Origin of the sequence: Streptomyces sp. NPDC058295 (assembly GCF_042880655.1) — a bacterium.
Lineage (GTDB): Bacteria > Actinomycetota > Actinomycetes > Streptomycetales > Streptomycetaceae > Streptomyces > Streptomyces coriariae.
In genome coordinates this window covers 1-164770 of the sequence record NZ_JBHVYO010000020.1, presented here as the reverse complement: position 1 = coordinate 164770, position 164770 = coordinate 1, and the positions used below count along the sequence as shown (strand labels likewise).

Below are 164770 nucleotides of genomic sequence, written 5' to 3'. Positions count from 1 at the left end.
TACTCCCCTTCGTCCAGGACGGCGTCGCCGCCCTTGATGTGACGGGCCGGGTTGAGGCCCTGTTCCATCAGGTCGACCGCCCACAGCATCGTCTGAACACCCTCCAGCTTTGCCAGCCCCGGCGTCGAGCCGAGGCGAACCCGCCGGGCTGCGGCTTGCCCGAGGCCGCATACGGCAGGAAGTCCAGCGGGCTCTCCCCCGGTGAGGGGTAGACGACGCAGTCGGACAGCACCGCGAGCGGGAACAGGCCCGTCATCCTGGCCATGTTGGAAAGCTTGCGGTGCATGTTGACCCGCGCCTTGCTGATGACCGCGGCGCGGATGTCGGGGCGCCAGGTCGGGCGCTCCAGCGCCGGCCAGCGCTCCCCCTGCTTGTAGGACTTGCCCTGCGGACGCTCGCGCAGCTTGCCGACGCTGCCCTTCACCGTCGCCTTGATCGCGGCCAGGACGGCGGCCATCGCCGGGTCGGTCTGCTTGTGGCATTCCATCGCCGCGAGGAACTGACGGTCGTCCAGGTCTTTGGTGACGCCGAGGTCGGCGAGGGTGTCGACGTAGGCGGTCTTGAGACGGTCGTGCCACGGGTCCAGATACGCGCCGGTCTCCCGGCGCAGGTACGCCTCGAGGGGGTGCACGTTGTAACCGAGCTCTTGGGCGTAGGCGACGGTGTGTGTCTGATACCAGGCCGGCCCGGCCGGGCGGGAGCCGTCCGGGGTGAACGGGCTGGGCAGGCGCGGGTCCAGTTCAATGTGCGAGAGGTCGACCAGCCAGGAGCCGGGGATCTTGGGATTGAAGGCGGGGGCGTGGAAGTGGTCGGGGGCGGACAGGCCGACGACCAGGCGGGCCGCGGCGGCGAGGAACGCGGTGTGGAGGTCCAGGCCTACCGCGTGCGGCAGCGTGCATTCCTCGTCGCTGAGCAGGTCGACGTCGCGCACCCACTGGTAGGCCTCCTCGTCCAGGAAGCCGCTCGTCCAGCCGGAGTTGACGACGACCGGGTGTTCGGCGGTGGCCTCCGGTGGGGCCGGGTCCATCGGATCCGTACCTAGGCTGCCGGGGTTGTGGCCGGACACCCAGTTCCCGGTCGCGCGATCCTGCACGGCCCGGGTGGGCGGGCGCAGCGCCGTCATCAGCTCCAGGCCCGGGTGGGCGGGCGCAGCGCCGTCATCAGCTCCAGGCCCGAGACGGCGGTGGAGCCGCGCGGGGTGATGACCCGGGTCGCGTAGACCACTGGGACACCCCCCAGCGTGAGCTCCCGCACCATTGGGCTGCTACCCATGTTCCGCCAGGAAATACGGCTACCCCGCCAACCTCTCACCCATGGGAGCTGCCGGAGGACCGAGCCGACGAGCGATAGCCCCCCGGTGTCTGACCGACCAGCTCGGTGAAGGCGTCGATGAAGCTGCTGGGGTTCGACCAGCCCAGCCGAATCGCCGTGGCGGTGACCGAGGCACCGTCGCTGAGCTCGATCAGCGCCCGTTGAATGCGCAGCAGGGTGCGCCACTGACGGAAGCTCATCGACAGCTCGCTGCCGAACAGTCGGCTCAGGGTGCGTTCGCTGGCGCCAGCGCGGTGGCCCAGCTCGGCCAGGGTCGCCGGGCTTGCTGGGTCCACGTGGAGCAGATCGGTGACCGCCTTGAGACGCCGGTCGCTCGGCTCCGGGAGGCGCAGCGGCTCCTGTGCGGCGCGGGCGAGCTCGGCGAGTACGACGTCGATCAGCAGCCGCGCACGGGGGCTCTCCAGCGGCTCGCCCTCGCTCATCAGCGCCAGATAGGCCTCGCGCAGCAACGCGCTCGCCACGAAGACCGACGGCTCGGCCGGCAGCTGTCCGGTCAGCGTCACGGGCAGCGACAGCACCCGGATGTCCGTCTCGCCGTACGCCTTGCTGCTGTGCACCGCGAAGGGCGGCACCCACATGATCCGACTGGCCGGCGCCACCCAGGTGCCCACCTGGGTCGCTGTGACCAGGGCCCCACGCGCGGCGTAGCGGAGCTGGCCGTAGTCGTGGAAGTGCGCGGCCACCTCGGCGCCATGGGCCAGCGGCACCGACAACGGCGCATCGTCGGTGCAGAAGCTCGGCTCGCCGCTGGAGTCGTCGGACACGCCATCGAGGCTACCCGCCACTGGCGGGTTATCGGAAGAACCTGGCGTGATACCGGTGGTGCGCCTGGCGCCGCAGACCGCACCGTAGAGACATGTCACAAAAGATCAAGGTCGAGGCCGCTAGTGAAGGGTGGCAGCGATGAGCACACAGACGACCGGCACGATCGCAGTCTTCGGCGCGACGGGGCGACAGGGCGGGCTCGTGGTCGACGCGTTGCTGGATCACAAGGCCCCGGTGCGGGCCCTGGTCCGCAACCCGCAGTCCGACCGGGCTCAGGCGCTGGCCGCCCGCGGCGTCGAGCTGGCGGCCATCCGGACCGACGACCCGGTGTCGTTGGCCGCCGCGCTGACGGCGGTCGAGGGGTTCTACTTCATGACCCCGGAGGCGAACAGCCTCGAAGAGGTCAAGGCGGAGATCCGCATCGGCACCGCGCTCGTCGACGCGGCGGTCGCGGCACGCGTCCCGCACGTCGTGTTCAACTCGGTCATCGGCGCGGACCGGGAGTGGGGTGTGCCGCACCACGACTCGAAGCACTCGATCGAGGAGCACCTGAGGAAGTCCGGCCTCAGGGCCACGATGGTTCGCCCGGCCCCCTTCATGGAGGAGATGGCACCGAGCCTGGAGCACGGAGAGATCGTGCTGAGGCTGCCGCTGCCGGAGGACGTCGCCCTGAAGATGATCTCGCTCAGGGACGTCGGCCGGGTCGCCGCCGCGCTCCTGCTCGACACCGCGGAGGCACCCGGCGGAGCCGTCGAGCTCGTCGGCGACGAGCTCACGGGCCCTCAGATCGCCGCGGCGTTCGGCGCGCGCGCCGGGCTCCCGGCACGTTACGAGGCCCTCCCGTTGAGCGTGCTTCCCAGCGACCTCGACAGGGCGATGTTCCGCCAGTTCGCGAAGGCGGCGGAACACCCGTCGGATCTTGCGGTTGTGCGGGCGATCGAGCCGGCCACCCTGGACCTGGCCGAGTGGATCCGATCCACCGGCTGGACCGTGCCCACGAACGTGGCTGGTTCCTGAGCCTCCGGCCGCGATGAACGCCCCGCGATCGTGCCCACGGTCTCGGCGCTCTGGGCACGGCAACGCATCCGCCAACATTCGAAGTCACAACTCGAGGAACGCAGAGAACCCATGCGAGCGATCACCTTCTCCGCCTACGGCGGGCCGGAAGTCCTGCAGCTGTCCGAGGTCCCGGTGCCGGAACCCGGCCCGGGGCAGGTGCGGCTGGCCGTCCGGGCCGCCGGGATCAACCCTCTCGACTGGAAGATCCGCAACGGCTCCAAGCGGCAGAACTTCCAGGTTTCCTTCCCACACACCCCCGGTTTCGAAGTGGCCGGCGTCGTCGACGCCGCAGGCGAGGGCGCGGAGTTCGCTGTCGGCGACGAGGTGTTCGGCTGGCCCGAGACCGGCGGCTACGCCGAGTACGCGCTGGCGAAGGCGCTCGCGCCCAAGCCCGCAGGCATTTCGTGGGCAGACGCGGCGGCGCTGCCGGTCGCCGGCGAGACCGCGCTTCGCGTCCTCGGACTGCTCGAGGTCCGCGAAGGAGAGACGCTGCTGGTCCACGGTGCCAGCGGCACGGTCGGGCGCTTCGCCGCGCAGGTGGCCGTCGCGCAGGGCGCTACCGTCATCGGCACCGCCGGCAGCCGGAACCTCGACGACCTGAAGTCGCTGGGGGTCGTGCCCGTCCTCTACGGCGACGGCTGGGAGGAGCGGGTTCGCGAGGCCACGCCGGGACCGGTGGACGCCGTGTGCGACGCCGCCGGGCACGGGGTGCTGCCCGGGTCGGTCAAGCTGCGGGGCACGAAGGACCGGATCGTCACCATCGCCGATGAGGCCGCCTACGAGCTGGGGATCCCGTACTCGGGTCCCGAGCAGTCGCGGGAGGTGCTGACCGCGATCGTCGGCTGGGTCACCGACCGCGGGGTCCGGATCGCCCAAGGCAAGAGCTACCCGCTCGAGGACGCGGCCGCCGCGCAGATCGAGAGCGAGGACGGTCACCCCGGCGGGAAGCTCACGCTCGCCATCAGCTGAACGGGAACGCGGCTTCGTGCCCGGCGCAGACCGGGCGCGCGCGACAGACCGATCAGTCCAGCGCGCCGAGTCAGCGGGACGTGTCCGGCCTGACGGTACGAGCCAGCCGGGTTGGACCGAGCTCAGACGGGCGAACCGGCCGGACGGGCCGGCCGATCGGGTTGGACCGAGTTCGGACGGGGTCGGTAAGCCGAGCCGACCGGACGGGCCGAGCCAGGCCGAGCCGACCAAGCGAGCCGCAGCCGCCGTCGAAGTCCACGCGGAAGATCGGCGAACGGGCCTGTCATCGGATCACGATGACAGGCCCGCGCGCAAAACCGCGAAAGCCTCCTAACCCGGGCCTGTCGCCGGATCGCGGCGACAGGCCCGGATCACTTCGCAGGAGGCGAAGCCAGTGGGACCCGCTGGGTGCTCCGGCGCCGCTGGGCCGGGATCTGCACCGTCCCCAGCGCCGAATGCACCGCAGCCTCGGCGAGCACCGCCAGCTCACGACGGTTCTCCGCGCGGCCCGCGGCGATCTCCGGGGCAGATGTGGATCTCGAGCACCAGCCCGCGCAGGGCCGCGACCCGACGCAGGGACGCGATCAGCGACTCCGGGCCGATGAACGCGGGACGGCTCGTCTCGCGGCCGTCGGCCGGGCGGTACCTCAGCGCGATCGGGCGGACCGGGACGCCGCCGTCGATGGCCGCCTGGAACGCCGCCGTCGTGAAACGACCGGATGCCAGGCCGCACCACGTCGTGCCCTCCGGGATCATGCTCACCAGCGAGCCCGTCCGGAGCGCGTTCGCGAGCGACGCCATCGTGGCGCCGTTGGCGCGATGGGCTCCGGCAGGACTGCCGACGCGCCTTCCGCCGCGACAGCGCGACGGCGAAGGGCGTCCCGGTGCCGCACAGCGACCGAAGCGACTGAAACCCAGTGCTGCCTCAGGCGCGTCCGCTGAGAGTTGGCGGTCCGGCCGGGACGGCCCCCATCTTCTGGCCGCGACGGGCGGTACGGCAGTCCTTAAGCTTCCGGCGGGCGGAGCGCCTGCCCTGCGCCTCCTGCCCCCCGTCAGGCCTTGCAGTGCCCCGCAGCGACGCGCAGCGTTGCGGTCCGGGTCAGGGTGCGCCATGAAGCGCTCCAGCTGCGGCGACGTGCACGACAACAGGACGCCTCCCGAGGGCTCAGCATCGGCGTGTTTCGGGTATTCGAGGCGGCTGCCTCGGCAGCTGATGCCTGTGGGGAGGCGGCACAAGGCGGCACAAGGGTCTGTCCCTGGACGCCAGCCTCGAGACGGGCTGTCGCGGCGAGGGACCCCGCGCCGTCGGCACGTACGCGCTGTGATGAACTGGCCACTGACCGCCATCGATAGAGGGGGAGAAATGACGGCAGACGTAGAGCAGTTCCGCCAGGATGGGCACCAGGTCGAGAAGTGGTCGCTTGGGTGGTTGCTGCTGTCGTTGGCGATGTGGGCGTGGTTCGGCTACCGGTACCTGATGCACGAAGACCGGGGACTCTTCGCACGCGCTGAAGACAGCCGGCCCCTGGTAGGCATACTCGCGCTGGCGGTCATCCCGACGATTGTCGCGGCGGCGACTCTTGTATACGCCCGGGTCCTGTTCCGCCTGGCCCGCCGGGCCATATAGGCGGCGGAGGCAGGCACAGCACGCCCAGCGGCCAGGTCAGCCAGGCCGCTGATCTACGTGAACGGCCAGGAACACGTTCTGAAGCTGGGCGTCTCCCTGTCGAACACGAAGCCGCTCAGATCGCCTCCTATGCGACGGGAATAGGGCGGCGGTAGGTACGCTCGCGCCATTGCTTCGCCTGCGGATCCCACGTGAAGGCGACACGGTATCCGTCTTCACGTACCGTCGCGGCGATCCAGTAGCCGTCGTGGTCCCAGCGGATCGTCGCGGTCGTGCCGGGGCGCCGATCGGACTCGCTGAGCGGTGCATCCGCGGCGCACAGCTCTGGAAGCTGAGCAAGCGCCTCGGGTTCGACGGCTACCTTCATCTCGACCAGCCACCCGTCCTCGGTACGCAGGTGGATGAGATCCACGACGTCGGCAGGATCATCGAGACTCGCTCGCGCCTGTCGATGAATGAACCGGTGCATGATTTCACGCGTCCCCGCGCCCATCCCCTTGGCCAGAGCGTTCCCGAAGTAGGTGGAGATCGCCTGCAGGAACGGCGTTGCTGTCATCGTCGCAACGACGAGCACGATGTCTGACAACTCGGCAGCGGTTGATGCGGGTTGGTCGCTACCGAGTCTGTCCTCGGGAAGTTCTGGTGGCTCGTGGGTGCGTTCGCTGCTCATGATCCCCTGCTTGATCGCCGACACTCGTTACTCGTCGAGCACCCAGGGTATTCAGGGCCGTCTCCGATGCCTCGCGCTCACGCGAAGTGTTACCGCCTCACGGCGCTCGAACTCGCCCTGCCCGGAATGCGACTGCTTCAGATTAGGCACACCGTATCTCTGTCGTCGGGCCGTTCTCGCCCTGGCGCGATCTGCCGGACGAGCTCGGCTCGTTCAAAAAGAACCCCTGCAGCCCCTACTTTGGGCTTTCCTTGTTGCTGCTGCTTTGACGTCGGCTACCAAGCTGTTCGGCTCAACAGAGGGCGTCTCCCGTCACGGTCGGGCACCGTGCCACGCAGCGGGGCGACTTTCGCAGCCACATGGATAGACCGGGCGGGCACGGCGCCCCGGGTCTGCGCCGGACGTTGGGGCCGTTCCCGGGGCGCCGTGGGGTGATGTCACCGTGACCTTGTTGCGGTTTCTCCCAGCTGCGGATTCACCTCTTCGGGAGCCTTGTCGGAGGAGGGGCGCGGTGCGGGCTGGCCGGAGTCGGGCAAGGGGCGTGCGCGGGGTGCTGGGCGTGCGGGGAGGCTGGTGTAGACGTCGGGCCGGTTGGCGGCGGATGCGAGCAGGGTGCTGATCCGGCGGGCGAAGTCGGGGCCGGGCATCGGCAGTTCCGTTTCGGGCTGGCGTAGGTAGCCGACGGCGACGGCGGTGGGGACGTAGGTCATGAGTGCGGTGACGGCGGCGGGGCGGGGCCGGGCGGTGTACTTCGCGAGGTGGCGAAGGACTCGCAGGATCGTGGTGGTGGAGGTGCTGGTGACACGGTGCTCTGCCGCCCGCCACGGCCCCGGGGGCTCCGGGTTCGGTCGGTGTTGTGGGGCGGGGAGGCCTTGCGCGGGCTGGACGTCGTCGGTCTGGCGGTGCCACCAGTCGGCGGCGTCGCTCTCGCCCAGGGCGAGGTGGTGGAGGTAGAGGCAGTACGCGGCGGCGGCCTGGCCGGCTCCGGCGGCGTACTGCCACCAAAAGCGTGCGCCGTCGCTGGTGTCGGTCAGCTGGAGAACGCAGGCGAGGATCAGGGCGCTGCGGGGTTCGGGGACCTGGTCGGTGACGAATTTGGCGACTGCGGTGGGCGGGGTGTGGGTGACGAGGGTTTCGCACAGTGCCCGCAGGTCCTCGGCTGCCGCTGTGGAGGTGCTCGCGGCGCCGGGCGGGCGGGCATCGGTGCTCGTCGGCGGTGCGGACGCCGCCACGATGTCGCGGGGCATGGTGCGGTCACGGACCAGCAGGGCCCTGGAAAGGATCTCTTCGATGCAGGTCATTCGGCGTTCCCTTCGGTCTCGGGCGGCGGGCAGATGACGCTCTGCAGGAAGTGGACGGCGTGGCGCTCGTCGGAGCGCACGGTGGCCAGCGGGACCCCGAGGAGGGCGGAGGCGGTCGACATCGCCTTCTTCGAAGACTCCCACGAAGCCTGCGCCCACACCGTGTTCCACTCCGGCCTGCTGCTGGTACGCGGAACCGTCGAGGCCCGCGGCCCGCGCCGCACCGTCGTCGGTGAGATGGCCTGGGACCTGGACGAGGTGGCCGCGGCCCGCCGCGACCACGGCCCCCAGGCCGCCCTCGACCTCCTCGGCCAGACCGGCCCGGCCCCCACCCCGGCCCAACCGGCCGCGCCGCAGCGCACGCTCGCCGACGGCACCGCCGGAGCCCGGCCCCACCCCTACGCCGACCTCCAGCCGCCGGCACCCGCTCCGCCGATCTGCGGCGGCTCGGCCACCGCTCCCAGGGAAGCGCAGGGTGATCTCTATGAGCGGCCGCTGCATCCTCCACCTGTGCTTCGGCCTCCCGGCCGACCCGGACCCAGAACTCCCCGAGCGCCTGCGCCGTCTGCTGGAGGGCTTCACGCCCCGCGTGCAACTGATCGAACCCGACATGGCCGTCCTCGATCTGACCGGCGCACTCCTCTACTGGAAGCGTGACGCCCGCAGCGTGACGGAGCTGGTCCAGCTGCGTGCGCTCGCCTTCTTTGGCCTGCGCAGTTCGGCGGGCGTGGCACCGAACCGGATGCTCGCCGCGATGGCCTGCGCGCTCACCGGTCCCGGTCGGCGCACCGTCATTGACGACTCCCCTGAGACGATCAGCGCCTTCCTGCGTCCCCGTCCGGTCGGGGAACTGCCCGGCGTAGGCGCGAAAGCGGCGGCCACCCTCGCCGAGTACGGCCTGCACACCGTCGGCGACATCGCCGACGTCCCCCAGCTCACCCTTCAGCGCCTCCTCAGCGCCCGGGCCGGACGCGCCCTGCACGAACGCGCCCGCGGCCGCGACACCACGACCGTCGATCCCACCCCGGCGCCGGCGAGCATCAGTGTCGAGCACCGCTTCACCCGCGACGAACTCGATCCCGCCCAGCACCGGCGGGCCCTGCTCGCTCTCGGCGACCAGCTCGGCGCCCGCCTGCGCGACTCCGGCCAGATCGCCACCGGGCTGACCTGCACCGTCCGCTACGCCGACCACAGCGCCACCCGCCGCGGCCGCACCCTGACCGAAGCCACCCACCACACCGTCCTGCTGGCCCGAGCGGCATATGGGATCTATGACTCCCTCGGGCTCCAGCGCGCCCGGGTCCGCAGCATCGCCCTGCGCGCCGACGCCCTGCGCCCTGACGAGCAGGCCACCCGGCAGCTCACCCTCGACCAGGGCGACGACAAGCCTCTCGCGCTCGAAGCCGTCGCCGACCGCGCCCGGGCCCGGTACGGGTACAACGTCCTCTGCCCCGCCGCCCTCGCGATCAATGTGGCACCTTCCGCGCCCTGGACGATGGAACGCGGTGGCCGACTTCCGCCCTCATGACGGTCACGGCACCCGTCGAACCTTGTGGCATCCGACGGGCTTTCGTTCCTTGCGCAGCGAACCTGCTTCTGCGGATCGGCAGGGCGCCCGTCGCCGCGAGCCTCGCACGAGCCTCCCACCTATAGAAATAGGCATTTGAAAAGGTGTGGCTGCCCGGCAGTCGTGATGCGACAATCCGTCCGCAACTTGATCCACATCCGCGTCCCGGAGTGCGCATGGACATCGCCTCGCTGCTGCCGTTGACCACGTCCCGGTTGTCGCTGCGTCTGTTCACTCCCGGCGACGCCGACGACCTGTACGCCTACCAGAGCCTGCCGAGCGTGGCGCGCTACTTGTACCGGCCGGCGCACACGCGTGAGCGCAGCGAGCAAGTTGCCGCCGAGCGTGCGGCGCAGACGGCCTGGCGCGCCAACGGGGACAAGCTGTCGCTCGCTGTCTGCCGACGCGATGAGCCCGGCGTCCTTGGCGAGGTGAGCCTCCGCCTGGCCGATGCCCGCGCCGCCCAGGCCGAGATCGGCTGGACTCTCGACCCAGGCCACGAGGGGCACGGCTACGCGACGGAGGCGGCCGCGGCGCTGGCCGAGTTTGCCTTCGACACGCTGGGCGTGCACCGGCTCTACGCACGGCTGGATGTGGAGAACACCGGGTCTGTGCGGGTCTGTGAGCGCCTCGGGATGCGCCGGGAGGCGCACCTGGTCGAGAACGACCTCGACGGGGATCGCTGGGGCAGCGAGTACATCTACGCGGCGCTGTCCGCGGATCTTGGCAATCGATCAGGCGATTGAGTCCGATGCTGCCCGGCTGGTTCTTCGGCTCTGGCATCGTGTGCTTGATCTGGCGTCGTCGCAGGTAGCACCCGTTGCGGCAGGAGCCTTACATCTTGTCACCGCTGGCGTGACCAGGTCAGGTGCGGGGCTGCTCGCCCTGTGGGCGAATACTGCAACTCTCGAATACCGACACTCCACCAGTGAGCACGCACCACGGCCGAAGCGGTGATCGGCGCAGTCACCGGGGCGACGACGTCACCGAGCACCCTGCTGCTGGGCCGCGCCGACGCCTCCGGCTGATCGCCCGCACCACCCCGCTTCCCATCGCCGTCCGGCGCGACCTGGGGAACCCGGGTGCGCCCCGCCGATGCCGACCACCCGTGGCACGGACACCGCTTCTCCGCCGGCTGGGGCAGCCGCGGCGAGCTAGAGTTCGACCCTGTCCACCCCGAGATCGTGGTGGAGTTCCTCGCGGACACCGCCGTCGACGACGGCCGCTACCGCCACCCCGTGCATTCGGGCGGACCTGACTCAATTGGACATTCCGCCGTTCGGGACAGGCAACGAGCATTCCGCCAGGTAAGGGATGCCCGCACATCACTTTTGGGCCGGTGCGTGCTCGCGAAGGCACTCGGCTATCACGACAAGACCACCACCCGCCTGGGTCACCGAGGCCGGCGGAACCTGGAGCCGATACGCCCCCCCCGGCGACCACTGAGGAGTGTGTCGTCCCCGATGGGACCGCGTGTCTGTCAGTCCTGCTCGATAGGGTCCGCATCGCAGCCAGCCGCGGAAGGACTCTCACATGACAACGTTTGACGAACTCGCCGCCTGGGCCGGCACCGGGAACGTTACAAGGGCAGACTCGGCAGGCGTGTCGGGCTGGCAGATCCCCGAGGATCAGAAGGCACTACTGGTTGATGTCGGGGTCCCCGTCGTTGATCAATTGATCGAGGACATATCGTTCCAGGTGGAAGCGGCTCCAGCACTCCAGACGTCAGATGGCAGGTCGCTCTACCGCCTCACCCAGAACCGGCATGGCGACCTCGTGCCCGGCCTGGAATGGTCGTTCGGCGTTGAACCCGGCACAGGCACGGTCCACTACGTCCTTCCGCAAGGCGAGGCATGGTTCGCCAACTCCTCCATCGACCTGTGGCTGCGGACCCTGCACCACTACGGCCTGCACGTCAGCGGGTCCGAGATCCTCAGCGACCCGGATGACCGCGAGGACGAAGCCCTGGCCGAGCTCAGCATGCTCGCTGATGAACTCAAGAAGATCGATCCACCTGCCTTCGACGGCTACAACGGGTTCATCTGGGCCGAGTTCCTTGACCGCTGGCTCTGGTAGTCGCGCGCGGCCGTCACGATCCCCAAGCGATCACTCACCGTGCTCAGTCCGTCGAGCAGTTGGCGAATACGCGAAACCGCAACATGCGAGCCCACCAGCCCCGAGGCCAGAGATGCGGACGAGGCGGAGGACAACTAGCAGGTGTGGTCGAGATCCTTCGCGATCACGCTGTGCAGGGTGGCGCTGTCCGGTGCGGCGGGGTCCGGGACGATGAAGGTGTAGTCGACGCCCTGCGGGTACTCCCCGACGACGACGGTGAGTTGGTCGGTCAGCGTGGGGAACGTCCGCATCTCCCCCTCCACCCCGGCCGCACCGAGCAACTCCTCCAGCTCCCCGAAGGTGACCTCCGACGCGAGGGTCACCGTCTCCCCCCCGCCGCCCGGTCGGCACGTCCACCGTCCCGGTCCAGGTGCTCAGCGCGACCCGGAAGATCTCGCGACAGCCGCACACTTCGAGGCGCACGTCCCCGTACACGAAGGTCCGGGGCCAGGTCCCCTTCGGGTGGGGGAAGTAGCCGGCCTCGACCGGTGGTCCGAGCACGTCGGCGACGGCGTCCAGCGTGGCTCTGGGCCTGAGGACGCCGACGCCGCCGGTCGTCGCGTAGTCCGTCAGCACCTGCCTCATGTCCATGCCGGAAATGATCTCAGGCTTCGGCAAGACCGCGGGCCCGTTTGAAGCGGGTGAGGCCGTCGGAGAGGTCCACGATCGGGCCGGGGTAGTCGCCGGCCGCCAGCCGGTCGAGGCCGCGCAGCCGCCACGGTTCGTGCACGGACAGGCCCTGGATGTCGGCGAGGCCAGGCGGAGCAGGGCTTCGGTGTCGCCGTGGTCGGGGGCCCTCCCGGGCCAGGGCTTCCGCACCCTGCCGGTCCCCGGCCTCCTCCCACAGCTCGGCCCAGCGGCCCAAGGCTTCGACGTGGCACCCGCCCGCGCCGCAAGCTTCACGATATGTACACACCAGGCACACTCATTGATCACTTCCGGTATGCTCCGGGCGCTCTATTCGCACCACTGAGGGGGGATTCCTCATGCGCATGCGCCACACCCTGGCCGCAGTTGCCGCCGGCACGATCGCCGTGATCGCCGCCGGACCGGCCCAGGCCACCGAGTACACGTCCGCGCTGAAGCTCAAGGGCGTCCAGTACGACGCCCCGGGCAGCGACTCCAACCGGTGCTCCGGCGGCAACACCAAGGACGAGTACCTGACGATCAAGAACTACTCCCGCACCGCGACCGTCGACCTCAAGGGCTACGTCGTCAAGGACGCCACGGGCAACAAGTTCACCTTCGCCACCAGCCACAAGCTCGAGCCCGGCGACTACGTGAAGCTGCGCGGCGGCAAGGGCACCAACTCCGACGCCGGCAACGTCGTCTACCGCCAGAACTGCAACTTCATCTGGAACAACGACAAGGACACCATCTACCTGCTCAAGCCCACCGGCGCCAAGGCGGACGTCCACTCCTACACCAAGCGCGCCAACGACGCCGACGGCAACGGATACATCAACTACCACGGCTGACTTCCCGCTGACGCCACCCCTCGCCCCGCAGGCGAGGGGTGGCGCTGCCCTTTCCCGCAGGACTCGGCCGGAAGGGCACAGTCTCGGTGTCCACGGAGTCCTCGTTCCCGCGGGCAGCGCCGTCCTGGCTGCTCAAGACGCCGCATTGCGGTGCAGCAGTTCTCGGAGAGGTCCGGACTGCATGCGGTCTCAGCCGATCCCCGGGTGGTGGCCGGGCGGCGCCCTCGGACAGGTTCGGATTGCACCGCGTGGCCGTATCGACGCCAGCGAACCTCTGCAAGCAGGCGAAGGCTCAGCGGGTCTGGCGGAGCAGCGCGAGCGCGTACAGGGCGGTGGATGAGCTGGGAGGATCCGTTTCTCCCGCAGACCGGCGAGGCGCCGATCCACGGAGGCGACGCTGCGGCGGGCGATCACCCGGTGCCGGCGGTCTTCGCGGTGCCAGGGCCTCACCTCGACGCGGGCCCAGTCGTAGATCCGCCGGCCGTGGGCTCCCTCGCCGCAGGAACGGCGTGTCCACTTCTGCCCGGGCAGGCCTACTGTGAAGTAGAGGAGAACGTCCCGCGCTCGCGCAGGGTGCTCAGCCCGACGACGCCGGCGCCGAGGCGAGTCTTCCCGACCGCGGAGGTCATGCGGTGCTGAGGGGGTGGGCCGCCGTCGCCGAGCGTGGGGGCCAGGTGTGGGGGGCGAGTATGCCGAGGACGTAGGCGCGGGCCACGAGGGCCGGACGGGTGGCGGCGCCCAGCAGGTGCCGCAGGCGGCTGAGGTGGTAGTCGAGCGTCTGCCGCGACAGTTTCAGCGAGGCGGCTATGTCGCTGTTGCTGCTGCCCTGCGCCAGCAGCGACAGGATGCGGATCTGCGCTGCGGTCAGCGGCGGATGCGCCTCGTGGGCGAGGCTCTGATGGGTGATCACGGCCCAGACGTGCCGTGCCCGGCTGGCGGAATGGCCGATAGTCGTCAGGTGGACCTCCGCCCGCCGCTGCAGTCCTCGGGTGTCGACCAGCACGGCGGTGGTCTCGACACGTCGGGTGCGGCGGGCTATCAGATTGTTCCAGCGGCGGTGCAACCGGTCGAGATCGGGCCCCGGTTCGGGGGCGAGCAGCGTGTGGGCGCGGCGGCCCACGAGGTCGGTCAGGCCGAGGTGGAAGAGTTCGGCGGCCGCCACGCTCGCCTCGATCACCCGCCCGCTCGCCGACAACAGGGCACAGGGCAGCCCGCTGTGGTCACGCAGGGCGCTGAGGTTCTCCTCGGCCTCCTGGCGTTGCGCCGTCGCCCGCAGGTGGTCGGTGATGTCCACGTAGATGCCGGCGATGCACGTACGGGACTGTTCCCGCACCGGGAAGCGGTGGCCGACGGCGCGGCCCGTGGTGCCGTCCGGACGGCGGTAGCGGAGGGTGTGACGCACGGGCGTGCCTCTGGTGAGTATCTGCTGGTCCAGGGCCCGGAACCGGTTGGCCTCGGCCGGGGCGTCGAAGTCCTCGATGTATCTGCCGACCAGTTGCTGCGGCACGGTGCCGTAAAGGTGTGCGTAGGCGTGGTTGGCCCACAGGTAGCGCCCGTCGCGGTCCCGGATGAAGGCGGCCGCCGGAGCGAGATCCACAAGATCCGCGAAGGCAGCGTAGCCGGGGGGCGCCGCGAGCCCCGCTCCTCGCCGCTGCCGGTCCCTGGTGGGCTGTGAGCCGCCCGGGTCGGCGCGGCCGCCGGGGTCGTCCGATTCGTCTGTCTGCTTGGGCCCGTCGGCGTCCCCCTCCCCCGCCTGCCATGGCTCGTCGACTTCGACTTCCCTCCAGAACACGGGAAGGTTCTCGAGCAGCATCTTGAGGCTTGAGTCGCCCACAACGGTCTCCGTCCGTATACGACTGGCTGACGCACAGTCACATGACGTGGATAGCCCGCCCGGTACAGCACAAGCTCCATTCCCGGCCGAGTTGCCGAAAGGGGACGGGGAACCCCGCCGCCCTACCGCTCGGGCCGGTCTCCGGGGACGAAATTCTGCGAATCACGTCTGCGACTCAGGCGTTTGCCTGAGTCGCGAGCGCTCTCTGCGGCGATATGGACGGGTGCAGCCTGGTCCCCTGGAGTGTGCGGGCGGGACGCCGGACGCCATCCCCGCACGCGCCCCCGGGCCCGTCGCCGCACCGATGGTGCCGAGGACGGCCCCTACCGACCAGGTGAATGGAGACGAATTTCTGTGAGCACGGTGCTGTTGGTGCATGCCAAGGGTGGTCCGCCGCTCGGCCATGTCCTGTCCCGGACGGCTGCGAGGGCGGACGTGCACCTGCTGGCGCTCAGCGCTCTTCCCGCCGCCGTGGCGGGTTCTGCCGCCAGACTGTGCGCCTCGGTCACGACGTCGGACGACTCGGGCCGCTGCGACCTGGTCTCCCTGATCGTCTCGCGGGCCCAGGAGGTGGGCGCGGACGCCGTGATCACCTTCTCCGAGTACGCGGTCGTGGCCGTCGCCGAAGCCTGCGAGAAGCTCGGCCTGCCGGGCGCGGGCGCAGCCGCCGCACTCGCGCGCGACAAGCGGCTGATGCGCAGCACCTGGCAGCGAAGCGGCCTGCCGCAGCCCGCGTTCCGCCCCGTCGCCACGGAGGCGGATCTGCAGGCGGCGGTGAACTCCCTGTCCTGTCCGCTGCTGCTGAAGGCGGCCTGGAGCGCGGGATCCACTGCCCACCAGATCATCACCTCTCCCGGTGACGCGTCCGCCGCCTGGGCCCGCTCCCGGCAGGTCATGGCGGAGTCCGCCCAGTTGGGATACGCGGAGCTGCATGTCGCCGAGGCGAACGCCGACTTCGTGGTCGAGGAGATCGTCAGCGGCACGGCGGCGGACTGGTTCGACGAGCCCGGCTGGGGCGACTACCTCAGCGTCGAGGGCGTCGTGGCGGACGGTGTGTTCCACCCCGTCTGTCTCAGCGGCCGGATGCCCACCATCGAGCCCTTCACCGAGCGCGCCGGCATCACCCCCGCCCTGCTCTCTCCGGACGCGCAGGACCGCGTCGTGGACCTTGCGCGCCGCGCGGTCGACGCGCTGGGCCTGCGCGACTGCGGGACGCACACGGAGATCAAGCTCGGCCCCGACGGGAGCATGTGGCTCATCGAGACCGCTGCCCGGTTCGGCGGCGCGATGACGGTGCCACAGATCGAACAGGTCTTCGCACTGGACCTGGTGGGCATGCTCGTCGACCACCTCCTGGGACGCCCTGTCGCCTGGCCGGAGCAGGCTCTGACACCGGCGCAGGGCCGGGGTGCGGCGGGCTCCCTCGTCGTCCTCGCGGTCGACGGCCGCGGCGAGGCATGGCAGGACCGCAGGGTCTGGGACTTCCCCGTGGTCGCGTCGGACGTGCCGCTGAGCCCGGACAGCGAGCTGTCGGTGGTGGCGGAGAGCTCCCTGCCCGACGGCAGTGTCGTGCCGGTCTACGACCCCGCCGCGGGTGCCAACACCATGGCGGCCCTGTGCCTGCTCTCCGCCGCCGACCCGCGGACGGTGCTGCGGGACTTCGAGACCCTGGTGGACGCCCTGCCCCGGGTGCTGCCCGCCGCGCAGTCCGAGGAGGTCCCCGCATGAGCGTCCACCTGGCCCCCGGTGCCGCCGAGCCCGCCACGGACCGCACGGTCGTCGGCGAGAATCTCTCCCTGCCGCTCTTCCGGACGCTGTCGGGAGTCCTGGCGGGTCACCCCTACCTCAAGGTCGTCGTCGACCGCGCGCAGAACACCTGGCACCTGCTCGACACCGGCGCGCATCCCTTCCACGTCAACTACATCGCCACCCAGGTGCTGGGGATGGGCCTGGCCACGCTCGACGCGCAGCTGGACGCGTTCAACGCCTCCGTCTACACCGATCCCGAGCGCCGGTTCCTGCTCGGTGTGCTGTCCCTGCACACCGAGCAGGAAGAGGGGAGGGAGCGGCCCTTCCTCGTCCTGGAGACGACCGAGGCCGACACCATGCACGGCGAACTGCTCGCATTCTTCTACGCGTTCGTGCGGGCCCGGGTCGACAGCAGGCTGCCGCTGCTGCTCAAGCCCGCCAACCACGGGCAGGAGGAGGAGCTGTCGGCGATCAGCGAACAGCGTGTGCCCCGCATCCTGAGCCACGAGCTGTTCGGTTCCCGGGAGCGCACACCGCTCAACCCCGGCGAGGCCGCCGGTCGACTGCGGTTCTTCCGGACCGCCGAGGAGTACACGGCGGCGGAGACCGGGCTGGGCTGGGCGGACATCGTGGCGATGCCCTGCCTGCCCGACGACGTGCCGCGTGTCGCCGGCTTCATCAACACCGCGCCGATCACGCCCCTTTCGCACACCAACGTCCTCGCCTCCGGGTGGGGCATTCCCAACGCGATCGTCCGCGACCTGGAGCAACTCGTCGACAAGGACGGTCTCGACAACGCGTGGGTGCGCTACCGGGTCGACGAGGACGGCATTTCCCTGCAGCGCCTCGACCACGAACCCGACCTGCGGGCGCCGGCCTGGCACCAGCAGCGCATACGCCTCGAACCGCCCCTGCTCGAAGACGCCCCCGTGCTGTCCCTGCACCGGCTGCGCAGTGCCGACCGCGACCGCTACGGCACGAAGGCGGCCCACCTCGGCGAACTGCACCACGTCCTCGACAGCCGCACCGTGGACCTGACCTCCTTCTACGGCCAGCCCCGTCCGCCGCGTGAGGACCTCTACGGCCACCTCGCCGCCCGCCTCGGCCTCACCTCCTTCACAGCCGAGCAACTCCGCTTCAGGGCAGCGGAGTTCGTTGCCGAGGCGGTCGGCGCCCCGGAGGGCGTCGCACTCCCCTTCGCACTCCAGCAGCGGTTCCTCGCCTCTTCCCCCGCCCTCCAGCAGGGCATCGGCAAACTGAAGATGGCCCTCGAACTCGACGCCACCGACGTCCTGGACTCGCTGTGCCTGCACCTGCAGCACCTGATCCGGCACACCCCCGTCCCCGAGGCGGTCACCCGGCAGATCGACCAGGCCTTCCCCGCTGCGGCAGCCTCGCGCGGACGGCTGGTGGTGCGATCCTCCTCCAACGCCGAGGACCTCCCCGGGTTCTCCGCGGCGGGCGTCTACGACTCCGTCACCACCGTCCACGGCACGGGCGAACTCCTCGACGCCGTACGCCAGGTGTGGGCCTCCCTCGTATCGCCCCGCAGCGTGCGGCTCCGCCACCAGGTCGGCATCTCCCTCGACGACACCTACATGGGTGTGATCATCCAGGAGTACGTGCCCGCCTCCCTGGGCGGCGTCCTCGTAACCTGCAACCCGACCCGCCGGGAGGACTTCCGCAACGTCTACCTCAACTGTTCGCCGGGCTCGCCCGAGCAGGTGGTCGACGGGACGGTGCTGCCGCAGCAGTACCTGTACAACACCGTGGAGGGCGGCGGCCGTACTGTCGCGCTGGGCTCGTCGGGCCAGAAGCTGTCCGCCTCCGTCCGCGCCCGGCTCGCCGACCTGTCCCTGACCGGGCGGCTCCTGCAGTCCCACTTCAGCGCGACCGACGTGGACAAACCTCTCGACATCGAGTGGCTGATGACCGAGCAGGGTGACTTCCGGCTGGTCCAGATCCGCCCTTACGCGCTGTGAGGGTGCGTTCTGGCCGGCCGCGCCCCGGCACCGGAGCGGCCCCGGGCCCGACCGACACCGCCCGCCGGATCATCCGGCTCAACTACGGCTTCCAGCTGCTGTTCAACCTGCTGTGGTGGATGCCGGTGTTCTATGCCTACCAGAAGGCGGCCGGCCTCTCGGACGGACAGATCTTCGGCATCCAGAGCATCTACTACGTGGCCTTCTGTCTGCTCGAGATTCCGACCGGGCTGATCGCCGACCGGATCGGAACTCGCAACTGCCTGCGGGCCGGCGCGGTGGTGATGACGGCCGCGAACCTGGCCCCGGTGGTCAGCGCCTCGTACACGGGGTTCCTCCTCCACTTCCTGGCCATCGCCGCCGGCCGGTCGCTCACCTCGGGCGCGGCGAGCGCCTACCTGTACGACGGGCTGCGGGCGCAAGGGTGCGACGAGCACTACCTGCGGGCGGAGGGCACCGCGCGGGCACTGGGGCTGACGGCGAAGGTGGTGTGCTGGCCGCTGGTCGGACCCTTGATGGCTCTCGCGCACCCGGCCCCGTACCTGCTCAGCGCCGCGAGCGCGGCAGCCTCCCTCGTCTGCGCCGTGCTGCTGCCTCGCCTCGCCGGAGCGGATGCCGGAGCGGACACGGGCCGGAGTGACGGCGGGCGCCGGGGCGGCGCCTTCCTGCGGGACGCCGGGACCGCGCTGCGCTGCGTCGCCTCCTCGCCGTGGCTGGCGCTGGTGATGGTGCAGGGCGTGGCGGTCTTCACGCTGTCGCGCATCTGCCAGGTCAATCTCTTCCAGCCGATCCTGCTGGACCACGGCATCGGCGAGGCCTCGCACGGTGGGGTGCTGGCCGCGATGACCGTGGCGGAGGCGGTGGCGTCCGCGCGGCCCCAATGGCTCAGCCGCAGACTGCCGCCAGTCGCCTGGGTGTCCGTCCTCAGTCTCGCGCTGGCGGGCACCCTGGCGGCCATGACCCTCGGCGGGCCGTGGGTCGTCGTCATGCTGCTCTGCCTGTTCGCCGCCGCCACCGGGTTCGCGTTCCCGGTCCAGCGCAAACTGGTCAACGACGCGGTTCCCGCGCACGCACCGCGGGCCACCCTCCTGTCGGTGGAGAGCATCGTGGACCGCGCGGTGTGCGCCCTTGCCGCGATCGCCGCGGGCGCGTACCTGTCGGCCGGGCATCTCGACGCCCTGCTGTGGCACAGCGCACTGGCCACGGCGGTGCTGCTCGGAGCCTTCCAACTGCTGCTGCGCAGCGGGGTGGTCTCCCACGGGGGCCAGGATGGGGATCGGGCGGTGCCGCCGCGGGCGGGCGGCCGGGCGGGAGCCGGTGGCCCCCCGTCGGCGGAGGCGGGCGCCGGTGCACCCGACCTGGCGGACGCGGGGGACGTCGGCCGCAAGGAGGCCCTCGAACCGAACCAGGCTCCCGGATACCACGAACGACCTGACGGCCTGACGCCCTGACTCGTCGGCCGCCTCGGGCCACCGGGACCGTCGGGCCACCGGCAGATCAGCCTGGCAAGCGGCGCCGGCACGGTAGCCGTGGCGCAGGCGCCGATCCGTCGTCGTACGCCCCGGGACGGGACCAAGGGCGTACGTCGACGGGCGGTCCCGGCTGCGACTGTGGCTGCGTTCAAGCGAGGCGACGTCCGAGGAGTTCGACCAGTCCCGCCGGCAGGAACGCGGGCCGCTGCGGCAGACCGACCTGGTACGCCACGTAGCCCAGCGAGGAGGCGACGGACACCTCCTGGGCAGTCTCCGCCTGGTAGACGACCCGGCAGCCGGCTGAGTCCTCCTTGGCGCGCTGCCACAGGACCGGGGACGGCTTGCGTTCGGCCTCGGTGCGCGGTGTACGGATCCGGTCGCCGAAGTCCGCCCAGGCAAAGGCCGCCGGGCCCCGCCACGTCGCGTCCACCTCCCTCCGGAGCCGGGCGGCACGCTCCGCGTCGGTCGTGCCCCAGGCGGCCGGGACATTGGTGATCAGGCCGACCCTGATGTGGCGTGCCCGCAGGGCCCGCAGGTACGAGGACGCCCCGGGCAGGTAGGTCGTGCTGCCGTCTTCGGCGGTGTGCACCAGGGTCTCTCCCAGGTCGAAGTACACGACGGGACACGCCCGTTCGCCGTGCGCGGGCGTGGTGACGGCCGCACCTGGGCCCTTGCCGGCCCCGTCGGGGGCGGCCGCGGTCGCCGGCGTACAGAGCAGCGTCGTCGACACCAGGGCCGCGCCCAGTGCGAGGCCCACACTGACCGAACTGTTGGAGGCGGATCCGTTCATGTACGCCGTCCCTTCATTGCCCTGGACATGACATGTTAATCGACTCCAACTCCTTGCCGGGGAGACCGCCGAGCACTGCGCATGGCTCTACTACGACGCAGGCGAACAGGACACCGCGCGCCGCTACTGGGGCGAGGCACTGACCACCGCCACCATGCTCCGCGACGTGAGCCTCGAAGTGCTCGTCCTCGCCAGCCTCAGCATGCAGGCCAGCTTCGAGGGGTCGCCCCCGCGACGGCTACGACCTCGCCCGCGCCGCGCACGAGCGCGCCGTCAGCTTCGGCTCGCCCGTACTGCTGTCGCTGATCGCCGCGCGTGAAGCCCGCGCGCTGGCCCTGCTCGGCGACCACAGCAGCGCCCGCAGACGACTGGCCGACTCCATGCGCATGGCTGACCGCACGGACCGCGGCCGGCCCCGGAGTGGGCCGCGTTCCACGGACACGCCGAGCTCGACTACGCCCACGGGCTGAGCTCACTCCGATGACAGGTGCCCGTCCCAGGCGCCGAGCACGGCGCTGAGCAAGCCCCGATGAGTTGCGACCCAGTCGGACGGCAGATCGATGGGCACCCGCACGGTCGTCATCGAGATCAGTTTGTCTTCAACCACCACCTCGGGGCAGTCACGCTCGCCGTTCAAGTGGATGTAGACGGATGGCCCGCGCTGGACGTGCAACCAGGCGATGTCCTCACTGGCCTCCAGGCGGTCCAGTGCCTCGGCCCACGAGGTGAGCCGCGATCGCCACAACGAGAGGTCCAGGCGGCCGGCCACGAACGGCGTGTCGACGACAATCTCTGCGGCGAGCCCACCGGCCACACCCTGCAAGGGGCCAAGCACGGTGATGCGCACACTGTTGCCTTCGTCGTCGCACAAAAGAGCCAGATCCAACTGCCCAGCCGTTACCACGCCGCCTCCCACGAAGATGAGGCGATCTTGCCGCACCTCCGCCTCAGCTGGCCAGCGACTTCCGAGTGGAGTGCGCCATTTCGTCAGGAGTTCTAGTACTCCAGCAGCGGTTCGTGTCCTGAGCTGGTTCTTCTTTGGTAGTGGCAGCGCCGGGCCGTGGCTTGCCGACAGCGTCGCCAGTGGGACCAGTTCAGTGCGTGATCTCGAGGGTCGTATGGGGTTCGGTGGTGGGGCAGGAGATGTTCCAGGAGCCGGCGGATCTCTGCCACGGTGAGGACGACGACGTTGCTGGTGGAGTCGTTTCTGCAGCCCCCTTTGCAGCTTCGTCGGCGGCCAGGCCGGCGAGGAAGGCATGGGCGAGCATGGCCAGGGTGATGTGCCGGTACCAGCCGACATATCGGCGGACCTCGTACTGGTCCAGGCCGCATTCGTTCTTCGCGGCCTGGAAGCACTCCTCGATCGCCCACCGCATCCCGGCCACCCTCGCCAGATCGGCAACGGTGCAGGTCACGGGGGCGTAGGCGAAGTAGTAGGCGATCTCCTCGGGGCGGGTCAGGCTCCGGCGGGCCAGCACCCAGCGGTGATGGGTGGAAGTGTCGCCGTCGAAGAAACCGATCGCCGGCAGCCGGGCGCTGGCCCAGTCGTAGACGCGCGGGCCTTTCGCGCCGTTGCCGCAGGACAGCTGCTGCCAGGCGTCCTGGGGTGCCTGGGCGATCAGTTCGTCGATCCTCCAGAATCCAGCCAGGCTCTTGACCTGCTGCGACTTTGGCACTGCGACCACATAGCCGACATCGAGCTCCTCGAGGAGCCGGCGGAACTTCCACTCCTGGCCGTAGGCCTCGCCTGCCGTCACCCACTGGGCGGGCAGGCCCGCGGCCCTTCGTCGCGAACTCGCGCTCGTCGGGGATCTTCGCTGCCCGGCACCGTTCCCGATCGCCGGTCCAGGCCTTCGGCAGATACAACTCCCGGTCCACCAAGGCCCGTCCACGGCTCGTGGCCTAAGCGGCGAACACGCCGATCTGGCAGTTGTCGATCTTTCCTGAGGTGCCCGTGTACTGCCGGCCCACCCCCGCGGACGTGGTGCCCTTCTTGACGAACCCGGTGTCGTCGATGATCAAGACCCCGCCTGCACCGAGCTTCGCAGCGACGTAGTCCCGCATGTCGTCACGGACAGCATCCGCTTCCCAGACGCTGGAGTTCAGCAGTCTCTGGAACCCATCCGGAGTCTTGTGGCCTGCGTACTCGGCCAGCTGCCAGCCATTCTTCCGGGCCACCGGCGCCAGCAGACCCCGCAGATAGTCCCGCATCCGCCACCGCAGATCCGCCCGGGCAAACCGGCCCGCCACCCGCGCGAACACCGACTCCAACTCCGCAGCCCACCCCTGAGCGTCAACCATCCCCACCATGCCCGGTCAACGACGCGAACCGGCTCAGGACACGAACCGCTGCTGGAGTACTAAGCGGACTCTGTACGGTCCCCTCTCCTCCCGCCATGACCGCCGGCCTCGTCGGTGTCGCCCTGCACCTGTGCGTGTGAGCGCTCCGGCGCCTGCGCCTGCGCGCTCTGTGCCGTGGCGAGCGGGCCCAGATGCTGTGCGGCGCTGTCCAGCAGTCCGAGGTCGGCCTTGGTGTGCGCGATGGCGGCGTCGATCAGGACGGCGACCAGCGGCTCGGCGGCGTGGGCGCGGCGCTGCTGTGCCAGGCCCGCGAGCTCAGACAGGTACGTCTGCCGCTGCGAATCGATCAGCGTGGTCAGGGCCTGCGGGCCCAGCGCGACAGCGCCGAGGAGCTTCAGGAACAGCTCGTCGCGGAAGCCGCCGACGCGCACCCAGGCGGTGGTCGCCCACGAGCGCAGCTCGGCCTCGCCCGCCTCGGTGAGCGTGTAGAGGTTCTTGTCGGGCCGGTCGGCCTGCGTGACCTGCGAGCGCGAGACATAGCCGTCACGGACCAGCCGTTCGAGGATCTGGTAGAGGTGACCGATGTTCAGGCCACCCCACTGCGGACCGACGGCCTCCTCGAACCGGGCCTTGAGTTCGTATCCGTGATTCGGTCGCCGGGTCAGTAGCGCGAGCACGGCGTGGTGGAGCGGCATATACGTCCCTTCTACATTGTGACAACATACCCCTGAATTGCCACAATGTATGTGGCGCAATGTACGAGGGCGAGGCTCCATCAATGGCTGTGAGCGTGGCGTTGCGCGGGGTGAGCCGCCGGTATCCCGGGCTGACCGCTCTGGACGAGGTCGACCTGGAGGTCGCGGCCGGCGAGGTGGTGATGCTGACCGGGCCGTCCGGCGCCGGCAAATCCACCGTCCTGCATGTGACGGGCGGCATGGACCAGCCCGACGAGGGGCACGTCGAGATCGACGGCATACAGCTGGTGCCCCGGGCCCTGGACCGTCACCGGCGGCGTATCGGCTTCGTCTTCCAGCGCTTCCACCTGCTGTCCGCGCTGACCGTGCTGGACAACGTGCTCGCCCCCGTACTGCCGCGCAGAGTGGACTTCGACCGGCGTGCGCGCGGCATGGAGCTGCTCGAAGCTGTCGGCCTGGACCAGCGGGCCGACGCCCTGCCCTCGCAGTTGTCGGGCGGACAGCAGCAACGCGTCGCCGTCGCACGCGCGTTGATCAACCGGCCGGGACTGTTACTGGCCGACGAACCCACGGGCAACCTGGACAGCGTCATCGGGCGGGAGATCATCGACCTGCTGATGTCGCTGCGCGAGCGCTACGGGATGACGATGCTGATCGCAACCCACGATGCGGAAGTCGCCGCCAACGGCGACCGGGTGGTGCGTCTGCAGGACGGCAGGATCACCTCGGACCAGCGGGTCACACCGTCCGGCGACGTGCTGGACCGGCTGGGGGGCCTGCGCCCGTGATAGCGATGATCCTCGATCAGCTCCGGCGGCGGCGCGGGCGCGCGCTGGCCCTGGCCGCCGGAATCCTGGTGGCGGCGACCAGTTTCACCTTGCTGACCGCGACGGTGAGCACGAGCCAGGCGACCACCGTGGGCACGGTACGGAAGAACGCACGGTCCGCGTACGACGTCCTGGTACGCCCGCCCGACTCGCAGACGGACGTGGAGCGGCAGAGCGGTCTGGTCTCGCCGAACTTCCTGTCCGGCACGTTCGGTGGCATCACCCTGGACCAGTACCGGCGCATCGAGGGCATGGCCGGGGTCGACGTGGCCGCGCCGGTCGCCAACATCGGCTACCTCATGGTGGCGAGCACCGTCACCGTGGATGTGTCCCGCTTCTTGGACGGCGAGGCGTCCCGGCAGATCCTGCGCATCAGCCCGACGCTCACCTCGGGACTGGGCACCTACCGGACCTCCGACGAGTACGTCTACCTCACCCGCTCCCCCCTGACGTCGGCGTCGGAGTCGGACGGCCTCTTCGAATCCGACACCCTGGAAACGGGCGAGGCCGACAAGAGCACCCAGCGGTATCGGATCAAGGGGAAGTACGACGTCTGCTTCTACTTCAACTGGGACAAGTCAGAGCAGACCGAGTTCAACCTGGATCTGCCGTTGAAGCCGAACATCATCGCCGAGGACCTCAGGGACAAGTCGCCGTTCGACCCGGACCTGAGTTCGCGGATGAACTGCCAGTCCGGCCAGGACAAGGCCACCATCGACGTTCCGGTCAGCTACCCCGTGCTGCTGTCCGCCATCGACCCGGTGGCCGAGGACCGACTGGTGGGCCTGGGCGACACCATCGCCTCGGGCCGGATGCTCACCGAGCGGGACAAGCCGTGGACAGTGTCGTCCGCCAAGAGCGTCCACGGACAGCACGACTCCTACATCCCGGCGCTGCTCAGCGACAACCCGCTGACCACCGGCACGCTCGACGCCACCGTAGAGCGGCTGGACGTCGGCGACCCGGCAGAGCTGCCCTCGAAACTGGGCAACCCGACAGCCGCCAGCTTCGTCCGAGGCCTGCACGGCACCACGGTGGGCAAGACCCGCGTCGACCTGAGCCAGGGCTACCGGAAGGCACTGACCGAAAACTCGTTCGACACCGGGACCTACTGGACGGTCGGCCCGGTCACCTACCACCGGACCTCCGACGGCGACCTCGCCGCGCAGCCGCAGCCGCCGCAGAAGCCCAGCCTGTGGATCACCAACTTCGACCAGCAGCCGTTCACCAACGTCCCCGAGGAGAACCACCAGGGCACCCAGTACCGGAAGGTGACCAGCCACGCCGCCACGAACTGCATCGGGCTGGGTACCTGCGACGGTGTGGACTCCGGACGCCTGCCCAATCCCTTCGTCCACCTGGTCGGCCGCTACGACACCGGCGAACTGCCCGGCTTCTCACCCCTGTCCGACGCCCCGTTGGAGACCTACCAGGCGCCGCAGGTCACCGGCGCGGACAGCGCGACCCGAGCGAAGCTCCACGGCAAGCCGCTACAGCCCGACCGCAACCTGGGCGGCTACGTCAGCCCGCCGCCCACCATGCTGACGACGATGGACTCCATCACCGCGCTCACCAAGAGCCGCCGGGTCCCGAGCCTCCAGGACAAAGCGCCGGTCAGCGCGATCAGGATCCGGGTGGCCGGAGTGACCGGCGTCGACACCGCCTCCCGGGCTCGGGTCAACGCCGTGGCCGGGGCGATCCGGGCCGCCTACCCCCAGCTTCAGGTCGACGTCACCGTCGGCAGCTCGCCCGCGCCGCAGACGGTGACGCTGAGTGCCTCGGCACAGGTGACGGAGCGCTGGGTCGCCAAGGGCGTGGCACTGCGCATTCTCAAGGCGGTGGACACCAAGAGCGCGATGCTCTTCGTGCTGGTCCTCGTCGTGTGCGCGCTCTTCCTCGGCCAGGCTGCGCTTGCCTCGGTGCGCTCACGTCGCATCGAGATCGGCACGCTGCGCTGCCTGGGCTGGAGCGGTGGCGAAGTGCTCCGCCTGGTCCTCGGCGAACTGGCGGTGATCGGCCTCGCAGCCGGAGCCGCGGGCACGGTACTCGCATACGTGCTGGGCCGGGTGCTGGGCCAGTCCGAAGCCGGCTCCAAGTCACTCCTCGTGCTCCCGGTGGCGCTCCTCCTGGCCACGGCGGCGGGACTGATCCCCGCCTGGCTCGCCACCCGGCTGGGACCGATGGAAGCCGTACGACCCCCGGTGACGGCGGCCCTCCGCGCACGCCCGGTGCGTTCGGTGGCCGGACTGGCCATGCTCAACCTGCTGCGGGTGCGGGGCCGCACGCTGCTGGGTGCGGCAGGACTGGCGCTGGGAGTGGCCGCCTTCACGGTGCTGCTCGCCCTGACGCTGGCCTTCCGGGGCGAGGTGGCCGGGTCGCTGCTCGGCAGCGCCGTGGTGGCGCAGGCGCGCGAGGCCGACTACCTCAGCGTCGCCCTGTCCTTGCTGCTGGGCGCCGCCGGCGCCATCGACGTCCTGGTCATCTCACAGCGCGAACGCGCCGCCGATCTCGCGGTGCTGCGGGCGACCGGCTGGACCAACCGCGAGCTGGCGAAGCTGACCCTCTACGAGGGAATCGGACTGGCTCTGCTGGGCGGCCTGTCCGGTGCGGTGGCCGGCCTGGCCGGGGTGCTGACCCTCGGCCGGGGCGTGCTGCACGGACACCTGTTCACGGTCGTCGGCGCCGCGCTGCTGGCCACGCTCGCGGCGACCGCCCTGGTGGTGGCGGCTCTGACGGTGCCGATCCGGGGGCTGTCCCGGATGGCCCCCGCCCACCTGCTCGCCGCCGACTGAGCCGACCGCCGGCGCACAGCGGAAGACCCCGGCCGTGTTCACGGGCCGGGGTCTCAGCAGTCGACGGACGTCCGCGGTCGTGCCCCTCCCCTGTCAGCGACGGCCCTTCGTATCCGCTCACATCGCCGGATGCGGGGCGGCATTGAACCCCAGGATCCGGTCACGTGCCGGTCGGCTCGCCGAGCTGTTCCGCCAGGTGGAAGTGGACAGGCAGGGCGTTCGCGGCGGCCGTACGGGAGCCCTGATCGATTGCGGTCGGTACGCAGGCGGTATCTCCTACGGGCCGCAGCGAAGCGGCGGCGTGCGTAGGCCGAGTGGCAAGAACCGCTTCTGTTTGGCAGCCTGCTGTTCCTCGGAGGTTTGTCTGGTCTAGCGCGGCACGGCCGATGCCGTCGCTGAATGCGGTTAGCAGAGCTTGGGGGTCGGTGACCGTGAGGCTTCCCTTGATCTCTGCTCGGGCGAAGGCAAGTTAGGGGCAGGTGAGCCCTCTGTCGCCCGGGAGCCCCGCCTCGGCCGCAAGCTCTCGGGCGCTGACTGGTCAGTGGTTGAGGAACCAATCGATGATCCACCAGGAACCTGCACCACCAGCAGTACTGCCGACTCCGAAGAGGAATCCGCGCGTACCGTAGGCGACGATCAGGCGGCTGAAGCGTCCCCGTCGACGGCGCAGCGTGCACCGGCGACAGCGGCAGCCGTCAGTCCTGTCGTGGAGTGGGGCAGGTAGCCGAGGTCGGCGAAGCTGGGAAGACACAGGGCTTCGTGAATAGGGGCAGCGTGCAAGCGGCGCCAGTCGCGGCGAGCGCGAGTATCCGGGTGCGCTGCCGTAAGGCGGTCCACGGTGCGGCCGTCGACCAGCGGGCGCAGCACCGCTTCAGCTGCCGGGGCGAACTCGAACGTGCTCCCGGCGGCGGAGAGCGTCAACGCGTCCTCGCCGACCTCCAGCACCGCGCGGGGCCTGCACGCGGGTGCGCAGGTCGCGCTCGATCGCTTCGCAGAGACGGGCGAGGGGCGGGTGGAGTTCGTCGACGCTGTCCAGGGCGAGGGATGCGCCCTCGGTGAGGCGGGCGTGCAGTTCGGCCGGGTGCAGGCGGTGCCACACCGTGTGCCGGCGCGTGGCCACCGGCGTGGTGTATCCCCCGACCAGCAGCGTCTCGCCGTCGCGGAACAGCCGCATGCGCGGCGGCTCCAGCCTGTGCGCGGCCAGGATGTTGTTGAGGTCGTCCCAGGTCATCAGTCCGGCGACATCGAGCGTGCCGGGTACGTGGCGGTATTCGCGGTGCAGTGCCTGGGCGAGGAAGTCCTCGCCCAGGCACGCCGCGATGGACGTGTGCGTCATCGCGTCAGGGCTCCCGATCCGTCAGTCGTTGCCGGCGCTCTTGCCGGTGTCACCGCCGTCCGAGGGGGATGGCGTTGCGGCCCCGGGCGGCGCCGATCGCCCGGCGGGAGCGGACCAGGCCGCCGGTCGACGGCCCTGACGTGGCGGGCGGGGGCGTGGCGGGACTCTGCATGGAATCCTCCTGCGGGGTTGGTAGCCGGGCCCTGGACAGCCGCGGCCAGGTTCGTTGGTTCCTCCATGGCGTGTGCGCGTTCGCCCGTTGGCGAGGGCGTCGAGGGCCCCGTCCACGAGGGGCACTGCGCGCCGGACACGTCCCGGGTCGAATGGTCCGGCGTCTTCACCCCGGCTGGCCGTCGGCGACGAGGAGGCCGTGGCCTTCTTCCACGCTCCTGCGCACGGTCACGATGCCTGACCGCATCGCCCCGCACGCCGCGCACCGGAAGGGTTGTGGGAAATGTCAGTGACATCCCTCACGTGTCCGGCCCTAACAACGTGCCGCGATAGTACGTGGCGTGTGGCCGATATAGGAGGATCTGGCATATGGAAGCGGGCATACGCGGCACCTCGGCCGGGGTCACCTGCCCGGATCACCGGCCTTGAGCCGCCGGACCGCCTCTGCCGTCCTTCTGACGGGGTGTGAGGCGCTGTCGACGTCCGGTGCGCCGGCCCGGCACAATCCCGGGCCGGATTCAAGGGACACCCTCGCCTACTAGGCGAGGTAGTAGGAAGCCCCCGTTGCCGTGCCCTCACGCGGCTTTTAACAATGACGGCCCCGCAAGGCGTCCCCGCAGGTCAAGCGCAGTGTCTGTGCGAAGCCGAGCCTGCCGGAGGCGCAAGGAGAGTCGACCGAACGAGGTCCGCATGAGGAACCACCGGAAGCACCGCAGGAAGACGCGCCGCCGGCCCATAGCCGTCGCCGTCCTGGCGATGAGCGCGGTGGCGGTGCCGTCGGCCGCCATGGCGTGCATGGGCGACGGAGGATCCGAGGCCATCACCGCCACGTCCAGCAGTCCCTGGACGGACGGAAGGAACGCGTCCTGGAACGGACACCGGACGGACGGGAGGAAGACGTCCTGGGACGAGCACCGGGGGCGGGACATCCGGACCGCGAAGCCTACGGCGACGGCTTCGCCCTCGGCTTCGCCGACGACCTCTCCCGGGACTGCGGCGCCTGCCCCGGAGAAGCCCAAGGCGCCCGTCTCGAAGACGACCACCCCGTCCGCCCCGACGAGGACCACCTCCGCGCCGAAGCCGATCGCGGCGCCCCCCTCGACGACCCCCGCCGCACCGAAGCCGACCGCCACCACGGCCCCCGCCGCCGGCACGGCGACCCCCGCCGTCGCCCGGGTGGTCGACCTGGTCAACAGCGAGCGTGCCAAGGTCGGTTGCTCCCCGGTCACCCTGAACGCGAAGCTCTCGCAGGCCGCCCAGGCCCACAGTGCGGACATGGCGAGCCACAACACCATGTCCCACACCGGTTCCGACGGGTCCGACCCGGGGCAGCGGATCACGCGCGCGGGCTACCTCTGGAGCACCTACGGCGAGAACGTCGCGTACGGGTACTCCACGCCCGAGCAGGTCATGGCGGGCTGGATGGCCAGTGCCGGTCACAAGCGCAACATCCTGGACTGCGGCTTCAAGGAGATCGGGGTGGGGGTGGCACAGCCCGGCAACTACTGGACGCAGGACTTCGGCACGGTCCGCTGACGCTCACGGGCCCACGCCCGTCACGGCCCGCCCACCATCACGCCGGCCGCGGCCGGCGTGGGCGCCGTTCCGTCCAGGGCGCCCCGGCCAGGTCGAACTTCCCCTGGACCACCACCGGAACACGACTTCCGCAGCGCACGACCACCAGGGCGGCGGGGCGCGCTGCCGTGCGGCCAACTGCTCAGAGGCACCGGGAGGACGGGAGCCGCACCGGCGGCCCGCGGTCCGCCCTCGCGGTCCGGCGGTGCCGGAGCGAAGGGCGGACCGCACGCGTGTCACACGGTGAACCGGTGGTTCCCCGACCCGACCTCGAACACGGCGAAGCCGTCCTGCGCGCGTACGAAGGTTCCGTGCATGTGCGTGACGCTTCCGGGATCGTCGGTCGGGATCCACACCTCCGCGGTCGTGTTCGGCGGTACGCCGCACGACAGTGAGAAGCCGCCGGACCGCTGCTTCCACTGGGTGGACACCGGGCCGTAGAGGGAGGTGAGCGTGGCCTTGGCGGAGGTGACGCCGCCGCCGGGACGCGGGCGGATGACGATCTCCCGGTAGCCCGCCCGGCCGGGGGCGATACCGGCGATGTTGGCGTACATCCACTCCCCGACCGAGCCATAGGCGTAGTGGTTGAAGGAGTTCATCCCCGCGTCCTGGAAGCTGCCGTCCGGCCGGATGGAGTCCCAGCGTTCCCACATCGTGGTCGAGCCCTTGTCGATCTGGTAGCCCCAGCTCGGGAAAGTGCGCTGCCGGAGCAGCCGGTAGGCGACGTCGGTGTGTCCGGTGTCGGTGAGGACGGGCAGCAGCCGCGGGGTGCCGAGAAAGCCGGTCGACAGATGCCAGTCCTTCGCTTCGACGAGAGCGACGAGACGGTCGGCCGCCGCCGCGCGCAGGGCGTCCGGCACCAGGTTCATGGACAGCGCGAGGACGTAGGCGGTCTGTGTGTCCCCCTTCACCTTGCCATCGGCCGCCACGTACGCGGACTCGAACGCCTTGCGCACGCGGGTGAAGAGGTCGGTCCAGGGCGCGGGGTCCTCGCCCAGCTCCCCCGCGATCCTCGCCCCGAGGTCGGCGCTGTGCGCGAAGTAGGCGGTCGCGACGACGTCCTTCGGCGTCTCGTCCGAGATGTTCAGCCAGTCGCCGTATCCCGCGGCCGGCCGCAGCAGGCCGTCGCTGTTCTTCTCCAGGTAGCGCAACCAGGACTGGACGGAAGGCCAGGCGTCGGCGAGGACTTGCCGGTCTCCGTACGCCTGGTACAGGGCCCAGGGGACCGTGACCCCCGCGTCCCCCCAGCCCGCGACGCCGTTGCCGACGGTGCCGACCATGGGTGCCACGTCCGTGAACGCGCCGTCGGACGTCTGCGCGTCGCGGAGGTCGACCAGCCACTTGCCGAGGAAGCGGGCCGACTCCATCGTGTATGCGGCCGTGGGCGCGAACACGTTGATGTCACCGGTCCAGCCGAGCCGTTCGTCACGGGCCGGAGTGTCCGTCGGCACGGAGAGGAAGTTGCCCCGCTGTCCCCAAGTGATGTTGCTGTGCAGCTGGTTGAGCATCGGCACATCGGTCTCGAACGAGAAGGTAAACGGCGCGGAGGTGTGCATGACCCGCCCGGTCAGGGCCGTCGGCGGCGGCGTGCCGGGGAATCCGGTCACCTCGACGTAGCGGAAACCGTGGAAGGTGAAACGCGGCTCGTAGACCTCCGTTCCGCTCCCCTTCAGGGTGTACGTGTCCGTCGCCGCGGCCGTCCGCAGGTTGGCGGTGTAGATCGTGCCGTCGGGGTTCAGGACCTCCGCGTGCCGCAGCCGCACCGTGGTGCCCGCCTCGCCCGACACGCGCAGCCGGACCGATCCGACCATGTTCTGGCCCAGATCGAAGACGAAGACGCCCGGCTCGGGCTCGGTGACCGTCCGGGCGCGGAGTTCCGCGGCGATGCGTACGGGACCGTCCACCTGCGCCACGATCTGCCCGGGAACATCGTTGTCCGAGTCCCGTACCGCGAGCCATGCGCCGTCGTCGAAGCCCGGCGAGGTCCACCCGGCCGTCTCCCTGCGCGCGTCGTACGTCTCGCCCCACAGCAGGTCCGCGGAGACGATCGGCCCCGAGGCGGCACGCCAGTCGGGCCCGGACGTGATGCGCTCGCTCGTCCCGTCGGCGTACTCGACCTCCAACTGTGCGAGCAGCGCGGGGTGTTCACCGTACTGGTGCGGTCCGAACATGCCGACGTTGCCCGCGTACCAGCCGGGGGCCAGGTAGGCGCCGATCGCGTTGGCCCCGGGGCGGACGGAGCTGGTGACGTCGAAGGTCTGGTACTGCACGCGCTTGCGGTAGTCGGTCCAGCCCGGGGCGAGTTGGTCGCGTCCCACCCGCGTGCCGTTGAGGTGGGCCTCGTACAGGCCGAGTGCCGTGGCGTACAGGCGGGCGCGGCTCACCTTCTTGCGCGGCAGCCGGAACTCGTGGCGCAGCTGGTTGGCTGCGGACAGCACCGGCACGACCCGGCCCCACGGGCCGGCTCCCCAGGCGGCGGCCACCTTGGCGGCCTGCCACTCGCTGTCGTCGAAGTCCTGCGCGCGCCAGTCGTCGGCCGGTTCCTGGTCGGTGGTCTTCCACGAGCCGTCGGTGACGACCTTCTGGTCTCCGGAGGCCGTGGTGAGGGCGAGGACGGCGACCAGTCCGGCCGGGCCGTCCGTGCCGTTGGTGGCCGAGACGGCGAGGGTGTTCGCTCCGGAGCGCATCTGGGCGAGGACGTCGATGACGGCGGGGTGGCGCCAGCCCTCGAAGTCCGTGGCCAGGTCGGTGCGCGCGACCTCGGTACCGTTGACGGAGACGGTGTAGACGTTGTCGGCGCTGATCACCAGCGTGGCCGCGGTGATGTCGTCCGGGAGGTCGATGGTGCGGCGGAACCAGCGGGTCCCCGCCGGCACACCGGTCGCCGGGTCCCCCTGGGGGTACCAGATCCACGAACTGCCCTCCAGGGAAGGGGCGTCGGTGAGCGACACGGGAGCGGATATCCACCGCGCGGTCCACTGGGACGCGTCCATCAGGCCGGTCTCCCACCACGACGGCGGACTCCACCCCGAGACACCTCCGTCGGCGTCCCAGACCCGCACCGACCAGAAGTAGCGGGTACGCGGCCTGAGTTGAGGCCCGGCGTACGGGACGAGTACGGAGTCGGCCGAGACGACCTTGCCGCTGTCCCACACGTCCGGGTGGGACAGGCCGGCCGCGCTCGACGCGACGCGCACCTGGTAGGCGCTCTGCCGCCGGTCCGAACCGGCCGCGGTCAACGGCCAGCTCAGGCGCGGCCTTGCCACGTCCAGGCCCAGGGGCTGTCGGACGTACTCGACGGTCGGAGCGGTCGGACGCAAGGCACCCTTGCTCACACGTGGCGCGGTGGCAGCGGCCACGGCCGGCGCGGTCCCCGCAGCCCCGGCGGCCACGGTGGCTGCGGTAGCTGCGGCGCCCGCGAGGATGTTCCTTCTACTGATCACTGCGACCCCTAGAGGTAGAAGGTGAATCGATTCACGGCCGTGAACGTAGGGGGCACGCGAGGCGCGCGTCAATGAGTGTGCACAGGTTTTCTCCGCGTTGATCAGGCGACCAGCGGGGATCTGGAAGCACGGCTCAATTCGACTATAGGGAAATGGAGTTGAACCCTTTCAACTCGATCAAGGATGCGAGCTCTCCGTGCGCTCGATGCCCGGTACCGCGACGGGGCCTCGGCACCGTTCGGCTTGTCCCGGACCGCAAAGAGGGTTCGGTGACACGACCATGGCTGCCGCCGCCTTCGTCGGCGAGCAGCAAGCATGCTCAGGTCGGCTTGGACCTCGTATCGTTCATTGCTTGTCGGCTGTCACCGTTGCCTTGTCATAGCGGTGTGGGAACCTCCGGGCATGAGCTACGACTTGGCCGTGTGGGAGGGAGAGCGGCCGTCAGATGACAGGGCGGCCGGCCGAGCCTTCGGTGACCTTTACGACCGTTACCTGGACGCAGAGGTAGACCATCCTCCGACCAAGCGCATCGCGGACTACGTCGCCGCGCTGGTGGAGCGGTGGGGTGATGCGTCTGTGGACGGGGACGCTTCGCCCTGGACCGCATGGCCGTTGCTTGCAGGAGCGGGCGGCCCGCTCGTCTACATCCCGCTGGGTTGGAGCGCGGCTGAAAAGGTCTCCGCCCATGCCGCCGTCCTGGCGGACTCGATGGGGCTGGTCTGCTTCGATCCGCAACAGAAACGACTCAGGCCCTGACAGACTTGGTCAGGCACCGGTACGCGATCACAAGCGCTGCCAGGCCGACGAGGGCGAGGAAATGCTCCGGTTTCCGCTCGCTTCCTTCCAGTGGGCAGGGTTTACGCTGTGACCTGCGGCCACCGCATGATCGTTTGTCTTCACACACCGATGGTCAACGGTGGCCGCGCCCGTCTCCACAGCGCGTCAGGGTCGCGCAGCGTCTGCCTGCCGTCCTGTATTTGGAGGACTTGTGCAACGTGGCGAAGTCTGGTGGGTTCAGTTCGACGAGCGGAGGTTGGTCGTACTGCTGTCGGGAGAGGACACGTCCGGGATCCGGGTGATGCAGGTCGTTGCTCCGGCGGGCGTCGACATCAGCGGTCTGGGCATCGAAGTGACGGTGGGCGCCGGTGAAGGACTGCCCTTCGAAGGCGTGCTGCGGCTCGCGTTCCCGCGTCCAGGCTTCACCCCGTGCACGTGGCTGACCACTGTGTCCCGGGACGACCTGATAGAGCGGGAGGCCGTCCTGTCCTCGGCGAAGCTCAGCGAGCTTGACGATGCCCTCCGACTCGCTGAACAAGCGCACGAGCGTAGCCCGGCAACGACCGCGAAGCTCAGCGAGATACGGGACGCCCTCCGTCGCGGTGAACTCGGGTAGACGAAGAAGGAGCCGACGCCCGTGACGGCGTGGGCGATCTCGGGCGAGATGACCCACGCTGGCCTCGGCGCCCCTCACCATCGAGATCACGATCTACGGCTGGAGTACTAGCCACAAAAGCCCGCAGCAGCACTCCGTGGTACGGCAGCGGTGGCAGCCCCAGGTCCGCAAACGCCGGCAGCAACAAGCCGCGACCACGGGCGGGATCACGGTGGAGACACGGGCCCGGTTCGGATACACCGCACCCGTCGGCACCACCGACGACGGACGCTTCCGCCGCCTCACCGTCCACCTCCCCCCGACGTACCCACAACGCCTCTTCGACGCCCGCAACGCCGGAGCCAGCGACCAGGAGATGCGCGGCATCATCGCCGAAGGCTTCAAAGACGTGTATTTCCAAGACGGCGGATGCCGAGCCACAGGGCTCACCGAGGTCACCCTCAACGACATCGATTACCTCGACGTCGACTACTGACCTTTTACGGCGCTCGACCGGGCCGGGGCTGTGGCTGAGCCGAAGCGCGGTTGTTGTCACATAGGCAGTCTTGTTGTCACCTGTGAGGTGCGGCGCCGGAAGGTCTCACTCTTGACGGCCTCTGCGATCTGCTGGGCGGCCTGGGCGGGGGTGAGGTGCGTGGTGTCGACGACCTCGGCCTCGGCGTGCAGCCACGTGCGGGCTGCCTCGGCGTAGGGCTCGAGGTATTGGAGACGGAACGGGGAGTTGGGGCCGAGAACGGTGTCGCCCGCGATGCGCGCGCGGAGGGTGTCCTGGTCGGCATGGAGGACGAAGTGCCGGACCGGAATGTCGTGCTGGGCAAGACCCGAGCTGATCTCGCGCCAGTACTGCTCGACCAGGACGGTCATGGGCATTACCAGGGTTCCGCCGGTGTAGTCGAGGACGCGTCGGGCGGTCTCGACCACGAGGGGACGCCACGGCGGCCAGTGCTGGAAGTTGTCCGTTGCGGGCAGCCCTGGCTGGATGTCCATGAGCGTCTCGCCGACTTTCTCGGCGTCGAACACCCGGGAGTCCGGGATCAGTTGCTGGACGAGCGCACTGGTCGTCGTCTTGCCTGCGCCGTGGGTGCCGTTGAGCCATACGATCATGGCTTTGACGCTAGCGTCGCGCGGGCCGCACGGACGGGCAGAGTAGAAGATCCGGGCAGAGAACCGCAGGTTCTCGATCCTTGATTCTGGTGACAGAAGGACTGCTGATTGAACCTGTGTGACAAGTCGGATGCCTCGACTGTGACAACCAGGATGCTTCACCCGGCCCCCTTTGGCCAGGTCATCCGATCCTGCTGGTGACCCCTATCGTGCTGCGGCTCAGTGGCTGAATCCGCCGGCCAGTGCGGGTCGATCTCCTCGAGCTCGGTCTCGGTGGCCGTGGAAGGCGCCGGATCGGCAGAGGTTGGACAACGAGTTGACCGGAGCGGCGAAGCGTTGAGCCAGCTGGAGCACGGGCTCGTCGTTCGTAGCGGTCGTGGTGGGGGCGGAATGTGCCGGAGGGCCCCCGCCGCTGGGCGCGGTGGGGACCCTCCGGCACATCTGAGGGGGCAGTCTTCTCGCTTGTCCGGTCGCACCACGGTGCGCATCGGGCGAGTGCGGCGAACCCGCCTCTTGGCGGCGTACTGAGGAGCCTTGGCGGCGAGCTTCTCACGCATGCGGGTGGCGTACAGGCAGGAGCGCCGGCATCCGGAGATCGTGGACACGGTCGGCACCACGCACTACTTCGAGCAGCAGGCGGTGGAATCGTTCTGGGCTGCCCGGCAGCAGGACGTCGGCACGAGCCGGCTGGTTGCGGCTGGGCGCAAGTCCGATGATGGGCAGGGCGGTTACAGCGCTGATCGGAGTCTGCGGGACCAGGCGGTGGGCGTGGCCCCTGTGCGTCGAACACAACCTGCGCATGCATGCGCGCGAGGTGGAGGGGCCGCTCTCCTGGTGGTGCGCCGGAGAGCGACCGCGTCTCGGGCCGGCCCACATCCGTGCGGCCGTGGGCGTGCTCGACACCCCCTGAGCCGCCCGCATCGCCGCAACCACAAGCGATGGAGGGCAGATCGACGTCATGTTGCGCGGCAGCCGCAGCGGCTGCGCGGCCTTGCGCGGAGGCCCCGCCGACGCGCAAAGACACCTCCAGCCGCCCCGAACCCCCGACCGCGCGCCCACCCACCCGTCCCTTCCCGCTTCTCTTCCTTCTGTTCCTGGACCGGGGTGTTGGGGTGTGCTGAGGGGGATGTCGGGGAGCCGGCCACGCTGAGAATGCTGTGGTGACCTGCGGATACGCAGGCGCGCGGGCCACAGGTCACGCGCCGCGGTGGGCGGGGATATCGGCTCGGTCGGGGGGTGTTGTCGCACTGTGACCGTGGTCGCGCCCTCGGGGCCGGCTGATGCGCTCGGTCGTACACGCAGTGCCGGATCAAGGCCGTCCGGCCATCACGGGAAGGAACCGGCGAACCGGCCTCGGCCGTGACCCATGCGCTCACTGCACTGAGCGTTCCAATGCATCTCGATGATCGGAAACCCACTGATAGGCCGACTGGACTTGCCTCACTGCCCCTGCTTCACGAAGCTGGGCCATGGCGAGGTCACCCGCATCGGCCTGGGTCTCGATGCCCCGCCAGCACCGATCCTGCCACCACAAGATCGTGGACACGAGGCGTTGCCGGTCAGGCAGCTCGTAGCTGTCAACGATCAGCCTCATCCGTCGGGCTGTCTTCTCGACGTCGGTGACCGAAGGGCCCAGAGCGAGGTACTGCCAGCAGACGTGAGCGATGTCGTGGATCCGCGCGCCCGGTGCCGCAAGGTCCCAGTCGATGAATGCCACTGGCCGAAGCTCGCCACCGCACAGCTGATAGACCGTGTTCTTGGGCGACAGGTCGTTGTGACACACGACCTCTTGATCTCCGGCCAGCGGGGTGCCCGCCGTCAGGTCATGGAACTGACGCACGAGCCGGGCGACCGTCACCAGACTCTCGTCCGATGACACAGCAGCAGGTTGTCGCGGCTCCCATGCCACGTGGCCATCGAGGTAACTGAGGACTTCCCGGCCCTCGTCGTCCACACCGAGATACCGCGGAGCACCACCCCAGCCACTGGCTTCAAGCAGCCTCAGCAGATCACCTACGAACTTCGCCGTAGCTGGGCGGCGCACCGTGTCCCCGACACGAACGACCGCATTGACGAAACCTCCGGGCAAGAAAGACTCAGGCATCCCTCCACCCTGTCTTATCGCTACCTCTCACGCTCATAGCTTGTCCCGACGGTTGATCCGCCCCGAGTCACCCTGCCAGAGGATCTACTCCGCAGACTCCCACCCACGACCAGCACGAGACCCCGACAGACGAGCACACCAGCCCTTTGACCTGCAACTTCAAGTTGGCGGAGGCTCAGTCGTGTGCGTCGCTGCACGTGGCGCGGCTATTGTCGTGGTGAGCGGTGATGCCGAGGCCCGCGTCAGCGACCCATCGCCGTCTCGCGGTTCATGCGTGACAGCTTCTCGGGATTGCGGACGGCGTAGAGGCCGGTAATGAGGCCGGCGTCCAGACGGAGGGCAACGATCGTGTCGATCCGGCCGTCGCGGCGGATGATCAGGGCCGGGTGGCCGTTGACCAGGGTCGGTTGCAGCAGGGCGCCGCTGAGCCTGGCCAGGGCCTCGGTCACGTCGGCCACGCCCACCACCGGTTCCACGGCGGCCCGGACGACTCCGCCGCCATCCGTCAGGAGGACGACGTCCGGGGCAATCATGTTGAGGAGTCCGGTCAAGTCGCCTGTTTCCACCGCCTGTTGGAAGGCGGCGAGCGCTTCGCGGGTCTGGGACGGGGAGACCGTCTCGCGAGGGCGGCGCGCGGCGACGTGGGCGCGGGCGCGGTGCGCGATCTGGCGGACGGCGGGCGGGGTCTTGTCGACGGCCTGCGCGATCTCGTCGTAGTCCAGGTCGAAGACGTCCCGGAGCACGAACACGGCACGCTCGGTCGGGGCGAGGGTCTCCAGTACAAGGAGCATCGCCATGGAGACGCTGTCCGCGAGCTCGACGTCCTCGGCCACGTCAGGCGCGATGAGCAGCGGCTCGGGCAGCCACGGGCCGACGTAGGACTCCTTGCGGCGGCGGAGTGTGCGAAGGCGGGTCAGGGACTGGCGGGTGGTGATGCGGACCAGGAAGGCGCGCGGGTCGCGGACTGTGGTGTGCTCGACGCCCGACCAGCGCAGCCACGTCTCCTGGAGGACGTCCTCGGCGTCGGCCGCCGAGCCCAGCATCTCGTAGGCCACCGTGAACAGCAGATTACGGTGGGCAATGAAGCTATCCGTGGCCGTGGCCGCCCCCGCATCGGTACCGGCATTCCTGTCCACCATCGTCAGTTCCCGACTTCCGTCTCGCTACTTGTGGTGCGTGTCGTACACGGGACGCCGCTGACCCCGGTTCTGTGACAGCCGCGCCCCGTGGCCCACGTCACCTCCGCCCCGTGTCACAGGAGCGTGGCGACCGGCGCCTCATGGGCATCAGCCGCACGATTCCATGAGTGAGGAAGCCCCGATGGAAACCCGTATGAACCTGTTCGACACCGAGCTCGGCACGAAGGTCGGCAAGCGGATCTACGCCGTCAGCCAGGTCATCCAGGAGTCGCCGCTGCCCAAATCCACCCAGGAGTTGGTGCAGCTGCGCGCCAGCCAGATCAACGGCTGCGGCTTCTGCGTCGACATCCACAGCAAGGACGCCGCCGCGGCCGGCGAGGACGCGGCCCGGCTCAGCCTCGTCGCCACCTGGCGGCACTCCACCGTGTTCACCGACGCCGAGCGGGCCGCGCTGGCCCTCACTGAGGAGGGCACCCGCATCATCGACGGATATGCAGGGGTCACTGACGAGACCTGGGCCCGGGTGCGCAAGCACTACGACGAGGAGCAGGCTATCGCTCTCGTCTCCCTCGTCGCCATGATCAACGCGACCAACCGGCTCGGCGTGATCCTCAACAACCAGGGTGGATCCTACGTGCCCGGCAACCTGACCACGGTCGCCGGTTGACGCACCGAGACCGGCCCCGATCGAAGGATCGGGGCCGGTCTTGGTCGTGCGGAAGCGGTCGGGAACTACAGGCATGTCCAGGCTCAGGGCCGCCAGGACGTCCTCGCACACGGCGTCCCACTCGGGGCCCTCCAACAAGCGCGACCGCGTCCTGGACACGCTCCAGGCATGAGGCCACGACACAAGCGCCCTGGAGAACGCGGACGACATCCCAGCCCGCGAACTACGCACCGGCCTGGCCGATCCTGACTACTGGTGGGCAAACAACGGTACAGGCGCCAGCGCCGAAGACCCGCCGTTCTGCCACAAGGACTCGCCAGGACGTGCGTGGGGTGCCGGACGCCACACGTCCTACCCTCAACAACCCAAGGGGCCTCGCCCGTTACGCCCCCTAAGCCGTCACCCGATCGGTGCCCAGACTGAAGAAGCCCCGTGACGAGGACGAGGAACGGTTGGCGTCATCCACCAGTCAGCTGCTGAATGGTCTTGAGCGCCTGAACCGCTCCGTTCTCGGTCACCAGATGTTGCGCCGCCTTTGCGGCGGCTCGACTGTGTGCCTGCTGCTTCACAACTTGGTGAAGTGAGTCGGCAAGCCGTTCGGCGGTGAGGGATCGGAAGGGGATCGGGTCGGCGGCGGCGCCGATGGCTGCAAGCCGCCCCGCCCAGAACGGCTGGTCCGCGGTCACCGGTACGGTGACCGCGGGCACTCCAGCGCGCAACGCGGCGGCCGAGGTGCCGGCCCCGCCATGGTGGACCACCGCAGCCAGCCGTGGAAACAGCAAGGCGTGCGGTACGTCCCCGATGGTGAGCACGTCGTCCCCGTCGGCGGCGAGCCCGGCACTGCCGGCTTGGAGGATGCCGCGCAGCCCGGCGCGACGCAGGGCTCGCACAGCGATCTCGCTCAGCCGTTCCCCGTCGCCGGATGCCATGCTCCCGAAGCCGATGAGGACCGGCCGGGGTCCGGCACGCAGGAAGTCCTCCAGATCAGCAGGCAGCCGTTCGGCCGCATCGTGATGGGGCCACCAGTTACCCACGACCTCCAGGCCGGAGCGCCAGTCGGAGGGACGGGGCACCAGGGCGGTGCTGAAGCCGTGCAAGATGGGCCAATTCGCCTGTTCCTGTCGTCGACGCATCTCGGAAGGTGAGGCCGGAGGCAGCTGGAGGCGGTGGCGCAGCTTTGCGACAGCCTGTTCGTAGACGCGGTCGGCCATCCGCAGTGCGAAGCGTCCGGTTGCTCGGTTGGCGAGACGGCCCAGTGAGCGGGAGCCTGTGACGACGGGCGGGAAGTCGCCGGTCGGTGCGGTGGGTTGGAGGTACACGCCGAGGCTCGGTGTGCCCGTGGCCTCGGTGAGGTGCCAGCCGAGCGGAGCCGTGGTGGTCGACAGCAGGAGCAGGTCCGTGCCATCGTCCATCACGTCGGCGAAGCCCTGACCCAGTTCGGTGATGAATGCGGCAGCGGAGCGCATAAGTTCATGTTTGTCTGTGACGCTGCCACGCACCCGTGTGTCGGCGGGAAGGCTGCGAAATTCAAGCCCTGCGCCGCGTACGAGGGGTGCGAAGGTGTCTGTGGTGGCGAGCGCAACGTCGTATCCGACCCGGCACAGTTCGACGCCCAGACCCGTGTAGGGCGCGACGTCGCCGCGCGATCCGGCCGCGGCGATCAGGATCCTCATTGGTCCTCCTCGGAATCGGTACGGCCACCTGCGTAGCGGGCCGCGTTGGCGTGCACCGCCTTGCGCGTATAGGCGGCCAGGCCCGGGCGTTGCTGTGACGCCGGTATGACCAGAGCGAATGCGCGCGGGTCGGCGACGAAGTCGTCCGCGATGCGCCGGTGCATGTCGGGCGGGCAGGAGGTGAACCATCGCGAGATGTGCAAGCGGTGCTCCTCGGCGAGGTCCATGGCCCGCTCTCCGTTGCTCAGCTCCCCCTCGTCGAAGGCCGCCAGCAGGTCCGCGCGCCAGGCGGCGGCCTCGCCCATGAGCTGGCGCCAATCCTCTTTGGTGTGAGCAGCCGCGCGCGCCATCGCCTCGCGCTGTCCCTCCGAGTGCGCCCACTTCAGTTCTGCCTCGGTGGCATAGCTCAGGTCGAAGGTGATCTCACCGAAGACCTCGAAGCGTTCCTGAGGAGTCAGGGACACTCCGGTCTTCTGGACCTCTATCGCCCGTTCCGACACCTCGACCAGCCGCTGCAGCCTGACGATCTCCTCACTCAGTTGCCGCTGCCGTGCCCGGAGCCGCTCCAAGGGGTTCACCTGCGGATCCTTGAAGATCGCGGCGATCTCGTCGAGAGGGAAACCGAGCTCACGGTAGAAGAGGATCTGCTGGAGACGGACCAGGTCCGCCTCACTGTAGAGCCGGTATCCGGCGTGGCTGCGGTCACTGGGCGAGAGCAGCCCCGCCTTGTCGTAGTGATGCAGTGTCCGCACCGTCACCCCGGCGAAGGACGAGACCTGCCCCACGGAGTAGCTCATCCACCTGCCCTTTCGTCGGTACACAGCCTCAAGCCTGACGTAAGGGGAGGGTCAACCGGCGCTTACGGGCCCTCGGAGGTGAAGGCGGAGAATACTGACCGGCCCGCGAGCTACGGCACATTGAGCTTTCGGGGTAGCCACCGCACTGCGGCCTCACCCCCACCCAGCAGACCGCGCACCGGGCGTCGGCCCCGACCCGCACCCCGGTCTAGCTCGGCGTTGCCCGCCTCAAGTCGGGGGTGGAGCCCGGCTCGACGTCGGAGACCCACAACGGCGTGCCGTCACCGTGACCCGCCCACAATTCGTAGGTTGAGGCGAGGGCCCTGCCTGACCATTCGCGTCAGACAGGGCTCTGCGGCACGCGGCACACTGGTCAGGTCGCATGGACGCGCTGGAACAGCCGGCCGGCGAGGTCGACTCCCACGACCGTGCCCGTCTCGTCGCGGGTGAAGAAGCCGCGCTGCCCCGTCAGGCCGCCGTTGGTGACGATGTAGTCGTCGGCCCCGCCAGGCAGCAGCCCGAAGTCGGCCGACGGCAGGTCCGGCGGCAGCTCGGTGCCCGCGGACGCCCGGACCTCCGGCTTGATGCGCACTGCGATCTTGGGTCCGGCCTCCTCTGCGCTGATGGTGAGCGTCATGATGTCGATCTCGTAGCTGCCGGCGAACTCGCGGATCCGCGCGGGGTCGTAGGGGAGCGGCTCGGGGTCCCGGTCGGCCACCCCCAGGTAGTGCTCGAGTGCCCAGCGGACGATGGCCTGGTTGCAGGCCGGCCCGCTGTCCGGACCGGCGTTGGAGGCCACAGCGACGGCGAAGCCCCGTTCGGGCACCGTGAGCAACTCGGCGAACTGACCGTTCGCCGACCCGCCGTGCCCGACGGTGCGAACGCCGTCCACGTGGCGCAGGAACCAGCCGATGCCGACGGCGTCGCCCATCGAGCTGGAGCGCAGCGCGACCGTCGGTTCGGCCATCCGGTGCAGAGTCTGGGCGGACATCACCCGGACACCGCTTTGCGAGCAACCGTCGCCGAGGTGGAACCGGGCCCACCGGAGCTGGTCCGCGACCGAGGAGACGATGCCCCCGCCGGGGTTGTTGGCACGGGAGTCCTTCCACCGCCGCGCGACGGCCAGGGTGCCGTCCTCGCCGACGTTGTGCCCGACGGCGAACCGCCGGGTCATCACCTCGTCGCCGGCGAAGAAGCTGTGGGTCATCCCGAGCGGTTCGAAGAGCAGCGAGGAGGCGGCGCGCTCGTACGTCAGACCGGTGACCTTCTCCACGATCCGTCCGGCCAGGTTGTAGCCGAGCTGGCTGTAAGATGCGCGGGCGCCGACCGGCGCGATCAGCGGAATCTCGGCGAGCTGCGCCACATGGGCGGCCAGCGCGTCGTCGCCGTCGCCGGTGTCGAATGCCGTTCTGACGTCCAGCCCCGCGGTGTGGTTGAGCAGGTTGCTCACGGTGATCCGAGCCGCGGCCTCCTCGTCCGGGAGCGCGAATTCCGGAACGTATCGGCGCACCGGCGCGTCCAGCTCAACCTGGCCGGCCTCAACCAGGCGCATCAGCGCGGTCGCCGTGTAGGTCTTGGTGACCGAACCCAGCCGGAACAGGGTGTCCTGGGTGACCGGCAGCGGGTTCTCCAGGTTCGTCACCCCGTGACACGCGAAGACCTCCCGGCCGTCCACCCACACCCCGACGGCAACGCCGGGGATGCCGAACTCCGTGGCCTTCGCCTCGACGAAGGCGGCCAGCGGCTCCTGTGACATTTCTTTTCCCCCTCTTCTTCCAGTCCCGTCAACAGAATGACTTGCACGACGTTCAAGTCGAAGGTAGAGCAGGACTTGCACAGTGTGCAAGTGATGTTTGAACTTTGTGCAAGTCGCGGTCCGATGCCCTACCGTTGCCACATGCCCCGCGACACGCTGACCCGCGAACAGATCGTCCAGGCCGCCGTCGAGCTGCTGGACGCCGAAGGTCTGGAAGGCTTCAACATGCGCGCCCTGGGCAAGCGGCTGGGCTCCGCGGCCACCGCGGTCTACTGGCACGTGGGCAGCAAGGACAATCTCATCACCCTCGCCGCCGATCAGGCATGGAGCGAGATCGCGCTGCCCGACCTGGCCGCCACCGGCTGGCGGACGGCAGCCACCGCGATGGCCGATGGCCTGCATGCGATGCTCACCCGCCACCCCTGGCTGGTGCAGGCTTTCGGCTCCTTCTTGATGTTCGGCCCCGGCAAAGCCCGCTACGACGACCACATGCTCGCCGTCTACGAGGCTGCCGGACTCACCGGCACGCTCGCCGACCAGGCGGCGGCCACCGTCTTCACCTTCGTGCTCGGCAACGCCCTCGGCCCCGCCGCCGCGGCCTCGCTCTCAAGAAAGCTCAGCGGCGACGCCAACGCCGAGCAGCTGATGCGCGACAGCATGGCCGAAGCCCGCGAGATCGCAGCGCAATTCCCCCGGCTGCGCGCCCGCCTCGAAACCCCCGCCGCCGCCTACGCCGCGGCTCCGGACGACACCTTCGCCTTCGGCCTCCAAGCCCTCCTCGACGGTCTCGACGCCCAGCTCGCCGGTCCCCCCACGAGCACCGCGCCTGGCGAGTAGGCGAGTAGCCGCAGGGGCTCGCCCACAGCCGAGGTCACGCAGGTGCCCGAACTGGCCGGTTGAGGTGGCACACTTGACGTTCCTTGCCGTCCACCCTGATCACGGAGTCACGCTCGCGGAACCGCGCAGCACCGGGCACCGCCCGCCAAAACGGGCCCAGCGCCAGGAGTCCCGCGGGGCCCCCGATCAGCAACCGACGCGTGGGCTCCATCGGCTCGCGACGACTTTCGCCGAGAAAACCTCAATGGCTCCGTATCTGACGGGCGACACCGCTTATCACCGGGTTTGGACACCACCTACGTTGTCCTGCAGGACAAGAACTGACACCGGCTCATGGGCGCACTGCGGCGCGACGCTGATGAGGATCTGCGGAACCCCCGACCACGGCTCGGTTGATCCACCAGACTTGCTCCGGTTCTTCCATGGAGAAGGGACGGCGAGCATGGCAAACAGTGCACTTCTGGTGATGGACGTCCAACGGGACGTTGTGGCCATCGCCGACGACGGTTCCGGATATCTGCCCCGCTTGCGCAGCGCGATCGACGGTGCCCGGGCTGCAGGCATCCCCGTGATCTACGTGGTGATGGGTTTACGGCCGGGCGATCCAGAAGTCAGCCCTCGCAACAGGGTGATGGCAAACGTCGTGCGGGCCGGCCTGTTCACCGAGGGCGCCCCTGGCACCGAGATCCATGACGACGTCGCCCCCCAGCAGGGCGACGTCGTGGTGACCAAGAGACGAGGGAGCGCGTTCTCGGGCAGCGACCTCGACTTGGTACTCAGGGCTCGCGATATCGACAGCCTTGTTCTCACCGGCATCGCCACCAGCGCTGTAGTGCTGTCCACCCTGTGGCACGCCCTCGACCTGGACTTCGGCCTCACCGTCCTGGCGGACGCCTGCCTCGACACCGACCCCGAGGTACACACGATGCTCACCGAAAAGCTGTTTCCGCAGTGGGCGGACGTCCTCACCGCCGAGGACTGGCTCAAAGCCATCGCACCGCAATAGCGGAAGGCCGTCCGGACAAGCCGGCATCGCCTCCCATCGTCCGGGAAGAGGTCAGCCGACGGATTTGCCCGGGCCTGGGTGAGGGTGCCAAGCGGCTCGGTCCAGCGTAGAAGCGGTCCACTTGCCGCAGTGTGAGCTGCCCGGACCCACCAGCCAGCACCAGCCACAAAACGTCACAAATCATCGGTTCTGACGCAGCTTTTCAGGGCGCCCTCCACTCGTGTGGTCCGCCTCCACGCCATTCCACCCAGCGTGGATCGTCCAGCACGCCCTCGGGATCGTCGACGCCCGCGGCTTCGAGGAACACCACCAGGTCGTGATCGCTGTAGGCGGTGCCGAGGATCTCGTCCCGACCGTGCGAGTGCACGGTGAGAGGTCGTTTTCTTCCGTTGTTTCATCCCGGAATCTGCTGTTTGGTCTGCGGTGCCGGGTCGCGCCAGGAGATGGTGTTCTCGCAGGTGAGGCGGCGGGCCATGAGGTCTGCCATCGCGATATAGATCATGGCTTCGGAGCGGGCGGGCCGGGTTTCGTAGTCGCGGGCCAGGCGGCGGTGGAGCATGAGCCAGCCGTAGGCCCGCTCGACCACCCACCGCTTCGGGATCGGGGTGAACCCCCTGATCCCGGGCTTGCGTTGAGTGATTTCCATGTCGATGCCGAGGGTAGCTGCGTCCTCGACGAGGTACTGGCGGTAGCCGCCGTCGACCCATACCTGGCGGACGCGGGGATGTTCGGTGGCGACCTGGTCCAGGAGCTGGGTGCCGGCGACGGAGTCCTGCCCGCCCGCCGCGGTGACCAGCACGGCAAGGAGAAGGCCCATCCTGTCGGTGACGATGCTCCGCTTCCGACCGACGATCTTCTTCCCGGCGTCGATGCCCTGGCTGGAGGCGAGCACCGCAAGGGGGTCGTGGAGAAGTCCGTGGCCACCGGGGAGGGCGCCCTGTCGGTGGCCACGGACGAGCGCTCCGGTGACGTCCTGGTGGTCAACCGCACCGCCGCGAACGTCACCGTCGTCGACCCGCGCAAGGGGGTAGTCGAGGAGATGGTGGCCCCCGGGGCCAACCCCAACCATGTGGAGGTGGCGGACGGTTCCGCGTACGTGGTGGACAAGTCCGGTGCCGGGGCGGCCGGTGAAGACCAGGTGACGCGGATCCGCGTCACCCGCTGAGGGGGTGGGGCGCCGAGGACCGCCCTCCTCGGCGCCCCTGCTTCAGCCCCCCCTACGGTCTCGCTCCATGCCGCGCCGGTCATGATCGACTGGACGTCACCGACGAACTCGAGGCGGACCAGTGCGGTGCCCTCGGGAGTGACCAGGGCGTACGAGGTCCAGGTGGGACAGCAGGGTCGGAAATGGTCAACTCCGTCAGCGCACATCAGCGTGATGTCACGGTTCCGCTCCGGTCCCATGCCCGACCTTCATGTCCCAACCCTGCTGGAAGCGTACGCACCGCCGCAAAGGCGTCGAAGTCCAGCGAAGGATCGGGGCGCCGCCGACATGTGACCCAGCCGGTGTTGGGCGATGGAAACGGCTCGGCTCCGGCTCGTATTACGGTGACGACCTGAGGTAGTTGAGGGCGAGCCGGGTGAGTTCGTCGAGGAACTGCTCGCGCGGGATCGGTGGCCGGTCGAGCACATAGCGCACGGTCAGGTGCTCAACCGTGCGCACCAGCATCCACACCGCCGCATCCAGGGGGATGTCAGGAAGCAGGTTCGCACGGTGTGTCGTCAGGTAGAGGAGGATCAGTTCACCGATGCGCTGTTCGAAGGCGCGCAGCGCGCGGCCGTCATCCAGCCGAGGGCCGTGCTCGACCGCGGCGCGCAGAATCGCCGGCTCGATGTCGAGCCCGTCGAACAGCGCGGCAAACGTGGTCCGCACGATCACGGGCGCGGGCTGGTCGAACTGGCCGGACAGATGGGCGGTGACACGGGAGGCAAGGGCGTCGCCGTAGCGCTCGAGCACGGCGGAGACGATGGCGTCCTTGTGGGGAAAGTACTGGTACAGCGAGCCAGGGCTGATCCCGGCCACTGCCGCGATCCGGTTGGTCGACGCATCCTCGTACCCGTACTCGGCCAGAGCCTGCCAGCCGGCGTCGAGGATGCGCTCCACCATCGCCCGAGATCGTTCCTGGCGTGGTGTTCTGCGAGGTGAAATGCGAGCGGCCGAGGTGTTCCGCGCAGCGCGTCGGGGCTGTGGCATGGCGTTCACAACGCGAATTGAACGCGAGTTTGAATGGCAGTCACCATCGGCACATGGTCGCACAGAACCCATCGCGTCGTGAGGCCCCGGTAGGGCCGAGTGAGTGGTCGACACCTCCGTTCCCGTATCCGCGACGCTTTCGCGAGACCGAGCCCATCAACCGCCGCCTGGGCATACCCCTGCGACTGCTGCTGCGCCAGGGCGCCCTGGATCCTGTGCTGCTGCGCACCATCGGCGAGCGGCTGACAACGCGAGATGAGGTCGGAGCGGCACTGGCGAACGCCGTGCGGATCACCGACACAACGCATCCGGACCGGGTGACGATGAAGCAGTTCCGGCGCGCGCTCGTCGAGGGGATCGACGCCGTGCCCGACGCGCCAAGGCCTTTACGGGACTTCCTCGCCGCGGTGGGCACGGTGCCGGACTGGGTGGACTTCGACCTGGTCAACAAGGGCGGCCGGGTGGCAAGGCGGTTCGGCCGCAACTCCGCCGACGTATTGCAGCAGTTGGCGCTGATCGGCTCCTATCGTTTCGGCGGGCCGGCGGATCTGCTGGTCGAAACCGGCGGCCTGACAGGCGACTCCACTCTGCGCAGGCTCGCCGAGACCCAGCAGTGGGCGACCGTGATCAACGGCCATGACGCGATGCGGCGCGACGGCGAGGGCTTTCGCCTCACGGTGCACGTCCGCCTCATGCACGCCCTGGTCAACCATCAGGTGGAGAGCAGCGGGCGATGGGACACAGACCGTTGGGGACTGCCGGTCAATCAGTCCGACATGGCCGCCACCCTCGGCTTGTTCAACGCGATCCAACTGCTGGGAGTCCGGCTGCTCGGGGTGCGTGTCACCCGCGCCGAGTCCCGAGCGCTGATGCACTTGTGGAAGTACGTCGGATGGCTGATCGGCGTGAACGAGGACTGGTTGTTCGACAGCGAGCGTCGCCAGCATCATTTCAACTACCACCTGCTGATCACCCAGAGCTACGGCAGTTCGGCCGGGCCCCCGTTGGCCAACGCGATAGTGGACGCCCAGGCTGCCTTGCACTTCGCCCACTTCGCCCGACTGCGCCGCGCCTACGCGCGAGCGCGCCTGCTCAGCATGCTGCGCTACTTCCTCGGCCGCCGGGGCATGCAGGACCTGCGACTGCCCAAGGCCTGGCCCTGGGCCGTGCCGCCTTTGCTGGTCGCCAACATCCTGCGATACCACGTCCTCGGACGCACGGCGGTGGGCCGCGAGTTCCTGCTGCGCAGGGGTGACCGGTTCGTTCAACGGCATCTGAGGCGGCATTTCGGTGAATAGCTCCGGCCTAAGGTGTTGCGGTGATCGGCTGTGTCGGAGTCGGGGCACCGATCGCGTTCGCGCTGACCGGGGCGAAGGCCGACGAACGCGAGACGCTCCTCGAAGTCTTCGCCACTGAACCGACGCTGGTCACCGACCGGCCACCCGGTCAGACGCTGCTGGCCGCCTTGAACATCGAACTGCTGCGTCCAGCCCGCAAGGGCGAGGGCGAGCGGGCCGGATCGCAGCCTTTCAAGCCGCTGCGGCAGGTCATCGAGTCGATCAACGAGACCCTCAAGGGCCAGCTCGACCTCGAACGGCACCGCGGCCGAACCCCCAACGGTGTGATCGTCCACGTGCTCCAGCGAGTCCTCGCGCTGACTGCCGCATCTGGCACAACGAGCACACCGGCCAACCCGTCATGCGATCGCTGACTGCATATGACCACTGCCGGATTGAATCGATCACCTACGGTTCCACCATGACGACTATGGAGCCCCGCCCGGATCTTCGACCCCCTGGCCTGAACGCCGACGAGAAGACCACCTTGCTGACCTTCCTGGACTACCTGCGCGAGTCCGTCCTCGCGAAGGTGGCCGGTGTCCCGGAGCCTGTGGTCCGCACGGCCGGTGTCCCTTCCGGGACCAGCCTGCTCCAGCTGCTCAAGCACCTGACGGCCGTCGAGCTCAACTGGTTCGTCTGGGCCTACGCCGGCGCCGAGCGCGAGAGCTGGGAGGACGAGGCTGCGGTGTCCGCCGACGACACCGCCTCGGACTTGGCGGACGCCTATCGCGAGGCGGTCGCCCGGGCCAACGAGGTCGCTCTCGCCTGCACCGACCTGGATCGTCCCGGCGCCCGTTCGCTGCGCGAGACCCCGCCGCCGTCGATGCGCTGGGTGCTGGTCCACATGATCGAGGAGACCGCCCGGCACGCCGGTCACGCGGACATCCTGCGCGAGCAGATCGATGGCTCGATCGGGCGGTGATGCGGGGGCGGTGTGCGATCGCACCCACCAACCGGTCATGCGAGCCCTGAACCTCTACGACCACCAAACCCCTTGAAATCGATCATCTGGGCGACGGGTGCCCGCGTGGGAGCCGGGACAGGGGCTGTGGGGCGGGCCGGGCGGGTAGGAAAGAGCCAGACGCACAGGCCGAGGGCTGCGAAGAATCCGCAGAGCAGGACGGTGACCACGGCACCGACGGGTACGGAGCAGCCCGTGCCGGCGAGGCTCATCATCGTCACGACGCTCAGCAGGCACACGGTCACGATCGACAGTCCGCTCACCGCGATTGTCCGGGCGGCCCCGCCACCGGCCACCCGGATCCCGTCCAGGCCGGGGCGGCCGTACGCCGCGTAGCCGAAGACCGACACGGCGAGCACCAAGAACAGCAGCAGGACGATCAGGACGCCCAGCCAGACGGGGACCGCCCGCCGTAGTACGCCTTGCCGTCGGCGTACCCGGCGTCGCACAGGAGCGCGAAAACCGGAAGAGGTACGCACTGGCCGAGCAGGCGCCGTGCGTAGTGGATGGGGTCGTAGGGCAGCACCCCCTCGATGAGCAGGACGGCGGCGAAGATGAGCAGTGCTCCCGCAACGGAGAAGCCGACCGGCCACGACGTGCTCGAACGGCGCCCGGCCGCGGTCTTCTCCGTTGAACCAGAGCACACACCGGGTTCGCGGCTGGTGACGGACCTATCTGCGCAGGCGCCGACCCGGGCGCGGTGTCTCCCGCAGCCGCTTTCGCTGCGACCGTGAAGTCCTGGAGCGCCTGTTGAGTCTGCGTCAGCAGGCCGTTTCACGCCATCCATTCGGAGTCGTACGCCCCGTCGGGATCGATCTGGCCTTTCAGGTATCTGGCTACGGCGTCGAAGGCAGTGAGCCTTTTCCAACTTGCCGCAGCAGCTGCGCGGTTGACCTGACAACGTGGTGAAGCCTCTGGTCGATGGGTTTTCGACCACGAGAACCGTGTCCACCAGAGGCTTCACGTGCTTGTCTGCCCGTCGGGCGTCGGCGCAGCTCTGCCCTGCGCTTCCTCAGCCAGCAGCTGCGGCGGCACCGTCGGGCCATCGGCTCACGCTGGCGGCGGAAGTGTCACTTGTAGGGCGGCATGTTGTTGGTCGGGTCTCCAGGACTCCAGTCCATGTGGGCCACGAGGACGGTCAGGAGGAGTACCACCGCGATCAGGACGAGCACCCCCACCCAGAAACTGTCCGCAGGTCCCGGACGGTGCGGGTCCGGTGAGCTGTCCGGCCGGTCACCGCCACCCTCACCAGCACGGTCCCCGGCGTCACTGTACCCATCGGGTGCCACGGCCCCTCCTTCGATAAGGCCATGGCACCGCACCGCAGGGCAGGCGTCAAGACCGCCCGCAGCGTCTGGTTTCTTGGGGCCGACAGGGGCGTGACCACCAGCGGGTCAGGCCGGTTCAACGCGGTTGACCACCAGTGCTGCAACCGCTGGTAGTCGACCCCGAGCCGATCAGCCATCGGCCGCATCGAATATGATCAACCAGGACGCTCAGTTGACGCACTCAGCCCTCTCCGCGTTCTTGGAGCAGTTTCCCCGAACCGGGTGGCAGTGGGACGACGCCGATTCCCCGCACTCCTGACCACTGCCCCTGCGGCAGGTGTGCCAGAACCCCGAAGAAGCAGGCAGGCGCGGCCCACTTGGCGGGCACGCTTCGAGTCGGGGTCCCGCGATCATGCTTGAGCCGGCTGGGCCCCGGTGGGACGCCGTGGTGGCCGGCGTAAGGGTATGGAAACTGACGACTCGTCAGGTTACGCTCCGCGCATGATTTCGACGGTGGTCTGGGGTACCGGCAACGTCGGCCGTGCGGCGATCCGGGCGGTCGAGGCGCATCCGGCGCTCGATCTCGCGGCGGTGCTCGTTCACAGCCCTGAGAAGGTCGGGCGCGACGCGGGTGAACTCGGCGGTCTCGGCCGGGGCCTGGGTGTCTCGGCGTCCGACGACATCGACGCCGTGCTGGCGGCGGGCCCCCGGGCGGTGGTGTATGCGGCTTCCGGCGACATCCGGCCCGACGAGGCGCTGGCAGACATCGGTGCCGCGATCCGGGCAGGCGCCGTGGTCGTCACTCCGGCGCTGTACCCGCTCTACGACCAGCGCAACGCCCCGCCGGAGTTCCGGGACCCGATGCTCGCCGCGATAGCGGACGGCGGAGGGTCGCTGTTCGTATCCGGCGTCGACCCGGGCTGGGGCAATGACGTGCTGCCCCTGCTGATGAGCGGCCTGGGTACGGTCGTCGACGCCGTCCGCTGCCAGGAGATCTTCGACTACTCCACGTACGAGCAGGAGGAGTCGGTGCGGTCTCTGGTCGGGATGGGGCTGCCGATGAACTACGAGCCGCTGATGCTCGCCCCGTCGATCCCGACCATGGTGTGGGGCGGGCAGATTCGGCTGATGGCCAGGGCCCTCGATGTCGAACTCGACGAGATCCGCGAAACCATGCAGCGCCGCGCGCTCGAGGCGACAGTGCGCACCCGGACCATGGGTGAGTTCGAGGCGGGCACCCAGGGCGCCGTACGGTTCGAGGTGCAGGGCATCGTTAACGGCGAACCTCGCCTGGTCATCGAGCACATCACCCGGATCCACCCGTCCTGCGCCCCGGACTGGCCGTCGCCGCCCAACGGCGACGGAGCGCACCGGGTGATCATCGAAGGCCGCCCGCGCATCGAGATCACCGTCGAGGCGACCGACGAAGGCGAGAACCGGTCGGCGGGTGGGAACGCCACCGCAGTCGCTCGGCTCGTCGGTGCGATCGACTGGCTGGTGGACGCGGAACCCGGGTTGTACGACGCGCTCGACGTTCCGCTGCGCCCGGCGGCCGGAAGGCTCGGCTGGAAGTGACGCCGACGCTCCGGCAGGCACCCCGCCGACACCCAGGACCGCCTCTTTTCGCCGGCCGAGGCCGAGGCCGGGGGCGAACACGAAGGAGTTCCGGATGAACGTCGACATCCCCGAAGGCAAGCACCCGATCGAATACGTGTGGGGCGACATGGTCCCCGAGATCGGACCGGCCGCAGCGAACTTCTCGCTGGCCGTCTACGCCCATACGACCCTGGGTCTGCGCGAGTTCGAGGCCGCTCGGCTGCGGATCGCCCAGATCAACGGATGCCTCTTCTGCCTCGACTGGCGGACCGAGCGGGACGGCCACAAGGTCGAGGAGGAGTTCACCGACGCGGTGGCCGAGTGGCGCACGACGGACGCCTTCGACGAGCGCACCCGCCTGGCCGCCGAGTACGCGGAGCGCTACGCCCTGGACCACCACGGCCTCGACGAGGACTTCTGGGACCGGATGACCGAGCACTACAGCCAGGCCGAGGTCGTGGAATTGACCATGAGCCTCGGCTCGTGGCTGGCGTTCGGGCGGCTCAACCGTGTGCTGGGACTTGACGCCATGTGTGTGCTGCCGGGGCACTGAGCCGGTTCGGGGCCACCCGGCGAGTCCGTGCGACCCGTCCGTGCGGCCCCGACGTGTGCCCTTCTCGCTTCCCTGCGGGGTCCGCTTCCCCACCGGGTTCGTTCACTTCCGGACGGCTCGCTCTCGGGTCACCCGCTACAGGTCCGCGGCGATGATCGCTTCGATGTTCCGTTCGGCGAGTGCCGTGATGGTGACGAACGGATTGACGCTGGTGTTGCCCGGGACGAGCGACCCGTCGATGGCGTACAGACCCGGATGCCCGTGCAGGCGGCCGTAGTTGTCCGTCGCCTTGTTGAGCACGGCGCCGCCGAGGGGGTGGTACGTGAGATGGTCGCCCCAGATCTTGTAGGCGCCGAAGAGGTCGGTGCGGTAGATCGTCCCTTCCTTGGCGTTGATCTTGTCGAAGATCGTCTTGGCCATATCGATGGACGGCTGCTTCCAGGCGGTCTGCCAGTCGAGGTCGACCCTGCCCGTCGCCGCGTTCCACGAGAACTGGGCACGGTGGGGGTTCTTGGTGATCGACAGATAGAACGAGGCATAGGTCTCGATGCCGGTCGGCAGCGGGGCCACCTCGGCGAACGCACCGCCCGCGGCCCAGTTGTCGATGCCGGAACACGGGATGGACGACTGTACGGCGCCGGTGGGGTCCCACATGTGGTTGGCGCGGCCGCACATCACATTGCCGTTGTCGCCCCAGCCTTGGCCCACCTCGCTGTTGAGGTTCGGCAGCGCGCCGGTCGCCTTGAGCTTGACCAGGAGCTTGCTGGTGCCGACACTGCCGGCTGCGAAGAACACCCGGTCCGCGGTGACGGTTCTGGTGGCGGTGGCGTTGCCGCCGGTGTCGAGCTGGTCGATGACGACCGTGTAGCCGCCTCCTGCGGCCGGGACGACCGAAGTGACTTTGTGCAGTGGTGAGATGGAGACCCGTCCGGTCGCCTTCGCCCGGGCGAGGTAGGTCAGCTGCAAGGACTTCTTGCCATAGTTGTTGCCATAGAGGATCTCGCCCGCGAGCGCGGACTTGGGCACGGTCCCGGCGGCCTCCTGCTCCATGTAGTCCCAGTCGTACACGTCGGGCACGAAGACGAACGGGAATCCCGAACGCTGGGCGTGCTTACGGCCGACCCGCGCGTACTGGTAGCAGGCGGCGGTCTCGAACCACGCCGGGTCGACCGTGCCGACCCCGAGGCCCGCGTTGGCGCGCGGGTAGTAGACGTTGTACATCTCGTCGACGTTGACCGATGGCAGGACGGCGCCGAAGTTCTCCCGTCTGGGAGTGACCGCCATGCCGCCGTTGACCAGTGAGCCGCCGCCGACGCCCCGGCCCTGGTAGACGATGATGCCGCCCATCTCCTCGGCGTCCAGGACCCCGGTGTAGCGCGGGACGTCCTTGTCGATGGGGAAGCCGAGGAAGTTGCTGAGTGGCTGCTTCGTCCTGGTGCGCAGCCAGTAGGACCGGTAGTCGGGGCTCGTCGTGTTGGCGAAGATCTTGCCGTCCGGCCCCGGGGTGTCCCAGGCCATGCCCATCTCGATCATATGGACGTCGACGCCCGCCTGGGCCAGCCGCAGAGCGGCCACCGAGCCGCCGTATCCGGTGCCGATGACGAGGGCGGGCACATGCGCACCCGGTTCGATCACTGCGGCTGCGGCTGCGGCGGTGGTTGCGGCATGGGCCGGGACCACATGCCCGGCGAGCGCGGCCGATCCGAGAAGAGAACCAGTTCCAGTGATGAATCTTCGACGGGATACACCCATCAGGCGCCTCCCACGTGGGGAATCATCGTTCATGCACGGCTCCTCACTCTCACTGAAGTGAGACGGGTTCTACTTGCACTCTCATGAGAAGTCACGCCATACCCTGAGGTAACTTTCAAAAGATCACATAATGGGCATCACGCACACCGGCGGTTGCCTCACGCGCAACTGTCACTCCTGCCGCGAGCGGGGACAGGCGTGGGCACGTGCCTCGGCACGGTTCTCGTGAACCATCACGTACCTCCGGGGCCGCGACTGCCGCCCTGACCGGCGGGCGGACGCTGCCCTCGGAAGTGGTCGGGGCCACCGCGCGTGGGTGTGCCATGCCATGTCCTGCCCGCTCCGCCCTGCCAGACCAAGACCGGCGGACACCCCGAGAAGTGGCCCCAGCGCCAGATCGTCGACGCCATCCGCTACATCGTCGACAACGGCGCGAAGTGGAGGGCGCTGCCCTGCGGCTTCCCTCCGTGGGAGACGGTTTACGGGTTTTTCTGGCGGTGGAACCGCCGCGGAGTGATCGCCTATATCCGTGACCAGCTCCGCCGCCGTCTCCGCACTGGCCTGGGACGATGCCCCTACCCGGTCACGCTGATCGTCGACTCGCAGTCGGTCAAGGGCGCGTCCACGGTGAGCAAAGCGACTCGCGGATTCGATGCAGCGAAAATGATCAACGGGCGGAAGAGACACCTCGCAGTGGATACGAAGGGCTTCCCCGTGCTCCGCCACCAGCGTTTGGCATCAACGCCAACGGCATCCTCACCAACCTTCGGCACCCCTCTCGGCCGGGGCCCCTCCTGGCGGCGGCCGAGATCACCCAAGGCGGTACCCCTCAAAGGCGCGCCCTCAAGGGCGGTGCACGCCCACAAACACAGTGCCCAGCATGCCTCCGCGCTCGCCTCCGGAGCCGGGGATCCGGTCTGCTTTCCGTGGGCACCCGGACCGGTGATGCCGCCTGCCAACACCACCGCCCGCATGGCGTGTTGCTGGAAGAAGCTCATTTTCCCCGTGCGTGGCGACGTTCCGCGGAATTGACATACGAGGGATTCCTGTCGCCCCACAACATCGTCCCCTCCATCGACTCGACGCCCGGTTGCGCATTCAGCACACGGACCAGGAACTCCACCATCCCGAAGTCGTACTGGGTCCAGACATCATCGCCGTGACTAAAGACCAGTACGGGCCACCTATCCGGTTCGCCGCGGGTAAGCCAGCAGAAGAGGTCGGTACTGCACGCGGCTCCCCATGTCACCAATTCCTCAGGTTCGGCGTCGATTCCAGTGGGTTCCGTGTCCGCCCAGGTGTCGCGCGTGTCCGCCGTGATGAAACCCACGCCGCCACGCGGCGCGCCGGGCTCGTCGCAGGTCGCGGGCGTGACGATGGAAGGGGGGATGACCTCGAGATAGTCCCCGAAGAGCACATCGCCGTAGTGGTCGATGAGCTTCTTGTAGTCGGAGGGAAACTCAAGCCCCCAGGCTTCCTCGACCGCTGCCCAGTCCACGGCCAGGCCGCTGCCCGGCCGTGGAGGCAACAGCTCCGTCAATACCTCGAAGCCATTTCGCGCTGCCATGACTGCTGTTCTCCTACTTGTTTCTACCGGACAGGTACGGGATTTGCGTCTCCGACTTTCTGCGGGCCGAGATCTCTGCTGCCGAGTTCGTGGTCGACCACACCGCCTCGGCGCCAACGTCCCGCATAGCCCTCGGTCCCTGCCTAAGACCTTGTCCCTGCTCGCCATGATCGCAGCCTCGCCAACGGAGCTCTGGAGCGTGCCGACGGGGCGAGCACTCCCGCTCTGCGACGGACGCGGCACCCCGCCCCACGTCATCACGACTGCGGCCAACGTCAACGACATCCCCCAGACACTCAACCTGGTCGACGGCATCCCTCCGTTGGCCCGACGGCTGCCCGTTCACGACGTCGTGCGAATCCGTCCTGAGCGACAAGGCGTACGGCTCCCCAGCCGAGCGGCGCGAGCTTCAACGGCGGCGCATCGTGCCGGTGATCTCCCGCAAGGGCGCCCCGAACATCTAGGGCTGGGCAAGCCCTGCTACGGGCGTTGTCACGTTGTTGGGTGTGGGGGTGTCTGACGGTGTGCCGAGGCATGGTGGAGGCGGGTTCCGGCTGTGTGCTCACGGCGCGGCCGGCAGGCTGGCGACTCCGGTGATCTGCTCCCAGATTGCGAAGCGGACGGTCATTTCGGCTCGGTAGTCGTGTGCGGGGATCAGATGGCGGCGGGGTCGGAAGTGGGATGTGATGCCGCTGAATGCGGACAGAAACCGCTGTGCTCCGCCCACGGAACAGAAGCCTTTCATCGCCCGTTCGCGCTGTCTCGTTGGCTGGTGGCTGTTCTCGGCCCGGTTGTTTAGGTACTTCGACTGGCGGTGCTCGACGGAGGGCATGACCTCGCGGCGGGCCGCGCTGTAGGAGCGGAGCTTGTCGGTGACGATCACCCGCGGCACCGCACCGGTCTTCTGTATCAGCCTGCGCAAGAAACGCCTGGCCGCGGCCTTGTCCCGGCGGTTCTGCACCAGGATGTCCAACACGTTGCCGTCCTGGTCGACGGCCCGCCACAGGTACCGCTGCTCACCGTTGATCTTGATGAAGACTTCGTCCAGATGCCACTTGTCCCCAGGCCGAGACTGTCGGCGGCGCAGCGCGCCTGCGTACTGCTGCCCGAACTTGCCACACCACCGTCGCACCGTCTCGTAGGAGACGGTCACTCCGCGCTCGAGCATCAGCTCTTCGACCTCGCGGAACGACAGCGGGAAGCGGAAGTACAGCCACACACAGTGGGAGATGACCTCGACCGGGTACCGGTGCCCCTTGTACGACGGCGACACGGCCCCCACCGACAGCCCCCTCCAGCACGATCAACCAGAAGATCATCCCACCCGGTCAACCAACGTGACAGCACCCACCGCGAAACTGCCCAGTAGCGGGCCCACTCCGAGCCCGATGCCAGCTGAAAGCCCGTGGCGGTGCAGCCGTGGGTCCGGCATCATCCCCATGTGATTGTGATGCAACCCGTTCTGGAGATCTCCGCTGCCGACGACTTCGCGCTCTGGCCGGTGGGAGAGCACGAGCCATATAGCTACCTCGTGCTGAACGGGGAGCTCACTCCGGCGGAGGTCGGCACGGCGGTTATGCAGATCGCCGACTGCAACGACTTCGAGCCGGAGGACGAGCACGGACCGTGCCCGACCGACCCGCTCGGCACCTTCCTGTACGGGCTGCTCACCATGCCTGATCTGCTCGCCGCCGGCGGCTTCCGTGTGACCGACAACGCCACCGACACCGTCTTCGTCGAGCCGGGCTGCTGCAACGGCCTGGAGACCTGGCGCGACTGGCTGGAGGTGCCCAACGGCACCGGCTGCTCCTACTTCGGCCACGATCCGTCCTCGATGGCCGAACGTCTAGGCGACATCGTCCGGCTGACGCTCGACGCCCACGAGACGGACAGCAGCCCGGTGATCGAGCTGTCGGTAGACCAGATACGCAGGCTCGTCGCGGGCGCCCAGCAGGATTTGCAGGACTTCCTCGGTCTTGCCCGAGACTGGGCTGAACAACACCTGCCGGCACACGCTGCCGCCGTCACTGCCGCCCTGGCACGGGCACTGGACCTGGCGCCTACACCATGACCAGCTTCCTGACCCATCGAGCGCGCGTGCACGACGCCCGGCTCCCCCTCCACCGGCGGCACAGCGCGTTGCGCACTTGCCTCACCGTTTTTGCTCCTTACGGCTTGCGGGCGACATACCACCACCTCACGCTCAGCGCCGCGATCCCCCGTCGGTTGGAGGCGGACCCGGACGCGCTGGCGCGGGCGGTGGAGGAACTGCACGAGGCGCGGGTGCTGTGGCTCGTACGGGCAGACGAGTACGCCGCACAGCGCCGGGCGGAGAAACAGGCTGGGCGGCGGGCTGTACCGAACCCGCGACCGTGGTGGCTGCGGAACTGGTGGGAAAGCCCCGACCGTGCCTGGTTCGAAGACCCGTTTCGCCACCCGTCGCTGCGCCTGACCGAGTACGTCCAGCGGCAGAACGCGATTTTGGACGGTGCCGAGCCGCCCGGCTGCCCGGCTTGCGGGGTTGAGGGACCACGAGTGCTGAGCTCGACCGGGCACGGTTGGGTCGAGCTGTGCCGTGGGTGCGCGCGGGCGCTGGCGCCATGTCCGTGCGGGCAGCGGCACCGGTTCGTCCCGGAGACGCCGTTCAACTGGAACGAAATCTGGCAACGGGCGCACATGAGCGATGACGGCACGCCGAACCCACATTGGCCTGCCGGTTAGCCAGTTAGACGCGGCACGGCAAACGCTTGGAGAATCGGATCCCGTCAGCTTCGCCGGAACCCGTCCGCGGGACCGCCACAGCCATCAACTGACACGCAGGTTCCGGCCTGCCAGCGTTCAGGAATCTGGGAACCTGCGCGCTTCGGTCGGAGGCCATCTCGAGGCAGACGAACCGCTGGACCGCGCGGCACGACGCGAAGCGAAGGAAGAGACCGGCGGCCATATCAGCGCCGACCAGCAGGAGTTCGGCGGCCTCGTCCATTACCACGAGCCCGGGGGCACGGATCGGATCACCGCCGTGTTCGTGGCGCAGGCCTGGACCGGGGAGCCGTGCAACGCCGAGCCGGACAAGCACGAAGGGCTGTTCTGGGTGCCGATGGAACGACCCCCGCCGGGCTGCCACCCCTACACCGTCGCCATCTTCCGCATGCTCACCCACGGCCCGTCCTACCGGGCACTGAACTGGCCCACCTCGGGAGGCTCCCGGTGAAAGGGTTCTTCGGACCGGTCAAGATGGCCGAACCCCAGGTCTCCGACGCCGAACAGGAGCTGTTCGGCGGACCGCTGCGCTACGACCTGGGCTGGTCCCACCATGAGCACGCCGGCCTGGACCTCACCATGATGTCCGCACTGCGCTCCATGCCCGCCCTCGTCGGCGCCGCCCTGCGCATGGCGTGGAGCGCCGACCGGCGGGCGCTGCTGGCCGTAGCGGTCAGCGAGGTCGGCCAGGGCGCCGCCGCGGCCGTCGGTCTGCTCGCCATCAACGCCGTCATGCATGCCCTGCTCGCCGGGAGCGGTGACGCCGCCGAGCGGCTGCACGCGCTGCTGCCCGGTCTGCTGGCCGCGGCCGCCATCGGTGTGGTCAACTCCGCCCTGGCGGCGTGGTCGACCTCTCGCGCCGGGCGCCTGGAGCCGATGGTCGAGCGGATCGCCACCACCCAGTACCTGGCCGCCGCCGCGAGGGTCGAGCTGGAAGCCATCGACGACCCCGACTTCCGGCGGCTCGTCGACGTCGCCCAGTACGGTCCGGGCTCCGCCCGCCGCATGATCGGTGTCTGTGTCGCCGCGCTGAACGGCCTCATCTCGCTGATCGCCACCGCCGGCGTCCTGGCCGTCCTGCATCCCGTCCTGCTGCCCATGCTGATCCTCATCGCCGCCCCGCGCGGTTGGGGCGCGATGCGTGTGGCCCAGGAACGGTACGTATCGGTGATGAGCTGGCTCGAGCATGTCCGGGCCAGCCGGCTCATCGGCAACCTGCTCACCGAGCGCAGCGCCGCGCAGGAGGTCCGCCTGCACGCCGTCGGCGCCTTCCTCCTGGACCGCTACGAGCGCATGGCCGAGAGCGCCGAAGCCGAACAGGAACGCCTGGCCTCCAACAAGGCGTTGACCGAATGGGTCGCCTCCGCGCTGTCCGGGCTGGCCATGGCCGCGACGTACGGGGCCATGTTCTGGCTGATCATGACCGGGCGGATGAGCCTCGCCATCGCCGGCACCGCTGTGATCGCGGTGCGGACCGGGTCGGCGAGCCTGGGCGCGCTGGTGATGAACATCAACCAGCTGCACGAGGAATCCCTCTACGTCCGCGACCACGCCCGGTTCCTCGCCCAGGCAGCGCAGCGCACCATCCCCGAAGGCGGCGATCCGGTCCCAGAACAGGTCAGGGAGGTGGTTCTCGATCGCGTCACCTATCGCTACCCCGACCGTGACACGGCTGCCCTGGAGCAGGTGTCCCTCAGCCTGCCGATGGGCTCGGTCACCGCGGTGGTGGGTGAGAACGGCTCCGGCAAGAGCACGCTGATGAAGATCCTGTCAGGCATGCTGCTGCCCCAGACCGGCACCCTGCGCTGGGGCGAAGCAGAGATCAGCGGCCTCGACCGCTCCCAGGTCTTCGAGCGCGTCAGTCTGCTCACCCAGGACTTCCAGCGCTGGCCTGTGACCGCAGCGATGAACATCCGCCTCGGCCGCCCCTCCCACGCCGCCACACCGCGCGACCTTCAGCCCTCAGTCGACTACGCCGCGGCCGGATCCGTCATCGCCAAACTCCCCCACGGCCTCGACAGCCTGCTGGCCCGCATGTTCCGCGGCGCCATCGAACTCTCCGGCGGTGAATGGCAGAAGGTGGGCCTCGCCCGCACCCACTGGCGCAGTGCAACCTCGCAAGGAGGCAGCGTTCTCATCGTCGACGAACCCACCTCGGCCCTCGACCCCGAAGCCGAGATCGAGGCCTTCAACCAGATCCGCCGTCTCGCCGCCCCCAACCGGGCCGTCGTCCTGGTCACCCACCGCATGTCCGGCGTCCGCCACGCCGACCGCATCTACGTCCTCCACCACGGCCGCCTCACCGAACACGGCACCCACGACCAACTCATGACCGCACAGGGGCGATACGCCGCCATGTTCGACGCTCAAGCAGCCCAGTACGCCCCCACCGCCAGCATCCCGAAACCCGCCACACCCACCGTCACCGACCCCGCATGATCCACTCGCCTGGAAGGCCCGCCGTGACGCCACCTCCGACCACCGAACCGGAGACTGCCAACGCCTCCGCCCTGATCCACAACGACCGCGGCCAGTATCTGCTCCACCTGCGCGACTATTTCCCCGGCCGGATCTGGGAGCCGGGCATGTGGTCCCTGCTGGGCGGCGGCCGAGAACCCCAGGACGCCACCCTGGAACACACCGTGCGGCGCGAACTGGCCGAGGAAGCCGGCCTCGACCTCGCCGACCTGACCCCGTTCGCCACCGAGTACGCCTGCGACGACGCCGGCGCGAGCGTGCCCATCGCCATCTACGCCGGCCGCTGGAACGGTGACCCCCGCGAACTCCACCTGACGGAAGGGGTGATGCTGGCCTGGTTCGCCCCCAACGACCTCCACCGCCTGCGCATCGCAGACACCACCAGCGACCTCGTACGGCGCCACGCCGCCAGCCACCCGGCCAGAACCGCCCCACAGAGCGGGCCCTCATCGCACGAGGAGCGCCGCCCGACCTCCCCGCACGGCACGGTCCTCAACGTCGTCGGCGTCCACCTCCACCTGGAGCGGCCCGACGGAACGGTGCTGCTCGGGCTGCGTCACCCCGACTCCGCGTTCGCGCCCTCTACCTGGCATGTCCTGGCCGGCCACTGCGAGCAGGAGAGCGCCATCACCTGCCTGATCAGAGAGGCACGGGAGGAGGCCGGCCTGCATATCGAGCGCCAGGACGTCGAACTCGTCCACGTCGTCCACCACATCGATCGCGCCGGGGACCAGCCCCGCATGGGCCTGTTCTTCCGCGCCCGGACCTGGAGTGGCGAGCCGGAACTGCGCGAGCCGGACAAGTGCACCCAGTGGAAGTTCTGGGACCCGACCGCACTCCCCGACAACCTCGTCCCCTACACCCGGGTGGCCATCGAGGGCATCCGCGCCGGCCGCCGCTACTCCGAAACGGGCTGGGCATGAGCACCGCCGCGTCCCCGCACCCAAGCCTCCCGCCGACTCATCTTTCCCCTCCCCACCGGAGGTTCCGCCCATGCCCACATCCGTGCTGTCCGCCGTCCAGATCACCGTCACCGTCACCCTGACGGCGTGGATGATCACCGTCCTCAGCCGCACCCTTTACGCTTCGACGCGTATCACATCAAAAGCCTAAGAGCTCGTAACACGATCTTGTTGAGGTGTCCTGGCCGGGCGTGACCGACGTGACGATTCGGCCGTGCTGTCGACGCTGTTCTGCGCGATCAGCGTCACGATCTGGACCAGGCAGCCCAGGCCGGCGCCGAGAACCATCATGCACAGCACGGACTGCGGCCGGGAGGTGGTGGTGTCCATCTGCGAGAGCAGGACCACCCCGGCGAGGAGCAGTGCGCCGCCCGCGACGGGAAGGATTCTGTAGGTCCGCTGCCGGTGACGACCCGGCCCGCGAACGCGCCGACCGCGGTCATCGCGACCAGCATCGGAAGCAGCAGTAGTCCGGAGCCGGTCGCGGAGGCGTCCTGTACGGCCTGCTGGTAGAGGGGCAGGAAGAGCACGGCGCCGAACAGTACGAAGCCGGTCAGGAACGCGATCACCGACATCAGCGCGTAGTTGCGGCTGCGGAAGATGTGCGGCGGCACGATCGGCGCGGCGGTCCTGCGCTGGCGGACGGCGAAGGCGGCCAGGCACAGGGCGCCGCCTGCGGCCGGCGCGACGAGGGCGGACGGGTTCCCGGTGTGCGGGGCGCCTGCCCGGGTGGTGAGCAGGACGACCGCGGTGATGCCGGCCATCAGGAGCACCGCGCTCGGGTAGTCGATGCGCGCCGGAGAGCGTCGTCGGGGCAGCCGCAGCGCCGATGTCAGGGCCAGGGCGAGCGCGCCGACCGGCAGGTTGAGGTAGAACGCCCAGCGCCAGCCGAGATGGTCGGTGACCGTGCCGCCGACGAGCGGGCCGCCGGTCATGGCGGCCCCCATGGTGGCGGCGAGCAGGCCCTGGTAGCGGCCCTGTTCGCGCGGGGGTACGAGCTCGCCCACGATCGCGACGGCACCGGCCATCAGGCCGCCGGCGCCGATGCCCTGGAGGGCCCTGAACGCGATCAGCTGGCCCATGTCCTGGGCCAGGCCGCACAGCGCGGCCGGCGAGGAGGACGGCGCTCGCGCCGAGGAAGGCACCTTTGCGTCCGTGCAGGTCGCCGAGTTTGCCCCAGAGCGGCATGACGGCGGCCGTGGCGAGGGTGTAGGCGGCGACCACCCAGGTCAGGTGCCGCACGCCGCCGAGGTCGCCGGCGACGGTGGGCATCGCGGTGCCCACGATCATGTTGTCGAGCTGGGAGAGGAGCATCGCGAGCAGCAGCGGGACCAGGGCGCGGCGCCTGTCGCGGCGCTGTGCGCGCTGCTGGTGCGCGCCGCCCGTCGCCTCACGGCTGTGGTGGCCACCCTCGCTCTCCCTGCTCGACTCGCGTTTCTCCATGGGCAGTTGTGGGCGCCCGCGGTCAGCAGATCTTCATCGTCGCCATCATGCCCATGGCCGAGTGGTCGAGCATGTGGCAGTGGTACACGTAGGTGCCCCGGTACCTGTCGAAGGTCATCTGCAGTTTGACCGTCTCTCCCGGTTTGAGTACGACGGTGTCCTTCAGGCCCGACTCGGCGGGCCCGGGTGCCGCTCCGGCCCGTTCCAGGACCCGGAACTGCACCAGGTGCAGATGGAAGTTGTGCGAGGCCTTGGTGTTGGCGTTGGTGACCGTCCAGATCTCGCTGGCCCCGAAGCGGATGCGGGCGTCGACGCGCTCGGGATCGTAGAGCTTCTCGTCGATGTATCCATTCGGGTCGACGCGTCCGTCCTCGTCCATCCTGAGCACCACCGTGCGCTCGGCGGTGGGCTGGGGCAGCTGCGGCAGGGTGCGCAGCGTGGAGGGTACGGAGCTGGGGTCGTCCGCCGTGCGCACCACGTCGAAGCGCATCACCTGGCCGACTTCCTCGACCGGGCCGAAGCCCGCGGTGTTCTTCAGGACGATCTTCGTGCCGACCGGGTAGCGCGCGAAGTCGATGACGACGTCGGCGCGTTCGCCCGAGGAGAGGTAGACGGTCTTGGTGGTGTGCGGCTCGGGCAGCAGTCCCCCGTCCGAGGCGATCTGGATCATGTCGCTGCCGTCTTCCAGGCCCAGCTCGACGAAGCGCTGGTTGGAGGTGTTGGCAAAGCGCAGCCGGTATTTGCGGGCGGCGACCTCGAAGTAGGGGTAGGGCGCGCCGTTGACCAAGATGGTGCTGCGGGCCCGGTCGCTCATGGTGTAGATGAGCTGGCCGGTCGTGGTGTCGAAGTGCGCGTCCCGGATGCCGATCAGCACGTCGTAGTCGTCCTTGGGCAGCGGCAGCGCGGCCTCGTCGGGGTCGCTGAGCAGATAGCTGCCGTGCAGGCCGCGGTAGACGTTCTCGGACTCCACGTGGTGGGCGTGGTCGTGGTACCAGAGCGAGGCAGACCGCTGCCTGTTGGGGTAGGTGTAGACGCGTTCGGCGCCCGGCGCGATGACGTCCATGGGGCCGCCGTCGCTGTTCTGCGGCACCGAGGCGCCGTGCAGGTGGACGGAGGTGTCCACCGCGGTCTCGTTGCGCTGGCGGATGACGACGGGGCGGCCCCGGCGGGCCTTGATGGTGGGGCCGGGAAAGTGTCCGTCGAACGTCAGCAGGTCGGTCGTCAGACCGGGGAGTATCTCCTTGCTCACCGCGCGCATGGTGACCTCGTAGCGGTCCACGCCGCCGCTGGTGGACACGGGTGAGAGCACGGGGACCAGGGGCATGGGCCGGCTGAACGGCGTCACTACGGGTGCCGCGGCCGGCTGCGACGCCGCCGCGGAGGCGTCGCGTGCGTTGATGACCGGCAGAAGGGATACCCCGGTGAATCCCGTGCCGCCGATGGCGAGTCCTGCGCCGAGCACACGGCGTCGGGCGACCATGATGATGTGTCCTCCTGTGATGCGTGCCGGAAAAAAGGTGAAGAGGCGGCTCAAGTCCAGCACCGGGAACTCGTGTCCCGCTCGTGCCGTGAGCGCGGTTCCAGCCGCTGCCGAGCAGGGTTGCGGCGGGATTCGAATACGCCGCGCCTCTGGTACCGCGGCCGTGCCCGTCTCCGGCTGCCCGGGACGCTGTCGTGAGCCGTGTCCGCGTCGTCGGCGGTGACCGGCGCGGGCGAGGGTCGTCGTACGGGACGCCGGACCGACCGGTGCGGGCGGCGGCCGAGGGGCGGGGGCCGGTGGAAGGCAGCGGACAGGAGCCGGACGGTGCGGGGCGAGGCGGGCGCGGTCCGTACTCCACGGGCTCTCGATCGAGTCACAGGCGTGCTGTACAAGCGTGGCGGCACTTCCCCCTGTACGGGCCCGGCATCGACAGCGGTACGGCACGCCGCGCGTCGCGCAGTGAACGGAGATCCCCCTTGACCTGGCCGACCGGACCCGACGCGGCTCCCCCACCGGACACGGCGCTGTACTCGGAGGTGTCGGGGTTCTACGCCCGTCAGATGCAGCGCCTGGACAGCGGTGACGCGCCGGGGTGGGCGGCCACCTTCACCGAGGACGCCCTCTTCCACCTGCCGACGCGCCCGGAGCCGATGCGCGGCCGCGCGGCCCTGGAGAGCGGCGCCCGTGCGGCGGCCGCCGCCATCGCGGCCGCCGGGGAGCGCCGCCGGCACTTCACCGGCATGTTCGTCATCGACGAACGCCCGGACGGGGCCCTGAACGTGCGCGCGTACACCGTCATCTACGCCACCCGGATAGGGGGCGCCTCCCGGGTGCACCAGGCCTGTGTCTGCGAGGACGTCCTGGTGCGCGCGCAGGACGGGCTGCGGGTCCGCAGCCGCCGGGTCAGCCTGGACGACCAGGCCGCCGATCAGAGCGCCGGCCGGCAGAGCGGGGCCGAGGGCGGGGTGGAGGGGGCGGGCCAGGCAGCCGGGGGCGGGCCCGGCGGGGACGTCCCCACAGCGCCCGGCGGCGCCGGAGGGCAGCCGCCCGGGCCGCGGTCCGCCGGGAGCGCGGTGTCTCCCGCGTGAAGGCCGGTCCCCGCGGCCCCGCGGCGGCGGGCCGCCGCCTGCCGTCCTGCTCCGCGAAGTCCGATCCCTCCTCTGGCCCGCGGGCCGGGGTCTCCTCGGAGGTGTCCGATGACGGAACCGACCGGCACCACCCGGGCGCTCGCACCTCTCGCCTTCCCCCAGGACCGCGGCTGCCCCTACGAACCGCCCGCCGCCTACGCCGCCCTGCGGGACGGACCGGCCCTGTCCCGCGTCACCCTCTATGACGGCCGCGAGGTCTGGCTGGTCACCGGCCACGGCGCGGCCCGTGCGCTGCTGGCCGACCAGCGGCTGTCCTCGGACCGCCGCAGCCCCGGCTTCCCCCAGGTGTAGGCCCGCCTCGCGGCCGTCCAGCGCGACCGCAGCCCCGCTCTGTTCGGCGCCGAGGACATGTGCAGCGGCGGATGATGATCCCGTCGTTCTCCCTCGGGAGTGTGAGCGCACAACGGGCACGTATCCAGCGGACCGTGGACACACTGCCGGACGCGATGATCGCGCAGGGCCCGCCCGCCGATCTGGTCTCCTCCTTCGCTCTGCCCGTGTCGCTGACGATGATCTGCGGCCTGCTCGGCGTGCCCTACGCCGACCACGCGTTCTTCACGGCGCAATGCCACAGGATGCTGAGCGGCCCCACGGGCGCCGACGCGTGGGACGCCCGCGACCGGCTGGACGGGTAGCTCGGCGATCTCATCGACCGCATGGAGCGGCAGAGCGCGCCCGGCGAGGGCCTGCTGGACGCCCTCGTCCGCGACCGGCTGCGCGCGGGCACCGCGGAGCGGGCCGAACTCGTCTCGCTGGCCCTGCTCATGCTCGTCGCGGGCCATGAGAAGACGGCCGGGATTATCTCCCTGGGCACGCTCACCCTGCTCGCCCACCCCGAGCTGCTGGCCGACGCGGCGCTGTGGCCGGCGGCTGTCGAGGAGCTGATGCGGATGCTGTCGATCTCGGACGGACTGGCACGTGTGGCGCTGGAGGACCTCGAGGTCGCCGGTGTCACGGTCCGGGCCGGTGAGGGCGTCCTCTTCGCGCTGTCGGTGATCAACCGCGACGCGTCGGTGTACGACGCGCCCGACGCCCCCGACTGACACCGTCCTGCCCGCCATCATCTGGGGTTCGGCTTCGGCATCCACCAGTGTCTGGGCCAGAATCTGGCCCGCGCGGAACTGGAGATCGCTCTGGGCAGCCTGTTCGCGCGGCTGCCCGCGCTGCGGCCGGCCGTCCCCGTGGCGGAGATCCCCTTCAAGCCGGGCGACACCACGCAGGGGCTGCTGGAATTCCCTGTCACCTGGTGAGGGACCCGTGCCGGGCGGGTCGCCCGGCACGGCGTCAGTGCCGCACGGCCGCCTCGACGACCGACGCGTGCGGTGAGGCCTCCACCACGCCCGTCACGGCGAACCCGGCCTGGGCGAGCAGCGCTTCGTACTGCGCGCGCGTGCGGCTCTTGCCGTTGAGGACCGTCATCATGACCATGTCGATGGTCTTGCCGGGGTGCGGCTCGTTGCCGGGCGGGACCAGCGCGTTGATGACGAGCAGCCGGCCGTGTCCGGGCATCGCCCGGCGGCAGCTGCGCAGGATGCGGACGCACTCCTCGTCCGGCCAGCTGGCCAGCACGTGCTTGAGGAGGTAGACATCGGCCCCTGGGGGGACCGAGGTGAAGAAGTCCCCCGCCTCGGCGCGCCAGCGGCCCGTCAGCTCCGGGGTGTCCAGCACATGGGCGCTCACGACGGACTCCAGGTCGAACAGCGTGCCCGTCAGCTGCGGATGGCGCCGCAGCAGGGCGCGCAGCAGGCCGCCACGGCCGCCGCCCACGTCGACGGCGCTCTTGGCGCCGTCGAGGTCGCAGGCTGCGGCGACGTCGTTGGTGAGTGTCCCCGAGAAGGCCGCCATGCTGGCGTTGAACGCCGCCGCCAGGTCGGGGTCGGCCGCCACGTAGTCGTAGAAGGGGACGCCGTAGAGGCCCTCGAAGGCGGTCCGTCCGGTGCGTACCGCCTCGTGCAGCCGGGCTGCGGAGTGCCAGAAGACCTCCTCGCCGCGCACCAAGACGTAGTCGCGCAGGGAGCGCTCGGCGTCGCTGCGCAGCGGTTCGGCGAGCGGGGTGAGGTGGAAGCGGCCGGTCTCGTCCTCGCGGAAGACACCCTTGGTGGCGAGGAAGCGCAACACCCGGTACAGCTGCGGCCCGTCGACGCCGGCCGCGCGGGCCAGCTCCGCGGGGGTGCGCGGGCCGTCGGCCAGCAGGTAGGCGATGTCGTAGCGGGCCGCGGTGTGCAGCGCCGCCGAGTACAGGTAGCCCAGGGACAGTTCGAGCAGCTGCTCGGTCGGCTCCCTGAAGGCATCGACCGTGCCGGCGGGCATGTCCGGGGAGGCGGCCGCTTCCGCATCGGCCGGGTGGGGGAAGGTTCCCGCGGCGTCGGGGTCAACAGCTGTCATCGGGCGCTTCGCCTCTCTCCCGCCTCTCACGAGGCACCTCAACCGGATCCGTTCGTGTCCCAGCCTGCGCCGCGTGCATCGCGGTCCGGTCGAAAAGCGCCTGAGCCGCAGGCGGACGCCGCCCGCGGCGCGGCGCCAGTGCGGCGGGCGGGCGGCGGCTGTCGAGCCGTCGTCGACCGGCCGCCAAGCCCTGGCCGAGTCGGGGAGGACATGCTTGCCCGCGACCCTTTGACCTTTTCCTCTTTATTTCGGCCGCGGTGCCGTCCTTCGGCGCCGTGCGCCCACCAACGCCGCGAGGGGATCCCACGGCCGACCCGCACCACACGGCTTCACCGACGCCGCCGCACTGCGCCGCAAGAACCGCGCCACCGGAGAGAAGTACCTGGCGGACACCAAGGGCGAGAGCCGTCTGCGCCGGCACGAGCTGTTCGTCGAGGACGGCAGCGGCGGCCTGTGGACCAACGACACCGGCGCGCCCGTCGTCATCCGGGGCCGCGACCGCCTGGCCGGGCACGGCGTCTGGTCGCTGAAGTGCTTCCCGAACTGGGAGTGGTACAACATCCAGGTTTTCGAGACGCAGGACCCCGGCTTCTTCTGGGTGGAGTGCGACGGCAACGGCAAGCTCTGCTTCCCCGGCTACCCGGAGGGCTACTACGAGAACCACTTCCTGCACTCCTTCGCCCTCGACGACGGGAAGATCGTGCAGAACCGCGAGTTCATGAACCCCTTCGAGCAACTGCGTTCGCTGGGCATCCCCGTACCGGAGATCAGGCGCGCCGGAATCCCCACCTGAGGAAACTGGAGAGCCCGTTCATGACCGGCATCCCGGCCATCTCCGCCTATCCGCTTCCGACCACGGGCCAGCTGCCCGCGGGCCCCGCTCCCTGGGAATTCGACCCCGGCCGCGCGGTGCTCCTCGTGCACGACATGCAGCGCTACTTCCTTGCCGCGCTGCCCGCCCCGCTGCGCCAGGAACTGCTGGACAACGCCGTCCGGCTGCGCGATCACTGCGCGCTGCTCGATGTGCCCATCGCCTACACCGCCCAGTCCGGCGACATGGGTGCGCGTCACCGCGGCCTGCTCAAGGACTTCTGGGGTCCGGGCATGCGCGCCTCCCGCCGAGGACCGCGCGATCGCCACCGCACTGGAACCGGACACCGACCAACCGGTGTTCGCCAAATGGCGCTACAGCGCCTTCGACCGCTCCCGGCTGTCGGCCTGGATGCGTGACCGGCGCCGCGACCAGCTGGTGCTGTGCGGCGTGTACGCGCACATCGGGGTACTGGCCACCGCGGTGGACGCGTTCAGCCGGGACATCGAGACCTTCCTCGTCGCCGACGCCGTCGCCGACTTCTCCGAGCGGCAGCACCGTCTGGCGCTCGAGTACGCCGCGGCGCTGTGCGCCCGGGTCGTGACGACCAAGGAGCTGGTGGGGTGAGCGCGCTCCTGGAGCGGATCCTGACGGCGCCGCCCGCCGCATACGCCCTGCTGTACTGGCCCGAGGCCACCGGGCCCGACCGCCTCGACGTCCTGACGGGCGAGGTGTCGCGGCCCGCGACGCTGGCGCAGATCCCGCTGGCCGAGCCTCCCCCGGCCGCTTCCGGCGCCCGGCACGAGCAACTGGTGGTGGTGCCCTACCGGCAGATCTCCGGATACGGTGCCCCTGTACGAGGCGCTGAGCCGGCTGCCGCGGGTGGCGACGCCCCTGTCTGGGGGCTCCTTCGACCAGGACGACGACGCCTACGCGCAGACGGTGCGGGAGGCGATAGGCACGGGCGCCAGCGCGAACTTCGTCATCCGGCGCTCCTTCGTCGCGGACATCACCGGCTACGGGCCGCACAGCGCGCTGGCCGTCTTCCGCCGCATGCTGGAGAGCGAGTCGGGCGCATACTGGACCTTCGTCATCCACACCGGCGAGCGCACCTTCGTCTTGGCGCGACACCGTGCCCGGCGACGACCCCGCCGCCGCCCTGGCCCGGGCCCGCGCGGCGGCCGACGCGCACCTGCGCCTGAACCTCAACGCGCCCAAGCGCTTCTCCGCCTGCCCGACGAGCTGAAGTACGAACTCGTCGCCACCCTCCTCGGGCAGAGCGTCCAGTTGGCAGGCCGCGGACGCCGCGGGCAGACCCACGTCGAGCTCCACTTCATCGACGGCGCCTTCCACGACCCCACCTGGGGATCCGACCTACCCACCCTGATCCGCGGGCTGCTCGAGCAGTCCCCGCAGGACGACCTCGCCCAGCTCGGCGCTTCATACACTGCCCCGCCTCACCCCGACCGGAGGTCATCTCAGTGTTCCCCGCACGGGTACTCGCCGTTGCCCCACTGGCTCTGGTGATGCTCGCCCTGTCCGGCTGCTCTTCCTGGATCTGCACCGACACGACGGCGGAGCGCGGTAAGGCAGGTGTCAGGGTGCAGGTCGTGGACACGGATGGGCGGCCTCTCGGCGTCACCGCCGCGGTCGTTGACTGGAGCCTTGAGCCCCACCCGCAGGTGCCCTCCGAAGGTGACCAGGTCCACTTCGGCTTCCGCTTCGACGGCGCCGATGAATATTCCGACCCCGCAGTGGACGCCTGCGCGGTCGACAAGGAGCGCGTGACGTCGGGGTGTCAGACGGTTTCCTCGTCCCAGGCGTTCGGGCCGACTGGGCAGTTACGGCACAAGGCCCGCTCCGGCTCGCCATGGTCGCAGCGAAGCGCGGAACCCGCATGGTCCACATGTCCACCGACGCGGTGTTCTCCGGTGCCGGCCGCGTCCACTACGACGAGTCCTGTCTCCCGGACCCCATCACCCCGTACGGCGCAGCCAAGGCAGCCGCGGAGACCGGGGTCCTCGCGGTGCACTCGAAAGCCGCCGTCGTCCGCACGTCGCTGATCATCGGCCACGGGCGTTCCGTGCACGAGCGCCTGGTCCACCAACTCGCCGCTGGTACGGTCGACGGAGCCCTGTTCACCGACGACATTCGGTGCCCGGTCCACGTCTCAGACTTGGCCGCCGCAGTGCTGGAACTGGCGCTGAGCAGCGCTGTGGGAATCCACCATGCCGCGGGAGCCGATGCCCTGAGCCGCCACGAACTAGGCGTCCTCATCGCAAGGCGCGACGGTCTCGACGCCTCCCGGCTGCCCGCCGGCCTCCGAGCCGAGAGCACCGTTCCCGGAGCCCTCGACGTGCGTCTCGACAGTCAGACGACGCAGCGGTCTTTGCGCACCCCCCTGCGCGGCGCCCGGGAGTTCCTCCACCTCCGGGAGGACGGGCGGCCCGGACAGCGTGGCTGAGACGATGGGGTACAGCAAGGCGCACGCGCGACTGGTCTGTAGGCGCGAGATACCGTTCCGTCATGCCATTGCGTTGGGACTGGCTTCGCCCCGTGGTTGCGGTGCCCTTCGTGCCGACCATCGGCCCCGTGCACCCGTCAGTCCTCACCATGGACCTCTTCGCAGACACCCTGACCGCAGCGACCACCGGCCGCTTCCTGCACTACGACAAAGACATCCGCTGGTTCAGCAGCAAGACCGAGACTGTCCTGGTCGCGGACATCGTCCACCGGCCGGGCCAGACGCTCATCCCCACCCTGCTGCAACGCAGCACCGCAACCATCAAGGTCCACGTGTACGCGACACAGCCCGACAGCGCGATCGTCGCCAGGGAGCTGGCCCATGACCTCGCCGCACGGCGCGGCGCCGCACAGGCGAAGATCATCCGCTTCGCCGGACCAGAGGTACCCGACGGACGCGGCACACGCATCCAGCTCAAGGACTTCACCACGCATCCCTGCCCGGCCCCCAACGGGCCCGTCCGCCCCTTCCACCAATGGCCCCGCCACACGCGCGCCAGCTTCGAAGACCTCGCCGCCGAACTGGCCGCAGACGGCTTCGCCTTCCTGCATCGCCAGATGCGCGACGCACGCGTGGGCCCGGTCCTCACCGCCGTCGTGGACGAGACGGTGGCCGGCGCCATCGGACCGATGGAAATCCGGCCCGACGCCATCGCCGTCCCCCAACTCATGCCCCAGTACTTCGGCGTCCGCAAAAGGTACCGAGGGACCGGGCTCGGCAGACTCCTGTGGCGAGCAGCCATGCACTGGGGCCAAACCCGGCTGGACCGCCGACATGGTCACCGTATGCCGCGCCTTCCACTGGATGGACCAGCCGGCCGTGCTGTCGCTGCTGGCCGGCTGCACGGCCAAGGACGCCGCGGTCGTCGTCATGGGGGACGGCAGCCCCTGGACGGCCCGCTCGGCCTGGACGGACGCCCTGCGGTCCCTCATCCAGAAATACACCGGCACCAAACGCCGGGCGGGCAAGGACAAGACCTACGCAGCCCACGACCGCCCCTACCGGGAGATCCTCGCCGAGTCCCCGTTCGCCGACGTCTAGGAACACACCATCGACGTCGAGCGGCCCTGGACCCCGCAGACGGTCATCGGCTACCTGTACTCGACGTCCTTCGCCTCCCGCCCCCTGTTCGGCGACCGGCTGCAGGAATTCGAGGAGCGTGCCCTCGCCCTGCTGACCGAACACACCGACGCGGGCGTACTGATCGAGCACGCGCGCTTCGACGTCCTGGTCGCCCGCCGCCCCTGACCCCTCCCCTGCAACGCCCTACTGGTGGGGACCCGCCGTCCCCGCCCGCCTCGATTCGCTGCCTGGAGGTTCGCCATGCCGATTCCCGCCCCGATGACCCTCAACGAAGTGCGCGCCTTCGTCGCGACGGCGTCCTGATACGCCCCGGGATGATTCCCGACGAGCTCCTGCAGTCCCGCCGCCCATCTCGTCGACGCCTGGATGCGCGAGCACTACGACCCCGCCCGGCTGATCGCGTACACCAACCAGACCTTCGCCCCCGACCTGGCCGGCCATCCGGGCCTGCTCGGCCTGTTTCACGACAGCGGGTTGCACGAACTCGTCACCCAGCTCCTCCATCCCGCCCTCACCGCCCCCGTCACCACGGAAGAGCGCGAAGTAGCAGGCCCCCAGGACGAGGGAGTCGAGCAGCGCGGACGCCCAGCTGCCGCCGACACCGGACTGCAACGACGCTGCAGGGCCGGCGCCGCGGTTCCGTGGCCATGCCGTCGCGCGGGCTGCGCCTACTGAAGTGACGGATGGGAGGTTGTACGTACAGTCCACGGTTCCTGGTCCACGCCCACTCCGTCCATCGTCATCCCCGCCAAGAGCCCCAAGGCCCCCGAGACCACGCCCAACACCAGACCGGCCCAGTACGGTACGACATCCAGCAGGAACGGGACGGCGAGGAGGGCGCCAACCGCCGCGACACGCAGGTGCGAGGCGTGCACCTGCGGGAAGTACCGCGACGGCCGGGGAAGCGGCGCGACGGCAAGCCCGGGGTCGGTCTCGCACAATGGTGCGGCACCATCGCGCAGATAGTACGCGTAGTCATCCTGCTGCATCTCGCCCCAGACCACGTGCCCGGAGTCGGAGACGAAGGCGACGGGGACCTTGAGATCCTTGTTCGTGCCCGCGATGTCACGCCATCGGGCAGGCCAGCACAACCAGCCGCCGTGGGAGACAAGTTGGGAAGCGGCATGGGTGAGGTGCTTGTCACCGACCTTGTCGCTTTGGGCGGCCCTCATGGCCCGGAGCCGGATAGTCCGTTGCTCGCCGGTGTCGCCCTCGTGAACCAACTCGACGCCGTAGCTGGTGGAGGCGGCGATCCTGCCGACACCCTGGCCCGTGGGGTATCGGTACATCTCCAGCACGGGAGTACCGAACCGGACGCGGATCGCGTGGACACTGCCCGCCGCCGCGTCCTCCTTGAGCATGCGTTGCGATCGACCGAGGTTGCTCTGGAGCAGAGCGAGATTGCACAGGGACAGCACGGCGCCGAGGATGAAGGTGAGCAGGCAGTACACGGCGCCGAGCTGTGAACCCCGGCCGCCGTAGGCGCTGTTGGCCGCCACGAACGGTGCCCAGACAGTGAGGTAGGCCGCAGCGACGAGCCCCCAGTCACGGCGCACCGCTCCCAGCTTGCCCGGGATCGTCTCCCGGGGAGGAGCGGTCGACGGCAGTAGCTTCACGAGGGGTGCTGACCGAGAGGCCATCAGCCAGCCCACCACGGACACCGCCGCCAGGGCAAGCGGCGCGAGAACGTCCAGGCGCGGGCCGTCAGCGTCGTACCGGATCGAGGCCGCGCCCCATGCGGCGGCTGCCGACAACAAAGCCGCCGCGCCCAGAGTCCTGGCGAGTGGGGTGGAAAGGTGCTGCATGCGGTCTCCCCCGACCTGAAACGAAGATCTTGTGGCGGCATGGAGATTACGCGCTGTTGATCAGCTGCCGGAAGGGTCGTGGACAAGTACCGTCGCTGCGCCGCGGAAGGTCTTCTCCCCATCTCTGAAGCCCTGGCAACCGCTCTGGCGCTGACGGTTGCTGGGGAAAGTCGATCTTTACCGAGATGCGGCGGCCTACCTCATGAGCCAGGGCCCAGCCCAGGTACTGCTCTTCGGCAACGGTGCCTACACACCATCGGACGTAGCGCGGCGAATCGCCGACGCCCTACCTCCTCTACCGCTAGCGTCGATTCCCTCGCCCTCCCCTTCAACCCCCCAAGGAACATGAGCGGACAACCGGCAGCACCCGTCATCGACACCCACGTCATCCTCCGCGACGGCGACAAGATCCTCCTCTCGCAGCGGGGCGGCCCCTACAGCTACGGACGCTGGCACATGCCGTCCGGAAAGCTCGATCAGGGCGAGCCTCTCCCCGAGGGCGCCGCCCGCGAACTGTTCGAGAAAACCGGCATCACCGTCGACCCGACCGACTGTCCGGCATGCTCGAAACCCTCGACGCCCGCCTCGCCCAGGGTCACGGCGGCGAACTCGGCCACCTCGACTTCCTCCAGGTCCTCTGCCAGGACGAGATCACCCGCCGCGAGACCGTGGCCTTCCAACGTCGGCTGCTGCGGGCGAAGTTCGAGCAGCAGGTCACCCTGGAGGAGTTCGACTTCACTGCCTCCTCGAAACTGCCCGCCGCCCAGATCCGCGACCTCGGCGCCCTCCGTTGGCTGCATGCCGGCGAGTCGGTCATCCTCTTCGGCCCGGTCGGCGTCGGCAAGACTCACGTCGCCCAGGCCCTCGGCCACCTCGCCGTCCGCCAGGGCGCCCACGTCCGCTTCGCCAAGACCAGCCGCATCCTTGCAGACCTCGCCGGCGGCCACGCGGACCGCACTTGGGAGAAACGGATCCGCGAACTGGTCCGCCCCGACGTCCTCATCCTCGACGACTTCGCGATGCGCCAACTGAACGCCACCCAGGCCGACGACCTCTACGAACTCGTCTCTGAGCGGCAGGGAAGGTCTCTGATCATCACCAGCAACCGGGCGCCCAGCGACTGGTATCCCCTCTTCCCCAACCCCGTCGTCGCCGAGTCCCTCCTTGACCGGCTAATCAACACCAGCCACCAGGTCATCATGAACGGCCCCAGCTACCGGCCGAACAAGCGACCCAAGAACCCCACCAGCAAGCCGGACCACCCCGAGATCAAGTAGCCGTCACCGCCCCCGGGGCTGGGGAATTACGTGAGCGTCCACAGATCGGATGCGCTGACAGACGCGATCCGTGCCCGGTGGGCTGAGGTTGAGATCGACTCGATGCACCGCAGTGAAGTGCGTAGTCTCATATGGCAGTTTGAGACGGAGAATGGCCCAGGTGAGGCGTATCTGCACGAGGACGGCACATGCCTGTACATGGACGTCTGGGAGGAAGACGCGATCTGGTTGGCGATCGTCTTCCGCGGGCTGACGCCCATGGGCGTTGACCTGGTGTTCTGCGATGAGGGCTACACCTTCGACGTTCATCTGCGGGCGGGCACGACCGAGGTCGAATTGACGGACCTGGTGAATGCTGCGGGTTGATCTCACCCCGCGGCGAGCTGGAGGACCAGGACGGCTTGGACGAGCCTCGTGATCCGGGTCGTCGAGCAGCGGAGCCTGCGGAGGAGTCGCCAGGACTTGAGGGTGGCAATGGCCTGCTCGACCAGTGCGCGGATCTTTGCGCGGGACCGGTTGACGGCCTGCTGGCCGGTGGAGAGGCTCTCCCATCGGCCACGGTAAGGGAGACGGACCGTGCCGCCTGCACCCAGGGGGCCCTTGTCTGCCCAGTAGGTGATGCCGGCCTCGGTGAGTGCCTCGATGATGCCGTGCTCGTGCGCGGCCCGGACGTCGTGGATGGCGTCGGCCAAGGCTGGTGAAGCCCACATCAGACGCCCTGCGGATCGGCTATGACCTGCACGTTCATGCCGTGCTTCTTGTGTTTGCCTGAGCAGAAGGGGTGGTCGGTGGCGATTCGGTCGATGGGCAGGAGTGTCCCGTCCAGGATCACGTACGCCTTCTTCGACGCCGCTCGTGCGGCTTCGGTGAACGGCGGCCAGCCGCCGAGGCGTTAGACGACCCGGTCGCGCGGCGCTTGATGACCATCCCCAGGGTAAAAGCGAACCGCAGTCACCGGTGTTCGCGCGCTGCGCGCTCAGGACGCGATGGAGTCGCCGCGGCCGAGGCCCATCTTGTGGGGGCGCCCCTCCAGCAGGAGCAGGGCGAGGGTGACGACCGGGTCGAGTGTGGCGTCGCTGTGCGTGTCGAAGACGCGGGCGCCGCCGTTGCGTCCGAACCGCTCACGGACACGCAGGACGGTGCGCTCGCCGACGGTCACCGTGAAGCGCAGCTTCGGCCACAGCCATTGGCGCTGGATGCGGTACTCCTGGGACCACAGTCGCACGGTGTTCCCGACACGCTCGCCCACCTGCTGCCTCTGCGGACTGTCGGCGTACAGCAGGGCCGACCCGCTGCTGAAGTCGACCTGCAGCCGGGGGTCTCCGTCAACCAACGTATCCGAGCCGCGCCAGATGCCCTGCCGCTCGTAGCCGGCTTGCATCGAGACCACCGACGTGGATTCGCCGGTGATGCGCAGTGTCGTCGTCAGCCTGCTCATTTCGGCCTGGCCCGGCCGCAGTTCGTCGGTCATGAGTGCCGTGCTCCCGCCGCTGGATGGGGACTGTGCTGCGGTGCGGACGATACGGGAGGTTCCCGCCGTCACTGCGGGGCCGGCCGGCCGGACAGGATCCGGTCGGGTACGTCGGCGGCCCGGGCCTCGCGACTCGCGTACACCCGCAGAGTCTCACCGTCCAGGACCACCTGGGGATCGGTCCATCTCTCATGAGGTCCCGGGATCAGCGTCTGGGTGGAGCCGTGGGCGACGTCGTGGATCAGCACGGAGACAATCCCGGTGACCAACAGACCTGGCCCGTACGACTGCCGGGGATGGTCGTCCGGACCCTCCGCCTGCACCACCAGAAACCTTCCGAGCCACTGCCCGTACGAATCCAAGCCGACTCCGGCGCCGACCGGGACACCGTCCACCCACAGCCGCACGGCCGACGCCGCCATGTCGTGCCAGAACACCGCGCTATGCCGGTCGTCGCCACCGCTGAACCGCACATGAACCTCGAAGTCGCCCCAGGAACCGTGGAATCCGCCGCAGGCACCCGGGACCGGCCCCTCACGCTCGCCGCGCGGAACCTCCTCGGCTACCGACGGCACAGCAGGATCCAGCCGGCAGACCGACGGCGCGCGGCAGGCACGATCAATGCGCCGCGTGCACCCAAACCCCGCCGCCGCGCAGTCGCGAGCGGACGCGGCGGACAGCAGGGCGACCAGGCGCTCCCCGTAGGCGTCCCGGCCGACCTGGCGCATCCCGTCCCGCGCTTGCTGCCACCAGACGAGCAGTTCAGTTGCCGGCGGCGACTGCCGCAGCCACTCGCCCCACGCCTCGTCCCACACCGCTGACACCTCCTCGCGGGCTCCCGTCACCCGGCCCGCCCGCCCAAGACCCAGCAGCAGCGACGCCCCGCCCTGCCCTCACCGCGTCGATCGCCGCAGGAGCCAGGGTTCCAGACAGGCGCCGTACCGGCGAACAGGTTTACGTCGACGCACCGGCTCGTTCACGGATCGCGACCGTGCCCCCTCCAGGCCCTCCGATGGACCCTCCATGCTCCGCACAGGCCACTCCCCCGTCCCACCAGTTCGGCGTCGCAACCGGTAGGACGGCGGGTAGGGGTCGAGAGCCGATCAGCGGACCCTGATGAAGACCACGTCGTAACCGCTGTTGGTGCCACGGGATTTGACGTAGACGCCGTCGCCGCCACCGTTGGGGTTGCTCGTATTGCCCTCGACGGTGGTGAGGGACGACCCGGAGACCGTCCGCACGATGCCTATGTGCTCGTTGCCGCCGGTGAAGTCGCTGCCGCCGTCCCAGTCGAAGGCCACGATGTCACCCGGCTGCGGGTCGGTCGTCACCGACAGGTGGTAGTTGCCGGCCCGTGCCTGCTTGACCCAGCCCGAGACATAGGAGTTGCGGTAGGAGGTGGCCCCGGTCTGCTTGGCCACCCAGCTCACGAAGGTCGCGCACCAGGCGTAGTTGCTGGTGGACAGCGAAAGGCCCACGGACGACCCGTAGCTGTTCGCGCGGGCGCTGCCCTCGACCGTGCCGGCCTCGGCCGCGGCCACGTCGAGGATCTTGCCGTACCCGCCGCCGGGCGGCGGCGACGAGGGCGGGGTGACCGCGCCGTACAGTGCCGCCTTGGTGTTCGGTCCCACATGACCGTCGACCGAGAGGCCCTTCTCGGACTGGAAGTCCCGGACGGCGCTGTCGGTGAGCGCGCCGAAGTCGCCGTCGACGGCGAGATCCGCACCGTGGTGGTTGAGCAGGCTCTGCAACTCGGTGACACAGCCGCTGCGTTGCCCCTGCACGATCTCGTTCGGGCACGAGGCGGAGCTCAGGTTGACCGGCGCGGGTGCACCGGCGCCCCCGCCACCGCCGATGTTCGCGTACAGGGCCGCCTTGGTGTTCGGACCGACCTCACCGTCGGCGGTGAGGCCGCTCGCGGACTGGAACGCCTTGACGGCCGACAGGGTCGCGGGGCCGAACTCGCCGTCGACGTCCAGTTGCTGGCCCTTGCCGTTCAGCAGGGCCTGCAGCGTGGCGACGCAGCCACCGCTCTCCCCCTCCACGATGTTCGCCGGGCAGGACGCCGACCTCAGGTCCAGGCTCGTCGACGGTGACTCGTCGGTGTCGTAGAGGGCTCGCTTGGTGTTCGCCCCGACCTGTCCGTCGGCCGTGAGACCGTGGGAGGACTGGAAGCTGCGGACTGCGCTCGCCGTCCCGGCGCCGAAATCGCCGTCCACGTCGACCGCGTAACCGTGGTGGCGCAGCAGCCGCTGGAGTTCGCTGACGCATCCGCCCTTGTCGCCCTGCACGACGTTCGCGGGGCACGAGGAGGACTGGAGGTTGATGGGTGCGGGCGCCGACCCGCCGGTGGCGTACAGCTTGCTCTTGGTCGCCGGGCCCACCCGCCCGTCCACGGCGATCGCGGTGGCGGCCTGGTACTCACGGACCGCGTAGAGCGTGCTCGGCCCGAACTGACCGTCCACCACGAGACCCGCGCCGTGCGCGTTGAGCAGGTTCTGCAGCTCCGTGACACAGCCGCTCAGCTGGCCCTGCACGATCTCGTTGGGGCAGGACGCGGACGTCAGCTTGATCGCGGCCGGCGCCGCCACGGCCGGTCCGGCACCCAGCACGATGCCGGCCGAGACCATCGCCGCGGTGGCTGCGATGGTCCCGATCCGGATCCGCCACCCTGTCGTGGAGCGGAGGGCGCCCCGGTGTCGTGTGTTCTCGTTCTCGGAGTAAGCAAGAAATGCGAGTCTTCCCATAGCTGCGGGCTGTCCCCTTCGTAGGTCGATCGACGTCGTCCGGCTCTGTCCGTCCCCTGGACCGGTGTTCAAGTGGCCCGCGGGGGGAAGCACGGACGGGCTGGGCTGGGCTGGGCTGGGCTGTGCAGGAGGTCGTACGGAGTGCCCGCACTGACTGCGCGGCAGGTGATGGGACGAGAGTGGGGCGTGCGGCGCGAGGACACCATCGGTATCGCGGAAATGACGTCATGACGGGACGTCCCCGGCCCTGACCTGCGTAGATGCCGGACCGGACGACGCCTCGGCGAGATGGCGACGGCGAAGGACAACCCAGGGGAAGACCGGCCGGGGAGCACCGGGCCGCGCCGCCGGGCGGTCACCGACACACACCAGGCGGCAGCGGCAGCACGCCGAGGAGCCGGTCCACGGGATGTGACGACCCGCCGACGGCTGTCCTGCACCGCATGGGCGACCCCGCCGCGCACTGCTCGCAAGTGCCGCAGCTGGCGAAGGTGAGGCAGGCCCGGTCACCCCGCGCGAAGCCGGCCAACTGCACGCCCACCGGCTCGACTCGGCCGCATTCGTGGCCGAAGAACATCGGGGTGAGCTGCCGGGGCCAGGTTTCCCGCATCGCCAGATCGGTGTCACAGATGCCGACCGCGGCCGTCCTCACCAACACCTCGCACGACCGCGGATCGCGGATCGGGGATCGTCGAGGTCCGCGTCCCGAACGGTGAACGCGGCTCCCCGTGCCAGGAGTTCTCAGTCCGGGCCCGTCCGAGTTCTTGACGTGTCAGCGACAACGGTGGCTTGATGGACAAACGCGCAGCCATGGGAGCGCTCCCATGCGCGTGCACCGCACTCCCGCTCCCGCCCCACTTCGGGAAGGACACCTCGTGCGCAGCAGACGCCACCCCCTACTCGCCACTTTCCTGGCCGCCCTGCTCGTCTTCGCCGCCGGTTTCGGCCTGGCCGGCGCCCCACCCGCCGCAGCCGCGACCCCGATACGGATCATGCCGCTCGGCGACTCCATCACCGGCTCCCCCGGCTGCTGGCGCTCCCTCCTCTGGAACCAGCTGCAGAACGCCGGCTACACCGACATCGACTTCGTCGGCACACTGAACGCCCAGAGCTGCGCCCTCACACATGACGCCGACAACGAAGGCCACGGGGGCTTCCAGGCCACCGCCACCGCCGACCAGAACCTACTGCCCGGATGGCTGGCGACGACCTTGCCGGACATCGTTGTCATGCACTTCGGCACAAATGACGTCTGGAGCAGCATCGCGCCGGACGCCATCCTCGCCGCCTACACCAAGCTGGTGGGCCAGATGCGGGCCAGCAACCCTGCGATGAAGGTATTGGTCGCCCAGCTCATCCCGATCAATCCGAGCAGCTGCGCCGAGTGTGCCGCTCGTACAGTGGCCTTCAACCAGCGCATTCCGGCCTGGGCAGATGGCATCACCACCGCGCAGTCGCCGGTGACCGTCGTCGACCAGTGGACGGGCTTCGACACGGCCACGGACACCTACGACGGCGTCCACCCCAACGCCGCCGGCGACGCCAAGATGGCGGCCCGCTGGTACCCCGCGCTGTCGGCCCTGCTCACCCCGGGGTCCCCGGGGGACCCCGGGGACCCCGGGAGTGGTGGCTGCTCGGCGTCCTTCCGGGCGGTGTCGGTGTGGCAGGGCGGATACCAGGGCGAGGTGACTGTCACCAACACCTCGTCCACGGCGGCGATCTCTTCCTGGGCGGTGAACCTCGTACTCCCCTCGGGCAGCCAGCTCACCCAGGTCTGGAACGGCACGCTGACCGGGACGAAGGTGCGCAACGCCGGGTGGAACGGCACGGTGACAGCGGGGGCGAGCACCACCTTCGGCTTCCTCGCGAGTACGTCGGCGGCGGGCACGCCTTCGGTGACGGCCACGTGTTCGGTGTCTTGAGACCGTCCGGTGGACAGCAGGACGAGCCAGCCGCACCGGGCCGATGCGATGGGCCGCCGCACATCGGCTACCGGTGAGAGACAACGGCACGATGAAAAAGACCGCTGAAGCAAAAGCAAACGCAATGCGCTTTGGGCCTGCACTCGTGCCTCCGCCGGAACGTCGTCCCGGCGGAGGCGCCCTTCGCCCGGTCGGCGCAGTTCTCCCGGCAGGGCCGACAACCACAACGGCGGGTGGCGTGAACTCGGGGGACCTGAAGCACCGGGGCACTGGCGGGTGACCAGGGCAGGAGACCGAGGGGGCGTGGACCGGGATTTGCGGCGATCTCGCCGCCACAGGGCGCGAAACGCGGTTATACGGTGGCGGAACAGGACCAGCCGTCCGACCGAGGAGCCCGCATGACCAACAGTCCGAAAGCCGTCGCCGAAGCGGCCTTTCAGCACTACAGGTCGCAGGACCGCGACGCCGCCTTCGCCCTCTACGCCGACGGATTCTCGTTCACCAGCCCCCAGGACGATCACATCGACAAGGCAACGTTCTTCGAGCGGTGTTTCCCGACCGCCGATCGGATGACGGAGCAGCGCCTGCTCCACGTCATCCCCGCAGACGAAGAACTTGTCTTCCTCCACTACGAATACGTGCTCACAACGGGCGACAGGCACCGCAACATGGAGGCGATCACTGTCAGGGACGGGCTCATCCAGGAGGTGCAGATCTTCTTCGGCGGCAAGATATGACGAGCCCGGCGGCCAACGACTTCGTCCACGGTAGACACGCTTTGTCTCTCCCCCAGAGACTGACTCCGAGTCGGCGCTGTGCCCGCTGCCGACGGGTGGAGTGACTACTCGAACGGAGGGGGGCGGGTCGATGCTCGGTGGGCGTCCCAGTCGGCGCGGCCGCCGACGCCCAGGACTCCGACGTCACCGGCCAGCTCCGTCGGTGACAGCCGGCGCAGCTCACGCCGGGCGAGGTGGGTGACGATCGCCGGGAAGGCAGGCCTCAACGGCTGGCACCAGCGTAGCCACGGGGGTGCGTAGATGTGACGGGCGCGGCGAGTGATGCCGGTGGTCAGCCAGTCGGCCACCTGGTCGGGGCTGTGTACGCGCTGTGCGAAGCGGGGCTGATTGCGGCGCAGGGCCTGCAGGACGGGGTGGTCGCTGATGCCGGTGACCATGTCGGTTCCGGTCCAGTGAAGGTAGGCGATGCCGACCGTGACGCCGTCGGATTCCACCTCGCCGCGCAGAGCCAGCGCGAACGACTCCGCACCGGCTTTGGAAGCACAGTAGGCGCTCATCATCGGAGCGGAGCCGAATGCCGCGGTGGAAGCGATCTGGAGGAAGTAGCCGCGGGTGACGGTGAGATGGGGCAGGAACGACCTGGCGGTGTTGGCGGATCCGGTGAGGTTGACGTCGACGACCCGCTGCCAGAGCTCGGCCGGAGTGCGGGCGAAGGGGCCGCCGGTGGCGATGCCGGCATTGGCCACGACCACGCTCGCCGGGCCCAGCGCTCCGCTGACCTGTCTGGCCGCCCGGTCCAGGGCTGCGGAATCGGTGACGTCGGCTTCGATGCAGACGCTCCGGTGAGGCAGGGAGGCGGCCGCCCGACGGAGCGATTCCTCCTCGCGCCCGACCAGCGCCACCAGCATACCGGCGCCGGAAAGGCGTCGCGCGAGGGCTTCACCCACTCCACGAGCAGCGCCGGTGACGACCGCGACCCGCCCACTCAGCGGCGTGCCGCCCATACCGTGGCGCCGACCGGCACCCGGAGCCTCGCGCATCAACCCTCGTTCCCTCCATGCCAACGACCGACCACCGACCAACCACCGACCCTCCGCCTACCCCCGCCCTCCCTCCGCTGACGACAGTCCTGCCGGTATACCCGGCTGCACCTCGCGTACAGGTCTTCTGACCCGTACGGCCTCATTCCCGCACAATGCGGCGATTGCCGCCATACGTGCGCCGCAGCGCGGGTAGGCCGAGCCCTCGCTCCGGCCGGGTCGGCCGAGCCCGCCGACTGCGCGAGCGGCTCGCGCAGTCGGAGACCGTCTCGTCCTCCTCGAGCCGGCGCCCCTCTTGCCGCATCGTGTCGCAGAAGGGGCAAGCCAGGTCCCGGCCTGCTCGACGACCAGGCCGCGCCTGCGTAAGCCCGTAACGACGACGGGCACGAAGTCGGCGAGCCGTCCGGGCCGTGCTGCGTGGGCGGTCGTCAGGCGGGGAGCAGTGCGTCTCCGTCGAGGATGCGCCGTTCGGCGGCGCTGGCCTGCGGAATCCATTCCGGGGCCACAGCCGCGTAGGTGGCGACGTCGTGCCAGACACCCTGGGTGTTGAACAGTTGGCGAAGGGTGGCCTCGGGGTGCAGACCCGCCGCGAGCATCACGTCGCGCATTCGGGTGTGATCGGCTCGGTGCCCTGCCCAGATGCGGTGCAGGCCGAGGCGGCCGAAGCCGTACGCCATGAGGAGGCGGCCCGCCTCGTGGCCATGGCCGCTGACCGGGGCCCCCGGCAGCAGCACCAGACTGGTCAGCATGGCGTTGCGCCCGTACTCCTCCACCAGCAGCCCCATGGTGCCGACCATGGCGTCCTCGCCCGGCGCGCACACGGCCAGGGTGTGCTTGCGACGGGGCTGCACGTAGGGCTGGGAGAGGCATCGGGCGAAGGCGTACTGGGCCTGTCGGGCGTCCATCCGGTCGACGCCGAGAAAACGGGTCAGCAGGCGATGGGTGTGGATACGTTCGAATGGAGCCAGGTCGGTGGCTCGCATCTCCCGCAGCCACAGGTGTTCGCCGTGCAGTTCGGGCAGGTGGGTCACGAAACAGCTCCCATGCCGACCAGGGCCGGGACCGCACCGATCAGCTCTTCGAGGTCGACGTAGTAGCGGCCCGACGCCACCGGGCGGTCCAACAAGACGCGCCGCGCGGTGTCGGTGACCAGGGCGCCGCCGAGCATCACCCCACTTGCCAACTGCGGCCAGCTGGACAGGGTGCGGCCGATCCGGCCGAGCGCATCGGTCATGCCGGGGCTGAGGCGACTCTCGTCGCAGACCTGGAGCAGGTACGCCATGGCGCCCGCCGGGTCGAGGCCACGTACGTCCCGCGAGGTCAGATCACCACCGCGGCCGTGAAAGAGGGGCCGGTCCGGCTCTTCGTCGAAGCGCTCGACGTCCAGCAGCCCCCGGTCGTTGGCATCCATGAGGACGGGAACACGACGGGCACGGGCATGCTCGCGCGCGGCGACCTTGACCCAAGGGGTGTCACACTCCTCGATCAGCAGGTCGAGAGGATGTACAGCGTCCCCGAAGAAGGCTTCGACACTGTCCTCGGTGATCCCCTCACTCCACAGTTCGACGTCGAGGTAAGGGGCGATCTCGTACATCTGACGAGCGCACAGAACGGTCTTGGGGACCCCCAGATCGTGGACGCCGGCTCGCAGTCGGTTCAGGTTGCTCAGCCCGAGCTGGTCGAAGTCCGCGAGGCGGAACGATCCACCTACACCTTCCATGACGCAGGTGAGCGCAGCACTATTGCCCACGGACAGGCCGATCACGCCGATGCGGCAGCCGAGCAGCCGCTCCTGCTCGGCGCTGGTGATCTTGTCGCGGTTCCGGTCGGTGCGCACGCGCCGGAACTCCCGCTCCGGAAGCACGTGGACCAGCCGTCCCGACCAGGGGTACCAGACCCAGGTGCCGAAGTGCCGCCGCTCGGCACCTCCGCCCAGTTCGTCGACCGCGGCGGACAGTTGTCCCTCGGTCAAGGGATCTCCGGGCCTGAGGCAGCGCACCAGTTCGACGAGCTGGTCGTCGATGAGGTCGTGCACCTCGCGCACGTCGCCCGAAAGGAGCAGGTCGAGGAGCAGCGCACGGTCGGCACCGTCCCCCGGTCGATAGAGGACGGGCCGAACTACCGCCGCATGGGGGGCTCGTGACATGACGTCCGGCTGTGCACTGTCTGGGGATGGAATGTCAGCATTGATCACGATCATGGAAGACAGCAGTCCGCGATCTTGGAAAAGCCGGTGCGCAGGGGACGCGCAAACTCGAATTCATGCACGGCCGTTCACCACCACCACGCCACCGTTCGATCCGGAACCGTGATTCATAACCCTGCACTCGCTGCGGGTGTCGTTCACTCCTCGGCGGCCTTGCGCAGCACATCCTCGCGTCGGCCGAGCAGGACGACACGGTCCCCGCCGACGGCGAACTTCCGCGCGTCGCCAGTCCGATGCCGGTACCGCCTCCCGAAGACGATGACGCGGCGGAAGGGACGGCCATGATGCAGTGCCGTGTTGTGAGATGTCAGGCGTGTGGGTGCTGGCCGGGAGCTCGAGCCGCCCCTGAACCGGGGGCATTCGACCGGGACGCCGGGCCGGACGACGGGTGTCGGCGGACAACCATTGGGTCCCTCGCCCGTCCGGACGCAAGGTCAACCCACCGCCGCCTGGAGATGGCCCATCTCCAGGCGAGATCCGGGGGTTGAGGGGATCTGCTCCCCGCGCGAGCGGGGATGGTCGCCCATGACTGACCAGACGCCAAGCGGGCGCGAGGGATCACGGTGTCACTGCTCCTGAGAGCGCCCGCGCATCTTCCGGAGGATCTCATCGCGAAGCCGACTTCGATAGCTCCGGCCGTCGCGGACGAGTGCACCGAGCTCCTCCAGGTTCGCCAGGTGACAGGCCACCGACGCCAGGCTGCGCAGCCCGCGCTCCGGCGCCGGCTGCCGCACGGACAGCGCCTCGCCGCGGTCCTGGATGGAGTGGCGGATCGCGCGGAGGACCTCCTCCTCCCAAGCCGTTTCGCTGGGAACGCTCGCGTGGGCTGTATTGAGGTCCCGGGTCGTCTCTTGTGTCATCTGCGCCAGAAGAGGTGGTGCGTCACATCGCTCGGGCTGGGCACGACCTCCATGTGGAACCGGTCCAGCAACTGGTCGGGCGAGTCCCACAGTCGTAGCCCGTATCCGAGTTTCACCGGTGCGACGGCCACATGGAGGGTGTCGACAAGGCCGGCGTCGAGGAACTCCCGGATGGTGCTCACGCCGCCGCCGAGCCGGACGTCCATGCCCTGCGCGGCTTCTTGCGCCTGCGCCAGAACGGTGGCGGGGTCACCGTCCACGAAATGGAATGTGGTGTCGCCGAGCGTGAAGGATGGGCGCTTGTGGTGGGTCAGCACGAACACCGGCGTGTGGAAGGGCGGCTCGTCACCCCACCAGCCGCGCCATTCGTAGTCGCGCCACGGGCCGCGCTGGGGTCCGAACTTGTTGCGGCCCATGATCTCGGCGCCGATATTGTGGCTGAAGTCCCGGGTGAAGTAGTCGTCCAGGCCCCGGCTTCCTCCAGGCTCGGCGCGGTTGGGCCAGCCCGCCGTGGCGCCGGCCCAGGCGAAGAGCTTGCCCGGATCGATGTGGTGGCCGAAAGGCCGCTCCAGGCTCTGGTCCTCGCCGGCGGCGACACCATCGCTGGAGATCGTGAAGTTCTGTACTCGCAGCAGCTGATCCATGAGTTCCCTCATCAGGTCCTGTCGCATCCCCATAGGGCGATGCGTCCTCCACCAGGATGTCGAACGGGACGGGAATGGATCGACAGCGGCACCCACTTTCTTCCACAGCGCGCCCCGCGCGACCGTCGCCGGGGGTCGTCGGCCCGCCGGTACCGCGCGTGCGTCCAGTACGGCGATCCGGGAGGCAGTCGCTGCGGTGTCGAGGTCGACGCCAGGCCTGAACCACATCACCCGCATCCGGCAGGCCGCCGCCCCTCCCCCGCCGCCGGATCCCGCGGCACAGACACAACAGCCGGGCGAACCTCCCCCCCCCTCCATGACGCCTGGGTTCCGTCACAGCAAGACCTTGAGCGGCTGCCACCAGACTGAGCCCCCGATACACCGCCATGCACGGGGGCTCAGGAGCGCGCCGCCTTCCCGTATCCCTCGCGCAGGCGGCCGCTCGGGCGGCCCTCGTCTCCGAGCCCCGCCCCCAGGTAGTCCGGAACTGCTCAACGGCCGGATTGGTGATCCTCTCCAACCACCCCTCCAGGCCAACCCGGCAGCCGCCCACCACTCGGTTGGCGGGCACCCCGGTGGATCCCTTGATGAGCGCTGCTGTCCCACTGCGACGGTGGGGCCCGCCGCGATGAGCGACGTTTCCGCTACGCCTGCCCTGGACCGAAACGTTCTGACCCGTTCGGCTGAGCTGCCAGAGTTCCGGACGCTTCCGCGGTGCCGCCTTCGGCCTGCTGGGACGTGTCGACGAACTGTAGGGCAGCTGACCCGCAACTTGAGATGCGGATGCTGCTGGCGCAGTTCATCGACCGCGGCAAGAACTTGTTGTGCTGCCCTGCGGTCGACCAGGAGGGAGAAGTTGGCCAGCCAATGCTCTGCGGCCCGACGCCGACGGCCTGGGCCACCGGCTCAAGGGCCTGCTGGAGCAGCTCCGCGTCGGTCGTCTCGCGCCCATGGACGGCGGCGGCGATCATCTCCCGAGGCGGATCGCCTGCTCCTGTGTGCCGCCGCCGGTCTCGCGGTTCGCTTCTGCCAGGGACCGGATCTCCTCGTGCTCCGCCATGATCAGGCGGAACACGGCTTGTTCGTCGTGGTTGGCCTTGATGTTGTACTCCGCTGTGCCCTCCAGTGCCCGCAGTCGCTAGAGGAAGTGCTCCGCACGTTCGGCGAGCACCGCGGTCACCGTGTCTTTCGTCCCCCGAGACGCTGCCGAACCGCATCGGCAATCCCGTGCCCCCTGCTCCGGCTTCGTCAGTACACGCTGGTGAGCGAGGACATCACGGCGCTTGGGCCGCAGCTGATCGGGGCGTCGCTGACGATCACTGCCAGCTCGTCCCCGCCCAGCACGCGAACCGGCCGGGGCGGGTCTCCGACGCCGCCCCAATCCTCACGGAGACAGGTGTGAGGCGCGGATGATCCCGTAGGCGGAGATGCCCATCCCTCATTCCCTCCTCCTGCGCGCCGCCCGCTCGCCCTGCCGGTCGCGGCCCTCGTCACGTGCCTGCTGGAAGGAGTCAGAGATCGTCTCCGAGGCCCCGGACAGGGCGCCCTTGGTCTTGCCGCGGGCGCCGGACTGCGTGAGCTCTCCCGTGAGCTCCGTGAGCCCGGCCGGCCTGCGCGGCCCCGCTTCCAGGTCGAGGCGGTTGCACGCCTCTGCGAAGCGCAGGTAAGTGTCGACGCTGGCAACAACCACCCGCACGTCGATCTTGAGGATCTCGATGCCCACGAGGGATACCCGCACGAACGCGTCGATCACCAGCCCGCGGTCGAGAACGAGTTCCAGCACGTCGTAGAGGCCACTCGAACCGCCTCCTCCTCCGCCCTGCTGCGTCGCCACCGTCATCGCGACCAACCCCTTGCCGTCTTTCTCTGTGCGGTTCCGTCGGCGCCGTCCCTCGCTGCGACGCAGGCTTTCGGGTGCGAGTAGCCGCGTGCCCTGCGGCCAAACGCGCATCGGCGTGGGGGTCACCGTCTGGGCCACGCTTGCCGTTCCCGTCGTTCCCCGCTGTCCGAGGGCTGCCACACGGTCCTCGACCTGGCCCGACGGCTGGCCCGACCCGGTCTTCCTTTATCAGCGCATCACCGCGGCGGTTGAGGAACGCACGTGTACGCACGTCGGCGCACCGTACCCCCAGCGCCACACGGGCGCGGGCCCCACCGTTCCGGCCGGTGCACCAGCAGGCGGTGAAGCAGGACTCCGGACTGGCCTGGGCAACGACGCGCAGGGCGGCGAGGGCGGTCTCCGGCTGGTGGTGTCCGTGGGCCGGGGACGGCTCGGCTGAACCAGGCGCGGCCGTGCCTCAGGCTCTGGCGTTTGATCTGGTGAACACCGGTGGAGAATTCGGGTCCAGTGCCCGCAAGAGCCGTGAAGAAACCAGGTGAATCAGCCGTGTGCTCTTCGATTCGCCGGGCACCAGGAGCAACGGAGGTTGATAACTATGGTTCCCCTGCTTCTCGTTCTTCTGCTTGCTCTGATCCTCTTCGGCGCGGGCTTCGCGCTGAAGGCACTGTGGTGGATCGCCGTCATCGTGCTGGTCGTGTGGCTGCTGGGCTTCGTCATGCGCAGCGCGGACACCGGTGGCCGCAAGGGCCGCTGGTATCGCTGGTAAACCAGCCAACAGCAGCCGGCCTGTGGGCCCCCGGGGACACCCGGGGGCCCACAGACATGTCTCACTTCAGGACATCCCTTCCGACAAACCGTGTAACCACCACCTTCCCGGGCACCAGACCCCATAGCTGGGGCCCGGTGAAGCAGCGGAACCTGCCCTCCAACCACCGGACCCCAGCCACACCCAACGCCTCACACCGGCCGACCGCACTTGAGCGCGTGAAAGCACGAGAGCGGCCGATGACGCCGGGGCCGGGCTTGTCGGGGACGCTGTCAACGGCTGCTTCGGCCACCAGCGCGGGTGCTATCGGGCCGCGGGCGCGGTCGGCTACCGTGCTGCCGACCCGGCCATGCAGCAGACGCAGCACCGTTGGGCCCTACCGGCCTGCTTATGCTCGTCAGCGCTGCGTGGAGGGTGCGTGGGCCAGTGACAGGACGAGGAGGTCATCGCCCTCGGCCGCTGTGATCACGTGCCCTCGTTGTTCGAGAAGTCCAGACACCGCGGCCTGCACCATCGCCCGCATGCCATCGTTCGGTGCCCGGCCGGGCCTCTCGCCCGTCAGCGCCTGGAACTCGTCGGAGGCCGTCCATCTGATCAGCACGCCCTCAGGCATCTCGCTGACCTCAAGGCCTGGCCTGCCGGCTTCTGCCCCGGCGCTCAGATGGAAGCCCGCTTCGGCGAGAGCATGCCGGACCTGGTCGGCAAGCAAAGAGGGCGGCAGCATGGACCGCGCCTTCCCCGGATCAGACTGATCATGCGCGCCAGCCTCGCCGACTACGGGTCCGGGCGGCCGACGACGTCCCCAGCCGGATCATCGGCCAACGCGATCACCGCGGTGACGCGCTTGCCGACCGGCTCACGTCGCACTTCGTAGGCCTGGCTGACAGCGAGGGTGATCTCCAGACCGTGGCGCCCCACCCGCTCCGGGTCGGTGGCAGCCACATCCGGCAGGACCGGATCGCTGTCCCACACCGACACCCGCACCATGCCCGCACTGAGCTGCAGATCGAGCATGACCGGACCGGGTGCGTACTTCACCGCGTTCGTCACCAGCTCACTGACCACCAACTGCGTCATACCCAGCGCCCGCTCCGACACCGGCAGCCCGTGCACGGCCCGCACTTCGGTGAGAAAGCCCGTGGCCAGACGTCGCGCGTCCCCGATACAGGAGGAACCGCCGTCGTAGGCGGCGAACACCGCCGGCGGCTCGGTCCGCTGCGTCGTCTGTCCCTCATCCCCCACGGCCTGCTCCATGAGCCCGCCCCGTCTTTTGTGATCGTCACACGAAGTTCACGTTTTGCCCCCGCAGCATCGCACGCTCACCTGTCGCCTTCCCCACTTGGGGCTCATCCCGCCCGCAGAGCGCGGTTGACACGCAACGGCGGCTTGCGCTTGCGTGGGCGATGACGAGCATCGAAGCAGCGAGGACCGTCCCCATAGGGCAGGATGAGAACGTATGCGCCAGGCCCAGCTGACCGTCTCCCACCACGTGACCACTGACGGCGTACACGTCGTCCTCCTGGCCGGGGAAATCGACCACACCACCACCGATCTCTTCCGCCAGGCGCTCGCACCAGAGGGTGGCTTCGCCCGGCATACCGTCATCGACTTCCGCGCCGTCACCTTCATGGACTCCAGCGGCATCAACGTCCTCGTCGCCGCGAACAACGCCGCCCGCGCCGCCAACGGCTGGCTGCGCCTGGCCCACACCCCCAGGCCCGTGGCGCAAGTTCTGCACATCGTCGGCCTCGACGACGTCATCCGCCTCCACCCCACCCTCAACGACGCCCTCGCCGCGCAAATCGCCGCCTGACCCCCGGCTCCCCCGGCCGGCGCCGATGTCCTCATCACCTCGAGATTCCCTACCCGGGCGGGTCGGGAATCTCGTCGGGGCGCGATGCCGCCGCACGGCCGCGTCCAGCGCAAGGCCCACCGACTCCGCCAGTGGCTGCCCCAGCGCCCAGTCGATCACCATCTCAGCGACCGCGTGCAGCTTGATGTTCGTGTGCTGGGAAACCTCACGCAGCACCTCGAACCCGGCACCCGGCGGGATCCGGTGGACCGCGACAAGGACACCAATGGCCTGGCCGACCACCGCATGGAAGGCGGCGAATACTTGGAAGTCGTCGGCGAACGCCTTGACGAGCCGGGCGGTCCGGCCCGGCTCGCTCCTCCAGCCGGCTTCGCCGTCCAAGCGACCGAGGTCGGCCACGCCAGGGCTGCGCGGCAGCCGTCAGGGCTTCCGCCGGCGGGGACACAGGCTCTCGGGGGCCCCATGGCGTCCGCGCCGTCCGGTACGCCTGTGCGGTAGGCCGCGCACCGTGCGCGGCCTACCGCACAACGGCCCGCGCTATACGACGCCCTGCGCCGTCATCGCTTCCGCCACCCGCAGGAAGCCCGCGATGTTGGCGCCCAGGACGTAGTCGTCGGGGGTGCCTCCGTACATCTCGGCGGTGGTGCGGCACTGGTCGTGGACACCCCGCATGACGGCTGCCAGACGGGTCTCGGTCTGCTCGAAGGTCCACACGTCGCGGGAGGCGTTCTGCTGCATCTCCAGCGCGGAGGTGGCCACGCCGCCCGCGTTGGCGGCCTTGCCGGGACCGAACAGGACGCCCGCCTCACGGAAGACCTCGATCGCCTCCGGGGTGCACGGCATGTTGGCGCCCTCCACAACGGCCAGGACGCCGTTCTTCGCCAGCACCCCCGCTTCCTGTCCGCCCAGTTCGTTCTGTGTGGCACACGGCAGCGCGATGTCGCACGGCACCTCGAAGACCGAGCCCCGCTCGGAGAACCGCGCCGTGGGCTTGGCCTCCGCGTAGGCCGACAGGCGCGCCCGCCGCACCTCCTTGACCGTCTTCAGCAACTCCAGGTCGATGCCGTCCGCGTCGACCAGATAGCCGGAGGAGTCCGAACAGGCCACTACGGACCCGCCGAGCGCGTGCACCTTCTCGATCGCATAGACCGCCACGTTTCCCGACCCGGAGACCACGACCTTGCGGCCGTCGAGATCCTGTCCGCGCGTGGCCAGCATCTCCTGCGCGAAGTACACCGCACCGTAGCCGGTGGCCTCGGTCCGAGCCTGGGAGCCGCCCCAGGTGACACCCTTGCCGGTCAGGACTCCCGCCTCGAAGCGGTTGGTGATCCGCTTGTACTGGCCGAAGAGGTAGCCGATCTCTCGCCCGCCCACACCGATGTCCCCGGCGGGGACATCGGTGTGCTCGCCCAGGTGCCGGTACAGCTCGGTCATGAAGGCCTGGCAGAAACGCATGACCTCGTGGTCGCTGCGCCCCTTGGGATCAAAGTCCGAACCGCCCTTGCCGCCGCCGATTGCCAGTCCGGTCAGAGCGTTCTTGAAAATCTGCTCGAAGCCCAGGAATTTCACGATGCCGAGGTTCACGCTCGGATGGAAGCGCAGACCGCCCTTGTAGGGCCCGAGCGCGCTGCTGAACTCCACCCGGATGCCGCGGTTGACCTGTACCCGTCCCGCGTCGTCCACCCACGGCACCCGGAAGATCAGCTGCCGCTCGGGCTCGCACAGCCGCTCGGGAATCAACGCGTCGACGTACTCCGGATGCGCCTGCAAGGCCGGCGCCAGCGTGTGCAGCACCTCTCCCACCGCCTGGTGAAACTCGGTCTCACCGGCGTTGCGCCGGCAGACCTGTGCGTAGACGGCCTCGATGTGAGCACTGGGGTTCATGCGCGCCTGCTCTCCTGTGATCCGCCAGGCACTCACCTTCGTCCAGCGTGCCTGGCCGCTGTCCTGTCAACGAATACGGACGACAGGAGTCGCTGTGTCAGCGAGGAAGGTCACCGATATGAGTTCCGGCGGCCGCCTTTCTCGCCGCGCGGGTGAAGTCCGCAGGCCGACAAGGGCCTGCAGGGCGGCGACAGGCTCGCCCCGCGCATCGTCCTGGGCGCCCTCCTCGCCTTGTGGACGGCGCGCCGTGCCCCCTGCCCCTTGCCGGACGTGCAGCGCCGTGGCCGCCCTGGCGCGCGATCACCGGCCCTCGCCTCGTCCCTCTCGTCCGGGCGGGCGCCCCCAGCGAGAACCCGCAGCGAGAACCGGGCGGCCCTGGTCGAGCGACGGAGACCGCCGCAGCGCGGTCAGGTCCGGCGGTCAGCCGGCGAACCCCCCGTTGCTCTTCAGCAGCTGTCCGTTGATCCACTGACCGCGCGGTGAGCACAGGAACTCCACGAGGTGGGCCGTGTCCTGCGGGCTGCCCAGCCGTCCCAGCGGCGTCTGCCGCACCACCTGGTCTCGCATGTCGTCGGACATCCACCCGGTGTCCACCGGCCCCGGGTTGATCACGTTGGCGGTGATCCCGAGCGGGGCGAGTTCGTGGGCGGCGGCCAGCGTGATGCGGTCCAGCGCGCCCTTGCTGGCCCCGTAGGGCACGTTCCCGACGGTGTGGTCACTGGTGAGGCTGATCACGCGTCCGGTTCCGCGGACTCCCTGGAAGCGACGACCGTACTCGCGGATCAGCAGCCAGGTGGCGCGTGCGTTCACCGCGAAGTGGCGGTCGAAGCTTTCCAGGGTGGTGTCGAGCAGGCCGGAGTCGACCGACTCGCAGTGGCACATCACCAGGGCGGTGACGTCGCCGAGGCGGCGCTGGACCTCGTCGAAGACGCGCTCCGGAGTATCTGGATCGGCGAGGTCCGCCTCGACGGCCGCCGTCTCGGCGCCCCGTTCCGCCAGGGTCTTGGCGATGGTGTCCGCGGCATCAGCCTCGACACCCCAAGCCATCCGCGCGTCGTACGGCGTCCAGTACGTGAAGGCGACGTTCCAGTTTGCCTGGGCCAGCCGACGGGCGATGCCCGCGCCGATCCCGATGGAGCGGCCGACTCCGGTCACCAACACGACCGGCCTGGCGGCACCGGACACGGGCTTCTCTCCTGCGGTCGTCACAAGGTGTCATCGTTCGACCCACGGTGCGGACTTGGCAACCGATATTCCTTCAGCCGATCCGCAGGTCTCGGCAATGGCTCGTACGGCACCTGGGCATTCCGCTCCATGATTCCGGCCCTGGCGTCGTCCCACAGCTTTCCCTGAGGGCTGCTGCACAAATGACGATGCCCAGACGCGCAGCGGTTCAGCGTCGACCGCGCCCGGCACCACGGCGTGAGGAGAGAGACCCACCTGCGGTGTGGACGAGCCAGCCCACCACGGCGCCGACCACGTACCAGAACAGGTCGAGTGCGTTGAAGGTGGTACCGAGCACGAGCCGGGCAAGGTCGCTGCGTTGCGAGAGTTCTGCCGGCACCTGACTGAGCTGCAAGAACTCGACCGCACAACTGACGGCCAGCGCGCTTCCAGCGGCCGTCAGCGGCGTGACCCGCGGTGCCACCAGAACGACGATGGTGAAGATGAGGATGGTGTACAGCGCGTCTCCGCCGTACTTGGCCACGCCCCCTGACACCCCTGCCCTGAGTCCCAGCCCCGCAACGACGGTCAGCAGCGCCGCGCCGACGGCCAGCAGACGGGTTCGTATCTGGCCGACGTCGCCGTCATGGGTTTCGGAGATTCGAGCCACGAGGCAATACTGCCCGAAGGCCGGTGCCCGCGGTGGAGAACACCGCAGGTAGCGCGCAGGGCGCCGTCGTACGCCCCCGCTGCACCGCTCCCCGGTACACGAAGGAGCCGACCGCCAGGCCGAGGATGCCCGGCCCGAAGCGTTCCGTCGCTGAAGTCCCGGTGGCCACAGGCCTGTTCGGCCAGGTGCGGGGATGTGTTCGCCGTGAGGCAGTGATCGATGTCGGCGACCACGTTGCAGCGCCAACCGCTGTACCTGTGTACCAAGGTCGAACTGCTCCGGCGGGGCTCAGATCTGTTGGTCGTTGCTGTGGCGGCCGAGGCCGCGGCCGAAGCGTTCGGAGATGGCGGGCATCAGGCTCTCGCCGTCGGCCGGGCGGTCCAGGCCGAAGACGTAGCCGGGGAAGTCCAGGTTCTTCTGTACCGCCCAGATCCCTTCGTGGTCCCCCGGCGAAAGGATGCGCACCGGGTCGCCGACGGCGACCCAGCCGATCGGCACCATCGAGTCGGCGGGCAGCACGGTGCGCAGATGCACGATGCCGTTGATCCGCACCTCGGAGCGGGTTCCGATCCGTGCTCCGTTGAAGACGCGGCTGCCGGTGGCCAGGAAGACCTCGTCCTCGACCCGGCAGCCGGTCAGGTAGGAGGTGGGGCCCACCAGGACCTGCCGTCCCAGAATCAGCGGATCCCGTCGGGTACCACGCAGGACCGCGTTCTCCATCACGATGCTGCCCTCGCCCAGCTCCACCGGCCCGCCCTCGGCGGTGAGCACCGCACCGAACAGCACCCGGCACCCGGCCCCCACGCGCACGTCCCCGCACAGCGTGGCGGTCGGAGCAACATAGGCCGTGGGGTGGACCGTCGGCGAACAACCCTCATGAGCGATCAGCATGGCCGCGATCATGCCGCGCCCTGGGCGCCGGCACACACCATTGCACCAGGCAAGACCCGCGCCGGGCCTGGCTGAGTAGGTGCGAGAGGGTGTTCTGCTGGACTTCGTCGGACTTGGCTTGGGGCCGACGTCCAGGGCTGGTGGTGACGACCGGCTGGGCTTCGTGTTCCTGTTGGCGTTCTCGACGTCCCGTCATGGGGTCTCGGAGTGGGTCAACGCGTTGATGTGTTGGGCGAATTCGGTACGTTGCCGGTCGGTCAGCGTGGCGTAGAGCGGCGCCTGCAGTTCGTCGGTGAGTTGCTCGGCACGCTGCCATAGGGGAATGAGGGTTGTGGCAACGGGATATGGCTCTTGCCAGCCGTAGTGGGTCGCCTGCTCGACGCCGAGGTTGACGACCATTGCCTCTCGGGCGCTCAGTCCGCACAGGCGCACCGCCGCCAGATGGCAGGCGCCACGGTGTTCCCGCAGCACGTGTATGCGCTGCATCGCCGCACCGACCAGGTCGTCGCCGGAGCAGGGTTGCGCGCGCCAGCCGGCGAAGAGAGGCAGCGCGTCGGCGTCGGCGGCGTCGATCAGCTTCTGTGCCAGGCGGTTGAAGCGTTCCACGTCGACATCGGCGGGGATATGGGCGCGCCCCCACGTCCGGACGGCCTGTGCATAGCAGGCGGCGGCTTCCTCCGGCGGCATCACGGGCCGTCCCGCCCGCCAGCCGGCGGTGACCAGATCGGGGCCGAGGAAGCCCTGTACCGCTTGGACCACCGAGGCCGGTGCCTCGCCGAGCACCCCGAACCGGCCGCGGCAGTAGAAGCCGCGCCCTGGGGGAAAGCCGGCGCGCAGTCCGACGGCGGCGGTCGCCTCGTCAGACATGAACTCGTCACCGAAATCGTGGATGGGCCGGGCAACCGCGGCGATGCAGTCGAAGATCTCCATGTGCCGAAGGTCGCTCACCGCGACTCGGTAGGTCAAGGGGATGATTTCTTAGGTGACCCTTTAGGTAATCTATCGAGTCATGCTGGATATCCGCCGTCTGCACATGCTCAAGACCGTCGCCGCCCGCGGCTCCATCGCCGCGGCCGCCCAGTCACTGGCGCTGTCCGCCGGAGCCGTGTCGCAGCAGCTGTCCGCGCTGCGGCACGACGTGGGAGTCGATCTGCTGCGCCCCGACGGGCGAACCGTGGCACTGACGGAGGCGGGCCGGGTGCTCCTCGAACACGCCGACCGGATCCTCGCCGCCGTGCGGGAGGCCGAGAGCGCCGTCGAGGCGGTCAAGGGCACGGTCGGCGCCACCGCCACCCTCGCCGCGTTGCCGTCGACCGTCGCCCGGCTCGTGGCCCCCGCGCTGACCGCACTGGGCTCGCATCACCCGCAGCTCACCGTGACCTGTCTCATCACCGACCAGGCGCAACTGCGCGAACTCACGCTCGGCACCGTCGACGTGGTGCTGGGGCAGCGGTATCAGCACCTGCCCGACGTCACTCCCCGGGGCATCGAGGTCTCCCCCTTGCTCGACGATCCGCTGCTCGTCGTCACCGCGGCCGACCAGGGCTACGAGCGGCCCGTCGCCCTGCGCGAACTGGCCGCGCACAGCCTCGCCGTGCCGCCGCCGACCACGGACTGCGGCCAGGCCATCCTGCACGCCTGCCACCAGGCCGGCTTCACACCCACGACGCGCTACGTCACGGCCGACATCACCGCCCAGCTCTCCCTCGCACGGGCCGGCCTCGCCACCGCGCTCGTCCCCCGGACGGCCATCGACCCGGCCACACCCGGAATCCGCACAACGCCCATCGAGGACCGTCCGATCCTGCGCCTGCTGTTCGCCGCTACACGCCACACCGAGACCGCGAACCCGACGACGACGGCCGTCATCGCGGCACTGCGCACAGCTGCCGGCCCGGCGGCTGCCCCCCGAGAGTTCGACCCAGTAGGAACGGTCGAGGCAGCACACTCCGGCAGCCTCGTCGGCGGACATGAGTGCCCTGGTCCCTGTGACCTAAAGGGAGGAAGTTCTCGAACAGGTCGCGGTTCTCGCCGTACCGGCGTCGCCGAGGGAGACGGTGCGCGGCCCGTTCCGCAAAAGGAAGGGGCGACATCGGAGCCATGGACGACGACGACCGCGTCCGCGGCGAGGGTGACGCGGCTCACACAGATGGCTGTCACGTATGCGCGGGCTCATCTGTCCCATGGGCGTCCTCGCAGTCGTGACAACCAACGGAGTGATCCGTATGAACACCGAACACCGCATCGTCGTACTCGGCGCCGGCTATACCGGCATGCTGGCCGCGATCCGCCTGGCCCGTCGTACCCGTCGGTTGAGCACCCGGATCACTCTCGTCAACCCTTCGGCGCGGTTCACCGAACGGCTGCGGATGCACCAGATCGCGGCCGGCCAGGAGCTGGCCGAGTACCGCATCCCCGACCTGCTGGCCGGTACCGGTGTCGCGTTCGTACAGGGCTGGGCCACCGCGATCGACTCGCGGGCGCGCAACGTATCCGTGGACACCGGCCGGGCCGGTCCCGCCGTCCTGTCGTACGACACCCTCGTCTACGCCCTCGGCAGCAGCACCGACACGAGCGTGGTCCCCGGCGCCGAGCACGCCTTCACCCTCAACGACCCCCACACCGCACACGAGTTCGCCGCACGGCTGCCTGCCCTGGCCGCCGCCGGCGGCACCGTGGCGGTCTGCGGCGGCGGCCTGACAGGCATCGAGTCCGCGGCCGAGATCGCCGAAAGCTACCCCGGCCTCGAGGTCACCCTGGTCAGCCGGGACGTGCTCGGCGCCATGATGGGCGAGCGGGCGCGCACGTATCTGCATCACGCCCTCGATCGGCTGGGCGTGAACGTCCGCCCCGGTGCGACCGTCACCAAGGTGCTGACCGACGCCGTCGAGCTGGCCGACGGCGAGCTGCTGCCCAGCGGCCTCACCCTGTGGACCACCGGCGTGCGCGTTCCGCAACTGGCCGCCGAGTCCGGTATCGCGACGGACGCACGCGGCCGGGTCGTCGTGGACACCGGCCTGCGCTCGGTGTCGCATCCAGAGGTCTACGCGGTCGGTGACGCCGCCGCCGTACATCAGGCGTGGGGCCCGATCCACGGGACCTGCCAGAGCGGCCTGCCCACCGCCCAGTACGTCGCCGACGCCCTCGCGCGCCGACTGCGCGGAAAGAAGGCAAAGCCGTTCCGGTTCGGATACTTCCACCAGCCCGTCAGCATCGGACGGCAGGACGCGGTCATCCAGTTCACGTACGCGGACGACAGTCCGCGACGCTGGTACCTGAAGGGGACGTGGGCGATCCGGTACAAGGAGACGGTCAGCGGCAGCCCGGTGAAGCTCTACCGGCTGAGCAGGCGCATGAACGTCAGCGCCACCCTCTCCAGGGGCGGCCGCGCCACCCGCAGGCCCGCAAGCCCGGTGCCGACGCCGTGACCGCAGTCATCTTGCCGCCCCGTACGGGTCGCTGGGATCATGGAAGGGTGTGTGACGTGGAGGGTGAGCAGTACGTCGGCCAGGACCCGTTCACGGAGCATCATCGGCTGCTGTTCGGCACCGCCTACCGGCTGCTGGGCAGCGTCGCCGACGCCGAGGACGTGTTGCAGGACGCCTGGCTGGCCTGGCAGGGCGCGGACCGCGCCACGGTCCGCAACCCCCGCGCGTACCTGGTGCGTATGGTCACCAATCTCGCCCTCAACCGGCTCACCTCGGCCCGCGCCACCCGCGAAAGTTACCTCGGGCCCTGGCTGCCCGAGCCGCTGCTGACCTCGCCGGACATCGCTGATGACGCCGAACTGGCCGACACCGTCTCCACCGGTCTACTGGTGGTGCTGGAGACGCTGGCACCGCTGGAGCGGGCGGTGTTCGTGCTCCGTGAGGCGTTTGCCTTCTCGCACGCGGAGATCGCAGAGATCCTCGAGCGGCCGGAGCCGACCGTCCGGCAGATCGCCCGCCGGGCCCGTCAGCACGTGCATGCCCGCCGTCCCCGCCACGACACCGACACCACGCAGCACCAGGAGATCACCGCGCGCTTCCTGACGGCCTGTGCGGGCGGCGACCTGAACGCCGTGCTGGAGCTGCTCGCCCCGGACGTCGTGGCCTGGTCCGACGGCGGCGGCAAGGTCACGGCGGCCCGCCGACCGCTGCACGGCACCGACCACGTGGCGCGCTGGGTGATCGGCACACTGGCCAAGCCCGTGTCGACCGGCGTGGCACTCGAACCGGCCACGATCAACGCAGAGCCGGGTCTGCTCATCACCCTGGGCGGCCGACCCATCGGCACCGTGTCACTCGACGTGAACGACGGCCTGATCCAACACCTGCGCTTCCAGCTCAACCCGGACAAGCTGCGCGGCGTGCAAGAAGGCCGCCAGGACGGCGAGGCCTGTTCCCTGGGACAGTGATCAGCACGGTCTGCAGGGGCGGGCGAGGTCGACGCCCACTTCACCCTCGCCGTGAGGCGGAAGCTGATGATCAAGCCAGCGAAAAGACGCTATGCGGACCTCGGCCGTGGACTCGCGCCGTCAGGTCATGCTGCCGCACCCCGCGCCCGCTGGTACGGGTTGGCAGTCCACGACGCGAGGAAGCGCAGTCCGTCATGGGACGGGGTCCCGGGCTCCGCGGTCAAGACCACAAGCTGCTGCGCGGGGTCGGCCGTGCAGGTCAGGCTGTCCCAGTCGAGGGTGAGGTCACCGGCGAGCGGGTGCCGCAACCTCTTCGTGCCGACCCGCAGGCCGGGCATTTGGCGGCCTGCCCACCACTGCCGGAAGTCGGCGTCGGTCACCGACAGCTCTCCGACCAGTGCGGTGAACTCGCGATCGCCGGGGCACTTGACGGCCTCCATGCGTAGTTGGGCGACGCAGGTCCGGGCGATCGTCCTCCAGTCGAGGTAGAGCTCCCGGAAGGCGGGGTCAGTGAAGAGTAGCCGGGCGTAGTTGCGCTTCTTGTCCGGAACCCGTTCGAAGTCGGTGAGGAGAGCCGCTGCCATCGCGTTCCACGCCAAGATGTCCATGCGACGATCCAGGACGAGCGCGGGGGTCGCGCTCAGTTCGTCCAGGAGACGCCTGAGTTGGGGCTGGACCTTCTGCGCCGGTCTGCGGCGCGGCGTGCGCTCATCTTTCGCGGCCAGCGCGAACAGGTGGTCACGCTGGTCGTCGTCGAGGTGCAGAACACGGACGAGAGCTGCGAGCACCGACCTCGTCACAGGGGCACGCCCCTGCTCCAACCGCGCGTAGGAGTAGCTGCTGATCCCCGCGAGGTGGGCGACCTCCTCACGGCGCAGCCCCGGTACCCGTCGGGGCGCTCCAAACTCGGGCAGGCCCACCGTTCGCGGACTGAGTTGCGCCCGGCACGCCTTGAGGAATTCTCCCAGTTCAGGCGAATATTCATTCATGTACATGGCATTCAGTGTCGCAGTATTCACCTGCGAAATCAGGGGGAGAGTTTTCTCCCAGGTCTGGTAAACATCTCTTTCTTCCCAAGTCGGCGGGGCCGGATCAGAACGTCAGGCCAGTCGACCTGATCGGCCGCGGGCCCGCCGAGCCGACCTGATGCCCGGCACCTTCTCGAATCGGTCAGCAGGACGGATGCAAGCGGATTCCACGCCAGGATGTCCAACGGCGGCCGATCACCACGCCGGGAGTCACGGTGAGATCGTCGAGCAGGCGGCGTGACTGCGCATGCACCTTCGGTGCGGCCCCGGCGGCCTGGTCGGGCCGACCGTCGGCCGGGCCAGCTCGAACAGGTGGTCGCGCTGGTCGTCGGCCAGACGCAGGACCTGGGCGAGTGCGGCCAGCACTGACGCGGACGGCTGGACGCGGCCCTGCTCCAGCCGGGTGTAGTAGTCGGTGCTGATGGCGGCGAGAGGGGCGACCTCCTCCCTGCGCAGGCCAGGCACCCGCCGGCCACCGGTGTCGGGCAGGCCGACTGTGCGCGGGCTCAACTCGGCCCTCCGCAGCTTGAGGAATTCTCCCAGCTCGTTCGGATGCGCGTCGCTGGCCATGCCAGCCAGTGTCACACCGCTCGGTCCGCACAAGGGGGGTAAGAATCCCTCCCCTGGATAAGTGATACCCAGGGTGGAATTCTCCCCTTTGCGGATTCCCGTGGAGGTGGCAGGGTCAATGGCGTGTTCGGCGATCAGAGGCGGCCTACGGAGAGCATCCACCCGAACAAGCGGGACGGCCCACCCCCGGGTCAGAATTGCTTTCCCACGGCACCGATATCGCGTATTTCCATGCTGCAGGCGGAGGAGGCGAGTGAGAACAGTGCGGACGGATGTCACCTTCGTCAGCAATGGCCTGACGCCGACCGGTCACCGGCACACTCCCGAATCCCGCGCCGGACATCCGCTGCCCGCGATCGTGGTCATACACCCGTGGGGTGGGGTTCAGGAGCAGCCCGCCGGACTCTACGCCCGGCGTCCGACCGAGGCGGGCTTCGCCGCCCTCGCCTTCGACGCCGCTCACCAGGGCGCAAGTGAAGGCGAACGCCGTTTCCTGGAGCACCCCGTCCAGCGGGCCGGGGACATCAAGAGCGCCGTCAGCTACCTCAGCACCCGGAAGGACCTCGCTCCCGACCGCCTCGGCGCGCTGGGCATCTCCACCAGCGGCCACGCGGTGTACGCCGCCATGAGCGACCATCGCATCAGGGCTGTCGGCACGGCCAGCGCCGCCTGCCTCGGCAGCCTGCTGCGCGTCCGGCTCGGTGGCGGTCAGGACCCGGCCGCCTTCCGCGATCCAGTCGCCTGCGCCGGCCTGCTCCGCGTGGCCGAGGCCCTCGGCGAACCCACCGTCCTCGAACAACATCGTGCCCGAGGAAGTCGACGAAACGACACCGGACCATCTCCGGCAGGGCACGAGTGCTATCGCACCGCACACGGTGCGCACCTGCGCTGCGAGAACGCGTGGGTGCTGCGCAGAGTCGACCAGATCGCCCAGTCCGACTCCTTCGCCGGCATCGAGCTCCTCGCACCGCGCCCGCTGCTGATGATCGTGGGCAGCGAGGCCTCCACTGCCCACGCCGGCCGAACGGCCGTCGAACGCGTCGGGGTGCCGACGGAGTTGTTCTGGATCGACGGTACGTCCCGCTTCGACCTACACGGCGAGGACGAGTACGTTTCCCCGCCCTCGCCGAGGTCACCTAGTTCTTCGGTGAGCGCCCGTCCCGCCACCCGGTTCAAGACCGAGCGGCCTGAATCCCCCCGCACACAGGCAAGGAGCACCACCTGATGTCAGAACGGAAGAAGTTCGCGCCGCCGGCGATCCAGGAGTTCGCCCCCAAGCTCGCGGAGGTGACCGACACCGTCCTGTTCGGCGACATCTGGGAGCGGCCGGGTCTGTCTCCGCGCGACCGCAGCCTCGTCACCGTCACCGCTCTCGCCGCCCTGTACCGAACCGACCAGCTCGGATTCCACCTCGGCAAGGCGCTGGAGAACGGCGTGACCAAGGACGAGCTGGTCGAGGCCATCACCCATCTGGCCTTCTACGCCGGATGGCCCAACGCCATGACTGCGATGACCCAGCTCGAGGAGATCGTGGAGAAGTCCGACCAGTCCGGCTGATACTCCTCCGCCCCCACACACCCCCACAACCCGGGCTCCCCCCACCTCGCCGCCGCGTGGTCCGGCGGCAGCACCACACCGGAGGAACGACACACCATGGAACTGCTGAAGCGGCCTCCCACCATGAAGCTCCCGGCCGAGTGGTTCACCGGTGACGCCTACGCCGACGTGATCCACCGCGGTGAGGAGCCCTCGCGGATGCGGTCCAATCTGGTCCGATTCGCTCCCGGAGCCCGCACCGCCTGGCACTCCCACGCTCTTGGCCAGACCCTCCACATCGTCGAAGGCGTCGCCCTGGTGCAGTCCCGTGGCGGCGACATCATCGAGGCCCATCCCGGCGACGTCATCCACACACCCCCGGGTGAGGAGCACTGGCACGGTGCCGCGCCCGACCAGTTCATGGTCCATCTCGCGCTGTGGGAGACGGACGACACCACCTGGCTCGAACACGTCCCGGACGACGACTACAACGGCCCGCGCGTCAGCACCCGTACCCACCCCTGACGCCAAGACAGACCGAAAGGAACTGGGGAGCCATCATGCGAGCAACCATCATTCACGCGCCTGGGGACATCCGGGTGGAGAACGCCCCCGAGCCGAAGATCGTGGCGCCCACGGACGCGGTCATCCGCACCGTCGCCACCTGTGTGTGCGGCTCCGACCTGTGGAGCTACCGCGGCATCAACCCGGTCAACGAGCCGCAGCCGATCGGCCACGAGTACGTCGGCATCGTCGAAGAGGTCGGCAGCGACGTCTCGGCCGTGAAGCCCGGTCAGTTCGTCATCGGCTCCTTCATCGCCTCCGACAACACCTGCCCGATCTGCCGGGCCGGCTATCACACCTCCTGTCTGCACCGGGACTTCCCCAACGGCTGCCAGGCCGAGTACGTCCGCGTCCCCCTCGCCGACGGCACCCTGGTCGCCACCCCGGAGCAGCCGGCCGAGGAGCTGATCCCCAGCCTGCTGACGCTCTCCGATGTCATGGGCACCGGCTGGTACGCCGCCACGGCGGCCGAGGTCCGGCCCGGTTCGACGGCCGTGGTCGTCGGTGACGGCGCGGTGGGCCTGTGTGGGGTCATCGCCGCCAAGGAACTGGGCGCCGGGCGCATCATCGCCATGAGCCGGCACGAGTCCCGGCAGAAGCTGGCCCTGGAATTCGGCGCGACCGACATCGTCGCCGAACGCGGCCAGGAAGGCGTCGCCCGCGTCAAGGAACTGACCGACGGCATCGGCGCCGAGTCCGTCCTCGAATGCGTAGGCACCCAGCAGTCCATGCACCAGGCCCTGCAGTCCACCCGCCCCGGCGGCAACGTCGGCTTCGTCGGCATGCCGCACGACGTGCAGATCGACGGCCAGGAACTCTTCTTCTCCCACGTCGGTCTGCGCGGTGGTCCCGCCCCCGTGCGCGCCTACCTTCCCGACCTGATCGAGCGCGTCGTCGACGGCCGTATCAACCCGGGCAAGGTCTTCGACCTCACCCTGCCCCTGGACGAGGTCGCAGAAGGTTACAAGGCCATGGACGAGCGCCGCGCCATCAAGGCATTGCTGCGCCCGTGACCTGAAGCCCGGGCGGTGGTGGGCGCCGATCGACGGCTCCCACGCCGCCGGCCCCGACGAGCGGCCACTCGGCCGCCTACCCGTCGCGGCCGCCAGACAGAACGGACCGACAGCCATGACCAGCGAGGCGATCGCCACCGTCGAGGCGTACTTCGAGGCCTTCGGCACACGTGACATGGAGCGCGTGCTCTCCCACTTCACCCCCGAGGCGACCTGGACGATTCCGGGTGATCCGGCGCTGACCCCGTGGGCCGGGAGCCGCACCGGGCCGGAGGAGATCCGGCAGTCCCTCACCGCGTTCTTCGCCGCCGTCGAGCCGCTCGCGTTCGAGCTGGGCACCATGGTGGAGGCCGACGGACGGGTCCTGGCACCGGGCTGGTACTCCTCCCGGTTCCACCCCTCGGGACAGGTACTCGAAAGCGAGATGATCCTGCGTTTCACCGTCGCCGGCGGACTGATCAACGACTATCGCGTTTTCGAGGACTCACTCGGAATCACCCGTACCCACCTCGGTGACCCGCTCACCAGCACTCCCGGCTGACCACGAGTCCTCCGGCACCCTTCCCCCCCAGCGGCGCCGCCTTACGCCTGGCCCGGCCTCAGGAGTTCCCGCTTGGCCGCCCCGCCCGCCGCCTCCTCGACCGGAGAACACCGATGACGAAATGGACGAACGACGAGCTCGACCGCATCGCCGCGGCCGACGAGTTGGAGATGGCGCCGCGCCGCGATGACGGCACACTGCGGGGTCCGGTGCCGGTCTGGGTCGTCCGCGACGGCGACGATCTGTACGTCCGTTCCTTCCGCGGTACGGACGGCGGCTGGTGGCGCACGGCCCGCGCCGGCCACGAGGGGCACATCCGCTCGGGAGGCGTCGACAAGGACGTCACCTTCGTCCAGGTGGCGGACTCCGAGGTCGACGACCGCGTAGACACCGCGTACCGCACCAAGTACGGCCGCTTCGGCGGCGCGTACGTCAACCCCTTGGTCGCGGCGCGCTCCACGACACTGCGACTGGTGCCCCGATGACCGAGACGATCCCGGTGGAAGCCGCTGAGCCACCGCCGACAGCCAGTCCCGCACAGGAGTAGGCACCATGCTCGGTCTCGAACTCGTTGTCGTCCTGGGTGCGGCCGTGCTGGTGGGCAACGTTCTGGGGCAGCGCTTCCACGTCGCGCCGCCCGTCGTGCTGCTCGTCGTGGGCGCGCTCATCGGCCTCGTCCCGGCCGTCCGCCAGACCCAACTCCCGCCCGAAGTAGTGTTGTTGCTCTTCCTTCCCGTGTTGCTGTACTGGGAGAGTCTGACCACCTCGATGCGGGAGATTCGTACGAACCTGCGCGGCATCGTCCTGCTGAGCACGGTCCTGGTGATCCTCACCGCAGGGGCTGTGGCGATCGCCGGGCACGCGCTGGGACTGCCGTGGGGACCGGCGTGGGCCCTGGGCGCGGCCGTCGCTCCCACCGACGCCACCGCGGTCGGCGCACTGGCCGGCTCCCTCCCCCGACGCCAGATCACCGTGCTGCGCGCGGAAAGCCTCGTCAACGACGGCACCGCGCTGGTCATCTACGGCCTGGCGGTCGGTATCACCGTCGGCGAGGAACACCTGACACTGCCGCACGTCGGAGCGCTGTTCCTGCTGGCCTACGGCGGAGGGGCCGCGGTCGGAGTGGCGGTCGCCTGGGTCAACATGAATCTGCGGCGCCGGCTGGACGATCCCCTGCTGGGCAATCTCGTCATGATCCTGGCGCCGTTCACGGCGTATCTGCTGGCCGAACAGATCCACGCCTCCGGTGTCCTCGCGGTCGTCGTGAGCGGCCTGATCATGGCCCAGGTGGCTCCGAGCCTCATCCGTGCCGATCACCGCCGTCAGGCACTGGCCTTCTGGCCGCTGGCCACCTTCATCATCAACGGCACCCTGTTCGTCCTGGTCGGAGTGGAGCTGCAGTACGCGCTGCGCCATCTGAGCCGATCCGACCTCCAACATGCCCTGATCGCGGTCGGAGCGATCAGCGTGGTCCTGGTCGCGGTCCGGTTCGCTTTTCTGTTCTCCTCCGCCTACCTGATCCGCGTGATCGACCGGCGTCCCGAGCAGCGGCTGCGGAGAATGAGCGACCGGGCACGAGTGGTCAGCGGCTTGGCCGGCTTCCGGGGCGCTGTGTCGCTGGCCGTGGCGCTCTCCGTTCCGGAGAACCTCGACTCGGGTGAGTCGTTCCCCGGCCGAGCGTTCATTGTCTTCGTCACCTCGGGCGTCATCGTGGTGACCCTCGTGGTGCAGGGGCTGCTGCTACCGGGCGTGGTGCGCTGGGCCCGGCTGCCGCCCGACACGTCCGTCGACGAGGAGCAGGTCCTCGCCGAGACGACGGCGACCGAGGAAGCCATCAAGGCGCTGCCCCGGCTCGCCGTTGACCTGGGCACGACCCCGAAGGTCATGGAGTGGCTGCGCCAGGAGTACGAGGCCAACCTGGCGACCGCACGAGCGAGGGGTGCCGGCACCCACGACGATCCGGCCCTGCTCCACAACCGCCACTACACCGAGCTCCGCCTCGCTCTCATCGCCACAAAGCGTGCGACCGTCGTCCGCCTGCGCGACGAGTCGCAGATCGACGACACCGTGCTCCGCCGTCTCCAGGCGGCCCTGGACAACGAAGAGGTCCGGTTGGCCGGAGGCGAGCAGGTGGAGTAGGCCGCTCGCGGTATGTGCCCTGACGACGCGAGCCCCACGAGAAGGAATCCCGCTGCCGTGTCCTCCAGCCTCATCGATGTCCACGCCCACATGCTTCCCGACTTCTACGTCCAGCAGGCGACGGCGGCAGGCCACGCCCACCCCGACGGCATGGGCGGCTGGCCGTCATGGTCCGTGCAAGCCCATCTCGATCTGATGGACCGCAATGGCATCGAGACCGCGATGCTCTCCATGTCCTCCCCCGGTGTGCACTTCGGCGACGACAAGGCGGCCCGCCTCCTTGCCCGGCGCGTCAACGAGTACACCGCCGAACTGACCCGGGACCACCCGGGCCGTTTCGGCAACTTCGTGTCGCTTCCGCTGCCGGACGTCTACGGTGCGGTGGAGGAGATCGCCTTCTCCTTCGACGAACTCGGCTCCGACGGCGTGGCGTTGCTGACTCACACCCACGGGGTGTACCTGGGCGACCAGCGCCTCGACCCGGTCTTCGCGGAGCTCGACCGGAGGCGGGCGGTGGTCTTCCTGCACCCCACCTCACCCGCGTGCTGGGAACAGTCGGCGCTCGGCAGACCGCGTCCGATGGTCGAGTACATCTTCGACACGGCTCGAACCATCACGGACCTGGTGTTGGCGGGCGTCCTGACGCGTTACCCGGACATACGGGTGATCGTCCCGCACTGCGGCGGCGCGATTCCCGTCCTGGCCGACCGCATCAACGAGTTCATGAGCCTGTTCCTGCACGCGCGGCAGTCGCCCAGCCCCGACGCGGTGCAGCAACTCCGCGGTCTGTACTACGACATGGCGGGCACAGCCTTCCCACGCCAGGTCCCCGCATTGCTGAGGCTCGTCGACCCTGACCGCGTGCTCTTCGGCAGCGACTACTGCTGGACGCCCGCGCCGCTGGCCGACGCCCACATCGCGGCGATCGACGCGGCCGAACCACCGGCGCAGGACACGACATGGCGATCGCTCACGACGGCGAACGCCAAGCGCCTGTTTCCGCGGACAACGCGGTGAACCGCAGTACGCCGGCCCTCAGCGCGATCACGCGAAGGAAAAGCAACTCGCGACAACACCGGATGCGGCGGCGGCCTGCCTATGGCCTGAAGCCCCACCCACCGGCATTGACAGCAACGAGGAGGAAGAATGCACACCCGAACGCTCGGACGCGACCTGCATGTCTCCGCCATCGGTCTCGGCGTCATGGGAATGTCCCAGAGCTACGGCCCCAATCCCGGCGATCGCACCGACATGATCGCCGTACTGCGTGGCGCCGTAGACCGCGGAGTCACGTTCTTCGACACCGCGGAGGTGTACGGCCCCTACGTCAACGAAGAGCTCCTGGGAGAAGCCCTCGCCCCGGTGCGGGACCAGGCAGTGATCGCCACCAAGTTCGGATTCCGCATCGAGAACGGCGCCCCCGCCGGACTCAACAGCCGGCCCGAGCAGATCCGAGCCGTCGCTACGGCCTCCCTCAAACGGCTCAGAGTCGAAACACTCGACCTTTTCTACCAGCACCGCGTCGATCCGGACGTGCCGATCGAAGACGTCGCCGGAGCCGTGGGAGAGCTCGTACAGGAAGGCAAGGTGCGCTGCTTCGGGCTTTCCGAGGCCAGTGCGCAGACCATCCGCCGCGCCCACGCGGTCCACCCGGTGACGGCGGTACAGAGCGAGTACTCGCTGTGGACCCGGGACCCCGAACATGAGGTTCTGCCGACCTGCTCGGAACTCGGCATCGGATTCGTACCCTTCAGCCCGCTCGGCAAGGGGTTCCTGACCGGGACGGTGGACGCCACGACTCCATTCACCGCCGACGACGTCCGCACGAACATCCCGCGGTTCACGGCCGAGAACCGGGCAGCGAACCAAGCGCTCGTCGACCACGTCACCCTGCTCGCGCAGGCCAAGGACGCCACACCGGGCCAGGTCGCGCTCGCCTGGCTGCTCGCGCGGCATCCATCGGTCGTTCCGATCCCCGGAACCCGGCGCACCGCACGCATCGAGGAGAACATCGGCGCCACCCGACTTCCCCTCTCCGCCGACGAACTCGCCGACCTCAACGGACTCGTCGGCCGCGTCGGGGTACTGGGAAACCGTTACAACGAGCACCACATGTCCCTGGTCGACAAATAGCTGGCCTATCCATTTCGCCTGGCCGTTTTTCCTAACACCGCTCCTTCTCCGGGCCCACCCGGTCGGCGCGTGCAGTGAATTACGAATCCGTGGGACCCAGCCCGGTGCTCAGGGTCAATGCCGGAATTGATCGGAGACGTGAAGGCGCTGACCTCGGTCGGGGCAGTCCGACGTGCCCGCACCAGCGAATCCGGGATCCGCCCCGCCCTTCCCCCTTCCCTCGACGATTGAGGAACCCCTTCATGCGCATCGACACGCACGCTCACGTCTACCCCAGCGACTACCTGGACTTCCTGGCAGACTCGGGCGTCTCTACCACCGGCGGCCAGCGCGGGCTCGGGGCCGACGACACCGACAAGACCTCGAGCTCCGCTTCTCCCTGATGGAGCGGACCGGTGTGGACCGCCAGGGCTTTCGGCCTCACCGCTGGCGGGCGCGTTGCCGGATCCGGCGCAGGCCGCCGCAGCCGCACGCCTGATCAACGACCGGTACGTCGCCCTGGTGGACCGCCACCCCGACCGCTTCCTGGCCTTCGTCGTGCTTCCTCTGCCGCACGTCGACGTGGCCTTGGCCGAACTCGACCGCGTCCTCGACGCGCCGGGGGTGGTGGGCGTGGCCCTGACCACCTCGGCCGCGGGCCGGGCGCTGACCGACCCGGCCTTCGCACCGGTGTGGCAGGAACTCGACCGCCGCGGCACCGTGATGTACCTCCACCCCGCCGGCGACGGCGTCGCCTCCCCGCAGATCACCGACCACCACCTCACCTGGATGGTCGGCGCGCCCGTGGAGGACACCGTCGTAGCGGCCCAGCTCATCACCCGCGGGTTCGTGACTTGCTATCCCCATGTACGCATCCTCAACTCCCACTTCGGCGGCGCGGTGCCCATGCTGCTCTCTCCCCGGGCCGGCGTGCACGCGGTCCGGCCGACCGGGGAGCGTGAGCGGCCAAGTCGCTCCTCGGCCTGGCCGGTTGCCGCCGACAGGCCGGTCGGGCGCTCAGGCGTGGGAACCCACGGCGCCGACGTGGCCGCGTAGGCCGGCGGTCACCGGTCGGCTAGTGGAGCGGACCCGCGAGCAACGCCGCCGGCCCCGCCGTCGCTGCCCCCACCGAGGTGAACAGGCGTGCAGTTCCTTCATGCAGTGCGTCATCGCCGAGCTCGTGTCCAGCGGGCTCCACGTTCCTGGCCGACCCCCTACCGAGGAACACGCCGGTCACGACGGAACCGGACAGCGAGGTGCCGACCGCAGAAGTCAGGTGCCGCACAGCAGGGTGGTCGACGTTGTCCACCGGCGGGACGAGGAATACGTGCATGACCGCCAGACAACAGCCGCCTCATAAAGCACGTACCACTCAGCACATGAAGCCTCCATGAAGCCGATCGCCGCACTGGCGACCGTGCCTTCGAGAGCTTCGTACTGGTTGCGGGCGTCGCTCAGGTCGGTGGTCGACCAGCCCGGCTCGGCCGGCCAAGGGTCGGCGAGCACGTCCGTGAGTACCTGACGGCGCTCCACACGCGGACACGGACAGGTGGCCGACGGCCATGCCGGTGTGCAGTAGTGGCCCAGCAGCGGACGGCGAGGCTCACTCGACAGGGGCGGCGATGACGGGTTGTCAGGAGTTCGGCCCAGTTGCCTGAACGCGGTTGTTCCCCTCCGTCAGGAGCTTTCGGTGACTACTACCGGGAGTCCTGCTGTGCGTCGGAAGGCTGCAGCGTGGTGAGCCATTGAGCGACCACGGCGTCGATGAAGGCGTCGGTGACCTGGCCGCGGTCGAGGAAGAGGCGGGCGAGGACGGGCCCGTAGAGCAGGGTGAACTCGTCGTCGCTGATCTGGATGTCCGAAGGCTCCAGCAGCTTGTTGAAGCCGAGGTAGCGGTCTTCGCCGATGCGGACGAGTGCCCGCGCGCTGTCGGGGTCGTGGTCGGCCTGGGCGGTGACGGCCAGGGCCGCGGCTCGCACGGCCGGCACGCTGACGCCGGCGCGCAGGCTCTTCAGCCAGGCGGTGGCCACCTCCCGCACGTCGCTGCCCGGTTCGGGGTAGGTGCCGAGGTCGGGACCTTCGAGGACGAGGTCGAAGAGCAGCGCGGCTCGGGTGGGCCAGTGCCGGTAGAGGGTCTGGCGGGTGACGTCCGACCGCTCGGCCAGCAGGGCGTAGGTCAGCCCGGCCGGTCCGACCTGAGGCAGCAGTTCCCGCGCGACCGCCAGCACGCGATTGCGGGTGCGCTGTACGCGGGGGTTGCCCGGAGTCGGCTGACGGCGGTGGAGGGGCTGCTTCATGCCACCACCCTACCCGCACATCATACGGCGTGCGTGATTGACGTCACAGGCGGAAATCATACGCACTGTGTGATAGACCTGAGGAAGTAATCACACGCACTGGATGATTCTTGCGTGTCGACGATTCGAAAGGCAGACGCCCATGTCACCCCGCAACCTCACCGCACCCACGTTCACCCGCACTCGCCTCGGCTCCGGCCGTGGCCTGCTCCTCGCCCACGGCGCCGGCAGCAGCCTGGCCGGCACCTACGGCCCCGTCCTGGAAGCCCTCGCCGCCCGCCACACCGTCGTCGGTATCGACTACCCCGGCAGCGGCGACACCCCCCGCTCCACCACCCCGCTGTCCGTCGACGACCTCGCCGACCAGCTCGTCGCCGCCGCCGACGCGGAGGGCCTCGACCGCTTCGCCGTGTCCGGCTACTCCCTCGGAGGCCCGGTCGCCATCCGCGCCGCCACCCGCCACCCCGAGCGCGTCACCGCACTCGTCCTGACCGCCGCCTTTCCGCACCGCGACAACCGGCTCGCACTCGCCTCCTCGATCCAGAGCAAGATCGCCGTGTCCGGCGACCGCGAGCTGCTCGCCGAGTTCCAGCTCATGATGGCCCTCGGCACTCAGGCACTGGAGTCGATGCCGACCGAGCAGCTGCGGCAGACCCTCGGCTACGTCGCCGCCGGTACGGCCGACGGCAGCTCCGAGCAGACCGACCTCGTCGGCCAGGTCGACGTCCGGGACGACCTCGCCGGCATCACGGTCCCCACCCTGGTCGTCTCGACCACCGACGACCGGCTCGTCTCCAGCGCCCTGCACCGCCGGCTCGCCGAGACCATCCCCGGCGCCCAACTCGCGGAAATCGCCACCGGCCACCTGCCGATGCTGGAGCGGACCGAGGAGTGGCTGCAGCTCATCACCGACTTCCTCGACAAGCACCACGCCTGAACGCACACCACTGGCGGTGCCACAGGGGCCCGGCCCCTCACCCGGACCGCTCCTTGATCACAACTCACCACACGCGAGTACATGGAGCAACCATGCTCAAGTTCGGCCAGCTCGACGAGTCCGCCCACTTCCACGACCAGCAGAAGGAGGAGGCCGGCCCGGTCACCATCATCAACACCTTTGTCGCCCCGGAGGGCAAGGAGGACGAGGTGGTGGCCGCCTGGAAGGACGACGCGGAGTACATGAAGAGGTCGGGGAGCCTCCTCTCGGTGCAGCTGTACCGGGGCATAGCCGGCAGCCGGCTGTTCACCAACGTCGCGGTCTGGAAATCCACCGAGCACCTCCGTGCAGCGCTCGGCACGCCGGAGTTCGCCTCGCATCTGGCGAGCTACCCTGCCGGTACCGTGGCCTACCCGCACCTCTACCAGAAGTTCGCTGTAGAGGGCGTCTGCGACGGGGAATGACGACCGCCACCCGATTCCGGGCCGCCGTTCGCCACGCGCACGACGTGGTAGCGACGTTCGGTTCCTGGTCAGCCGCGGGCGCCGACGACGCCGATCCGTGTCCTCTGACCGACCGGCTGGTGCTCGAAGTACTCGGCCTGGTCCGCACGGAGAAAGACTCAGCGGCAGGCGGGTGGCGGCCGGAGGCCACTGCGTCGATCCAGCGCTGGCCGACGGCCGGTACGGCGGCGGTGACCGTCACGCCCTCGGCTGCCATCAGCGGCAACACCTTGCCGGGTTCCGGGGTGCGGGCCAGGACGACCCGGCCGCCGTTCATGAGGGTGCCCAGGATGCCGGGGCAGGCCAGGGGGAAGTTGTGTCCGGAGGCAGCGCCACCAGGTAGACGGAGTCGGCGTCGAGGCCGCAGACCTCGGCGCTACGGCGGGCATTGTACTCGTAGGCGTCATGGGTACGGGTGATGAGCTTCGGCAGTCCGGTCGTGCCGCCGGAGAGCAGGAAGAGGGCGATGTCGCCGCTGTCCGGGGCGATGTCGTCGAGCCGGGCCCGTGCGCCGGCCGGGTTGTCGGCCGGTTCGGCCAGAGCGCGCAGGTCCGTGGCGTCGGTACCGGCCGCGCACCCGCGACGAGCAACAACCGTACGCTCGGAGTGCCTTCGGCGACCTCCCGCCCCAGGGCCTGGTGGTCCAAGTCGCCGAGTCGGTCCGGTACGGCGATCGAGGTGACCTCGGCATGGGCTGCCAGGTAGCGCAGTTCGTGACCGCGGTGCGCGGGCATCGCCATCACGGGAGCGATTCCGGCCCGCAGACAGGCAAGGGTAAGTGTGACGAACTCCCAGCCGTTGGGCAGCTGGACGAGCATCGCGTCACCGGATCTGAGACCGCTGTCCAGCAGGCAGCATGCCAATCCGTCGGTTCTGTCGACGAGTTGACGGTACGTCAGACCCGTGTCGCCGTCCACTGCGGCCACCGTGTCGCCGTAGGTCTCCGCCCATTCGTGAAGGTACGAGCCGAGCGACCTGCCACGCCAGTACCCGGCCTCCCGGTAGCGGTCGGCCGCCTCCTTGGGCCAGGGCACGAATCCCTCACGCGTCATCGGATCCTCCTTGATCCCGGGGGTCACGCAGCAGCAGTACGGCGTCGAGCGCGACGACGTCGCCGTCGGGCGGGACGCGCAAAGGGTTGATCTCGCACTCGGCCACGGCGTCGTCGGCGGCGAGGGAGGCCAGGGCGAGCAGCACGTGGGTGAGTCGCGCGCGGTCGACCGGGGTGGCGCCACGCGCGCCGAGGAACAGCTGGCGGGTGGCGAGCTCGTCGAGCACCCCATGAGCCTCGTTCGCGGACAGAGGCGCGAGGCGCAGGGAGACGTCGCCAAGGATTTCGCCAGCCGTTCCCCCGGCGCCCAGAGCCAGCACGGGGCCGAAGACCAAGTCCCGGCGTACGCCGACGATGAGTTCGGGACCCGCGGGGGCCATCTGTTCCACCAACAGCGCGGGGCTCGCGGGCATGCGGGCGAGGGCTTCGTCGAGCTCCTCGTGCGTGCGGATGCCGACCTGGACCCCGCCCACTTCCGTCTTGTGCAGGATGTCCGCGACGAGGATCTTCACGACGACCGAGCCGCCGAGCTCGTCGAGAGCCGCGTGCGCCGCGACGGGGTCGGCGCACACGCGCCGTACGGGCGTGTGGATGCCCAAGTCCGCTAGGACGCCCTTGGCCGTGTACTCGTCGACCGGCCCCGGCGGGGGCAGGGTGGGGGCATCGAAGGCGGTGAGGACGGCCGCCAGTCGAGTCGCCGCGCGGGCGGGCGGGCGGACAGTGCCGCGGGCCCCGCCCGCACTTGAGCGTGATCACCTGCGAGCCGGCGATGGTGAACACGCACCGCGGCTTCTCATGTCGGGCACCACCTGGTCCGGGGATTGCCGGTTCAGGCCAACGACCCGGAGCACCTCGCCCAGTTCACCGACAACCCGATCGAGCACCGCCTCCCACACCACGCCCTCGCCCAGTTCGGCATCTACCCACCAACGAGAACTGCCACCAGGTGCGCATATCGCGCCGGCCGACCCGAGCGGGGAAGACAGCCGACCGGCGGGCAGACGGCCGGTGACACTCATCTACCCGCCGGCTGGCACTGCCCTAATCCCGCGGCTACGTGTAGCGAACCGCGGGTGTCGGCTGGTTGCCGCCGTTGACGAAAGCGGCCTCCGCGGCGAGCAAGGCGTCCAGGGCTGAGTCCTGGCCCTCCAGACCAGGGGCACAGACGGTCTCACCGAGGCGCAGCCCGGCCAGGCTGGCCGCTGCGACGCCCTCGGGCGACATCGCCCAAGGGATGCTGCGGCCGGCGCCACTGTTCCACTCTGTTGCCACAACGCCGGGGCACACCACCTGGACGCGAACCGGGGTGTCGGCGAGCTCACCGGCGAGGGTGCGCGTGAAACCCAAGATGGCGGCCTTCGCGGCGACGTACAGGGTGCGCCGGGGTGCTCGCGAGTCAGCAAGGCCCGCACTGAAGGCGAGGAGCGAGGCGACCGTGACGATCACACCTTCGCCTGCCGCGAGCATTCCGGGGAGTGCGGCGTGGACCAGCCGGACGGGGGCGACGGCGTTGAGGGTGAGCAGGCGGTCGATGTCGGCAGGGTCGACGTCGACGAGCGGGGCGTAGCCGCCGGCGCCGGCATTGCTGATCAGCATGCGCACGTCCCCGGCGGCCAGCCGGTCGGTGACGGCGGCGATGCCGTCATGGGCCATGAGGTCGGCGGGCAGCACCTCGACGGATGCTCCATGGGCGCGGAGTTCCTGGGCAAGATCGGCGAGCCGGTCGGCGCGTCGCGCGACCAGGACGAGGTCGTGATCGTCCGCCAGGAGACGGGCATAGGCGGCGCCGATGCCGGAGGAGGCGCCAGTGATCAAAGCGAGGGGGCGAGTCATGGGACCAGGGTTCATCAACCCCTAGGCACATGTCAAACGCTTGATGAGTCTGAAGTGTCGTATCCTTCTCGCGTGATACGCAATGATGAGGAGCCGGTCGGGCTCGGCGCGCTTGAACGGGTGACCTGGGCGTTGCGCCGCGCGGAGCTGGCGGTGCAGAGCCTCAAGGAGCAGCGGCTGCGCCCGCTGGGCATGGCGGCGGCGCACTACACACTCCTGATCTCCGTGCACGACGAGCCGGGGCTGACCGGCGCCGAACTTGCCCGCCGCCTCAACGTGACCCCACAGGCCATCGCCTCACTGGTGGCGCGCCTGGAGGGCCGCGGGCAGCTGGAGAGACGTGAGCATTCGCGCCACCGGCACATCCAGGAGCTGCACCTCACCGACGCCGGCCGGGAGGCGTTGCGCGCGGCCGACGCAGTGATCGCCGGCATCGAGCGGCAGGTCACCGATGGTCTCGGCTCGGAGTCAGCACAACTGCGAGCGCTGCTCGACCAAGTGGCCGAGGCGGTTCGCGAGGGCTCGGCCCACGGTCCCGTCGGCTGAGCGTCCCCCGCACAGTGGCCTCAAGGTCAAGAGTGATTCACGCACTTGAGGACAATCAAGCAACTTGACAAGCGCCCAGGTACCGCATTCTCACCGCGTGACAAAGGATGATGAACGGCCGATCCCTGCCGAGCACCTGACCCGGGTGACCTGGGCCCTGCGGCGGGCGGAGTGGGCCGTGCAGGCCCGGAAAGAGCAACGGCTACGACCGCTGGGCATCGCGGCCGCGCAGTACACCCTGCTGATCTCCGTCCACACCGATCCCGGCCTGACCGGCGCGGAACTGGCCCGCCGCCTGAACGTCACTCCGCAAGCAGTGGCCTCCCAGGTGGCCCGCTTGGAGGAGCGGGGTCAACTGGAACGCCGACCGCACCCGCGCCACCGCCACGTGCAGGAGTTGCACCTCACCGACGCCGGCCGCGACTCCCTGCGGGATGCCGAGGCCGTGATCGTGGACATCGAACAGCGGATCGCCGAGAAGCTCGGTCCGAAGAAGGCCGCACAGCTGAGGGCACTGCTGGACGAGGTGGCCGACGTGGTCCGGGAGGCGTGAGACGGCGGGCTTGCCGCCTGCTCGTCTTGAGATCAGCCTGGCTTCGCGGGTGGTAGGTGCCTCGTGAGTCGGCTGTTGGCCGGCGGTCATGCAGCACATTCCCATACCGCCCTCGACGACGGCCGCCGCGCGCCTCGTCGCCGGGCGGGCTGGTACACCGCTGCGGGGCGGGAGCTTCGCCGGCCGCGCTTCCCACAGCCGGTCTGCCCTCTTCACCAGCTCGGCGTCCGCGACCGCGCCCAACTCGTGGTGACCGCCTACCGGACCGGCCGCGCCCACCCCGGTGCGTGACCGACCGCTCACCACTCGGCGCGCCGGGGCCCTGCGGCTGCCGGAAGCGCTTGTGCGGGGGTTACGGCGCCGCGGGCGTGCGTCGGTCACCGGCAGAGAACTCCGAGCTTGATCGCAACGGAGCGTTACCTCACCAAGATCCGCAGGAAAGCCAGCCCATCCTGACCCTGTCATTTGCTTTCCACCGGGAGGGATCGAAAACGGGCACAGGCGGTGCGCAGCAGCCGATTGCGCACCGCGGCGTGATCTGCGCAACACCCCCGACCACGGGGGCGATGACGTGGTAGCGGTCGGCGAGCGCGGGGATGAGGTGGCGGAACATGTGCGAGCTGGTCGGGAAGCCGTGCAGGAGGACGACGGCAGGAGCGCTGGCGGGGCCGGCCTGCCGGTAAAAGACGCGCTGCCCCTCAGTGCAAAAGCACTCGCCCGTCTCGCAGGCTGTTCTCTGTCAAACCTGGTCCTCGGTGAGGACACCGGCACTCACGGCGTCGGCGCCGGTCGCCGCGGTGAAGTAACCCGCATTGGCGGAGACCCGCCGGGCGGGTGGGCGGCCAGGGCCGGGACAAGCAGGGTCAGGAGCAAGGTGATGAACGTGATTCTCCCCGCGAGGCTGTCGAAGTAGCCGACCGTCTCGATCCACAGCCACACCGCACCGGTCGCCATGCCAGCGCAGAAGACCAAGGCCGCAGTAAGGAAGTAAGACAACTCGACCCACTCGGGAAGGTCGTGCGCTGTGCGTCCGACCGCTCGCGCCGGCGAGGGCCTGCTGGCAGAGACGACAATGCCGCCTCCAAGCGCCGGCTGCACCCGCGTCGAGATCGTGCCCGCCCAAACAGCCGGTGCTCCTCGGACGCCGCGAGCTCGGCCCTGCTGGGTGTCGGTGCACCTACTTCTTCTTGATTTTCGTCGCTTTTTCCGCGTTCTGTTCGTCGCCTTGGCCTGCGGACGCCTTCTTCTTTCCTTGATCAGACAGCTTGCTCGTGGTCTTCGTCTCGGGGCGCCCTGTGGCGTCGGTTGTGCCCTGCCGAGGGGCGGTGGTGTCCGGTGTCGGCGCCCCGTCGGTGACCGATAGCCCCCTCGGGTTTCCCGGTGCCGGGCTGACGCTCTGCGCAGGGGCGGAGACGGTACGGCTGACGGATGGCTGTGGCGCGGGGGTGTCGTTGCCGTCTTCTGAGGTGCCGGGGGAAGGTGAGGTCACGGCTGGACCGGTGGCGGGGCGGGTCGGCTTGTTCTCGGCGTTCTGGTGCGAGGGACCGTCAGCGACGGCGAGGGTGGCGGCCATGGCCGCGGCCAGTGCGGCAGTTGCCCCGGCCATCAGAACGCGGCTCCGGGGGCGAGCAGGTGTGGAAACGGCGCGGGAAACCGCTTCGGAAACGGGCCGCTCCGGGAGGGACAGCGGCGTCCTGTGGGTACTGGTGCTGTCACCGGTGGGGCGCCGCCTTGCAGCGATGCCCGTGGCACGGGCTGCGGGCCGGTGGGGCGTGGGGCCCGTGTCGGCGGACAGAGCAGCCAGTGTCAGGACGCAGTCGCGTGCCGTCGGGCGTGCCTGCTCGTCCAGTGCGGTCATGTCCCTCAGCAGGGCGGCGAGTTCCGCGGGGAGGAAGCCCGGGAGGCTGGGCTGACGGTGAACTCGCGCTATTGCGGCCTCCAAGGGGCCGCCGTCGTACTCGAGCCTGCCGGTGAGGCATTCGAGAAGCACCAAGCCCAGGGCGTAGACGTCGGCAGGCCGTCCGACGGGCTGTCCCAGGACCTGTTCCGGCGACAGATAGGCCGCCGTGCCGATGAGGGTGCCGGTGGCGGTGCGTGTGGTGGCATCGAGCAACCGGGAGATACCGAAGTCGGTGAGGTGGGGGTGATCGAATGCGTCGAGGATGACGTTGGACGGCTTGACGTCGCGGTGGACCACTCCCGCGTCGTGCGCGTGGGCCAGGCCGTCGGCGAGGCCGGCACCGAGTGCGGCGGTGGCTTCGGGAGACAGGGGGCCCTCGGCGATGCGCGCCTTGAGGGTGCGGCCTTCGATCAGTTGCATGACCAGGTAGGCGTCACCGTCGTGCCGTCCGGCGTCGTAGGCGGTCACCAGCCCGGGATGCTGCAGGCGGGCCAGGATCATGGCCTCGCTCAGAAAGGCTTCCTCTGTGTCGAAGCCGGTGTTCGGCCGGAACAGTTTGACTGCCACCGGCCGACGCAGCCTCAAGTCAAAACCGCGATGGACGTCCGCGGCACCACCCGAACCGATGAGCGCGTCCAGACGGTATCGGCCGGCCAGTATCCGGGCGGAGTACCGGGAAGCCAGTGCGAAACCCGACTCGCGGAACCCCATGCTCTCTCCCACTTCCGGCGTACGCCCGCTGACGGCGAGCTCCGCACGCAGGTACCCACAAGGAACCGGACTACCCGTAGCACCTCCCGTACACGGCCACGCACACCGGCGGACGCCGCTGACCGATCCGGCGTGCGCCTGGCCTGACGCGGTCCTGCGCAGCGCGGGATCGCTTCGTCGTCGGCGCGGCCTACTGAAGCGACGGACCGGTCGACCTGTGCCGGCGGTACGCGGTGGCTACCTGTGACCGGCTGTCGTCGCGTGTCCATGGTTGCCGGGGCGGGCGATGACGAAGACGATCAGAATTCATCAACGCTGGGCGGGCGCCCAGATGCGACGGACCAGTCCTCAGGCTGGGTTCGACGTACCTGTGACGACTCGGGACATGGGACCTCCCGCCTGGCCACAGACCTAGGGTCCGTCTTCAAACGGATCTTGCCCAGAGATGGAGAGCCCACCGGTCATCGACATGGCCCGCGGCGTCCTGATGGCGGCTTCGGCTGCCAGCCGGAGGAGGCCTGGGACATCCTCCTAGCCGTCTCGCAGCACACCGACGTCAGACTGCCAAAGGTGGCCGAGGCGGTCACGGCGGCCGAGGCCGGGACACCGATGCCGCAGGAGCTGCAGGATCACCTGGCGGCAGCGGTGCAGGCATGACGTGCCCCGCATGAACAGCGATCGTCGGGGTAGACGGACGCCTGTTGTGGGAAGGGCCGCCAACGCCTGGGGAGGTCGACGCGGCCCTTTCCCACTCTTCTGATCGTGGCTCTGGCTGCAGAGGCATCAGGCGAGCCGATCCTCGCTTCGCGCGGCTGACAGGGTGCCGATCCCGGCGATATTCGTGGCACGAATGAATACACGCCCCTGCCTTCTCAGCCGAAGCCTTGTCCGAGCTCTCTGACGAGGGTGAGGACACGTTGCGCTCATCCCTCGACGCCGGTGGAGGTGTGGGGGGTGCCCACGGGTTTGGACTCCGGGGAACCACGCTGGCGCAGGTAGACGGAGAGGATGGCCATGGGACGCGTGCCGTTTCGGCGGCGCGCCGAGGTGGTCAGTGGGTGAAGAAGTCGCCCAGAGCGGCGGCGAGCGGGCCGGGGGCTTCCTCGGCCACATGGTGGCCGGCGTCGATGCTGTGGCCCCGGACGTCGTCGGCCCAGTCGCGCCAGATGGTGCGCGGGTCGCCGTACAGGTCCTCCAGGTCGTCCCGCAGCGACCACAAAACCAGGAGGGGGCAGTCGATCCGTGCGCCCCGGGCTCGGTCCGCCTCCTCGTGTTGGCGGTCCACGGTGAGCCCGGCACGGTAGTCCTCCAGCATGGCGCGGACGACGTCCGGATTCCTGGTGGCGGCCCGCCACTCGTCGTGATTTTCCTGCCCCATGGCCTCGGGGTCTCCGTGGTACCAGGCATCGGGGTCGGCGTTGATGACGCGTTCGGGGATTTCCGGCTGGGCGAAGAAGAACCAGTGCCACCACTCGGTAGCGAACCGAGCGTCGGCGCGGACCAGGTGCTCGCTAAGAGGCAGTCCGTCCAGGAACGCCACCCGGGTCACCGCGGAGGGGTGGTCCAGCACCAACCGGAGCGCCACGGCGGCCCCGCGGTCGTGGCCAACGAGCCCGAAGCGCTGGTGCCCGAGCGCCTGCATGACCTCGACCATGTCCTCGGCCACGGCACGCTTGGAGTGCGGGACATGATCAGGAGCGGGCGCCGGGCCGCGGGAACGCCCGTAACCGCGCAGGTCGGGGCAGACGACGGTGAAGCCGCGCCGCACCAGGACAGGCGCGACCCGGTGCCAGGTCGCCGACGTGCGCGGGTGGCCGTGCAACAACAGGAGAGGCGGGCCCTCGCCCCCGTACCGAACGAAGACAGACGCCTCACCGGTGTGCACCGTCCTGGTGGCGAACTCCTCGAACATGAAACGCCCCTTTCCGCCCCGGGCACGGTCCGCTGTACCCCGCCGTCCCGCCTACCCAGGATGGTCCCCGGCACGTCGTCTGAACGGCCGAGAAGGCACCGCTCTGATCAACCTGTTCGTCGATGTCCCGCGTCAGGGGTTCAAATCGGTTGAACCAGCTTCGAACACGCATCGGCCTGTCCCCCGGCTTTGGACGAGCGGGCCTGTCCCGGGGTGACGGAGATGGAGCCGGCCGACATCGCGCGCATCCTGGGCGTCTACGCCACCCGCGTCATCACCCAGCGCGGCTCCACAGCCGTATCGGGCCTTGCGCTGACGACGGCGCTGCGGCCACCCATACGCGCCACGCAGGACCCCGCCACCGGCAACTGGGTGCCCGGGCCCAACCCCGGCTCACTCGGCACGGAGCCGACGGACCCCGCGCCACCGGAAGCCACCCCCGAGCACCCCGTCGTCGTGAACAGCGGCTGGAACGGCGGGTTCCTCAACGAGGAGGCGTACCAGTGGGTGCGCGACGTCAGCCTGCTGACGGATGAGGAGTGCACGCTGCGGGCATCGAGCAACGACTTGAGGGCCCCAGTAGGCAGGGGAGGTTGTCCTGTGTCCATCTGCTGCCTGAGCCAGTGGCAGAAGTTGTGCCGTTGTCGGTTCCAGACGGCGAGGAGTTCGGGATTGTGGGTGATGTGTGGTGGGCAGGGCGCGAGCTGAGTGCGGCGTTCCCGGCGCTCAGCTGTAGTAGGCGATCTTCTCGTCGAGAACCTCCATGGCCCGGCACAGCGCTGCCACCCGCTGCTCCAGGGAGGCACGGCGCTCGCGAAGGAAGGCGACCCGGTCCTGCGGAGGGTGCTCGGCGCGCAGGATGGCGACGAACCCCCGCAGATCCGCGATGCCGAGGCCGGCCTCGCGGAAGCAGGTGACCAGGCCGATCCAGAAAAGGTCGTCCTCGGTGTACTCTCGGCGCCCGCCGGCGGAGCGCCGGATCGGGCCGATGAGCCCTTCACGCTCGTAGTAGCGCAGCGTGTCGATGGAGACACCCGTACGGTCGGCGGCTGTTGCCGGGGGGACGGTGGTCATGAGGCTCCTTTGGCAGCTGTTACCGCGCTTCGTCGAAGCGCGCCAGGTGCTCGTCGCTGAGCCGCACACGGCGTGCAGCGAGTGCCTCCTCGATCTGCTCCACCCGGCTCGCGCCGACGATGGGATCGATCCCCTGCCGCATCAGCCATGCCAGGACGACCTGGTTCCTCGTGGCCGAGAGCTCTCCGGCGATGTCGTCCACGACCGTGAGCACCTGAATGGTCCCGGGGTGATCATATGTTTGCGGAAGCGGCTTGTCCGCGCGCACGTAGGAACCCCACATCAGCGAGCTGTACGACCACACGGCGAGCCCCTCCGACCGCGCGAGGTCCAGGTCCTCGGCAGCGAGCATGCGGTGGCCGGCCTCCGCCACGGGGGTGAGCGGGCGCGGTTGGACCAGTGAGTGGCGCAGTTGCAGGGCCGTCCACGGTTCCACGCGCTGCTCCCGCGCGAGTGACCGGGCGCGCTCGACACGCCAGGCGGCATGGTTCGCCGCCCCGACCCGCAGGGCCAACCCCTTTGCGACCAGCTCGCCGAAGGCGCCGACCGTCTCCTCCAGCGGCACGGCGCGGTCCTCGGCGTGGGCCCACAGCAGATCGATGTGCTCGACTCCCAGACGTCCCAGGCTCCCCTCCACGCCGGCGTGGACGGCGCGGGCGGAAAGCCCTTCGGCGCTCTTCGGCCAGGAGTGCGGAACGAGCGGGTTCTGCCGGACCTTCGTCGCGATCCGCACCGCGTCGCGCACGCCCGGGCGGGCCTGGAGCCACGCGCCGATGAGGCGCTCGCTGGCGCCGCCGACGCCACTGGGGTCGGTCCAGAAGGAGTAGCAGTTCGCGGTGTCGAGCCAGACACCGCCGCCGGCGACGAAGGAGTCGAGGATCGCGAAGGCCCGGTCGGGGTCGACGCGGGTGCCGAAGTCCATCGTTCCGAGGACGATCTGGGGGTCGGTGGTGTTCATGCCGACTATGCTCGTATCTGGAGCGCGCTCCAGGTCAAGAGCGGTTGTGGCGGACGGTTCGGGACCCGGTATGCGGGGCCCGGTGCCGCGTGCAACGGACGCGCGTGACGATGCTCCCGTCGGCGGCGTCCTGATAGTGGCCGACCTGCCGAACAGGTCGCACAGGGCTGCCGGGTGCTCGCTCTTGGCTCAGCAGCCACGTGGGCTTCTGTCTCGGACGGTCCCGGTGCCAAGACCGAGGTCGTCATCCGCTTCCAGCACGGACACAGCGAGTTCGACGTTGACGAACGCGTGCCAGCGCAGTCGAAGGAACCAGGCACCGTTGTTCGGGTCGTCGGGGAAGCCCAGCGCACGCTGCGCCTTACTGCGGACAGGGCCCGGGAAGAATTGACCAGCCGGCTGGCCATGTACCTGAGCAAGTACCCCTCCGCGACCGTGTGGTGGTGCGGCACTGCTCTCGATCCGAGCGAAGCGATTCAGAGTGATCCTTTCGAGGAAGAGCTGGACATCGGCATCGACACCGGCGGCCCGGGACCGCTCCTGCGGGTCGTCGAGCGGAAGATAAAGCCCCCTCGGCGGGAGCTGCTGATCTGCGACGCAGTCGGTGTGCATCGTGTGACCCTGCTGGCTCAGACCCAGGCACCCGACTTCTACTTCACTGCCTACGTACTGTGGGACAAGTTCGCCAATCTGACACCACGACCTGCTGGAGGGGCGAGCCCCAAGCGCAGTCGAGGAGCCGGTGAGCGACATCGAGAACGCGGACCAACCAGACCGGTTCTCCGCCGTACACCGCATGGTCGCCGGCGTGCGCGTCGTCACCGTGCAGGCGAGATCGACCACGACGTCAAAGAGCTGCTCAGCGCGGCCTTGCTGTGCCAGTATCACCGACATGGCCGAGGGAGAGATGGCGGACACCGAACCAGCCGCGCAGTCAGGCCAGTTGTCGGTCGTCTCCACCGCCACCGACGGCATCCATGTGCTGACCCTGGCAGGAGAGATCGACCGCGAGGACCGGCCAGACGGTCCGCCAGGCCCTGGACGCCTCCGGAACTACCCGCCCCCGCGTCGTGGTCGCTCTGAGCCGGGTCACCTTCATGGACTCCATCGGCATTGACATTTTCATCGCCGCCCACCGCGCCCTCACCGAGGCTGGCGGCTGGATCCGCCTGGCCGCACCCACCGAAGCCGTGATGCGCTTCCTGCAGATCGTCGGCGTCGACGCCGTCATCGACTGCCGCGAAACCCTCCGCCAAGCCCTCAGCACCTGACCAGTCCCCCGTACCCGGCCATGCGCGGCCCGACCGGCTCAGTGCTGATGGTGATCGCGCTTGGGCAGATAGAGGGGACTGAGCTGGCGCCAGTAGCCGTGCACGAGGTCTTCCGCCTCCTGCACCGCCCCCTGAGCACATGGCTCGTCCGTCGGCAGGCGTTGCTCTGCATGGGCCACGGTGGATCCCATGCGCCGGGCCTCCCTCAGCGCCGTCCAGCGCGTGGCACGGCGGGATACGGCAGCTGTGCGCGGCCTGCCACTTCGGCCCGCCAGGCACCATCGCGCGAGCAATATCGCGGCCACCACCGAAAATGCGCCGACGGCATAGACCTCATGACCGGCCACTGGCTCCTCCTGCCGGACACCCGCATGGACCGTGCCGGATTCATGTGCCCCGGTGTCGCATCGTCAACGTCAACGCTGGGCCAAGAAACCCTCACAGGCCATCACCAGGTGGTGGACGGTCGGCACCCAGGCGGCCAGCGGCACGCTCGCCGGCCTGCTCGGCCCGCCCAGCGTGGCTCAGCGAGGACGTCACGGTCGACGTACGGGTCGACGGTGGCGAGCACCAGGCGCTGAAGTTCGTCGATCCGGGTTATCCACAGGCCGGAACGGGATCGGCGGTTCCTTCGTACGCTGCTGCCCGAGTCGATCACACGGGGGTGTGCGGGATGCGGTACGGCGTAGTGGTGGAGGAGCTCGCGGTGGAGGTCATGGCGCAGCTGCCGGACGACCGGGCCCGGCGGGAGGTGATGGCGCCAGTGGAGGTCGCGCGGATGGATCCGCGGGCTTGACCCGATGTGCGTGACCCGGGCTCCGTGGAGGAGATCCGGGGGGTTCGGCGGCGGTGCTGGATCCAGTTCATGCCCGAGGTGAGGTTCGCCCACTGCAGGTCGGAGTGGGCGGCTGTCGCGGCGCAGCCGCCGGACTCGGGTTACCCGCCTGGGCGGTACTCTCGTTCTGTCTGTGGGTTGGCTCGATGCGAGAAGGGTGTACGCGTGCCGGGCCGGGCATGGGGTGGTGAGGACTGTGAGGCAATGGTGATCACGCAGGACGGTAGGGAACGGCCGGTCCAGGAACTGGGGCACGGCGATCATGCGTGCCTGGCGTTCGCCGACGACGGCGAGCAGCGCCGGGTGGTCACGGCCTACCTGTCCGAGGGCTTGGCGCGTGGGGAGCGGGTGCAGTACTTCGCGGAGCGGCAGGACCCTGCCACCGTGCTCGGCTGGCTGCGGTCGGTCGGCACCGATGTGGACGCTGCTGCGTCGCGCGGGCAGTTGCAGGTGGCCACCGCCGACGACGGCTACCTTGCCTCGGGCCGCTTCGACGCCGAAACGATGGTCGCCACCTTGCAGCAGGAAGTGGCCGACAGCCTCAGAGCCGGCTACACGGGTCTCCGGGTCAGCGGGGAGATGAGCTGGGGTCTGCGCGACGTCCCCGGAGCCGACCAGCTCGCCGAGTACGAGGCCAAGGTCAATGAACTGTTCGCCGGCCAGCCCGCAACGGCCGTCTGCCAGTACGACGCCCGCTTGTTCAGCCCCGACCAGCTGCGCACCTTCGACCGTTACCACCCCGGCACCGTGCAGGCCGAGGCACTGCACAGCAGCGCTCTGCTGCGCATCGTTCCCTCCTTCACGGAAGGACAACGCACCCTGCGCGTCGTCGGCTCCGTTGACTACCGCACCACCACCGCGCTGGCCGAAGCCCTGGAAACCACCCTCCAGTGGCCAGGGGACGTATGCGTGGACATGAGCGGCTTGGAGTTCATCGACCTGGCGGGCCTGCGCGTGCTGGCGCACACCGCCGAGAAGTTCACACCTGGCCGCCGTCTGCGGGTCGTGGAACTGACCCCGATGCTGTGCCAGGTGATCAGTGTGACCGGATTCGACCAGCAGGACGCCCTGGTCGTTACTCCCCGGGGGGCCGCGGAATGACCAACGCGATCGACACACCCGCCTGCCGGCCGGACCGGTCCCCGCGTCTGATCCACCAAGGCCTGATCTACGGCTCCGGCGAGGAGTTCCTGACCGCGACCGTCCCGTTCTGCCTGGACGGCCTGGAGCAGGACGACGCAGTGCTGGCCGTCACCACGCCCGCCAACATCGACCTGCTGCGCCAACAGCTGGGCAGCGCCGCCCGGGGTGTGGAGTTCATCGCGGCCGATGACTGGTACAAGGCACCCGGGCGGACCCTGGGCGCCTACTACCGCTACGTCGACGAGCGCACCGCCACCGGCCGGCATCCGCGGGTCCGGGTGATCGGGGAGCCTGTCTGGCACGGACGTGACGCGCTGGAAACCGACGAGTGGACCCGCTACGAGTCGGTCATCAACATCGCATTCGCCGACTGCCCGGCGTGGATCATCTGCCCCTACGACGCTCGGACCCTGCCCGAGCAGGTCGTCGCCGACGCCCGGCGCACGCATCCTCAGTTGGTGACCGGCCCAGCCTCCGACACCAGCGGACACTATGCCGAGCCCCTGGGCGGCGTCTGGGACAGGCAACTGTCACCGCCGCCCGCCGATGGAAAGGTTGCCATGCGCTTCGACGCCGACCTGAGCACTGTGCGGTCTTTCGTTGCAAGCGCGGCTACGACGCTGGGAATGTCTCCATCAGGGATGGAACGTCTCGTCTTCGCCGCCAACGAAGTGGCTACCAACGCTGTCCAGCACGGCGGCGGCGCCGGCGAGATCGCCGTATGGCGCACCGGGCACAGGGTCATCTGCGACATCAAGGACGTCGGCAGCACCGACGATGGTGCCCAGACTGGATGGACCCTCGGCTACCTGCCGCCGGACCCCAAGCAGGTACGCGGCCACGGCCTGTGGGCCGTACGGCAGCTGTGCGACCTGACGGAAGCCCAGACCACCGAGCGCGGCACCACCGTACGCCTGCACCTGAATGTCACCTGACCCCTCAGCTGCTGTCCCGTCTGCCGGGACCAAGCGAAAGACCAGGCTCCGGCACTGAAATGGCGCGTCCAGGGCACCCCCGGCCAAGCACAGCGTGTCCGGCTTGAGCTTCACTGAAACGAGGGCGCTAGCGGCGGCGGAGTTCCTCGGACCAGGCCCGAAGCTGGCCTTCGAGGGTGGAGTTGTCGCCGCGGGCCACGGTCTGCAGCAGCTGGGCGCGCACATGGTGGCTTCGGCGACAAGGCCGGCCGGGCTGCCCAGGACGGGGAAGGCGTCGCGGACGCGGGCGGCGACGTCCTCCTGGTGCAGCGTGTAGGCGTAGAGCGTGGCGGCGTCGAATCCCTCCGGAGCTCGCCCCCAGCTCTCCCAGTCCAGAAGCCGCAGGGGCGCGGTGAGGTTCGCCCACTGCAGGTCGGCGTGGGCGACTGTCCAGCAGATCACGGCCGGGGCCGGGATGCCCACGACCTCGGGGATCGCCCGGTCCATGTACTGCTGTCGTACGGCGACGCGGTCGGTGTGGACGGCCGCCACCTTCTCCAGCGTCCCGGCGAGGTCCTCCCACCAGGAGTCAGGCAGCTGGAGATCCTGCTGGAGGACCGGGTCGTCGGACAGGACCGGCTGGTCGACGCGGGCCGACAACTCCGCCGTAGGCGGTGCCGCCGTAGGCGGTGCCGCCGTAGGCGGTGCCGCCGTAGGCGGTGCCGCCGTCGGTGGCGCCGTGGACGGCCAGGAGGGCGGGCCGGCGCCCGTCGAGGTCCCCGAAGACGTGCTGGGCGTCGAGGGCGCCGTTCCACAGCTTCCCCGCGGCCTTGTCCTCCGGGGAGGACACGAGCCGCAGCCACGCCGGTTGCCCGGTGGCGGTGCGGGCCGGAGACCAGCTCGTCGGCCAGCAAACGGTCTCGATGAGGAGGGCGCCACTCGCGTGCGCCGCATCCTGCTCGAGACAGGCGCCGTCAACGCAGTCGAAGCGACGATCACCGAACGCCACCAACAGGTCCTGCAGGCACTGGACGCCGCGCCGATCATGCCACTCGCCCGCACGGCGCTGCGCCACCTGGCCAACGCCGCGCTGTGGCGCAGCTCGTGACCTGCCAGCCGATGCCCGGCTCACTCCCCCTGGTCACTGACCACCAGCTGCGTCATGCCCGGCCCCGTTCCGAGACTGGTAGTCCGTGCACTGCCTGCACCTCGGCAGGAAGCCCGTGGCCAGACGCCGCGCATCCCCGATACAGCAAGCTCCCCCGTCGTAGGCGGCCGACGCCGCCAGTGAATCGGTCCGCTGTGCCTGGCCCTCGTCCCCCACGACCTGCTCCATGCGCCCGCCCCGTCATTTTGCGATCGTCACACGAAGTTCGCGTCATGCCCCCGCAGCATCCCACGCTCACCTGCCGTCTCTCCTACGCTCCGGGCTTCAGCCCCACAAAGGCGCAGTTGACATGGATCGGCGACGTGCGCTTGCGTGGGCCGAGAAGGGCTTCGCAGCAGCGAGGACCCGTCTTTTGAGGGCAGGAGACGTATGAGCCAGGCCCAGCTGACCGTCTCCCACCACATGACCGCGGACGGCGTACACGTCGTCGTCCTGGCCGGGGACATCGACCACACCACGACCGACCTCTTCCGCCAGGCCCTCGCCGCACAAGGCGGCTTCCCCCCGTATACCGTCATCGACTTCCGCGCCGTCACCTTCATGGACTCCAGCGGCATCAACGTCCTCGTCACCGCCAACAACGCCGCCCGCGCCCGCGACGGCTGGCTACGCCTGGCCCAGACCCCCAAACCCGTGGCGGAAGTACTGCACATCGTCGGCATCGACGACCTCATCCCCCTCTACCCCACCCTCGACGAGGCCCTCGCACCACAAACCGCCGCCTGACCCCGGCCCCCACCAGCCGTCACCGAGGCCCACATCGCCTCGAGCGACCTCTACCCGGGCGGCTCCGAGAGGTCCCGGCGCGTATGCCGCTGCACTGCCGCATCCAGCTCATGGCCCACCGGCTCCGCCAATGGTTTCCCCAGCGCCCAGTCGATCACCCGCTCGGCGACCGCGTGCCGTTTGATGTTGGTGTGCTGGGACACCTCGCGCAACACCTCGAACCCGGCCCCCGGCACGATCCGGTGGGTGGAGGAGGGACTCCGACCCCCCGCCCGCCGACGAGTACCGCCTGTCGGCGCGTTGCCCCAGCCGAGCGCAGCCAGTGCGTGCTCGCTACCCCGCGCACCGGACCGCTCTCTTCACCTCCAGCTCCACCCCGGCCCGTGTCGCGGCCTGCTCTTGCGCGTGCTCGGTGACTGCGGTCTGTACGCGTTGGGCGAGGTCGCGCCATGTCTGCCACGCGCTCTCGTAGGCTGACGGATCCCCCTGATCCCGCAGGGCTTGGACGGCCGCGTGCGCCTGATCAGCGGCGCGTTGCTTCTCCACGAGTTCTTCGAAGGTGTGTGCCACCTAGGGACCCTAAGCCATGCACCACGGAGCTACTCGCCGCGACCTGCACAGTCAGAGGACCAACTCGAGCTTCGCCCGCGGCCTCGGCGGCCAGCGCGAGCAGCTTTCCGGCTGTCTTCGCTGTCAGCTACGAAACGGGGACGGTAGCGTTCAGCCCGAACGGGATCTGCAGCGCCCAGGCTCACGGGCAGTACCGGCCCAGAGCCCGAACGTCACGTCCGGCAATGGCACCCCTTATGACAAGGCTGGACACCAAGGCCAACGGGAGCACCGACCCCTCCCCCGCTACTTCCGCGTTCAGGAACTCCACCTCACCGCGGTGGCGCGGCTCTGTGATCAGCAGACACAGCGGCTGACGGCGCTCCTGACCGGACGGCGGACACAGTCGAGGATTTCGACGAACCGCCCATCAAGTCACCGGCATGCGCGCGACGAAGATCGGCGCCAGGACCGACGGCAGCCACAACACGACCACCCACGAAATTCTTGTGGAACTGGTCGGAATCGCGGCTTACCGGGGTCCAGAGCCGACCGGGGTGGCTGCCGTCCACGGCGACCAGCTTTCAAAGGGCGAAAGATTTGTTCGTTGCCCGAAGGTGCGACTCACATTGCAATGTACGACGTACTGAATACGTGTATCAGGAGATTACCAAGATGGTGGCGCTCTTCGCCGTTCCCCAATGGCCCACAACGCCATAGCCGAGTATGCACAGAAACCGAGTCTCCGACGAGCGGCGAACCCGAACTGCGACTGCCGTACCTCGCGAGTGCGGTGCGCCCCATTCTGCAAGGTCCGGCCGTCGGACCGGATGCGCATACCGGGAGAGCGGTAGGCAGGGGAAAAATTCTTACCCCTCACAGCGTGCTCTTCCGATGCAATGCTCGGCCATACACCGGACGAAGACTCTCGAGGAGCCCGATCACCATGTCCCTTCCGGCCGCACCACGATCGCCGTTGGCTTTCATTCGGGCTACGGCCACACGGCCGCCGTCGCCGAGGCCGTGGCGTGTGGCGCGGTGGGGGCCGGCGCGGACGCGGTCGTGATCTCCGTGGACACCATCACGGATGAGCAGTGGGCGCAGTTGGACGACGCTGACGCGATCATCTTCGGTGCCGCCACGTACACGGATACCGCCTCCTTGGCTTTCCACGTGTTCGCCGAGGCCGGCTCCAGGAGCGGCGACAAATTATCCGACCTGGACTGTTTCGTCACCTTGACCGCTCAGCCCAGTATGCACTCGATCAGCCTGGGCCCGATGCCGGGCTGGGATTCGAGCAAGGGCGGCGAGAAAGGCTTCAACCGCCTGGTCTTCTTCTTGGAGGCCGGTACCCAGAACCCGACCGATACCAGGCCGGAAGCGTTCCACACGGCGGACCTCATCACCGCGGAACATCTGGGCGCCCGCGTCGCACATCAGGCCGCGATCTTCCATGCCGGACGGGCGGCCCTCACGGCCTGATCACCAGGCCCTCCTTCCATCCGTCTCCATTTCCCCCGCACAAGGAGCAAACTCATGTCCGAATCCCCGAATCTCGCTCTCATCCGGCGGGTCTACGAATCCCGGATGGCGCCCGAGGTCACCAAGGAGGTCATGGCCCCGGACCTCGTCTGGGACATCACCCCCGGCTTCCCGAACAGCGGCGTCTACCACGGCTGGGAGAGCGTGGCGAAGGACTTCTTCGGCACGCCGATGCCGAACATCGTGTCCTTCGGCGCGGTGCCCGAGGACTTCTACGCGGATGACGAAGGCCACGTTTTCGTGGCCGGGCACTACCACGCCGAGACCAAGTCCGACAGCACGGCCGACGTCCGGTTCATCCACCTGTGGACCGTCACTGACGGCAAGGCCGTCAGTATGCGGCAGGCCGCCGACAGCCACGTCCTGCAGGAAGCCCTCAAAGGCTGAGACCACCCCCTCAAGGAGATCCACCCATGGCGAAGATCCTCTTCGTGATCACCGCGTCCGACCATTGGACGCTGGCCGACGGAACCCGGCAGCCGGCCGGTTTCTGGGCCGAGGAAGCGATCGGCCCCTACCAGGTCTTCAAGGAGGCCGGATTCGAGATCGCGGCGGCGACGCCCGGCGGTGTGCCGCCCACGGCGGACGCGCTCAGCCTCACCGCGGACTTCAACGGCGGGGAGGAAGGCGCCGAGCGCATGCGGACCGCCCTGCGTGAGGCGACCGAGCTGGCGCACCCGATCCGCATCGAGGACGTCGACATCGACGACTACGTGGCCGTGTTCTATCCCGGCGGCTGGGGCCCGATGGAGGACCTGCCCGACGACGCCGCCTCCGGCAAGCTGCTCACCGAGTGGCTCGCCTCGGGCAAGCCTGTGTCGCTGGTCTGCCACGGCCCCGCAGCGCTGCTGGCCACCATCGGCCCGGACGGAACATCCCCGTTCGCCGGCTACCGCCTGACCGGCCTTTCCAACGCCGAGGAGAAGCTGAACGGTCTCGCGGACCGCGCGAAGTGGCTGCTGCAGGACCGCCTCGTCGACGAACTCGGCGCGGACTACCGAGAGACCGAGCCGTTCGCCCCGCACGTCGAGACGGACCGCACCCTGTACACCGGCCAGAACCCGGGCTCTGCGGTACCCCTCGCCCAGGAACTGCTCAAGGCACTGTGAGCTGACACCAGAGCCATGTGCTCGCTCGGCGGCCCGGTACGCACCCTGGGCCGCCGAGTCTTCTTCCACTTGTTGTCGTGCAGGTCGGAGCTAATATCATCCTCATATATGAGTAAAGCCCAACATGGACAGGATCACGCACCCTCACGGCTCCGGGTTCCTGTGCGAGGCTGCAAATCATGAACCGCAACCCTCATCTGAACGAACTGGGTGAGTTCCTCAAAGCCCGCCGTGCCGAACTCAGTCCTTCCGAGGTCGGACTCCGCGCCGGGGAACGGCGGCGCGTGAGCGGTCTGCGCCGTGAGGAAGTGGCCCTTCTCGCCGCGATCAGCACCGAGTACTACACGCGCATCGAGCAGGGCCGTCTCCAGGCATCGGCTCCCCTGCTCGACGAACTCGCCAAGACACTCCGTCTCAACGACGACCAGCGCACCTACCTCTTCGACCTCGCGGCGAAAGAGAGGGTGCGCCCCTCCGCGTCACGCGAGCGGCAGCAGGTGGATACGCAGCTACAGCGCATGCTGGACGATCTCACCGCCTCCCCGGCCTTCGTCATCGGCCGACGCACCGACATCCTGGGCTGGAACCAGCTCGCCGCAGCCCTGTGGACCGATTTCGGGCGCTACCCGGAACAGGAGCGCGTGTTCGTCCGGCTGCTCTTCACCGAACCCTGGATGCGCACGCTGTACGCCGACTGGGAAGAGGTCACCCGGCTGGCCATCGCCCAACTGCGCATGGAAAGCGCCCGCTACCCCGACGACCAGCGCCTCGGCGCTCTGGTCGAGGAACTCTCCGCCCGCGACACGCAGTTCCGGCAGTGGTGGACCGAACACGACGTCGCGATGCGGGGCAAGGGCGTCAAGAAGCTTCATCACCCGGTGGTGGGAGAGCTGACCCTCGACTGGAACACACTCACCTGCGGCACGGACCCCGACCAGCACATCATCGTGTGGAACGCCGAACCCGCCACCCCGTCCCACGACGGGCTGCGCCTCCTGGCCTCCTGGGCCGCGGACCAGAAGCGGACATCGTCCGACACCGCCACCTGAGCCCTCTCCCCCTTACGGGCGGCTGGAGGGCCGTGACCATGGTCGGCTCGGTCGTCAGTCGCTCTCGTCAGTTGTTTCGATGCCGCCGTCCGGGCGGCGCTCGGACGCCGGACCCGCTTGTTCCGCCTCCGGAGGTCCTGCCTCAGACTGCTCCGCGTGCTTGCTCTCATCGGCGTACCGGAGCACAACCGCGAGGAGCATCGCATTCTCTCGTCGGCACCGGTGTCATGGGGGAAAGACTCGTCCCCCCCCCTATGGCCGTATCCCCGCCTAGAACCTTCCCCTTTTCCGGGCGCACGCGAGACGGAAGGGTCGGAGACCTCAACGACCGCAGGCCAAGCAGTGAGGTGCTTCGAATGAAGGCTGTAGGTTTCACGGAATTCGGTGGACCAGAGGTGCTTCGGATTCTTGAGCTGCCCGCACCCGAGGCAGGTCCGGGCGAGGTGCGCGTCCGGGTGCACGCCGCGACCGTCAACGCTGTCGACGCCCTCCAGCGCAGCGGCCCCGCCCGGTCACCGGACGCCCAGCCGCCGTTCGTCCCCGGCATGGAAGCCGCAGGCGTCGTGGACCAGATAGGCACAGGTACGGACACGGATCTGAGCGTCGGCGACCGCGTCATGGCGATCGTGCTTGCCGACGGCTCACGCGGAGCGTACGCCGAACAGGTCGTGGTCCCGGCGGAGTCGGTCGTCCGCGCTCCCCACGGCGCGAGCGACGTGCAGGCCTCCTCCCTCCCGATGAACGGACTGACCGCGCGCCTGGCCCTGGACACCCTCGGCCTGGAACCCGGCCAGACTGTCGTGATCACGGGAGCAGCCGGAGCGGTGGGCGGATACGCCGTCCAACTGGCCAAGGCGGACGGGCTCCGTGTGGTCGGCGACGCCTCGGAGCAGGACGAGAACCTGATCAAGGAACTCGGCGCCGATGTCGTACTCCGTCGCGGCGCCGAGTACCCGGACCGGGTACGCGCAGAAGTCCCGAAGGGCGTCGACGGACTCCTGGACGGCGCGTCGCTCGGCGCTCTCGCCGCTCGAGCGGTCCGCGACGGCGGCCGGGTGGTGACACTGCGCGGCTACGACGCCCCCGGCGAACGGGACGTAGTCTTCGAGCCGATCGTCGTGTTCCGGTACGTCCGGGAGCACGCCAAACTCGACCGACTCCGCCAGCAGGTGGAGGACGGCCTCATCACTCTCCGGGTCGCCAAGTCACTCCCGGCGGAACAGGCCGCCGAGGCGCACCGACTCCTCGCCGCAGGCGGCGTTCGGGGCCGACTGGTCCTGACGTTCTGAGCAGAATCAAGTACGTCAGCGCCACCTCACGGCTGTGGCCGGGCGTCGGACAACCTGCGGCCTCACTAGCGCGGAACGGGCCAGAGCTGAACCACCTGCTGTGCATCCGCCAGCTCGAATCGACAACCCCAACCGCCGCTACAAGGCCCGTCAGCCGGTCCTGACGGAGTGCCCAGTAGGTGGTCCGGCGGACCACGACCCGCCATGCTCCGACTGCCGGAAGGAGTCGGAAGTGCTCCAAGTCGCAGTGCTCGCCGTCGTCGTGCCGGAGCCGAAGGGGACGGCCGTTCGTCGCCGTCGGCGCAGTCGGCGATCCGGTGGACTTGTGGAGGCGTCGAAGCCGGGCGTTCGTGCAGCAGGCCGTCAGAGGGACGTGTGCTGATCAGCAGCATGCCGTCGCAGCACGCGGTGCATCTCGGCCAGGGCGGCGTGCACATTTCGCTCAGTCAGCAGATGCGGCAGCGAGCTGTCGGCGCAGACGACGGTGTCGAACCGGCCATCAGGAAACCGTAGGCTTCGCATGTCGGCGGCGGTGGCCAGGCTCAAGCTCAGGCGGGCGGCCTCACGGGCAGCGCGGGCAGCGGCGCGCGGACTGAGGCCGGTCCCGGTGACACGATGCCCGTGCGACGCCAAGCCGACGGCCTGCGTGCCGATGCCGCAGGAACAGTCGAGCACCGCCGCACGATCCTGGCCGATCAGGGCGCGGAGGGCGTCCCCCTGCCGACGGATACTCGCGTGCCAGTCCGAGTAGATCAGGTCGCAGTCGTCGGTCAGTTCGTCGTAGAAGCGTGCCACCGATGTCTCGGGCACGGCCCGAGATCAACGCGCCTGTTTCCCCGGACGTGTGGGCTATTTCCGTGATCGGCGAGAACGCTCTCGCTGGCGAGCGTGCGGTGTCCCGGTACGTGGGCGAAGTGTCCGGGTCTTGGCAGAGGCGGGCTGGGGGCATGGGCGGGGAGCTCGCGGGGCCTGCCGGGGGTGTCGAAAGAGCGGCAGGCCGAGCCGGCTGATGGCGGAGCACTGTTACGGCTGGGGAGGGATGTGGGGAATGCGCGAAGGGCGGTGTCGGCTCAGCGCATCGGCGAAGGCGGGCCGACGCGCTCCCCGGGCTTTTCCGCTCTGGCGGCAGGGGCGGTGCCGCTTCGTCATGCCTACGGGCAGGTCTCTTCGAACTTGACGGCGGTGAACTCGACGGGTTGTCCGCTCAACGACGCGCCGGCGGATGGGGTCTGCGTGCAGACCTTCCAGTTCGACTCAACCAGCACCCATCGGTCATCCGGAAGGGCATCCTGCACAGTGATGGATGTACCGGAATCGAGCGCGGCTCGAGCCGCCTTCACCGACTTGCCTGCGAAGTCCGGCATCTTGCCGCCGTCCGCCGACGGCGGCCTTTCGTCCTTCGTCGGGCACGCCTCAGCCAGCTTCACCGCGCCGAAGTCCAGTTGCGTATCTGTGGACTTCACGGCGCCGGCCTTCACGTTCTGGCCGCACACCTTCCAGTTCCGGTCGAATGCCTGCATCCGGTCCCGGCCGAGCGCGTCATGCGAAGTGAGCCCGTAGAAGCCGGCCTTCTGTGCCTTGTCCTGGGCGGACTGTAGGCCCATCCCGACGAAGTCGGGAACGGCCGCCTTCTTGTCCTCGTCGGTCACGGACTTGCTGTCACCCGACCGCTTCTCGTCTTTGTCTTTGGTCGTCTTCGCCTCAGCGGTCTTCGTGACAGTGACGGTGGGGTGAGGCCCGGCTTCGCTGCTGGCGCTGGTCTCTTGCTGGTCGCTGCTGCCGGAGGAGCCGATCCCGACTCCGACGAAGAAGATGAACAGCGCGGCCGGGATGACGATCCGCTTCCGCGCCCACCCCGGCTTGCCGCCCTGCCCGGCCGGAGCCCCGCTGAACGGCGGCCGCACGGACGGCGGCTGATTGTACGACATATGCCCCCCATAGATCAGTTAACGCCAGATGACCGTAACGGACGAGATGCGGCGTCAGGACGCTCTCGAGGGGGAAGCGATGTAACTGTAATGTAAATGTGAATATTGAACAAAAGGGCGGCCTGGTGCAGCGGGCCCCCCTCCCGCTCACTCTCTGGGTGCCGAGGACGACGCACTTCCGGCCATGGTCGAAAGCTTTCGCCCGCACCCTCATGGGCGGGCTGGAGCTGTCCACAAGGGTCGCGGTTGTCGCGCCGGAGCCGGTTGTTGTCGGCTAGTCGGCGGCGTGGGCCCGGGGCCGGATCGTGGTGGATCTGCGGGGGCCGGCGAGTCCCAGGGCGGCAGCGAGGAGTAGCGCGGCGAGGGCGGTGAGGGTGGTGCCCTGCCAGCCGAGCGTGTCGAGCAAAGGTGCCGCGAGGGCGGTGCCGATGGCGCCGATGCTGAAATACAGCACGAGATAGACGCTGCTGAGGCTGCCGGAGCGCTGGGGGTCGAGGGCGATGATGCGGCTCTGATTGGCGGCCTGAGCGGCGAAGCAGCCCGCGTCGAAGAGGGCGAGCCCGAGCGCCGTGGCCGACGGGGTGCTCAGGCCGGTGGCCAGCAGGGTGGTTCCGGCGGCGGCGGTCAGTATGGCGACGGAGATCACGGTTCGGGGGGTATAGCGGTCGGTGAGGCGTCCGGTGAAGGGAAGTGCGGCGAAGCCGAGGAGTCCGGCCAGGCTGTACAGGCCGATGGCGGTCGGCCCCAGGGAGTAGGGCGGCTGGGCCAGAGCGAGGGTCAGGGCGACCCAGACGAGGTTGAAGGCGAAGTACCACAGGCCGCCGGTGGCCACGGCCAGACGCAGTTGCGGGTGCCGGTACAGGAGCGGGGGCAGTGAGCCGAGAGTGGAGCGGTAGCTGTGCTCCGAGCGGGGCCGCTGCCGGGGCAGGAACATGTGGGCGGTGATCGAACCGAGCAGGGCGAGGGCGGCGAAGGCAAGGAGCATCCGCTGCCACCCGAGGATCTCGGTGAGTGCACCTCCCGCCAAGCGGCTGAGAAGGATGCCGGCCGACATGCCGGCGGCCACCGTGGCGACATCCGTTCCGCGGCGGCCGGGCGGGGCGTGGCGGCCCGCGATATTGCCGGCCTGCGCCGCGACGCTGGCGGCAGCGCCGATGAGCAGGTACGCGGCCAGGAGCAGGACCGCGCCGGGTGCGGCTGCGGCGAGGGCGAGAGCGGCGGCCAGGGCAGTGAGCTGCGCGGTGACCAGGCGGTGCGGGGCCAGGTGGTCGGTGAGGGGAAGCAGGAGCGCGAAGCCGGTCATGCAGCCGGCGAGCGCGGCGGTCGGGACGAGGCCGATCACGGACAGGGGAACGTCCAGGTCGGCGGCGACCGTGTGGAGCGCGGGCTGGATGGCGTAGTTGTTCGCGATCGCCGTTCCCGATATGACGGCGAGGAGAAGCGTGCCGCCTCGCGGAAGGGAGCGGGTCACGGCTGTGTCGTGCGGGTGAGGATGACGGCGTAGCGACACGCGGTGTCGGTGGTGTTGGCGAAGACGCGCTCGGTGGGCTCGCCGAGTTCGATGGTGTCGCCCGCGTCGAGTCCGTGGACGGTGTCGCCGTCGTGGAAGGTCAGGTGGCCGTCGAGAACCCAGACGACCTGGCGTACGAAGGCAAACGCGGCGGCCGGATACGGCACCCGGGCGCCGGCCGGCAGGCGGATCTCGGCAATCTCCGCGGGGAAGTGCGGGCCGGTGACCTGGCGGCGCTGATAGCCGGTGGCGGGATCGCGCCACTCAGCCGCGTCGTCCCGGCGGTGCACTGCGGCGACCGTGTCCGTGGCGTCGTCCTGTGCTCGCTCGGCGAGAGCGAGAAGCGAGGAGACGCTGAGCTGGAAGGCGGCCGAGAGTTTCCCGAGGACGACGGCGGTCGGACTGCTCTCACCGCGCTCGATCCGGCTGATCATGGCCTGCGAAACACCGGAGGCATCCGCGAGCTGGGCCAGTGTCCACCGCCGACGTTCCCGTTCGGTGCGGACACGGGCTGCGATCTGCCCCACCAAGGGATCTACTATGTTAGACATGGATCCAATATACGAGACGAGCCGGGCTGCCGTGACAGTTCGTCCGGCACACCCCGATGACGCCGGGGCCATCCGCGCGATCCGCAATCACGTGATCGAGCACTCGACGGCACTGTGGACGCAGACCCAGCAGTCCCCCGCCGAAGGAACGGCCTGGCTGGCCGCCCATCTGGAGCGCGGATCGGCGTTCGTGGCCGAGGCCGACGGCGAGGTCGCCGGTTTCGCGGTCTACGGCCCTTGGCGACAGCTGGACGGATTTCGCCACACGGTGGAGGACTCGGTCTACGTCCGCGACGGCCGGCACGGGCTCGGCGTCGGCTCCGCACTGCTCGCCGCGCTCATCACCGCGGCACGTGATGCCGGCCACCACGTCGTCATCGCCGGCATCGAGGCGGAGAACACCTCGTCGATCCGGCTGCACGAACGCTTCGGGTTCCGCCACGCGGGCACGGTGCCGGAGGTCGGCACGAAATTCGGCCGATGGCTCGACCTGACGATCATGCAACTCCCCCTGACCTGAGCCACCGACGCACAAGCGGCACCTGGAGCGCTCCCTGCGGAACACCGTCTCTGGCCCTTGCCGAGGTTCCGGGCGTCGCATCGTGACCTGGTCGAACTCCGGTGGTTCGCGGCGTGGTCGGGGCCGGCCGACGGGCTCGGTCGTGCGCGCGGTGCCGAATCGGGGTGGTACCGCACCGTGCGCGTAAGGCAGTTGCCGATGATGACAAGACGCGACGTGAATGCCCGCGCTGGTGACCGGCTGGCACTGGCGGCGCTGGTGCCGTAAGCGTGCTCCCCGCAGGCGGGGGTTCGGCGAGGAACGCTATGCGCACGGGCTTGACCGGGCCCGGAGGTCGGGGCCCGAGGAGATCGAGACCGTCGTCCGACATGGGTGGGTCGGCCAGGCCGCGCAGGGGTCTTGACGGCGCGCGTACTGTGGAGACGAAGCGCATCAACGCCCGCCTCGGGCTGTAAGCCGGGCGGCCCTGACGGGGGAAGAAAGGTGCGTACCCGATGACGGTCGGGCTGCTCTCCACGGTGGCTGCCGTGTTCTACGGGGGAACGGTCTCGATCCTCGCCCTTACTGCGACCTTCGCCCGGCGCCGTACGCTCCGGCACGAAGCACGCAGCACACTGGCCGTCCTGGTACCGGGGAGGACAGTGGAGTCGCAGAACGTGGACAACGCGACGGTGGGCCCCAGCAGTTGAGGGCCAGGCTGCGGGTCTGAGGTGGCGCCTGCCTCAGCGGATGCCACCTCACACCACCGCGGCGTTCCTCGCTCCGGCACTGCGGTCACTGTGGCGACAGCGGGGCTGCCGATCACTTGCCATGTGCTGCTGCAACAGTCCGTGCGCACGGCAGTTCCGGTGATCTCCTCGATCCATGCCGCTTCCGGCGTCCGGAGCAACGTGGCGAGCGGGTGATCGCCGGCGAAGTCAGTCGGCGACGGCGGGTTCGGGCACGACGGCGGGCACGTCACGAACGCCCATCCGCAGGTGCTCCACGTGGTACAGGGCCTGGTCAAGGAGCTCGGCGACGTGGTTGTCGTAGAGCGCGTAGATGATCGAGCGCCCATGGCGCTCGCCGGTGACCAGTCCGAGGTTGCGCAGCAGGCGCAGTTGGTGGGAGCAGGCGGACGCTTCCATCCCGACGGCCTCGGCGAGGTCACCCACCGAGCAAGGGCCTTCCTGAAGCCGGGCCAGGATGTGCAGCCGCGAGGGGGTGGCGAGGGCCTGGAGGGTGGCCGCGACGTCGGCGGTACCGACCGCGTCGAGGCGCTCGCGCGGGGTGGCGTTGCTGGCGGTACCGCTTCCGTGGCCCATACGGACAGCATACCCATGACACCTGAAGACCTATTCAGATGTTCCTGTATGGTGAAGCTGTTGCCCCAGTCCGCCCGTGAAGGGTTGTTCTGTCATGTCTTCAGTGCTCGACCAGCGGCCCGCGCCGCCCGCTGCCGGGCCGCGTCCGGCACTCCCGCGGCGCCGGACGCGGATGCTGGCGCTGCCGGAGGCCCGGTGGGCGCTGGCCGCGCTGATCCTGTTCCTGATCGCCCTCCCGCTGGATCTCTTCGGCGCCGCGGTGTGGATGTGGGCCCCGCTGTACGCCGCCGTCTACATCACAGGCGGCTGGGAACCGGGGTGGGAGGGGCTGAAGGCCCTGAAGGACAAGGCCTTGGACGTGGATCTGCTGATGGTGGTCGCCGCGCTCGGCGCGGCCGCCATCGGGCAAGTTCTTGACGGGGCACTGCTGATCGTCATCTTCGCCACGTCCGGCGCGCTGGAGGCGGTCGCCACAGCCCGCACCGCCGACTCGGTCCGCGGCCTGCTCGACCTCGCCCCGGCCACGGCGACCCGTCTCCTGCCCGGCGGTGGGGAAGAGACGGTTCCTGCCGGCTCCCTCAGCATCGGTGACACCATCCTGGTGCGGCCCGGCGAGCGGATCGCCGCCGACGGGCAGGTGGTCGACGGGGTGTCCGACGTCGACCAGGCCACCATCACCGGCGAGCCCCTGCCGGTGACCAAGCGGGACGGGGACGAGGTGTTCGCGGGCACCGTCAACGGCATAGGCGCACTGTGGGTGCGCCTCGAGCGGGATCCGTCGGACTGGGTGATCGCGCAGATCGTGAAGATGGTCGAGGAAGCCTCCCGGACCAAGGCCCCCACCCAGCTGTTCATCGAGAAGATCGAGCAGCGGTACTCGATCGGCATGGTGATCGCGACGCTGGCCGTGTTCGCGATCCCGCTGGCCTTGGGCGACGAACTGCGGTCGGCTCTCCTCCGCGCGATGACGTTCATGATCGTCGCCTCGCCGTGCGCGGTGGTGCTGTCCACGATGCCGCCGCTGCTGTCCGCGATCGCCAACGCGGGCCGTCATGGGGTCCTCGCGAAGTCCGCCGTCGTGATGGAGCGCCTGGGCCAGGTCGACGCCGTCGCCCTGGACAAGACCGGCACCCTCACCGAAGGCACCCCCCTCGTCACCGACGTGCGCCCCGCACCCGGCTCCGGCCTCGACGAGAACACCTTGCTGGCGTTGGCTGCGGCCGCCGAGCACCCCAGCGAGCACCCGCTGGCCCGCGCCGTCGTCCAGGCCGCCCGCGAACGAGGCCTGACCCTGGCCGAACCGGCCGGCTTCACCTCCGAACCCGGCTCCGGTGTCACCGCCACCGTCGACGGCCACACCGTTCAGGTCGGATCGCCGGCCCGCCTCAGCGCAACCGTCGGCGCGAAGACCGGCAACCTGGTGAAGGGGCTCGAAGACCAGGGCCGCACCGCGGTAGTCGTCCTGCGCGACGGCGTCCTGGCCGGGGTGCTGGGTATCTCCGACCGACTCCGCCCTGATGCGAAGGCCACGGTCGCCGCCCTCAGCGCCCTCACCGGCCGCCCGCCGGTCCTCCTGACGGGCGACAACGAACGCGCCGCCCGACAGCTGGCCGCCGAGGTCGGTATCACCGACGTCCGCGCCGGCCTCCTCCCTCAGGACAAGGTCGCCGCGGTCCAGGCATGGGAAGCCGAGGGCCGCCGGGTCCTGGTCGTCGGTGACGGCGTCAACGACGCCCCTGCCCTGGCCACCGCCCACACCGGCATCGCGATGGGCAAGGCCGGCTGCGACCTCGCCCTGGAGACCGCCGACGCCGTCGTCGTCCGCGACGAGCTCGCCACCATCGCCGGCGTCGTGGAACTGTCCCGCAGGGCCCGCCGCCTCGTGATCCAGAACCTGGTCATCGCCGGGATCTTCATCACCGTGCTCACGGCCTGGGACCTCATGGGCACGCTCCCGCTGCCGCTCGGCGTCGCGGGCCACGAGGGCTCCACCGTCATCGTCGGCCTCAACGGCCTGCGCCTGCTGCGCGAACGCGCCTGGCCGGACTCGCTCGCCAGGCACACCGCGTGAACAGACGTGCCCGCCGCGACCCTCCGGTCGCCCCCTCCGGGGCAGCCGATGCCGACCGGTGCACCGTCACCGTCTGACGGGGATGCTGCTGCGGCACCCTGCTCAAGTGCCCCGCCTGGATCACGAAGCCCAATTCGGCGACCTGCGCACCGCGCCGTCGTGCGGCGCGACGGTCCGGCGCAGCGGCTGCCTCGATGCCCGTGAGCGCGATGATCGGCGCGCGGCTGCAGGCTTGGCCCACCGAGGACCACTGACAGCCGGTTCCCGACCCGCTTCAACAGGTCGGCCGAAAGCCATACTTGACCCTGCGGGGACCACCCCATGGTGAGTTGACATGCAAGAGGCAGCAATCGGGTTGCCGTGAGCAGCCAGGGAGTGGGAAAGGTCGAGATGATGTACCTGCGCTCCCCCGCGACCGAGCCGGACGGCCCGTGCGGTGGTCACCAAGACCGAGCTGGACAACAAGACGCCGAGGGTGACGCTCTCCAACTGCCTGGACGTCTCGCAGTGGCAGCCGGTCGATGCCACGACCCGTGAGCCCGTCACGCTGCCCTCCGACCGGATCACGAAATACCAGGCGCTCACCATTCGGAGAAGTGGCCGCAAGGCCGGCGGGTGGTCCGCGACGAGCCCCAGGCAAGAAGTACTGACCCGCATACGCACGACGGCCGCCGCCGGCCCCGCCGGTCGACGCCCTGCTGAACGAGGAGCCACAACTCCCGCTCCCGGAGGAGCGGACGCGGCTGCGGGCGGAAGCCGGCATCACCCAGGCGCGGCTGGCGTAGGTTCTGACGACGCCTCAGACGGTGAAGAACACTTTCGCCGCCCCGCTCATCGGCGGGGTGGCCATGCTCGCGGTAGTCGTCCCGCTGGTCTCCCACATGGGCGTGGCGGCCGGCACGGAGTCCGGCTCGCTGGTCCTGAAGGCGACGCCGTGGCTGGTGGCGCTGGTCGCGGCCGCGGGCATCGGGTACGCCCAGTACTTCAAGCGGCGCGACCCGTCCCGGTACGCGCTGATCGGGCGGACGGTGCTGGAGGAGGCGAAGGAGCGGTGGCCGTACGGCGGTCGGGCCCTGGTTGAGGGGTCGGTCTCCACCAGGGCCCTTGCTCCGTGCGGCTTCACTTGCGCTTCCTGCGGCGGGCCCGCTTCCCACGCTTCCCACGCTCCTCGCGCTCCTCACGCCCCTTCCTGCGGTCGTCCTGCACCTGACGCCTCGATTGCAGCTGCCAGTTGAGCGGCCCCAGGGTCACGGCGTTCGGGACACGGTGGGCGGGGAAGGCCAGGCCCGGTGAGCCGTCGGTCGTCTCGACCAGCAGTTTGCGCTCACTGAATTGGATGTACCTGACCTTCTCCCAGGGCACGGAGACCGAGCCCGCCCTTATGGTGTCCCGGTCCACCGTGATCGGTCCGAACGCGGCCTCCCCGCCGCCCACGATCGTCGCCAGAACACCGTCGACCTGCTCCCCGGCGACGCCGCTACAGACCGCTCCACTGAGGTCGTCGTACACGTCGTCGAGACCGCTCGACTTGAAGCGCAGGTTCCGCCCGCCCCGTATGCGGAGGCGGTGCCAGTGGTGCTCGGCGTAGCGGCGGTACGGGGCCGCACCGGGGACGGGGCTGGGAATCTTCCAGCTCTTCGTCCACTCCGCGTAGCGCAGGACCGTGACGTCGGCATAGCGGATCACCCGCCGTCGGCCGCCCCACGAATCGCCCAGCACCAAGCCGAAGTCGTACGTGTACCAGGGCGCGTAGGCCAGGAAGAGAATGTCGAAGGCGATCACGAGGACCGGCACGGCGGCGGTCACAGCGACCACGGTCAGCCGGCTGCCGAACGAACCGTCCGGCCATCCGAGGTGCCGCTGCCAGGCCAGGTAGCCGCCGAGCAGGGCCGCGTACACCGCGAGTCTGCCGAAGTCCCGGGCCGGTGCGTGCTCCGGTACCGCATCGTGGGTGAACAGCGGCGAGACTCGCCACACCACGACGCCCATGGCCACGATCCCCACCAGCAGGGTCAGCCAGCCCCACGCGCCGTCCGGCCGCCCGGTCTTCGCCGCAAAGAGCAGGATCACCACCGGCAGGAGCAGAGCCACCTCGGCGGCCAGCCGCCACGTCGGCGTACGGCGGTCATGCCGGTCCGCGAAGGTTCCGAGACCGGCCTTCTCTGCGGCGCGCGCGACGCGCGGGGGTGGCACGGTCCGGGTTGACATCCCGTCATCCTCGGTCACCGGATCAAGGCAGGCAAGGGCTCCTCCCGAGCTGATTCTTGGCGTCAGCCCAGGTCCTACTGCTTCTGGCGGTCGCACTGATCGGCCCGGGCCGCGGTCGCCACGGGGTCGCTGTCCCTATCCGGCTGTCCTGGTCGCACGATGTCCTGGCTCGCTGGCTGCCGCCGATTGCGCCGCCGCTACGAGCGCAAGGCCGAGCACTTCCTGGCCTTCAACAGCATCGCCTGCACCCTCATCTGCGACCACAGACTCGCTTTCTGATTCGCAGGCATGGCACCGGATGATGGATGCGCGTTACGAACTCTCGATCGGCAGCGCTGCCACAAACGCTGCAAGATCGGATGCTTGGGGCGGTGCCTGCCCCTGCAGAAACCGCTGGTAGTGGTCGGCGACGAGACGGCGCAGTTCTGCCTCGGCCGGTTCATCACCCGTGAGCTCTCGTATCCCGGCCCCGCCCGACCCTCAGCCGAAGCGAGGGCCTTCAGCTGTCGGACCGGAGCGCGGTGTGGATCGCGTACGAGCGGGCGGTGTTCCGCTCACAGCCGCACCGGGTCGCCAACTTCATCACCGGCATCGTCACCCCGCACGCGAAGAGGGCGCCCGAGAACGGGTGGATCCGGCTGGTGCTCGAATGGCTGGGCGGGGTGAAGGCCGCGCTGGGCTGAGCCCCATGGTGGTGGACCACGCTGCGACGGCCGCCAGGGCGCGGGCGGTGTCGGTCGCCGCGCGGGTCCGGCGCTCTGGTGCGGGCAGCACGGCCGGCACCAGACCGGCGGCGTACGCCAGGGCGCGGTCGATGTCGCCGAACTCCCGGTGGATCCCCATCTCCGATGCACGGCGTACGTCTCTTTTCAGCCATGCCCCTATAACGTCCCTGTACGGAAAGGTACTTCCGTACAGGAGCACGTGCCTGACATCTTGCATCCACCACTCGTTTCGTACGGCCCGCCGGTGCCCTCAGCACGGCCGGGCCGTCTCCGGAGGACGCATTGATACCCCACATATCCAGCCGACCTAGACGCACGCTGGTGCTGGCGGCCACGCTCGGCGCAGCCCTCGCGTTCGGCGCCCCGGGCGCTCTCGCGGGCACGCTCCCCGTCGACTCCTCCACCGCGCCGGCCGCCAAGGCCCACGCTCCGGCCGCCGTGCCGGCGTCCCAGAGTGCGACCTGGGTGGCCGGCACGCGTGCCTACCTCGTGATCACCGCCCCCGGTGACAGCTCGGCGGTCCGCTCCGCGATCGCGGCCAACGGCGGCACCGTCTTCTCGAACTTCGACGCCATCGGCGTGATCGTCGCCCACTCGGCATCCAGCGGATTCGCCGCCACCATGCGCGGCGTCGCCGGCGTGCAGCAGGTCGGCGCCACGCGCACCTCGGACGTCCCGGCCGACGCCTACAACCCGGCGCTCCCGGCCAATCCGGCCCAGGCCTCGACCCCGGCCGGAGAACCGGTCCGGGCCGACATGAGCCAGATCAAGGCCGACCAGGCCTGGGCCGTGAACCCAGGCTCCGCCTCCGTCACGGTCGGCATCCTGGACACCGGTGTGGACGACCAGCACCAGGACCTGGCGCCCAACTTTAACGCGGCCGACTCGGTCTCCTGCGCCTACGGCAAGCCCGACACCCGTCCCGGCGCCTGGCGGGACGTCGACACACACGGCACCCATGTAGCGGGCACCATCGCCGCGGCCAAGAACGGCAAGGGCGTCATCGGCGTGGCCCCCGGGGTGAAGATCTCCGCGGTCCGGGTCGCCGAGCCGGGCAAGTCCTTCTTCTTTGCCGAGAACACCATCTGCGGCTTCGTCTGGGCCGGTGACCACGGCTTCAAGGTCACCAATAACAGCTATTACACGGACCCGTGGCAGTTCAACTGCCCGGACAACATCGACCAGGCCGCCATCATCGAGGGCGTCAAGCGCGCCCAGGAGTACGCCGAGGGCAAGGGCTCTCTCCAGATCGCCGCCGCGGGCAACGAGAACTACGATCTCGCCCACAAGACGACCGACTCCGCGAGCCCGAACGACTCGACGCCGGTCACCCGCACCATCACCAACGCCTGCCTCGACATCCCGACCGAGCTGCCGGGCGTGGTCACAGTCGCGGCCAACGGCACGGGCGTCACCAAGGCCTCGTTCTCCAACTACGGGCAGGGCGTCATCGACGTCGCGGCACCGGGCAGCAACGTATATTCCACCGTCCCCGGCGGCGGCTACGGCAGCAAGAGCGGCACTTCGATGGCCACCCCGCACGTGGTCGGCGTGGCGGCACTCATCGCCAGCGCCAACCCGGGCATCACCCCGGCGCAGATCCGCGCCAAACTGGCCGCCCAGGCCAACGACATCGCCTGCCCCTCGGACAGCCGCTGCACGGGCACGACGGCCAACAACTCGTTCTTCGGCGAAGGACAGGTCGACGCCCTCAAGGCCGTCGGGACCACCCCGCCGCCCGGCAAGTACTTCGAGAACCTCGCGGACTTCGCCATCAACGACAACGCGACCGTGGAGAGCCCGATCGCCGTAACCGGCGTGACCGGCAACGCCCCGGCCACCCTCAAGGTGGGTGTGGACATCAAGCACACCTACATCGGTGACCTGAAGGTCGACCTGGTGGCGCCGGACGGCACCGTCTACACGCTGCACAACCACGCCGGCGGCAGCGCCGACAACATCGCCCAGAGCTACACCGTGAACGCCTCCTCGGAGGTCGCGAACGGCACCTGGAAACTGCGCGTCAACGACAACGCCGCTTCCGACACAGGCAGGATCGACGCCTGGAACCTGACCTTCTAGCGCAGGGCCCGGCAACGCCCGCGTACAACACACCCAGCCGCCCCGATCCCCCGACCGCGCACCCACCCCTACCCGTCCCCTTCGCCTTCCTGCTTCTCCAGGGGGCGAGGGGGTGTGCAGAGGGGGAAGTCGTGCTACCCACCGGGCCGGGAATCCTGTGGTGAGCTGAGGTGGTGCCGCCCGGGGCGGTGAGGGGCGGGTGCTGGTGTGGGTGGGGTTGTCCACGGCGTTCAGCGCCGCCTGCGAGACCCTCGGCATCAGCGTCCAGCCCACCCCGCCCCACGCCCCCACCGCGAAAGGCATCGTCGAGCGCACCTTCGGCACCATCAACGCCCTGCTGTGCCAGCACCTGCCCGGCTACACCGGCTCGGACGTCACCCGCCGCGGACCGGAGGCCGAAACCGAGGCCTGCTTCAGCGTCGCCCAGCCGCAGGACCTGCTGGACGGCTGATCCATTACCACCACCGCCTTCACGAAGGCCTGCGCCACCCCACCCTGCCCAAGAAGGCGCTCACCCCGAACCAGGTGTGGGCCGCCCTCATCGCCGTCGCCGGCCACGTGCCCCTCCCGCTGAGCGGCAGCGACTACCTCGAACTGCTGCCGGTGCGCTGGCAGGCCATCACCGCACGCGGCATCCGCATCGACCACCGCACCTACGACGCGGTCGTCCTCTCCCCCCACTTCACCTATTCCTCTTGCTGAAGAAGAAGATAGCGACTCCTACCAGCACGATAAATCCGACGGTGAACAAGAGCGCCGATTGCCCATCTCGCAGCAACGGCGGGGCAGAAAAGGACCACATCATCTCTGCCCCTTCTTTTTGCTGATCAGACTCACAGGCACGCAAAGAGCTCCACCCGCAATGAGCAGCCATCCGAATGTGCCCGCCGGGCCCCCGGAGGAGATTGCCAGGATAAGTGCACCGCAGACGAGAGCTAGCACTCCGAAGAGTAGGATCTGGCGCCCTCTTCCCGGTTGGATCATCTCATTCTCCCTGTTCGAAACCGCGGGTGCCGGAGCAGGACAACGCCTGCTCCGGCAAGCACGATCGGTCCGTTCGTCAGCTCTTGTAGGTGGCACCGATGTAAGTGCCTGCGGCCGTGCCGATGGCCATGCAGTAGGGGAGCGCCGGGACAGCACCCGGTCCGGTGAACGCCGCGGCTCCGGCTTCGCAGAGCCCCGTGATACCGATGTCCGCGATCATGGCTGCGGTCGCTTTCTCAGCCGCGCCCGGTCCGCCGGTGAATCCCTCGTAGAGGATGGTCGCGACGCCGAGTCCGTCCCCGATGCTTCCCAGGCTGAGCAATCCGTTGGGGTCGATGCGGTTGACGGGGTCGCCTTCGGCGTACAGGTACGGGTTCTGTTCCTTGCCCGAGGGGTCGGGCTGGGTGAAGCGGCCTATGTTGGCGTCGTAGTAGCGGGCCCGCAGGTGGTAGAGGCCGGTGGGGTCCTGGTAGTTGCCGGCGAAGCGGTAGGGCTGGTCGACCGGTTCGGCGGACTGGGCCGGGATGCGCACGCCGCGAGGGCTGTAGGTGTAGGTGTCGACCTTGTTGCCGTCCTCGTCCGCCAGCCCGATCACGCTGCCGATCGCGTCGGTGAGGTAGAAGTACGTCTTGCCCCCGGTCGTCATGGAGTTCAACGTGCCCCCGGGTTCCCGGTTGAAGCCCATGTCCACACCGTCGGTCGTCTTCGCGGACAGGCCCAGCGGACCGTTGTGGAAGAACGTGTCGCCGAGCTTGATGCGTTCACTCTGGTCGGTGGAGCCGTACTGGCCCCCATACGTCTTGCTGTCGACGGTGATCGACGTCATCTGCGAGTGGTCGGTCCAGGTCTCGCCAGTGCGGATGTAGTCGTCGGTGGAGGCGGCGGCGGTCTCGTTGCCGATGGCGTCGTAGGACCAAGTGCCCGTGGAAGTGGACTTGTTCGTCAGCTGCTGAGCGTCGTTGTAGGTGTAGGTGGTGCCGCGCGGGCAGCCGGGGTCGGTGCCCTGGGAGGTGAGGTTGCCGGCCAGGTCGTAGCAGTACTGCCAGGAGTCGGCGATCGCGCCCGCCTTCTCCTCCTTGGCGTAGGAGAAGCGGCCCGCCCCGTCGTAGCTGTACGTCCGCTTCAGCCCGGTGACGCTGTCGGTGCTGGTGCGGATCTTGCTGCCGTCGGTGGCGCTGTTGGTGCCGTATCCGTAGGTGTAGGCCAGGTTCACCAGGGTGCCCTGGTCTGAGGTGACCTTGATGGACTGCGGCCGGCTGGACTTGTCGACCTCGACCGTCTGGGCCGTGCCGCCGGGGTATGTGGTCGTCCTGCGGACGTCGTTGTTGTTGTACGTGTACGAAGTGACCCGGCCCTGTGGGTCTTTGAGCTCCTTGAGCTTGTTGACCTCGTTCCAGGTGTAGTCGACCGTGCCGGCCGGGTCCTGGTAGTAGTCGACGTTGCCGGCCGCCGTGTAGGCCAGCAGGGTCTGGGAGCCGTCCTGGAGGTGGCGGACCGTCTCGCGCTGCAGCGGGTCGAACTCGTAGGAGATGGTGCCGGTGTTGTCGGAGCGCTGCCTGAGGTTGCCGTCACCGTCGTACCAGTACTCGACCTTCACCGTGTTCGGTGAGGTGACGGTGCGGATACGGTCGCGGTTGTCGTATGTGTAGGTGACCGTGACGCCACGGGCGTCGGTGACGGTCCTGGTGCGGCCCAGGTCGTCATAGGTGTACGTCGTCTTCCCCAGTGGCGCCGGGGCCTTGGCCCATTCCAGGTTGCCCTTGGCGTCGTAGTGGAAGTCCGTCTCCACCGTCTTGGAGGAGGTCATCTTCGTCTTCTGCGCGCAGCGCTGACCCTCGAAGCCGCCGCAGCCGGCGGTGGCGGGGTTGTAGTCGTAGGAGACGCTGCCGCCGCCGGTGCCGGTCTGCGCGACCGTCTTGGTGTTGCCGGCCGTGTCGTAGGTGAAGGCGGTTTTCTCACCGTCGGGGTTGGTGGAGTCCTTGGGTACGTCGCCGCCGGCGATGGTCTGCCAGTTGTTGACCGTCGCCCCACCGGTAGGCAGGGTGGCGGTCTTGAGGTTGTTGCGGGTGTCGAAGCCGTAGTCGGTGACGTTGCCCGGGGTGGTGCCGGAGCCCATCGCGTCGGTGGCGGTGTCGATGTTGTGGTTGGCGTCGAACTTGGTGGACCGCTTGTGGCCGAGCGCGTCGGTCACCTCGGTGACCTGGCCGTCGCCATCGTGCGCGTACTTCGCGGCGTGCGTCTCCGGGTCGGTGACGGTGGTCGTGCTGGCAGCGGTCGCGGAGTCGCTGGTGTAGCTGTAGGTGTAGGTCGGACCGGTGTGGCCGTCACTGTTGAAGCCGGTGCCACGCAACATGGAGGTGACGCGGTTGGCGTCGTCGTAGGTGAAGACCGTCACCCGCCCCTCCGCGGTGGTGATCTTGTCGATACGGCCCGAGGTGTCGTAGCGGAAGGTGACCGTCTTGCCCTCGGTGTCCGTGGTGATGGCCAGGTTGCCGGCGCTGTCGAGGTTGAACACGGCGGTGCGGCCGGTGTTGTCCTTCGCCTGCCACTGCGAGGCGTCCGTCTTCAGCAGGTCGATCCAGCGCCCGGAGCGCGTCTCGGACAGCTTGAAGCCCTTGTGCTCGCCGCCCTCGTCGTGCTGGGTGACGGTGACCGTGCCCTTGTTGCGGTCGGTGACCTTCGTCAGCGTGCCGTTGGCGTCAAAGGTGTCCGTCGCCCCTGACTTCCACTTCGTCAGCGTGTAGGTGCCGTCGGTGTTCTTCTTCAGGTCCTGCGAGTAGCCCTTCGGCGTGGTGAAGGAGCCGTCGCTGTTCTTGGTGAAGCGGACCGTGGCGCCGGAGGCGTCGTAGAAGACCGCCTCGGTGGAGGACAGGGACAGGTAGCGCTCGTACTGCTGCCACCAGCGCTGCGAGACCTTCCCCCACGGCGCGTCCAGCGAGTTGTACGTCCGCGCCAGCGTCAGGCGCTGCCCCACGCCGGCGATGTCGAAGTCGGTGGCCGTCAGCATCAGGTTGCCGGTCGAGTAATCGACCTTCGCCGTCAGAGCATCGGTGATGGCGAAGCTGGTGTACCGGTGCCAGGGGACGTCGCCCTGCCCCTCCGGCACCAGCGACGTCACCGAGGTGCCCGCCGCGCCGCTACGGGACTCGGCCTTCTCGGACGGTGTGCCCTTGGCGTGTTCGCGCTGCTCCCGCAGCCAGGGCGCGTACACCTCGTCGGTCGGATTCTGCGATGGCTCAGTCTTCACGGGCCGGTTCGGGCCGACTTTCACTGCCGGCATTTCGAAGTCGGGGCTGTCCGGGCCCCAGACCGAAGTGGGCTTGGTGTCGTCGGCGACCGCGGCGGCCGGCAGTGCCGACAAGGCCAGCGCCGCGGAGACCATCATCGCCGAGACGGCGAGAGCGGCTGATCTTTTGCGGGCACGCCGAAAGGGCATGCCGAAGGCACGCGTGTACATGGACTTCCCCCACCTGAAAGACGACCCCGGCGACCCCCGTGGTCACCAGGTGCACACAAACTGACACAGGAATCGCACATGAATCCGTGCGGTTCCCACCGTTTGCCTCGCCATACGGGCAGGAATCAGCCCCTCCCCTTCAAGTGCATGAAAGGTACAGAAGATCGCATAGGACACGCAGAGAGCACAGCTGCGCAGCAACGGCATGCCTCCCGCAGGCAGAACGCGACTGAAAGCCTCCCCCTGAGGCCGCACCGGCTCGAATCTCCGGACGTCCTGCCTGCTCCGAGACGATGATCCGCTGGGCGATGATCGGCATCATGGTTCGCCGTCTGACGCGCGGCTGCCCCGCGAAGCGGCCGGGACCGCCCTTCCTCGTGCGGCAGCCGCCCTCACAGGAGATGCGATCACAACGGCCGCCCCGAGCACCTATCGGGCCAGGAATCTCCCGGTCTCCTGCATCAAGGACGGCGGCAGATCGGTCAGCTCCGAGACGATCACGCCCAGCTCCCGGCCGAGCTCGGGCCACTCGTTCCAGACGGCTGGGCTTCTCGTCACAACGGCGGCCAGCAGATCGCCCTCGTACATGTCGCCCTCGGCCATCGGATCGTCGCGCAGCACCTCCAGCGCAAGAGGCAGGAGATAGCCCAGTCCCACGTCCTGCCCGATCAGCAGACGCATGTCCTCAACGGTCAGCTCGCCGATCGGCTGACGACGAAGGTTATGCACCGTCGAAACAAGGCGACTTGCTTCAACCGGCGGGGTCGGCCAACCGTCGCGGAGTTCACCCGGGATACCTCCGCAGCGTGGGAGTTTCACGCGGCGGCCCGAGGGTTCGCCAGCGACCCCGTGCTCTTCGCGGCGGAGACGGGCAGCAATCCGTGATGCTGACCGCCGGCAGCGCAGAACCACACGGCCGATCGCGATGGCGCCTGCATGAGCTCTTGCAACCGAAGCAGCGGGCACCGAGAGCATCAACGTCTCGACCCGGGGCTCCGCAGAGTGCACTCGAGCCGCCGCTCGCCATCAGCGAGGCGGGTGGGGCGGGCGGCCATCGGCAGTGACGCCCTCGGCCTCGGCTGCGTCGGCGAGGGCCGCGGCAGCGGCCTCTTCCGCCTGAGCCTTGTCGCTGGCGGCCTGGGCAATCATGTCGTCCGGGGGCTTCTCGCGGGTGGCCGGCGACTGCGGCAGCACCTCGGTGAAGGCGCGGGACATGCTCTGGAGCGCGGAGGTGATCTCGCTGGGGATCACCCAGAAATTGTTGCCCGGGCCTTGCGCGAGTTGAGGCAGCGTCTGGAGGTACTGGTACGCGAGCAGTTTGGGGTCGGGGTCGTTGCGATGGACGGCCTGGAACACCTCGTCGATGGCCCGGGACTGGCCCTCGGCCTGGAGGATGGCAGCGGTGCGGTTGCCCTCCGCACGCAGGACGGCTGCCTGTTTGTCGCCTTCGGCGGTGAGGATCTGCGACTGGCGCTGCCCCTCGGCGCCGAGAATCGCGGCTCGCTTGTCCCGTTCGGCTCGCATCTGCTTCTGCATCGCGTCCTTGATGGACTGCGGAGGGTCGATGGCCTTGATCTCCACCCGGTTGACCCTCAGGCCCCACTTGCCGGTGGCCTCGTCCAACACGCCGCGGAGCTGGCTGTTGATGGTGTCCCGTGAGGTGAGTGTCTTTTCGAGGTCCATGGATCCCACGACATTGCGCAAGGTGGTGACGGTGAGCTGTTCGACCGCCTGAAGGAAATTCGCGATCTCGTAGAAAGCTGCCCGTGGGTCGGTGACCTGGAAGTACAGAACGGTGTCGATCTCGACGACCAGGTTGTCCTCGGTGATGACGGGCTGCGGTTTGAAGGACACGACCTGTTCTCGCAGATCGATCACCGGATGAACACGGTCGATGTAGGGGATGACAAGGCTGAGGCCGGGATTCAGGGTCCGGTGGTACCGGCCCAGTCGCTCGACATTACGAGCGCGTGCCTGGGGCACGATACGGACCGCCCGCACCACGGTGAAAACCGCGACCAACGCGACGATCAGGCCGGCAATGAGGAACGCCGAGGTTTCCATGTTTCAGTCCCGGGGATAGACGATCGCGGTGGCGCCGCTGATCTCCATGACATCGACGGTCTTTCCAGGAGGAATCACCAGCGTCTCGTCGAAGGCGCGGGCCGTCCACTCCTCACCGTCGATGCGGACCCGGCCGCCCAGGCCCGTCACCTCCGAGACGACATAGGCGGCCTTGCCGACCAGCGCGTCCACGCCGAACCGCGCCGCTTGGGGCTGGAGGACGTGGCGGAGCGCGATGGGGCGCACGAACAGCACGGTGACGGTAGCGATGACGGTGAACACCAAGAACTGAAGCGGCAGGGGCAGCCCGACCGCGGCGGACCCCGCCGTGACCAGCGCGGCCGCACTCAGCAACCCGAGCGCGGCAGTAAGGGTGAAGATCTCCGCCGCAGCCAGCACGGCTGCGATGATCAACCAGATCAGCCATGGATCCATTGCGCGCCTCTTCTGACCGTGTGGGTACGGAAGGGCCTGACTCCCACCATTGCACCCCGATACGGGACAGCCCGATACCCCTGGGCAAGGAAACCCTGACGAACGATCGGAAGTGCACCGGTGCAACATGCATCCTGATCACGCCATTTCATATCTTTTATTTAGTTTACCCATATAAGAACCTCCGCGAACTTTCCACGCTGTGCCGGGGCGCTCGCACTCGGTTCGGCGACCCGATCGTGCCGGCTTGGGACAACGTCCGACTCCACCTGACTCGCCCAGCGCGCGAGTTCTCCGCCTCTGCAGGAAGACAGTATTTGCTGGCAGACCGGGTCCTCAGGCTGTCAGGCTTGGGCCATGAGTCCCCAGCTCAATGGCGTCTCCGACCTCTCCTGGCTCGGCAAGCCGATCGACGCTCGCCCTCTGTTCAGGCCGGAGTCGGCCTCCCTTCTCGACGAGCTACGGGCTCTGCGGCCTGCGGAATGGCGCGAGACGGCGGTCCCCGGTTGGAGCGTGCACGATCTCGCCGCCCACATCCTTGGCGACTACCACGGTCGTCTCGGCTGGACTACAGCTGGATGCGAGCGGGCTTTCGCTCACGGCGAGACGCTGGAAGCGTTCATCCATCGCGCCAACCAAGAGTGGGTCGACCTCCACGCCGATCGCAGCCCCGACCAGCTCATCACTGCGCTGGAACAGGCCGGCGCCCAGGTCAGCCGTCACTTCGAGACCGTCGACCTCGAAGTCACAGGCCTGGGGGTTTCCTGGGCAGGGGCCGACCCGGCGCCGAGGTGGTTGGACGTCGCCCGGGAGTTCACCGAGTACTGGACTCACCGCCAGCAGGTCCGCCATGCCACAGGCCGGGGCACGGACCCGGAGCCCCAGGCCCTGTCCACGGCCCTGGACACCTTCATGCGGGCCCTGCCCCACACACTGCGCGACGTGTCGGCCCCCCTCGGGACACAAGTCCAGGTGACCGTCGATGGGCCAGGCGGCGGCGTATGGACCGTGACCGCCACCGCAGACCGCTGGTCACTGGCCGAAGCACCCAGGGGTCGGCCGACAGCATCGGTGGCGCTGGACCCAGAGGCTGCCTGGCGATTGTGCACCCGCGGTATCGGCCCCGGCACTGCCCTCTCCCTTGCCCGCATCGAGGGAGAGCGCCGGCTTGCCGAAGCGGTCTGCCAGATCGTCTCCATCGTCTACTGAGAACCCTGGACGTCGACGCGGGGTCCCGCGCGTGTTGCCGACCTGTCGTGGACGTGCCGGTCCCGCCGTTGCTGCATCCGGAAGCAAGCAGAGTGCAGCCCTGTCCCTTCCTCGGTCAGCAGGCTGCTGCGTTGCGACTTCCCAGCCGCACTTCGCGGACTCGGCGGTCAGCGGGCCGGTAGGAACTTGCTTTGCGAGATGGCCCGTTGGGTATCACACAACGACACACCAGACCAACGATCCTGTGACGTGAAAGGCGCGACGCCGGTTCGGTCGCGATGATCCCGTCAGATCAGGTCCGTCCTGGGGTCCACGGACCAGTGGTTGGTCTTGAAGATCTGCCCGGCGAAGGTCATGTCGGTCTCTGAGACGAACCGGAAGCCGACCGAGCGGCAAATGCCGTTCGAGGCGGCGTTGTCCGTTGTCGGAAAGGCGTGCACGACTCCCCAACGGTTCTCGTCCCGGGCTCGGTCCAGGAGAGCGCGGACGGCGCGCTTGCCCAGCCCTTGCCCTTGGAACCGGGGTAGAACCATCCAGCCGATCTCGGAGATCGGTCCGTCATCGGTGTGGTGGGACCAGAGGGTGACTGTCCCGGCCACCACCTCGGGAGTGGCCGGATCGGGGACGATCATCTTGAACCAAGCAAGGTCGGCAGCCGCCTGCTCGGCATCCCGGCGCACCTTGGCCGGCATCTCCTCGCGGGACTGGGGGCCACCGAGGTCGGCCATCATGTCGGCATCACACCGCATCTGGACATAGGCGTCGACATCGTGCGGCGATACGTTGCGCAACCTCACTGGCTCCTCCTCGTGTTCAGCAACGATCGTTGCACGGCATCGATCACGCGCAGCCAGAGCGGGATGGAACTCGCCGCAATGGCCCGGATGTTCGGGGTTCCCAACCCGGCACGGGACATCACGGCTTGATCGTCCACCCATGCTCCTGGGCTGGGAAACACGACGTCGACATGCGCTTCCCCCTACCTGCGCCTCCAGGACCGAGCCGATCGAGGCCCGTTGAGCTTTGCGGATTACGTCTTCCTCGACGTCGAGGTGCGAACCGCTCGGGCGTTCTCGCGGGAGAGGTGGGTGCGTGGTGCGTAGTCTCCGTGAACGGGGGCCCAGAAGTGGTTGCAGGGCAGTAGTCGCCGGAGCCGCTCTCCGATAACATACCGACCAGACGGTACGTCTGGGTGTACTCCATGCGCCGTCGCGTGCTCGATCAACACAACGTGTCATCCACCACTGGATGGAGAGCCGCTCATGACGCAGAACGAGAACCGCGACAGCCTGGCCCTTGCGCGCAGGACCTGGAGAACTCTCGAGCCGTATCACGGAGCTGTCTACTTCTCGCCCGAAGCCGCAGATCAGTACGCCGCGTTGGGCGTGGACGCCCGGACGGGGTATTTCGCGTCCCGTTCCGCCGCGCTCGGCGCTGCTCCGGCGGATCTGGTCATCGCCACGTTCTACAACTTCAATCCTCAACTGGTGCGCCGAGTCATACCCGCGGCATGGGAAGCCGCCACGCCGCAGCGGTTCGTCGCCGCACGGATAGCCGGGATCGACGCCACGCTCCGCCGCATCCTCGGTGCGGACATCTCCTCGCCGGCGCTGGCTCGCGCCGCCGAATTGGCCCGCAGCGCGGCTGAGGTGACGTTGCGCCACCCACAAGGCCGCCCGCTCTTCGCCGCGCACGCGGCACTGCCGTGGCCGAGCGCGCCCCATCTCGTACTCTGGCACGCTCAGACACTGCTACGGGAGTTCCGCGGCGACGGTCACGTGGCGGCACTGCTGACTGCCGGACTGAGCGGGATCGAGGCTCTTGTCACGCACGCCGCCACAGGGGAGATAGACGCAGATGTGCTGCGCGGCTCACGGGCATGGACGCCGGAGCAATGGGAGCAAGCCGTGCGGAATCTGCGCGAGCGTGGGTGGCTCGACGAAGGGCCCCACCTTGCTCCGACCGAGGAGGGGGCGCGGCTCAGGGCGGAGATCGAGCACACCACGGACAGGCTGGCAGTCCTGCCCTACCTCACGCTCGGCCCTGCCGCGACCGCCGAACTCCGCTCGCTGATGCGGCCGTTCAGCCTCGCGGTTGCCAGAGAGCTTCTGCCGTGGGCGGTCGACCGCCTCAGCGAAGAGAGCGCGTGAGGGGAGAGGGAGGTCCTTACGCCGAGTGACGGCCGGCGCTCGGATCGAGCGTCCTGAAGATGCATGAAAACGATCAGAGCCTGACTTTGAGCGCCGACCGTTCAGCGTCGTGGGCGTGGCGAATGCGCTGGCCGTGCTGAGGTCCGATTCCGAGCACCATCACTCACCCGTGCAGCCCGTCGGCCCGGCAGCTCGGGGCACCGTCGGACCGAGCTGCCCGACCCGATTTTGATGGCTTATCCGGCTGGTGGTCGATCGACGCCGAAGGGTTCGATGCCCTGCGCGAGGACCACGGCGTGTGCTGCCTTCTTCCGCTGGGGCCCGTCGGCCGACGGGGTCCGAGTCGTCCCCTGGCAGACCCGGGGCCAGTCGGGCCACAACACTGTGTCCACTGGTCAACGAGCGCACGTCAGTCGAAACCGACCCAGCGGCCAGGTCCCCGTCGTGACCGGCGAGAACGCGGCCGAAGCGGCCGACGATCTTCTGCCGTCTGGACGTCTGCCCTTCCGCAGGGGCGCCGCCCGAAGCAGTGGCCTTCCGCGTCATGCAAGCCGAGCCAGACCCGGACGGCGTGCCGGCCAACCTGCGGCGTCTGGTGGAGACGGCTTTGTCGAAGGCCGTCCGAGAGGCCGAGCGCCGCTGAGTACACCGAGTCGCTCGCGAGAACACCGTCCACTGGACCAAAGGACGTCACCTTCGGCGAAGACGCCGACCATGTCCGCCGCCACCACACCCCGGTCGTCATGAGGTCCCTTTCCTGCCATCTTCCGGAGGTGTCGGCGTTCACCGTGTTGCGCCGGTTGAGGTAGGCGTAGTTGTCGTAGATCTCGGCGTCGACGTGCACCGACCACCGTCCGGAGAGCGCCTCAACTGGAGGCCGAGCTGCGCATCCTGGTGGACCGCACCCCGGTGGAGATGTTCGTCGACGACGGCCGCTATGTGCACACCCGTCAGGTTTTCCCCTACCCGCTGGATACTCGGCTCGCACTGTTCACGATCGCGGCAGCGCGGTGTTCCGCAACACGGTGATACGCGAGTTCTCGGTGTGAGGCCGACCAGGGCGCGTGTGCAGACCGTGCACGTGAACCTGATCGGTGGGACGGCCCACTTGGCGTGCGGTGGCCGAGCGCCACGGGCCGGCCCACCGCTCGACGGACCGGTCGGCCCGGCTCCTGAACCCCGGCCCTGGCTCACGCCGAAACGGGCCGCCAGTCCCTGGAGGGATCCGTCCTCCGCTCCGCTGACGTGACCAAGCTGACCGTCCCGGGCGGCCGGGCCGTACGGTTCATGGCGGCGAGGCCGTCCCGACCCTTCACCGCATCCCGTGATCAACCCGGGCGAACGTGTCTCTCCCCGGGGCCCTGGGCCTGAGCCTGGGTTGTGCCCTCACACTCTCAGACGGAACTGCGGACCTCTTCGCACTCCGGCTCCGATAGCGGACCCTTCTTCTTTCCGACGGCAGGCAAGGTAATCAGCAGCACAGCGGCTCCGAGGAGTGCGACGACCGCGATCCAGCCCGCGCCGACGTGCATAGCGTGGATAAACGCATGATCCGCAGCCTGAGCAAGAGTGGGCCGGTGGATAGCGGTGGCGACATGGCGGGCCTGTTCGGCGGAAACTCGCGCCTGATCCTGCACCGGACCGGGTGCACCCTCCAACGAAGGTTCGATCGCGCGTCGGTACATGATCGACATGATCGTGCCGCCTACTGCGATTCCGATCACACTGCCGGTTTGTCGCACGGTGTTGGTGACGGCCGATCCTGCACCGGCCTGTTCCAACGGCAAGTTGCTGATCAACGCGGCCGTAACAGGGCCGATCACCATGCCGATCGACAGCCCCTGTACCAACAACAGGATCTCGATCCAGACGAGAGGAGTTTCGAGTCCGAGGAACCCGTACCCGCCCATGGTCAGCGCAGCCACGGTCAGCGCCGGCACGGTGACAAGACGCAGCGACAGGAGGCGAACCAGGCGCGGGGCAAGGAGCGCCCCCGCGAGCGCACCCAATGCGGTAGGGATATTGGCCAAACCCGCCTTCATCGGCGAAAATCCGAGCGCGCCTTGCAGATAGAACGCGTTATAGAAGGTAATGGCGGCCACAGCAAAGAGCAGCAATCCGAGCGCCACATTGCCGCCACCGAATGCGCGTTGCGCGAGCAGCCGAGGATCAAAGCTGGGCGCCTTGACACGCAGTTCGACGAGTACGAAAACGGCCAGCAGAACCAGACCGACAACGATCGGCACCCAGACGTCGGTACGACTCCAGCCAGCCACCTGCCCCGCCCGGATCAGCCCGTAGGCCAACGCCACGAGCCCACCGATCGACAGCAACATTCCAGCGGGGTCCAATGGCCGCGGAGTGGGGCTGCGGAAATTCGGAACCAGCACGGCGAGCCCGACCAACGCCGATGCCGCGACCGGGACATTGATCAGAAAGACCGAGCCCCACCAGAAATGATCGAGCAGGAACCCAGCCAGCACCGGGCCGGCCGCCATTCCCACACCGGCCGCCGTCGAGAAAATGCTGATCGCGGCAGCCCGCGTGGGGCCGGTAAAGGTCCACATAAGGATGGCCAAGTTGGCGGGCGTGATCAGCGCGCTGCCCGCCCCCATCGCAGCTCGAGCCGCAATCAGCTGGCCCGCATCGCTGGCATACGCCGCCCACAGCGACGACCCGGCGAAGATCACCAACCCAGTGGCAAACACAGTCCGGTGCCCGAACCGATCGCCCAATGCGCCTGCCGTGAACATCAAGGTGGCGAAGGCCAGAGTGTACGAACCGGTCGCCCATTGCAGTTGACCGGGATTGGCCCCCAGTCCACGGACCGGGTCCGCAAGGGTCTCGAGCGTAGTACTCAGGACAGTATTTTCCAGCCAAATCAGCAGCGAACACAACATAAGAACAGCAAGAATCAACTGCTGCCTGAACTTCGGCAACGTTGGAGGCGCGGTCATGAACACCTTCGGATATCGATCGGCGGGAACCTGAACGACTGGACCATAAGCAAACTCCACGACGCCGTCAAGCTTGTATTTTGTGGTCAATGCCGTTGCGGCCGAGCGGAATATATGCCCTCTGACGGATTTGCGGACTCAATAATTTTGTGCCCTCTGGCGGATTTGCGAATTGCAGGTTTCATGGCTTCCGGAGGGTTGCGACTGAACGGATTCCATGCCCTAAAGTGAGCTGTCGCACCACGCCCTGCGACCCCAGCCCGGTGCCCACGCCCGGTAAAGCGTCAGGTAAGTGCCCGAGCACCATTTCCGCGTCGCTCCCCCGGCCTCGCGGCGCACTTCAACCCTCTGGTCACCCTGGCCGCCTGGTTCCCTGGCTCGGCTAGGGACTGTTTCTCGGATCATGTTCGGAGCCAGATGGTGAGGGCTGCGAGGGTGACGGTGCCGAGGTAGATGTAGGCGCGTTTTTCGTAGCGGG

General features: G+C 69.1%; 152 protein-coding genes and 26 pseudogenes. 89 read left to right on the top strand and 89 right to left on the bottom strand.

Translation table 11 applies throughout. The features are described 5' to 3' along the window. Both tap and ACFVYS_RS22795 read right to left on the bottom strand, forming a co-directional pair. Positions 1-1221: pseudogene (gene tap, locus ACFVYS_RS22800) on the bottom strand (telomere-associated protein Tap); the annotation flags it as partial. Positions 1222-1307: 86 nt separating this feature from the next. Next, on the bottom strand, positions 1308-2096 hold the full coding sequence (locus ACFVYS_RS22795) for an AraC family transcriptional regulator (protein ID WP_389504620.1): 789 nt from the start codon (positions 2094-2096) through the stop codon (positions 1308-1310). 139 nt (positions 2097-2235) lie between these two features. Between ACFVYS_RS22795 and ACFVYS_RS22790 the strand changes: the two genes are divergently transcribed. Continuing rightward, positions 2236-3114, top strand: coding sequence for an NmrA/HSCARG family protein (locus tag ACFVYS_RS22790; protein ID WP_389504618.1), 879 nt, complete (start codon positions 2236-2238; stop codon positions 3112-3114). Positions 3115-3225: 111 nt separating this feature from the next. Continuing rightward, the gene (locus tag ACFVYS_RS22785) at positions 3226-4125 is read left to right on the top strand and encodes an NADP-dependent oxidoreductase (RefSeq protein WP_389504616.1); all 900 of its coding nucleotides are present in this window, start codon (positions 3226-3228) and stop codon (positions 4123-4125) included. A gap of 486 nt (positions 4126-4611) precedes the next feature. Here the strand turns inward: ACFVYS_RS22785 and ACFVYS_RS22780 are convergent, their stop codons facing one another. Next, positions 4612-4926, bottom strand: a complete 315-nt coding sequence (locus ACFVYS_RS22780; protein WP_389504614.1) for a 1-acyl-sn-glycerol-3-phosphate acyltransferase — start codon at positions 4924-4926, stop codon at positions 4612-4614. Positions 4927-5488: 562 nt separating this feature from the next. On the opposite strand from ACFVYS_RS22780, the gene ACFVYS_RS22775 reads away from it, so the two are divergent. Then, entirely contained in the window at positions 5489-5752 is a 264-nt protein-coding gene (locus ACFVYS_RS22775; RefSeq protein ID WP_389504612.1) for a hypothetical protein, read from the top strand. 127 nt (positions 5753-5879) lie between these two features. Here the strand turns inward: ACFVYS_RS22775 and ACFVYS_RS22770 are convergent, their stop codons facing one another. From ACFVYS_RS22770 to ACFVYS_RS22760, 3 genes are all read right to left on the bottom strand, one after another. Next, the gene (locus ACFVYS_RS22770) at positions 5880-6422 is read right to left on the bottom strand and encodes a hypothetical protein (RefSeq protein WP_389504610.1); all 543 of its coding nucleotides are present in this window, start codon (positions 6420-6422) and stop codon (positions 5880-5882) included. Between the two features lie 437 nt (positions 6423-6859). After that, positions 6860-7723, bottom strand: a complete 864-nt coding sequence (locus tag ACFVYS_RS22765) for a hypothetical protein (protein WP_389504608.1) — start codon at positions 7721-7723, stop codon at positions 6860-6862. After that, a complete protein-coding gene (locus ACFVYS_RS22760; protein WP_389504640.1) occupies positions 7720-7845 on the bottom strand; it encodes a hypothetical protein in 126 nt (41 codons plus the stop codon). The genes ACFVYS_RS22765 and ACFVYS_RS22760 overlap by 4 nt, the downstream gene beginning before the upstream one ends. On the opposite strand from ACFVYS_RS22760, the pseudogene ACFVYS_RS22755 reads away from it, so the two are divergent. From ACFVYS_RS22755 to ACFVYS_RS22740, 4 genes and pseudogenes are all read left to right on the top strand, one after another. Beyond that, positions 7838-8202, top strand: a pseudogene (locus tag ACFVYS_RS22755) (DNA polymerase III subunit alpha); the annotation flags it as partial. The gene ACFVYS_RS22760 and the pseudogene ACFVYS_RS22755 overlap by 8 nt on opposite strands. Before the next feature lie 5 nt (positions 8203-8207). Then, positions 8208-9251 carry a hypothetical protein gene (locus tag ACFVYS_RS22750; protein ID WP_389504606.1) on the top strand — a complete coding sequence of 348 codons (1044 nt, stop codon included), beginning with the start codon at positions 8208-8210 and terminating at the stop codon, positions 9249-9251. 215 nt (positions 9252-9466) lie between these two features. Beyond that, positions 9467-10036, top strand: a complete 570-nt coding sequence (locus ACFVYS_RS22745) for a GNAT family N-acetyltransferase (RefSeq protein ID WP_389504604.1) — start codon at positions 9467-9469, stop codon at positions 10034-10036. Positions 10037-10823: 787 nt separating this feature from the next. Continuing rightward, positions 10824-11366, top strand: coding sequence for an SUKH-4 family immunity protein (locus ACFVYS_RS22740; RefSeq protein WP_389504602.1), 543 nt, complete (start codon positions 10824-10826; stop codon positions 11364-11366). Positions 11367-11500: 134 nt separating this feature from the next. On the opposite strand, the gene ACFVYS_RS22735 is transcribed toward ACFVYS_RS22740, so the two are convergent. Continuing rightward, positions 11501-11728, bottom strand: coding sequence for a hypothetical protein (locus ACFVYS_RS22735; protein WP_389504601.1), 228 nt, complete (start codon positions 11726-11728; stop codon positions 11501-11503). A gap of 281 nt (positions 11729-12009) precedes the next feature. Beyond that, a complete protein-coding gene (locus tag ACFVYS_RS22730; protein WP_389504638.1) occupies positions 12010-12270 on the bottom strand; it encodes a hypothetical protein in 261 nt (86 codons plus the stop codon). A gap of 121 nt (positions 12271-12391) precedes the next feature. Between ACFVYS_RS22730 and ACFVYS_RS22725 the strand changes: the two genes are divergently transcribed. Then, positions 12392-12883: a lamin tail domain-containing protein gene (locus ACFVYS_RS22725; protein ID WP_389504599.1), complete on the top strand. Its 492-nt coding sequence runs from the start codon at positions 12392-12394 to the stop codon at positions 12881-12883. 390 nt (positions 12884-13273) lie between these two features. Here ACFVYS_RS22725 and ACFVYS_RS22720 read toward each other — a convergent pair. Both ACFVYS_RS22720 and ACFVYS_RS22715 read right to left on the bottom strand, forming a co-directional pair. Next, a pseudogene (locus tag ACFVYS_RS22720) lies at positions 13274-13417 on the bottom strand (IS701 family transposase); the annotation flags it as partial. A 91-nt stretch (positions 13418-13508) separates the two neighbouring features. Further along, positions 13509-14717 (bottom strand): PAS domain S-box protein, encoded by a 1209-nt coding sequence (locus ACFVYS_RS22715; RefSeq protein ID WP_389504598.1) that lies wholly within the window; start codon positions 14715-14717, stop codon positions 13509-13511. Between the two features lie 354 nt (positions 14718-15071). Here ACFVYS_RS22715 and ACFVYS_RS22710 point away from each other — a divergent pair, with 354 nt between their 5' ends. The 3 genes from ACFVYS_RS22710 to ACFVYS_RS22700 are packed head-to-tail and all read left to right on the top strand — an operon-like array spanning position 15072 to position 19899. Then, positions 15072-16445: an acetyl-CoA carboxylase biotin carboxylase subunit family protein gene (locus tag ACFVYS_RS22710; protein WP_389504596.1), complete on the top strand. Its 1374-nt coding sequence runs from the start codon at positions 15072-15074 to the stop codon at positions 16443-16445. After that, positions 16442-18448, top strand: coding sequence for a PEP/pyruvate-binding domain-containing protein (locus tag ACFVYS_RS22705; protein ID WP_389504594.1), 2007 nt, complete (start codon positions 16442-16444; stop codon positions 18446-18448). The genes ACFVYS_RS22710 and ACFVYS_RS22705 overlap by 4 nt, the downstream gene beginning before the upstream one ends. Next, positions 18445-19899 carry an MFS transporter gene (locus ACFVYS_RS22700; protein WP_389504592.1) on the top strand — a complete coding sequence of 485 codons (1455 nt, stop codon included), beginning with the start codon at positions 18445-18447 and terminating at the stop codon, positions 19897-19899. Before ACFVYS_RS22705 ends, ACFVYS_RS22700 begins: the two co-directional genes overlap by 4 nt. 169 nt (positions 19900-20068) lie before the next feature. Here the strand turns inward: ACFVYS_RS22700 and ACFVYS_RS22695 are convergent, their stop codons facing one another. The 4 genes and pseudogenes from ACFVYS_RS22695 to ACFVYS_RS22680 all read right to left on the bottom strand — a co-directional run bounded on the left by ACFVYS_RS22695 (position 20069) and on the right by ACFVYS_RS22680 (position 23706). Further along, a complete protein-coding gene (locus ACFVYS_RS22695) occupies positions 20069-20710 on the bottom strand; it encodes a hypothetical protein (protein WP_389504590.1) in 642 nt (213 codons plus the stop codon). A gap of 472 nt (positions 20711-21182) precedes the next feature. After that, entirely contained in the window at positions 21183-21626 is a 444-nt protein-coding gene (locus ACFVYS_RS22690; RefSeq protein ID WP_389504588.1) for a DUF5959 family protein, read from the bottom strand. 178 nt (positions 21627-21804) lie between these two features. Next, positions 21805-23011, bottom strand: a pseudogene (locus ACFVYS_RS22685) (IS701 family transposase). 59 nt (positions 23012-23070) lie between these two features. Next, the gene (locus ACFVYS_RS22680) at positions 23071-23706 is read right to left on the bottom strand and encodes a PadR family transcriptional regulator (RefSeq protein ID WP_389504586.1); all 636 of its coding nucleotides are present in this window, start codon (positions 23704-23706) and stop codon (positions 23071-23073) included. Between the two features lie 83 nt (positions 23707-23789). Between ACFVYS_RS22680 and ACFVYS_RS22675 the strand changes: the two genes are divergently transcribed. Continuing rightward, on the top strand, positions 23790-24494 hold the full coding sequence (locus ACFVYS_RS22675) for an ABC transporter ATP-binding protein (RefSeq protein WP_389504584.1): 705 nt from the start codon (positions 23790-23792) through the stop codon (positions 24492-24494). A gap of 5 nt (positions 24495-24499) precedes the next feature. Then, positions 24500-27325: an FtsX-like permease family protein gene (locus tag ACFVYS_RS22670; protein ID WP_389504582.1), complete on the top strand. Its 2826-nt coding sequence runs from the start codon at positions 24500-24502 to the stop codon at positions 27323-27325. Between the two features lie 871 nt (positions 27326-28196). Here ACFVYS_RS22670 and ACFVYS_RS22665 read toward each other — a convergent pair. Both ACFVYS_RS22665 and ACFVYS_RS22660 read right to left on the bottom strand, forming a co-directional pair. Then, entirely contained in the window at positions 28197-28661 is a 465-nt protein-coding gene (locus tag ACFVYS_RS22665; RefSeq protein WP_389504581.1) for a hypothetical protein, read from the bottom strand. 49 nt (positions 28662-28710) lie between these two features. Then, positions 28711-28833: a hypothetical protein gene (locus ACFVYS_RS22660; RefSeq protein ID WP_389504579.1), complete on the bottom strand. Its 123-nt coding sequence runs from the start codon at positions 28831-28833 to the stop codon at positions 28711-28713. A 689-nt stretch (positions 28834-29522) separates the two neighbouring features. On the opposite strand from ACFVYS_RS22660, the gene ACFVYS_RS22655 reads away from it, so the two are divergent. Further along, complete coding sequence (locus ACFVYS_RS22655) at positions 29523-30368, top strand: CAP domain-containing protein (protein WP_389504578.1); 846 nt, start codon at positions 29523-29525, stop codon at positions 30366-30368. Between the two features lie 275 nt (positions 30369-30643). Here ACFVYS_RS22655 and ACFVYS_RS22650 read toward each other — a convergent pair whose 3' ends face one another. After that, positions 30644-33850, bottom strand: coding sequence for an alpha-L-rhamnosidase (locus ACFVYS_RS22650; protein WP_389504576.1), 3207 nt, complete (start codon positions 33848-33850; stop codon positions 30644-30646). 402 nt (positions 33851-34252) lie between these two features. Here ACFVYS_RS22650 and ACFVYS_RS22645 point away from each other — a divergent pair, with 402 nt between their 5' ends. The 3 genes and pseudogenes from ACFVYS_RS22645 to tpg form a co-directional block, all read left to right on the top strand. After that, a complete protein-coding gene (locus tag ACFVYS_RS22645) occupies positions 34253-34606 on the top strand; it encodes a hypothetical protein (protein WP_389504574.1) in 354 nt (117 codons plus the stop codon). A gap of 232 nt (positions 34607-34838) precedes the next feature. Beyond that, on the top strand, positions 34839-35243 hold the full coding sequence (locus ACFVYS_RS22640) for a type II toxin-antitoxin system PemK/MazF family toxin (RefSeq protein WP_389504572.1): 405 nt from the start codon (positions 34839-34841) through the stop codon (positions 35241-35243). A gap of 139 nt (positions 35244-35382) precedes the next feature. Beyond that, positions 35383-35718: pseudogene (gene tpg, locus ACFVYS_RS22635) on the top strand (telomere-protecting terminal protein Tpg); the annotation flags it as partial. A 56-nt stretch (positions 35719-35774) separates the two neighbouring features. On the opposite strand, the gene ACFVYS_RS22630 reads toward tpg, so the two are convergent. The 3 genes from ACFVYS_RS22630 to ACFVYS_RS22620 all read right to left on the bottom strand — a co-directional run bounded on the left by ACFVYS_RS22630 (position 35775) and on the right by ACFVYS_RS22620 (position 39590). Continuing rightward, entirely contained in the window at positions 35775-36347 is a 573-nt protein-coding gene (locus ACFVYS_RS22630) for an AAA family ATPase (protein WP_389504570.1), read from the bottom strand. Positions 36348-37719: 1372 nt separating this feature from the next. Beyond that, positions 37720-38451, bottom strand: a complete 732-nt coding sequence (locus ACFVYS_RS22625; protein WP_389504568.1) for a phosphotransferase — start codon at positions 38449-38451, stop codon at positions 37720-37722. Between the two features lie 242 nt (positions 38452-38693). Next, positions 38694-39590 carry an RNA polymerase sigma-70 factor gene (locus ACFVYS_RS22620; RefSeq protein WP_389504566.1) on the bottom strand — a complete coding sequence of 299 codons (897 nt, stop codon included), beginning with the start codon at positions 39588-39590 and terminating at the stop codon, positions 38694-38696. A 181-nt stretch (positions 39591-39771) separates the two neighbouring features. Here ACFVYS_RS22620 and ACFVYS_RS22615 point away from each other — a divergent pair, with 181 nt between their 5' ends. Continuing rightward, a complete protein-coding gene (locus tag ACFVYS_RS22615; protein WP_383245939.1) occupies positions 39772-40257 on the top strand; it encodes a carboxymuconolactone decarboxylase family protein in 486 nt (161 codons plus the stop codon). Between the two features lie 458 nt (positions 40258-40715). Here the strand turns inward: ACFVYS_RS22615 and ACFVYS_RS22610 are convergent, their stop codons facing one another. The 3 genes from ACFVYS_RS22610 to ACFVYS_RS22600 all read right to left on the bottom strand — a co-directional run bounded on the left by ACFVYS_RS22610 (position 40716) and on the right by ACFVYS_RS22600 (position 44483). Continuing rightward, positions 40716-41930, bottom strand: a complete 1215-nt coding sequence (locus tag ACFVYS_RS22610) for a glycosyltransferase (RefSeq protein WP_389504564.1) — start codon at positions 41928-41930, stop codon at positions 40716-40718. Then, positions 41927-42727: a MerR family transcriptional regulator gene (locus tag ACFVYS_RS22605; protein WP_389504562.1), complete on the bottom strand. Its 801-nt coding sequence runs from the start codon at positions 42725-42727 to the stop codon at positions 41927-41929. The genes ACFVYS_RS22610 and ACFVYS_RS22605 overlap by 4 nt, the downstream gene beginning before the upstream one ends. 373 nt (positions 42728-43100) lie before the next feature. After that, positions 43101-44483 carry a serine hydrolase domain-containing protein gene (locus ACFVYS_RS22600; RefSeq protein WP_389504560.1) on the bottom strand — a complete coding sequence of 461 codons (1383 nt, stop codon included), beginning with the start codon at positions 44481-44483 and terminating at the stop codon, positions 43101-43103. Positions 44484-44624: 141 nt separating this feature from the next. Here ACFVYS_RS22600 and ACFVYS_RS22595 point away from each other — a divergent pair, with 141 nt between their 5' ends. Beyond that, a complete protein-coding gene (locus ACFVYS_RS22595) occupies positions 44625-45320 on the top strand; it encodes a TetR/AcrR family transcriptional regulator (RefSeq protein WP_389504558.1) in 696 nt (231 codons plus the stop codon). A gap of 442 nt (positions 45321-45762) precedes the next feature. Continuing rightward, on the top strand, positions 45763-46326 hold the full coding sequence (locus ACFVYS_RS22590) for a cysteine hydrolase family protein (RefSeq protein ID WP_389504556.1): 564 nt from the start codon (positions 45763-45765) through the stop codon (positions 46324-46326). A gap of 202 nt (positions 46327-46528) precedes the next feature. Here the strand turns inward: ACFVYS_RS22590 and ACFVYS_RS22585 are convergent, their stop codons facing one another. Beyond that, a complete protein-coding gene (locus tag ACFVYS_RS22585; protein ID WP_389504554.1) occupies positions 46529-46693 on the bottom strand; it encodes a hypothetical protein in 165 nt (54 codons plus the stop codon). Between the two features lie 27 nt (positions 46694-46720). Further along, positions 46721-47221 (bottom strand): annotated as a pseudogene (locus ACFVYS_RS22580) (transposase); the annotation flags it as partial. A 9-nt stretch (positions 47222-47230) separates the two neighbouring features. Here ACFVYS_RS22580 and ACFVYS_RS22575 point away from each other — a divergent pair. After that, entirely contained in the window at positions 47231-47491 is a 261-nt protein-coding gene (locus tag ACFVYS_RS22575; RefSeq protein ID WP_389504636.1) for a hypothetical protein, read from the top strand. Between the two features lie 378 nt (positions 47492-47869). Here the strand turns inward: ACFVYS_RS22575 and ACFVYS_RS22570 are convergent, their stop codons facing one another. After that, the gene (locus ACFVYS_RS22570; protein WP_389504552.1) at positions 47870-48433 is read right to left on the bottom strand and encodes a TetR/AcrR family transcriptional regulator; all 564 of its coding nucleotides are present in this window, start codon (positions 48431-48433) and stop codon (positions 47870-47872) included. 140 nt (positions 48434-48573) lie between these two features. Between ACFVYS_RS22570 and ACFVYS_RS22565 the strand changes: the two genes are divergently transcribed. The 3 genes and pseudogenes from ACFVYS_RS22565 to ACFVYS_RS22555 all read left to right on the top strand — a co-directional run bounded on the left by ACFVYS_RS22565 (position 48574) and on the right by ACFVYS_RS22555 (position 50782). After that, on the top strand, positions 48574-49818 hold the full coding sequence (locus ACFVYS_RS22565; protein ID WP_389504550.1) for an oxygenase MpaB family protein: 1245 nt from the start codon (positions 48574-48576) through the stop codon (positions 49816-49818). A 29-nt stretch (positions 49819-49847) separates the two neighbouring features. Beyond that, positions 49848-50245, top strand: a pseudogene (locus tag ACFVYS_RS22560) (IS982 family transposase); the annotation flags it as partial. A gap of 42 nt (positions 50246-50287) precedes the next feature. Beyond that, positions 50288-50782 (top strand): DinB family protein, encoded by a 495-nt coding sequence (locus ACFVYS_RS22555; RefSeq protein ID WP_389504634.1) that lies wholly within the window; start codon positions 50288-50290, stop codon positions 50780-50782. A 35-nt stretch (positions 50783-50817) separates the two neighbouring features. On the opposite strand, the gene ACFVYS_RS22550 is transcribed toward ACFVYS_RS22555, so the two are convergent. Further along, complete coding sequence (locus tag ACFVYS_RS22550; RefSeq protein ID WP_389504548.1) at positions 50818-51270, bottom strand: hypothetical protein; 453 nt, start codon at positions 51268-51270, stop codon at positions 50818-50820. Next, complete coding sequence (locus ACFVYS_RS22545) at positions 51201-51467, bottom strand: hypothetical protein (RefSeq protein WP_389504546.1); 267 nt, start codon at positions 51465-51467, stop codon at positions 51201-51203. The genes ACFVYS_RS22550 and ACFVYS_RS22545 overlap by 70 nt, the downstream gene beginning before the upstream one ends. 1123 nt (positions 51468-52590) lie before the next feature. Between ACFVYS_RS22545 and ACFVYS_RS22540 the strand changes: the two genes are divergently transcribed. Beyond that, positions 52591-53664, top strand: coding sequence for a dihydrodipicolinate reductase (locus tag ACFVYS_RS22540; protein WP_389504544.1), 1074 nt, complete (start codon positions 52591-52593; stop codon positions 53662-53664). Positions 53665-53758: 94 nt separating this feature from the next. Then, positions 53759-54238, top strand: coding sequence for a carboxymuconolactone decarboxylase family protein (locus tag ACFVYS_RS22535; RefSeq protein WP_389504542.1), 480 nt, complete (start codon positions 53759-53761; stop codon positions 54236-54238). A 135-nt stretch (positions 54239-54373) separates the two neighbouring features. On the opposite strand, the gene ACFVYS_RS22530 is transcribed toward ACFVYS_RS22535, so the two are convergent. Beyond that, positions 54374-56023 (bottom strand): GMC oxidoreductase, encoded by a 1650-nt coding sequence (locus ACFVYS_RS22530; protein ID WP_389504540.1) that lies wholly within the window; start codon positions 56021-56023, stop codon positions 54374-54376. 279 nt (positions 56024-56302) lie between these two features. Here ACFVYS_RS22530 and ACFVYS_RS22525 point away from each other — a divergent pair. Continuing rightward, positions 56303-56710, top strand: a pseudogene (locus ACFVYS_RS22525) (transposase); the annotation flags it as partial. Positions 56711-56984: 274 nt separating this feature from the next. Here ACFVYS_RS22525 and ACFVYS_RS22520 read toward each other — a convergent pair. Further along, positions 56985-57557 (bottom strand): SMI1/KNR4 family protein, encoded by a 573-nt coding sequence (locus tag ACFVYS_RS22520; RefSeq protein WP_389504538.1) that lies wholly within the window; start codon positions 57555-57557, stop codon positions 56985-56987. A 562-nt stretch (positions 57558-58119) separates the two neighbouring features. After that, the gene (locus tag ACFVYS_RS22515) at positions 58120-58839 is read right to left on the bottom strand and encodes an IS6 family transposase (protein WP_389504536.1); all 720 of its coding nucleotides are present in this window, start codon (positions 58837-58839) and stop codon (positions 58120-58122) included. 168 nt (positions 58840-59007) lie between these two features. Here ACFVYS_RS22515 and ACFVYS_RS22510 point away from each other — a divergent pair, with 168 nt between their 5' ends. Genes ACFVYS_RS22510 through ACFVYS_RS22490 form a run of 5 tightly spaced genes read left to right on the top strand, consistent with a single transcriptional unit; the run spans position 59008 to position 63718 of the window. After that, complete coding sequence (locus ACFVYS_RS22510; protein WP_389504632.1) at positions 59008-59628, top strand: hypothetical protein; 621 nt, start codon at positions 59008-59010, stop codon at positions 59626-59628. After that, positions 59625-60278, top strand: a complete 654-nt coding sequence (locus ACFVYS_RS22505) for a hypothetical protein (RefSeq protein WP_329430167.1) — start codon at positions 59625-59627, stop codon at positions 60276-60278. The genes ACFVYS_RS22510 and ACFVYS_RS22505 overlap by 4 nt, the downstream gene beginning before the upstream one ends. Beyond that, positions 60241-60768 carry an NUDIX domain-containing protein gene (locus ACFVYS_RS22500; RefSeq protein ID WP_389504534.1) on the top strand — a complete coding sequence of 176 codons (528 nt, stop codon included), beginning with the start codon at positions 60241-60243 and terminating at the stop codon, positions 60766-60768. Before ACFVYS_RS22505 ends, ACFVYS_RS22500 begins: the two co-directional genes overlap by 38 nt. Then, positions 60765-62756, top strand: coding sequence for an ATP-binding cassette domain-containing protein (locus tag ACFVYS_RS22495; RefSeq protein WP_389504532.1), 1992 nt, complete (start codon positions 60765-60767; stop codon positions 62754-62756). The genes ACFVYS_RS22500 and ACFVYS_RS22495 overlap by 4 nt, the downstream gene beginning before the upstream one ends. Positions 62757-62779: 23 nt before the next feature. Continuing rightward, positions 62780-63718, top strand: a complete 939-nt coding sequence (locus ACFVYS_RS22490) for an NUDIX domain-containing protein (RefSeq protein WP_389504530.1) — start codon at positions 62780-62782, stop codon at positions 63716-63718. 326 nt (positions 63719-64044) lie between these two features. On the opposite strand, the gene ACFVYS_RS22485 is transcribed toward ACFVYS_RS22490, so the two are convergent. The 3 genes and pseudogenes from ACFVYS_RS22485 to ACFVYS_RS22475 form a co-directional block, all read right to left on the bottom strand. Then, positions 64045-64902, bottom strand: coding sequence for an MFS transporter (locus ACFVYS_RS22485; protein WP_389504528.1), 858 nt, complete (start codon positions 64900-64902; stop codon positions 64045-64047). Positions 64903-64927: 25 nt separating this feature from the next. Further along, positions 64928-65029 (bottom strand): annotated as a pseudogene (locus ACFVYS_RS22480) (hypothetical protein); the annotation flags it as partial. Positions 65030-65222: 193 nt separating this feature from the next. After that, positions 65223-66680, bottom strand: a complete 1458-nt coding sequence (locus ACFVYS_RS22475; protein WP_389504526.1) for a multicopper oxidase family protein — start codon at positions 66678-66680, stop codon at positions 65223-65225. 476 nt (positions 66681-67156) lie between these two features. Between ACFVYS_RS22475 and ACFVYS_RS22470 the strand changes: the two genes are divergently transcribed. Together ACFVYS_RS22470 and ACFVYS_RS22465 are read left to right on the top strand one after the other, a co-directional pair. Next, positions 67157-67768, top strand: coding sequence for a nuclear transport factor 2 family protein (locus tag ACFVYS_RS22470; protein ID WP_389504524.1), 612 nt, complete (start codon positions 67157-67159; stop codon positions 67766-67768). Between the two features lie 108 nt (positions 67769-67876). Next, positions 67877-69078: pseudogene (locus tag ACFVYS_RS22465) on the top strand (cytochrome P450). Between the two features lie 34 nt (positions 69079-69112). On the opposite strand, the gene ACFVYS_RS22460 reads toward ACFVYS_RS22465, so the two are convergent. Beyond that, a complete protein-coding gene (locus tag ACFVYS_RS22460; protein WP_389504522.1) occupies positions 69113-70213 on the bottom strand; it encodes an ArsR family transcriptional regulator in 1101 nt (366 codons plus the stop codon). A 331-nt stretch (positions 70214-70544) separates the two neighbouring features. On the opposite strand from ACFVYS_RS22460, the pseudogene ACFVYS_RS22455 reads away from it, so the two are divergent. From ACFVYS_RS22455 to ACFVYS_RS22435, 5 genes and pseudogenes are all read left to right on the top strand, one after another. Further along, positions 70545-71006, top strand: a pseudogene (locus ACFVYS_RS22455) (PhzA/PhzB family protein); the annotation flags it as partial. Positions 71007-71026: 20 nt separating this feature from the next. Next, positions 71027-71651, top strand: a pseudogene (locus ACFVYS_RS22450) (isochorismatase family protein). A 219-nt stretch (positions 71652-71870) separates the two neighbouring features. Next, positions 71871-72551, top strand: coding sequence for a hypothetical protein (locus tag ACFVYS_RS22445; RefSeq protein WP_389504520.1), 681 nt, complete (start codon positions 71871-71873; stop codon positions 72549-72551). Then, positions 72551-72868 (top strand): annotated as a pseudogene (locus ACFVYS_RS22440) (hypothetical protein); the annotation flags it as partial. The gene ACFVYS_RS22445 and the pseudogene ACFVYS_RS22440, both read left to right, overlap by 1 nt. Further along, positions 72820-73488 (top strand): sugar nucleotide-binding protein, encoded by a 669-nt coding sequence (locus ACFVYS_RS22435; RefSeq protein WP_389504518.1) that lies wholly within the window; start codon positions 72820-72822, stop codon positions 73486-73488. The pseudogene ACFVYS_RS22440 and the gene ACFVYS_RS22435, both read left to right, overlap by 49 nt. Before the next feature lie 137 nt (positions 73489-73625). Here the strand turns inward: ACFVYS_RS22435 and ACFVYS_RS22430 are convergent, their stop codons facing one another. Further along, complete coding sequence (locus tag ACFVYS_RS22430) at positions 73626-74330, bottom strand: hypothetical protein (protein WP_389504516.1); 705 nt, start codon at positions 74328-74330, stop codon at positions 73626-73628. Between ACFVYS_RS22430 and ACFVYS_RS22425 the strand changes: the two genes are divergently transcribed. Together ACFVYS_RS22425 and ACFVYS_RS22420 are read left to right on the top strand one after the other, a co-directional pair. Beyond that, complete coding sequence (locus ACFVYS_RS22425; protein WP_389504514.1) at positions 74323-74589, top strand: hypothetical protein; 267 nt, start codon at positions 74323-74325, stop codon at positions 74587-74589. The genes ACFVYS_RS22430 and ACFVYS_RS22425 overlap by 8 nt on opposite strands. Before the next feature lie 408 nt (positions 74590-74997). Further along, entirely contained in the window at positions 74998-75306 is a 309-nt protein-coding gene (locus ACFVYS_RS22420; RefSeq protein WP_389504513.1) for a hypothetical protein, read from the top strand. Here the strand turns inward: ACFVYS_RS22420 and ACFVYS_RS22415 are convergent. Then, positions 75300-76436 (bottom strand): hypothetical protein, encoded by a 1137-nt coding sequence (locus ACFVYS_RS22415; RefSeq protein WP_389504512.1) that lies wholly within the window; start codon positions 76434-76436, stop codon positions 75300-75302. The two genes, ACFVYS_RS22420 and ACFVYS_RS22415, sit on opposite strands and share 7 nt — an antisense overlap. A 345-nt stretch (positions 76437-76781) precedes the next feature. On the opposite strand from ACFVYS_RS22415, the pseudogene ACFVYS_RS22410 reads away from it, so the two are divergent. The 3 genes and pseudogenes from ACFVYS_RS22410 to ACFVYS_RS22400 form a co-directional block, all read left to right on the top strand. Continuing rightward, positions 76782-76982, top strand: a pseudogene (locus ACFVYS_RS22410) (NUDIX domain-containing protein); the annotation flags it as partial. Between the two features lie 14 nt (positions 76983-76996). Next, positions 76997-77713, top strand: a complete 717-nt coding sequence (istB, locus tag ACFVYS_RS22405; protein ID WP_389504510.1) for an IS21-like element helper ATPase IstB — start codon at positions 76997-76999, stop codon at positions 77711-77713. A gap of 30 nt (positions 77714-77743) precedes the next feature. Then, positions 77744-78079 carry a hypothetical protein gene (locus ACFVYS_RS22400; protein WP_389504508.1) on the top strand — a complete coding sequence of 112 codons (336 nt, stop codon included), beginning with the start codon at positions 77744-77746 and terminating at the stop codon, positions 78077-78079. A gap of 2 nt (positions 78080-78081) precedes the next feature. Here ACFVYS_RS22400 and ACFVYS_RS22395 read toward each other — a convergent pair. The 5 genes and pseudogenes from ACFVYS_RS22395 to ACFVYS_RS22375 form a co-directional block, all read right to left on the bottom strand. Beyond that, positions 78082-78569 (bottom strand): annotated as a pseudogene (locus ACFVYS_RS22395) (transposase family protein); the annotation flags it as partial. A 120-nt stretch (positions 78570-78689) separates the two neighbouring features. Beyond that, positions 78690-79184 (bottom strand): hypothetical protein, encoded by a 495-nt coding sequence (locus tag ACFVYS_RS22390; RefSeq protein ID WP_389504506.1) that lies wholly within the window; start codon positions 79182-79184, stop codon positions 78690-78692. Positions 79185-79252: 68 nt separating this feature from the next. Next, a complete protein-coding gene (locus ACFVYS_RS22385; protein ID WP_389504504.1) occupies positions 79253-79999 on the bottom strand; it encodes a hypothetical protein in 747 nt (248 codons plus the stop codon). A gap of 288 nt (positions 80000-80287) precedes the next feature. After that, positions 80288-81931: a peptidoglycan-binding protein gene (locus ACFVYS_RS22380; protein ID WP_389504502.1), complete on the bottom strand. Its 1644-nt coding sequence runs from the start codon at positions 81929-81931 to the stop codon at positions 80288-80290. A 355-nt stretch (positions 81932-82286) separates the two neighbouring features. Further along, complete coding sequence (locus ACFVYS_RS22375) at positions 82287-82541, bottom strand: alcohol dehydrogenase catalytic domain-containing protein (RefSeq protein ID WP_389504500.1); 255 nt, start codon at positions 82539-82541, stop codon at positions 82287-82289. 265 nt (positions 82542-82806) lie between these two features. Here ACFVYS_RS22375 and ACFVYS_RS22370 point away from each other — a divergent pair, with 265 nt between their 5' ends. Together ACFVYS_RS22370 and ACFVYS_RS22365 are read left to right on the top strand one after the other, a co-directional pair. Further along, entirely contained in the window at positions 82807-83853 is a 1047-nt protein-coding gene (locus ACFVYS_RS22370; protein ID WP_389504498.1) for a GDSL-type esterase/lipase family protein, read from the top strand. Positions 83854-84251: 398 nt separating this feature from the next. Next, positions 84252-84590 carry a nuclear transport factor 2 family protein gene (locus ACFVYS_RS22365; RefSeq protein WP_389504497.1) on the top strand — a complete coding sequence of 113 codons (339 nt, stop codon included), beginning with the start codon at positions 84252-84254 and terminating at the stop codon, positions 84588-84590. Positions 84591-84694: 104 nt separating this feature from the next. Here ACFVYS_RS22365 and ACFVYS_RS22360 read toward each other — a convergent pair whose 3' ends face one another. The 8 genes from ACFVYS_RS22360 to ACFVYS_RS22325 form a co-directional block, all read right to left on the bottom strand. Next, the gene (locus tag ACFVYS_RS22360; protein WP_389504495.1) at positions 84695-85630 is read right to left on the bottom strand and encodes an SDR family oxidoreductase; all 936 of its coding nucleotides are present in this window, start codon (positions 85628-85630) and stop codon (positions 84695-84697) included. A gap of 428 nt (positions 85631-86058) precedes the next feature. Next, on the bottom strand, positions 86059-86661 hold the full coding sequence (locus ACFVYS_RS22355) for a GNAT family N-acetyltransferase (RefSeq protein WP_389504494.1): 603 nt from the start codon (positions 86659-86661) through the stop codon (positions 86059-86061). Then, entirely contained in the window at positions 86658-87830 is a 1173-nt protein-coding gene (locus ACFVYS_RS22350) for a ThiF family adenylyltransferase (RefSeq protein WP_389504492.1), read from the bottom strand. Before ACFVYS_RS22350 ends, ACFVYS_RS22355 begins: the two co-directional genes overlap by 4 nt. Positions 87831-88402: 572 nt before the next feature. Further along, entirely contained in the window at positions 88403-88696 is a 294-nt protein-coding gene (locus ACFVYS_RS22345; protein WP_389504490.1) for a hypothetical protein, read from the bottom strand. Further along, positions 88693-89340: a dihydrofolate reductase family protein gene (locus ACFVYS_RS22340; protein ID WP_389504489.1), complete on the bottom strand. Its 648-nt coding sequence runs from the start codon at positions 89338-89340 to the stop codon at positions 88693-88695. Before ACFVYS_RS22340 ends, ACFVYS_RS22345 begins: the two co-directional genes overlap by 4 nt. Positions 89341-89984: 644 nt before the next feature. Beyond that, positions 89985-90311: a hypothetical protein gene (locus ACFVYS_RS22335; protein WP_389504487.1), complete on the bottom strand. Its 327-nt coding sequence runs from the start codon at positions 90309-90311 to the stop codon at positions 89985-89987. After that, entirely contained in the window at positions 90308-90415 is a 108-nt protein-coding gene (locus tag ACFVYS_RS22330) for a hypothetical protein (RefSeq protein ID WP_389504485.1), read from the bottom strand. The genes ACFVYS_RS22335 and ACFVYS_RS22330 overlap by 4 nt, the downstream gene beginning before the upstream one ends. 363 nt (positions 90416-90778) lie before the next feature. Then, positions 90779-91180, bottom strand: a complete 402-nt coding sequence (locus tag ACFVYS_RS22325) for a gas vesicle structural protein GvpA (RefSeq protein ID WP_389504630.1) — start codon at positions 91178-91180, stop codon at positions 90779-90781. 595 nt (positions 91181-91775) lie between these two features. Here ACFVYS_RS22325 and ACFVYS_RS22320 point away from each other — a divergent pair. Next, the gene (locus tag ACFVYS_RS22320; RefSeq protein WP_030933194.1) at positions 91776-91946 is read left to right on the top strand and encodes a DUF5670 family protein; all 171 of its coding nucleotides are present in this window, start codon (positions 91776-91778) and stop codon (positions 91944-91946) included. A 397-nt stretch (positions 91947-92343) separates the two neighbouring features. Here ACFVYS_RS22320 and ACFVYS_RS22315 read toward each other — a convergent pair whose 3' ends face one another. Together ACFVYS_RS22315 and ACFVYS_RS22310 are read right to left on the bottom strand one after the other, a co-directional pair. Further along, positions 92344-92670, bottom strand: coding sequence for a hypothetical protein (locus ACFVYS_RS22315; protein ID WP_389504483.1), 327 nt, complete (start codon positions 92668-92670; stop codon positions 92344-92346). A 50-nt stretch (positions 92671-92720) separates the two neighbouring features. Continuing rightward, a complete protein-coding gene (locus tag ACFVYS_RS22310; RefSeq protein ID WP_389504481.1) occupies positions 92721-93200 on the bottom strand; it encodes an ATP-binding protein in 480 nt (159 codons plus the stop codon). A gap of 202 nt (positions 93201-93402) precedes the next feature. Between ACFVYS_RS22310 and ACFVYS_RS22305 the strand changes: the two genes are divergently transcribed. Beyond that, positions 93403-93759, top strand: coding sequence for an STAS domain-containing protein (locus tag ACFVYS_RS22305; RefSeq protein WP_389504479.1), 357 nt, complete (start codon positions 93403-93405; stop codon positions 93757-93759). 165 nt (positions 93760-93924) lie between these two features. Here the strand turns inward: ACFVYS_RS22305 and ACFVYS_RS22300 are convergent. From ACFVYS_RS22300 to ACFVYS_RS22275, 6 genes and pseudogenes are all read right to left on the bottom strand, one after another. Then, positions 93925-94041 (bottom strand): annotated as a pseudogene (locus ACFVYS_RS22300) (ANTAR domain-containing protein); the annotation flags it as partial. A 255-nt stretch (positions 94042-94296) separates the two neighbouring features. Then, on the bottom strand, positions 94297-95643 hold the full coding sequence (gdhA, locus tag ACFVYS_RS22295) for an NADP-specific glutamate dehydrogenase (protein WP_389504477.1): 1347 nt from the start codon (positions 95641-95643) through the stop codon (positions 94297-94299). Positions 95644-96063: 420 nt separating this feature from the next. Beyond that, positions 96064-96828 carry an SDR family oxidoreductase gene (locus tag ACFVYS_RS22290; protein ID WP_389504475.1) on the bottom strand — a complete coding sequence of 255 codons (765 nt, stop codon included), beginning with the start codon at positions 96826-96828 and terminating at the stop codon, positions 96064-96066. A 208-nt stretch (positions 96829-97036) separates the two neighbouring features. Next, on the bottom strand, positions 97037-97477 hold the full coding sequence (locus tag ACFVYS_RS22285) for a DUF2809 domain-containing protein (RefSeq protein WP_389504473.1): 441 nt from the start codon (positions 97475-97477) through the stop codon (positions 97037-97039). A gap of 288 nt (positions 97478-97765) precedes the next feature. Next, positions 97766-98368, bottom strand: coding sequence for a gamma carbonic anhydrase family protein (locus ACFVYS_RS22280; protein WP_389504471.1), 603 nt, complete (start codon positions 98366-98368; stop codon positions 97766-97768). A 192-nt stretch (positions 98369-98560) separates the two neighbouring features. Beyond that, positions 98561-99298, bottom strand: a complete 738-nt coding sequence (locus ACFVYS_RS22275) for a hypothetical protein (protein WP_389504469.1) — start codon at positions 99296-99298, stop codon at positions 98561-98563. Positions 99299-99377: 79 nt separating this feature from the next. On the opposite strand from ACFVYS_RS22275, the pseudogene ACFVYS_RS22270 reads away from it, so the two are divergent. The 3 genes and pseudogenes from ACFVYS_RS22270 to ACFVYS_RS22260 all read left to right on the top strand — a co-directional run. Further along, positions 99378-100196: pseudogene (locus ACFVYS_RS22270) on the top strand (LysR substrate-binding domain-containing protein); the annotation flags it as partial. Between the two features lie 397 nt (positions 100197-100593). After that, positions 100594-101796: an NAD(P)/FAD-dependent oxidoreductase gene (locus tag ACFVYS_RS22265; protein WP_389504467.1), complete on the top strand. Its 1203-nt coding sequence runs from the start codon at positions 100594-100596 to the stop codon at positions 101794-101796. Between the two features lie 47 nt (positions 101797-101843). Beyond that, entirely contained in the window at positions 101844-102764 is a 921-nt protein-coding gene (locus tag ACFVYS_RS22260) for an RNA polymerase sigma-70 factor (RefSeq protein ID WP_389504465.1), read from the top strand. A gap of 125 nt (positions 102765-102889) precedes the next feature. Here ACFVYS_RS22260 and ACFVYS_RS22255 read toward each other — a convergent pair whose 3' ends face one another. Then, on the bottom strand, positions 102890-103759 hold the full coding sequence (locus ACFVYS_RS22255; RefSeq protein ID WP_389504463.1) for a helix-turn-helix domain-containing protein: 870 nt from the start codon (positions 103757-103759) through the stop codon (positions 102890-102892). Between the two features lie 243 nt (positions 103760-104002). After that, positions 104003-104362: a helix-turn-helix domain-containing protein gene (locus ACFVYS_RS22250; RefSeq protein ID WP_389504461.1), complete on the bottom strand. Its 360-nt coding sequence runs from the start codon at positions 104360-104362 to the stop codon at positions 104003-104005. Between the two features lie 253 nt (positions 104363-104615). On the opposite strand from ACFVYS_RS22250, the gene ACFVYS_RS22245 reads away from it, so the two are divergent. The 11 genes from ACFVYS_RS22245 (at position 104616) to ACFVYS_RS22195 (ending at position 113323) form a co-directional block, all read left to right on the top strand. Further along, positions 104616-105587, top strand: coding sequence for an alpha/beta hydrolase (locus tag ACFVYS_RS22245; protein WP_389504459.1), 972 nt, complete (start codon positions 104616-104618; stop codon positions 105585-105587). Next, a complete protein-coding gene (locus tag ACFVYS_RS22240; protein WP_389504457.1) occupies positions 105587-105919 on the top strand; it encodes a carboxymuconolactone decarboxylase family protein in 333 nt (110 codons plus the stop codon). Before ACFVYS_RS22245 ends, ACFVYS_RS22240 begins: the two co-directional genes overlap by 1 nt. Positions 105920-106015: 96 nt before the next feature. Beyond that, a complete protein-coding gene (locus ACFVYS_RS22235) occupies positions 106016-106423 on the top strand; it encodes a cupin domain-containing protein (protein WP_389504455.1) in 408 nt (135 codons plus the stop codon). Between the two features lie 35 nt (positions 106424-106458). Next, positions 106459-107475: a zinc-dependent alcohol dehydrogenase family protein gene (locus ACFVYS_RS22230; protein ID WP_389504453.1), complete on the top strand. Its 1017-nt coding sequence runs from the start codon at positions 106459-106461 to the stop codon at positions 107473-107475. Positions 107476-107590: 115 nt separating this feature from the next. Further along, the gene (locus tag ACFVYS_RS22225) at positions 107591-108016 is read left to right on the top strand and encodes a nuclear transport factor 2 family protein (RefSeq protein ID WP_389504451.1); all 426 of its coding nucleotides are present in this window, start codon (positions 107591-107593) and stop codon (positions 108014-108016) included. A 113-nt stretch (positions 108017-108129) separates the two neighbouring features. Next, the gene (locus tag ACFVYS_RS22220) at positions 108130-108501 is read left to right on the top strand and encodes a DUF2255 family protein (RefSeq protein ID WP_389504449.1); all 372 of its coding nucleotides are present in this window, start codon (positions 108130-108132) and stop codon (positions 108499-108501) included. Positions 108502-108568: 67 nt separating this feature from the next. Continuing rightward, complete coding sequence (locus ACFVYS_RS22215) at positions 108569-110155, top strand: Na+/H+ antiporter (protein ID WP_389504447.1); 1587 nt, start codon at positions 108569-108571, stop codon at positions 110153-110155. 57 nt (positions 110156-110212) lie between these two features. Further along, entirely contained in the window at positions 110213-111172 is a 960-nt protein-coding gene (locus ACFVYS_RS22210) for an amidohydrolase family protein (RefSeq protein ID WP_389504445.1), read from the top strand. A gap of 129 nt (positions 111173-111301) precedes the next feature. Beyond that, positions 111302-112288, top strand: coding sequence for an aldo/keto reductase (locus tag ACFVYS_RS22205; RefSeq protein WP_389504443.1), 987 nt, complete (start codon positions 111302-111304; stop codon positions 112286-112288). Positions 112289-112530: 242 nt separating this feature from the next. Continuing rightward, entirely contained in the window at positions 112531-112671 is a 141-nt protein-coding gene (locus tag ACFVYS_RS22200; protein WP_389504441.1) for a hypothetical protein, read from the top strand. Between the two features lie 55 nt (positions 112672-112726). Next, a complete protein-coding gene (locus tag ACFVYS_RS22195) occupies positions 112727-113323 on the top strand; it encodes an amidohydrolase family protein (protein ID WP_389504439.1) in 597 nt (198 codons plus the stop codon). A gap of 216 nt (positions 113324-113539) precedes the next feature. On the opposite strand, the gene ACFVYS_RS22190 is transcribed toward ACFVYS_RS22195, so the two are convergent. Beyond that, positions 113540-113800 carry a hypothetical protein gene (locus ACFVYS_RS22190; protein WP_389504437.1) on the bottom strand — a complete coding sequence of 87 codons (261 nt, stop codon included), beginning with the start codon at positions 113798-113800 and terminating at the stop codon, positions 113540-113542. Positions 113801-113964: 164 nt separating this feature from the next. Next, positions 113965-114564, bottom strand: coding sequence for a TetR/AcrR family transcriptional regulator (locus tag ACFVYS_RS22185; RefSeq protein WP_389504435.1), 600 nt, complete (start codon positions 114562-114564; stop codon positions 113965-113967). A 142-nt stretch (positions 114565-114706) separates the two neighbouring features. Here ACFVYS_RS22185 and ACFVYS_RS22180 point away from each other — a divergent pair, with 142 nt between their 5' ends. Further along, positions 114707-115501, top strand: coding sequence for an alpha/beta fold hydrolase (locus tag ACFVYS_RS22180; protein WP_389504433.1), 795 nt, complete (start codon positions 114707-114709; stop codon positions 115499-115501). Positions 115502-115593: 92 nt separating this feature from the next. Next, positions 115594-115965 carry an antibiotic biosynthesis monooxygenase family protein gene (locus ACFVYS_RS22175; protein WP_389504431.1) on the top strand — a complete coding sequence of 124 codons (372 nt, stop codon included), beginning with the start codon at positions 115594-115596 and terminating at the stop codon, positions 115963-115965. Positions 115966-116277: 312 nt separating this feature from the next. Here the strand turns inward: ACFVYS_RS22175 and ACFVYS_RS22170 are convergent, their stop codons facing one another. The 4 genes and pseudogenes from ACFVYS_RS22170 to ACFVYS_RS22155 form a co-directional block, all read right to left on the bottom strand. After that, the gene (locus ACFVYS_RS22170) at positions 116278-116472 is read right to left on the bottom strand and encodes a hypothetical protein (protein WP_389504628.1); all 195 of its coding nucleotides are present in this window, start codon (positions 116470-116472) and stop codon (positions 116278-116280) included. A 224-nt stretch (positions 116473-116696) separates the two neighbouring features. Beyond that, positions 116697-117056: pseudogene (locus tag ACFVYS_RS22165) on the bottom strand (AMP-binding protein); the annotation flags it as partial. After that, positions 117046-117708 (bottom strand): acetate--CoA ligase family protein, encoded by a 663-nt coding sequence (locus ACFVYS_RS22160; RefSeq protein WP_389504626.1) that lies wholly within the window; start codon positions 117706-117708, stop codon positions 117046-117048. The gene ACFVYS_RS22160 and the pseudogene ACFVYS_RS22165, both read right to left, overlap by 11 nt. Before the next feature lie 400 nt (positions 117709-118108). After that, on the bottom strand, positions 118109-118888 hold the full coding sequence (locus tag ACFVYS_RS22155) for an SDR family NAD(P)-dependent oxidoreductase (RefSeq protein WP_389504429.1): 780 nt from the start codon (positions 118886-118888) through the stop codon (positions 118109-118111). A gap of 72 nt (positions 118889-118960) precedes the next feature. Between ACFVYS_RS22155 and ACFVYS_RS22150 the strand changes: the two genes are divergently transcribed. Further along, positions 118961-119434 carry a MarR family winged helix-turn-helix transcriptional regulator gene (locus tag ACFVYS_RS22150; RefSeq protein ID WP_389504428.1) on the top strand — a complete coding sequence of 158 codons (474 nt, stop codon included), beginning with the start codon at positions 118961-118963 and terminating at the stop codon, positions 119432-119434. Between the two features lie 97 nt (positions 119435-119531). Continuing rightward, the gene (locus ACFVYS_RS22145; RefSeq protein ID WP_389504426.1) at positions 119532-119987 is read left to right on the top strand and encodes a MarR family winged helix-turn-helix transcriptional regulator; all 456 of its coding nucleotides are present in this window, start codon (positions 119532-119534) and stop codon (positions 119985-119987) included. A 559-nt stretch (positions 119988-120546) separates the two neighbouring features. Here the strand turns inward: ACFVYS_RS22145 and ACFVYS_RS22140 are convergent. The 4 genes and pseudogenes from ACFVYS_RS22140 to ACFVYS_RS22125 form a co-directional block, all read right to left on the bottom strand. Beyond that, positions 120547-120687, bottom strand: a pseudogene (locus ACFVYS_RS22140) (alpha/beta fold hydrolase); the annotation flags it as partial. Between the two features lie 477 nt (positions 120688-121164). Continuing rightward, on the bottom strand, positions 121165-122598 hold the full coding sequence (locus ACFVYS_RS22135) for a protein kinase (protein ID WP_389504425.1): 1434 nt from the start codon (positions 122596-122598) through the stop codon (positions 121165-121167). Between the two features lie 923 nt (positions 122599-123521). Further along, positions 123522-123614, bottom strand: a pseudogene (locus tag ACFVYS_RS22130) (DUF6766 family protein); the annotation flags it as partial. A 35-nt stretch (positions 123615-123649) separates the two neighbouring features. Beyond that, on the bottom strand, positions 123650-124510 hold the full coding sequence (locus tag ACFVYS_RS22125) for an alpha/beta fold hydrolase (protein WP_389504423.1): 861 nt from the start codon (positions 124508-124510) through the stop codon (positions 123650-123652). A 186-nt stretch (positions 124511-124696) separates the two neighbouring features. Between ACFVYS_RS22125 and ACFVYS_RS22120 the strand changes: the two are divergent. Then, positions 124697-125059, top strand: a pseudogene (locus ACFVYS_RS22120) (transcriptional regulator); the annotation flags it as partial. Between the two features lie 177 nt (positions 125060-125236). Here the strand turns inward: ACFVYS_RS22120 and ACFVYS_RS22115 are convergent. From ACFVYS_RS22115 to ACFVYS_RS22105, 3 genes are all read right to left on the bottom strand, one after another. Further along, a complete protein-coding gene (locus ACFVYS_RS22115) occupies positions 125237-125584 on the bottom strand; it encodes a MerR family transcriptional regulator (RefSeq protein WP_389504421.1) in 348 nt (115 codons plus the stop codon). A 19-nt stretch (positions 125585-125603) separates the two neighbouring features. Then, positions 125604-126542 (bottom strand): aldo/keto reductase, encoded by a 939-nt coding sequence (locus tag ACFVYS_RS22110; protein WP_389504419.1) that lies wholly within the window; start codon positions 126540-126542, stop codon positions 125604-125606. Positions 126543-126731: 189 nt separating this feature from the next. After that, positions 126732-127508: a hypothetical protein gene (locus ACFVYS_RS22105; protein ID WP_389504418.1), complete on the bottom strand. Its 777-nt coding sequence runs from the start codon at positions 127506-127508 to the stop codon at positions 126732-126734. Between the two features lie 71 nt (positions 127509-127579). Between ACFVYS_RS22105 and ACFVYS_RS22100 the strand changes: the two genes are divergently transcribed. Next, on the top strand, positions 127580-127813 hold the full coding sequence (locus ACFVYS_RS22100; RefSeq protein ID WP_389504624.1) for an STAS domain-containing protein: 234 nt from the start codon (positions 127580-127582) through the stop codon (positions 127811-127813). A gap of 38 nt (positions 127814-127851) precedes the next feature. Here ACFVYS_RS22100 and ACFVYS_RS22095 read toward each other — a convergent pair whose 3' ends face one another. Continuing rightward, the gene (locus tag ACFVYS_RS22095) at positions 127852-128004 is read right to left on the bottom strand and encodes a hypothetical protein (protein WP_389504416.1); all 153 of its coding nucleotides are present in this window, start codon (positions 128002-128004) and stop codon (positions 127852-127854) included. A gap of 482 nt (positions 128005-128486) precedes the next feature. On the opposite strand from ACFVYS_RS22095, the gene ACFVYS_RS22090 reads away from it, so the two are divergent. The 3 genes from ACFVYS_RS22090 to ACFVYS_RS22080 all read left to right on the top strand — a co-directional run bounded on the left by ACFVYS_RS22090 (position 128487) and on the right by ACFVYS_RS22080 (position 130726). Next, entirely contained in the window at positions 128487-128609 is a 123-nt protein-coding gene (locus ACFVYS_RS22090; RefSeq protein ID WP_389504415.1) for a hypothetical protein, read from the top strand. A 243-nt stretch (positions 128610-128852) separates the two neighbouring features. Continuing rightward, positions 128853-129749: an MEDS domain-containing protein gene (locus tag ACFVYS_RS22085; protein WP_389504414.1), complete on the top strand. Its 897-nt coding sequence runs from the start codon at positions 128853-128855 to the stop codon at positions 129747-129749. Further along, a complete protein-coding gene (locus ACFVYS_RS22080) occupies positions 129746-130726 on the top strand; it encodes an anti-sigma factor RsbA family regulatory protein (protein WP_389504413.1) in 981 nt (326 codons plus the stop codon). Before ACFVYS_RS22085 ends, ACFVYS_RS22080 begins: the two co-directional genes overlap by 4 nt. Before the next feature lie 568 nt (positions 130727-131294). Here the strand turns inward: ACFVYS_RS22080 and ACFVYS_RS22075 are convergent. Continuing rightward, positions 131295-131555 carry a hypothetical protein gene (locus ACFVYS_RS22075; RefSeq protein WP_389504411.1) on the bottom strand — a complete coding sequence of 87 codons (261 nt, stop codon included), beginning with the start codon at positions 131553-131555 and terminating at the stop codon, positions 131295-131297. Between the two features lie 93 nt (positions 131556-131648). On the opposite strand from ACFVYS_RS22075, the gene ACFVYS_RS22070 reads away from it, so the two are divergent. Next, on the top strand, positions 131649-131813 hold the full coding sequence (locus ACFVYS_RS22070; protein ID WP_389504410.1) for a hypothetical protein: 165 nt from the start codon (positions 131649-131651) through the stop codon (positions 131811-131813). Positions 131814-132242: 429 nt separating this feature from the next. Beyond that, on the top strand, positions 132243-132599 hold the full coding sequence (locus tag ACFVYS_RS22065; RefSeq protein ID WP_389504408.1) for an STAS domain-containing protein: 357 nt from the start codon (positions 132243-132245) through the stop codon (positions 132597-132599). 333 nt (positions 132600-132932) lie between these two features. Here ACFVYS_RS22065 and ACFVYS_RS22060 read toward each other — a convergent pair whose 3' ends face one another. After that, on the bottom strand, positions 132933-133169 hold the full coding sequence (locus ACFVYS_RS22060) for a hypothetical protein (RefSeq protein ID WP_389504406.1): 237 nt from the start codon (positions 133167-133169) through the stop codon (positions 132933-132935). A gap of 873 nt (positions 133170-134042) precedes the next feature. Here ACFVYS_RS22060 and ACFVYS_RS22055 point away from each other — a divergent pair. From ACFVYS_RS22055 to ACFVYS_RS22035, 5 genes are all read left to right on the top strand, one after another. Continuing rightward, positions 134043-134630, top strand: a complete 588-nt coding sequence (locus ACFVYS_RS22055; protein WP_389504404.1) for a flavodoxin domain-containing protein — start codon at positions 134043-134045, stop codon at positions 134628-134630. Between the two features lie 54 nt (positions 134631-134684). Beyond that, positions 134685-135077 (top strand): nuclear transport factor 2 family protein, encoded by a 393-nt coding sequence (locus tag ACFVYS_RS22050; protein WP_389504402.1) that lies wholly within the window; start codon positions 134685-134687, stop codon positions 135075-135077. A 26-nt stretch (positions 135078-135103) separates the two neighbouring features. Further along, positions 135104-135799, top strand: coding sequence for a type 1 glutamine amidotransferase domain-containing protein (locus tag ACFVYS_RS22045; protein ID WP_057581546.1), 696 nt, complete (start codon positions 135104-135106; stop codon positions 135797-135799). A gap of 179 nt (positions 135800-135978) precedes the next feature. Further along, positions 135979-136848: a helix-turn-helix domain-containing protein gene (locus tag ACFVYS_RS22040; protein ID WP_389504400.1), complete on the top strand. Its 870-nt coding sequence runs from the start codon at positions 135979-135981 to the stop codon at positions 136846-136848. Positions 136849-137204: 356 nt separating this feature from the next. Next, positions 137205-138137: an NADP-dependent oxidoreductase gene (locus ACFVYS_RS22035; protein WP_389504399.1), complete on the top strand. Its 933-nt coding sequence runs from the start codon at positions 137205-137207 to the stop codon at positions 138135-138137. 103 nt (positions 138138-138240) lie between these two features. Here ACFVYS_RS22035 and ACFVYS_RS22030 read toward each other — a convergent pair. From ACFVYS_RS22030 to ACFVYS_RS22015, 4 genes and pseudogenes are all read right to left on the bottom strand, one after another. Continuing rightward, positions 138241-138947, bottom strand: a pseudogene (locus tag ACFVYS_RS22030) (class I SAM-dependent methyltransferase); the annotation flags it as partial. Positions 138948-139288: 341 nt separating this feature from the next. Then, the gene (locus ACFVYS_RS22025) at positions 139289-140065 is read right to left on the bottom strand and encodes a hypothetical protein (protein ID WP_389504397.1); all 777 of its coding nucleotides are present in this window, start codon (positions 140063-140065) and stop codon (positions 139289-139291) included. Positions 140066-140339: 274 nt separating this feature from the next. Beyond that, on the bottom strand, positions 140340-141536 hold the full coding sequence (locus ACFVYS_RS22020) for an MFS transporter (protein WP_389504395.1): 1197 nt from the start codon (positions 141534-141536) through the stop codon (positions 140340-140342). After that, a complete protein-coding gene (locus ACFVYS_RS22015; RefSeq protein ID WP_389504393.1) occupies positions 141533-142126 on the bottom strand; it encodes a helix-turn-helix domain-containing protein in 594 nt (197 codons plus the stop codon). The genes ACFVYS_RS22020 and ACFVYS_RS22015 overlap by 4 nt, the downstream gene beginning before the upstream one ends. Between ACFVYS_RS22015 and ACFVYS_RS22010 the strand changes: the two genes are divergently transcribed. Both ACFVYS_RS22010 and ACFVYS_RS22005 read left to right on the top strand, forming a co-directional pair. Continuing rightward, positions 142125-142646 carry a GNAT family N-acetyltransferase gene (locus ACFVYS_RS22010; protein WP_389504391.1) on the top strand — a complete coding sequence of 174 codons (522 nt, stop codon included), beginning with the start codon at positions 142125-142127 and terminating at the stop codon, positions 142644-142646. The two genes, ACFVYS_RS22015 and ACFVYS_RS22010, sit on opposite strands and share 2 nt — an antisense overlap. 494 nt (positions 142647-143140) lie before the next feature. Next, positions 143141-143335 (top strand): hypothetical protein, encoded by a 195-nt coding sequence (locus ACFVYS_RS22005; protein ID WP_389504389.1) that lies wholly within the window; start codon positions 143141-143143, stop codon positions 143333-143335. Between the two features lie 228 nt (positions 143336-143563). Here the strand turns inward: ACFVYS_RS22005 and ACFVYS_RS22000 are convergent, their stop codons facing one another. Continuing rightward, complete coding sequence (locus tag ACFVYS_RS22000; protein WP_389504387.1) at positions 143564-143950, bottom strand: ArsR/SmtB family transcription factor; 387 nt, start codon at positions 143948-143950, stop codon at positions 143564-143566. A 94-nt stretch (positions 143951-144044) separates the two neighbouring features. Between ACFVYS_RS22000 and ACFVYS_RS21995 the strand changes: the two genes are divergently transcribed. Both ACFVYS_RS21995 and ACFVYS_RS21990 read left to right on the top strand, forming a co-directional pair. Beyond that, positions 144045-146021 (top strand): heavy metal translocating P-type ATPase, encoded by a 1977-nt coding sequence (locus ACFVYS_RS21995; RefSeq protein WP_389504386.1) that lies wholly within the window; start codon positions 144045-144047, stop codon positions 146019-146021. 815 nt (positions 146022-146836) lie between these two features. Then, positions 146837-147073 (top strand): annotated as a pseudogene (locus tag ACFVYS_RS21990) (amino acid permease); the annotation flags it as partial. A 67-nt stretch (positions 147074-147140) separates the two neighbouring features. On the opposite strand, the gene ACFVYS_RS21985 reads toward ACFVYS_RS21990, so the two are convergent. Beyond that, a complete protein-coding gene (locus ACFVYS_RS21985) occupies positions 147141-148229 on the bottom strand; it encodes a hypothetical protein (RefSeq protein WP_389504384.1) in 1089 nt (362 codons plus the stop codon). Between the two features lie 153 nt (positions 148230-148382). On the opposite strand from ACFVYS_RS21985, the pseudogene ACFVYS_RS21980 reads away from it, so the two are divergent. From ACFVYS_RS21980 to ACFVYS_RS21965, 4 genes and pseudogenes are all read left to right on the top strand, one after another. Next, positions 148383-148508: pseudogene (locus tag ACFVYS_RS21980) on the top strand (IS5/IS1182 family transposase); the annotation flags it as partial. Positions 148509-148750: 242 nt separating this feature from the next. After that, on the top strand, positions 148751-148912 hold the full coding sequence (locus ACFVYS_RS21975) for a hypothetical protein (protein ID WP_389504382.1): 162 nt from the start codon (positions 148751-148753) through the stop codon (positions 148910-148912). A gap of 363 nt (positions 148913-149275) precedes the next feature. Continuing rightward, the gene (locus tag ACFVYS_RS21970) at positions 149276-151036 is read left to right on the top strand and encodes a S8 family serine peptidase (RefSeq protein ID WP_389504380.1); all 1761 of its coding nucleotides are present in this window, start codon (positions 149276-149278) and stop codon (positions 151034-151036) included. A 211-nt stretch (positions 151037-151247) separates the two neighbouring features. Further along, a pseudogene (locus ACFVYS_RS21965) lies at positions 151248-151717 on the top strand (transposase); the annotation flags it as partial. 379 nt (positions 151718-152096) lie between these two features. Here the strand turns inward: ACFVYS_RS21965 and ACFVYS_RS21960 are convergent. From ACFVYS_RS21960 to ACFVYS_RS21945, 4 genes are all read right to left on the bottom strand, one after another. Next, the gene (locus ACFVYS_RS21960; protein WP_389504622.1) at positions 152097-155405 is read right to left on the bottom strand and encodes an RHS repeat-associated core domain-containing protein; all 3309 of its coding nucleotides are present in this window, start codon (positions 155403-155405) and stop codon (positions 152097-152099) included. A 501-nt stretch (positions 155406-155906) separates the two neighbouring features. Further along, positions 155907-156452, bottom strand: a complete 546-nt coding sequence (locus ACFVYS_RS21955) for a contact-dependent growth inhibition system immunity protein (RefSeq protein WP_389504378.1) — start codon at positions 156450-156452, stop codon at positions 155907-155909. A gap of 51 nt (positions 156453-156503) precedes the next feature. Then, a complete protein-coding gene (locus ACFVYS_RS21950) occupies positions 156504-157541 on the bottom strand; it encodes an SPFH domain-containing protein (RefSeq protein WP_389504376.1) in 1038 nt (345 codons plus the stop codon). A gap of 3 nt (positions 157542-157544) precedes the next feature. Further along, positions 157545-157976: an NfeD family protein gene (locus ACFVYS_RS21945; protein WP_389504374.1), complete on the bottom strand. Its 432-nt coding sequence runs from the start codon at positions 157974-157976 to the stop codon at positions 157545-157547. Positions 157977-158333: 357 nt separating this feature from the next. On the opposite strand from ACFVYS_RS21945, the gene ACFVYS_RS21940 reads away from it, so the two are divergent. Beyond that, complete coding sequence (locus ACFVYS_RS21940) at positions 158334-159185, top strand: maleylpyruvate isomerase family mycothiol-dependent enzyme (RefSeq protein ID WP_389504372.1); 852 nt, start codon at positions 158334-158336, stop codon at positions 159183-159185. 287 nt (positions 159186-159472) lie between these two features. On the opposite strand, the gene ACFVYS_RS21935 is transcribed toward ACFVYS_RS21940, so the two are convergent. After that, positions 159473-159982, bottom strand: coding sequence for a GNAT family N-acetyltransferase (locus ACFVYS_RS21935; RefSeq protein ID WP_389504371.1), 510 nt, complete (start codon positions 159980-159982; stop codon positions 159473-159475). Next, the gene (locus tag ACFVYS_RS21930) at positions 159979-160119 is read right to left on the bottom strand and encodes a hypothetical protein (RefSeq protein ID WP_389504369.1); all 141 of its coding nucleotides are present in this window, start codon (positions 160117-160119) and stop codon (positions 159979-159981) included. The genes ACFVYS_RS21935 and ACFVYS_RS21930 overlap by 4 nt, the downstream gene beginning before the upstream one ends. Positions 160120-160447: 328 nt before the next feature. Between ACFVYS_RS21930 and ACFVYS_RS21925 the strand changes: the two genes are divergently transcribed. Further along, a complete protein-coding gene (locus ACFVYS_RS21925) occupies positions 160448-161335 on the top strand; it encodes a hypothetical protein (RefSeq protein WP_389504367.1) in 888 nt (295 codons plus the stop codon). An 882-nt stretch (positions 161336-162217) separates the two neighbouring features. Beyond that, a pseudogene (locus tag ACFVYS_RS21920) lies at positions 162218-162384 on the top strand (GH32 C-terminal domain-containing protein); the annotation flags it as partial. A 345-nt stretch (positions 162385-162729) separates the two neighbouring features. On the opposite strand, the gene ACFVYS_RS21915 reads toward ACFVYS_RS21920, so the two are convergent. Beyond that, positions 162730-164352 (bottom strand): MFS transporter, encoded by a 1623-nt coding sequence (locus ACFVYS_RS21915; RefSeq protein WP_389504365.1) that lies wholly within the window; start codon positions 164350-164352, stop codon positions 162730-162732. Positions 164353-164770 lie beyond the last annotated feature (418 nt).

Excerpts from the sequence above, each read along its gene's own strand:
- ACFVYS_RS22420 (WP_389504513.1), top strand. The coding sequence starts at position 74,998 with ATGCGCGAGCACTACGACCCCGCCCGGCTGATCGCGTACACCAACCAG.
- ACFVYS_RS22590 (WP_389504556.1), top strand. The coding sequence starts at position 45,763 with ATGGCAAACAGTGCACTTCTGGTGATGGACGTCCAACGGGACGTTGTG.
- ACFVYS_RS22250 (WP_389504461.1), bottom strand. The coding sequence starts at position 104,362 with ATGGCCAGCGACGCGCATCCGAACGAGCTGGGAGAATTCCTCAAGCTG.
- ACFVYS_RS21940 (WP_389504372.1), top strand. The coding sequence starts at position 158,334 with ATGAGTCCCCAGCTCAATGGCGTCTCCGACCTCTCCTGGCTCGGCAAG.
- ACFVYS_RS22615 (WP_383245939.1), top strand. The coding sequence starts at position 39,772 with ATGGAAACCCGTATGAACCTGTTCGACACCGAGCTCGGCACGAAGGTC.
- ACFVYS_RS22790 (WP_389504618.1), top strand. The coding sequence starts at position 2,236 with ATGAGCACACAGACGACCGGCACGATCGCAGTCTTCGGCGCGACGGGG.
- ACFVYS_RS22660 (WP_389504579.1), bottom strand. The coding sequence starts at position 28,833 with ATGCAGAGTCCCGCCACGCCCCCGCCCGCCACGTCAGGGCCGTCGACC.
- ACFVYS_RS22380 (WP_389504502.1), bottom strand. The coding sequence starts at position 81,931 with ATGGGAAGACTCGCATTTCTTGCTTACTCCGAGAACGAGAACACACGA.
- ACFVYS_RS22760 (WP_389504640.1), bottom strand. The coding sequence starts at position 7,845 with ATGTCGACCGCCTCCGCCCTCCTCGGGGTCCCGCTGGCCACCGTGCGC.
- ACFVYS_RS21960 (WP_389504622.1), bottom strand. The coding sequence starts at position 155,405 with ATGATGGTCTCCGCGGCGCTGGCCTTGTCGGCACTGCCGGCCGCCGCG.
- ACFVYS_RS22750 (WP_389504606.1), top strand. The coding sequence starts at position 8,208 with ATGAGCGGCCGCTGCATCCTCCACCTGTGCTTCGGCCTCCCGGCCGAC.
- ACFVYS_RS22425 (WP_389504514.1), top strand. The coding sequence starts at position 74,323 with ATGGTCACCGTATGCCGCGCCTTCCACTGGATGGACCAGCCGGCCGTG.
- ACFVYS_RS22565 (WP_389504550.1), top strand. The coding sequence starts at position 48,574 with ATGGTCGCACAGAACCCATCGCGTCGTGAGGCCCCGGTAGGGCCGAGT.
- ACFVYS_RS22010 (WP_389504391.1), top strand. The coding sequence starts at position 142,125 with ATGGATCCAATATACGAGACGAGCCGGGCTGCCGTGACAGTTCGTCCG.
- ACFVYS_RS22305 (WP_389504479.1), top strand. The coding sequence starts at position 93,403 with ATGCGCCAGGCCCAGCTGACCGTCTCCCACCACGTGACCACTGACGGC.
- ACFVYS_RS22740 (WP_389504602.1), top strand. The coding sequence starts at position 10,824 with ATGACAACGTTTGACGAACTCGCCGCCTGGGCCGGCACCGGGAACGTT.
- ACFVYS_RS22600 (WP_389504560.1), bottom strand. The coding sequence starts at position 44,483 with ATGTCACAGGAGCCGCTGGCCGCCTTCGTCGAGGCGAAGGCCACGGAG.
- ACFVYS_RS22360 (WP_389504495.1), bottom strand. The coding sequence starts at position 85,630 with ATGCGCGAGGCTCCGGGTGCCGGTCGGCGCCACGGTATGGGCGGCACG.
- ACFVYS_RS21995 (WP_389504386.1), top strand. The coding sequence starts at position 144,045 with ATGTCTTCAGTGCTCGACCAGCGGCCCGCGCCGCCCGCTGCCGGGCCG.
- ACFVYS_RS22265 (WP_389504467.1), top strand. The coding sequence starts at position 100,594 with ATGAACACCGAACACCGCATCGTCGTACTCGGCGCCGGCTATACCGGC.
- ACFVYS_RS22675 (WP_389504584.1), top strand. The coding sequence starts at position 23,790 with ATGGCTGTGAGCGTGGCGTTGCGCGGGGTGAGCCGCCGGTATCCCGGG.
- ACFVYS_RS22620 (WP_389504566.1), bottom strand. The coding sequence starts at position 39,590 with ATGGTGGACAGGAATGCCGGTACCGATGCGGGGGCGGCCACGGCCACG.
- ACFVYS_RS22005 (WP_389504389.1), top strand. The coding sequence starts at position 143,141 with ATGACGGTCGGGCTGCTCTCCACGGTGGCTGCCGTGTTCTACGGGGGA.
- ACFVYS_RS22505 (WP_329430167.1), top strand. The coding sequence starts at position 59,625 with ATGACCAGCTTCCTGACCCATCGAGCGCGCGTGCACGACGCCCGGCTC.
- ACFVYS_RS21955 (WP_389504378.1), bottom strand. The coding sequence starts at position 156,452 with ATGCTCTCGGTGCCCGCTGCTTCGGTTGCAAGAGCTCATGCAGGCGCC.
- ACFVYS_RS22415 (WP_389504512.1), bottom strand. The coding sequence starts at position 76,436 with ATGCAGCACCTTTCCACCCCACTCGCCAGGACTCTGGGCGCGGCGGCT.
- ACFVYS_RS22280 (WP_389504471.1), bottom strand. The coding sequence starts at position 98,368 with ATGCTGATCGCTCATGAGGGTTGTTCGCCGACGGTCCACCCCACGGCC.
- ACFVYS_RS22255 (WP_389504463.1), bottom strand. The coding sequence starts at position 103,759 with ATGTACATGAATGAATATTCGCCTGAACTGGGAGAATTCCTCAAGGCG.
- ACFVYS_RS22045 (WP_057581546.1), top strand. The coding sequence starts at position 135,104 with ATGGCGAAGATCCTCTTCGTGATCACCGCGTCCGACCATTGGACGCTG.
- ACFVYS_RS22535 (WP_389504542.1), top strand. The coding sequence starts at position 53,759 with ATGAACGTCGACATCCCCGAAGGCAAGCACCCGATCGAATACGTGTGG.
- ACFVYS_RS22240 (WP_389504457.1), top strand. The coding sequence starts at position 105,587 with ATGTCAGAACGGAAGAAGTTCGCGCCGCCGGCGATCCAGGAGTTCGCC.
- ACFVYS_RS22230 (WP_389504453.1), top strand. The coding sequence starts at position 106,459 with ATGCGAGCAACCATCATTCACGCGCCTGGGGACATCCGGGTGGAGAAC.
- ACFVYS_RS22670 (WP_389504582.1), top strand. The coding sequence starts at position 24,500 with ATGATCCTCGATCAGCTCCGGCGGCGGCGCGGGCGCGCGCTGGCCCTG.
- ACFVYS_RS22350 (WP_389504492.1), bottom strand. The coding sequence starts at position 87,830 with ATGATCGTGATCAATGCTGACATTCCATCCCCAGACAGTGCACAGCCG.
- ACFVYS_RS22110 (WP_389504419.1), bottom strand. The coding sequence starts at position 126,542 with ATGAACACCACCGACCCCCAGATCGTCCTCGGAACGATGGACTTCGGC.
- ACFVYS_RS22080 (WP_389504413.1), top strand. The coding sequence starts at position 129,746 with ATGACCAACGCGATCGACACACCCGCCTGCCGGCCGGACCGGTCCCCG.
- ACFVYS_RS22555 (WP_389504634.1), top strand. The coding sequence starts at position 50,288 with ATGGAGCCCCGCCCGGATCTTCGACCCCCTGGCCTGAACGCCGACGAG.
- ACFVYS_RS22680 (WP_389504586.1), bottom strand. The coding sequence starts at position 23,706 with ATGCCGCTCCACCACGCCGTGCTCGCGCTACTGACCCGGCGACCGAAT.
- ACFVYS_RS22215 (WP_389504447.1), top strand. The coding sequence starts at position 108,569 with ATGCTCGGTCTCGAACTCGTTGTCGTCCTGGGTGCGGCCGTGCTGGTG.
- ACFVYS_RS22605 (WP_389504562.1), bottom strand. The coding sequence starts at position 42,727 with ATGAGCTACTCCGTGGGGCAGGTCTCGTCCTTCGCCGGGGTGACGGTG.
- ACFVYS_RS21950 (WP_389504376.1), bottom strand. The coding sequence starts at position 157,541 with ATGGAAACCTCGGCGTTCCTCATTGCCGGCCTGATCGTCGCGTTGGTC.
- ACFVYS_RS22035 (WP_389504399.1), top strand. The coding sequence starts at position 137,205 with ATGAAGGCTGTAGGTTTCACGGAATTCGGTGGACCAGAGGTGCTTCGG.
- gdhA (WP_389504477.1), bottom strand. The coding sequence starts at position 95,643 with ATGAACCCCAGTGCTCACATCGAGGCCGTCTACGCACAGGTCTGCCGG.
- ACFVYS_RS22365 (WP_389504497.1), top strand. The coding sequence starts at position 84,252 with ATGACCAACAGTCCGAAAGCCGTCGCCGAAGCGGCCTTTCAGCACTAC.
- ACFVYS_RS22785 (WP_389504616.1), top strand. The coding sequence starts at position 3,226 with ATGCGAGCGATCACCTTCTCCGCCTACGGCGGGCCGGAAGTCCTGCAG.
- ACFVYS_RS22745 (WP_389504604.1), top strand. The coding sequence starts at position 9,467 with ATGGACATCGCCTCGCTGCTGCCGTTGACCACGTCCCGGTTGTCGCTG.
- ACFVYS_RS22540 (WP_389504544.1), top strand. The coding sequence starts at position 52,591 with ATGATTTCGACGGTGGTCTGGGGTACCGGCAACGTCGGCCGTGCGGCG.
- ACFVYS_RS22475 (WP_389504526.1), bottom strand. The coding sequence starts at position 66,680 with ATGGTCGCCCGACGCCGTGTGCTCGGCGCAGGACTCGCCATCGGCGGC.
- ACFVYS_RS22180 (WP_389504433.1), top strand. The coding sequence starts at position 114,707 with ATGTCACCCCGCAACCTCACCGCACCCACGTTCACCCGCACTCGCCTC.
- ACFVYS_RS22310 (WP_389504481.1), bottom strand. The coding sequence starts at position 93,200 with ATGGAGCAGGCCGTGGGGGATGAGGGACAGACGACGCAGCGGACCGAG.
- ACFVYS_RS22645 (WP_389504574.1), top strand. The coding sequence starts at position 34,253 with ATGAGCTACGACTTGGCCGTGTGGGAGGGAGAGCGGCCGTCAGATGAC.
- ACFVYS_RS22315 (WP_389504483.1), bottom strand. The coding sequence starts at position 92,670 with ATGCTGCCGCCCTCTTTGCTTGCCGACCAGGTCCGGCATGCTCTCGCC.
- ACFVYS_RS22040 (WP_389504400.1), top strand. The coding sequence starts at position 135,979 with ATGAACCGCAACCCTCATCTGAACGAACTGGGTGAGTTCCTCAAAGCC.
- ACFVYS_RS22765 (WP_389504608.1), bottom strand. The coding sequence starts at position 7,723 with ATGACCTGCATCGAAGAGATCCTTTCCAGGGCCCTGCTGGTCCGTGAC.
- ACFVYS_RS22115 (WP_389504421.1), bottom strand. The coding sequence starts at position 125,584 with ATGACCACCGTCCCCCCGGCAACAGCCGCCGACCGTACGGGTGTCTCC.
- ACFVYS_RS22065 (WP_389504408.1), top strand. The coding sequence starts at position 132,243 with ATGAGCCAGGCCCAGCTGACCGTCTCCCACCACATGACCGCGGACGGC.
- ACFVYS_RS22630 (WP_389504570.1), bottom strand. The coding sequence starts at position 36,347 with ATGATCGTATGGCTCAACGGCACCCACGGCGCAGGCAAGACGACGACC.
- ACFVYS_RS21925 (WP_389504367.1), top strand. The coding sequence starts at position 160,448 with ATGACGCAGAACGAGAACCGCGACAGCCTGGCCCTTGCGCGCAGGACC.
- ACFVYS_RS22135 (WP_389504425.1), bottom strand. The coding sequence starts at position 122,598 with ATGGGGTTCCGCGAGTCGGGTTTCGCACTGGCTTCCCGGTACTCCGCC.
- ACFVYS_RS22320 (WP_030933194.1), top strand. The coding sequence starts at position 91,776 with ATGGTTCCCCTGCTTCTCGTTCTTCTGCTTGCTCTGATCCTCTTCGGC.
- ACFVYS_RS22225 (WP_389504451.1), top strand. The coding sequence starts at position 107,591 with ATGACCAGCGAGGCGATCGCCACCGTCGAGGCGTACTTCGAGGCCTTC.
- ACFVYS_RS22335 (WP_389504487.1), bottom strand. The coding sequence starts at position 90,311 with ATGATCGCCGCCGCCGTCCATGGGCGCGAGACGACCGACGCGGAGCTG.
- ACFVYS_RS22050 (WP_389504402.1), top strand. The coding sequence starts at position 134,685 with ATGTCCGAATCCCCGAATCTCGCTCTCATCCGGCGGGTCTACGAATCC.
- ACFVYS_RS22090 (WP_389504415.1), top strand. The coding sequence starts at position 128,487 with ATGCGGTACGGCGTAGTGGTGGAGGAGCTCGCGGTGGAGGTCATGGCG.
- ACFVYS_RS21985 (WP_389504384.1), bottom strand. The coding sequence starts at position 148,229 with ATGTCAACCCGGACCGTGCCACCCCCGCGCGTCGCGCGCGCCGCAGAG.
- ACFVYS_RS22185 (WP_389504435.1), bottom strand. The coding sequence starts at position 114,564 with ATGAAGCAGCCCCTCCACCGCCGTCAGCCGACTCCGGGCAACCCCCGC.
- ACFVYS_RS22000 (WP_389504387.1), bottom strand. The coding sequence starts at position 143,950 with ATGGGCCACGGAAGCGGTACCGCCAGCAACGCCACCCCGCGCGAGCGC.
- ACFVYS_RS22095 (WP_389504416.1), bottom strand. The coding sequence starts at position 128,004 with ATGGGATCCACCGTGGCCCATGCAGAGCAACGCCTGCCGACGGACGAG.
- ACFVYS_RS22175 (WP_389504431.1), top strand. The coding sequence starts at position 115,594 with ATGCTCAAGTTCGGCCAGCTCGACGAGTCCGCCCACTTCCACGACCAG.
- ACFVYS_RS22015 (WP_389504393.1), bottom strand. The coding sequence starts at position 142,126 with ATGTCTAACATAGTAGATCCCTTGGTGGGGCAGATCGCAGCCCGTGTC.
- ACFVYS_RS22705 (WP_389504594.1), top strand. The coding sequence starts at position 16,442 with ATGAGCGTCCACCTGGCCCCCGGTGCCGCCGAGCCCGCCACGGACCGC.
- ACFVYS_RS22345 (WP_389504490.1), bottom strand. The coding sequence starts at position 88,696 with ATGACACAAGAGACGACCCGGGACCTCAATACAGCCCACGCGAGCGTT.
- ACFVYS_RS22375 (WP_389504500.1), bottom strand. The coding sequence starts at position 82,541 with ATGCGGGAAACCTGGCCCCGGCAGCTCACCCCGATGTTCTTCGGCCAC.
- ACFVYS_RS22205 (WP_389504443.1), top strand. The coding sequence starts at position 111,302 with ATGCACACCCGAACGCTCGGACGCGACCTGCATGTCTCCGCCATCGGT.
- ACFVYS_RS22200 (WP_389504441.1), top strand. The coding sequence starts at position 112,531 with ATGCGCATCGACACGCACGCTCACGTCTACCCCAGCGACTACCTGGAC.
- ACFVYS_RS21945 (WP_389504374.1), bottom strand. The coding sequence starts at position 157,976 with ATGGATCCATGGCTGATCTGGTTGATCATCGCAGCCGTGCTGGCTGCG.
- ACFVYS_RS22770 (WP_389504610.1), bottom strand. The coding sequence starts at position 6,422 with ATGAGCAGCGAACGCACCCACGAGCCACCAGAACTTCCCGAGGACAGA.
- ACFVYS_RS22520 (WP_389504538.1), bottom strand. The coding sequence starts at position 57,557 with ATGGCAGCGCGAAATGGCTTCGAGGTATTGACGGAGCTGTTGCCTCCA.
- ACFVYS_RS22275 (WP_389504469.1), bottom strand. The coding sequence starts at position 99,298 with ATGGAGATCTTCGACTGCATCGCCGCGGTTGCCCGGCCCATCCACGAT.
- ACFVYS_RS22155 (WP_389504429.1), bottom strand. The coding sequence starts at position 118,888 with ATGACTCGCCCCCTCGCTTTGATCACTGGCGCCTCCTCCGGCATCGGC.
- ACFVYS_RS22235 (WP_389504455.1), top strand. The coding sequence starts at position 106,016 with ATGGAACTGCTGAAGCGGCCTCCCACCATGAAGCTCCCGGCCGAGTGG.
- ACFVYS_RS22595 (WP_389504558.1), top strand. The coding sequence starts at position 44,625 with ATGCCCCGCGACACGCTGACCCGCGAACAGATCGTCCAGGCCGCCGTC.
- ACFVYS_RS22220 (WP_389504449.1), top strand. The coding sequence starts at position 108,130 with ATGACGAAATGGACGAACGACGAGCTCGACCGCATCGCCGCGGCCGAC.
- ACFVYS_RS22390 (WP_389504506.1), bottom strand. The coding sequence starts at position 79,184 with ATGACCGACGAACTGCGGCCGGGCCAGGCCGAAATGAGCAGGCTGACG.
- ACFVYS_RS22510 (WP_389504632.1), top strand. The coding sequence starts at position 59,008 with ATGCAACCCGTTCTGGAGATCTCCGCTGCCGACGACTTCGCGCTCTGG.
- ACFVYS_RS22500 (WP_389504534.1), top strand. The coding sequence starts at position 60,241 with ATGACGGCACGCCGAACCCACATTGGCCTGCCGGTTAGCCAGTTAGAC.
- ACFVYS_RS22625 (WP_389504568.1), bottom strand. The coding sequence starts at position 38,451 with ATGCCTGAGTCTTTCTTGCCCGGAGGTTTCGTCAATGCGGTCGTTCGT.
- ACFVYS_RS22025 (WP_389504397.1), bottom strand. The coding sequence starts at position 140,065 with ATGTCGTACAATCAGCCGCCGTCCGTGCGGCCGCCGTTCAGCGGGGCT.
- ACFVYS_RS22725 (WP_389504599.1), top strand. The coding sequence starts at position 12,392 with ATGCGCATGCGCCACACCCTGGCCGCAGTTGCCGCCGGCACGATCGCC.
- ACFVYS_RS22665 (WP_389504581.1), bottom strand. The coding sequence starts at position 28,661 with ATGACGCACACGTCCATCGCGGCGTGCCTGGGCGAGGACTTCCTCGCC.
- istB (WP_389504510.1), top strand. The coding sequence starts at position 76,997 with ATGCTCGAAACCCTCGACGCCCGCCTCGCCCAGGGTCACGGCGGCGAA.
- ACFVYS_RS22775 (WP_389504612.1), top strand. The coding sequence starts at position 5,489 with ATGACGGCAGACGTAGAGCAGTTCCGCCAGGATGGGCACCAGGTCGAG.
- ACFVYS_RS22085 (WP_389504414.1), top strand. The coding sequence starts at position 128,853 with ATGGTGATCACGCAGGACGGTAGGGAACGGCCGGTCCAGGAACTGGGG.
- ACFVYS_RS22530 (WP_389504540.1), bottom strand. The coding sequence starts at position 56,023 with ATGAACGATGATTCCCCACGTGGGAGGCGCCTGATGGGTGTATCCCGT.
- ACFVYS_RS22340 (WP_389504489.1), bottom strand. The coding sequence starts at position 89,340 with ATGGATCAGCTGCTGCGAGTACAGAACTTCACGATCTCCAGCGATGGT.
- ACFVYS_RS22570 (WP_389504552.1), bottom strand. The coding sequence starts at position 48,433 with ATGGTGGAGCGCATCCTCGACGCCGGCTGGCAGGCTCTGGCCGAGTAC.
- ACFVYS_RS22325 (WP_389504630.1), bottom strand. The coding sequence starts at position 91,180 with ATGACGGTGGCGACGCAGCAGGGCGGAGGAGGAGGCGGTTCGAGTGGC.
- ACFVYS_RS22695 (WP_389504590.1), bottom strand. The coding sequence starts at position 20,710 with ATGAACGGATCCGCCTCCAACAGTTCGGTCAGTGTGGGCCTCGCACTG.
- ACFVYS_RS22780 (WP_389504614.1), bottom strand. The coding sequence starts at position 4,926 with ATGGCGTCGCTCGCGAACGCGCTCCGGACGGGCTCGCTGGTGAGCATG.
- ACFVYS_RS22655 (WP_389504578.1), top strand. The coding sequence starts at position 29,523 with ATGAGGAACCACCGGAAGCACCGCAGGAAGACGCGCCGCCGGCCCATA.
- ACFVYS_RS22460 (WP_389504522.1), bottom strand. The coding sequence starts at position 70,213 with ATGACAGCTGTTGACCCCGACGCCGCGGGAACCTTCCCCCACCCGGCC.
- ACFVYS_RS22055 (WP_389504404.1), top strand. The coding sequence starts at position 134,043 with ATGCAATGCTCGGCCATACACCGGACGAAGACTCTCGAGGAGCCCGAT.
- ACFVYS_RS22610 (WP_389504564.1), bottom strand. The coding sequence starts at position 41,930 with ATGAGGATCCTGATCGCCGCGGCCGGATCGCGCGGCGACGTCGCGCCC.
- ACFVYS_RS22125 (WP_389504423.1), bottom strand. The coding sequence starts at position 124,510 with ATGTTCGAGGAGTTCGCCACCAGGACGGTGCACACCGGTGAGGCGTCT.